169 protein-coding genes, 2 tRNA genes and 1 pseudogene (2 of these 172 only partly in view) are annotated in these 230,686 nt (G+C 42.4%); 80 read left to right on the plus strand and 92 right to left on the minus strand.

Annotation, left to right across the window (positions count from 1 at the left end; all coding sequences use genetic code 11):
• The 7 genes from AAHJ11_RS06590 to AAHJ11_RS06620 form a co-directional block, all read right to left on the minus strand.
• A protein-coding gene (locus tag AAHJ11_RS06590; protein ID WP_320982954.1) for an SGNH/GDSL hydrolase family protein crosses the window boundary here: on the minus strand, positions 1-610 show its 5' portion. 821 nt of this gene lie to the left of the window's left edge; the window shows 610 of its 1,431 coding nt (coding positions 1-610); it begins with the start codon at positions 608-610; its stop codon lies off the left edge, out of view.
• 15 nt (positions 611-625) lie between these two features.
• Positions 626-3,718 (minus strand): discoidin domain-containing protein, encoded by a 3,093-nt coding sequence (locus tag AAHJ11_RS06595; protein WP_320982953.1) that lies wholly within the window; start codon positions 3,716-3,718, stop codon positions 626-628.
• A 45-nt stretch (positions 3,719-3,763) separates the two neighbouring features.
• Entirely contained in the window at positions 3,764-6,103 is a 2,340-nt protein-coding gene (locus AAHJ11_RS06600; RefSeq protein WP_320982952.1) for a GH92 family glycosyl hydrolase, read from the minus strand.
• Positions 6,104-6,121: 18 nt separating this feature from the next.
• On the minus strand, positions 6,122-8,689 hold the full coding sequence (locus AAHJ11_RS06605; protein WP_413579211.1) for a glycoside hydrolase family 38 C-terminal domain-containing protein: 2,568 nt from the start codon (positions 8,687-8,689) through the stop codon (positions 6,122-6,124).
• A gap of 12 nt (positions 8,690-8,701) precedes the next feature.
• Positions 8,702-8,932, minus strand: coding sequence for an anti-sigma factor (locus AAHJ11_RS06610; protein WP_259022230.1), 231 nt, complete (start codon positions 8,930-8,932; stop codon positions 8,702-8,704).
• 75 nt (positions 8,933-9,007) lie between these two features.
• A complete protein-coding gene (locus AAHJ11_RS06615) occupies positions 9,008-9,532 on the minus strand; it encodes an RNA polymerase sigma-70 factor (RefSeq protein ID WP_195648561.1) in 525 nt (174 codons plus the stop codon).
• A gap of 192 nt (positions 9,533-9,724) precedes the next feature.
• A complete protein-coding gene (locus AAHJ11_RS06620; RefSeq protein WP_195648562.1) occupies positions 9,725-11,329 on the minus strand; it encodes a DUF6377 domain-containing protein in 1,605 nt (534 codons plus the stop codon).
• A 261-nt stretch (positions 11,330-11,590) separates the two neighbouring features.
• Between AAHJ11_RS06620 and AAHJ11_RS06625 the strand changes: the two genes are divergently transcribed.
• The 11 genes from AAHJ11_RS06625 (at position 11,591) to AAHJ11_RS06675 (ending at position 22,104) form a co-directional block, all read left to right on the plus strand.
• Positions 11,591-11,968 carry a hypothetical protein gene (locus tag AAHJ11_RS06625; RefSeq protein ID WP_195648563.1) on the plus strand — a complete coding sequence of 126 codons (378 nt, stop codon included), beginning with the start codon at positions 11,591-11,593 and terminating at the stop codon, positions 11,966-11,968.
• A 118-nt stretch (positions 11,969-12,086) separates the two neighbouring features.
• Positions 12,087-12,437 (plus strand): NADH-quinone oxidoreductase subunit A, encoded by a 351-nt coding sequence (locus AAHJ11_RS06630; protein ID WP_148366442.1) that lies wholly within the window; start codon positions 12,087-12,089, stop codon positions 12,435-12,437.
• Positions 12,428-13,030 (plus strand): NADH-quinone oxidoreductase subunit B, encoded by a 603-nt coding sequence (locus tag AAHJ11_RS06635; RefSeq protein ID WP_413579214.1) that lies wholly within the window; start codon positions 12,428-12,430, stop codon positions 13,028-13,030. The genes AAHJ11_RS06630 and AAHJ11_RS06635 overlap by 10 nt, the downstream gene beginning before the upstream one ends.
• Before the next feature lie 27 nt (positions 13,031-13,057).
• Positions 13,058-14,650, plus strand: coding sequence for an NADH-quinone oxidoreductase subunit D (locus AAHJ11_RS06640; RefSeq protein WP_148366443.1), 1,593 nt, complete (start codon positions 13,058-13,060; stop codon positions 14,648-14,650).
• A 22-nt stretch (positions 14,651-14,672) separates the two neighbouring features.
• Positions 14,673-15,749, plus strand: coding sequence for an NADH-quinone oxidoreductase subunit NuoH (gene nuoH / locus AAHJ11_RS06645; protein ID WP_195470190.1), 1,077 nt, complete (start codon positions 14,673-14,675; stop codon positions 15,747-15,749).
• Positions 15,750-15,761: 12 nt separating this feature from the next.
• Positions 15,762-16,250, plus strand: a complete 489-nt coding sequence (locus tag AAHJ11_RS06650) for a 4Fe-4S binding protein (protein ID WP_004305338.1) — start codon at positions 15,762-15,764, stop codon at positions 16,248-16,250.
• 2 nt (positions 16,251-16,252) lie between these two features.
• A complete protein-coding gene (locus tag AAHJ11_RS06655) occupies positions 16,253-16,765 on the plus strand; it encodes an NADH-quinone oxidoreductase subunit J (RefSeq protein WP_148366445.1) in 513 nt (170 codons plus the stop codon).
• A 33-nt stretch (positions 16,766-16,798) separates the two neighbouring features.
• Positions 16,799-17,107: an NADH-quinone oxidoreductase subunit NuoK gene (gene nuoK / locus AAHJ11_RS06660; protein WP_004301460.1), complete on the plus strand. Its 309-nt coding sequence runs from the start codon at positions 16,799-16,801 to the stop codon at positions 17,105-17,107.
• Between the two features lie 55 nt (positions 17,108-17,162).
• Positions 17,163-19,103 carry an NADH-quinone oxidoreductase subunit L gene (gene nuoL, locus AAHJ11_RS06665; RefSeq protein WP_258979533.1) on the plus strand — a complete coding sequence of 647 codons (1,941 nt, stop codon included), beginning with the start codon at positions 17,163-17,165 and terminating at the stop codon, positions 19,101-19,103.
• Between the two features lie 38 nt (positions 19,104-19,141).
• Positions 19,142-20,626, plus strand: coding sequence for a complex I subunit 4 family protein (locus tag AAHJ11_RS06670; RefSeq protein ID WP_004305342.1), 1,485 nt, complete (start codon positions 19,142-19,144; stop codon positions 20,624-20,626).
• A gap of 38 nt (positions 20,627-20,664) precedes the next feature.
• The gene (locus AAHJ11_RS06675) at positions 20,665-22,104 is read left to right on the plus strand and encodes an NADH-quinone oxidoreductase subunit N (RefSeq protein ID WP_148366448.1); all 1,440 of its coding nucleotides are present in this window, start codon (positions 20,665-20,667) and stop codon (positions 22,102-22,104) included.
• Positions 22,105-22,203: 99 nt separating this feature from the next.
• On the opposite strand, the gene AAHJ11_RS06680 is transcribed toward AAHJ11_RS06675, so the two are convergent.
• The 6 genes and pseudogenes from AAHJ11_RS06680 to AAHJ11_RS06705 form a co-directional block, all read right to left on the minus strand.
• Positions 22,204-25,014, minus strand: coding sequence for an ATP-binding protein (locus tag AAHJ11_RS06680; RefSeq protein WP_320982949.1), 2,811 nt, complete (start codon positions 25,012-25,014; stop codon positions 22,204-22,206).
• Between the two features lie 190 nt (positions 25,015-25,204).
• Positions 25,205-25,429: pseudogene (locus AAHJ11_RS06685) on the minus strand (hypothetical protein); the annotation flags it as partial.
• Positions 25,430-25,654: 225 nt separating this feature from the next.
• Complete coding sequence (locus AAHJ11_RS06690; protein WP_148366450.1) at positions 25,655-26,551, minus strand: AraC family transcriptional regulator; 897 nt, start codon at positions 26,549-26,551, stop codon at positions 25,655-25,657.
• Between the two features lie 26 nt (positions 26,552-26,577).
• The gene (locus AAHJ11_RS06695) at positions 26,578-27,918 is read right to left on the minus strand and encodes a mechanosensitive ion channel family protein (protein WP_148366451.1); all 1,341 of its coding nucleotides are present in this window, start codon (positions 27,916-27,918) and stop codon (positions 26,578-26,580) included.
• Positions 27,919-27,955: 37 nt separating this feature from the next.
• Positions 27,956-28,972, minus strand: a complete 1,017-nt coding sequence (locus AAHJ11_RS06700; protein ID WP_148366452.1) for a DUF4435 domain-containing protein — start codon at positions 28,970-28,972, stop codon at positions 27,956-27,958.
• Positions 28,950-29,804, minus strand: coding sequence for an AAA family ATPase (locus AAHJ11_RS06705; protein WP_195648570.1), 855 nt, complete (start codon positions 29,802-29,804; stop codon positions 28,950-28,952). Before AAHJ11_RS06705 ends, AAHJ11_RS06700 begins: the two co-directional genes overlap by 23 nt.
• 122 nt (positions 29,805-29,926) lie before the next feature.
• On the opposite strand from AAHJ11_RS06705, the gene AAHJ11_RS06710 reads away from it, so the two are divergent.
• Positions 29,927-30,844: a DMT family transporter gene (locus AAHJ11_RS06710; RefSeq protein ID WP_148366454.1), complete on the plus strand. Its 918-nt coding sequence runs from the start codon at positions 29,927-29,929 to the stop codon at positions 30,842-30,844.
• An 89-nt stretch (positions 30,845-30,933) separates the two neighbouring features.
• On the opposite strand, the gene meaB is transcribed toward AAHJ11_RS06710, so the two are convergent.
• From meaB to AAHJ11_RS06735, 5 genes are all read right to left on the minus strand, one after another.
• The gene (meaB, locus tag AAHJ11_RS06715) at positions 30,934-32,025 is read right to left on the minus strand and encodes a methylmalonyl Co-A mutase-associated GTPase MeaB (RefSeq protein WP_009000366.1); all 1,092 of its coding nucleotides are present in this window, start codon (positions 32,023-32,025) and stop codon (positions 30,934-30,936) included.
• An 11-nt stretch (positions 32,026-32,036) separates the two neighbouring features.
• Complete coding sequence (locus AAHJ11_RS06720) at positions 32,037-33,104, minus strand: DUF1573 domain-containing protein (protein WP_234132324.1); 1,068 nt, start codon at positions 33,102-33,104, stop codon at positions 32,037-32,039.
• Positions 33,105-33,340: 236 nt separating this feature from the next.
• The gene (locus AAHJ11_RS06725) at positions 33,341-39,073 is read right to left on the minus strand and encodes an alpha-2-macroglobulin family protein (protein WP_413579216.1); all 5,733 of its coding nucleotides are present in this window, start codon (positions 39,071-39,073) and stop codon (positions 33,341-33,343) included.
• Between the two features lie 916 nt (positions 39,074-39,989).
• Positions 39,990-41,447, minus strand: coding sequence for an aminoacyl-histidine dipeptidase (locus tag AAHJ11_RS06730; protein ID WP_258979527.1), 1,458 nt, complete (start codon positions 41,445-41,447; stop codon positions 39,990-39,992).
• 121 nt (positions 41,448-41,568) lie between these two features.
• Positions 41,569-42,555 (minus strand): lysylphosphatidylglycerol synthase transmembrane domain-containing protein, encoded by a 987-nt coding sequence (locus AAHJ11_RS06735; RefSeq protein WP_074556839.1) that lies wholly within the window; start codon positions 42,553-42,555, stop codon positions 41,569-41,571.
• 70 nt (positions 42,556-42,625) lie between these two features.
• Here AAHJ11_RS06735 and rsmA point away from each other — a divergent pair, with 70 nt between their 5' ends.
• From rsmA to AAHJ11_RS06750, 3 genes are all read left to right on the plus strand, one after another.
• Complete coding sequence (rsmA, locus tag AAHJ11_RS06740; RefSeq protein WP_320975265.1) at positions 42,626-43,468, plus strand: 16S rRNA (adenine(1518)-N(6)/adenine(1519)-N(6))-dimethyltransferase RsmA; 843 nt, start codon at positions 42,626-42,628, stop codon at positions 43,466-43,468.
• A gap of 16 nt (positions 43,469-43,484) precedes the next feature.
• Complete coding sequence (gene mgtE, locus AAHJ11_RS06745) at positions 43,485-44,825, plus strand: magnesium transporter (protein WP_099146489.1); 1,341 nt, start codon at positions 43,485-43,487, stop codon at positions 44,823-44,825.
• Between the two features lie 85 nt (positions 44,826-44,910).
• On the plus strand, positions 44,911-46,764 hold the full coding sequence (locus tag AAHJ11_RS06750) for a DUF349 domain-containing protein (RefSeq protein WP_148366456.1): 1,854 nt from the start codon (positions 44,911-44,913) through the stop codon (positions 46,762-46,764).
• A gap of 242 nt (positions 46,765-47,006) precedes the next feature.
• Here AAHJ11_RS06750 and AAHJ11_RS06755 read toward each other — a convergent pair.
• A tRNA-Gln gene (locus AAHJ11_RS06755) sits at positions 47,007-47,077 on the minus strand.
• Between the two features lie 264 nt (positions 47,078-47,341).
• Here AAHJ11_RS06755 and rsfS point away from each other — a divergent pair.
• From rsfS to AAHJ11_RS06770, 3 genes are read left to right on the plus strand one after another with little or no spacing between them, the layout of a single operon-like run.
• Positions 47,342-47,701 (plus strand): ribosome silencing factor, encoded by a 360-nt coding sequence (gene rsfS / locus AAHJ11_RS06760; RefSeq protein WP_148366457.1) that lies wholly within the window; start codon positions 47,342-47,344, stop codon positions 47,699-47,701.
• A 9-nt stretch (positions 47,702-47,710) separates the two neighbouring features.
• The gene (gene ftsH, locus AAHJ11_RS06765; protein ID WP_320975266.1) at positions 47,711-49,870 is read left to right on the plus strand and encodes an ATP-dependent zinc metalloprotease FtsH; all 2,160 of its coding nucleotides are present in this window, start codon (positions 47,711-47,713) and stop codon (positions 49,868-49,870) included.
• A gap of 16 nt (positions 49,871-49,886) precedes the next feature.
• Positions 49,887-50,735, plus strand: a complete 849-nt coding sequence (locus tag AAHJ11_RS06770) for a phosphatidate cytidylyltransferase (RefSeq protein WP_195358420.1) — start codon at positions 49,887-49,889, stop codon at positions 50,733-50,735.
• 102 nt (positions 50,736-50,837) lie between these two features.
• Here the strand turns inward: AAHJ11_RS06770 and AAHJ11_RS06775 are convergent, their stop codons facing one another.
• The 3 genes from AAHJ11_RS06775 to surE form a co-directional block, all read right to left on the minus strand.
• Complete coding sequence (locus AAHJ11_RS06775) at positions 50,838-51,620, minus strand: NigD-like protein (protein WP_148366460.1); 783 nt, start codon at positions 51,618-51,620, stop codon at positions 50,838-50,840.
• A gap of 93 nt (positions 51,621-51,713) precedes the next feature.
• Positions 51,714-52,850, minus strand: a complete 1,137-nt coding sequence (lpxB, locus tag AAHJ11_RS06780; protein WP_259011366.1) for a lipid-A-disaccharide synthase — start codon at positions 52,848-52,850, stop codon at positions 51,714-51,716.
• A gap of 150 nt (positions 52,851-53,000) precedes the next feature.
• Positions 53,001-53,768 carry a 5'/3'-nucleotidase SurE gene (gene surE, locus AAHJ11_RS06785; RefSeq protein WP_148366462.1) on the minus strand — a complete coding sequence of 256 codons (768 nt, stop codon included), beginning with the start codon at positions 53,766-53,768 and terminating at the stop codon, positions 53,001-53,003.
• Between the two features lie 357 nt (positions 53,769-54,125).
• Between surE and AAHJ11_RS06790 the strand changes: the two genes are divergently transcribed.
• The 5 genes from AAHJ11_RS06790 (at position 54,126) to AAHJ11_RS06810 (ending at position 60,322) form a co-directional block, all read left to right on the plus strand.
• Positions 54,126-54,890: a ParA family protein gene (locus AAHJ11_RS06790; RefSeq protein ID WP_122135576.1), complete on the plus strand. Its 765-nt coding sequence runs from the start codon at positions 54,126-54,128 to the stop codon at positions 54,888-54,890.
• An 11-nt stretch (positions 54,891-54,901) separates the two neighbouring features.
• Positions 54,902-55,792 carry a ParB/RepB/Spo0J family partition protein gene (locus AAHJ11_RS06795; protein ID WP_413579220.1) on the plus strand — a complete coding sequence of 297 codons (891 nt, stop codon included), beginning with the start codon at positions 54,902-54,904 and terminating at the stop codon, positions 55,790-55,792.
• Complete coding sequence (locus AAHJ11_RS06800; protein WP_148366463.1) at positions 55,793-56,680, plus strand: DUF5683 domain-containing protein; 888 nt, start codon at positions 55,793-55,795, stop codon at positions 56,678-56,680.
• 33 nt (positions 56,681-56,713) lie between these two features.
• A complete protein-coding gene (locus tag AAHJ11_RS06805; protein WP_074638096.1) occupies positions 56,714-58,009 on the plus strand; it encodes a lytic transglycosylase domain-containing protein in 1,296 nt (431 codons plus the stop codon).
• A gap of 72 nt (positions 58,010-58,081) precedes the next feature.
• A complete protein-coding gene (locus AAHJ11_RS06810) occupies positions 58,082-60,322 on the plus strand; it encodes a RelA/SpoT family protein (RefSeq protein WP_008776780.1) in 2,241 nt (746 codons plus the stop codon).
• Positions 60,323-60,329: 7 nt separating this feature from the next.
• Here the strand turns inward: AAHJ11_RS06810 and AAHJ11_RS06815 are convergent, their stop codons facing one another.
• Both AAHJ11_RS06815 and AAHJ11_RS06820 read right to left on the minus strand, forming a co-directional pair.
• Positions 60,330-60,674 carry a MerR family transcriptional regulator gene (locus AAHJ11_RS06815; RefSeq protein WP_004301384.1) on the minus strand — a complete coding sequence of 115 codons (345 nt, stop codon included), beginning with the start codon at positions 60,672-60,674 and terminating at the stop codon, positions 60,330-60,332.
• A gap of 20 nt (positions 60,675-60,694) precedes the next feature.
• Complete coding sequence (locus AAHJ11_RS06820) at positions 60,695-61,663, minus strand: M23 family metallopeptidase (protein ID WP_074638095.1); 969 nt, start codon at positions 61,661-61,663, stop codon at positions 60,695-60,697.
• A 107-nt stretch (positions 61,664-61,770) separates the two neighbouring features.
• On the opposite strand from AAHJ11_RS06820, the gene alaS reads away from it, so the two are divergent.
• The 7 genes from alaS (at position 61,771) to AAHJ11_RS06855 (ending at position 73,808) form a co-directional block, all read left to right on the plus strand.
• Positions 61,771-64,389, plus strand: a complete 2,619-nt coding sequence (alaS, locus tag AAHJ11_RS06825; RefSeq protein WP_074638093.1) for an alanine--tRNA ligase — start codon at positions 61,771-61,773, stop codon at positions 64,387-64,389.
• 382 nt (positions 64,390-64,771) lie between these two features.
• Positions 64,772-67,009, plus strand: coding sequence for a GH92 family glycosyl hydrolase (locus AAHJ11_RS06830; protein ID WP_320975267.1), 2,238 nt, complete (start codon positions 64,772-64,774; stop codon positions 67,007-67,009).
• A gap of 25 nt (positions 67,010-67,034) precedes the next feature.
• On the plus strand, positions 67,035-67,589 hold the full coding sequence (locus AAHJ11_RS06835; protein WP_148366466.1) for an RNA polymerase sigma-70 factor: 555 nt from the start codon (positions 67,035-67,037) through the stop codon (positions 67,587-67,589).
• A 37-nt stretch (positions 67,590-67,626) separates the two neighbouring features.
• A complete protein-coding gene (locus AAHJ11_RS06840) occupies positions 67,627-68,637 on the plus strand; it encodes a FecR family protein (RefSeq protein ID WP_195648580.1) in 1,011 nt (336 codons plus the stop codon).
• Between the two features lie 45 nt (positions 68,638-68,682).
• Positions 68,683-70,962, plus strand: a complete 2,280-nt coding sequence (locus AAHJ11_RS06845; protein ID WP_217721359.1) for a GH92 family glycosyl hydrolase — start codon at positions 68,683-68,685, stop codon at positions 70,960-70,962.
• Positions 70,959-73,226, plus strand: coding sequence for a GH92 family glycosyl hydrolase (locus AAHJ11_RS06850; protein WP_320975268.1), 2,268 nt, complete (start codon positions 70,959-70,961; stop codon positions 73,224-73,226). The genes AAHJ11_RS06845 and AAHJ11_RS06850 overlap by 4 nt, the downstream gene beginning before the upstream one ends.
• 147 nt (positions 73,227-73,373) lie before the next feature.
• Positions 73,374-73,808, plus strand: coding sequence for a DUF6078 family protein (locus AAHJ11_RS06855; protein WP_167511841.1), 435 nt, complete (start codon positions 73,374-73,376; stop codon positions 73,806-73,808).
• Positions 73,809-74,081: 273 nt separating this feature from the next.
• Here the strand turns inward: AAHJ11_RS06855 and AAHJ11_RS06860 are convergent, their stop codons facing one another.
• The 7 genes from AAHJ11_RS06860 to AAHJ11_RS06890 all read right to left on the minus strand — a co-directional run bounded on the left by AAHJ11_RS06860 (position 74,082) and on the right by AAHJ11_RS06890 (position 86,650).
• Positions 74,082-75,584: a BACON domain-containing protein gene (locus AAHJ11_RS06860; protein ID WP_320975269.1), complete on the minus strand. Its 1,503-nt coding sequence runs from the start codon at positions 75,582-75,584 to the stop codon at positions 74,082-74,084.
• A gap of 35 nt (positions 75,585-75,619) precedes the next feature.
• Positions 75,620-77,035, minus strand: coding sequence for a BT_3987 domain-containing protein (locus AAHJ11_RS06865; protein ID WP_148366471.1), 1,416 nt, complete (start codon positions 77,033-77,035; stop codon positions 75,620-75,622).
• Between the two features lie 21 nt (positions 77,036-77,056).
• Complete coding sequence (locus AAHJ11_RS06870; RefSeq protein WP_148366472.1) at positions 77,057-78,223, minus strand: DUF1735 and LamG domain-containing protein; 1,167 nt, start codon at positions 78,221-78,223, stop codon at positions 77,057-77,059.
• Positions 78,224-78,233: 10 nt separating this feature from the next.
• Positions 78,234-79,310, minus strand: a complete 1,077-nt coding sequence (locus AAHJ11_RS06875; protein WP_195648584.1) for a glycoside hydrolase family 18 — start codon at positions 79,308-79,310, stop codon at positions 78,234-78,236.
• Positions 79,311-79,338: 28 nt separating this feature from the next.
• Positions 79,339-80,961, minus strand: coding sequence for a SusD/RagB family nutrient-binding outer membrane lipoprotein (locus tag AAHJ11_RS06880; protein WP_217721362.1), 1,623 nt, complete (start codon positions 80,959-80,961; stop codon positions 79,339-79,341).
• Positions 80,962-80,972: 11 nt separating this feature from the next.
• Entirely contained in the window at positions 80,973-84,299 is a 3,327-nt protein-coding gene (locus tag AAHJ11_RS06885) for a TonB-dependent receptor (RefSeq protein ID WP_148366475.1), read from the minus strand.
• Positions 84,300-85,231: 932 nt separating this feature from the next.
• On the minus strand, positions 85,232-86,650 hold the full coding sequence (locus tag AAHJ11_RS06890; protein WP_148366476.1) for an ATP-dependent DNA helicase: 1,419 nt from the start codon (positions 86,648-86,650) through the stop codon (positions 85,232-85,234).
• Between the two features lie 95 nt (positions 86,651-86,745).
• On the opposite strand from AAHJ11_RS06890, the gene AAHJ11_RS06895 reads away from it, so the two are divergent.
• From AAHJ11_RS06895 to AAHJ11_RS06905, 3 genes are read left to right on the plus strand one after another with little or no spacing between them, the layout of a single operon-like run.
• Complete coding sequence (locus tag AAHJ11_RS06895) at positions 86,746-87,432, plus strand: hypothetical protein (RefSeq protein WP_148366477.1); 687 nt, start codon at positions 86,746-86,748, stop codon at positions 87,430-87,432.
• Complete coding sequence (locus AAHJ11_RS06900) at positions 87,432-88,202, plus strand: DUF3822 family protein (RefSeq protein WP_148366478.1); 771 nt, start codon at positions 87,432-87,434, stop codon at positions 88,200-88,202. Before AAHJ11_RS06895 ends, AAHJ11_RS06900 begins: the two co-directional genes overlap by 1 nt.
• Positions 88,193-88,726 (plus strand): RsmD family RNA methyltransferase, encoded by a 534-nt coding sequence (locus tag AAHJ11_RS06905; RefSeq protein ID WP_099146476.1) that lies wholly within the window; start codon positions 88,193-88,195, stop codon positions 88,724-88,726. The genes AAHJ11_RS06900 and AAHJ11_RS06905 overlap by 10 nt, the downstream gene beginning before the upstream one ends.
• Before the next feature lie 24 nt (positions 88,727-88,750).
• Here AAHJ11_RS06905 and cls read toward each other — a convergent pair whose 3' ends face one another.
• The 3 genes from cls to AAHJ11_RS06920 form a co-directional block, all read right to left on the minus strand.
• Positions 88,751-90,190 (minus strand): cardiolipin synthase, encoded by a 1,440-nt coding sequence (gene cls / locus AAHJ11_RS06910; protein ID WP_099146475.1) that lies wholly within the window; start codon positions 90,188-90,190, stop codon positions 88,751-88,753.
• Positions 90,191-90,322: 132 nt separating this feature from the next.
• Positions 90,323-93,247, minus strand: a complete 2,925-nt coding sequence (locus AAHJ11_RS06915) for a TonB-dependent receptor (protein WP_320975271.1) — start codon at positions 93,245-93,247, stop codon at positions 90,323-90,325.
• A gap of 83 nt (positions 93,248-93,330) precedes the next feature.
• The gene (locus AAHJ11_RS06920) at positions 93,331-93,735 is read right to left on the minus strand and encodes a hypothetical protein (protein WP_148366479.1); all 405 of its coding nucleotides are present in this window, start codon (positions 93,733-93,735) and stop codon (positions 93,331-93,333) included.
• A 79-nt stretch (positions 93,736-93,814) separates the two neighbouring features.
• Here AAHJ11_RS06920 and aroB point away from each other — a divergent pair, with 79 nt between their 5' ends.
• Positions 93,815-94,876 carry a 3-dehydroquinate synthase gene (gene aroB / locus AAHJ11_RS06925; RefSeq protein WP_148366480.1) on the plus strand — a complete coding sequence of 354 codons (1,062 nt, stop codon included), beginning with the start codon at positions 93,815-93,817 and terminating at the stop codon, positions 94,874-94,876.
• 106 nt (positions 94,877-94,982) lie between these two features.
• On the opposite strand, the gene AAHJ11_RS06930 is transcribed toward aroB, so the two are convergent.
• Entirely contained in the window at positions 94,983-95,852 is an 870-nt protein-coding gene (locus AAHJ11_RS06930; RefSeq protein ID WP_167511842.1) for a helix-turn-helix domain-containing protein, read from the minus strand.
• A gap of 462 nt (positions 95,853-96,314) precedes the next feature.
• On the opposite strand from AAHJ11_RS06930, the gene AAHJ11_RS06935 reads away from it, so the two are divergent.
• From AAHJ11_RS06935 to AAHJ11_RS06945, 3 genes are all read left to right on the plus strand, one after another.
• Positions 96,315-96,389: transfer RNA gene (locus tag AAHJ11_RS06935), tRNA-Pro, on the plus strand.
• Between the two features lie 57 nt (positions 96,390-96,446).
• Positions 96,447-97,667: an S-adenosylmethionine:tRNA ribosyltransferase-isomerase gene (locus tag AAHJ11_RS06940; protein ID WP_148366481.1), complete on the plus strand. Its 1,221-nt coding sequence runs from the start codon at positions 96,447-96,449 to the stop codon at positions 97,665-97,667.
• Positions 97,668-97,716: 49 nt separating this feature from the next.
• Positions 97,717-98,235 carry an NUDIX hydrolase gene (locus tag AAHJ11_RS06945; RefSeq protein WP_148366482.1) on the plus strand — a complete coding sequence of 173 codons (519 nt, stop codon included), beginning with the start codon at positions 97,717-97,719 and terminating at the stop codon, positions 98,233-98,235.
• Here AAHJ11_RS06945 and AAHJ11_RS06950 read toward each other — a convergent pair.
• From AAHJ11_RS06950 to AAHJ11_RS07080, 27 genes are all read right to left on the minus strand, one after another.
• Positions 98,213-98,755, minus strand: coding sequence for a glutathione peroxidase (locus AAHJ11_RS06950; RefSeq protein WP_148366483.1), 543 nt, complete (start codon positions 98,753-98,755; stop codon positions 98,213-98,215). The genes AAHJ11_RS06945 and AAHJ11_RS06950 overlap by 23 nt on opposite strands.
• A gap of 59 nt (positions 98,756-98,814) precedes the next feature.
• On the minus strand, positions 98,815-100,761 hold the full coding sequence (locus tag AAHJ11_RS06955) for a glycoside hydrolase family 97 protein (RefSeq protein WP_148366484.1): 1,947 nt from the start codon (positions 100,759-100,761) through the stop codon (positions 98,815-98,817).
• Between the two features lie 586 nt (positions 100,762-101,347).
• A complete protein-coding gene (locus AAHJ11_RS06960; RefSeq protein WP_167511843.1) occupies positions 101,348-103,702 on the minus strand; it encodes a GH92 family glycosyl hydrolase in 2,355 nt (784 codons plus the stop codon).
• Positions 103,703-103,716: 14 nt separating this feature from the next.
• Positions 103,717-104,511, minus strand: coding sequence for a basic secretory family protein (locus tag AAHJ11_RS06965; protein WP_148366485.1), 795 nt, complete (start codon positions 104,509-104,511; stop codon positions 103,717-103,719).
• Positions 104,512-104,524: 13 nt separating this feature from the next.
• Positions 104,525-106,867, minus strand: coding sequence for a GH92 family glycosyl hydrolase (locus AAHJ11_RS06970; RefSeq protein WP_148366486.1), 2,343 nt, complete (start codon positions 106,865-106,867; stop codon positions 104,525-104,527).
• 6 nt (positions 106,868-106,873) lie between these two features.
• Complete coding sequence (locus tag AAHJ11_RS06975; protein WP_148366487.1) at positions 106,874-109,159, minus strand: GH92 family glycosyl hydrolase; 2,286 nt, start codon at positions 109,157-109,159, stop codon at positions 106,874-106,876.
• 307 nt (positions 109,160-109,466) lie between these two features.
• A complete protein-coding gene (locus AAHJ11_RS06980; RefSeq protein ID WP_148366488.1) occupies positions 109,467-111,092 on the minus strand; it encodes a RagB/SusD family nutrient uptake outer membrane protein in 1,626 nt (541 codons plus the stop codon).
• A 27-nt stretch (positions 111,093-111,119) separates the two neighbouring features.
• Entirely contained in the window at positions 111,120-114,257 is a 3,138-nt protein-coding gene (locus AAHJ11_RS06985) for a SusC/RagA family TonB-linked outer membrane protein (protein WP_148366489.1), read from the minus strand.
• A 282-nt stretch (positions 114,258-114,539) separates the two neighbouring features.
• Positions 114,540-118,493 carry a helix-turn-helix domain-containing protein gene (locus AAHJ11_RS06990; RefSeq protein WP_259011352.1) on the minus strand — a complete coding sequence of 1,318 codons (3,954 nt, stop codon included), beginning with the start codon at positions 118,491-118,493 and terminating at the stop codon, positions 114,540-114,542.
• Positions 118,494-118,695: 202 nt separating this feature from the next.
• Positions 118,696-121,449 carry a GH92 family glycosyl hydrolase gene (locus AAHJ11_RS06995; RefSeq protein ID WP_148366491.1) on the minus strand — a complete coding sequence of 918 codons (2,754 nt, stop codon included), beginning with the start codon at positions 121,447-121,449 and terminating at the stop codon, positions 118,696-118,698.
• 166 nt (positions 121,450-121,615) lie between these two features.
• Positions 121,616-123,007: an alpha-L-fucosidase gene (locus AAHJ11_RS07000; protein WP_320975272.1), complete on the minus strand. Its 1,392-nt coding sequence runs from the start codon at positions 123,005-123,007 to the stop codon at positions 121,616-121,618.
• Between the two features lie 50 nt (positions 123,008-123,057).
• A complete protein-coding gene (locus AAHJ11_RS07005; protein WP_298045010.1) occupies positions 123,058-125,376 on the minus strand; it encodes a GH92 family glycosyl hydrolase in 2,319 nt (772 codons plus the stop codon).
• 20 nt (positions 125,377-125,396) lie between these two features.
• Positions 125,397-126,779 (minus strand): hypothetical protein, encoded by a 1,383-nt coding sequence (locus AAHJ11_RS07010; RefSeq protein ID WP_148366493.1) that lies wholly within the window; start codon positions 126,777-126,779, stop codon positions 125,397-125,399.
• An 8-nt stretch (positions 126,780-126,787) separates the two neighbouring features.
• A complete protein-coding gene (locus tag AAHJ11_RS07015; RefSeq protein WP_258979468.1) occupies positions 126,788-128,152 on the minus strand; it encodes a hypothetical protein in 1,365 nt (454 codons plus the stop codon).
• Positions 128,153-128,183: 31 nt separating this feature from the next.
• The gene (locus AAHJ11_RS07020; protein WP_320975274.1) at positions 128,184-130,127 is read right to left on the minus strand and encodes a RagB/SusD family nutrient uptake outer membrane protein; all 1,944 of its coding nucleotides are present in this window, start codon (positions 130,125-130,127) and stop codon (positions 128,184-128,186) included.
• A gap of 20 nt (positions 130,128-130,147) precedes the next feature.
• The gene (locus AAHJ11_RS07025) at positions 130,148-133,297 is read right to left on the minus strand and encodes a SusC/RagA family TonB-linked outer membrane protein (protein ID WP_148366495.1); all 3,150 of its coding nucleotides are present in this window, start codon (positions 133,295-133,297) and stop codon (positions 130,148-130,150) included.
• 309 nt (positions 133,298-133,606) lie between these two features.
• Positions 133,607-137,578 carry a two-component regulator propeller domain-containing protein gene (locus AAHJ11_RS07030; protein WP_195648598.1) on the minus strand — a complete coding sequence of 1,324 codons (3,972 nt, stop codon included), beginning with the start codon at positions 137,576-137,578 and terminating at the stop codon, positions 133,607-133,609.
• A gap of 1,157 nt (positions 137,579-138,735) precedes the next feature.
• Entirely contained in the window at positions 138,736-140,127 is a 1,392-nt protein-coding gene (glmM, locus tag AAHJ11_RS07035; RefSeq protein ID WP_148366497.1) for a phosphoglucosamine mutase, read from the minus strand.
• 43 nt (positions 140,128-140,170) lie between these two features.
• Positions 140,171-140,863, minus strand: a complete 693-nt coding sequence (locus AAHJ11_RS07040; protein ID WP_320978563.1) for a DUF4827 domain-containing protein — start codon at positions 140,861-140,863, stop codon at positions 140,171-140,173.
• A 118-nt stretch (positions 140,864-140,981) separates the two neighbouring features.
• A complete protein-coding gene (locus tag AAHJ11_RS07045; protein WP_004311034.1) occupies positions 140,982-142,019 on the minus strand; it encodes a DHH family phosphoesterase in 1,038 nt (345 codons plus the stop codon).
• Positions 142,020-142,065: 46 nt separating this feature from the next.
• Positions 142,066-144,159 (minus strand): ComEC/Rec2 family competence protein, encoded by a 2,094-nt coding sequence (locus tag AAHJ11_RS07050; protein WP_413579229.1) that lies wholly within the window; start codon positions 144,157-144,159, stop codon positions 142,066-142,068.
• A gap of 8 nt (positions 144,160-144,167) precedes the next feature.
• Positions 144,168-144,818 carry a ribulose-phosphate 3-epimerase gene (gene rpe / locus AAHJ11_RS07055; protein WP_148366500.1) on the minus strand — a complete coding sequence of 217 codons (651 nt, stop codon included), beginning with the start codon at positions 144,816-144,818 and terminating at the stop codon, positions 144,168-144,170.
• Between the two features lie 99 nt (positions 144,819-144,917).
• A complete protein-coding gene (fmt, locus tag AAHJ11_RS07060; protein ID WP_148366609.1) occupies positions 144,918-145,889 on the minus strand; it encodes a methionyl-tRNA formyltransferase in 972 nt (323 codons plus the stop codon).
• 125 nt (positions 145,890-146,014) lie between these two features.
• The gene (locus AAHJ11_RS07065; RefSeq protein WP_074636713.1) at positions 146,015-147,808 is read right to left on the minus strand and encodes a chloride channel protein; all 1,794 of its coding nucleotides are present in this window, start codon (positions 147,806-147,808) and stop codon (positions 146,015-146,017) included.
• Entirely contained in the window at positions 147,809-148,372 is a 564-nt protein-coding gene (locus AAHJ11_RS07070; protein WP_004297304.1) for an L-threonylcarbamoyladenylate synthase, read from the minus strand. It lies immediately after the preceding gene.
• Between the two features lie 202 nt (positions 148,373-148,574).
• Positions 148,575-150,200, minus strand: coding sequence for a RagB/SusD family nutrient uptake outer membrane protein (locus tag AAHJ11_RS07075; protein ID WP_320975277.1), 1,626 nt, complete (start codon positions 150,198-150,200; stop codon positions 148,575-148,577).
• Between the two features lie 25 nt (positions 150,201-150,225).
• Positions 150,226-153,252 (minus strand): TonB-dependent receptor, encoded by a 3,027-nt coding sequence (locus AAHJ11_RS07080; RefSeq protein ID WP_320975278.1) that lies wholly within the window; start codon positions 153,250-153,252, stop codon positions 150,226-150,228.
• A 489-nt stretch (positions 153,253-153,741) separates the two neighbouring features.
• Here AAHJ11_RS07080 and AAHJ11_RS07085 point away from each other — a divergent pair, with 489 nt between their 5' ends.
• From AAHJ11_RS07085 to AAHJ11_RS07195, 23 genes are all read left to right on the plus strand, one after another.
• Positions 153,742-154,173, plus strand: a complete 432-nt coding sequence (locus AAHJ11_RS07085) for an acyl-CoA thioesterase (RefSeq protein ID WP_004324741.1) — start codon at positions 153,742-153,744, stop codon at positions 154,171-154,173.
• Positions 154,174-154,380: 207 nt separating this feature from the next.
• On the plus strand, positions 154,381-155,904 hold the full coding sequence (locus AAHJ11_RS07090; protein ID WP_320978561.1) for an aromatic amino acid ammonia-lyase: 1,524 nt from the start codon (positions 154,381-154,383) through the stop codon (positions 155,902-155,904).
• Position 155,905: 1 nt separating this feature from the next.
• A complete protein-coding gene (gene fabG, locus AAHJ11_RS07095) occupies positions 155,906-156,634 on the plus strand; it encodes a 3-oxoacyl-ACP reductase FabG (protein ID WP_004297297.1) in 729 nt (242 codons plus the stop codon).
• A gap of 26 nt (positions 156,635-156,660) precedes the next feature.
• Positions 156,661-157,884 (plus strand): beta-ketoacyl-[acyl-carrier-protein] synthase family protein, encoded by a 1,224-nt coding sequence (locus tag AAHJ11_RS07100; RefSeq protein ID WP_007764491.1) that lies wholly within the window; start codon positions 156,661-156,663, stop codon positions 157,882-157,884.
• Positions 157,885-157,905: 21 nt separating this feature from the next.
• Positions 157,906-158,157, plus strand: coding sequence for an acyl carrier protein (locus AAHJ11_RS07105; RefSeq protein ID WP_004305450.1), 252 nt, complete (start codon positions 157,906-157,908; stop codon positions 158,155-158,157).
• 2 nt (positions 158,158-158,159) lie between these two features.
• Positions 158,160-159,071 carry an acyltransferase gene (locus tag AAHJ11_RS07110; RefSeq protein ID WP_320975280.1) on the plus strand — a complete coding sequence of 304 codons (912 nt, stop codon included), beginning with the start codon at positions 158,160-158,162 and terminating at the stop codon, positions 159,069-159,071.
• A gap of 25 nt (positions 159,072-159,096) precedes the next feature.
• Entirely contained in the window at positions 159,097-160,167 is a 1,071-nt protein-coding gene (locus AAHJ11_RS07115) for a class I SAM-dependent methyltransferase (protein WP_320975281.1), read from the plus strand.
• Positions 160,164-160,601: a hydroxymyristoyl-ACP dehydratase gene (locus tag AAHJ11_RS07120; RefSeq protein ID WP_320975282.1), complete on the plus strand. Its 438-nt coding sequence runs from the start codon at positions 160,164-160,166 to the stop codon at positions 160,599-160,601. The genes AAHJ11_RS07115 and AAHJ11_RS07120 overlap by 4 nt, the downstream gene beginning before the upstream one ends.
• Positions 160,598-161,041 carry an acyl-CoA thioesterase gene (locus AAHJ11_RS07125; RefSeq protein ID WP_004305454.1) on the plus strand — a complete coding sequence of 148 codons (444 nt, stop codon included), beginning with the start codon at positions 160,598-160,600 and terminating at the stop codon, positions 161,039-161,041. Before AAHJ11_RS07120 ends, AAHJ11_RS07125 begins: the two co-directional genes overlap by 4 nt.
• Positions 161,026-162,828, plus strand: a complete 1,803-nt coding sequence (locus AAHJ11_RS07130; RefSeq protein WP_320975283.1) for a beta-ketoacyl-[acyl-carrier-protein] synthase family protein — start codon at positions 161,026-161,028, stop codon at positions 162,826-162,828. The genes AAHJ11_RS07125 and AAHJ11_RS07130 overlap by 16 nt, the downstream gene beginning before the upstream one ends.
• On the plus strand, positions 162,821-163,102 hold the full coding sequence (locus AAHJ11_RS07135) for a phosphopantetheine-binding protein (protein WP_004297289.1): 282 nt from the start codon (positions 162,821-162,823) through the stop codon (positions 163,100-163,102). Before AAHJ11_RS07130 ends, AAHJ11_RS07135 begins: the two co-directional genes overlap by 8 nt.
• 3 nt (positions 163,103-163,105) lie before the next feature.
• Positions 163,106-164,383, plus strand: coding sequence for a beta-ketoacyl-[acyl-carrier-protein] synthase family protein (locus AAHJ11_RS07140; RefSeq protein ID WP_320975284.1), 1,278 nt, complete (start codon positions 163,106-163,108; stop codon positions 164,381-164,383).
• Between the two features lie 24 nt (positions 164,384-164,407).
• A complete protein-coding gene (locus AAHJ11_RS07145; RefSeq protein ID WP_320975285.1) occupies positions 164,408-165,406 on the plus strand; it encodes a beta-ketoacyl synthase chain length factor in 999 nt (332 codons plus the stop codon).
• Complete coding sequence (locus AAHJ11_RS07150) at positions 165,403-166,080, plus strand: polysaccharide deacetylase family protein (RefSeq protein ID WP_320975286.1); 678 nt, start codon at positions 165,403-165,405, stop codon at positions 166,078-166,080. Before AAHJ11_RS07145 ends, AAHJ11_RS07150 begins: the two co-directional genes overlap by 4 nt.
• Before the next feature lie 13 nt (positions 166,081-166,093).
• Entirely contained in the window at positions 166,094-166,729 is a 636-nt protein-coding gene (locus AAHJ11_RS07155; protein ID WP_148366512.1) for a LolA family protein, read from the plus strand.
• Positions 166,704-167,282, plus strand: coding sequence for a hypothetical protein (locus AAHJ11_RS07160; protein ID WP_320975287.1), 579 nt, complete (start codon positions 166,704-166,706; stop codon positions 167,280-167,282). Before AAHJ11_RS07155 ends, AAHJ11_RS07160 begins: the two co-directional genes overlap by 26 nt.
• A gap of 3 nt (positions 167,283-167,285) precedes the next feature.
• Positions 167,286-167,750 carry a 3-hydroxylacyl-ACP dehydratase gene (locus AAHJ11_RS07165; protein WP_320975288.1) on the plus strand — a complete coding sequence of 155 codons (465 nt, stop codon included), beginning with the start codon at positions 167,286-167,288 and terminating at the stop codon, positions 167,748-167,750.
• Positions 167,747-168,937 carry a DUF2062 domain-containing protein gene (locus tag AAHJ11_RS07170; RefSeq protein WP_320975289.1) on the plus strand — a complete coding sequence of 397 codons (1,191 nt, stop codon included), beginning with the start codon at positions 167,747-167,749 and terminating at the stop codon, positions 168,935-168,937. Before AAHJ11_RS07165 ends, AAHJ11_RS07170 begins: the two co-directional genes overlap by 4 nt.
• Positions 168,934-172,791, plus strand: coding sequence for a 1-acyl-sn-glycerol-3-phosphate acyltransferase (locus AAHJ11_RS07175; protein ID WP_320975290.1), 3,858 nt, complete (start codon positions 168,934-168,936; stop codon positions 172,789-172,791). Before AAHJ11_RS07170 ends, AAHJ11_RS07175 begins: the two co-directional genes overlap by 4 nt.
• Position 172,792: 1 nt before the next feature.
• Positions 172,793-174,283 carry a phytoene desaturase family protein gene (locus AAHJ11_RS07180; protein WP_297284719.1) on the plus strand — a complete coding sequence of 497 codons (1,491 nt, stop codon included), beginning with the start codon at positions 172,793-172,795 and terminating at the stop codon, positions 174,281-174,283.
• Positions 174,276-176,012 (plus strand): C45 family autoproteolytic acyltransferase/hydolase, encoded by a 1,737-nt coding sequence (locus AAHJ11_RS07185; protein WP_148366518.1) that lies wholly within the window; start codon positions 174,276-174,278, stop codon positions 176,010-176,012. The genes AAHJ11_RS07180 and AAHJ11_RS07185 overlap by 8 nt, the downstream gene beginning before the upstream one ends.
• Complete coding sequence (locus AAHJ11_RS07190; RefSeq protein WP_004324722.1) at positions 175,996-177,291, plus strand: phenylacetate--CoA ligase family protein; 1,296 nt, start codon at positions 175,996-175,998, stop codon at positions 177,289-177,291. The genes AAHJ11_RS07185 and AAHJ11_RS07190 overlap by 17 nt, the downstream gene beginning before the upstream one ends.
• 56 nt (positions 177,292-177,347) lie before the next feature.
• Positions 177,348-177,917, plus strand: a complete 570-nt coding sequence (locus AAHJ11_RS07195; protein ID WP_413579235.1) for a hypothetical protein — start codon at positions 177,348-177,350, stop codon at positions 177,915-177,917.
• Between the two features lie 339 nt (positions 177,918-178,256).
• Here AAHJ11_RS07195 and AAHJ11_RS07200 read toward each other — a convergent pair whose 3' ends face one another.
• Entirely contained in the window at positions 178,257-179,117 is an 861-nt protein-coding gene (locus AAHJ11_RS07200) for a phosphodiester glycosidase family protein (RefSeq protein ID WP_148366520.1), read from the minus strand.
• Positions 179,118-179,477: 360 nt separating this feature from the next.
• Between AAHJ11_RS07200 and recJ the strand changes: the two genes are divergently transcribed.
• From recJ to dnaG, 9 genes are all read left to right on the plus strand, one after another.
• A complete protein-coding gene (recJ, locus tag AAHJ11_RS07205; protein ID WP_008650492.1) occupies positions 179,478-181,196 on the plus strand; it encodes a single-stranded-DNA-specific exonuclease RecJ in 1,719 nt (572 codons plus the stop codon).
• Entirely contained in the window at positions 181,189-183,099 is a 1,911-nt protein-coding gene (locus AAHJ11_RS07210) for an ATP-dependent DNA helicase RecQ (protein WP_148366521.1), read from the plus strand. The genes recJ and AAHJ11_RS07210 overlap by 8 nt, the downstream gene beginning before the upstream one ends.
• Before the next feature lie 38 nt (positions 183,100-183,137).
• Complete coding sequence (locus AAHJ11_RS07215; RefSeq protein ID WP_148366522.1) at positions 183,138-184,100, plus strand: tetratricopeptide repeat protein; 963 nt, start codon at positions 183,138-183,140, stop codon at positions 184,098-184,100.
• Between the two features lie 40 nt (positions 184,101-184,140).
• Positions 184,141-185,157, plus strand: a complete 1,017-nt coding sequence (locus AAHJ11_RS07220; protein WP_148366523.1) for a virulence RhuM family protein — start codon at positions 184,141-184,143, stop codon at positions 185,155-185,157.
• 334 nt (positions 185,158-185,491) lie between these two features.
• Complete coding sequence (locus AAHJ11_RS07225; protein ID WP_320978560.1) at positions 185,492-186,340, plus strand: prephenate dehydratase; 849 nt, start codon at positions 185,492-185,494, stop codon at positions 186,338-186,340.
• Positions 186,315-187,493: a pyridoxal phosphate-dependent aminotransferase gene (locus tag AAHJ11_RS07230; RefSeq protein WP_320975292.1), complete on the plus strand. Its 1,179-nt coding sequence runs from the start codon at positions 186,315-186,317 to the stop codon at positions 187,491-187,493. The genes AAHJ11_RS07225 and AAHJ11_RS07230 overlap by 26 nt, the downstream gene beginning before the upstream one ends.
• Positions 187,494-187,581: 88 nt before the next feature.
• The gene (locus AAHJ11_RS07235; protein ID WP_074636687.1) at positions 187,582-188,643 is read left to right on the plus strand and encodes a bifunctional 3-deoxy-7-phosphoheptulonate synthase/chorismate mutase type II; all 1,062 of its coding nucleotides are present in this window, start codon (positions 187,582-187,584) and stop codon (positions 188,641-188,643) included.
• Between the two features lie 165 nt (positions 188,644-188,808).
• A complete protein-coding gene (locus tag AAHJ11_RS07240; RefSeq protein WP_055167702.1) occupies positions 188,809-189,582 on the plus strand; it encodes a prephenate dehydrogenase in 774 nt (257 codons plus the stop codon).
• Positions 189,583-189,688: 106 nt separating this feature from the next.
• Positions 189,689-191,770 carry a DNA primase gene (dnaG, locus tag AAHJ11_RS07245; protein WP_148366524.1) on the plus strand — a complete coding sequence of 694 codons (2,082 nt, stop codon included), beginning with the start codon at positions 189,689-189,691 and terminating at the stop codon, positions 191,768-191,770.
• A 112-nt stretch (positions 191,771-191,882) separates the two neighbouring features.
• Here the strand turns inward: dnaG and folE are convergent, their stop codons facing one another.
• From folE to AAHJ11_RS07315, 14 genes are all read right to left on the minus strand, one after another.
• Positions 191,883-192,473 (minus strand): GTP cyclohydrolase I FolE, encoded by a 591-nt coding sequence (gene folE, locus AAHJ11_RS07250; RefSeq protein ID WP_004324710.1) that lies wholly within the window; start codon positions 192,471-192,473, stop codon positions 191,883-191,885.
• Between the two features lie 7 nt (positions 192,474-192,480).
• A complete protein-coding gene (locus tag AAHJ11_RS07255; protein ID WP_148366525.1) occupies positions 192,481-192,930 on the minus strand; it encodes an SPOR domain-containing protein in 450 nt (149 codons plus the stop codon).
• A gap of 108 nt (positions 192,931-193,038) precedes the next feature.
• Positions 193,039-193,797 carry a triose-phosphate isomerase gene (gene tpiA, locus AAHJ11_RS07260; protein ID WP_004307847.1) on the minus strand — a complete coding sequence of 253 codons (759 nt, stop codon included), beginning with the start codon at positions 193,795-193,797 and terminating at the stop codon, positions 193,039-193,041.
• A gap of 106 nt (positions 193,798-193,903) precedes the next feature.
• On the minus strand, positions 193,904-195,262 hold the full coding sequence (locus AAHJ11_RS07265) for a BT_3928 family protein (RefSeq protein WP_217721394.1): 1,359 nt from the start codon (positions 195,260-195,262) through the stop codon (positions 193,904-193,906).
• The gene (locus AAHJ11_RS07270) at positions 195,252-195,794 is read right to left on the minus strand and encodes a DUF1599 domain-containing protein (protein ID WP_074636678.1); all 543 of its coding nucleotides are present in this window, start codon (positions 195,792-195,794) and stop codon (positions 195,252-195,254) included. The genes AAHJ11_RS07265 and AAHJ11_RS07270 overlap by 11 nt, the downstream gene beginning before the upstream one ends.
• Before the next feature lie 122 nt (positions 195,795-195,916).
• Positions 195,917-196,786: a peptidoglycan DD-metalloendopeptidase family protein gene (locus AAHJ11_RS07275; protein WP_148366528.1), complete on the minus strand. Its 870-nt coding sequence runs from the start codon at positions 196,784-196,786 to the stop codon at positions 195,917-195,919.
• Positions 196,787-196,805: 19 nt separating this feature from the next.
• Positions 196,806-197,270, minus strand: coding sequence for a nucleoside-diphosphate kinase (gene ndk, locus AAHJ11_RS07280; RefSeq protein ID WP_148366529.1), 465 nt, complete (start codon positions 197,268-197,270; stop codon positions 196,806-196,808).
• Between the two features lie 223 nt (positions 197,271-197,493).
• On the minus strand, positions 197,494-199,590 hold the full coding sequence (gene recG / locus AAHJ11_RS07285) for an ATP-dependent DNA helicase RecG (RefSeq protein WP_413579240.1): 2,097 nt from the start codon (positions 199,588-199,590) through the stop codon (positions 197,494-197,496).
• Positions 199,591-200,250: a 2-C-methyl-D-erythritol 4-phosphate cytidylyltransferase gene (locus AAHJ11_RS07290; RefSeq protein WP_413579242.1), complete on the minus strand. Its 660-nt coding sequence runs from the start codon at positions 200,248-200,250 to the stop codon at positions 199,591-199,593.
• 7 nt (positions 200,251-200,257) lie between these two features.
• Positions 200,258-200,809: a DJ-1 family glyoxalase III gene (locus AAHJ11_RS07295; protein ID WP_148366532.1), complete on the minus strand. Its 552-nt coding sequence runs from the start codon at positions 200,807-200,809 to the stop codon at positions 200,258-200,260.
• A gap of 27 nt (positions 200,810-200,836) precedes the next feature.
• Entirely contained in the window at positions 200,837-201,712 is an 876-nt protein-coding gene (locus AAHJ11_RS07300; protein ID WP_298046005.1) for a cell envelope integrity protein TolA, read from the minus strand.
• A complete protein-coding gene (locus AAHJ11_RS07305; protein WP_259022175.1) occupies positions 201,682-202,134 on the minus strand; it encodes an ExbD/TolR family protein in 453 nt (150 codons plus the stop codon). The genes AAHJ11_RS07300 and AAHJ11_RS07305 overlap by 31 nt, the downstream gene beginning before the upstream one ends.
• A gap of 7 nt (positions 202,135-202,141) precedes the next feature.
• Positions 202,142-202,858 carry a MotA/TolQ/ExbB proton channel family protein gene (locus AAHJ11_RS07310; RefSeq protein WP_148366535.1) on the minus strand — a complete coding sequence of 239 codons (717 nt, stop codon included), beginning with the start codon at positions 202,856-202,858 and terminating at the stop codon, positions 202,142-202,144.
• On the minus strand, positions 202,855-203,571 hold the full coding sequence (locus tag AAHJ11_RS07315) for a pyridoxine 5'-phosphate synthase (RefSeq protein ID WP_148366536.1): 717 nt from the start codon (positions 203,569-203,571) through the stop codon (positions 202,855-202,857). The genes AAHJ11_RS07310 and AAHJ11_RS07315 overlap by 4 nt, the downstream gene beginning before the upstream one ends.
• Before the next feature lie 148 nt (positions 203,572-203,719).
• On the opposite strand from AAHJ11_RS07315, the gene AAHJ11_RS07320 reads away from it, so the two are divergent.
• Positions 203,720-204,589 carry an NAD kinase gene (locus tag AAHJ11_RS07320; RefSeq protein ID WP_148366537.1) on the plus strand — a complete coding sequence of 290 codons (870 nt, stop codon included), beginning with the start codon at positions 203,720-203,722 and terminating at the stop codon, positions 204,587-204,589.
• Between the two features lie 633 nt (positions 204,590-205,222).
• Here the strand turns inward: AAHJ11_RS07320 and AAHJ11_RS07325 are convergent.
• A complete protein-coding gene (locus tag AAHJ11_RS07325) occupies positions 205,223-206,095 on the minus strand; it encodes a hypothetical protein (protein WP_148366538.1) in 873 nt (290 codons plus the stop codon).
• Between the two features lie 407 nt (positions 206,096-206,502).
• A complete protein-coding gene (locus AAHJ11_RS07330; RefSeq protein ID WP_195648625.1) occupies positions 206,503-206,706 on the minus strand; it encodes a hypothetical protein in 204 nt (67 codons plus the stop codon).
• Positions 206,707-206,829: 123 nt separating this feature from the next.
• Here AAHJ11_RS07330 and mdh point away from each other — a divergent pair, with 123 nt between their 5' ends.
• The 5 genes from mdh (at position 206,830) to AAHJ11_RS07355 (ending at position 213,057) form a co-directional block, all read left to right on the plus strand.
• Entirely contained in the window at positions 206,830-207,771 is a 942-nt protein-coding gene (gene mdh, locus AAHJ11_RS07335; protein ID WP_148366539.1) for a malate dehydrogenase, read from the plus strand.
• Positions 207,772-208,043: 272 nt separating this feature from the next.
• Positions 208,044-209,495, plus strand: coding sequence for a TolC family protein (locus tag AAHJ11_RS07340; RefSeq protein WP_195648626.1), 1,452 nt, complete (start codon positions 208,044-208,046; stop codon positions 209,493-209,495).
• Positions 209,496-209,616: 121 nt separating this feature from the next.
• Positions 209,617-210,609: an HlyD family secretion protein gene (locus AAHJ11_RS07345; RefSeq protein WP_320978556.1), complete on the plus strand. Its 993-nt coding sequence runs from the start codon at positions 209,617-209,619 to the stop codon at positions 210,607-210,609.
• Positions 210,610-210,615: 6 nt separating this feature from the next.
• Positions 210,616-211,797: an ABC transporter permease gene (locus AAHJ11_RS07350; RefSeq protein ID WP_004297230.1), complete on the plus strand. Its 1,182-nt coding sequence runs from the start codon at positions 210,616-210,618 to the stop codon at positions 211,795-211,797.
• Complete coding sequence (locus AAHJ11_RS07355) at positions 211,798-213,057, plus strand: ABC transporter permease (RefSeq protein ID WP_320978554.1); 1,260 nt, start codon at positions 211,798-211,800, stop codon at positions 213,055-213,057.
• Between the two features lie 151 nt (positions 213,058-213,208).
• Here the strand turns inward: AAHJ11_RS07355 and AAHJ11_RS07360 are convergent, their stop codons facing one another.
• Positions 213,209-213,814: a porin family protein gene (locus tag AAHJ11_RS07360; RefSeq protein ID WP_321027948.1), complete on the minus strand. Its 606-nt coding sequence runs from the start codon at positions 213,812-213,814 to the stop codon at positions 213,209-213,211.
• 398 nt (positions 213,815-214,212) lie between these two features.
• On the opposite strand from AAHJ11_RS07360, the gene AAHJ11_RS07365 reads away from it, so the two are divergent.
• The 3 genes from AAHJ11_RS07365 (at position 214,213) to AAHJ11_RS07375 (ending at position 218,519) form a co-directional block, all read left to right on the plus strand.
• Positions 214,213-214,578: a BlaI/MecI/CopY family transcriptional regulator gene (locus tag AAHJ11_RS07365; RefSeq protein WP_004305524.1), complete on the plus strand. Its 366-nt coding sequence runs from the start codon at positions 214,213-214,215 to the stop codon at positions 214,576-214,578.
• A gap of 18 nt (positions 214,579-214,596) precedes the next feature.
• The gene (locus AAHJ11_RS07370) at positions 214,597-216,414 is read left to right on the plus strand and encodes a TonB family protein (RefSeq protein WP_413579246.1); all 1,818 of its coding nucleotides are present in this window, start codon (positions 214,597-214,599) and stop codon (positions 216,412-216,414) included.
• 191 nt (positions 216,415-216,605) lie between these two features.
• Entirely contained in the window at positions 216,606-218,519 is a 1,914-nt protein-coding gene (locus AAHJ11_RS07375; protein WP_413579249.1) for a TlpA family protein disulfide reductase, read from the plus strand.
• 179 nt (positions 218,520-218,698) lie between these two features.
• On the opposite strand, the gene AAHJ11_RS07380 is transcribed toward AAHJ11_RS07375, so the two are convergent.
• From AAHJ11_RS07380 to mnmA, 8 genes are all read right to left on the minus strand, one after another.
• Positions 218,699-219,799: an Mrp/NBP35 family ATP-binding protein gene (locus AAHJ11_RS07380; protein ID WP_320982941.1), complete on the minus strand. Its 1,101-nt coding sequence runs from the start codon at positions 219,797-219,799 to the stop codon at positions 218,699-218,701.
• Between the two features lie 60 nt (positions 219,800-219,859).
• Positions 219,860-220,618: a tRNA (guanosine(46)-N7)-methyltransferase TrmB gene (trmB, locus tag AAHJ11_RS07385; RefSeq protein WP_148366547.1), complete on the minus strand. Its 759-nt coding sequence runs from the start codon at positions 220,616-220,618 to the stop codon at positions 219,860-219,862.
• A 112-nt stretch (positions 220,619-220,730) separates the two neighbouring features.
• Positions 220,731-221,354: a DUF975 family protein gene (locus tag AAHJ11_RS07390; RefSeq protein ID WP_148366548.1), complete on the minus strand. Its 624-nt coding sequence runs from the start codon at positions 221,352-221,354 to the stop codon at positions 220,731-220,733.
• Positions 221,355-221,398: 44 nt separating this feature from the next.
• Positions 221,399-222,430, minus strand: a complete 1,032-nt coding sequence (locus AAHJ11_RS07395; RefSeq protein WP_258981928.1) for a branched-chain amino acid aminotransferase — start codon at positions 222,428-222,430, stop codon at positions 221,399-221,401.
• A gap of 38 nt (positions 222,431-222,468) precedes the next feature.
• The gene (gene xseB, locus AAHJ11_RS07400; protein WP_004297216.1) at positions 222,469-222,678 is read right to left on the minus strand and encodes an exodeoxyribonuclease VII small subunit; all 210 of its coding nucleotides are present in this window, start codon (positions 222,676-222,678) and stop codon (positions 222,469-222,471) included.
• A gap of 53 nt (positions 222,679-222,731) precedes the next feature.
• Positions 222,732-224,021, minus strand: coding sequence for an exodeoxyribonuclease VII large subunit (xseA, locus tag AAHJ11_RS07405; RefSeq protein WP_371826257.1), 1,290 nt, complete (start codon positions 224,019-224,021; stop codon positions 222,732-222,734).
• A 12-nt stretch (positions 224,022-224,033) separates the two neighbouring features.
• Entirely contained in the window at positions 224,034-225,401 is a 1,368-nt protein-coding gene (locus AAHJ11_RS07410; RefSeq protein WP_320982940.1) for a S8 family peptidase, read from the minus strand.
• A 23-nt stretch (positions 225,402-225,424) separates the two neighbouring features.
• Positions 225,425-226,510 (minus strand): tRNA 2-thiouridine(34) synthase MnmA, encoded by a 1,086-nt coding sequence (gene mnmA / locus AAHJ11_RS07415; RefSeq protein WP_320982939.1) that lies wholly within the window; start codon positions 226,508-226,510, stop codon positions 225,425-225,427.
• Between the two features lie 110 nt (positions 226,511-226,620).
• Here mnmA and AAHJ11_RS07420 point away from each other — a divergent pair, with 110 nt between their 5' ends.
• Entirely contained in the window at positions 226,621-227,484 is an 864-nt protein-coding gene (locus AAHJ11_RS07420; RefSeq protein ID WP_148366553.1) for a hypothetical protein, read from the plus strand.
• Here AAHJ11_RS07420 and AAHJ11_RS07425 read toward each other — a convergent pair.
• The 4 genes from AAHJ11_RS07425 to AAHJ11_RS07440 are packed head-to-tail and all read right to left on the minus strand — an operon-like array spanning position 227,474 to position 230,287.
• The gene (locus AAHJ11_RS07425; RefSeq protein WP_195648633.1) at positions 227,474-228,481 is read right to left on the minus strand and encodes a metallophosphoesterase family protein; all 1,008 of its coding nucleotides are present in this window, start codon (positions 228,479-228,481) and stop codon (positions 227,474-227,476) included. The genes AAHJ11_RS07420 and AAHJ11_RS07425 overlap by 11 nt on opposite strands.
• Before the next feature lie 19 nt (positions 228,482-228,500).
• Entirely contained in the window at positions 228,501-228,983 is a 483-nt protein-coding gene (ispF, locus tag AAHJ11_RS07430) for a 2-C-methyl-D-erythritol 2,4-cyclodiphosphate synthase (RefSeq protein ID WP_004297210.1), read from the minus strand.
• Positions 228,984-229,022: 39 nt separating this feature from the next.
• Positions 229,023-229,637, minus strand: coding sequence for a fumarylacetoacetate hydrolase family protein (locus AAHJ11_RS07435; RefSeq protein ID WP_148366555.1), 615 nt, complete (start codon positions 229,635-229,637; stop codon positions 229,023-229,025).
• Entirely contained in the window at positions 229,637-230,287 is a 651-nt protein-coding gene (locus AAHJ11_RS07440) for a redox-sensing transcriptional repressor Rex (protein WP_008650453.1), read from the minus strand. The genes AAHJ11_RS07435 and AAHJ11_RS07440 overlap by 1 nt, the downstream gene beginning before the upstream one ends.
• A gap of 165 nt (positions 230,288-230,452) precedes the next feature.
• On the opposite strand from AAHJ11_RS07440, the gene AAHJ11_RS07445 reads away from it, so the two are divergent.
• On the plus strand, positions 230,453-230,686 hold the 5' portion of the coding sequence (locus AAHJ11_RS07445) for a translation initiation factor (RefSeq protein ID WP_148366556.1). It continues 117 nt past the right edge of the window; only the first 234 of its 351 coding nucleotides appear in the window; its start codon is at positions 230,453-230,455; its stop codon lies beyond the right edge, outside the window.

The following is a 230,686-nucleotide window of genomic DNA, read 5'->3' on the forward strand; positions in this document are numbered from 1 at the left end:
TGAAATCTACAAAACCCCATCCATTCTTTTTGGCTGACGTGCGTTGGGCATCTATGATTTTCAGAATGGCGTTATTCTTCTGATGCAGAATGAAATTATTGAACTTTGAGGTTTCATCATAAGGAGAACCACCTATCAATACTTTGGTTATTTTATTCTTAGCCAGCAGCCGTTTTTCTATTTTCCGAAAGCTATCCAACGACTTTGCAATCTGTTGTCCTGACAGTTCGTTTGCATTGTCTTTCATGTAAATATCATAACCGGTATCATTCATACCGAAAGTAAGGGTCACGTAAGTTGGACGTCTGCCGAATACATCATCGTCCAGCCGGTCTTTAATATCCCATGCACTCTCGCCGCCAATACCAGCATTCATGATAGTGATCGGTTTATCCGGAAAACGAGTCATGTAATACAACCAGATAAACGAATGATAATGTCCGCCATGAGTGATGCTATTTCCTGTAAACACTACGCGCTCCCCTTTCTTGAATGGAGGAATTGCCGACTGTGCCTGCAAACTACTAATACTCGCATAAGCCAAACACAGTAATAGAAATATCTTTCTATTTATTTCATGAATCACCATCTGATACCTTTTTTGAATCATACCGAACTATAATTATCAGAACATTATATCCAGTTTATTCTTTTCCGTCTTCCCATACTGTTTTAGTAACACACTAACGCCACCTTTCAGCAATTCGGGTTCTGCCTCCACACTAATAATCTTCTCTTCACCGGGCATCAAAGTAACATAATTATCAGACATAATAACAGGAAGTATACGTTTCTGCGTAGACTTGTTAACAAGCCTCATACGATTGGCAAATGCTACTGTTTCAGCATTATTCTTCAAGGCTATTTTTACCTTTCCATTAGACAGTCCCGACTTATCTACCAACCGGCAGGATAATTCTGCCTCCGGCAGCGTATTCAACAAGGTATAATCGAGATCTCTCACGCCATTTCTCCAATAGAAATTTTCGGAAAGCAGATTACCTCCAGCGTCAGTCAGTTCCAACTTGATAAAATGCAAAGGTGTCAGTTCTTCTATCCCTGCAGGCTTTTCACCATAGACTTCAAACTCAAATAATGAATACCCGAATTGTGTAGCACGACTAATACCCACCAGTTTCACATAACGAGCGGCCACCGGTTCCAAACGAATTTGTTCCGTACCTCCTTTTCCAGCCTTATTGGTATAGACCGTTTTCCAATTCTTTGCATCTTTCGACACCTGTAACTCATATTCTTTAGCACAAGCCACTTCCCATTTCAATGTCACATTTTCTACTTTCTCCTCCTTACCAAGATCAACATATATCCATTGAGGATCACTATATTCACTTTCCCAACGGCTTCCTGTACCTCCATCCGTAGCCAATGAAGCCTTTTTGGAATCACCCGTTGAGGAAGAAGCAACTGCATTCTTTCCGAAAGCCAGATTGAACGGATTAAAGTTCAGTGTGAAAGCTTCTGTCCTATTACTGGCCGCCACGTCAATCTGCTTCGCCTGCCCATATGCAGAAACCTCTTTTCCATTCAGATCGTAAATTGTTGCTTTAGCCATTGCCCCTTTCAGGTCTTTCGCTGTCGTATTTATGGCTTTTATACTGTTATTGGAAGCATTCCATTGAATATGTAAAGGCTCACAAGCCTTTTTCGCTCCCCAGTAAGCCCCCGTAGGATCATAATAATAATCATAAGTCTGCCATACAAATGAAGGATAGGCAGGATGGCTCATCCAAATCAAGAGTCCGGCAGCATCATTCCACATCTTATCATTCCAAGCCTCATACATCCCCTTCATTACTTCGATATTCAGCATTTGTGCTTTCTCGCAGAATTCTTCCAGTCCGGACGATTCTCCGTACTGTGTGTTCACCGAGCTCTTGTAATTAACAGGGTTGGCATTGGATGCTTCTTTACCGAAGAAATGCTTGTTCCAGACATTATCATCATCATTCTTCAATTGCTCGTCGGTAGGCAAAGGCCACCATGCTTCTTGAGGTATAAACTCTTTTATACTTTCAAATGTAGGGAAAGTAGCTGTACCTATTTCTGTACGCATACCATATCCATGGTCGATACCATACGGATAGGCCGGTGTATTAAAGGCCAGATTACTGCCGGAAGTTTCGAAATGATGTCTTGGAGGCTGATTTCCCCACCAGCCACTTCCTGACAGGCCATCCTGATTGGAACAGGACTTATACATACGGTCATTATTGTCTTCTTTCGCTACCATTTCACGCAGATAATTATCCAAATCGGGTGCCGGATGTGTTTCATTGGCTCCACACCAAATGGCAATGGAAGGATGATTTCGCAAACGTTTGACCTTATCAAGAGCGTTTGCTTTAAAAGCTTCCGGTTGTGCCACCTCATTATAAGCTACATACAACCAGAAGTCATTCCATACCATAATCCCATATTTATCACAATAATCGTAAAATTCATCGTCAGTCACACAGCCTGTCCACAAACGAATCATATTATAATTCATTTCTTTATGTAATCTGATCTTCGTTTCATACTCTTTACCCTGACACCGAAGCAAATACTCGCTCATTCCCCAATTGCCTCCTTTCAGATAGATCTTCTGTCCGTTGATAAAAAAGGTCAGAACAGGATAACCTACCACATTATCAATCATTTTATACTCATACTTCTTGATACCAAACGTGAGTTCTTTCACATCCGATGGTTTACCATCTACAGAACAAGTTAGTTTGCAAGTATAAAGATTGGGAACACCATAACCGTTTGGCCACCAAAGTTTCGGATGATTGATAATCAATTGCGCGAATTCATCTTTGTTGATAGATAATCTGGCAGTCGCCCCTCCATCCACTTGAATATCTTTGGAAAAGGATATATTTCCCGGCTGGATAACTCCGGAAATAACCACTTTCTTTCGTTCAAGAGAAGCATTCTTTACATCAGTCGAAATAGAAATCTCCGCTTTCTGCAAAACAGGCAAATCTGAACGCACCCAAGGGTCTTCCATCACTACATCTCCGGTAACAGCCAGATAAGCATTACCTGTGATACCCGCCAGACGTCCCGGTACATAAGGCATCCAGTCCCATCCGGCACCTGCCAGATAACTGGGGCTACATGCAACTCCATACGGATCTTTAGCCTTACGTGTTTTCTTCTGATCGGGATCGGTAATCAAAACAGCAATTGCATTCTTACCGGATTTCTTTATCAGATGAGTTACATCAAATTTTGACCGTATCATGTGCCCGCTTACATCTTTAGTAGACGTTTTCGTTCCAGATATTTTCTCTCCGTTAAAATAGAAATCAGCAAAACGATTCGTATTATCAAAATGAAGCCACACACGTTTGCCTTTCGAGTAGGAAGCCGGAAGTTTAAATTCGGTACGATACCAGAAAGGACGATTATAAAACGTTTCGTCCACTTTATAAATATGATCGGCATAATTAGGATCGGGAACAATCCCGGCATCTACATAAGCTGTAAAAACAGTTCCGGGAACTACACCTTTCACATAATCGGGCATTTTAAACCCGGGAGTAGATATTTGTTCTCCGGTCGCATTTTCCAAATCTGCCTGCGGTTTCACCTCCCAGACAATTCCGGAATCAGAGCTGTTTAACGACATATTTATATCCTTTTCAGCACATACCCCCTGAATAGAAGTAGCCATCAACGATAATAAAAAAAGACCAAGCTTATTCATCAATCAAGCATTTAAAGTTACCATTTGTTTTTCCAATCCTTACTCCTATTAGATACCCCATCCGGTATTGGGCTGATCGCCCATAAACAGTTCCAATGTACCTCCGGCTACAATATCCGCAAAATCGAGATAGCATTTATTATACTCCTTGCCATTCAGCAAAGCCTTTTGTATATAGATGTTGTTCGTGTTGTTATCATGAGCTATTACAGTAAATGTCTTTCCCGAATAATAGGTAGGATCCAAACGAAATTCCACTTTGTCAAATACCGGACTTGTAATTTCCATACGTGTATTACCCGGACAAGAAGGATGAACACCGGAGGCTGCCAACACATACCATGCCGACATCTGGCCTACATCTTCATTGCCGACAATACCTTCTACTTTATTCGCATAAGCTTTTTCGCAAGTATAGCGAGTCCACTTTTGTGTATGCCAAGGCACGGCAAGCTGATTGAACAGGAAAGGAACGAAGTGCACCGGCTCATTTGCATGATTATAATATTCATTCCACAACATATTGGAAGGAGTCTTATTGAAGAAATCAGTCAGGTCGGCAATTACTTTTTCCTTACCTCCCATCAATTCCACCATACCCGCAACATCGTGAGGTACAAACCATCCCTGTTGATAGGAGTTGGCTTCTATACAGCCATACCACTCTTTAAGACGTGCATTCTCCGGCCATGCCACCCATGTTCCATCTGCTTTACGAGGGCGGAACCAACCTTTCTCATGGTCAAAAACATGATGATAAGCCTGTCCCTTTTCATAGAAACATTTAGCATCGTCTTCTTTCCCCATAGCTTTTGCTAATTGGGATATACACCAGTCTGTATATGCGTATTCCAAAGTAGTAGAAATACTCAATGGTTCGGGAACATATCCCAATGAATCATTGCCAAAGCGACGTGATGTATTGACTGCATATTGATATGCCTTCTCCGCATCGTATGTACGGATTCCTTTGATATAGGCATCTGCCAGAACAGACAGGGCAGGATTGCCCAGCATACAGCCGGAATAAGAATTCATAAGCTCCCAACGCTCGTAATATTCACGTCCGCTTTGATCGGCCATAGTAATCAGGGAGTTCAGTTCATCGCTAACTAAGCGTGGATTGATAATAGTCTGTAAAGGGAACTGACTGCGAAAGACATCCCATCCGCTAAATATAGTCCGTTTCGTGAAAGTACTGTCGCCCGCATGCACTTTATAATCTCCACCTACATAACGTCCGTCCACATCCGTATAGATACGAGGATCGATCATTGTATGATACATGGCAGTATAGAATATCGTTTTTTCATCATCCGTACCGCCGGATATCCGAATGCGGCCAAGTTCTTTATTCCACAAATCCGTAGCCTCCTGTTTTACCTGTGCTAAATCTTTAGAAGCAATTTCCTGTTTAAAATTATTAGCAGCTCCTTCCATATCGACGAAAGAGATACCCACTTTCATCTCCACGCTCTCCCCTTCTTTGGTCGGAAATTCAGTAAAGAAGCCCAAGTGTTTGCCTTCCAACTCTTTCTTATCTTTTATAATCGGAGCCTGTGAAACACGTGTCAGATAGGGAATACTCACTACCTCATCCCGCTTCCGGGTCCATTGGTCAGGAATATCTGCACTCCAGAAACCGTAATCAGTCAGAGGTTTGCTGAATTGCGCATAATAATAAACGGTATAATTGGCTTTTCCCTCGCCATTACCCCATCCACCACCATCGGGTGTGCACTTCATCCAGCCTTGAATCGTATAATCATCTACCACTTTAATATATTGGGAAGTAGATGTTCCTCCTACCCTGCGTGCCAGATCTATCTGAATACGGGATTGATCGTTAGAGGGATAAGTGAAACGCAATATTCCACAATGCGGCGTCGCACTGCTCTCTACTTTTATTTTGTAATCAGTCAACTCTACAGAATAATATCCGGCTTTAGCTGTCTCGGTTACTTTATTATAAGCCGAACGATATCCTTTGATACTATCGTTATTCTCTTTGCCTGCCACTTTATACAATTCACCGGTAGTTGGCATTACAAGAAAATTTCCCAGATCCCCAAACCACCCTACGCCACTCATCTGGGTAAAAGCAAATCCCTCAATCGTTTTATGCTCATCACTATAACCGGAACCGTTATCGCCTCCTGTTATTGTGTTCGGGCTAACTTGCACCATACCATAAGGAGTCGTAGCCCCAGGAAAAGTTTTACCTAACCCATGATAAACGCCGGCAGCTCCCACACTGGTACTGGCACCAATAAATGGATTTACATAATCCGCCGGGATTAGTTCTTCCGAAGCTGTATGGATCGATGAACACCCTGTCATCCACCACAAAGAGCAAGCAATTAAAAGACTAGCAGTTGCTTTATACATAACAATATTATAATTATTTTAATTCAAACCCAAAACAAATGTCTTTATACCAAAACGAGGCATTGAAATTGTCATTTCCGACTTTCCGGCATGTGTTTTTATTTTCTTTCTTTCGATGCATTGACCATTCAGATCGACTTCTTCCACGCTTGATAATGGCATATCGAAAACGATCTTCTGTAGCTTGTCATTTCCTTCTGCATTAAACAGGCGTAATATAATCTTTCCACTTTCCAACCGGGCAGTACTTATTTGATAACCTGTATTTCGCAAATCGACAAATGATTTTGATTCCAAAGCTGCTATTGAATGGCAGGAATATAGCAACGGCTCATTCCAGCAATCGCTATCATCTGCTATTGATGCTTTGTCCCATTTACCACGATGAGGTATGATTGCATATTTCATCTTCAGCGGCTGCGTAATTTTATAATCCGGCCCCCAAAGTCCTCCTCCCGAATATTGAGCTGTGAGTCCTAATGGATAATCTTTCCCATGAGAATAAGAAGTGGTATGATCTGACAATAAAGCCAGTGCATAATCGCCCTCCTGTTCAGCCAAATCAACCCAATGAAGTATGATATTATGTTTGATCTGATCCCAGGAATTAAAGAAAGTATTGTCGAGTTTACTTTCACAAACATCAAACGGTGCATTCTTATAGATACGAGGAGAATGAAGATCGGCCGGGAACAGAACATTCAGTTTAAACCGGTCGTCACAAAAGGCCCTACGATTATCACTCCAATGATTTTCTTTATATTCTCCAATACCTACATTCTTTTTCCAATCGATTGTCAATTCAAAATCAATTCGTTTTGTTCCTTTAGAAAGAGTTACAATCTGTGTAAACGGATGAGAAGCAATTTCTCCTTGTACCTTTACTTTTTTCTCATACGTGTTATCTCTCAATACCGTCAGTCTGCCCGGTGTTTCCGTAGAAGAATGAAATTTATTTTCTTCATAAAAGAAACCTCTCAATTCTCCCAAAGAATATTCACCTGTTTTACATGCAAACTCTTTATTCCCCTCTTTCTTAGCAATCAGACTTTTTATAATTCCTCCTTTCGATAAGTCGAAAACAATCTTATACATATCATTTTCAACCGCGTACTCCTGTTCATTAACCTTTTCACTCTTTGAAACCTGTTCATTCCCTGAAACTGCTCTTTTACCTGTTTCTTTCTTTTTTATGCAATACGTGGAGTAACCGAAAGGAGGAATATCTGCTTCAAAAAACAATCTTATTTTTTCACCCTCACTTTCTACAAAGCAACCTATCTCTTTCCCTTTCCAATCATAAATACCTAAATCCGAATATCCTGATTCCGAAGGAAGAAGGACATTCATTGTTTCTTTTCTTTCTGTTCCTAAAGTATTGAAAACGCGTATATACTGTTGTTGAGTGACCTTTTTCTGTTGAGCAATGGGATTATCAAAGCTCTGCATAGATGCTCCGATAATTCCATCAGCAATAGCATTCGTACTATCTGTCCAGCGTTTGATCTGATCTGCCCATGTACCCTGTTTATTCAATCCATTGTAGGGCACAATCCATGAGTCATGATGCTGCGCCAGCATTAAAGTGCGCCATGCCTCATCCATATCAGCTTGTGGACAGGTATATTTATTCTTCAGATAAGCCATCACGGACATTTTTTCCGCCATGATAATCCGATTTTCAGATGTGCGTACTTCCTGTGCGATACGCTGCATCACCTGACTTCCCCACATCAGGTTTACATGCATGTCCTCCTGTGAGAAATGCCAGTCATCATCTGTTTTTCCAATGGAGATCTTTTCAATGTAATCTCTCCATCTCATATATATAGAGTTATTTTTTGTGTTCTTCCCACTTCCTATCCACGGACCATTTTTCCATCCGGCATCCTGAAAACACATACCAACCGGATGCTGGATACCTGCATCACGACAAGCTTTCAAATATGCGTCCGAATTCCCCCAGGCAGTTGTTTGCCAAGTTGATTTCTGCTCCAATTCTTCACAAGCATACCGGGGAACTGCCAATATGGAAGTACCATCTGGTCCTACCCAGTTAACCAGTTCACCACCATAAGCAGCCGTATATCCTCCCCAACAAGTATTAGGACATTTCAATACAGCATATTTAAAACCGAATAGTTTAAGAATTTGTGGCAAACAGCTTGTGAAACAAGGTTCCTCCACGGAATAAGTGACGAAATCCACCTCTGGAAAATGTGCATTTATTTTAGCTATACCATATTGAAACTGCCGTATGATACTTTCACCCGAAATATTATAGCAATAAGGCTGCGCATAAGTAGGATTCGTAAATTCTACCTGCTGACTGGTTGCCACTTCTTTAAAATGCTGATAAGCTTCTGGGGTCTGTACACGAATCGTATCCCAGGTTTCAGGTTCTATTTCCAGACCTATTCGCCAATCCGGATGCATGTGCAACTGATCCACTATAAATTGCGTTTTCCATTTCACCGGATAATGACCATATATTCCGCCATGGTATCCGTCAACAAAATAGGCTTGCTGCGAATAGGCATTAGTAGATAAGAAAACAGTCAGTAATATGATATAAATTTTATTCATGGTATCCTAAGACTATTTGGTTTTGCGTTGTTCCATTTTACGCATAAATTCTTTTAATTTTAGCTGCGCAACTTCTTCGTCATTCTCATTCTCCGGAAATGTCCAATCAAGAAGTACCAAAAGATTCTGATTTACAATAAATTCTTCTTTAAGTTCTTCACTATTATCCACTTCCTGCAGAAAATTTGTTTTTTCATCAGAAGTCAGTTCATCAGCAAAATATCTATTCAGAAAATTTCTCATTCCTCGTCCTTTTTTATCAAAGAACGATTAGATATATAAAAACCCCTAAAAGAATATCTATAAATTAATTAAAAGTCACGCTGCTAAGCACACATTAAGTTTTACTCTCAATTTTTTAAGTGCTATTCCCATTTGACATTCCACTGTATTCACCGAAATTCCCAGCTTCTCGGAAATCTCCCTGTATTTCAATCCCTTCATACGACTTAACAAAAATATATCACGGCATCTTTTAGGTAAACTGTTGATAGCATCTCTGACCAGTCTTTCCGTTTCATTTCCCTCGGATATATCAGATACATCAAAACGGTCTAAAGATTGCAGTTTCAAATTTAATTCTATCTCAAAAGAGGCTTGCACATTCTCTGCATATTTTTGTTCGAATACCTTATGCTTCAAATAATCCAAGCATCTGTTTCTTACAAGTCTGAAAAGGTATGCATTTACATTTTCGATATGATCTATCGCATCTCTTCTCTCCCATAGGTCTGTAAACACATCTTGCGTTATGTTTTCAGCATCCTCTTCCAGTACAACAAATTCTTTTGCGAACCGAACAAGTTTGGGATAATACATAAGATATAATTCTGAAAAGCTCATAGTTGTGTGTTTCTTTAGATTAGTATTCAGTTATCAAAAATCTTATGTTGCAAATATAGAGATGAAAAAAGCCTACTTCTGTGTGGAAGTAGGCAGGAAAGTAGACGTTTTAAAGACTAAAAATCTTATATATATTTAATAATCAACATCTTATCATAATACCATTTTGTTGTTTTGGTAAACCCTGTAGAATCATTTTTGAGATAAAGAACCGAGCTTTTTCACCTCTTCTTCAAAGAGATTACTATCAAGAACAGACATTCTCTTCACTTTACTCTTATAATTATAAATTGTCTGCACAGAATAATGTAGAAATACAGCGATCTGACCTACGTCTATGATCCCTAATCGGATCAATGCAAATATGCGCAATTCTGTATTTAACTGGTCTTTTTCGAGCTTGTAATGCTCCTCCGGTTTCAACAGAGAATTAAACTCTTCTACAAAATTGGGATACAATTTAAGAAATGCTTTATCAAAGTTATTATAAAGTTCTTCAAGTTCCTTTTCAAAAGGACGGGAAGAGGATTTATACAAATCATCAATTTGTCCTGTCTTTATTTTCCTGTTTACATTCTTCCTGTATTCATCAAGCTTATTAATATAAACGGCACACTGGTTCATAAAATATCCCACATACTTTTCCTTGATTAGATTTGCTTCATCAAGATTCTTATTCAATCCAATCAATTTTTCATTCATGGCTTTAAGATGTCGTTTAGCCCGGGATACCACTTTTGTTTGCTTATACGTGAAATACAAGGTTATTGCAAGCGCCACCACAAACAAACTGGTCAGTAATATATAAAAACGCAGGTTTCGTTTCTGCTCCTCCAGCCTGTATAAATAAGTATTCTCTATAATCGGATGAATACGGGCTATTACGGTATTCTTAAAACGGGAGTTATAGAAAATTGCATCATCCAAAGCCACTTTTATATAATTATAAGCGCGGTCTATATCTCCTTTATGATACAAATTGACTGCTAAAGTCAACAATGCTTCATTCTCTTTCACCGCCAACTTCGTATCTGTCATAGCAGCCAGTATCAGGTACTTTTCCTCCAATTCAGGATTTTTCATCAACCGATAGATTCGTGCAAGTCCCATAGCCATCATAGCATATCCATGAGACTCCGGTTCCTGTTTATCATATATTTGCGTCAATATCTGAAGTGCTTCTTTTGTGTCACCACTATCTTGAAGCTTCACCGCTTTTTCTTTCCTGTACTCGTCGGACTCATTAAACAAGATACTCATGACTGTATCTCGATAAGCTTCTTTTTCTACAATATATCCTTTAGAGAATCGTACATCATCCGTATATTTAATGAGGTTTTCATAATAGCGTATCTTATTCCAACAATACAATGCTTTCAGATGATCGGGTAAATCTGCACACTCAATTGACTTAAAAATGTCATTTGCCTGAATAAACAAACCGGATAGGGAATAGACGAAAGCCAAACGGAGTTTCTCTTCCAAAAGATATTCCTCATTACCCATCTTCTTTGCAATCTCAATATTCTCATGAATATATTGTTCTGCCGAATCACAGACAAAAGTTTCATACTGATGGATAATCTCTTTATTCAAATTATACAAATCTTCCGGAGTGTTCTGTCCGGACTTCTTTGTCTTCAATTCTTTTATGGTGGCTTCCTTTTTCTGTGTATACACCAAACGTTCAGAAATCACTTTGTCCAACACCTTCAACAAAGAGTCATTTTCATTACCTGCATAGAGGTAAAATAAGGAGTTCAAGAGAAAAAATGTAAACCAAAGTGTGCGTTTCATATTAGTGCGTTCTTTCTTAGTCTGCAAAAAAATGTATTTTATTTGTGTAATTCGTAAAAAAGGAAGTAAATCGTTCTTTTTATTGCATCTTTTAACAAATACAGGAGAAAGAATAGCCTTATTTCAAAATGATATTTATGAAACCGTACCGACCAAAAAACGAATCCTCTGGAAGCGGAGTTAAAAAAAGCTTTTTTGCCACTCGGACTTTGCAAAAAGTATAAATATTAGTTCTATATTTGCAGCCGTTAAAGGAGAAAGATGAAACAAAGCTTAAAATTCGGACTACTTTTAGTATTGGCTTTGCTCATCCATTGTGCAACTAATGGAGCAATGGAAGATATGTGCAAAGTTTCCTCCCCGACTTATCGGCAGGAGAAGTGCTATGTGTCACAAAATTGTCCGATTCACAATGCTTTAGAACGTCTTTACAACCTTTACGCTACCCAATCTTGCGATATGAGTCATACGGACGTCACGCATGTCCCGGCAAATAAAAGCATACTGTTGCCAGTTGCTTTTTCCGGAGAACATCACAATTCTCAAACACCGTACCACTCTTCATCTTCTCATCCCCCAACGTGCTATTATGATCCTATCTCCTATTATATATATGAGTTAAGAAAGATTGTCATTTAGCCTACAGTACAGTAGACTCTTTTACTCGTCTTTTATTACAGTTGGTTTTATTCTCCATAGGGCGAATAGATTAATTGTTTATTTCTATATAATATTCAATCTAAACAGCTATTGAATTATGAATTTTACATTTTTAGTTGTTGTTTTACTGACAGCGCTTGCTTTTGTCGGTGTAGTAGTAGCTCTTTCGCGTGCTATTTCTCCCCGTTCATACAATCTGCAAAAGTTTGAGGCTTATGAATGTGGTATACCGACACGTGGTAAATCATGGATGCAGTTTCGCGTAGGCTACTACCTGTTTGCTATCCTGTTCCTGATGTTCGATGTCGAAACTGCTTTACTGTTCCCGTGGGCAGTAGTTATGCATGACATGGGACCACAGGGACTTATTAGTATTCTCTTCTTCTTTATCATTTTAGTTCTGGGTCTTGCTTATGCCTGGAGGAAAGGAGCTTTGGAATGGAAATAACCAAAAAGCCAAAAATAAAATCTATTCCGTATGATGAGTTTATCGACAATGAATCATTGGAAAAGTTGGTCAAGGAACTTAATGCAGGAGGAGCAAACGTTGCCCTCGGAGTTCTTGACGACTTTATCAACTGGGGACGCAGTAACTCACTGTGGCCGCTTACCTTTGCAACCAGTTGCTGTGGTATCGAATTTATGGCACTGGGTGCCGCGCGTTATGACATGGCCCGCTTTGGGTTTGAAGTAGCACGTGCCAGTCCGCGCCAAGCTGATATGATTATGGTATGCGGAACAATCACCAATAAAATGGCTCCGGTACTGAAACGACTCTATGACCAGATGCCCGATCCGAAGTATGTGGTTGCCGTAGGCGGATGCGCCGTCAGCGGAGGTCCTTTCAAAAAGTCCTATCATGTGGTTAACGGAGTGGACAAGATTCTTCCGGTAGATGTATATATTCCCGGATGCCCGCCACGTCCTGAAGCTTTCTATTATGGCATGATGCAATTGCAACGCAAAGTAAAAATAGAAAAGTTCTTTGGTGGAGTAAACAGAAAAGAGAAGAAACCGGATTATTTAAAAATTGAAGAATGATTCTACATTCTGTAATTAAAAGGATTTATGCAAGAAATACAATTTATAGCTCCTGCAGCGTTACACGACGAGATGCTGCGCTTGCGAAATGAAAAACAGATGGACTTTCTCGAAAGCCTCACCGGTATGGACTGGGGAGTAGCCGATGAGAAAGACGCTCCGGAAAAACTCCGCGGTTTAGGCGTAGTCTACCATCTGGAATCTACCATTACAGGCGAACGGATAGCATTAAAAACAGCGACAACCAACCGCGAGCTACCTGAAATTCCATCTGTCAGCGACATTTGGAAGATAGCCGACTTCTACGAACGTGAAGTTTTCGATTATTACGGTATCACTTTTGTCGGTCATCCTGACATGCGCCGGCTTTATCTGCGTAACGATTGGATAGGTTATCCAATGCGCAAAGATAATGATCCGGAAAAGGATAACCCATTGTGTATGACCAATGAAGAGACGTTTGATACGACTCAAGAAATAGAACTGAACCCGGACGGAACCATCAAAAATAAAGAGATGAAGCTGTTCGGTGAAGAAGAATATGTAGTTAACATCGGTCCGCAACACCCTGCTACTCATGGTGTAATGCGTTTCCGTGTTTCTCTGGAAGGTGAAATCATTCGTAAGATTGATGCGAACTGCGGTTATATCCACCGGGGCATCGAGAAAATGAATGAAAGCCTCACCTACCCTCAAACATTGGCTTTGACAGACCGCCTTGACTATCTGGGTGCACACCAGAACCGTCATGCACTGTGTATGTGTATTGAAAAAGCCATGGGCGTTGAGGTTAGCGAACGTGTGAAGTATATCCGTACTATTATGGATGAATTGCAACGTATCGACTCTCACTTGCTGTTCTACTCTTGTCTTGCCATGGACTTGGGAGCGTTAACAGCATTTTTCTATGGATTCCGTGATCGCGAGAAAATTCTCGACATTTTTGAAGAGACTTGTGGCGGACGTCTGATTATGAACTACAATACAATTGGCGGTGTACAGGCTGATCTTCATCCTAACTTCGTCAAACGAGTAAAAGAGTTCATTCCTTATATGAGAGGAATCATCCACGAATATCATGATATATTTACGGGTAACATCATCGCACAAAGCCGTATGAAAGGCGTCGGTGTGTTAAGCCGTGAAGATGCCATCTCTTTCGGTTGTACCGGAGGTACAGGCCGTGCTTCAGGATGGGCGTGTGACGTACGTAAACGAATGCCATACGGTGTATACGACAAAGTAGATTTCAAAGAAATTATTTATACGGAAGGTGACTGCTTTGCCCGTTATCTGGTGCGTATGGATGAAATCATGGAAAGTCTGAACATCATCGAACAATTAATAGACAATATTCCCGAAGGACCTTATCAGGAGAAGATGAAGCCTATCATCCGTGTTCCGGAAGGCAGTTATTATGCTGCAGTAGAAGGAAGCCGTGGTGAATTTGGTGTCTTCCTTGAAAGCCAGGGTGACAAAACACCTTACCGCCTGCACTACCGTGCTACGGGATTGCCGCTTGTTGCCGCAATCGACACCATCTGCCGGGGAACGAAGATTGCCGACTTAATTGCTATTGGCGGAACAATAGATTATGTCGTTCCGGATATTGATAGATAAAATACTTAATTATTAAGAATATATGTTCGACTTTAGTATAGTAACAAACTGGATACATGAGCTACTGCTCTCCATTATGCCGGAGGGATTAGCCATCTTTATAGAATGTGTAGCTGTCGGCGTGTGCCTCGTAGCACTATATGCCATCCTGGCTATCATATTGATCTACATGGAGCGTAAAGTTTGCGGTTTCTTCCAGTGTCGTCTTGGTCCGAACCGTGTTGGTAAATGGGGTTCTATTCAAGTGGTCTGTGACGTACTCAAAATGATGACCAAAGAAATCTTCATGCCGAAGGGTGCCGACCATTTCCTTTACAATCTTGCTCCATTCATGGTGATTATCGCCTCATTCCTGACTTTCGCTTGTATTCCTTTTAATAAAGGTGCAGCGATTCTGGACTTTAACGTAGGCGTGTTCTTCCTATTGGCTGCTTCCAGCATTGGAGTTGTCGGTATCTTGCTGGCCGGTTGGGGTAGTAACAACAAATTCTCTTTGATTGGTGCCATGCGAAGCGGTGCACAGATTATCAGTTACGAACTTTCTGTTGGTATGAGTATCATGACTATGGTAGTGCTGATGGGAACCATGCAATTTTCTGAAATCGTAGAAGGACAGGCTGACGGCTGGTTCATCTTCAAAGGACATATCCCTGCTGTCATTGCTTTTATCATTTACCTGATTGCCGGAAATGCAGAATGTAACCGTGGCCCGTTCGACCTTCCCGAAGCTGAAAGTGAGCTGACTGCCGGATACCACACAGAATACTCCGGTATGGGTTTCGGTTTCTTCTATCTGGCAGAATACCTGAATCTGTTTATCGTGGCCAGTGTTGCCACCACTATCTTTCTGGGAGGATGGATGCCGTTACACATCGTCGGGCTGGATGGATTCAACACTGTAATGGATTATATTCCGGGCTTTATCTGGTTCTTCGCTAAAGCATTCTTCGTGGTGTTCCTTCTGATGTGGATCAAATGGACGTTCCCACGTTTACGTATCGACCAGATTCTGAATCTGGAATGGAAATATCTGGTTCCAATTTCTATGGTAAACCTATTATTAATGGCATGCTGCGTAGCTTTCGGCTTCCACTTTTGATAAATGAAAATTATGGAATATAAAGATAAAAAATATACGTACTTAGGTGGTCTGGTGCACGGCATCAGCACACTGGCAACGGGTATGAAAACCAGCATCAAGGTATACTTCCGTAAGAAAGTGACCGAGCAATATCCCGAAAACCGGAAAGAGCTGAAAATGTTCGACCGTTTCCGTGGTACGCTGAATATGCCCCACAATGAGAATAATGAACATCGCTGTGTAGCCTGCGGATTATGCCAAATGGCTTGTCCGAACGATACAATCAAAGTGACCAGCGAAACCGTCGAAACAGAAGATGGCAAGAAAAAGAAAATCCTGGCAACCTATGAATATGACCTGGGTGCCTGTATGTTCTGCCAACTCTGTGTCAATGCTTGTCCGCATGATGCGATTACGTTCGACCAGAACTTCGAACATGCAGTATTCGACCGGACGAAACTTGTCCTGAAACTGAATCACGACGGTAGTAAAGTAATAGAAAAGAAAAAAGAAGTTTAGATATGGGATCAACACTTGAAACAGTAGTATTCTACTTTTTGGCAGCATTTATTATTGCTATGTCCATCATGACGGTGACTACCCAACGTATCGTACGCTCGGCCACCTACCTGCTCTTCGTGCTCTTCGGCACGGCCGGCATCTATTTTTTGCTGGGTTACACCTTCCTGGGCTCTGTTCAGATAATGGTTTATGCCGGTGGTATCGTCGTTCTTTATGTATTCTCCATCCTGTTGACCAGCGGAGAAGGTGATCGAGCCGAGAAAGTGAAACGAAGTAAGCTCCTGGCCGGGCTCATTACCATGATTGCCGGTTTAGCAATTATCCTGACCATCACGTTGAAACATAATTTTATGCAGACGGCTAATCTTGCCCCGCACGAGATCAATATTCATGCCATCGGGAACGCTTTGCTTAGTAGCGACAAATACGGTTATATATTACCTTTCGAAGCTGTCAGTATCCTGTTGCTGGCTTGTATCATCGGTGGTATCATAATTGCACGTAAGAGATAGAAAATCAAGTATTAACTATTAAGTATTAAGTATATGATACACATGGAATATTATCTGGTAGTTTCTACCATCATGATGTTTGCAGGAATCTATGGATTCTTTACCCGCCGGAACACACTGGCTATCCTGATTTCTGTAGAGTTAATGCTGAACGCCACGGACATCAACTTTGCCGTATTCAACCGTTTTCTCTTTCCGGAGGGAATGGAAGGCTATTTCTTTGCACTCTTTTCCATCGCCATCTCGGCTGCGGAAACTGCAGTAGCCATTGCCATCATGATTAACATTTATCGTAATCTCCGGAGCATCCAGGTGCGCAACTTGGACGAGCTGAAGTGGTGATTTGTTTCTCACCAAGAACAAATAATAATAAATCAAGTAATAAAAATAAAACTGTATGGAACTAACAATTCTAATACTCCTTCTTCCTTTCTTCTCCTTTCTCATACTGGGAATCGGAGGTAAATGGATGTCCCATCGGACAGCGGGCACAATTGGTACGCTGATACTGGGAGCAGTAGCGGTACTATCCTACGTTACAGCTATCCAATATTTCTCGGCTCCACGACTGGAAGACGGAACATTCGCCACACTGATACCTTACAACTTCACGTGGCTTCCTTTTACAGAGACCTTACACTTTGATTTGGGCATCCTGCTCGATCCTATATCAGTAATGATGTTGATTGTCATCTCTACCGTGTCACTGATGGTACATATCTACTCTTTCAGCTACATGAAAGGTGAGGTAGGTTTTCAACGTTATTATGCTTTCCTATCCCTGTTTACCATGTCTATGCTGGGATTGGTTGTTGCAACCAACATCTTCCAGATGTACCTTTTCTGGGAATTGGTGGGTGTAAGCTCTTATCTGCTAATCGGTTTCTACTATACAAAACCTGCTGCGGTTGCCGCTTCCAAGAAAGCGTTTATTGTCACTCGCTTTGCCGACTTGGGCTTCCTGATCGGTATCCTGATTTACGGATATTATGGTGGTACATTCGGATTTACCCCGGACACGGTATCCTTGATAAGCGGTGGAGCTTCTATGCTTCCATTGGCTCTCGGATTGATGTTTGTCGGTGGTGCCGGTAAAAGTGCCATGTTCCCGTTGCATATCTGGTTGCCGGATGCAATGGAAGGTCCTACTCCGGTCAGTGCATTGATTCATGCGGCTACCATGGTTGTTGCCGGTGTATATTTGGTGGCACGTATGTTCCCGCTTTTCATTGCCTATGCACCGAATACGCTGCACATGGTTGCCTGGGTAGGTGCATTCACCGCATTCTATGCAGCAAGTGTGGCTTGCGTACAATCAGATATTAAACGCGTACTGGCTTTCTCTACCATTTCACAGATTGGTTTCATGATGGTAGCTCTGGGTGTTTGTACTTCCATGGATCCTCACGAAGGAGGCTTGGGCTACATGGCTTCCATGTTCCACCTCTTCACACATGCTATGTTTAAGGCATTGCTCTTCCTCGGTGCAGGTAGTATCATTCATGCTGTACATTCTAACGAAATGTCCGCGATGGGAGGTTTACGCAAATATATGCCGATCACTCACTGGACATTCCTGATTGCTTGTCTTGCTATTGCCGGTATTCCTCCATTCTCGGGTTTCTTCTCGAAAGATGAAATTCTGGCTGCTTGCTTCCAATACAGCCCTGTAATGGGATGGGTAATGACAGTAATTGCTGCGATGACCGCTTTCTATATGTTCCGTCTCTACTACGGTATTTTTTGGGGAAGCGAGCCGCTCCGGGCAGATTCCCATTCGGAACATAACACACCGAAGGGAAACTTGGAAGCGGCACCTTGCCGTCCTTGCCGCCCACATGAAAGTCCGTTGGCTATGACTTTCCCATTGATGTTTCTGGCGGCAGTAACTTGTGGAGCCGGATTTATTCCTTTCGGACACTTCATCAGTTCGAATGGAGAATCTTATTCCATCCATCTCGATCCGTCGGTGGCTATTACGAGCGTTGTCATTGCGATTATTTCGATTGCAATCGCTACATGGATGTACAAGAATGCCAAACAGCCAGTTGCCGATTCATTGGCAAAACAGTTCAAAGGTCTGCACAAGGCTGCTTATAACCGCTTCTATATTGACGATATATACCAGTTTATCACGCATAAGATTATCTTCCGCTGCATCTCTACTCCTATCGCATGGTTCGACCGTCATGTAGTGGATGGATTCTTTGATTTTCTGGCATGGGCTACCAACACAACAAGCGACGAGATCCGTGGTTTGCAGAGCGGTCAGGTACAACAATATGCATACGTGTTCCTTTGCGGTGCACTGGCACTTATCCTACTGCTGATTCTCTAAATAGTAAATAGTAAATCTTTAAATAGTAAATCATAAAGATGAATTTCTTATCAATATTCGTACTTATCCCCTTATTGATGCTGGCCGGACTCTGGGCAGCACGAGGAATCAAAGCCATCCGGGGGGTTATGGTTACTGGCGCATCGGCACTTCTGATTGCCTCCGTCGTACTTACATTCCTGTATCTGGGAGAGCGTAGTGCCGGAAACACGGCAGAAATGCTTTTCCGTGCAGATACGCTTTGGTATGCCCCGCTTCACATATCCTATTCAGTAGGTGTTGACGGAATTTCGGTAGCCATGTTGTTACTGTCCGCTGTCATTGTGTTCACCGGTACATTTGCTTCCTGGCGTCTGCAACCGCTGACAAAAGAATATTTCCTTTGGTTCACCCTATTGTCTATGGGAGTATTCGGATTCTTTATATCCGTCGATTTATTCACCATGTTCATGTTCTACGAAATCGCATTGATACCGATGTACCTGTTGATTGGTGTATGGGGATCAGGACGTAAAGAATATGCAGCCATGAAGCTGACCCTCATGTTGATGGGTGGTTCTGCCTTCCTGCTGATCGGTATTCTCGGAATCTATTTCGGTTCGGGAGCAACCACTATGAACCTCCTCGAAATCGCGCAGTTGCACAACATACCTTTTGCACAGCAATGCATCTGGTTCCCGCTGACTTTCCTTGGTTTCGGTGTATTAGGTGCCCTTTTCCCGTTCCACACATGGAGTCCTGACGGTCACGCTTCCGCCCCGACTGCCGTATCTATGCTTCATGCCGGAGTATTGATGAAACTGGGAGGTTACGGATGTTTCCGTATTGCCATGTATCTGATGCCGGAAGCTGCTAACGAACTTTCATGGATATTCCTGATATTGACAGGTATCTCTGTAGTTTACGGTGCATTCTCCGCTTGCGTACAAACCGACTTGAAATATATCAATGCTTATTCATCCGTATCTCACTGCGGACTGGTTCTTTTCGCCATTCTGATGCTGAATCAGACAGCAGCAACAGGAGCTATCCTTCAGATGCTTTCACACGGATTGATGACAGCCTTGTTCTTTGCTCTTATCGGTATGATTTATGGACGTACACACACACGTGACGTTCGCGAGCTTGCCGGCTTAATGAAAGTTATGCCGTTCCTTAGCGTATGTTATGTAATTGCCGGTCTTGCCAACCTCGGTCTGCCGGGATTAAGTGGCTTTATTGCTGAAATGACTATTTTCGTCGGCTCTTTCCAGAACAACGACCAGTTCCACCGGGTACTGACTATCATCGCTTGTTCTTCGATTGTGATTACTGCAGTCTACATTCTGCGTCTGGTAGGTAAAATTCTATACGGAACCTGTACCAACAAACATCATCTCGAACTGACTGATGCGACTTGGGACGAACGTGTAGCCGTTATCTGCCTCATCGTTTGTGTAGCCGGACTAGGTATGGCTCCTTTCTGGGTTAGCCACATGATTGGTGAAAGTGTACTCCCCGTAGTCTCACAACTGATTCCATAGCCCTTTAATTTTTAATCTTTAATTTTGAATTGATAAAGATGGATTATTCACAATTTCTATATATGCGAGAAGAGCTGTCGCTCATAGCCGTCTTACTGCTGCTATTTCTAGCTGACCTCTTCATGAGTCCGGATGCACACAAAAATGGTGGGAAAGCACGCCTGAACACAATGTTACCCGTTATTCTGATGGCTATCCATACAGCTATCAATTTAATTCCGGGAACTGCAGCCGATGCATTCGGCGGTATGTATCATTATGTACCGATGCACACAGTGATTAAATCAATCCTGAACGTCGGCACACTGATTGTTTTCCTGATGGCACACGAATGGATGAAAAGAGAAGATACTTCGTTCAAGCAAGGAGAATTCTATGTACTAACACTCTCTACCTTGTTTGGTATGTACCTCATGATTTCTGCCGGACACTTCCTGATGTTCTTCATCGGACTGGAAACTGCTTCTATCCCGATGGCAGCGCTGATTGCCTTTGACAAATACCGTCATAACTCTGCCGAAGCAGGAGCCAAATACATTCTGACAGCTCTTTTCTCCAGTGCATTACTGTTGTTCGGTCTGTCAATGATCTACGGTTCTGCCGGTACTCTTTATTTCGATGACCTTCCTGCCCATATTGACGGAAATCCGTTGCAGATCATGGCATTTGTATTCTTCTTTGCAGGAATGGCATTCAAATTATCATTGGTTCCGTTCCACTTATGGACAGCAGACGTTTACGAAGGTGCTCCGAGTGCAGTTACCGCTTATTTGAGCGTTATATCAAAAGGATCGGCAGCATTTGTTTTGTTGGCTGTACTTATCAAAGTATTCGCTCCAATGATCAATGACTGGCAGGAAGTACTTTATTGGGTAACCATCGCTTCTATCACGATTGCCAATATATTTGCTGTCCGTCAGCAGAACCTGAAACGTTTGATGGCGTTCTCCAGTATTTCACAAGCGGGATACATTATGTTGGGCGTTATCGGAGGTACGGCACAAGGCATGACAGCTTTGGTATATTACGTATTAGTGTACGCTGCTGCCAACCTCGGAGTATTTGCCGTGATTACTATCGTGGCATTACGCAGTCAGAAATTCACGCTCGAAGATTATGCAGGACTTTATAAAACGAATCCCAAAATCGCTTTCCTGATGACTCTGTCTCTGTTCTCATTGGCAGGTATCCCTCCGTTTGCCGGATTCTTCTCGAAGTTCTTTATCTTCATGGCTGCTTTCGATGCAGGTTTCCACTTGCTGGTATTCATTGCATTGGTAAATACAGTGATTTCATTGTACTATTATCTGTTGATTGTAAAAGCAATGTATGTCACTCCTTCCGACAACCCGATTCCTACTTTCCGCAGCGACCGCTGCACGAAATGGGGACTGGCACTCTGCACACTGGGTATCATCGGACTGGGTATCGCAAGTATCGTATATCAGTCTATCGATAAATTGTCGTTCGGAATATAAACGAACTACCTCTATAACATAAGAAACGGTCTTGGTTTCATGTCCCTATCAATCGACATCAAAACCAAGACCGTTTCCTTTATATATTAAATTGCCCCTTTACCGGGCACAACTCATCTCTTCCGTCACAATTACCCCAGGAATAGTAAACCAGAACCGTGATCCTTTTCCTTTTTCAGAGTCAACGCCAATACGTCCACCCAGTTGTTCTACAATGCTTTGACAGATAGAAAGTCCCAATCCTGTACCGTGCACAAAAGAATTAAGCTTCACAAAACGTTCAAAAATATGCGGTAACTGCTCTTTCTCAATACCGATTCCCGTATCTTTGACATAAAACTCCAACTCTCCTTCTTTTATTTCATATCCGACATGAATACTCCCTTCGGAGGTAAACTTCATTGCATTATTAACAAAGTTAGAGATCACCTGATGTATGCGATTACGATCACTAATGACATGACAGACAGGAAGATGATTATCGAGTACCAGTTCCACGTCTTCTTTCGCTTTCATACGCATCGAGCGGACAATATCCTCACACAACAGATTTACATCTACGTCTCCATTAGTAAACTCAAACGTACCAGCCTCAATCTTCGAGAGGTCGAGTATATCCGAAATAAGTTGCAGTAACAGATCATTATTCTCACGTACAATCTTAATATACTCCTGACGTTCTGCCACGTCTTCAGTTTCCACCAACAAATCGGAGAAACCAACAATAGCATTCAGCGGCGTACGGATTTCATGACTCATATTTGCAAGGAAAGCACTTTTCAAGCGATCCATCATCTCCGCTTTATCGCGTGCCTGAATCAATTCGGCTTCGGTCTCTTTCAGCTCTGTGATGTCATAATTGATACCGATGATTTCTATTTCGTTTTCTTCCGGTCTATAGTTAGTGACCATTACATTACTATTTACCCAATTCCATTCGTTCTTTGTTCCGGGACGACGAATACGCACTTCTCCCTGAAAATGCCTCCTTTTTCCCTTCTTGACTTCGTCATAGAAATCAAAGAAACGTTTACGGTCTTCCGGATGCATTTTGCCATAAACTCCCACAACCTCACTCAAAGGAATATCTTCTTCCTCACCCAAATTCTTATACCACTGTTTAATAGCATAACCTTTCCGGTTCAAAAGATTCAGTTTAGCATAACCTACCTTGGCATAGTCGGATATCATCAGGAAGAAATTCTCAAAATCACGGATACGATTCATCGCGTCGATGCGTTCCGTATTGTCAATGCTGATTAAGATATATCCGTTAAAGTTACCCTCGTTGTCATATAGTTTACTAACTTTCGAATATAGTTCGATCACGTTGGAGCGGCTTGTTTCATAATATCCCCCGGTTTGCTCAAAAGAATAGTTAAGCCGGAAATCGACTAAATCCTCATTCCTCACACGATCACGGATGTTCTGTGGTACATTCGGATTCTCAAAGAAATTAACCCCTATTACATCCGATTTATTCACTACACCGAATATCTCCAGATCTTTATTATTTAAATCCACCAGATACCCGTCCTTATCATAGATTTCGACTCCTGCCGGGATATTGGTAAAGATGTTCTTAAATAACTTTTCGCTCCGGTCCAGTGCCCGATTGGCTTTCACTGATCCCGTGGAATCGAGGAACAAGCCGACAACTTCATCCTGTTCAGGAGAATAAATAATCCAATGCGTATAGCGTTCCGTTTTAGGAAAATATTCATCTTTTTCCCTATAAGAATCACTATCCAGGATCTCTTTCAGGAAATCAAGTTTTTGGAGATAGTCGGAATGTTTTTCAGATCCCAAAGCACCAATATAAGATTCCAAAGGATGTCCGAAAAATGTGGAACTTACCTCATTTGCATCCGTCACCCGATAATCACATGGCTTATTATTCTCGTCACGGATAATCGACATACGGATATAACCCATCGGCATAAAATGGAACAGGTTATTCAGGAAAGCCTGTTCACGGATCACCTTGTCCTTGGCCTTACGCAACTCGATACAAATGCTTATAATATTTCCCAATGAAGAGAACCATTGAAAATCTTCATTACTCCAGCCATGGTAATTTTTCACCAGATCAATGCCCATATACCCCCAAACGTGATCACCCGTCATCAAAGGAGTAACCATTAAAGAACGAATCCCCTGAACAGCAAGTATCTTATACTCATCGGCTGCTGCTTCCGGTAACTGTTCCAATGTATCTAAGAGAATAGGTTTACCAGCTAATATCTGTTCACTCCACCACTTCGATTGACTGATAGGCATATTTTGGAGAGTCTCTTTTTCAGCTGATACCCCTTCGGAAACAACTTCATAAGTACAGCTATGATGGGTGTGAGTCTCATCATATTCAAAAATATAAACGCGTCCTTCGCCATTATATAGATTCAGTATATCTCTTAAAATATCTGTTATACAAGATTCCACCTCTTCATCACGAAGGAAACGAAGCAACGATTGCGACACAAAATTCTGACGGCGAAGCAAGTCATTCACACGTCTTAATGCATCCCTTTGATCTTCTTCCTTAGGAGCTTCGACACGCTGGATTACTCCGAAAGATTTATCACCTCCATCAGCACCTGCTCCCTTCTCACGAAAAGCCAGACGAGTATGTAACCAAACCTCACCATATTTGGAATGAATAGGAAAAGTTTGTTCATAAAAGTCCTTATGAATAGAAGTGTTTGCCTGAAACTCTTGGGTAATTTGCTTGCGATAATCTTCACGTACCAGATTCAAAAAATCCGAATTAGAAATAGTGTCTCCATCCAAGCCCAGAAGATCACAAAGATAATCGGAACATAAGTAATATCCTGTCGTTAAATCTACTTCCCACCACCCGATCTGTGCAAGAGAAGCCATTTTATGGTACCGCTCGTTGTCTGTTTGCATAATTTATATCATTGTAAGATAATAGGTCGACAAATATACGAAAAAGGAAATCACTCATACCATAAAAAACCAAATAAAAAAACTAAAATAGGATTACGAAAACAAACAAATAGAATATGGGAGAATCTGTTTGTTACAAATACTCCCATACCTCCTATTAAAAAATAAACCTCGCTAATCTATATCTTAATTATAATGAGGAGAAATTATATCCGGTCCAAGTGAACAGGGATGCATCTGCACCAGTGTTAGTAGCAGGTTCGGTAAATGTATTCAATGTACCGTTCAGCTTCGTTTTATATTGCAGAGTATTCGTTATGCTAATGCTGGAAGCTGGATTTCCCGCACCTTTGCTGTCGTTCATATCAATCAGGTCGATGGTTCCGCCGGTTCCTTTGACAAGCGCATTGATAATCTTTCATTGCTATCTTTATTTCCTTTCCTGCTTATGACAGGCAATGCCAACCCGCTGGCACAACTGTGCCATCGCAATGGCACAACAGTGACAACGTAGTGGCACAACTGTGACAAGCCGCTGGCACAAGCCCTCGTCCAGAGCATCTCCAGAGGCTTCCTTTGCAGAAAAAACGGAGTCCGGGGGGGGACTAGCGTCAACCGGTCTCTATCCCCTCGCCAATCACTAAATCAATTTCTTTTTCTTCCGGTAGTTCTCACGAAACTCTTTGGGCGAACAACTCTTTTTCTTTTTAAAGATACGGTTGAAATTGGAAAGGTTATTGAAACCGCACTCATAACAAATCTCGGCAATAGACATGGTAGAATCGACCAGCAACCGGGAAGCAAAGCCCAAACGAATGTCTATGATATAATCAGATAAGTTCTTTCCGGTACGCAGTTTGAAGAACCGGCTGAACGACACATCCGTCATTCCCACCATATCAGCCAATTGCCCCAGACGTATTTCCTCCTGATAATGTGCATTGATATATTCCTGCACTTTTTGCACACGGCGGCTGTCCGAATGAATATCTATCTTGGCAAAAGACGAACTGGACAACGTACGGGCTTCTTCTTCAAAGAGAGAAAGCTCATACAGTATCGTCATAAACTTGATGACTGCATAGAATCCCTGTTTCTCGGAAGCAAGCGTATCCAGCAACGGATAAATTTTCAGTATGGCAGACATGGGAAAACAAAGTCCCTTCTGTGCCTTATCCAGCATCCGGCGGATAGAATCGAATTGATTCTTATTGATAAAGCTCTTGAAGAAAAGATCGGAAGAAAACTGGATGGTAATCTCCCGTATCTCTTTAGAACGACAGTCGTTCTGTTCCCAGACGTGTTCCAAGTCTTTTCCCGTTATCAGCACCAGATCATAGTCGCCTATCACTTCGGAAGAATCTCCTACAATCCGCCTCACCCCGGCAGCCTTTTCGGTGAAATTCAATTCAAATTCGGAGTGATTGTGAATAGGATAAGTGAATTCCGTTTTATAACGCTCCGCAATGTAAAAGCAATCCTTATCTGATAAAGGAGTGATTTCACGGATAATCTGGTTGGATAACGGTGTAGTCATAGTAGTAGTAATTTATAAACGTTTGATTAGTTTTCTATCTTTACCCCTATCCGATGGAAGTCGGCTCCCGACGGATTCTGGAAGACACGCAGATCGAATTCAGGAATAATGGCAAGCACATGATCGAAAACATCTGCCTGTATGCCTTCATAGGCAACCCATACTTTATTGGCAGAAAAGAAGTAAAGTTCCAACGGAATACCGGTTTCGGTAGGCTGGAGCTGGCGTACCATGCAGGTCAGATCCTGATTGACGGTAGGCAGGTTTTTCAGATAATTAGTCAGATAGGCGCGGAAAACTCCCAGGTTTGTTTGCCGACGTCCATTCACTAATACGGAGTTGTCGATGTGATGCTCCTTATTATATTCTTCCACTACCTTTTCCGTTTCATCCACATAGTTCGTCAAAAGTTGTATCTTCCGGTATTTTGCCAACATTTCCGGTGTACAGAAGTGCACGCTGGTCATGTCTATATTAATGGAACGTTTCACACGGCGTCCGCCGGATTCCTGCATTCCCTGCCAGTTCTGGAAAGAGTCACTAATCAACAGGTAAGGAGGAATGGTGGTGATGGTGTTATCAAAGTTACGCACCTTTACGGTGTTCAATGTTACCTCTATCACCGTACCGTCCGCACCATATTTCGGCATCGTGATCCAATCGCCCACTTTCAGCATATTATTGGCAGAAAGCTGGATGCCGGAGACAAATCCCATGATACTGTCCTTGAAGACTAACATCAAAACGGCAGCGGAAGCTCCCAGTCCGGTCAGCAGCACCACCGGGCTTTGCTTTATCAGGATACTGATAATAATAATGGCTCCTATAAAGAAGAGAACGACTTGTGCTGTCTGCAAAAGTCCCTTCAAAGGTTTGTCCTTATATTGTTCACGTGCGCTATATACGAGGTAAACGGCTGTGAACAGCGCACTGACGAAGCGAAGAAAGACTGCCAGGATATAAATCATGCAAAGTCTGCGAAGGAAGTCCAGCAAACCGGAGTCCGCATGTTCGGGAAATGCGATAGGGATAGATATATAAATCAAAATAGGTGCTACCAATCTGCTGATATTCAGCATCACTTTATCATTAAATACAATATCATCCCAAGTTGCTTTCGTCTGTTTCACCAATCTGGCTACGGTACGCAGAATAATCTTGCGGCAAATCAGATTGGCTAATAAAGCGATTCCGATTATGCACAATAAGATGATAAAGTTATCAATCTTATCTGCCCAGACTTCATCTACTCCCATCGAAAGCAAAGCATGGTTTACTTCTTGCATCATTACATTACCTGCTTCTTCCGGCTGTCCATTTGCCAATGCTATACTCACAGTGTCAACTACTTCCTTTACTTCTTTCATAAGCAATCTTCTCTCTCTCTTTTAGTTTTTCTTTTATTTATGATTTCTGTTTATTTTTTCCTTCTTCCAAATATTCACTGATATCCTGCCGCAACCAATCGTAATGGAAGAGCCTTTTGTAGGCTACATTCTTCTTGAGCATGATTTCCACATTCACCTGGCTGTTCTGATAACAAGTCAGTTCGTTTCTGAATTGTTCATTGTGTTCGGCCAGTCGTTTGATTTCCTGTTCCCGTTCACGGCGTAATACAGTGCAGACCGGAATCAAAAGTTTCATTACCACATTATCCATCACATGGTGTCCCTGCATATACAAATAAGTAGTTTCCGGCACCAACCCCAGCTCTTTAAATTCAGCCTGCAGTCCGTTTACTTGATTGATGTTATGAGGAAATTTCTTTTTCAACTCTGCCAACTTCTGGTTAACCCGTTGTTGGAGTGATTCCAGACTCTTTTCCGGATTCCGGAGGTTAATCTCACGCAAAGAGGTATAGGTATGGAAATCGTACATCGGGAAAGTGTAAGTATCCCGTTGGCGATAGAACCATACGTTCCAGAGAAAAAGCGGATATACTATTTCGGAGTATCTCTTTAGATAGGAATTGAAGTCGAGAATGGAACGGTCGTTCAATGTGGCCTGCACACATACCTCGTGAAGGCTCTCGGCAAAACAATGATAGTTTTCAATAGCATAGGTATAAGTCTGAAAAATATATCTGTTCCGGTTGATTTTACGGGAGGTATTGGTGGCTCCCTGCAACAGGAAATCATAGTCACTGTCCACACAGGCAATCAGGCTTCTCCCCAGTTCGGCTGTATTCAGCGTGTTCATGAGTACCATCTTTTTTCCTTTTGCCAAGGAGGTGGCCGAAGGGAGCATCACCTGGAAATAGTGTTCATCATCTTCAAATTCTTCAAGCAATGTGCGCCAGAAAGCGATGTCGTCATAGCTTTCTACATAAGCGATGATACGTCGGCGGGCTTTTTTCGGATAAAGCTTATGGGCGGCATTGAAATAGGAAGAAGTCAGATTATCTCGTAGTGAAGTTGCCATCAGTTTTATTTATATTGGTAGATATATCGCTTACTTCTGTCACGGCATCCAGCCATCCTTCCATAATGACGGCAGGTGAATGGGTAGTCAGGATGATCTGCACATTCGGATTCAGTTCACGTATCATAGCAATCAATTTTTGCTGCCATTCTATGTGAAGGGAAGCTTCCGGCTCATCCATAAACAATACGCAGTGGCTGTTGTCCTGCACAAGTACGGTCAGCAGAATAACCAGCATTTGCTTTTCGCCGGACGATAGTTTATAAGGAAACAATAGTTCGCCATCTTGGTAGAAAGCAATATCATTCCGTTTCCGGTCTATCTTTTTACGTGTATAGCTGAACAGTTCGTCAATCATATCCTGAAAACGGCGCTTAGCCACAGACAGTGTGGCCGCCTTGCGACGTTCCTCTTCATTATCGCTGGAAAGCATTTCGATCATCTTATTGCCTATGTTAACCTGATAATCGAGATAACGGCGTTGCAACAGGTAGAGTTGCCAATCCAGTTCGGACTTTACATTCTTGTCTGCCATACGGGCGGTGAAGTCTCCCATAATCAAGGGACGGTCGTAGCTCCGGATCACATTATAGGGGATATAGGTTGCCTGGGGATTGTCGAAGAAAAGACGCACTCCGTTCTTCTCGTCACTTTTCATTTCACCGGAAAGTTCCTCGAGATATCCTACCGAACGGTTCAGAATGGTAGTCTTCCCCACTCCGTTGATGCCGGAGAGGATATTCACATCGGGACGCAAATCCCATCCTATATTAAAGCGTTCCCATAGTCCGTGTATCTCGATACGACGGATATAATTGGCTTGTTGTTCCATAATATTCAAGTTTAATCAAGGCAAATATAAACAAATCATACGATAAAAAGCTACCTTTGCAACCGTTTTCTCTATTTGATTGTTAATGATATCAGAAATATAGTAAAATAAATAGCATCAACATGGACAAAAGTAAGAACCTGTATGGTCATTTGTTTGCGCTTACGGCAAACGTTATGTGGGGATTAATGTCTCCCATCGGTAAGTCAGCTCTTCAAGAGTTTTCCGCAATTTCAGTTACCACGTTCCGTATGGTGGGAGCAGCAGCAGCTTTCTGGATTCTTTCTATATTTTGTAAACAGGAACATGTGAATCATCAAGATATGCTGAAAATCTTCTTTGCTTCACTTTTTGCGCTAGTATTCAATCAAGGAGTGTTTATCTTCGGACTTTCTATGACTTCTCCTATCGATGCTTCTATCGTAACTACTACTCTACCGATTGTAACAATGGTTGTAGCGGCCATCTATTTGAAAGAACCTATTACCAATAAGAAAGTAATGGGAATTTTTGTAGGTGCTATGGGAGCACTCATTCTCATTGTGAGCAGCCAGGCAGGAAGTAACGGAAACGGAAGCCTGATTGGTGACTTGCTTTGTCTCGTTGCGCAAATCAGTTTCTCCATATACTTAACTGTATTCAAAGGATTATCTCAACAATATTCAGCAGTAACGATTAACAAATGGATGTTCATCTATGCTTCGATGTGCTATATTCCATTCTCCTATTATGATATTTCTACGATTCAATGGACTTCTGTTTCCACAATTGCTATCATACAGGTATTGTATGTCGTATTAGGAGGTAGTTTCCTCGCATATCTCTGCATTATGACTGCGCAGAGACTGCTTCGTCCTACGGTAGTCAGCATGTACAATTATATGCAACCGATCGTGGCTACAATTGCGGCAATCGCAATGGGTATCGGAAACTTTGGCTGGGAAAAAGGGATTGCCATCGCACTCGTATTCCTGGGAGTATATATTGTGACTCAAAGTAAATCGAGAGCTGACCTTGAAAAAACAGAAAAGCTTCATTAATAGTATAAACGGGTAGAAAGACTGAACGTTTCCTACCCGCTTATGCTAAATGTATTCTTTAATAATTAGAATCTTGTTAATTTAAAGCCTTATTTCAAATCCTCAAAGTAAGTATCGAGCAGACTTCTTGCAGCTATAAACGAAGTCAGGTTACCTTTCAATACCTGCTGTTCTTTTTCTAAGAGCATCGCTTCAATCTTCGGATTATGATAAAAGCTGTCACGAAGTTGTTCATTAATGCTTTCATACATCCAATATTTACTTTGTTCGTTGCGGCGATATTCAAAATAGCCGTTTCCTTTCACGAAATCAATGTACTCGTAAATCATGTCCCAGACTTCCTTCACTCCCAGATTATAAAAACCGGAGTAAGTCAAGACTTTGGGAGTCCATCCGGATTCAGGCGCAGGAAACAGATGCAATGCATTACGGAATTGAGTGGCAGCCAACTTGGCACGTTCCAGATTATCTCCATCGGCCTTATTGATAACGATACCGTCTGCCATTTCCATAATACCACGCTTAATCCCCTGCAGTTCATCTCCCGTACCGGACAACTGAATCAACAGGAAGAAATCAACCATCGAGTGAACAGCCGTTTCGCTCTGTCCCACTCCTACGGTCTCCACAAAAATCTTATCAAATCCGGCAGCTTCGCAAAGAATAATCGTCTCCCGTGTTTTACGTGCCACTCCTCCCAATGAACCGGCTGACGGACTAGGGCGGATGAACGATTTAGGATGTACGGACAGCTGTTCCATACGCGTCTTATCTCCCAAGATACTGCCTTTACTGCGTTCACTACTGGGATCGATAGCCAATACCGCCAACTTGCCCCCTTTTTCAAGTACATGCAGACCGAATACATCTATCGACGTACTCTTTCCCGCACCGGGAACACCACTGATACCGATCCGAACCGAATTGCCGGAAAATGGCAGACATTTCTCGATGATTTCCTGTGAGACAGCCTGATGTTCAGGCTTTACGCTTTCCACCAATGTCACAGCCTGACTCAATATAGTGACATCACCCTTTACGATACCTTCTACAAACTCTGCTACTGAAAGTTGGCGTTTCTTAGGTTTCCGCTTTAAGTAGGGATTCACAGATGAGGGTTGCTCAATACCTTTATTGACAACAAGTCCCTTATATTCTTCACTATTTTCAGGATGTTCCATAACAATAGGATTTAGCGTTTGATATTGATTTCGACTTTCGGGCGTAGCGGATCATTCGTTATCATCAAGATACGTAAATGATGTTTCTTATTACCTACGTCACGCTTACGAATGGTCACTTTAAGTTTCGTCATTCCATCCGGGGGAAGCACTGTCTTTTTCAGGCTCACTCCTACCGATGAATTAAATACCTGCAACTTACTGATAATTAACGGAGTTTTTCCGGCATTGGCTATCAATATGTCGTAGCTTGCCTTTTTCTTCTTTATCAATGGCACGCTCAGGTCGATGTTCGTTTCAGAAATACGCATGGCAGGAGCGTTCAGAGAATCTTTTTCTGTCATACGTGAGAAGTCGGGAAGAAGAATAGCCGAAACCGGTATTTCATTATCTTCGCTCACCTTATCACCGGAAAAACGGGAAAGGTAAACGGATGTTTGTGTCAATCCATAATCTTTCAGCTGGCTTGCATCCAACGTCAGTTTAACAGTTCCTTTCTTACCTTTCAACAGCACTTTAGGTTCCGCTTCCATTTTCAGATAAGGAGGCAGGTGCATCAGCACCGGTTCGTAGGGACGATCGGAAAGATTGGCGATGTTGAAAGTCAATGAAGGCTGCTGTCCGCGATAAACATCAGGAAAAGCAAACTCATCACGATCTAAACGGATATTTCCGATGGCATGAGGAAGCAGCTTGGTATAATCTTTAATTTCCTGCACCACTTCGCCGGTAAACTTCAGATAAACCAGACTCGGACTGGCATTGCTATAGATGCCTACTGACTTCTCAAAATGCCCTAACGCCTTGGCATCAAAAGTAGCCTTTACTACTCCCTTTCCTCCGGGAGCAATCGGTTCTTTCGTCCAGTCGGCCACGGCACAGGCACAAGAGGTCGTGACGTTGGTCAGCACCAACGGTTGGTTTCCCGTGTTAGTGATGGTATATTCCACAGCCACCGGACGTTTCCACTCTATTTGTCCGAAGTTATGTGTCTCTTTATTTGAAGAGATACGCGGTTGGGCAACGGCTGCCAAAGCGACAGTAAGCAAAGTTAATATAGATAGTAAACTACGTTTCATGCGATATTTTTTATTTTGGTGCACAAATGTAGGGGTTTTAGATGAGTTTTTCACCACAGATTACACAGATTAACACAGATTGGGAAAAGACTTTACTTAATAGCATTCCTTGTAAGCCCCTGTTTATAAGAAAAAAGTTCCTCACCGACGAAGGATGCCTTTCTCGGTGAGGAATACCCTCTTCATCGGTGAGGAACGCCTCGCTCATCGGTGAGAATAAAAATCCCCTGCCGGAACTATTTAATAATAATTGTCATCGAAGCAGAATGCGAAGCATATTCCGGTGCATAAGCACACTGCATAGTTGCCAAACCTGTTTCGTAAGTTCCTGCACGACTGACACGGTAGCTATATTCCAACACGTATACACCCTTTCCTAAATGATCGAAGAAGAAATTAGTCGATGCATCTTTGATGTCTACGTAATAGCCAAGCCCGTTGTTCCAACGATAACCGGAGATACTGCCGATCGGTTCGAAACAAGCGCCCCGCTGATCTTTCAACTGTACAAAGTCCATCGGACGGTCTACGCGGATGCTCAAACGGGAAACAACTTTATCACCTACCTGAAGAACCGTTTTGGCAGTAATAGGCTGTAATTGAGGCACGTTATTCACCGTACGCTCCACATACAACTGTTTCTCAACATTCAGTTCACCGCCCTGTTGTTTCACATCACTCACAGGAGATTCAAATTCTGCATACACAGCTCCCCAGGCAATACCCGGATTTCTCTTTTCCACTTCAATCTTGCGGGCATCCACCACATTCTTCTGTGTGAAAGAACGTTTGATATATCCCAATCCGGGAACAGTCGTTTTACTTGGACTAACAGTTTCCAGCACTTCATCAGCAATCACAATCCGTACATCTCCCTGATTGTCGAGTAAATTAGTACCCTTCATCAGCAATGCAAATACCGCATCGGCAGTAGCTACCGGAGAATTCCACTGTTGTGTCTGCTTTTGCTTCAACAACCAAAGTTTCATTTCTTCCACCGTATCGGTATTTCCACCCGTCTGTTCCAGCGCTTCCATCACATCTACATGAGCCTGCATCTGCATTCCGCCCCATGTATACGGATTCTCGTTGAAAGCAAAGAACATTCCCTGTTCATCTGTCTTCGTCAGATGTTCTTTCAGAGAAGCGACAAACTCCTGCGCTTCCTTCTTGCGTCCGGCTTTATCAAGCACAATGGCGGCAATTGCTTTGGTATCCATCGAAGGAGAAGTCAGCAATTCTCCTACCTTAGAAAGATAATAGGTATAAGCCGCTTTATTGACTGCGGGTACCTGCTCTCCCGAAATAGCGATGAGATACAAATATTGCAGAATACTGCCCGAAACGCCCGTAAACTTCACACCGTCTTTCTGTGCTTTCAGGATTTCCTTATACTCGTCCAAAGCTGATTGATGAAGGTAAGCGAAAGCCTTCTGTTGCAAAGAAAGAGCCGATCCGCTTAATTTCTCACCTGTCAGCATAGCCAGACGGGCATTCAGTTCGGCGATATAGGTAGTTACAGATCGACTGCCGTTCATTCCTTTATACCAGGACCATGCCCCGTTTGAGTTCTGTAACTCCTGCAATCGAGTCAAAGCTGCGATATTATTACTACGGATGTTATTCAAATCAAACAAGGTGGCGATGCGCTCTTTCTGTTGCTCTTCCGTCTGTGCTTCGAGCACCCAGGGAGACTCGGACAAAATGATATTCTTCACTTCCTGATTCTTTTGCAGATTGCTCAAGAACGTTTCTTTCGTACCTCCTTGCAGTTTCCAACTTTCAAATACCGCTTTGATCTTCGGCTGACTGTTCATGATAAACGAAGCCAATGTATTGGCATAGTAGGCAGTAGCCCAGGAAATAGCGTTATTACTTGTCGGAAGACTCAATGAAGGCAATGCCTGAACGGCATACCAAGCCGGGTTTCCTGTAAATTCAACAGTTAGTTTACGATCTGTGGCTGTTTTACTTTGCTGATTGAACAGATGATCGAGTGAGAAAGTACGGGTTTCTTCTCCACGCACTGGCATTGGAAGTGTCTCCACCAAATGCTCTTTATTGCTAAGAACCGGAAGCAACTGTTGTTCTCCATCGCTGAAAGTACCACTGTCGGCAATCATCCGGCATCCCACTATTTCGTATTTATCACTAACGGTAAACTGGAAGTCCACACCCATTGTCTTTCCGGCAGCAAGGCTGAATTTCTGTTTTTGTGTACTGATAACCTTCTCTGTCATCGGGTCAAAAAGGACCAGACTGACCGTTCCGGCTTGCGGCTTACCAGTCATATTAGAGATAGAAGCTGCCAGAGAAGTCTTATCACCCACACGCACAAAACGAGGGAGATTAGGAGTCAGCATAAATTCTTTGCTTGTGGTAGCTTCGCCATCCAATGTTCCCGTCAACATTCCCTTTGTATGAGAATATCCACGGAAGTTCCAACGCGTCAGACTTTCGGGCATCGTGAAAGAGAAAGAGATCTCTCCCTGTTCATTGGTGCGAAGTTGAGGATAGAAGAATGCTGTTTCTGCTAAATTGGTACGCAAGTCGGCAGATGCTTCGGGAAGCATTTCGTTGTCAGATGCCTCATCCGCTTTTTCTCCCGTGGGTATCATTTCCGATTGAAATTCAACATTAGTCATGGCATCAGCAGCCATAGCCGATTTCATCTTTGGCGCATTACTCCTTAAAGTTGCAACGTCCAATGTCGAAACGCTACCTGTCACCGTCAACTTTCTCGTCGAGCCATATCCTCTCACCATTATTTCATCCGTTCCTCCGCTATTATAATGGTCCGATAGCATCACAAAATGGTCATACTCCAGTGATGGCACTTTGAGACTCTTCGTATTCCACCAATAATTGAATGAATTATTACCGGAATATCCACTCATCCAATTAGAATATGGAACAATCTGATTATAGTAGATTTGGAAATTCTGTTGCCGGTTCCATATTTTATCCAAGGAGGCATCATACATCGTTGCCAGCATTTCCGCATTGGCAGCCTGCCCTTGCGGCGTTTTAATCGTCAGTTTCCATTCCTCCTTTTGTCCCGGACGCAATTTATCACGGAACACTTCCCACTTCATAGTCAGTGTCTTGTCAGGAATCCGTTTGGTCAGCCGCACCTGTTCCTGATAAACCTGTCCGTCTCTTACCATACAGAGATTCACAAAGACACCATCCCCATAACTTTCCCGATATGGATACTCGAAACGGACAATTGTATCTGACAAATTCAACGTCTTGCTCTCCAACAATTTATCACCGGAAAATACATTCATCATCACATAAGCATCTTTTTTCGACGTACCGAAACAGAACACGGCCGGATGGGCAGCATCAAATTCCGTATTTGCACCATAGAACCACATCGTCGTTTCTATGGGCGGACGTTTGTCCTCGACAGAGAAAAGAATTGTGTTGGTGTCAGCAGTCACTTCCTTGCCCTGATTATCTTTCACTGATGCTTTCAGCACATAAGGTCCCGATGGAAGATTCTTCCAGTCGAGCGTCATGTCTTCATTAGAAGTAAAGGTTCCCGTTGCAACCGGTTTCTCTTCCAGCTGCTTAAAGTCCTTGTCTTTGGCAGGGTACAAGTAATAATTCCCCTTCACCTCCACAGGTTGTCCATTCAGGTTCTGCACTTTAAACATAGTTTCGAAGGGTTGATCCTTGCAAGTCTTATCTTGCAATTCCACCTGCAAAACCAACGAACGGTTTCCTGCCGAAATCACGTCCGTAGAAGATTGTGTTTCACCTGCCACGTTGGTAACAGTGGCCTCAATGGAATAACGATAATATACCTTATCGTTATTTTTATAAGAGTCACTTTCCTGCAGACGAACCGGTATCGTAAATTCTCCATTCTCATTGGCCATCACTTCACCGGAAGCAATCTGCACAGATTCCGCAAACCGCCAAAGGCTGTATGCAGAACGCTTTACCGTATATTTCACCGGAAGATCCTGAAGCAGCACACCACTATAAGATTGTACCTTACCCTTCACCTGTACCTCATCACCCAGTTTGTAACTTCCTTGTTGCTTTTCAAAAGTGACATCAAATGTCGGACGTTTATAATCTTCTACCCGGATGCTTGTACGACCTCTTCCCGCTTTCAAAGAAAACATTCCGTTCAGGCAGGCCGAAGGCAATGCGAAATCGGTGGTAAACGAACCAAACTCATTGGTACGTACCGACTTCTGCCCTACTTCCTGATTGTTTACATCCAATAAAGTCACCGTATATTCCTTGTTCGGAAGCACATTCGCCGTATCTGATTGTTGAGAATAAGCAATTCCCTTCACATACACAGTCTGTCCGGGACGATACAAAGAACGGTCGGTCAATAAAGTCATATTTTCAGTCACTTTATCTTCGTCGCCGTAATATCCGTAACTTCCTGCATAAATGCCTTGTTTCGGCATTGCCGTATCCGTCCCCTTGGAAGCTTTCAGATAGCGGTATTCAGATTTCCAGGGAAATACGACCTTACCCTCTTCGTTTGTCGTAAACTCCTGCAACACTTTTTCATCATTACTGTACATTGTCACTTTCGCATGGGGAATGGGATGCCCTGTCTGTCCATCCAGCGTCACCACTTGATACTGTTTTTCCGGCAGACGGCACGTCAGCACTTTGAAACGTGTTACATCAAACTTGCTTTCACTATCTCTCTTCGCACGAATATCAGGTATGATACGCATCACGTAAGATCCAAGCTCGGGAGCTTTGAATGTAAACACAGTGTCCTGCGTCCGATAATCTTTTGGCCGAAGCACAGCGTAATGTTGTTCCTTTATCAGTTTCTTCGCCTGATAAAGACGGACAGTGAAACCATCCAGATTTTTGTGTGAGACCCTCAATTCTATCTCTTCGTTCGGAAAAGCCAAATCGGATGCATAAACATTCAAATAAGGAGCCAATATCTCTTCCCGAAGATTTTTCAAAGCATTGATTCTGCGATAGCCTGGATAAAGGCGGATTGCCTCATCGCAAAGCTGCAATGCATTGAGCTGCTGTTGTTTTCCAATAGCATACCGGGCTTCCGCCAAATAGACTTCGGCACAGATGGGTTCGGAAGCATACTTGCTTTTCAATGTGTTCAAAGCTTTCAGATAAGTATCTTCCGTCAGTACCGGAAGTTCGCCCTGTGCCTGGAGAGGTCGAATATTCCGATCAGCATTCCATCTCCATTCCAGGTAGTTAAGTGCTGTCAACACATAACCTTCTTTTAATCCGGCTGCTTTATAAGCGGAAATCATATTTCCATAAATAGCTATTATATCTTGTTTTACCGGATTCACAGTACCGTCATTAGTAATCCTGTTACCCAGTTCTTCCACCCGTTGCAGTGCTTCAATGCTACGGGAAGCCAATAAATGATACATATCATGGTGATAGTATTCGCTCGTTTCTCCCAGTTCTACAAAAGGAATATAGTCGCGTGAGGACGTTTTGAGCAGCAATACAGAATCCGCTAATGCCTCCTTTATATTTGTCCTCACTTTTTCGATGAACATATTAGCTGTCCATTCACGCATATCGGTGGCAGGTGTCTGGTCTACGATTTCTGTCCGTTGACGGAGTTGCCACTGGTTACTGGCTGCATAATCTGCATAGATTCCCGCTATCAAAGAGTGTAGGATGGCGCGATCCATTGGTTGGTCAGTCTGTTTCACCCATTGTTCCAGTCCTTTTAAATTAGCATAAAGACTGTCGGGATTCAACATTTCCCGATATTTCATCCGCCACGTATATGCTTTGAGCATTTGTGGTGAGTTTTTCTCTTTTTCCCCTTTCTGATAAATCTCATCAGTCAGTTTTATTACAGTCTTAGGCAAGCTCTTTTTCTCCGCCTGCTCCACTTCTTTCCATAATTTGTCGAAAGTTTGTGCCTGTACTGCCGGAATCACTCCCAACCATAGCAGCACCATCATACAAATCTGCTTTACTTTCATAATCTTTCTAGTTTAAGTTTGATATAAGTCTCACTCTTATAAATAACAAAGTAAGGAAATAAAGTTTAAAGATTTGTACTTTTTAGCTTAAAAAAAGCTTTTATCAAGCTACCAGCCCTATAGCATATTGCATAAACATTAGCCTATTAATCAACTCACTTTGGAATAAAATAAAAAGTCCAAAGGCTGCCACTCCGTTTGTTGTTTAATTGAAAAGTTTATCTTCTGCAATAAGATTCACCTATCTCTTACAAGTTCAAAAATGCAAAAGTATCTTGCACCTTACACTAATCCTGTGATAGTTAATTGATATACAGGATTTGTAGCAGTACAAAAAACAACTTTATGTAAAATTTTAGATATAAAAAATGGGGATATCGTATTTAATAACGTATCCCCACTCTAAACTTAGTTAATGTACTTGTTCTCATTTTTCAATTCTGTACCCCCATGAAAGCATTTCATTACGACCTACTTCACTAAGGATTTTTCTAACTAAAGAACTCATTTTCTTTGCCATAATCTTTAAACCTTTAAAATTACTAATTCCTGAAAACTAAAAAATAAAACTTACTTGTTTGGTTTGGTATTAATTGTTGAATATCCCCAAACATGTACATCGGCTTCGCCGATCTTTCTAAACAATCTTTTTAAACTTTTCATTTTGTTATCCTCCTAATTATATGTTTTACAACACAAAAATACAGCCTTTGTTTATACATTGATCTAAAAAAGAGAGAAATTTATGTTTTATAGCATATTTCTTGATTTGCATCAATTAATTTATTTGTTATACAGCAGAATTGTAATATACGCTGCAATAAATATGACAAAAGGCACAGATGAAATATCATCCGTGCCTTCACTATGGTTACCTATTATATAATAGGAGAATATTTATATAAAGAGAAATACGTTATTTCATTGGAGTTTGCTCCAAAGTTGCCACCAGAAAGTCATAGAACTTCTGTACGGTAGGAATCAACGCTCTTTCGTCCGGCGAATGCGGTGAACGCAAAGTCGGACCAAAAGAAATCATGTCCAATCCCGGAATAATAGCACCGATAATACCACATTCCAAACCAGCGTGAATCACTTTCACTGCAGGTTCTACGCCAAACTGCTGTTTATAGGATGACTTCATCGCATGCAAAATCGGAGAATTTACATTAGGTTGCCAACCGGAATATCCGCCTGTCATCTCTACCTTCATCCCTGCCATAGAGAAACAAGACTCTAAGCTGGTAGTCAGATATTCCTTCATGCTATCGCTTGAACTGCGAGCCAAAATCTTAATGACTGCCTTCCCTTCACCAATCGTAATAATAGCAAGGTTGGAAGACGTTTCTACCGTATCCGGAACAGTAGGGATCATACGTGTCACACCGTTCTGACAAGCAAAGATTGCATCAATCAGATTGTCTTGAATTTCTTCAGGTACTTCACCGGCAGGAAGTTCTACGCGTTCAGCTGTAAAACTGATCGGAGTTTCAATAGCCGAATATTCTTCATTGAACAGGTTTTCGCAGTATTTCACCAAGCCCAGCAGTTCTTCTTCATTTTCAGCCGGAATGGTAATAACCGCATGCGCCTCACGCGGGATAGCATTACGCATATTACCACCTTCCCAGCTAGCCAAACGGGCTTCATAGCTGGCAACCGCTTCACGAACGAAACGAACCAATAACTTATTGGCATTGGCACGCCCTTCATTGATTTCCAATCCCGAATGTCCGCCGCGCAATCCTTTCAAAGTAACTTTCACTGCGATATCTCCTGCTTCGGGAACTACTTCCTTATATTCCAAGGTAGCAGTTACGTCCATACCTCCGGCACAACCGATATACAATTCACCTTCATCTTCCGAGTCCAGATTCAACAGAATTTCACCGTTCAGGGTGCCCGGCTTCAAACCAAATGCACCGTACATACCGGTTTCTTCATCTTTAGTGATAAGAGCTTCCAGAGGACCATGTTTCAGGTCTTTTGCTTCCAGCACGGCCATGATGGCAGCTACTCCCAGTCCGTTGTCCGCACCCAAAGTAGTACCTTTTGCTTTCACCCAGTCACCGTCTATATAAGTTTCAATCGGGTCTTTTTCAAAATCGTGTACAGTATCGTTGTTCTTCTGCGGAACCATATCCATGTGCGCCTGAAGAATTACACCTTTCCGGTTTTCCATACCCGGAGTTGCCGGTTTACGGATAATCACATTACCTGCTTCGTCTACAAAAGACTCCAAGCCCAAGCCTTTTCCGAAACCAAGAAGAAATTCAGTTATTTTTTCCATGTGTCCTGACGGACGAGGAATCTGTGTCAACGAATAAAAATGCTTCCACACATTTTGTGGAGCTAAAGAAAGAATGGTACTCATAATAAATATTTTAAAACGATTTTAAATCTAATAATTAAACAGTGCCAAGTTATGGAAAAGTTTTCAGATGGCAAAGGACGTCAACAAAAACATTTAAGAATACACAGTTTTAGCTAAAATTTCACCCTCGATGTCTATTGGTGAATGGCAGAGCGGCAAATCCATAGATGCCCAACAGAACAACCAGAAAGGTTTGAATACCGTGTACAATCAGGGCAAAGATTCCGGCATCCGTCACATTTACTCCATAAAGCATCATCATAGAAATGATAGCGAAATGCCACGGCCCCGCCCCGTTGGGAGTAGGCACAATCACGGCAAACGTACCGCCCACAAACATGACCAATGCCGCCAGAATACCTAAATGCGCTGTAAAGGCAAAACAATAGAATGTGAAATAGAAATGGAGAAAGTAGCACGTCCAAATAGCCAGTGTATAAAAAATAAAGAGAGGAATGTTACGCACTCCCCTTAAAGACATAATCCCCTCCCATATATTAAGTACAAAGCCTTTCACCCGTTCGTAAAAGAACAGCGTTTTTCTTAAATAATAAAGAAGGATCGCCACACCGATAAAACAGAACAGGATGATATAAAACCATACTGAAGTCAAAAGATGAACAAGAGAGGGTATTTTTGTTCCGGTCTGTTGAAGAAAGGTGACGAAGATAGGTAATTGAAGTAAAACAGTGATGCCTGTAATAAGAAGAATAGTCAACGTATCAACCAGTCGCTCCGTAACGACTGTTCCCAACGACTTGGCAAACGAGACGTTATCATATTTCGCCAAAACCCCGCAACGGCTCACTTCCCCGATCCGGGGAACTACCAGACTGGCAGCATAAGAAATGAAGATAGCATTCACACAATCGCTCTTTTTCGGGAAAGCGTCCAACGGTTCCAGTGTCTGTCTCCACCGCCATCCACGAAAGACTTGTGCGAACACCCCGAACACTAATGAGAAGAGCATCCACCACCAATTTGTACCGTGTAATAACACATCGCCCGCTTTTGTAAAATCAAAGTCGCGATACACCCAGAATAAGATAAAGCCGCCTAAAACAACCGGTAATATCAGTTTCAGTGTCTTTTTTAATAGTTTCTTCATCCTTAATTCTTCATTCTTCATTTAAAAGAATTACCTTTGTCGGCTGCAAAAGTAATTATTTAGTTGGTAAATGAAATTAGTAAAGCCTAAAAAGTTTCTCGGACAGCACTTTCTGAAAGATCTGAAAGTTGCGCAAGATATTGCCGATACTGTCGACACTTTCCCCGAACTGCCTATTTTGGAGGTGGGACCGGGTATGGGAGTATTGACCCAGTTTCTGGTGAAAAAAGACCGGTTGATAAAGGTCGTAGAAGTTGACTATGAGTCGGTTGCCTATCTTCGCGAAGCTTATCCGTCATTGGAGGACCACATCATCGAAGATGACTTTCTGAAAATGAACCTTCACCGGCTATTCGACGGCAAACCTTTCGTACTGACCGGTAATTATCCGTATAACATCTCCAGCCAGATCTTTTTCAAGATGCTGGACAACAAAGATATCGTCCCCTGCTGTACGGGAATGATTCAAAAAGAGGTAGCCGAACGTATTGCAGCCGGACCGGGCAGCAAGACTTACGGCATCCTTAGCGTATTGATTCAGGCTTGGTACAAAGTGGAATACTTATTCACAGTGAGCGAACATGTGTTCAACCCGCCCCCAAAAGTGAAAAGCGCTGTCATCCGCATGACGCGCAACGAGACTAAAGAATTGGGATGTGATGAGAAACTGTTCAAACAGGTAGTGAAAACGACTTTCAACCAACGACGCAAAACATTACGCAACTCTATCAAACCTATTTTAGGCAAAGATTGTCCACTCACGGAGGACATATTATTTAATAAACGCCCGGAACAACTATCGGTAGCAGAATTTATAGACCTGACCAATAAAGTGGAAGAAGCATTAAAGACGGCAGGCAACAACCGACTGACGGGCAGCAGTGAGCAGAGAACTGGATTTTGTAATTCGTAATTTGTAATTGACAACGATGAACGAGGAATACATTGACAACGTTAAACACCTTATTGAGCAAAAAGACGCCGATACGGTAAAAGGGCTTCTCATCGACCTTCATCCGGCCGACATCGCCGAATTGTGCAATGACCTGAATCCGGAAGCGGCCAAGTTCATCTATCGCCTGCTCGACAACGAAATTGCCGCCGACGTACTTGTCGAAATGGACGAAGACGCTCGTAAAGAGCTACTCGAAATGCTCCCTTCGGAGACAATCGCCAAACGCTTCGTTGACTACATGGATACGGACGATGCCGTAGACCTGATGCGTGAACTCGATGAAGATAAGCAGGAAGAGGTTCTTTCGCACATTGAGGACATTGAACAGGCAGGTGACATTGTCGACTTGTTGAAATACGACGAAAATACCGCCGGTGGTTTAATGGGTACGGAAATGGTACTCGTCAACGAGAACTGGAGTATGCCCGAATGTTTGAAAGAGATGCGTCAACAGGCGGAAGAGCTGGACGAAATCTATTATGTATATGTCATCGACGACGACGAACGTCTGCGAGGTATCTTCCCGCTCAAAAAGATGATTACGTCTCCTTCTGTATCCAAGGTGAAACACGTGATGCAGAAAGATCCGATTTCCGTGCATGTAGATACTCCCATTGATGAGGTGGTACAGGCGATTGAAAAGTACGACTTGGTGGCCATCCCCGTCATCGACAGTATCGGCCGGCTTGTAGGACAAATCACCGTCGACGACGTCATGGATGAAGTTCGTGAACAATCGGAACGTGATTATCAGTTGGCATCCGGTCTTTCGCAGGACGTAGAAACAGACGATAATGTATTGAAACAGACCACTGCCCGCCTCCCCTGGTTATTAATCGGTATGATCGGCGGAATCGGGAACTCTATGATATTGGGAAATTTCGATGCTACTTTTGCCGCTCATCCCGAAATGGCACTTTATATCCCGCTGATCGGTGGTACAGGAGGAAATGTCGGAACACAATCTTCGGCAATCATCGTACAAGGCTTGGCAAACAGTTCGCTGGATGCCAAAAACACATTCAAGCAAGTCACCAAGGAAGCAGTAGTAGCATTAATCAATGCCACGATTATCTCCTTATTAGTATACACCTACAACTTTATCCGGTTCGGTGCAACAGCTACGGTGACTTATTCCGTATCCATCAGCCTGTTTGCCGTGGTTATGTTCGCTTCCATTTTCGGAACACTGGTACCAATGACTCTGGAGAAGCTAAAGATTGATCCTGCAATTGCAACAGGACCGTTTATAGCCATTACAAATGACATCATTGGAATGATGTTGTACATGGGAATAACCGTTTTATTGTCATAAAAACACGATAAACAAAAAAAAATAAGCAAAATAGTATGAAGTAATCGTTTTATTTCATTAATTTGTGACCCAAAACTAATATACAATGATGGACGCTCATGACACTAATCAACCCTTGAACCAAGGGGAATTAGAAGAAGAAAAGAAAACAGTCGAGGTTTCTGAAGCTATTACAGAGACTCCGACTGAAGAAGTTACTGCCGAAGTTCAACCTGAAGCAGCCCCTAAACCTGCCACTAAGGAAGATGTACTAAACCAGCTGAAAGAGCTTGCGCAAGATGCCGAAAATGCGAACAAGCAGGAAATTGACAATCTGAAACAATCATTCTACAAGTTACATAATGCCGAGTTGGAAGCTGCTAAGGTACAGTTTACAGACAACGGTGGAAACATTGAAGATTTTGTTGCCCAAGAGGACCCGACAGAGGAAGAATTCAAACGTCTGATGGGGGTTATCAAGGAAAAACGCAGCAGACAGGTTGCTGAATTGGAACGCCAGAAGGAAGAAAACCTGCAAGTGAAACTTTCCATTATCGAAGAACTGAAAGAATTGGTGGAATCCGGAGATGATGCCAACAAATCTTATACAGAATTCAAGAAGCTGCAACAGCAATGGAATGACACGAAATTGGTACCGCAAGGCAAAGTGAATGAACTTTGGAAAAACTATCAATTATATGTAGAGAAGTTCTACGATTTATTGAAACTGAACAATGAATTCCGTGAATACGACTTCAAAAAGAATCTGGAAATCAAGACGCGCCTCTGCGAAGCTGCTGAAAAGCTGGCTGACGAGGAGGACGTGGTTTCCGCTTTCCACCAACTGCAGAAGTTGCATCAGGAATTCCGCGATACAGGTCCGGTAGCCAAAGAACTGCGTGATGAGATCTGGAATCGGTTCAAAGCCGCTTCTACCGCTGTCAACCGCCGTCATCAGCAGCACTTCGAGTCGCTGAAAGAGGCCGAGCAGCACAATTTGGACCAAAAGACCGTAATCTGCGAAATCGTTGAAGCGATTGAGTATGATGAATTGAAGACATTCTCTGCTTGGGAAAATAAGACTCAGGAAGTGATTGCCCTGCAAAACAAATGGAAAACCATCGGTTTTGCACCTCAAAAGATGAATGTGAAAATCTTCGAACGTTTCCGCCATGCCTGCGATGATTTCTTCAAGAAGAAAGGAGAATTCTTCAAGAGCTTGAAAGAAGGTATGAACGAGAATCTGGAAAAGAAGAAAGCACTCTGCGAAAAAGCGGAAGCTTTGAAAGACAGCACGGACTGGAAAGTTACTGCCGATGCGCTGACCAAACTTCAAAAAGAATGGAAGACCATCGGACCGGTAGCCAAGAAACATTCGGATGCTGTCTGGAAACGTTTCATCACTGCTTGCGACTACTTCTTTGAGCAAAAGAACAAGGCTACTTCTTCACAACGCTCTGTCGAAACAGAGAATATGGAAAAGAAGAAAGCATTGATTGAAAAGTTATCCGCTATCGATGAGAACATGGATACTGAAGAAGCGAGCAATCTGGTTCGGGATTTGATGAAGGAATGGAATTCTATCGGTCACGTGCCGTTCAAAGAAAAAGATAAGCTATACAAGCAATATCACGGATTGATCGATCAGTTATTCGACCGTTTCAATATCAATGCTTCCAACAAGAAGTTAAGCAACTTCCGTTCGAACATCAGCAATATCCAGGGAGGCGGAACTCAATCTTTATATAGAGAACGTGAGAAACTAGTGCGCACTTATGAGAATATGAAGAACGAACTTCAGACTTATGAGAACAATCTGGGCTTCCTGACTTCTACTTCCAAGAAAGGCAGCAGCTTGTTGACTGAACTAAACCGCAAGGTAGACAAGCTGAAAGCAGACTTGGAACTAGTATTACAAAAAATTAAAGTAATCGACGAATCAATTAAAGCAGAAGAATAATCCTCTGCCCGATTTAGAGAAATAAAAGAAACCGGTTTTATGCTCGCTTGAGCAATAAAACCGGTTTCTCTTTTCTAGCAAACAAGCTTATACAGCCTTTAAGGATTTATTTATTAAACATCAACCCCACGTATTCTTTTCACAGCAAATATGTGTTTCTTCTGACTATAAATGTCAGAAAACAATAAAACCCTGCAAGATTTAATTCTTAGCAGGGTTCTATCTAAATTGACGTTGATTTGTTGGGCTACCTGGATTCGAACCAGGAATGACAGGACCAGAATCTGTAGTGTTACCATTACACCATAGCCCAATGATTTTCGTTTGCGGGTGCAAAGATACAAATATTTTGGGAATTCAAAACAATTCTGATATTTTTTTTGCAAAAATGTCCAAATAAGCTTTCTAAACAAAAGTATCTCCACTAAAAAACACAAAAATTGAGGGATAACTTTCTTGTATCCAATAAATCAGCGTATATTTGTCAAAAATATCACGTTTATAATCAGAAACAAAGGGTTGCCTTTTTTTGTTATAAACAAATAGAGAACATAAATTATTAATCTCAATTACAGGAATGAACGATACTAAAGTATTAATTGAAAAAATAAAAGAAGGAATTCAAGAGAAAAAAGGTAAAAAGATAATCGTTGCCGATTTAACCAGCATAGAAGATACCATCTGTAAATATTTCGTTATCTGTCAGGGAAATTCTCCTAGTCAAGTGAGTGCCATTGTAGATTCAATCAAGGAATTTACACGCAAAGGTGCGGATAGCAAACCTTATGCAATCGATGGGCTCCGGAATGCAGAATGGGTGGCAATGGACTATGCCGACGTACTGGTACACGTTTTTTTGCCGGAAGTAAGAGCTTTTTATAATCTTGAACACCTTTGGGCAGATGCCAAACTCACTCAAATCCCCGATCTAGACTAATTAATGATTATGGACAATAATAATAGCAATAATAGCAATAATAACAATAGCAATAAACCTAATAATAAGGTTAATATGCCTAAGTTCAACCTGAACTGGATGTATATGATTATTGCCCTTATGCTTCTCGGCCTCTGGTGGGGCAGTGATTCAAAGGGAGCTGGAAGCAAAGCTGTAACTTACAGTGAGTTTCAGGACTACGTAAAAAAGGGCTATGTAAGCAAAGTATTGGGTTATGAAGATAAGTCAATCGAAGCTTTTCTTAAACCGACTGCTGTAGGAGCTGTTTTTGGAGCAGATTCTACCAAAGTAGGACGTAACCCTATCATTACAAGTAGAACGCCATCTACCGATAAACTGGAAGAGTTTTTGCAGGCAGAAAAGGAAGCCGGTCATTTTGACGGCTCTTCTGACTATCCGCCCAAATCGGATATTTTCCCCGCAATCCTGATTCAGATACTCCCGCTTGTCTTGCTTGTAGCGTTATGGATCTTCTTCATGCGCCGTATGAGCGGAGGTGGCAGTGGTGGCCCCGGTGGTGTATTTAACGTAGGAAAATCAAAAGCCCAGCTTTTTGAAAAAGGCGGAGCCATCAAGATTACATTTAAGGATGTAGCGGGTTTGGCAGAAGCTAAACAAGAAATAGAGGAAATAGTAGAGTTCTTGAAGGAACCGCAGAAATATACGGATTTGGGAGGTAAGATCCCTAAGGGAGCATTGCTGGTAGGCCCTCCGGGAACCGGTAAAACTTTGCTTGCCAAAGCTGTGGCGGGTGAAGCTAATGTTCCTTTTTTCTCACTGGCAGGTTCTGACTTCGTGGAAATGTTTGTGGGTGTAGGTGCATCCCGTGTTCGCGACTTGTTTAAACAGGCTAAAGAAAAAGCTCCCTGTATCGTCTTTATCGATGAGATTGATGCCGTAGGACGTGCTCGTGGCAAGAATCCTGCAATGGGAGGAAATGACGAACGTGAAAATACATTGAACCAGTTATTGACAGAGATGGACGGTTTCGGTTCCAACAGCGGTGTGATTATCCTCGCTGCTACTAACCGTGTAGACGTACTTGATAAAGCGTTGCTCCGTGCAGGACGTTTTGACCGTCAGATACATGTGGATCTGCCTGACTTGAATGAACGTAAAGAAGTATTTGGTGTGCATTTGCGCCCGATCAAAATAGACGATAGTGTTGATGTAGACTTGCTGGCTCGCCAAACTCCGGGATTCTCGGGTGCGGATATCGCCAATGTCTGCAATGAAGCTGCACTGATTGCTGCCCGCCACGGAAAGAAATTTGTAGGCAAGCAAGACTTTCTGGATGCGGTAGACCGTATCATCGGTGGTCTGGAAAAGAAAACCAAGATTACTACGGAAGCTGAAAGACGTTCCATCGCTTTGCATGAAGCAGGACACGCCTCTATCTCCTGGTTATTGGAATATGCCAATCCGTTGATTAAGGTAACTATCGTTCCCCGCGGACGTGCATTGGGAGCTGCCTGGTATCTGCCGGAAGAACGTCAGATTACTACTAAGGAGCAGATGTTGGATGAAATGTGCGCCACTTTAGGAGGACGCGCCGCTGAAGATTTATTCCTTGGCCGCATTTCAACTGGTGCCATGAACGACTTGGAAAGAGTGACCAAACAGGCATATGGTATGATTGCTTATTTAGGTATGAGCGACAAGCTGCCGAATTTATGTTATTACAACAACGATGAATATTCTTTCAATCGTCCATACAGCGAAAAGACAGCCGAACTAATTGACGAAGAGGTAAAGAGAATGGTGAACGAACAGTATGAACGCGCCAAGAGAATTCTGTCAGAGCATAAAGAAGGTCACAACGAACTGACACAATTACTGATTGACAAAGAGGTAATCTTCGCAGAAGACGTTGAACGTATCTTCGGCAAACGCCCCTGGGCTTCGCGTTCGGAAGAAATCATGGCTGCTAAAGAAAGCCAGGATGCTGCAAGAGCTGAAAGGGAACTTGCCCAAAAGCTGAAAGAAGAAGAAAAAGAAATCAAAGAAGAGGAAGCTGAAAATACTGCAGAGGAACAAGCACCCATTGACACCAAAGTTGCCGCAGCGGGTAACAAGGTTACAGTGGAAGGCAAAGTTACCGTAGAGGGTAAGTCTAATGGAGAAGAACAAGCTAACGAGTCCAACTAATTAAAACGAATAGATTTTGATTAATAATTTCATAAAACGAGCTATTACAGGTGTACTCTTCGTTGCCATCTTGGTAGGGTGCATCCTTTATGATGCATTCAGTTTTGGCATTCTGTTCACCGCTATCAGTGCACTGACTATTTATGAGTTTGCACAGCTGGTAAATATGCGCGCAGAAGGAGTCAAGATAAACAAAACCATTAATATGCTCGGCGGGGCTTATTTATTCCTCGCAATCATGGGATTCTGCATTGATGCAGCCGATTCGAAAATATTCATCCCGTATGTGCTTTTATTGCTTTACATGATGATTAGCGAATTGTATCTGAAAAAGGAGAACCCGGTACTTAACTGGGCTTATTCGATGCTTAGCCAACTTTATATCGGCCTGCCTTTTGCTTTGCTAAATGTATTGGCTTTCCATAACGACCCAGCGTCGGAATTCAGTAGCATAAGCTATAATCCGATTCTACCGTTATCCATCTTTATTTTCCTTTGGCTGAATGACACGGGTGCTTATTGCATCGGTTCACTGATAGGCAAACACCGACTCTTTGAACGCATCTCCCCGAAAAAATCATGGGAAGGTTCTATCGGCGGCGGAGTTGTAGCAATCGGAGTATCTTTTATACTTGCTCACTACTTCCCATTTATGTCAATGATTGAATGGGCAGGACTGGCATTGGTAGTGGTTATATTTGGCACATGGGGCGACCTGACGGAGTCATTGCTAAAACGCCAATTGCACGTAAAGGATTCGGGAAATATCCTTCCGGGACATGGAGGGATGCTCGACCGGTTTGACAGTTCTTTGATGGCTATACCGGCAGCAGTCGTTTATCTATATGCATTAACGTGGTTCTAACAGGAGTTTTTCTCATCGATTAGAATTGCACACAATACAAAAGGTCGGGAACTTCGATAGAAGTATCCCGACCTTTTTCACACACAGTAAATCATAGTTAGGTTATCGGATCGAAGAAGTGGAGTGTACATCCTTCGCAGCTTCCGGCACACCTACCGGATGATCCAGATCAAGAACGATCACTCTTCCTTCTCCATGTTCTCTTGAATTTATGGTCACTTTAAAACCTTTCATTGTTGATTCAGAATCTTTCTCCGTTGGGAAGAACTTTTCCAGATTATAAGAAACTCGTCCCCATCCCCAATAATCGGTTACATCCTCATACGTATTATAACGCAGTTCCAAATGTACGTAACCATCTTCAGCCACATTCAATGTTCCCGGTTCTGACGGTTCTCCCGTTTCTATCTTATTTTGCACAAGACTGATACGATGTTTCTCCGAGCGAGGCAGTTCCTGACGAAAAATTACATTCAGGAATTTTCCTCCCAACCACATATCACCCTGATAAATCAGGATAGGATCATTGCCGAATTCCACCGCTTCTTCCTCTGTGGTCATATCTTCTACTTCCTTTGTCAACAATTCCTGTACACCTTCCATCTTCACCTGAACTCCTTTTCCTCCTTCCATGTCATACAAAGGATTGAAAAAAGCCACTACACGTTCACCGTCCACCGGTTTAAACCAAGGTATGGAAGTAGCAACCGGATCAATCAATCCCCAACGATCACCTTCCAAATAATAGCCTCCTCCACCGGTTGCACGAACGGTCGCCCAGTCCCAGCTAAAGTCTCCGATAGAATAGCCATCATCATCACATGATTGCAACATTGGCACTAATGCCAATAACAACATTCCTAAAAGCCACTTAAATTTTTTCATATCTTTTTTCCTTTCTTTTTTAGTCTTCTGCTTAATAAATAAAAAAGCCGTGCAATTACTGCATCGGCTTTACGTTTATTCAGAAAAAGAAAGTTATTTTTTCAACAAATGCAGCATTTCACGAGCTGCACGACGGGGAGCACCGGCAGGTCCCAACCGTTCAGCCATATATTCATATCCCGAAAGCATTTCATTTCTATATGCTTCATTTCCAATGATATTTTTCAATTCACTCTGCATATTCTTCACGGTCATCGTATCCGCCACCAGCTCTTTTACCACTTCACGGTCGGCAATCAAATTAACCAACGAAATAAATTTCACGGTCAAGATATGACGCCGCAAGAAGGAAACTATTTTCCCTATCGGAGTGTGATAACAAACGACTTGGGGAACACGGAACAATGCCGTCTCAAGAGTAGCCGTGCCTGAAGTGACCAAAGCCACATCTGCGTGTTGCAACAAACGATAGGTTTGATCGAAAATGATTTTCACTTTCGCCTCTCCTACATATTTTTTATAATATTCGGGAGCAATGGCAGGAGCACCCGCCAGAACAAGCTGATAATCAGGAAAAGCAGAAGCCGCCTCCAACATATCCGGCAGATTATCTTTGATTTCCTGTTTCCGGCTACCTGCAAGAAGAGCTATTATCGGTTTATCTTCCAGTTGATTCTCCGCAATAAACAAATCCTTATTTTTCGGATGAGCTTCCTGATAGGCCACCACCTCATCCACGGTAGGATTTCCAACATAGTGAATGGGATATTGATGCTTTCCTTCGAAGAAATCTACTTCAAAAGGAAGAATGGAAAAAAGTTCGTCTACATCTCGTTTTATATTCTTAATGCGATACTCTTTCCACGCCCATATCTTCGGAGAAATATAATAATAAACCGGAATCTGTGTCTTTGCATGGACAAACTTGGCTATATCCAGATTGAATCCCGGATAGTCCACCAGAATAACAACATCCGGTTGCCAGGAAACAATGTCTTCTTTACAACGCTTCATATTTGCAAAGATAGTGCGCAGATGGAGCAACACGGGAATAAACCCCATGTACGCCAGTTCTTTATAATGTTTCACCATCGTTCCTCCAACGGCAGCCATCAAATCACCTCCGAAAAACCGGAAATCAGCCTGCGGATCTTCGGCCTTTAAGGCAGCCATCAGATGAGAAGCGTGCAAGTCGCCGGAAGCTTCGCCGACAATCAAATAATACTTCATAATAGTTGATAGGTGATAGGGGATAAATGATAGGTGATAGGTGATAGGGGATAAATGATAGGTGAAAATTAAAACATGACAACCACTAAGTCGTGTCTTGTAACCGATTCTCAACTCAACATCTATCGCTTATCACCTATCATTTATCAACTAATTAAACCATTTGTTAAGTTCATCCATAAAGTGATAAGCTGTCACATCAACCGTGGTCGGAGTGATAGCAACATAGCCATTTGCCAAAGCCCAATGATCATTCTTCTCATTTTCAAGCTCGTGGTCGGTAAATTCGCCGGTCAACCAGAAATAATTCGGATCGTTCAGACGGGGACAGGCAGCCCATTCGTTCGTCCAACGACCTTTTGCCTGTTCACAGATTTTGATTCCTTTGATATCGGTTGTATTCGGGAAATTTACGTTCAGGCAGGTCAAAGGAGGAAGTCCTTTTTCCAGTACCATGGCGGCAATACTGCGAATATAAGGTCCAGCAGCTTCAAAATCGGCATCAGGTTCATGATTACACAAAGAGAAGCCAATAGAAGGGATTCCATTCAAACAACCTTCGAACACCACTCCCATCGTGCCGGAATAATGCACGTTAGTGGCGGAGTTATCCCCATGATTGATACCACCGACTACCAAGTCCGGTGTCCGGTCGAGCACTGTGTTCCGTGCCAATTTGATACAATCGGTCGGCGTTCCCGAACATTTATAAACAGTTAAACCTACCTCTTTCTTTACTAACTGGTAATGAACAGGCTGCGTCACCGTCAGCGCACAACCACTGCCCGAACGCGGAGCATCAGGTGCCATTACCACAATATCTCCCAAAGGGCGAAGAAACTTCACCAGTTCATTAATCCCTTTAGCCATCACGCCATCGTCATTTGAAACAAGTATCAACGGCTTTTCATTTTCCATATCTTCAATCCTTTCCTTTTTTATATTCGCACAAAAGTAACAAAAAGAAGCCGTACCGCCAAACACCTCCCTGCATCAGATCGAAAAGTCTCTTTCCACCCCATTCCTACCCGTTTACAAATCTTAATCTTCTGCAAGCGAGCAAAAAAAGAAATAGATATCCAATATAAATATGTATATTTGCAAGCTCGTTAAAGAGAAAAGTAGATGATGCAACCTGTTGAAGTTTTGTAACCGTTTCGTCCGACAGTTATTAACAAAACAGGCGACTTATCAACAGAAATTGCAAAGTTTCTCTTTTTTCGTAGGCGCTCTAAGGATTTATCACTTATTTCGCTGCCAATAAATTTAGAGAATATGGGAAAAATTATTGCTTTGGCCAATCAAAAGGGTGGTGTAGGAAAAACAACGACTACGATTAACCTCGCAGCTTCACTTGCTACACTGGAAAAAAAGGTACTCGTGATAGATGCCGACCCGCAAGCTAATGCCTCTTCCGGTCTGGGAGTAGACATCAAGCAGTCGGAATGCACTATCTATGAGTGTATTATTGACAGAGCCAACGTACAGGACGCTATCCTTGACACGGAGATTGATTCTTTGAAAGTGATCTCTTCGCACATCAATCTTGTAGGGGCAGAGATTGAAATGCTGAACCTCCCAAACCGAGAAAAGATACTGAAGGAAGTACTCACTCCTTTGAAAAAAGAATATGACTATATTCTGATAGACTGTTCTCCTTCATTAGGACTAATCACGATCAACGCCCTAACGGCAGCGGACTCGGTGATTATTCCCGTTCAAGCTGAATATTTCGCTCTTGAAGGTATCAGCAAACTATTGAATACCATTAAAATCATCAAGTCGAAACTGAATCCGGCTTTAGAGATCGAAGGTTTCCTGCTGACGATGTATGATTCTCGTCTGCGTCAGGCTAATCAGATCTATGACGAAGTGAAACGGCATTTTCAAGAACTGGTGTTCAATACCGTTGTTCAACGAAATGTAAAATTGAGCGAGGCTCCCAGCTACGGTGTTCCGACCATCCTTTACGATGCGGAATCTACCGGTGCCAAGAACCACTTGGCTCTTGCTAAAGAGATTATCAACCGAAATAAATAAAAGAAGAAGATATGGCAACACAAAAAAGAAATGCATTAGGACGCGGTTTAGACGCCTTGCTCTCAATGGATGATGTGAAAACCGAAGGGTCTTCTTCCATTAATGAAATAGAGCTGGCAAAGATTACTGTCAATCCTAACCAGCCCCGCCGTGAGTTTGACGAAACAGCGTTGCAGGAACTGGCTGATTCCATTGCGGAAATCGGTATCATCCAACCTATTACTTTACGCAAACTCTCGGACGATGAATATCAGATCATCGCGGGAGAACGTCGTTATCGCGCTTCACAAAGAGCAGGCTTGAAAACAATCCCTGCTTATATACGCACCGCCGACGACGAAAACATGATGGAAATGGCGCTGATTGAAAATATCCAGCGTGAAGACCTGAATGCCGTAGAAATCGCACTTGCCTACCAGCATCTGCTCGATCAGTATGAACTGACACAGGAACGTCTTAGCGAACGTATCGGAAAGAAAAGAACGACAATCGCCAACTACCTGCGTTTACTAAAATTGCCGGCTCCCATACAGATGGCCCTGCAAAACAAGCAGTTGGACATGGGACATGCCCGTGCGCTGATTTCATTAGGCGACCCGAAACTACAAGTTAAAATATTCGAAGAAATACAAGAGCACGGATATTCAGTCCGCAAAGTAGAAGAAATTGTTAAATCATTAAGCGAAGGAGAAGCGGTGAAAAGCGGTACGCGGAAAATAACACCGAAACGTACCAAACTTCCCGAAGAGTTCAACTTATTGAAGCAACAACTCTCTGGCTTTTTCAACACCAAGGTACAACTCACCTGCTCTGAAAAGGGAAAGGGAAAGATCAGTATTCCTTTCGGTAACGAGGAGGAACTGGAACGTATCATGGAAATCTTCGATACGCTAAAGAAGTAAATGACAAGAAAAAGTAAGAAATATCAGTTACTAGTCAGCGCCCTGCTTCTCTGTTTTTTACAGGTGGCAGGGATTGATGTGTATGCACAGTCCACTGTTACTCCAGTACGGAAAGATACAACAATCATACAGCGTGAAGCACCGAAAGCCCGTGCACGAAGGCATCGCGAACCGATTGCACAGGATTCGACAAGACAGGATTCTATCCGGATCATACCCTCCAAAGAACTTCCGGCCATCGACAGCTTGTCAGCTGCCAAGATACAGATAGCAGACAGTCTGGACGCAGCCAACAAGAAAGAGCTGAAAAAGATAGAACAGCCGTCATCGATTGTTGTAAAGACCGACAGTGTACCGCCAACGACTCAAGATATTAACAAGAAGATATTTATCCCGAATCCGACCAAAGCTACCTGGCTGGCAGTCGTATTCCCCGGTGGAGGACAAATTTACAATCGTAAATACTGGAAACTACCTATTATATATGGAGGGTTTGCAGGTTGTGCCTACGCGTTAAGCTGGAACGGCAAGATGTACAAAGACTATTCGCAAGCCTATCTGGACATCATGGACAGCAATCCGAACACCAAAAGTTACGAGGATTTGTTGCCCCCGAACTCCACTTATAATGAGGAGCAGCTGAAAAACACCTTAAAAAGAAGAAAAGATATGTTCCGTCGTTATCGGGACCTTAGTATATTTGCATTTATCGGAGTTTACCTGATCTCTATCATCGACGCTTATGTAGATGCGGAGTTATCCAACTTCGATATAACCCCCGACTTGAGCATGAAAGTAGAGCCGGCCGTTATTGATAATAACAACCAGTTCCGCTCCAACAGCTTTAAAAACAAGTCGGTTGGCCTGCAATGCGTATTACGATTTTAAAAACACAATTTAGATTGATCTTATTATTGAAGCATGAAGAAATTAGTTAGCTATTGTTCGATTATTTTTCTTTTACTAGTGGCCACGTCGCAGGTAAAAGCGCAAAGTGTAGATGTAGTGATTCGTGAAAATGGAACTGAACGCAAAGAAAGCATCGACCTGCCTAAAAGTATGACTTATCCACTTGACAGTCTGTTGAATGACTGGAAAGCTAAAAATTATATTGATTTAGGCAAGGATTGCAGTACGGCTGAAATCAATCCTTTATTCAGTGACTCTGTCTATATCGACCGCTTGTCACGCATCCCGGCCATCATGGAAATGCCTTATAATGATATTATCCGCAAATTCATCGATATGTATGCAGGACGCTTGCGCAATCAGGTTTCTTTCATGCTAAGTGCCTGCAACTTCTATATGCCTATTTTTGAAGAAGCACTGGATGCATACGGACTTCCACTGGAACTAAGATATCTGCCGATTATCGAATCTGCGTTGAACCCATCAGCCGTATCACGTGCAGGTGCTTCCGGTCTGTGGCAATTTATGATTGGTACAGGTAAGATTTATGGTTTGGAATCAAACAGCCTGGTAGATGAACGTCGTGACCCGATTAAAGCAACTTGGGCTGCCGCTCGTTATCTCAAAGAAATGTATGATATCTATGGAGACTGGAATCTGGTAATTGCTGCTTATAACTGTGGGCCCGGTACAATCAATAAGGCAATCCGCCGTGCCAATGGCGAAACTGATTATTGGAAAATCTACAATTACCTGCCTAAAGAAACGCGTGGTTATGTGCCTGCCTTTATCGCTGCCAACTACGTGATGACTTACTACTGCGACCACAATATCTGCCCGATGGAAACCAATATTCCGGCAAGTACTGACACAGTGCAAGTAAACCAAAATCTGCACTTCGAACAAATCGCTGACCTTTGTAATGTACCTCTGGATCAGATCAAGAGTTTGAATCCGCAATATAAGAAGCAAATGATTCCGGGTGACAGCAAACCTTATACGCTAAGACTCCCTATCGACGCGATCAGTACTTTTATCGATAAGCAAGATACGATTTATGCACATCGTGCCGATGAGTTGTTCCGCAACCGCAAAACCGTTGCTGTAAAGGATATTACACCTGCAACCCGTAAAACGACAACAGCAGTTGCCGGTAAGGGGAAACTGACCTATTACACAATAAAAAGTGGAGACACTTTATCCACTATCGCCGGAAAGTATGGCGTCACAATCAAGGATATACAAAGGTGGAATGGAATGTCTAACACTAAAATTGCAGCAGGAAAACGATTGAAAATATACAAATAAATAACTTCCTGCTTGCATCGTTCGGAAATTTGCTTATTTTTGCAGAACTAAGCAAGTGAAAGGATAACAATTATGGATAATCTGGCCCCCAAAGAAATAGCTGACGAAGAGATGATTAATCAGGCGTTCCACGAACTACTGAATGACTATCTCAATACTAAACATCGCAAAAAAGTTGAAATCATTACGAAAGCTTTCAACTTTGCCAATCAGGCGCATAAAGGAATCAAACGCCGTTCGGGTGAACCTTATATTATGCACCCGATTGCCGTTGCCAGCATTGTATGCAATGAAATAGGTCTCGGTTCCACTTCTATTTGTGCAGCCTTGCTGCATGATGTGGTAGAGGACACTGATTACACAGTGGAAGACATCGAGAATATCTTTGGTCCGAAGATTGCCCAGATTGTGGACGGACTGACTAAAATATCCGGTGGAATCTTCGGTGATCGTGCTTCGGCACAGGCAGAGAACTTCAAGAAGTTACTGCTCACCATGTCGAACGATATCCGGGTCATTCTTATCAAGATAGCGGACCGTTTGCATAACATGCGTACTCTTGGCTCCATGTTACCCAACAAGCAATATAAGATTGCAGGCGAAACGCTTTACATCTATGCTCCACTTGCCAACCGTTTGGGGCTCTATAAGATAAAAACGGAGCTTGAGAATCTAAGCTTCAAATATGAACATCCCGAAGAATATGCGGAAATAGAAGAGAAGTTGAATGCTACTGCCGCTGAACGTGACAAGGTCTTCAACGACTTCACAGCCCCGATCCGTACCCAACTGGATAAGATGGGATTGAAATACCGGATACTTGCCCGTGTAAAATCAATCTATTCCATCTGGAACAAGATGCAGACCAAGCATGTTCCTTTCGAAGAAATATACGATTTACTGGCTGTTCGAATCATCTTCGAACCACGCAATGAAGAAGAAGAACTCAACGACTGTTTCGATATCTACGTTTCTATTTCCAAGATATACAAACCCCATCCGGACCGTTTGCGCGACTGGGTCAGCCATCCTAAAGCTAATGGTTATCAGGCATTGCACGTCACTCTGATGGGTAACAACGGACAATGGATTGAAGTCCAGATTCGTAGTGAACGGATGAACGACGTTGCCGAACAAGGTTTCGCAGCCCACTGGAAATACAAAGAAGGAGGAGGTAGCGAGGATGAAGGCGAATTAGAAAAATGGTTGAGAACGATTAAGGAGATATTAGATGATCCGCAACCGGATGCCATCGACTTTCTGGATACCATTAAGCTAAATTTATTTGCTTCCGAAATATTCGTGTTCACTCCTAAAGGCGAACTGAAGACTATGCCGCAGAACTCTACGGCTCTCGACTTCGCATTTTCCCTGCACACGGATATTGGTAGCCATTGTATTGGCGCTAAAGTCAATCATAAATTAGTGCCGTTGAGCCACAAATTGCAAAGTGGTGACCAAGTTGAAATCCTGACTTCAAAATCGCAACGCGTACAACCGCAATGGGAAGTTTTTGCAACCACTGCCCGTGCCCGCGCCAAGATAGCAGCCATTCTCCGCAAAGAGCGTAAAGCAAATCAGAAGATAGGAGAAGAAATCCTTAGTGAGTTTCTGAAAAAGGAGGAAGTCCGTCCGGAAGAAGCTGTTATCGAAAAGCTACGCAAACTGCATAATGCCAAGAATGAGGAAGAGTTGCTGGCTGCCATTGGTAGTAAAGCAATCGTTCTGGGAGAAGCAGACAAGAATGAACTGAAAGAAAAGCAAACCAGTAACTGGAAGAAATATCTGACTTTCTCTTTCGGCAATAGCAAAGAGAAGCAGGAAGAGAAAGAACCGCAGGAAAAAGAAAAAATCAACCCGAAAGAGGTGCTCAAACTGACGGAAGAAAGTTTGCAGAAGAAATATATCATGGCCGAATGTTGCCATCCTATTCCCGGTGACGATGTATTGGGATATGTGGATGAAAACGACCGGATCATTATTCACAAGCGCCAATGCCCTGTTGCCGCCAAATTGAAGAGCAGCTATGGCAACCGCATATTAGCGACCGAATGGGATACACATAAAGAACTATCTTTCCTGGTATATATATATATAAAAGGTATAGACAACATGGGACTTTTGAATGAAGTCACCCAAGTCATCTCCAGACAGCTCAATGTAAATATCCGTAAGCTGACCATCGAAACCGAAGATGGCATCTTTGAAGGAAAAATCCAGTTGTGGGTACATGATGTGGATGATGTAAAAACTATCTGCAACAATCTGAAGAAAATACAGAATATCAAACAGGTGAGCCGTGTAGAGGAATAGCTTTCATTTATTCCCGCCCATCCAGTTCGCGTTTAATGGCCAAAAGCTCTTCTTTGATCGCTTTCAGCTTATTAACGATCTCATAATTACGAACTGTAGCTTCTTTATTATCCTTCAAACGTTGCCGGGCACCGGGAAGTGTCATCCCTTTCTCTTTGACCAAATGATAGATAAGTCCGATCGTTTCTACGTCTTCCTTACGATACTGACGTATTCCTCTTCCTGCTGTCTTAGGCGAGATTTGCGGAAATTCCTTTTCCCAAAAACGGAGTAACGACGGGTTGACTCCGAACATATCGGCAACCTCTCCTATTGAATAATATAGCTTCAATTCTTTATCTGTATTAAGCATAGCACTCCTGTTTAAAGATTTTAATCGAATACTTTACCATGATTGGCTGCCAGCTGAATCATCCTTTCATAATCTTCGGCACTCAAGTCCATGAAATAATAATTGACCGGATTCACGACCTGTCCTTTCACATGCACTTCGTAATGCAAATGCGGACCGGTACTCTTTCCTGTACTCCCCACTTTTCCGATAATCTCACCACGCACTACTTTCTTTCCGACTTTCGTATTAAATCCTTGCAAGTGAGCATATCGAGTGAGATATCCGAAACCATGATCGATTTCGATGGTATTCCCATATCCGGTCTCCCATCCTACTTTCACTACAGTTCCGTTTCCGGTAGCATATACATCTGTTCCCGGATGAGCAGAGAAGTCCATACCTGCATGAAACTTTGTCGTACCGTAAATAGGGTCGATACGTGTACCATAACCGGATGCTGTCTGACGAAGATCTTTATTCGAAATAGGCTGGATAGCCGGAATACATTTCAACATCTCATCATGGTTCTTACACATATCAATCACATCGTCGAAAGATTTCGACTGAATATACAGTCTTTTGGAGAGCACATCCAGTTTTTGAGTCGTATTCACTACCAACTTAGAATTCGCCAAATCCATCAGTTCTTCGTAACGGTTCGTCCCGCCATAACCAGCTTGGCGGATAGCCGGAGAAACAGGATCGGCCTGCAAAATCACCCGGTACAAATTATCGTCACGCTGCTGGATATCCTGAAGTACTCCCATAGCGTCGTCCAGACGACGGGAAAGTACATTATACTGTGCCAAAAGACGGCTGTTCTCAATTCTTAATTCTTTCTCCGATGGAGAGCCAAAAATCAGAAGCAATACAATAAAGCAACCTGCTCCCAACCCCATTCCATAGAAAAGCCGGCGCAGGATACTAAGCGCACGCTGCCGTACGGTAGGGTAAATTCGATCATAAGTCTGGGTCTTTGAATTATAGATGTAGTATACTTTGCGCATCTTTTTGGAAATATTTCGCTTGTTAATACGGCAAAAGTAATAAAAACAAGCTATCTTTGCACAGTTTTTTGAGAATATTAACCTCAACGATAGATATATAGAAGAATATGTTGACTGCAAAAGAGATCAGAGATTCATTCAAGAATTTCTTTGAGTCGAAAGGACACCACATCGTCCCCTCGGCTCCGATGGTGATTAAAGATGACCCTACCCTGATGTTTACGAACGCGGGGATGAACCAGTTTAAAGATATTATTTTGGGTAACCACCCGGCGAAATACCAAAGAGTCGCGGACTCGCAGAAATGTTTGCGCGTTAGCGGAAAACATAATGACCTGGAAGAAGTTGGACACGACACCTACCACCACACCATGTTTGAAATGCTTGGGAACTGGTCATTTGGCGATTACTTCAAGAAAGAAGCAATCAGCTGGGCGTGGGAATATCTGGTAGAGGTCTTGAAACTGAATCCGGAACATCTCTATGCAACCGTATTTGAAGGAAGTCCCGAAGAAGGATTGAGCCGTGACGACGAAGCTGCTTCTTACTGGGAACAGTTCTTGCCAAAAGATCACATCATCAACGGTAACAAACACGATAACTTCTGGGAAATGGGTGATACAGGACCTTGCGGACCTTGTTCCGAAATCCATATCGACCTTCGTCCTGCTGAAGAACGTGCCAAGATCTCCGGTCGCGACCTCGTGAACCACGATCATCCACAGGTGATTGAGATCTGGAATCTCGTATTCATGCAATACAACCGCAAAGCAGATGGCAGCCTTGAGCCGCTTCCAGCCAAGGTTATTGACACCGGCATGGGATTCGAACGTCTTTGTATGGCTTTACAAGGAAAAACATCCAACTACGACACAGATGTATTCCAGCCAATACTAAAAGCTATTGCAGCCATGTCGGGTACAGAATACGGAAAAGACAAGCAGCAGGACATCGCCATGCGTGTAATTGCCGACCATATCCGTACCATTGCATTCTCTATCACAGACGGTCAGTTGCCTTCTAATGCGAAAGCAGGTTATGTGATCCGCCGTATCCTTCGCCGTGCCGTTCGTTACGGATATACTTTCCTCGGACAGAAACAGGCATTTATGTATAAGTTGCTTCCTGTATTGATTGATAACATGGGAGAAGCTTATCCTGAACTGGTTGCACAAAAAACACTGATTGAAAAAGTAATCAAGGAAGAAGAAGAATCATTCCTCCGCACACTGGAAACAGGTATCCGCTTACTGGACAAGACCATGGAAGATACCAAAGCCAGCGGAAAAACAGAAATCAGCGGTAAGGATGCCTTTACGTTATATGATACATTCGGTTTCCCACTCGACTTGACAGAACTGATTCTCCGTGAAAACGAAATGACTGTCAACATTGAAGAGTTCAATGAAGAAATGCAGCAACAGAAACAGCGTGCACGTAATGCTGCCGCTATCGAGACTGGTGACTGGATTGTGCTGAAAGAAGGTACGACCGAATTCGTTGGTTACGATTACACTGAATACGAAGCTTCTATCCTTCGTTATCGCCAGATCAAACAAAAGAACCAAACATTGTATCAGATTGTACTTGACTATACTCCATTCTATGCAGAAAGTGGTGGCCAGGTCGGTGATACCGGCGTATTGGTAAGCGAATTCGAAACGATTGAAGTGATCGATACCAAGAAAGAAAACAATCTCCCGATACATATTACCAAAAAGTTACCCGAACATCCGGAAGCTCCGATGATGGCTTGTGTAGACACTGACAAACGTGCTGCCTGCGCAGCCAATCACTCGGCAACTCACTTGTTGGATGCTGCTTTGCGTGAAGTGTTGGGTGAACACATCGAACAGAAAGGTTCATTGGTTACACCGGATTCATTACGTTTCGACTTCTCTCACTTCCAGAAAGTGACCGATGAAGAAATCCGTAAGGTAGAGCATATCGTCAATGCGAGAGTTCGTGCCAATATTCCTTTGAAAGAATACCGCAACATTCCTATCGAGGAAGCTAAAGAATTGGGGGCTATCGCTCTCTTTGGTGAAAAGTATGGTGACAAAGTACGCGTGATCCAGTTCGGTTCTTCTATTGAATTCTGTGGAGGTACACACGTAGCTGCAACCGGAAATATCGGTATGGTGAAAATCATGTCGGAAAGTTCTGTTGCTGCCGGTGTTCGTCGTATCGAAGCCTATACCGGAGCGCGTGTAGAAGAATTGCTGGATACAGTGCAAGATACACTTAGTGATTTGAAAGCTCTTTTCAACAATGCTCCTGATTTGGGTATTGCAATCCGCAAATATCTGGATGAAAATGCAGGATTGAAGAAGCAGGTAGAAGACTTCATGAAAGAAAAAGAAGCAGCTCTGAAGGAAAGACTGTTGAAGAATATACAGGAAATTCACGGCATCAAAGTGGTTAAGTTCTGTGCTCCGCTACCGGCAGAAGTAGTGAAGAATATAGCTTTCCAACTTCGTGGCGAAATTACAGAAAACCTGTTCTTCGTTGCCGGAAGTATAGACAACGGTAAACCGATGCTGACAGTCATGCTTAGCGACAACCTGGTTGCGGGTGGTCTGAAAGCCGGTAATCTGGTGAAAGAAGCTGCCAAGTTGATTCAAGGTGGCGGCGGTGGCCAACCTCACTTTGCAACCGCAGGAGGTAAAAACACTGACGGCCTACCGGCAGCTGTTGAAAAAGTACTGGAGCTAGCAGGAATCTAAAAGTAAATAAAAAGGGCCTGATAAGAAGATAACAGGCTCACTTTACATAAAGATTTAAAATTAGGCGCGGATTACGCGGATTTCACGGTTTAAAGAATAAAAATCCGTGTGATCCGTGTAATCCGCGCCTAAATATTATACAAATCGAGGCACTGATGAGCACCCCGTCCGACATCGATGAAACAACCCTGCGGCACGAAGGAATACGTTGTCCGATGCCAAGGAATATCGACTAGATGTAGAAGTCTATTTGTCTCTCTTTAAAAATATTAAGCCTAGAATTTAGGCTTGTCACAGTTTTTTTCTACCTTTGTGACCTGATTAATTATTTTTCTTATCCTTCAAATAAATAAAATAAGTAATCACTAATACCTAAAAAGCAATGAGAACACCAGCTTATCTATGCCTGCTGCTAACCTGCATGCTCATTTCTTGTACCTCTACACAAGAAAAACACGAAATAGATTACACATCTTATGTAAATCCATTTATTGGAACCGACTTCACCGGAAATACTTATCCTGGTGCCCAAGCTCCTTTTGGCATGGTACAACTTAGTCCGGATAACGGACTTCCCGGTTGGGATCGTATCTCCGGTTATTTCTATCCGGATAGTACGATTGCCGGCTTCAGCCACACGCATCTCTCCGGCACCGGAGCAGGAGACTTGTATGACATTTCTTTCATGCCTGTCACCCTTCCCTACAAGGAAGCAGAGGCTCCACTTGGCATCCACTCTAAATTCTCCCATAAAGATGAAAGTGCCCATGCCGGTTACTATCAAGTACGTCTGACTGATTACAATATCAATGTTGAACTGACTGCCACCGAGCGTTGTGGTATCCAACGTTATACATTCCCGGAAGCCCAATCCGCCATCTTCTTAAACCTGAAGAAAGCCATGAACTGGGATTTCACCAACGATTCTCATATCGAAGTCGTAGACTCCGTCACTATTCAAGGTTACCGTTTCTCTGACGGTTGGGCGCGCGACCAGCATATCTATTTCCGCACCCGCTTCTCCAAGCCTTTTGAGAAAATGGAACTGGACACTACCGCTATCATCAAAGATAATAAACGCATTGGTACTGCCGTGATCGCCCGTTTCGACTTCAACACCCAAAAGGATGAACAGATACTAGTAAACACCGCTATTTCCGGTGTCAGCATGGAAGGCGCAGCCAAGAACCTGCAAGCAGAAGTCCCCGAAAACGACTTCGACAAATACCTGGCCGAAACGAAAGCAAACTGGAATCATCAACTCGGAAAGATTGAAATAAAAGGGGATAACGAAAATGATAAAGTTAATTTCTACACTGCTCTCTATCACTCAATGATTGCACCTACTATTTACAGTGATGTAGACGGAGCTTACTATGGCCCCGATAAGAAAGTGCACCAGGCCGGCGGCTGGATAAATTACAGTACTTTCTCCTTATGGGATACGTACCGTGCCGCCCATCCCCTCTTTACCTACACCGAGCCGGAGCGTGTTAACGACATGGTGAAATCTTTCATCGCTTTTTACGAACAGAACGGACGTCTGCCTGTATGGAACTTCTATGGAAGTGAAACAGATATGATGATCGGTTATCATGCTGTCCCTGTCATTGTAGATGCCTATCTGAAAGGAATCGGTGACTTTGATGCCAAGAAAGCCCTCGATGCTTGCATAGCAACAGCCAATCTGGATAATTATCGCGGTATCGGACTCTACAAAGAACTAGGATACATACCTTACAATGTAACAGACCACTACAACGCAGAAAACTGGTCGTTATCCAAAACTCTGGAATATGCTTTCGATGATTACTGTATTGCCGAAATGGCAAAGAAGTTGGGTAAGCAAGACATTGCGGACGAATTTTACAAACGTTCTCAAAACTACAAGAATGTCTATAACCCCACCACTTCTTTCATGCAGCCACGTGACGACAAAGGCGTCTTTATCAAGGATTTCAAAGCCGATGACTATACACCACACATCTGCGAAAGCAACGGATGGCAATATTTCTGGTCCGTACAGCATGATATTGACGGGCTGATCGACCTTGTAGGAGATAAAAACCGCTTTGCCGAAAAACTGGACAGCATGTTTACCTACCATCCGGCAGCAGATGATGAGCTGCCCATTTTCAGTACAGGTATGATAGGGCAATATGCACATGGTAATGAACCGAGCCATCACGTTATTTACCTGTTCAATGCCATAGGACAGGAAAACCGCACGCAAGAATATGTGGCGAAAGTAATGAACGAGCTTTATAAGAACGAACCGGCCGGTCTTTGCGGCAACGAAGACTGCGGACAAATGTCAGCATGGTATGTATTCAGCGCTATGGGATTCTATCCTGTAAATCCTGTCGGCGGTAAATATGAAATAGGAACTCCGTTGTTCCCGGAAATGCAGCTACACCTTTCAAATGGAAAAACCTTTACCGTACTCGCTCCCAAAGTCAATAAAGAAAATATCTATATCCAATCTATCAAAGTTAACGGACAGCCGTATGACAAAACGTATATCACCCATGAGCAAATAATGAGTGGAGCGACTGTAGAATTTGAAATGAGCAAGACCCCTAAAATGTCCGGGAGCCCTTTTAAAGAGAGAAACCCTTAAAACCCACCTAAACTAATCAGAGAGAATGAATGAGAACTTCGATGTAACCTACAAAAGTTTATTTCGCAGATACTACCCTAACCTGATCTTCTATGCTACCCGCCTAGTAGGAGAAGAAGAGGCTGAAGACGTGGTACAAGATGTATTTGTAGAACTGTGGAGACGCAAAGACCATATAGAAATAGGCGAACAGATTCAAGCCTTTCTCTATCGTGCAGTCTATACCCGTGCCCTAAATGTCTTAAAACACCGTAATGTAGAAGACGGTTACTGTGCTGCCATGGAAGAAATCAACCAAAAGCGTACCGAATTTTATCAACCGGACAATAATGAGGTAATCCGGAGGATTGAAGACAAGGAACTCCGCAAAGAAATCCACGATGCGATTAATGAACTTCCGGACAAATGCAAAGAAGTTTTCAAGCTAAGCTATCTGCACGATATGAAAAACAAAGAGATAGCTGATGTTCTCGGTGTTTCCCTCCGCACTGTGGAAGCCCATATGTATAAAGCCTTGAAGTACTTACGAAGCCGTCTCAATCCTCTTTGGACAATTCTTTTCTTATTTTTATGGAGATAATGATAAGTGTTTTTGTATTCTGAATTGTATTATTAATATGAAGGAAAAGAAAATGAATAATCTGAGTGAAGAAATAATAAACAAATATCTGACAGGACAATGTTCTGAAGAAGAGCTCGTCGAGGTGAATACCTGGATGAAAGAATCGGAAGAAAATGCCCGCCAGCTCTTTCGCATGGAAGAAATTTATCATCTCGGTAAATTCGACCAGTATGCTAACGAGCAGCGAATACTTCGTGCGGAAAGACGGCTTAATAAAAAGTTGGACGAGGAAAAAAGAAAACAGAGAAAAACAGCACTAAATATGCAGCATTGGATGAAATACGCTGCAATGATTGCTGTAATATTGGTAATTGGCGGCGGGCTCGGATATTGGCTTTATCAAAACGGAAACGACCAACAAATGATGGTCGCAGTAGCCAATGAAGGCATCGTGAAAGAAATCATTTTGCCAGATGGCACCAAAGTCTGGCTGAATAATTCGGCAACTTTAAAGTATCCCCGCGAATTTTCCGAGAAAGAGCGTAACGTTTATTTGGATGGAGAAGCTTACTTCGAGGTAACCAAAAACCGACATAAGCCATTCACCGTACAAAGTGATGCGATGCGAGTACGTGTACTAGGAACGACATTCAACTTCAAATGTGATAGGCATTGCCGAATAGCAGAAGCAACATTGATTGAAGGTGAAATTGAAGTAAAAGGCAACAAAGAAGAAGGACAAATTATTCTCGCTCCCGGCCAACGCGCCGAATTAAACAAAAACAATGGACGCCTGACCGTGAAGCAAGTAAATGCAAAACTGGATGCAGTCTGGCATGATAATCTGATTCCATTTCAGAAGGCGGATATCTTCACAATCAGTAAGGCTTTGGAACGTTTCTATGACGTAAAGATTATTTTGTCTCCGGACATGAAGGCAGACAAAACCTATTCTGGTGTACTGAAAAAGAAGTCAACCATCGAATCCGTGTTGAAATCATTGCAAAACTCCATACCTATCGATTATAAAATCGTAGGAAACAACATCTTTATCTCTCCTAAATAGAGAGATAAAGAACAAATGTGATAAAACTTAAAAGCCATTAATACCATGAATTTAAAAACATTCCTAACAGTAGGATGTTTAGGAGGTTTATTCACACTTAGCTCCTGCACAGCCCCCACTAATGTAAAAGACTACAGTTCTTATGTCAACCCTTTCATCGGTACCGGTGGACATGGACACACTTTCCCCGGAGCAGTAGTTCCCCACGGTATGATTCAACCCAGCCCGGACACCCGAATTGATGGCTGGGATGCTTGTTCGGGTTACTATTATGCAGACTCTACCATCAACGGTTTCTCACATACACACGTCAGCGGCACAGGTTGTTGCGACTACGGGGATGTGCTACTCATGCCTACTGTCGGCAAACAACAATATCTAACTACCGATCCCCAAAGCCAGACACTGGTCTATGCTTCTTCTTTCTCTCACGAAAACGAGGTGGCAGAACCGGGGTATTATTCTGTTTTTCTGGACACCTATCAGGTAAAAGCTGAAATATCAGCAACTAAACGCGGTGCCATCCACCGTTATACTTTCCCCGAAAATTCAGAATCCGGTTTTATCATCGATTTAGATTACAGCCTGCAACGACAGACTAACTCGGAAATGGAAATCGAAGTGATCAGTGACACGGAAATTTGCGGACATAAAAAAACTACTTATTGGGCTTTCGACCAATATATTAATTTCTATGCCAAATTCTCTAAGCCGTTCTCTTATACATTGATTACGGATTCTATTACCATGGACGACGGCAAACGACTTCCCGTCTGCAAAGCACTGTTGCATTTCGACACGAAGAAGAACGAACAAGTACTTGTGAAAGTAGGCGTTTCCGCTGTCGATATAGCAGGCGCACGCAAGAATGTCGAATCTGAAATTCCCGGATGGGATTTCGATAAGGTACGCAAAGACGCACGTCAGGCGTGGAATCAATATCTGTCGAAAATTGACATTACAACTTCCGACAAGGAAGATAAAACCATCTTCTACACCGCTCTTTACCATACGGGAATCAGCCCGAATCTGTTTAGCGATGCAGACGGACGTTATTTAGGAATGGATCTCGAAGTGCATCAGGGAGATACTGTCAATCCTGTGTATACCGTATTCTCATTGTGGGACACTTTCCGCGCATTGCACCCGTTAATGACGATTATCGATCCCAATTTGAATAATCAATTTATCAATTCACTGATAAAGAAGCAACAGGAAGGCGGAATATACCCGATGTGGGATTTGGCTTCCAACTATACCGGTACCATGATCGGTTATCATGCTGTCCCCGTCATAGTGGATGCTTATATGAAAGGGTATCGCAATTTCGATGCAAAAGAAGCCTATAAGGCCTGTCTGCGTGCAGCCGAATATGATACTACCGGTATCAAATGCCCGGACTTGGTACTGCCGCATCTCATGCCGAAAGCGAAATATTATAAGAATGCCATTGGTTATATTCCCTGCGACCGTGAAAATGAATCCGTAGCTAAAGCGCTGGAGTATGCGTATGATGACTGGTGCATTTCTATTTTTGCAGAAGCAATGAATGATTTTGAGTCCAAAGCCAAATACGAGCGTTTTGCCAAAGCATACGAATTCTATTTCGATAAATCAACCCGCTTCATGCGTGGACTTGACTCGAAAGGTGAATGGCGCACCCCGTTCAATCCGCGTGCATCGACTCATCGCAATGATGATTATTGTGAAGGAACAGCGTGGCAATGGACTTGGTTTGTACCTCACGATGTAGAAGGACTGGTCAACCTGATGGGTGGCGAGGAGGCATTCGTTCAGAAACTCGACTCACTGTTTGCGGCTGATTCATCACTCGAAGGTGAGACAACATCGTCAGATATCAGCGGACTTATCGGTCAATATGCACATGGCAACGAACCGAGCCATCATGTGATTCATTTGTACAATTACGTAAATCGTCCATGGAGAACCCAAGAATTAGTGGATAGTGTTTATCGCAGTCAGTATGCCAACAGTGTAGACGGGCTATCCGGTAATGAGGATTGCGGTCAGATGTCTGCATGGTACATACTCAACTCTATGGGATTCTATCAAGTATGTCCCGGAAAGCCGGTATATTCTATCGGACGCCCCGCATTCGATAAAGCAGTGATCAATCTGCCCGGAGGTAAAACATTCAGCATTATAGCAAAGAACAATTCCAAAAAGAATAAATACATTGAAAGCATATCACTGAACGGCAAGTCTTTGGAAACTCCATTCTTCAACCATCAGGATATAGTAAACGGCGGAAGAATGGAAATCAGGATGACTGACAAGCCTAACTACAAAACACATATACCATGAAAAGAATATTACTGACAGTTTGTGTGCTTGGTTGCACATTCTTTGCCAAAGCCAAAGACTGGACACAATATGTCAACCCGCTAATGGGTTCGCAGTCTACCTTCGAGTTATCAACAGGTAATACTTATCCGGCCATTGCCCGTCCCTGGGGAATGAACTTCTGGACTCCCCAAACTGGAAAAATGGGAGACGGGTGGCAATATACCTATACCGCTAATAAGATTCGTGGTTTCAAACAAACGCATCAACCCAGTCCATGGATTAATGACTACGGACAGTTCTCCATCATGCCAATAGTTGGCAAACCGGTGTTTGATGAAGAAAAGCGTGCCAGTTGGTTTGCGCATAAAGGAGAGATTGTCACTCCTTATTACTATAAAGTATATCTTGCAGAACATGATGTGGTCACTGAAATGGCACCGACAGAACGTGCTGTTCTCTTCCGTTTCACTTTCCCTGAAAACGATCACTCTTATGTTGTTGTAGATGCCTTTGATAAAGGTTCCTACATCAAAATAATCCCGGAAGAAAACAAGATTATCGGTTATACCACTCGCAACAGCGGTGGAGTTCCCGAAAACTTCAAGAATTATTTTATCATTGAATTCGACAAGCCTTTCACTTATAAAGCTACAGTAGCCAATGGTAATCTGCAAGAAAACATAGCCGAACAGACTACTGATCATGCCGGAGCTATTATCGGTTTCCAGACACAGAAAGGCGAACAAATACATGCCAGAATCGCCTCTTCTTTCATCAGCTTCGAACAGGCTGCCGCAAATATGAAAGAACTGGGTAAAGACAATATCGAACAGGTAGCCAAGAAAGGAAAAGAAGCCTGGAATCAAGTTTTAGGTAAAATAGAAGTGGAAGGAGGCAATCTTGACCAATACCGCACATTCTATTCTTGTCTGTATCGTTCATTGCTTTTCCCGCGCAAGTTCTATGAACTGGACGCCGCCGGACAACCGATTCATTACAGCCCGTACAACGGTCAAGTCCTGCCGGGATATATGTACACCGATACTGGTTTTTGGGACACATTCCGTTGCCTCTTCCCATTATTGAATCTGATGTACCCTTCTGTCAACAAGGAAATGCAGGAAGGACTTATCAATACTTACAAAGAAAGTGGTTTCTTCCCCGAATGGGCAAGCCCCGGACACAGAGGTTGCATGGTTGGTAACAATTCAGCCTCCATCTTAGTAGATGCCTATATGAAAGGGGTAAAAGTAGACGACGTAAAGACGTTGTATGAGGGTTTGCTTCACGGCACAGAAAACGTACATCCCGAAGTTTCTTCTACAGGGCGTCTGGGACACGAATTCTACAACAAATTGGGCTATGTTCCTTATGATGTGAAAATCAACGAGAACGCTGCCCGTACACTGGAATATGCATACGATGACTGGTGTATCTATAAACTGGCCAAAGAACTGAAACGTCCGAAAAAGGAAATCAACCTTTTCGCCAAGCGTGCCATGAACTACAAAAATCTTTTCGACAAAGAATCTAAATTGATGCGCGGACGTAATGCGGACGGCACATTCCAGTCTCCATTCTCTCCGTTGAAATGGGGCGATGCCTTTACAGAAGGAAATAGCTGGCACTACACTTGGTCAGTTTTCCATGATCCTCAAGGGCTTATCGACCTGATGGGCGGAAAGGATGAATTTATTACTATGATGGATTCTGTCTTTGCCGTACCTCCCATTTTTGACGACAGCTACTATGGACAGGTGATTCACGAGATTCGTGAAATGACAGTAATGAATATGGGTAACTATGCACATGGTAACCAACCCATCCAGCATATGATTTATCTGTATGACTATGCCGGCCAACCCTGGAAAGCCCAATACTGGTTACGCCAAGTAATGGACAGGATGTACACTCCGGGGCCTGACGGTTATTGCGGTGATGAAGACAACGGACAGACTTCCGCCTGGTATGTCTTCTCCGCCCTGGGCTTTTATCCTGTTTGCCCGGGAACGGATGAGTATATCTTAGGTGCCCCACTGTTCAAGAAAGCAACTCTTCATTTTGAGAATGGCAATAGTTTAGTAATTGATGCCCCGAACAATAGCAAAAAGAACTTCTATATCAACTCCATGAATTTCAATGGAACTAATTATACCAAGAATTATCTTCGTCACGAGGATTTATTCAAAGGTGGTACTATCAAAGTAGACATGGACAACAAACCTAATCAGAATAGAGGAACAAAAGAAGAGGATATGCCTTATTCTTTTTCTAAGGAATAAAAGCCCTTAAGACATAATAAAAGCCTATTTATCAAGATTCCAACTGATAAAAACAGCCTGAAAGTATCTTTTTACTTTCAGGCTGTTTTTATCTCCTCTTGATTACTTTTTCACTACCTTTGCTCCCACAAACAATAATTCATGAGCATGAAAGAAAAACTTGACTTTTCAGAAGTCCCTTATCAATACTCGATGTGCCTGAACCGACAATGTCCGAAAGCCGACACATGCCTTAGACAACTCGCCGAACAAAGTGTACCGGAAAAGGTCGAACATTGGACAATTATTAGTCCCAAGCGTTTAACTACTGTAGAAGGAGATTGCCCTTATTATCGTTCCAATATCAAAGCGCGCTATGCAAAAGGATTCATCGGCATCTTGGAAAGCCTGCCCCATAAACAAATGGAAAGTGTAATCACACACCTAATGAGTTTTTTCAGTCGCAGAACCTATTACCGTGCCCGCAAAGGTGAACGTTTACTCTCTCCCGCCGAACAACAGCAAGTGCTGAATATCCTTAAGCATTGTGGTGTTTTACAACCACCTAAGTTCGATAAGTATATCGAAGCTTATGACTGGTAACAAGCCTTAAATGCCATGACAGTGACACCATATTGGCACAGTTGTGCCATCGAAGTGGCACGCTTGTGACAAGGCGATGGCACAGTCGTGCCACCACGGTGGCACAAATCATTAAAACCAAGGATAGCTATTAAGAAGCAAAAGAAAAATCCTCCTGCTCTACCATTCTATATAAGTAAGGTAAAGCAAGAGGATTTTGTCTAAAGATGATAAGCAATGAATAAAACAGCTTTATTCTGCTGAACGATGCCGGATAGTAACGGCTTTATTTGTTTATTTATAAACAATAGTCGTTGCGTCATTTTTAGTTAGATTCGGAATCTCCTGGCCTTTTTTCAGATAAAGAGTTTTAACTTTATTACTACGGTTAGCATTTAAGGTCGTTAGCATTGGACATTCTGAAACATCAATAGAAGTCACATTGTCATAACTTTCGTACCATGAAATAATGCTTAAATCTAAAGATTCCAACTTACTGCTACTAAATTTAAGGCTTTCTGCATATGAATACGCATAAGTTCCCCCTGCATTAAAACTGGGGATTGGGTTATCTCCTAAATTATATTCTTCACAATAGGTTACGTCACTTAATGATAATGATTTCACTTTATGTAAACCTGAAATATCAAGCTTCTTCATATTTGTGCAATATCCCAAACTTAATGAAGTGAGGTTCGGGAAGTTTTCTATTCCCGTAAGATCCGTGAGTTGACTAGAATATGAACTATTTGACAACGAAGTAGCGTTGAGTCCTGCTTCTAAAATAATGCATTGAGAACCAGCAATTGAAAGAGCCCAATTATTTTTTACCACAAGCGCTCTAAGGTTTTGGTCCGGAATACTTACTAATTCAACGTCAGGATCCTTTTGTACTACAGCGATATCACTGGCTAACGTATTATTTGTATTAGTAATTCGGACAAGACCTCCACGTGTGTCTGTAGCACCACTAAGAGTATAAGTCAAAGTTACTGTTGTCAAGCCATCATCTCCTAATTGCGGTTGAGAAACCGATTGTTCGGTAATCCATTCGTCTCCTTGTACAATTGAAGCCGTATATTCGACATTATATCTTACCTTGAATGAAATGGTACGCGCTGAAAGATCATACATCAAAACGTCCGTTTCCGGAATAATAGCTTCCGTTCGTTTTTGGTTTACATTGACGTTTACAGGGTTCGTAACAAGTGGGCTTGAAATAGTGATGGTAGCAGAACGTTCTTTATAAGTTACATTTTTTGCAGCTTTAAATGACAAGGTAACTTTACCACCAAAATCACTCCGTTTATCAAATGCCAACCATTCTTCACCACCCTCGCTATAAGTAATGACAGGTTCAGCGATATTTGTATTGAGCTGAATTTGTATAGCATTTTCTTCTCTTGAAATCGACAAGTTATCATCAGAAAGTAAATCTATAATATAATCAGGCAAAGTTTCTACCTGCAAAGGTGCTACAGCAGAACCTGTAAAGAATTTGAAAGTCGCCGTACGCTTCTCGTCCTGTGTATTAGGATCAATTGTAAAAGTGACTACGTCACCATCTTTTCCTGACGTAACCGACGGGTGTGCCCAATCACATACACCCGCCAATCTCCAATCTCCCGAGCTTGCCACTGTAACAGTAATGTTTCCTCCATTTTTATCAGTCTGGATAGTATTGGTAGACAATGAGATAGTAGCCTCACTCCCATTGATCGATTCATCATCATCGGAACACCCCCACAACATGGTAGCTGCCAACAATGTTATCATTATATTTTTTAGAAAGTCCATCTTTTTCTGTTTTTAAGGTGAAATATAAACTTCTGTTAGAGAGCCTTACGCTCTGTGCTATTTTTACTGTAATAGTGGCTCGGGTAAACGAGTTCTTCGTCATACAATCCTCTACATACGCTCTGGCAACGAGATACCTGCGACCTATATAATGAAGGATCAAGCGCAAAAAACATATAGTATCCATACCCGGCTTCTTTTTTAGAACGTGCCGTTGATTCACTTGAATTTCCGCTACCACGGCGGAGCTCAATCGACATGCCGCCACATTGTTTCAGTGTCATACCAGTACCAGGGCTTGCAGAGCCTCCATAATCAGCTACAGCGTAATCACAATATTGACCGGGATCAACACCATCAATAATCTGAAGGCTATTTGAGTACATTGCTCCAAGATTGTAGAGCGAAACAATCTTTTCAGGCATCGCTAATTTGCACTCATACATTAACCGTGAACCTGCATAGGCAGACTGACTTGCAAGCCATGGATTAGATAAATCCGGTGAGCTTGAATATTCATCGTCAAAAGCAACACCATCCAGATTGTATGCACGACAATAAGCTGCCAATTCCCGAGCAAACTCTTTAGCTCCCATATCCGAAAGTTGGGCTACTCCTGCTTCATCATGGTTACCTAAGATACTGATGATGACTTTCATACCAACCTTACGAAGTGGTTGTAGATATTTGTCATTATTGTCAAGCAAGAATTGAACATTTTCGTTGTTTGACAGATACACACGCTTCTTTTCAGGATCCCAGTTAATGTTAGCTGCAAAAAGCACTATATGATCAAAATAATACTTACCACTTTCTGTCAGAAACTCCAGTGCATTAAGTGGATTGGTATCATTAATCTCGAAGTAAAGTACCATCTGTACCGCATCTTTTCCTTTGTTGGTGTTAGGCTTGTTACGGTAATCTTGCACAAGAAGTACCATATGTTTGGATGATTCGGTCAATGTAACTCCTTCTGTTGTTGATGTAGCTGTCAAAGGAATGATATATGTTTCATCTTCTTTCATTCCTTCGAATGCGGTGAGAGTTACTTTTACACTCGGAGTATTTTTATCATCCGGCGCAAGCACAAAAGTACCATTATTGGCTATTTTGACGTTGGCTGCGGGAAAGGCTTTGAAATCAGTCTCATGGACAGCATTATAAGTAGCCACATATGATTCATCAACAGCTATTTGAACATCTACTCCTTTTTGAGGAAGTTTGGATAGCCGAAACACTACGTTAGTACTGTGTTCATTGTCACGGAGCTCCACAACAGAACTGTTTTTATTAGTATTTTCATCCAGTAGTAAACCGTTTAACTGCGTGGATGTTAGATAAGGAGATTCATCAATCCTGCTTCCTACTACAATATCATCTTCACAAGATGTAAAAATTGTCATGGCAAACATTGCCAATGGCAGAAAACTATGTTTGATATTATTTATCATATTCGAGATTTTATGAGTTTATTATTGAGGTAATGAGACGGACACCCAATTAGGTTCGTTTTCAATTGTCAAGTCATAGCCACTCGTACTGTAATCTTTTGCTACAGTTCCCGAGCCTTCGTTGAATTTCCAATAAGCGATAAGTCCTTCTGAATCAGGTTCTACTGTATAGAAATGATTGGCAGATTGGATTTCCTCTGCAGTAAGTACCCGGTTCCAAATTCTAGCTTCAGAAACAACTCCATCAAAGTAACGGTCACTTGAGTAAGCGTAACCTACCCAAAAACAACGTGAACCATCTTCTTCATTCGTATGTTTAGCTCCCAGATTAACGGAAGTTTTAGATACAGAGTCTGAAAGTTTCTCTACTCCATTGACATACACTTTAATGGCACCCCTATTAAAGGTAACAGCTAGATGATACCATTTGTCACTTTCAAACTGGAGATCTGTGCTTGTACAATTTCCGCCAGATGTAGCCACTTGTAATTGGTTGGATGGAACGCCAGCATCACCAAGGCGTAATAAGTAGTTACCTTCAATACCCATTAATGTATTTAATGTATTGGGGAACGAAGTAGCTTTGAACAAAATTTCCATTGTCTGCTCTGTCAAATTATTGAATTTAGAGTCATTATTAAAGTCGGGATAAGCACGATTTCGACTAATATTACATACTACGTTAATGAGCGATGCTCCGCGGAATACGTAATAATATGTTTTGGCACTTTGTAATATCCCAATTCCCTCCACAGATTTAATAGTTACAGGTAGTACATAAGTTGTTTTGAGGTCAAGCTCGCCTGTATTGGTGAATTCAATAAACACTTCAGGACTGACTATGCTACCGGACTTTATGCTTGTAGTAGTTTCAGGCATGGAATAGTGCTCTTCAGGCAGAAGTATTGCATTTTCATCATAATATGCCATTTTGTAAGTTGACAAAAGTTCAGGAGCGGGTGCCATAGTTACCATGATATCATGTTCTTCAGGCTTGGCTATAGCAACGGAAATACCAGCTTCCACATTTGTATCACCAGCTTTAAAAAGTATTTCTTTAGTAAAGTTGGATGCTGAAATGAAAAGCTTGTTATCATAGTGTTGCTCGTTTTCATCATTATTCTGGCAACTGCCGAGAAATACCGAAAAACCGGCAAGGGCAGTGATTATTAGGTTGTTTAGTTTCATAAAATGTTGTTTATTTAACGGTTGGACTCAATATATTAATGGCTTCTTTTATAGTCGGATAAATGTTGGCAACATTAAAGTAGTCTTTTTCCGCTGCATCAATCGAGATTCCTGCCTTGGTATAGTCAGAAGTTTTTGAGACAGCCCATTGAGCTGCTCCTATGATAGCAGACGAACCATCGCCTAGTTCCCCATTATAACTCCCTGAATTGGTAAGATAAGGAGTAGTCACCCCCATCACAAAGCGGTCAGTGGGCACATCCTTGGCAGATGCCATTAACACGAGATATGACATTTCATTTTGATTCTTGGCACCATGTGCATTGATAATAATATACTTACAATCAGCAAATAACTTCTTGTCGATAACATTTTGCGGAGAACCTTTGAAAATAATTGTTTTATCCATATTTGAAGCTTTCCAATTAGATACCACATCAAAAAATGCCGCTTGACGTGCTGTTTCAGCAGCTATTTCGCTTTCCTCAACCAGTGAATTAAGGTCAAAACCTGTATAGTTTGCTACAATTCCGTCTACTCCCAAAGCACTGCTTGCTGCAACTTGTTTAGCCACTTCATTCTTACAGTATTCAATAAAGCGTGTTGCATTATCAACAGGTTCTTCTTCTCCCTCATTCTCTGTTTCATCGGAAACAGTTTGTACATTGGCAGCTTCCTCATCAAGGATTTTTTTCCATGCACTTTCTATTTTATCGAAATCTACCAAACCTAACACTTTTGTACCTAACCGACGCACCTCTTCCATTTCAGATGCATTTACTTCGCTCACTTCCATGATATTATTCAAGCAAATGTAATCAATACTGTCGGGCATATCAGTAAGATGTTGGCTGCGCGAGGTTGGAATAGTGCTTACATTGTCAATTGAAGTAATCACAACCTGATGTTCTGATGTCTTGAATTCATTAAGAGACTTTACGTATTGGGCGTAAAGCTCGGGATTCTGTTCCTCAATAGTCGGCGTATTTAGTTTAATACTTTCTACATCTGTCCAGTCGGAACAAGATGCTACAGCAACCAGTGTCATTGCAGAAAACAATGTTTTGAATATACTATTTCTCTTCATATTCGTTCAATTTTCTTTTGATATATAATTATTTGCAATCCCACCAAACATGAGTAGCCATTGAGTCTCCTTTTTTAGTCTTAGACTCTTGAGTCAAAGTCAAAACAGCAGCCTCCACGCTTTCTTTATTTTCACGATATTCGTCGGTCGGATATGGCATACGCCGCGCACCTTCTGTATCATCAACAATACCACTGCTGGCATTTGCCGCCATCGGCATCAACTTTGGATAGCCGGTACGCCGATATTCAGACCATGATTCCATACCATTCGGGAAATTGGCAATCCATTTCTGAGTAATAATCTGTTCAAGACTTTTCTCAAAGTCACCACCAGCCCATGCTACTGTAACAGCAGTATTAATCGAACCGGAATAATCATAAGTCTGCCCACTCTGTCCTTTTAATGGATCCTTGTAGCCTTCTACTTTTCCAGTATTCGCCAAATAGCTTTCTACTCCACTACTGATATTGTTTTCTTCAAATGACAAACGGATACCTGCTTCATAAAGGTCTTTTGGAGAGCCTCCCATATTCCACCCACGAAGAGCTCCTTCAGCACGTAAGAAAGCAACTTCTGAAGCACGGAATACAACAATGTTATCACTTGCAGCTACTTTCATACAAGAAGAACCTTGTGACCAGGAATTATACTGTCCCTGCAAAATACCCCGACGCAATCCGACGTAACCTTCTTCTCCCGTATATGCATTCCCTGATACAGTACCAAAAGTACTTTTGTCATAATAGGCTTCACGACGAGGGTCATTATAACCATTCATGTAACAAGTTAAATCGGCTGAGATTCGTGCGTCAGACCATAGTACCATAAAACGTTGCCACGGATTATGATCGGCAACTTTGCGATAAGCACCGTCAGAGGCGGTAGTCATTACACCTGCTTCTACAGCTTCTTCAGCTAACTGCTGCGATGTTTTCCCGTTCACATTGAATCCTGATACGTAGCAAGTACGCATCGCCATTCTAAGCTTCAAAGAGTTGGCAAACTTGCACCATGCTAATGTATTACCATTATAAATTCTGTCTGCACTTGAACTGAAACTCTGGCTAGCATATTTACTCAATACTGAGATAACATTATCCAAATCCTCAAACATCTTAGTATAAACAGCTTGCTGAGAATCATAAGGGGATTTGATTGCGTTAGCGGCTCCCACCTGTGAATAAGGAATAGGACCATATGTATCTGTTACACGTAACATAACAACAATGCGATATAGCTCGGCTAATGATAAGAATAATTCATCATCACTCTGATTCTTCAAATTAAAATAATCAGGATAGAACTTTGAATAGAAATCATTAAATGGAATTTTCTTCCAGTCATCCGAAGGATTATAAGTCGCATAACGACCAGACCAACCTGTTCCCAAATTAGAGTCTGCTACATATCCCGAGAATCCTCCTGCCATCAAACAGTCTACATACTGAGAAAAGTTTTCTTGTTCCGGCATCATTAAATCCTGCAAATTAAGAGCTAATGACCTCACTAAATACCAATCTACCCCCATATCGTTCTGATCCGGTTCATGAGGATTCTTATTATAATCTTCAAAGTTTCCCGTACATGCAGTTGTACCAAAAAGAAACAAACCAGCGACTATAAACTGTATTATTGTATTTTTCTTCATCTTTTCAGTTTTTAGAATTTAAGTTTCAAATTGAATCCTACGCTACGAAGGCTAGGCATCATAAAGTAATCAATTCCTTGATAATAATTACCTGTAGTTGCCACTGACTCCGGATCGAAAGGAGCCTTACAGTAAATCATCCATAAATTACGTCCTACTAATGAAAGAGTTATATCCATTATGTTTTTCAGTTTTTTTCTTGGAATGGTGTAACTTACTGAAGCTTCTTGCAGACGCAAGTTAGTGGCGCTATACGTATAGTATTGAGGAATACCACTGTCAGCACCGACTACTGAATACCATTTTTGTGCATCAATTCTATCATTACCATTTATCACAACCCCACCATTGTCACGGGCTGCCGCTGTTACTTCAGACACACCATAGGAATCAAGTACGGCTTGGGTTGCAGAATACACAACACCTCCCAAACGGGCTGTTAACAAGAAACCAAGCCCCCAGTTGCCATATTGGAAATCATTACGCCATGCCATATTAGCTTTTGGGAAGACAGAACCTAGATAAATGTCATCAACTTTATCGTTTACTGTCACATTTCCATCTTCATTTACATAAATCTTATTATTCGAATCGCGGAGTAAGTCGGACTGTGAATAAAGATCACCCAAAGAACCACCTACTTTTAAAATAAACCTAGCCTTTGATAACCCACCTACATCCATTCGGTCTTTTGTAATCTCTTCACCTGTCACAGGATTTATATACCCGTCAATCAAGCTTAATATTTTGTTTTTATTGGCACTGAATGTATAATTCGAACTCCATGTAAATTTATTCCATGTATTTTTGTAACCCAAAGAGAGTTCTACACCACGGTTGCGTACATTACCAGTCTGTGCATAAAAAGTGCTGTATCCTCCTGTTGGAGAAAGTTTGGCATCCATAGTCTGATTATAAGTCTTGGTATTGTAGAATGAAACATCCAAATTGAAGTTTTTCAGAAAGCGTGCAGTAAGACCAACTTCCCAAGAGTCTGTTCTTTCCGGTTTCAAATCATATAATGGATATGCAGATTGAGAAGAATACGCTCCGGTAGAAGTATTCCAAGAGAAAGTCGGATATGCTAAGAAACGCCCGAAGGGTAGACCAACAGATGCCCATGAAGCACGTAATTTCAAGTAAGAAATACTTTCAGGTAACTTAAACAACTCTGACAGAACAATAGAAGTACCTACTGACGGGTAGAAAAAAGATGCTTGTTTTGAGTTCGGGCCCGCCAGTTGGCTCGGCCAATCATTACGTCCGGTAAGAGTTAAATAATAAGTACTCTTATAGCCAACTTCCGCTGATGCAAATATAGATTGAGTCTGTTCACGATAACCGGTTTCCTCACGTTTACCTGTATCCTTATCCAGTTGGGCAACAGTGAAAAAGTTAGGAAGACCGTTTGCGGCAATCGGTCCACTGACACCAAGAGCTTCAGAACGATTATCGGAATAGGAAGCACCAATATTGGCAGTCAGGCTCCAATCCTCTCCAAATGTCTTGTTAATATTCAGCAACAAATCCGCGTATGTTTGTTTGTCACGAGTATTTGTTACTCCATAAAAACCATTTTTACCTTCAGCTATAGTTTCAATAGTAGAAGCATAGTATTTTTGTGTATATGTGTTATAGGAATTATCCAAACGTACACGCCCGGCTACATTCAACCAACTTAAGATATCATAACTCAAAGCTGCACTCAACATATAACGGTCTTTGTCATTTTCGCGCAAGTTACGGTAGTTGATCCAGTAAGGATTTTGCAAACGAAAAGAACCACCACCTTGCGGCCAGTATTGAGTATACATGTTACGTTCTAAATCATAACGTTCATACATCTTATAATCTTCCCAGTCGTTACCACGTGGAAATAAATAAGCAGAAGCCAATGGATTGGCATAGATACCCTGGTTTACCATATTACGGTCTTTCTGCATAATATATTGAGCCCCCACATCCAACTTCATTTTATCATCTAGGAAAAGAGTTGTATTACGGAATGTAAAGTTATAGCGTTCATACTTATTATTGGGAATAATTCCACGTGAATTAACCGCAGCAGCAGACAAATAAGTCTGATTGTGTTCAGTTCCGGTAGAAAGTGTTACAGACTCTGTTCCGATAAGTCCTGTTTGGAAATAATCACTTGCAGGATCGTATCCATAGTAATTGGCATCGTTCAGTCTCTTTCCCCAACTGGCATCTGTGCCGGATGTGCCATAACGATTTTGGAATTCCGGCATAACAAACTGGGATAACATTTCTGTATTACTGGATACCGTCAGAGATACACGCCCAACTTTTCCTTTCTTTGTAGTAATTACAATAGCACCATTGGCAGCATTGCTACCATACAATGCGGCAGCAGCGGCTCCGGATAAGACCGACATTGATTCAATATCTTCCGGATTAATATCTGCTATAGCTTCTGTGGAACCTTGTGATTGAAATTCTTCAGAACCACCTGAAGCACTTAAATTATACATTGGAATACCGTCAATTACATAAAGTGCATTGGAAGATTGTTCAATACCTCTTGATCCACGCATAACAACCTTACTTGCACCACCAATACCGGAAGAAGAAGAGTTGATGTTCAAACCTGCGACCTTTCCATTTAGAGAGTTGATAAAGTTTGCATCTTTTACAGCCAAAGCCGATTCGGCATCTACTTGTGTTACATTGTAACTCAAAGCTTTCTCTGAACGTTTGATACCTAGTGCTGTAACTACAACCTCATCAATCACTTGTGTATCGTCCATCAACGTTATATTGATAGAGGTCTGCCCTTTTAAAGGCACCTCCTGTGTCTTATAGCCAATATAAGAATAAATAATAATAGGATTATTACTTTTTGTGATTATTTTATAATTACCATCTAAATCCGTAATAGCTCCATCTGTTGTTCCCTTTACTAAGATACTAACACCAATTAGAGGTTCACCCTTAGAATCCAATACTTGTCCGGTTATAGTACGTTCTTTTCCACTTTGCTGTTGTACTGGATTAGAATCCCCCTTTTCAGATAAATAAATAATATTCTCTTCTATTTTATAAGAGACTGCCTTATCTTTAAGGAGTGTACTTAATACTTGCTCCAAAGAAGCGTCCTTCACTTTAAGAGGCTCAACCGTAATGGTTGAAAGTTTGTCATTATAAAAAAACTGATACTTTGATTGTGATTGAATTTGCTTGATTACAGTGCCTAAAGTTGTACGGGGAGTTGATAAGGTCAACTGCGCCATAGCCCATTGTACAGGAACTGCCAAAAACAAAAAGACTAATAAAGCCCGAAATAACTTCGAGTTTCGAAGCGAATGTTTGCTTTCCATACATTTTATTTAATGGTTATACATTTTATTAAACTCTCAAGGATGGTGTCGACTTCCCCTCCTCTGTTAATAAAACAATGCTAAAATAATAAACACTTAGTCCGATTTATCTTTTTTTAAAAAAAAATCTTTTCCAAGAGAAAATAATTTGCGGGGTATGCGTGCCAATGCTTACGGTTCACACATGATTTTTACTATGGCCTCCAACTGAGACAATTTTGAAACAGTGCAATTACCGACTATGCAAAGAATAGCTCGCTCTTTCTAGGATGAAGAACTAGTATTCGACAGTATCAAATCTCTCAAAGACTGGAAATAATAAACTTATTAAAATGAAACTGAAGATATGAAAACAATAAATAAGTTATTAATGGTTATGTCTATCCTGCTCCTTGTAGGGTTGATGTAATGATGACAAACAGGAGGGAATTACAACAGAACCAATTTCTAAATTAGAAATAGAACAGGAAAATATAAAAGTAAAGATTGGTAGCGAAAATAAGGAGACTATCAGTATTACACAAGGAGGTGGTGAATACAACGTATCTTCACTAAATCTGTATATTGCCCAAGCTACGATAGAAAATAGTGGAACCCAAATAGAAGGTTTTCAAAATGTTGGAACAATAATTATAGTATCAAACAAAGACGGAAGATTCCGTAAACTGTCTGTTAGTGTTTATGCCACCGACATATTGGAACTAGACAAAGAAAGCATCGAATTTATTACCAGACTTGAATATTCAGACGAAGCAACAATCAATGTTACAAATGGAAATGGAGAATTATTCTATAACATCTAATAATAAAGTTGCAATATCTCAATACAAAAAGTAAGTTTGTAATAAGAAGGTTCTATAAATAAATCCTCCATGATGTGTATATGAAAAATGAAGGGCTTTTAAAAAAGTTTTGAGATAAAAACATCTTAATCACTCCACCTGTTCTTTCGGATAATTCACCAAATACAATGTTTTTGTCGCACGAGTAAAAGCCGTATACAGCCATCGGAAATAATCAGGAGTCAAATACTCATCCGTCATATACCCCTGATCTAAAAATACATTCTGCCACTGCCCACCTTGCGCTTTATGACAGGTTATTGCATATGCATATTTCACTTGCAATGCATTATAATGCGGATCAGCTTTCATCTTTTTCATCCGGTCTCTTTTGATTGGAATATCTATATAGTCCTCAAGTACTGTATAAAATAATCGGTCATTGTCTTCTTTTGATAATGCAGGTGAATCCGAATGCAAAGTATCCAATAAGAGATTTGCATCCAATTCAAAATCATTCTGGTCAGGAAAACGGAGAGTGACTTCCGCAAAACGAAAGCCATATATGTCACGAGTTCGACGAACACGCCGGACAACTGCTATCTCGCCATTCGCTATAAAATCCATCTCCTTATATTTCTCTGTCCAATAGTAATTATTTCTAGCTATCATCAACATATCTCCTGAGTTCAATTCATCTTCACGCCAAAGAATTTGAGCACGTATTCCATTATTATATAGGTTTGCACGCTTATTAGAACGACAGACAACAATCGTTTCATCCATACCATCATGATCATAACAATTAGTCAGTTCCTCTATCAGTTCCGTTCCCAGTACCAGTTTAATATCAGGAAAGCCTGCTATTTTTATTTTAGGCAAAGAATAACAATCATCCTCCGCTATCAATCGCCTCAACTGTGTGGCATTCCATAATATTCCGGATTCTTGCACCTGACGAACTACTTGAGTAAGATCAATCTCACGTACTTCAAGCCCATATCCCTTCAATGCATCGGAAAAAAGTGCCGGGCTTAACTCCTCTCCTACCGGAGGAAGCTGCGCAGTATCACCCATTAACAAGAGACGACACCCCTGCCCCGAATAAACAAATTGCACTAAATCGTCCAATAGACGACCTGTTCCAAACACACTCCCCGACAGTCCTTCGTTTGAAATCATGGAAGCCTCATCAACGATGAATAAAGTATTTGTAGCCAGATTGTCATTGATCGAAAAATTACTAAGCTCATTCGAAAAAGACTGTTGCCTATATATTTTTTTATGAATGGTGAAAGCCGGATGTCCTGCATATGTTGAAAAGACCTTTGCCGCGCGCCCTGTAGGAGCCAACAATACAGATTTCTGCTGCAATTGATCCATGGTTTTCACCAATGCCCCTACCAATGAAGTTTTACCAGTGCCGGCATAACCTCTTAAGATAAAGACTTCATCCGCCAGTGTGGACAGCAGAAACTCTGAAAGAGATTTTACAGCAATTTCCTGCTCTAAAGTTGGTTGATAAGGAAAATTTTCCTTAATTTGCCTTTCTAAATAGTTATTTATCATTTTTGTACGAGAAAAAAGTTCGAGGAACTATCGTATTTAAATTTATTTATTCTATTTTTGCGATGCGAATATAACAACTAAAAACATAATTTATCATGAAAACAGTATTTAATATTGTATTGGTGCTTTGTGCTGCTGCACTGATTTACATCTGCTACACCAGCATTATGGGTCCTATCAATTTTGAAAACGCTAAAAAAGACAGAGAAAAAGCAGTCATTGCCCGTTTGATCGACATCCGTAAGGCACAGCAGGAATACCGTACGCTGCACCGCGGAATGTATACAGACAAATTTGACACATTGATTGACTTCGTTAAAAATCAAAAATTGCCGTTCGTTATGAAGATGGGAATGTTGACCGACAAACAATTGGAAGACGGACTGACTGAAAAGAAAGCTATGGCTATCATCGAAAAAGCAAAGAAGACAGGCAAATATGATGAAGTTAAGAAATGGGGACTTGAAAACTTCAAACGTGACACTATGTGGGTAGCTGTTATGGATACTATTTTCCCGAAAGGATTCAACCCGGATTCTATGAGATACATCCCTTACGGAGGTGGTGCTCAATTCGAAATGAATGTAAAAAACGATACTGCTAAATCCGGTGCTCCTGTATACTTATTTGAAGTAAAAGCTCCGTATGAAACTTATTTGAACGGACTTGACAAGCAAGAGATTATTAATTTAAAAGATGTTCAGAGCAAATTGGGTAGATACTGCGGTTTGATGGTAGGTTCTATCGATACTCCGAACAATGGTGCTGGTAACTGGGAATAATGATTGATTTTACTAAATCAAAACAATATACTTTATCCATCCGTCTTAGTACGGATGGATTTTCTTTTTCTATCTATAACCCGATTCATGACGATTCGCTTTCAATCATAGAGAAAGAGATAGACGCTTCTCTATCCCTAACAGCAAATCTAAAGGCAGTCTTCCACGAATCGGACTTTCTCAATCATCCTTACAAACGGGTAAACATTATGATGGCAAGTAAACGTTTTACAATCGTGCCATTAGACCTTTTTGAAGAGGAACAGGCGGAACTTCTATTTTATCACAATCATCAGAAAAAAGAAAACGAAACGGTACTCTACAATATTCTAAGAAAGAATAATGTAGCTGTCATTTTCGGTATAGACAAAAGCGCACAGATCTTTTTGAATGAACAATATCCCGAAGCTCGCTTTTATTCTCAATCTACTCCGTTTATCGATTATTTTTCTGTAAAAAGCAGATTAGGAAACAGTAAGAAGATGTATGCTTCTGTACGCAAAGACGGTATTGACATCTATTGCTTTGAACGGGGTCATCTACTTCTGTCTAATTCTTTTGAATGCACGCATACAGAAGACCGTATTTACTATTTATTGTACGCTTGGAAGCAACTGGAATTTAATCAGGAGCGGGATGAGCTACATCTAACTGGAACACTTTCCGAGAAAGAAGTTTTAATGAGCGAACTGAAAAAGTTTATCCTACAGGTATTTATTATGAATCCTGCAACTAATATTGACATGCAAGCCTTATTAACATGCGAGTAATCAGCGGTATTTACAAACGAAGAAGATTTGACGTGCCCCGAACATTTAAAGCACGTCCTACAACAGATTTCGCCAAAGAAAATCTGTTCAATGTACTCAACAACTACATCGATTTTGAAGAAGGAGTCACAGCTCTCGACTTGTTTGCCGGAACCGGAAGTATTAGTATCGAACTGGTATCCCGCGGATGTGACCGGGTTATTAGCGTTGAGAAAGATCCTGCGCATCACTCGTTCATCTGCAAAATCATGAAAGAGGTGCAAACAGACAAGTGTCTGCCAATACGCGGAGATGTATTCAAATTTATCAAGAATGGTCGCGAACAGTTCGACTTCATCTTTGCCGATCCTCCTTATGCATTAAAAGAGTTGGAAACAATACCTGAATTAATCTTCCAAAACGATCTTCTCAAAGAGGGAGGATTATTGGTACTGGAACACGGAAAAGATAATAACTTCGAAGATAATCCACATTTCATAGAGAGAAGAGTGTATGGAAGTGTAAACTTCTCACTGTTCAGATAAGTTTTCCAATCAATCTCATCACTATTAAAGTAGCGGAGCCAATAAACGCACGATAGACTCCGCAGCTTTTTGTCTCCACGAACGTCTGACCCAATTCTTAAAAAAGATTTGTGTACTTTCTCGCTGATCCTGAAGAAATATCTCTTTCATTTCAAGGGCTGTTTCTACGTCATACATAAAGGCATTCACTTCAAAATTGTGCTCAAAGCTACGAAAGTCAACATTAGTAGACCCCACTGTGGAAAGCATGTCATCTGAAACCATGAGCTTAGAATGCAGAAAGCCCCTCTTATAAAAATAGACTTTAACACCTGCCTGCATCACATCTGCCAAATAAGAACGCGATCCAAGATGAGTAATCCAATTATCGGCACGTTCCGGTAACATTAAGCGCACATCTACCCCGGACAATGCAGCTGTTTGCATAGCAGCTAATATTTGCTCTGTAGGCAAGAAATAAGGGGTTTGCATATAGAAATATTTTTTTGCACTGGTAATGGCAACCGTCAAGCCCTGCATGATTTCTTTCCAGGGTCCGATAGGCTCACTCGTGACAATTTGCGCTAAAGAATTTCCACAAGAATCAATCTTTGGAAAATAACGGGAAGCAGTTATCAGCGTACGGTCTACAAAATACCAATCGAGCAGAAAAGCCGTTTGCAGACCGTGCACAGCCTTCCCTTCCAGCATGATATGCGTATCACGCCAAACTCCCCAAGAAAAGCCACGCATATAGCGTTCTGCCAGATTCATTCCCCCAACAAAACCCACACGCCCGTCAATGACAACAATCTTTCTATGGTTCCGGTAATTCACTCTACTGGTAAATAAGGGAAAACGTACCTTTAAAAAGCTCCTGACCTCTATACCGGCATTACGCATTTCTTCGAAAAAGCGGTTAGGCACATGCCAGCAACCTACATCATCATAGATCACCCGCACTTCAACTCCTTGAGAAGCCTTTTCTATCAGTACGTCTCTGACCAGACGTCCAATAGCATCATCCTCAAAGATATAATATTCCATATGGATATGCTGCTTCGCTTTTTGTAGTTCGCGCAATAATGATTGGAGTTTGGTATATCCTTCGGTATAGATTGCCACACGATTTCCCTCAAATGGAAATGCCTGATTTGTTTGCTGGAAAAGTTGAATAAGACGGGAGTATTCATAGGGAACATCCGAACAATCCTGTGCCAGATATTCGGCCATTGGTTTCTTTAATAGGCGGTCATAACTTTTTTGCCCGATGATACGCTCACGACGCTGGCTCCGGCCAAAGAAAAAATAAAAGACAAGCCCGACAATAGGTAAGAAAAGTAATATGAGTATCCATGCCATCGTTTTAACCGGATTCCGGTTGTCAAGAATGATAATGACAATCGTACCGATAATGGCTCCAAAATAAAGAATATCAAAAGCTACTGTTGCTATCTGGCTAAGCATATAGTTCCAATCAATCATAGGAATCTCCTTTCATACAGATACTGAACAACAAATATAGAGTAAATTATCGGATTAACAAAGAAGTCCCGGTGACAACATTGAATGTTGTGCCGGGACTTTCTTCGTTTTATTTGAATCTATTACGCTACTTCAGAATGGTCTGCCACCTCCATAGCCTCCACCACGTGGGCCACGCGGACCACCACCATCAAAACCACCATGACGCATATTGCCACGGGCTTCTTTATTTCCAAAAATATTCAGGCGATAAGAGAAACGAAGCATACAATAACTATTAATTCCATTATATTCGGAAACAGAACGCATATCGGCTGTCAACGAACGGCTGATATTGGATTGCTGCCGCAAAATATCATATACTTCAAAACTGATGGTTGCAGCATTGCCTTTCAGGAAGTTCTGGGCAATCTGCGCATTCCAGATAAGTTCATTCTTATTCATACTAGCATCACGATAACCACGGCGTGCGTTATTAGTTATATTGGTTGACAACGTCATACTCCAAGGTAAAGAGATATTAGTGCTTGCACCATAACCAAATGTATAAGGTTCCTGGTTATTTTCCGGACGCAGTTTGTTTCGTTCAAAGTTATAGTTAATCGAACCATTCAAGGTAAATTCAAACCAGTCGTTACGAAAAGTTCCATTCAGATTCTCTCCTAAAGTCAATGTTGTACTGGTGTTCTTGTCATTTATCTTGGTATCGTCATTGAAAAGGTAAGAAACCGCATTGGTATAGTTGGCACGAGAGAAAGAATTTATAGTGAAACGCTTATCTTTCAATGCTGTATTGAACCCAAACATACCCATCGCATTCCAGTTTCCGTTGATATTCTCCGGTTTAACTGTTACTCCACCAGTACTCTGATTGTAAGTAGTGGCATTGGTAATATTGTTTTGAGTCATATTCAAGTTTGCATGAGCCATTATGCCACGCTGTTTATCTGCATTATAAGTATTGTAGAACAAACGCATAGAATGAGAGAAGGAAGGCTTCAATCCCGGATTACCCTTACGAATGTTCAACGGATTAGAATCATCGGTTACATCCAGCAAATTTTCCATACTCGGCTGGCTTGCACGTCCCCGATAAGTAAAGCGTAACTGGCTGACTTTAGAGAATCTGTAACGAAAATCAACATTAGGAGCAAAATTGAACACATTTCTTTTTACTACAGTATCTACTTCAGCTTTCTTATAATCTAATCTGGTATTCTGCGGTTGCAGAGACACTCCAAAGTTCAATCGATATTTCTCGCGGATAATATTCAACCCTGCATTAATATCATGGTTATAGTATTTATATTGAGCATATTTACTCAAATCTCTATCCTTATTCTCTTCATATCCTTCAGGTAGACCATCACCAAAATTCCAAAACCAATCCTGTCCTTTATCTGCATCAGGAATCAAACTGTACGTACTTCTATCGCTTTCACTATACTTATATTGAAATTTATAGCGGAACTGTAAAAAAGTAACTCTCGCAATCGGCTCACTATAAGTCAGTTCGGCAGTATAATCATAACTTTTGGTTGGAGAAGTAGTATACTGTTTACGTTCATCATCTTCTTTTTTTGCATTATCATCAAAATAACGCGTCAATGATTCACTAAACTGTTCGCTATCATTATCTCCATAACTAAATGTACCACGGAAAGTGATGTTTCGTCCCTGATTATTCAATCTACGATTCAGCTGTAAAGAAGCATTTGCAGAGAGACTCTGACCTTCTGATTCTGATTCACTGTTGCTGGCGTTGACACGAATAGCTTCTAAAGGATCATCTGTACTCCCCCAGAAAATCTTATTCAAAAACTCATTAGGATTAGACACCAAATTAAATGGATCTCCATTAAAAGTACCCGATTCGGAAATAGAATAACTGTTAGACTTTCCATAAGAAACGTTCGGACGGAAAATGATGTTTGTCAATGTATCCGGTTTCCATTCCAAACGGAAGTCGGCATTGAAGTTTGTATTTTTATTACGGCCTTTACTGTTTGAGTTGGAGTACGAATTTCCATTTTGCAGGAAACGTTCCGAGTAGTTTGTAGATGTTGCATCCCGGTCACTGAAATTATAACGGGCACTACCTCCCAGTTCCAGCTTATCAGTCTGAGTAGCAAAGTTAGCTCCAAGCATCTTGGTAGCAGTCAAACCATTGCTATTCCGGAAACGAGGGCCACCACCTCCACCTGAGAATCCTTGATCGTTCACATTATTGGCCGAACCAATTAAAGAGAATTGGCTATTATCGACAAAACGGTTCAACATCAAGTTACTTCCATAACGGTCTTCTGTACCACCAGCAACACTTGCGTTACCAAACCAACCTTGATTCATTCCTTTCTTCACTTTCAGGTCGAGAACGGTTTCTTCTTCCCCATCATCTATTCCGGTGACACGTGCCAAGTCCGATTTTTTATCGTATGTTTTCAGTTTATCAATCATGTTGACCGGCAAGTTCTTCAATCCGGTTTTCACATCACCCCCAAAGAACTCTTTACCATCTACCATAATCTTCTTTACTTCTTTACCATTGATTTTGACATTACCGTCATCATCAATCTCTGCTCCCGGAAGTTTCTTTACCAATTCTTCGAGCATCGCTCCTTCCGGAGTACGATAAGCAGCCGAATTATATTCCAGAGTATCTTCTTTTACGGTCACCTGCGGAGCTTCGGCAGTAATCACTGCTTCTTTCAGCATAACAGCATCCGGATCTAATGCAATGGTCCCCATCTTTTTATCGGTGGCATTAGCAGATAATTGTACTGGTACGAGTTTGGTACGAAACCCGATATAGGAAACTTTCAACACATATTTCCCGGCTTTTACTTTGGGGAGAGTGAACCATCCCTGATTACTACTGGCTATACCAGCGGCATAAGCGCTATCAGGCAATGATAACAATTGAACTGTAGCCTGCGCTGCAGGCTCTTTTGTGTCGGCTTCCACCACACGTCCCGAAACGGTAATTACCTTATTCTGTGCAAAAATTGAGAAGGTGCATAGCAACATCAGCACCAACCCTGCTGAAAATCTTTTCATTTACCTTATTTACGATTATATTAGTAGCAATAACAATGTCTTTTTGACAAATCGAATCGCAAAAGGTTTAATTGAAAAGAAAATTATCTTTTAAAGAATCGATCAACAAGCGCTTTTTTAAGACCAAATTCCAAACAAAGCACATTAAAAACCAAAAAGGTCAAGAAAGAGGAAGTATCAACATTAATCACATCTCCTTGCATTACACGCCACAACATGCCACCAAAGACGAACAAGAATGTTAAAAAGATAGCATTACGAACAGCTGAATTACGAATCTGCTCCGTTTCCCGGCTCTCATTTTTACTGAATGCAAAGATTATCAACAAGCATCCTGCCATCATCAATAACTTTGTGCATTCTTTATAAAACAGCAAGTTATTATCGGTCACCACTCCCTGCATCACTAGAATAAAAGGGATGAACAGAGCTACCAACAAGACAACATATCCTAAAGGACGACAATATACAGGTAATAATGCTTTCATGATTGAACGTTTTAATGAGACAAAAGTAAGTAAAAAAAATATTTTATATACATTTGCAGAGTAAAAAAGCAAAAGAATCATGAGTAAACAAGAAGTTATTCTCTGCGAAAGCTTGGAAACGAGCCTCGGTCGTGCCATTGAGTTATGCCCGCATGACAAACTATTCGTCCTCACAGACGAGCATACCCAGCGTCTTTGCCTTCCTTCCTTAAAGGCATCAGGTCTACTGAAAGATGCTGTAGAAATCTGTATCGGAGCCGAAGACGTACATAAAACGATGGAAACGCTTGCCTCCGTCTGGATGGCATTAAGTACTCAAGGAGCTACCCGCCACTCTTTGCTTATCAATCTTGGAGGAGGAATGGTGACGGATCTCGGAGGTTTTGCCGCAGCCACATTTAAACGTGGTATTTCCTATATCAATATCCCCACTACTCTACTGGCTATGGTAGATGCATCAGTAGGTGGTAAAACAGGAATCAACTTCAACGGACTGAAAAATGAAATCGGTGCCTTTGCTCCGGCAAACAGTGTACTGATTGAAACAGAATTCCTGCGTACACTGGATGCATACAATTTTTTCTCCGGATATGCTGAAATGCTAAAGCATGGTTTGATTAGCAATACGGCACATTGGGTGGAATTACTCAATTTCAATACTTCTAATATTGACTATACAGCTCTCAAACAATTAGTAGGTCAATCGGTACAAGTGAAAGAAAACATCGTAGAACAGGATCCCTTTGAACATGGAATCCGCAAGGCATTAAATTTGGGACACACTGTGGGACATGCATTCGAAAGCATGGCATTGGCAGAGGAGCGCCCTGTATTGCATGGATATGCAGTAGCTTGGGGAATCGTATGCGAACTGTATCTTTCTCATCTCAAAGTAGATTTCCCGAAAGAGAAAATGAGACAAACGATCCAATTTATCAAGGACAATTATGGCGTTTTTACTTTCGATTGCAAAAAATACGACCAACTATATGCATTCATGACACATGACAAAAAGAATACTTCAGGCACAATTAATTTCACTCTACTGAAGGATATCGGAGATATTTGCATCAATCAAACTGCCGATAAGGACACTATTTTCGAGATGCTCGACTTCTATCGTGAATGTATGGGAATTTAATCCGACACCGGAGAGATTACATAATAAAAGGGAATGAAGTAAACTTCATTCCCTTTCTCTTCCCAATCCCTATAAATAATTGACAATTGTGCGACAATTGCCCGCGCTATTGTTCTAAATTACTCATTCGATACTGCGAAAGCGACATACCTGTATGCTTTCTAAAAAAACGTCCAAGCGACGATTGATTCGCAAAGTTCGTTTTTATGGCTATTTCCTGAATATTCAGGTTTGTATTCTTCAATAAAGCCTTGATTTCTAATATGATGTATTCGACTATCCAATCTTTAGCAGATTTCCCGCTTGTTTCCTTGATTACCATAGTCAGGTATTTGGAAGTAATACACAGTTTATCTGCATAAAAAGCTACATCCTTATTCTCCTTAAAATGCTTCATGATAAGCCCAAAGAATTTATTAGCTAATTCTTCTTTACGGGTATCCCTGCGGACAGTCATCAAGGTCGATTCCTTTTGATAAGCATTGAACAGTTCCAGATACAGATACCTCAACAAATGAATAATCAGCTCCCGCCTATATATATCTTGAGAAGTAACTTTATCTTTTATCATACCCAGATAATTATACATCCGAGGAATGTCGCGTTCCGATTGCGGATACCAATAATGACTCCGCATATAGAAAAAGAAATGCGGAGAAAATCGGGGCACACCACTTAACGCATCACTAAACAGTGAAGTAGATATTACCATCGTAACGGTCGAAAAATCTTCACTTGGCTCACTAAATGAGACAAATTGTCCGGGTAATAATATAATCAATTCCTCCGGTTGTATCCAGTGTACATCCTCATGCACTGTGATTTTAGCCCTTCCACTTAAACAATAAATAATCAATGCTGATTGATTATTAGAAGGATAAGAAGTCAGAGGAAGATACTTCAGATTTTGATAAAACTTAAAATCGTCACCCAGGACGTATATCTCTAATGTCTCTCTATTTTTAATGTCTAACATTTAACACCTTTCTAAACTAAGTCTTTTTACAAAAGTATAACTTCCTAATTTACCACACACCAAAATTGGAAATATAGTATCATACTAGGGAAATCAAACACCTTTTATTTGCATTAATTTATAAACAAACTCACTGATTGTTAGTTCATTTGTCATTTTCCTATTTAGTTTTATTATAGACTTCCCTACTTTTTATAGTGTTTTTAGGACAGGAAAAGGATTAATGCTTTCAAATGAAAAATAAGCAGATTGTTTTCCAATTCAAGCAAAATTAAAAAATGTACTTTTATATCACATAAGAGGCAATCAAAAGAACTACTAACTCATTGAGAAAAAGATTTGCATAGTCCCAAGAAAGACTAATAATCAGAATAATAGCTATAAATCGGCACAATTCATACTAGAAAAATCAACGGATTATTTGCTATTTAAAAATTAATCAGTACTTTTGCATCCGCAATTCGGGGTGTAGCTCAGCCCGGTTAGAGTACTCGTCTGGGGGGCGAGTGGTCGCTGGTTCGAATCCAGTCACCCCGACTGGTGAAAGAGGTTAGAAGCCGAATGGGTTCTGACCTCTTTTTATTTAAAAAAACAATGAAAGAAGATCCTAGACATATCCGCATCAGTGAATACAATTATCCTCTTCCGGATGAACGTATTGCTAAATTCCCGTTGCCTATCCGCGACCAGTCCAAACTCCTAATATATCGTCGGGGGGAAGTAAGTGAGGATATCTTCACCTCTTTACCGGAATATCTTCCGCAAGGCAGTCTGATGATATTCAATAATACGAAAGTCATTCAAGCACGTCTTCATTTCCGGAAAGAAACAGGAGCACTGATTGAAGTATTCTGCCTCGAACCGATTCAGCCGAATGATTATGTATTAAACTTCCAACAGACAGAACATGCCGCCTGGCTTTGTATGATCGGTAACCTGAAAAAATGGAAAGATGGAGAATTAAAACGAGAAATGACAGTCAAAGGACTTGCAATCACATTAACCGCCGCCAGAGGAGAATGCAGAGGAACCAGTCACTGGGTAAATTTTTCATGGGATAATCCGGAAGTGACGTTTGCCGATATTCTTGAAGTATTCGGAGAACTTCCTATCCCTCCTTACTTAAACCGGAATACGGAAGAAAGTGATAAGGAAACTTATCAGACTGTTTACTCTAAGATTAAAGGTTCGGTAGCGGCGCCTACGGCCGGTTTACATTTCACCCCGCGAGTGTTGGATGCACTACAGGAGAAAAGCATCGATCTTGAAGAGTTAACATTACATGTAGGAGCCGGAACATTCAAACCCGTAAAAAGTGAAGAGATCGAAGATCATGAAATGCATACAGAATATATATCGGTCAATCGGAGCACAATTAAAAAACTAATAGACCATGACGGTTGTGCCATTGCCGTAGGAACGACTTCTGTACGCACTCTCGAAAGCTTGTATCACATTGGAGTTATTTTAGCAGATCACCCGGACGCTACTGAAGAAGAATTGCACGTCAAACAGTGGCAGCCTTATGAAAAATACGATCAGATACCTCCGGTGGTTGCACTACAAAAGATATTGGGTTATCTCGATAGAAATGGACTCGAAGCACTCCATACCAGTACACAAATTATTATAGCTCCTGGATATCAGTACAAGATAGTGAAAGCGATGGTCACTAACTTTCATCAGCCACAAAGTACCCTGCTATTATTGGTTTCTGCTTTCGTAAAAGGAAACTGGCGTGCGATTTATGATTACGCTTTAGCACATGATTTCCGATTCCTAAGTTATGGAGATTCTTCCTTATTAATACCATAAATTTCTACACCCAATAGAATCGATCTAGTTCACTAAAAACAAAAGCACAATGTTAAGCGATAATAATCAAGAAATGTTCCCCATCGTAGACGAACAAGGAAATATCACCGGAGCAGCCACTCGTGGGGAATGTCATAGCGGCAGCAAACTACTTCATCCAGTAGTCCATCTTCATATTTTCAATACCCGTGGAGAGTTGTATCTGCAGAAACGTCCCGAATGGAAAGACATCCAACCGGGGAAATGGGATACAGCGGTAGGTGGACATATTGACTTGGGCGAAAGCGTAGAAATCGCTCTAAAGAGAGAAGTCCATGAAGAATTAGGCATCACGGACTTTACTCCTGAACTACTTACTAATTATATTTTCGAATCCGAACGTGAAAAAGAACTTGTCTTTGTTCACAAGACTGTTTACGATGGAGAAATCCATCCCAGTGAAGAACTGGACGGAGGACGATTCTGGACCATTGAAGAAATAAAAGAGAACTTAGGAAAAGGGATTTTTACTCCCAATTTCGAAAGCGAATTGCAGAAAGTCTCTCTTATTCCTTCTCTATCCAAGTAACGATTTTTTCAGAAAACGGACTTTCTTTAGGAGAGGCAAAGCCCACCCAGTTTCCATTCTCATCAATCATGAATTTCTGGAAATTCCACTGAACCGACGCATCTTCTTTACCATTCAGCTTCTTCTCTGTCAGCCATTGATAAAGAGGAGCGATTTCTTTCCCTTTGACGGAAATCTTAGCCATCATCGGAAAAGTGACACCGTAGTTCAAAGAACAAAATTGAGCTATTTCCTCATTACTTCCAGGTTCTTGCCCCATAAAGTTATTTGCCGGAAAACCGATTATTACAAAGTCTTTATCTTTATATTTCTCATATAATTTCTCCAGTTGAGCATACTGTGGCGTCAGTCCGCACTTGGAAGCCACGTTGACCACAAGCACTTTCTTACCTTTCAATGAAGAAAGAGAAAATTCTTTGCCATCAATCGTTTTCACTGCAAAATCATAAAAAGACTTGTTCTGCGCTTCCAAAGAAACGGCAAACAACAGACTTACCATCATCAAGACGAATGTTTTCATGGTGAATATACATTTAGTTTGTTTTTATAATAAACGAACCAATGTGAAGAAATGTTCTGTTATTCTATGATAGCTGCAAAACCTCCGTTTCTAACCATCTTAACGGTCAACAGCTCTCCGACTTTCACCTGCGATGACTTACAACGATAATCCATCGCCTGACGTCCTGCATTGATGCCATCTTCGAAAGATGTCATCTGATAAGAACGGCCTTTATTCAAAAAATCCAGCTTGATGGTAAATTCACGTTCTTTTTCACCATTGTTGGCGATTCCTCCTATGAACCACTTATCACCTTTACGTTTCGCTACAATTACGTATTCACCGGCTTTAGCTTCCAGTGCCACTGTCTCATCCCAAGTTACAGGAACTTGTGTAATGAAGCGGGTACAATCTTCATTGCGATAATAAAGAGTCGGATTATCCGCCAACATCTGCAGAGCGCTTTCGAAAACCACAAACAATGCCAACTGATAAGCACGTGTTCCGATACTGGCAGCATTAGGGCGCTCTGCTCTATATACATTAGGCTGCATACTAATCATTGCTCCGGGAGTATAATCCATCGGACCAACTGCATTACGTATAAACGGTAAATACAGACTGTTATCCGGATAGCATCCTCCCATTTGTTCCATACCACGCACTCCTTCGTAAGAAAGGACATTCGGATATTTATATTCTAATCCAGCCGGTTTAAAAGAACCATGAAAATCAACAAACAAGTGATATTTAGCAGCTTCACGAGCTACCCGTTCGTAATAGTTGACCATCCACTGGTCACTTCTATCCATAAAATCAATCTTGAGTCCTTTCACTCCCCATTCTTTGAAAGTTTTGAATAGATCAAAATTATTTTCCACAGTCAACCATGTCAGCCAAAGCACAATCCCTACATTCCTTTCTTTGCCATAACGAATCAGTTCATGCAAATCTACTTTAGGGTTCGGCGTATAAGGGTCACGAGTACTTTCGGCCCAGCCTTCATCCATAATAATATAAGGAATACCGAATTTGGAAGCAAAGTCGATGTAATACTTATAAGTCGCCAGATTATAGCCAGCAACAAAATTCACATCGGGCCCGTAAGGAGAGGCGTCATTCCACCATTCCCAACTTACTTGTCCCGGCTTTATCCATGAAACGTCTTGGAGCTGATTTTTTTCGGCAAGTCGATAAGTCATTGTATTTTCAATCAGCTGCTTATCATTCCTACTTATCACAAAGTAACGCCAAGGATAATTTCTCGTACCTTTTGTCTTGGCAATATAATCAGCTTCTTCTGTGATTTTCACACTACGATCACCACTTTCCGTAAAAGCAAGCGGAGTCTTAGGAAAAGTAGAGATCAGTCCATTTTCACCTGTTCCTTTGAGAAACATACATGGATAATCGGTCAGGTCCGATTCACTGATTAATATCTTATAATCTTTCTTTGTGTCAATCAAAGCGGGCAGAACAGCCATTTTATCTTCCGGCTTCCATGTGTTACTCCAAATATGTGTATAAGGTTCTTCATAAGCTGTTTTGAAACCTCCCGGTTGTTGCAAGTGAAGCAGATAATCCGACGGGAAGTTGATAGCAAATTCTTCACTCATTACCTCAACATCACCTTTTTGCGAGGTAAGGAACCGATAAGCAACTCCATCGTCAAAGGCACGGAACTCTACTGAATAATCTTTGAAAGTCAGTAGCAATTGATTATAACGATTATTGATTTTTGAATATTTCAAGGGCACAACAGGAGTTAAATACTCGTCGATACTCATACGCTTCTGACGACGCAACTTAGGATTCTGCCCCAACACTTGATTCTTCAGAGTCAACTGAATAGAGTTATCTTTCAATAATACTTCTCCGTTGTAATCTATACTGTAATAGATTTTATCCGAAAGATTAAATAGTACTTTTATTTCTCCATTGGGAGATACTAACTCGAATTTGTTCTGGGAATGAAGTAGTGATGCCAAGCACAGGAACATCAATAGCAATAAATACTTTCTCATTGTTTCTATTTTATGTTATACCGTAATTTGAAAGACTTTATACAAAGATAAAGATTCTGTTTAAAGTCCGTATTAAAACCTCACTGTTTTTCTTGGAAAAGATAACGATGAAGCTACTGCCTCATTCTGACACTGCACGTTTATAATTCAACCTACCACTCCTTACCAAATCCAACTTTATGTCATTATTTACATCATACTTCAAATAAGAAAGAAATTCTCCGTTATAATCTATTATTACATAGGTTACAACGGAGAATTCCAATATACCAGAACCTCACTTAGCATTAATTTAAAGGACTAGGCAATACTCCTTCAAAGGTCATCTTCACCATATTATAATGTACCCAACTACCATGATACATATAATATGCCCGTCATCATCTTTGAATGCAAACTAATCAACAGGTCGAGCTGCATGGACTATCTTATCAATTAGAAATTCACCTAAAGCATCCTTAAAACGGGCTTGCAAGACGATTTAATATAACTACGCCAATCCCCTGCTTCACCATTATTCTGAACATCATTTACTCTGAAAAATACAACTTCTTCAAGGCCGGCATATCAACTAAAAAAAACAGGATTACCACTCTTTTTTCTTTTCTGAAAAATTTACCTGATATTTCATTGTCTTTCCCGGTAACGACAAAGAAGGAGCTACCGCTTCATCTGATACGGCACGCTTATAGTTCGGTTTACTGCTCATGATAAAACGCAGTTTCACGCCATCACGTATATCCGCATACTTCAAATAGGATTTGTCATATTTCTTACCATTAACATATAATTCCTTCACATACACATTCTTCGGCGACCAATTATCTGCTGTCATTTCAATCACCTTTCCATTACTCATCTGAACGGATATACCCTTAACACAAGGTGAACCTATATTATAGACATTACTTGACGGAGCAACCGGATAAAAGCCCAAACAATTGAACATATACCAAGCAGACATCTGACCACAATCGTCATTTCCACTCAAGGCATCCGGCGTATCGCCATAGAAACGATCAACAATGGTACGAATCCATTTCTGACATTTCCAAGGTTCTTTCAGATAGTTATAAAGATAAGCCACATGATGACAGGGCTCATTTCCATGCCAATAAGCACCGATACGTCCCTGAATGTCATGAGCACCCGGAATATCATCCGGTAATTCCACCGTGAACAATTCATCCAGACGATTACGGAACCACTCCTCACCGGCTTCATTTATATACCCTTGTACATCTTGTGGGACATACCAAGTATATTGGACCGTAAAACCTTCCGTTATATCTCCCCAGCCATGCACAGAACCGGGCCCCTGATAAGCAACGGGAGTAAACGGAGTACGCCAGCCACCCTTACTGTCACGTCCGCGCATATACTTCGTTTCGGGATCGATCAGAGTCTGATAAGACAATGCCCGATTCAGGAAATATCGGTAATCACCTTCCTTACCTAACTTCTTGGCTGCCTGTGCGATGCAAAAATCATCATAAGCATATTCCAACGTCTTGGAAACGGATTCCGCTTCCTTATCGAAAGGCACATATCCCATTGCACGATACTCCGGCAGACAATCGTAATTCGGATTCATCGCCGTAGTCTTCATCGCTTCGTAAGCACGTTCATAATCGAAGCCTTTGACCTCTTTCACGATCATGTCCGCCAAAACGGAGACTGCATGGTAACCAATCATACACCAAGTTTCATTTCCATAGAACGACCAAATAGGAAGCATCTTCTCTACGCTCTTGTCATAATGTGCCAACATCGAATTGGCAATATTGGCATTTACATCCTGCTGCACAAGGTTGAACCAGGGATGCAAGGCACGATAAGTATCCCAAAGAGAAAATACGGTATAGTTGGTGAAGCCTTCCGCTTTCTCTATATTCTTGTCTAGTCCGCGGAACTGCCCGTCTGAATCCTGAAAGATGAACGGATGCAAAGCCGCATGGTAAGCCGACGTATAGAAAGTTCTTTTCGTTTTAAGATCGGCAATAAGGGTATATTTCCCTAGTTCCTTTTCCCACAGAGCTTCACCTCTGGCTTTCAGATCATCGAAAGTCAGTCCGGAAAGTTCTTCTATATTATTCTTCGCACCATTCGTGCTGACTGACGAGATGGCAGTTTTCACAATCACCTCCTCTCCAGCTTTTGTTTCAAAAGAGATGCAGGCCATCAGATTCTTGCCCCAAGTCTCGTAGCAGCTACGGAAACGGGAAGTGTTATAAATCACCGGCTTCTTATCTTGCATAAAACGCAGTCCGGTCAACTTTTTAGAAAAAGTAGCCGTAAAATAGACATGGCGTTCCGGTCCCCAGCCCTTCACCAGTTTATAGCCGGTGATGGTAGAGTCGTTCTCCATGCGCAGATTCGCCCATTCACAAGATTGCCATAAAGTATGATTCATGTCAATCATGATAAAAGACTTGTCTGATTGAGGGTAAGTAAAGCGGAACATACCGCTGCGCACGCCTGATGTCATTTCAGCCTTCACTCCATAGTCTGTCAATTCTACCGCATAATAATTTGGGGATGCCCACTCCCTTTCATGTGAATAATGGGAACGGTATCCTTTTTCCGGATTCTCACGAGTACCCGGTTCTAGTTTCATTTCCCCGGTTCCCGGAATGAACAGGAAATCTCCTAAGTCAGGTATGCCAGTCCCACTCAAATGAGTCAAGCTGAACCCTAATAATGTGGAGTGATTGTATTTGTAACCGGAAGCGGCATCATAGAATTTGCTGTCTGTATCCGGACTCATCTGGATTCCTCCGAAAGGAATCTGTGCACCCGGATAGACATTCCCATAACCGTCCGTCCCCACAAATGGATTCACATAATCAATCAGCTTTTCGGTTTGAGCCATGCCCGGCAAAGCACTCACCAGGCATAGCCAGACCAAAAACAATCCTCTTTTACCCATTACACTCACCATATTTATACTCTTTATTATGCCTGTATATCACCTACGGCAATCTGATATTCGCGCCACAACTCGTCTATGTTATATTCATCTCCCAAGATATGCTTGATAGCTCCATCGAACGACCAAGGAATTACCTCCAATGTACTCCGGTTAAACTTACGCAGGAACTCAGGGTCTTTGTTGTCACGCAACCACACGAAGAAATAACCCGCCGTACGATATCCATCCATATAATTTCCACCTTTCGGACGGGCATTCGGTCCGTCAAATCCTCCATTGGCAACCCGCACGGCGTCTGCCATTCCCTCGATAAATGCCCAGAACACACGATTAGTTCCGTAAGAGCCAATTCCCTGTGGTTCCAGCTGATATGCGTGCGTCAATTCATGCAAAAGTACCCCGCGTGTTTCAAAAAATAACTTAGCTGTATCATTCGCTGCAAAAGATTTCTCAATGTGACGTGTACTGTAGAAGATTGTCACATCGCCATTACCACCGCCTTTGGCTGAAACGCCGTCAACATCTTCCAATGTATAATGTATCTTGTATACAGTTGGAATACTATCTTCAGGCGAGTTGTAAAGAGTAGCCAATACAGTACGTGCCTGTTCCTTGATGTATGATTCAGCATCGGGAATGATCCGGTGGTAAATGTCCGATCCCAGCGTTTCCGGTGCTTTGTCCTCAAACAATATAGCACCCGTATTGTACTCCTTCCATACGTCAGGATTATCCTCCACTTGTTTTTGCGCACTTGCAGCACAAGCCCCCATACCTACCAGCAGGCAGGCTGCATAGATTAAATGTCTCTTTTTCATATTCCTTTATTGATTATTTGTTGATTCCGTTAGTTAATGAATAAGGTTTATCCTCCGGTGATAATCCACGGCGTTTGTTAGGTGACGCGCCCATCTTGAATTCCAGCACGCCTCCTTTCAGTATGTCCTCATGTGTAATATACATCTTGTCGTATACCTTGCCGTTCAGCTTCAGCGACTGTACGTAACGTTTCTTGTCGCTAACACCCGGCGCTTTGATCTCCAGTGTCTTTCCGTCAGGAAGCGTCAGCTTCAGATAAGGCAGATAGGGTGCTCCCAACACATACTGGTCCGTACCGGGACAAACCGGATAAAAGCCCATCACGGAGAAAAGATACCATGCCGACATCTGTCCGCAGTCATCATTTCCACCCAATCCGTTAATATCATTCTTGTACATCTTATTTAGAATCTCACGCAGCCAATACTGTGTTTTCCACGGCTGGGAAGTCCATGCATATAGATAAGGCACATGGTGGCTCGGTTCATTACCATGCACATATCCGCCTACCAGACACTCTTCTGTAATATCTTCATTATGCTCATAGTACTTCTCCGGCAAATGCATGGAGAACAGTTCATCCAGTTTCTGCACGAATGTCCTTTCTCCCCCCATCAAATCGATCATGCCAAACACATCGTGCGGCACATGGAAAGAGAAATTCCATGAATTGCCCTCGATAAAACCTTCACCGTAGGTTTGCAATACATCAAACTCTTTCTTGAAAGAACCGTCACTATAACGAGGACGGGCAAAACCAATACTTGTATCATAGATCGTACGATAATTGAGGGCGCGTTTCCGGTAAGCCTCCGCTATTTCCTTGTTGCCTGCTTTCAAAGCTGTCTGATAGATAGTCCAGTCGTCATATGCATACTCCAAAGTGGAAGAGGCTGCCGTACCGCTCTTGTCTAGCGGAATATATCCCAACTTCATATAATCGGCTACACCTTCATAGTATGGAACGGTGGAGGTGCTCACCATCGCCGCCAATGCTTCGTCCACATTCGAAAAAACACCTTTGGCTATTGCATCCGCCAACACGGAAACGGCATGATAACCGCTCATGCACCAGTTTTCATTTCCCATCAGGCTCCATACCGGCAACATTCCGTGCACGCTTTGCTGCTCATGTTTAATCATGGATCCCACCATATCGGCATTGCGTCCCGGTTTCACCAGATTCAGGAAAGGATGTTCCGCACGGTAGGTATCCCAAAGAGAGAATATAGTGTAGTTGGTGAATCCCTCCGCCCGGTGTATGTTATGATCCAAGCCGCGATAGCAACCGTCTACATCCATATATACAGACGGATTAATCATGGTGTGGTAAAGGGAAGTATAGAACATCGCTTTCTGGTCGGGCGTACCTTCGATCTCAAAATGATCCAGTTCGTTATTCCAATCTGTACGGGCAGCTTCCACCAACTGTTCGAAGTTCTTTCCGGAAGTTTCGGCACGCAGATTCTTGACCGCACCTTCCGTACTGACTGCTGACAATGCCACTTTTACGACCAGTTCCGGGTTGTTAGCGGTATCGAAGTTAAAATAAGCTACGATCTTACGACCGGTGATCTCCGGGAAATTCTTTTCCAGACTGAAGCGACGCCAGAAGCCATTGTAGAGAGACTTTTCCTTATCTTTGTATCCATAATCTCTGACAGGCTGCGAGAACGAGATAGCAAAATAAGTGTAGTTGGTACGAGCCCATCCGTTGGTAATACGGTATCCAGTCAGCAAGGTATCATTCTCCACCCTTAGATTCGCCCACAGCACTTTGCCGTCATAATTATAAATACCATGCACCAAGTCCAGAATCAGATGACCGTCTTTTCCTTTTGGGAAAGTGTATTTATGTACACCCGTCCGTTGTGTCGCCGTCAGTTGGGCTTTAATGCCATAATCGTCCAGCATCACTTCATAATATCCGGGAACAGCCTTTTCTGTGGCATGGTCGAAACGCGAACGGTATCCTTCTTCCGGATGATTCGCCCGTCCGGGATTCAACTTCACATCGCCAACAGCGGGCATCAGCAGGATGTCTCCCAAATCGGAATGTCCCGTGCCGCTAAGATGGGTGTGACTGAAACCGACAATGGTCTTGTCCCGATACTGGTAACCGGCACAATATTCATAAGCATTTTTTTGATAAGCCCCATTCACATTATGCGGAATTGTATCTGTGTCCGGACTCAACTGCACCCATCCGAAAGGAGTACAAGCACCGGGAAAGGTATGCCCCATCCCGTTGGTACCGATTATCGGATTCACATAGTCCACTGGTTGTTGCGCTATGGCGGACAAAGTTGCCGCCGCCATAGTCATCATCAATACTTTCTTTTTCATATTATTCATATCTGCTTACTTTGCATCACGAGAGAATGAATAGGGGAAGTCTGATTCGTTGACACCTCTCCCCTTATTCGGTTTATTATCCATATCAAACATCAGACGCCCGCCCTTCAACAAATCAAAGTGGTTCAGGTAATTCTTCGTATAGTTCTTGCCGTTGTAGTTCAACGAACGGATATAACGATTGTCATCGCTATTCTTCGGAGCGGAGATTTCCAGTTTCTTACCGTTCTCCAGCGTAATTGTCGCTTTCTTGAAGTAGGGAGCTCCCATCACATATTCATTGCTGCCCGGACATACCGGATAGAAACCCAATGCGGTAAAGACATACCACGCAGAAGTCTGGCCATTATCTTCATCTCCGCAATAACCGTCCGGAGTGGGAAGATAGAGGCGGTTCATTGTCTCACGCAGCCAGTATTGGGCTTTCCACGGCTCACCAGCATAATTATACAAATAAATCATATGTTGGATAGGCTGGTTACCATGTGCATAGTTTCCCATGTTAGCGATCTCCATTTCACGAATCTCATGAATCACTCCTCCGTAATAGCTGTCATCAAATACGGGAGGAAGATTGAATACAGAGTCGAGCATGCTGACAAACATCTTCTTACCGCCCATCAGTTCAACCAACCCCTGTACATCGTGGAATACCGACCAGGTGTAGTGCCAACTATTTCCTTCCGTAAAGGCATCTCCCCATTTAAAGGGATTGAACGGAGTCTGGAAAGTTCCGTCGGAGTTCTTTCCGCGCATCAGCTTAGTTTCCGGATCGAACAAGTTACGATAGTTCTGGCTCCTTTTCTTATAAACATCCAGTTCTTCTGCCGGGCGACCCAACTTTTCACCCATACGGTAGATACACCAGTCATCATAAGCATATTCCAATGTGCGTGCCGCATTCTCGTTAATTTTCACATCATAAGGCACATAGCCCAGTTTGTTATAATATTCGTATCCACGGCGTCCGGTAGTAGAAACTCTCGGATGCACACTGTTGGCTCCTTTCAACAGACCTTCGTACATTTTTTCCGCATCCGCTTTAGTCACATTCTTCATGAAAGCATCTGCCACTACAGAAGCTGAATTGTTTCCAACCATGCAGCCACGATGCCCCGGACTTGCCCATTCAGGGAAAAATCCGCTTTCAAGATAGGTATTTAGCAGGCCTTCCTGCATCTTCTCGCCCATTGAAGGGTATACCAAATTGACAAATGGGAACAAGCAACGGAAAGTATCCCAGAATCCGGTATCGGTAAACATATATCCCGGACGAATTTCACCATTATAGGGGCTGTAGTGCACAGTCTCACCTTTGCCGTTTACCTCGTAGAACATACGGGGAAACAATACTGAACGATACAGGCAAGAATAGAATGTACGCATACGGTTCTCATCACTGTCTTCGACCTTGATACGGCCTAACACATCGTTCCATGCCTTACGTCCGGCTTCTTTTGTCTGTTCAAAGGTCTTATTGCCGATTTCTTTCAGGTTCAGTTCCGCCTGCTCGGGACTGATGAATGAGGATGCCACTTTTGCGTGTACCTGTTCTCCTTTCTTCGTTGAAAAACCGATAGCAGCACCCACGTGATTGGATTGCAGTTCGAGATGTGTTTCTACCAAATGATAATCTGCCCATACTTTGTTGAAAGTAAAAGGTTTGTCGAACTCTATTACAAAGTAATTCTTGAAGTTTTGAGGAACCCCGCCACTATTGCGTGTCGTATAACCGACTATTTTATTTTCTTCGGGAATCACCTTCACATACGAACCGCGATCGAAAGCATCTATCACTACATAGGCATCGGAAGTTTCTGGGAAAGTGAAACGGAAATATGCGCAACGTTCCGTCGGAGCTATTTCAGTTGTCATGTCATACTCGGACAAATAAATACTGTAATAATAAGGAGTGGCTTTCTCTGCCTTGTGAGAGAACCAGGAAGCACGACTGTCCTGATCAATCTTCAACTGCTTAGTCATCGGCATGATTGAGAACTGGCCGTAGTCATTGATCCACGGGCTGGGCTGATGGGTTTGCTTGAAACCTCTGATTTTGTCGGATGCATAAGTGTAAGCCCAACCGTCGCCCATCTTCCCGGTTTGTGGCATCCAGAAGTTCATACCCCAAGGCAACGCGATGGCAGGATATGTATTTCCATTGGATAGTGATATTTTCGAATCAGTCCCCATTAAAGGATTCACATAGTCTACCGGTTGCTTTTGCGCAAAGGTAGAGGAAGCTCCCAATAGCAGGGCTATTGCGAAAGATAGTAGTTTCTTTTTATTCATGGTCTACGAATTAAGCTATTAATACTAGATTATCAAAATCTTTTTTTTACGTTACAAATTAAAGCATCTTTCAGCAATTATCAGTCCTCTGATACGCCAAAATAAGAAAAAATAGCAGTATAGTCAACCAAAGGAAACGAGTGTCAACGAGAGTACAAGTTAAATAACTGGAAATCAAGATGTAATATTTATGTGCATACCACGAGAGTACAACCGGAAGACTAACTGTTTAAGCAATAGAGAGAGGATAATTAGCCTTTACCCTCTCTCCAATTCTATCAGAAACAAATATTTAATTATTACCAGATTAATTCCATCCCGGGTTCTGGTGTCCTTCCAAAGCTGGGTTAGCCTGAATTTCATCCAACGGAATAGGCCATAGCAAAGCATATTCAGGAATGGCTCCGGCTCTTGTGCTTCCATCAGGCTTGTTCTGAATCTGAGCAGATGAAAGGGCAGTCCATTTCAACTTTCCAGTTTCAGTAGATGCTTCCGGATACAAACGAGTACGGCGAATGTCATCCCAAATCTTAAATTCCAACGGCAACTCATGCAGACGTTCAGTCAAAATCGCTTGCACCAGATTGTCTCCTGTAGCAGTCTCATCCATCAGTCCTGCGCGTTTACGCACTTGGTTGAGGTAATATTTAGCGCCACCGACAGCATTATCTTCATGCCCTGTACGTGCCAGACCTTCGGCTGCAATCAGCAAGACTTCCGCAAAACGGAATACTGGCATATTATAATCGCCGTCATGACCGCTAATCAAAGCATTTTCATCAAACCATGCCCAGTTGCCTGCATTGTTCAAAGTATGAGTCTCCCCTGCAGCATCGGTATATTCCCAAAAGAAAAACTGTTTCTCATGTCCCCGAATATCAGCAGGATCATAGCTGTTAAGCAACATATCACAGGGAAGGTATGCATTATATAACACGTCTCCTCCCGGATGGAATACTCCCCACTGAAATGCATCCGCTCCGATAGAACGGCAAGCATAAGAGTTGCCTACACTATAATTGGTGTAATTGTATTCTTTAGCATAGATGATTTCAGCAGATTCTTTCGTAGTCTTGATCACATTATATGCCGAGTTCAAATCATCAGTCGTTCCATTCGGATGAATAAGTCCATGAGGACTGTCATTGATCACTTTCAAAGCCATCTGTGCAGCTTTACTATAATAGTCTGCTCCACCATTTAACGGTGCACCTGCCCATTGCAGATAAACCTGTGCCAGCAAAGTCTGCGCCATTGCCCTGGTAACATAACAGCCATTTTCATAGAACGTCTTATTAGGCAATGCATCTCCATTGACAATATCCAGCAAGTCGGCTTCAATCTTCTTATAGATCTCTTCGGCAGAAAGTCGTTCTTTGTACATACCTTCTGTAGAAGTGTAAGGTTCTGAAATATAAGGAACACCACCAAATTCTTTGACTAGCCAAAAATATCCGTATGCACGGAAGAATTTACCTTGAGCCACATAATTATTAATAGTAGCTTCATCCAGCACTCCAGTCATTGACGGAATATTGGCAATAACAAAGTTGGCACGTGAAATGCCTTTATAGAACTCATGCCAATATTTCATTGCAATATCATCAAAAGATTCAATATTGAAATTACAACCTTCGGATGCTGTAGTAAATGTTCTGTCCTTACGTTTATCGACATACAATCCAGATACGATACCACCCCACATCGTCGCTTTAGGAGTCCAACCACCGCCTACATCAGTGTTATGCAAATAAGGTACACCACCGAAATACAATGCGTTCACACCCGATTCCGCATCAGCTTTCGTCTTCCAGAACTGGTCAGATGACTTCATATCTAATGGCTCTTCTTTCAGAAAATCGTCACATGAATTCAGCAACACAGAAAGTGAACACATGCAAAATGCAGATATATATACTTTTAATAGTTTCATAATTCTTATGGTTTTTATAACGGTGAATTAAAATGCTACATTAAGACCGAACGTAAATGTTCTCGGACGCGGATAGGTAAAGAACTGGCGGTTAGCACCCCATTTGTTGTCACCTAAACGAGATGAGTTATCCGGATCATATCCGTTATAGTCTTTAGAAGTAATCAGGAATGCGTTATTCACATTCGCATACAAGCGCAACGAAGAAAGACCGATCTTCTTAACCAGTGTCGGATTGAAAGTGTATCCGAGCTGAATCATGTTACAACGCAAATAAGAACCGTTGCAAACCCAATCATCATCTGCTTGGTTATTAGCTCCCTGACCAAAGTTGTTCAGGCGGATTGCCTGTTCTTTACCCGACGGATTGAGAGTAGGATGCCATGCTTCTTTATAAAGACGGTCTATACCATTGGTAAGGAAACGGGCTACAGTAGAGTGATAATATTCTTGCATCACATCTACTCCCCATGTAAACTGGAAATCTAACGTCAAATCGAATCCTTTATAATTGAAGGTATTGATAAATGAGCCCATCCAGTCAGGTAAACCGTTACCGATAATTTCACGTTTCTTATAAGTCACCTTTTCACCGATAGTGGAAGGTATGTTCATTGTCTCCGGGTCCCAGTTAGACGGGATTCCATCATAGATACCAGCACGCTTATAACCATAGAAAGAAGAAAGCTCTTCACCTTCACGAATCAACATATCGTAACCAACAAAACCATCGGTTGTAATCTGACGCTTACCGGTGACAGGATCAACAGAAGCACTTTCATCCAACTTCTCTACACGGTTCTTGTTGAAGCCCAGATTAAGAGTGGAAGTCCATTGGAAATCATGTGTTTGGATAGGATATGCTGTAACGAGAATATCCACACCGCGGTTGGAAACGGCTCCAATATTATCCATGATAGAAGAGTAACCTGTTGATTCGGGAACCGGACGGTCGAGTAGCAAATCTGATGTATACTTATAATAATAGGAAATATCGAAATTCAGTCTGTTATTGAATAACCCCAGTTCGAATCCTAAGTCCCACTGTCCGGTCTTTTCCCATTTCAAGTCCGGATTAGGCATATTGTCCAAGTAGGACACAACGTGCAGAGCATCACCAATGATTGTATTCGACTGGCTCACTGTAGCCAATGATTTATAAGTACCGATTTCCGAATTACCTGTCAGACCGTAAGAAGTATGCAACTTCAGTTTGCTGATCAATGAGTTATCTTTCAAGAAGTCTTCATTAGAAATCATCCATCCCAAACCGACTGATGGGAAAAATGCATATTTATTGTTCTGTCCGAATTTGGAAGAACCGTCATAACGACCGGTTACGGTAGCCATATACTTGTTGTCATAAGAATATGCCAGACGCAAGAAATAAGAGTTCATCGCCCACTTGTCGTAATCACTGCCAACAGAAGGACGGTTCGTACCGGAACCTAAATTATAATATCCGTAGAAGTCATCGATATACTTACTGTCGGAAGCATTGAAAGAGGTATAGCGATATTCCTGCCAAGACATACCTGCCATTGCATTAAGATGATGTTTATTAAAATCTTTCACATAAGTCAGGTAAGTTTCTTCCTGCCAATACAGTGAATTGGAATTACTTGCAGAAGCTGATCCTTCAGTACTCTGATTAATCATCGGACGCGGAGTGAACGGCGTATAGTTAGCGTCGCGATTATTGTGGTAATCGATACCGAACTGGGTTTTCAGATCTAATCCTTTCATGAGATGGAAAGTCAAAGCCGCATTACCAAAGATCTGCGTACGATATTGCATAGCCTGCATTCGTTCGAGCAACTCAACAGGATTACCTACACCTTCCGGGCTGAAACCTTGTTTTCCACTATTAGGATCAGTCTGATTGTTGAGAATAGAACTTGTATTAATTATATTTGTCTGCGTATATTCGCCATCCAGCTTAACTGGCAAGAAAGGTAACTGTTCGATCATTGTACGCAATGCACCTTGTCCGTAGGGGTTATCAGAAGTTCTGTTACCCCAAGTATGGTTCACCAGCAAATTAACGGAAGTAGACAACCAATCTGTCGGTTTGTCATCATATGCCAGTTTTGCGTTGATACGTTTGAAGTAAGAGTTCAGCAAAATACCCTGTTGATCGGTATAATTGATAAATGCTCCGATAGAAGATCCTTCTCCCGTACGTTGGATACTGATCTGGTGGTTGTGAGAAATTGCCGTACGGGATGCTTCATCCTGCCAGTCGGTATTATATTTCGGAGAACCGTCGGCATTGAACAAACGTTCGTCAGTGAATATCTGAGACAGATCGGTTGTGAAGTTCTTACCTTGGAAATCATTGGCATTTTCCAATCCCTGCTTAAAGGCAGACATCCATTCGTTAGCATCCATTACATCTATTTTTTTGGCCATCTTACCGATAGACAATGAACCATCATAGGAAACATGGACTCCTTTTCCCGCACTACCGCGCTTGGTGGTCACCATGATAACACCATTAGCACCACGGGCACCGTAGATAGCGGCAGAGGAAGCATCTTTCAACACTTCGATAGATTCGATATCATTCGGATTAAGTAACTCGAAGTTTGACATTACCACTCCATCGACTACATACAGCGGTGATGCTGATGCGTTAATGGTAGAAATACCACGAATAATGACACGTGACTCTCCTCCCGGCTGACCGGTATTAGAGAAGATATTCACACCGGCCACTTTACCTTTCAATCCGTCAAGCGCATTGAAAGACTGTGCTTTCAGCATGTCTTTACCTTTAGCTGTGGAAATGGAACCTGTCAAGTCGGATTTGCGCATCGTACCATAACCAACAACGACCACTTCGTCCAACGCTTTCGTATCCGACTGCAGAACTACGTTCAAAACATTGCTCTTTAGTTCCGAGACTTTAAATTCTTGTGTAATATAACCAATGTACGAAAATACCAAGGTAGCATTGGAAGGAACAGAGAGGGTGTATTTACCGTTAACGTCAGTGATTGTTCCAGTACTACCGTTTTTAACTTTTACAGTACCACTGATAACCGCCTCTCCCTGATCATCGGTTACCGTACCGGAAATTGATTTTACAGATTGAGCATTAATGCCCAAACTCAACATCATACCCATTACAAATAAGGTAAGATACTTTAGTTTTCCATTCATAATTCCTTAAATTTGATTAGTAATAAGGTTAATTCCTTTTAAAAAGATCACTGCAAATAAAGGTTATTTAAATAAAAGTCAAATGCTCTACCTTGCCAAAAAAACGGCAAAATAGAGAGACATACTTAAAGCACAGAATGGCAGATTAGAGCACAAACCAACACATTGATAATCAATTAGATACAATCCACAAAAAGGATTTAGAGTACAAGGTAGTGACAAACAAATAAACGACAGTGTTTCCCAATCAGTCACCTATACAAAAGAATTTAGCCTGCACAATCAGCGTACATTTCGCTGTTCCCGATAATCTTTCGGTGTCATCCCGAACCGACGGGTAAATTCTTTATAAAAATAAGAACGACTGGAAATACCAACTTCCATAATAACATCTTGAATGGAAAGTTCTTCATCAAGTAACAGACGGGCTGCCTTTTCCATACGGTAACTTTTTATTAAATCACCGGGAGCTGTATTGGAAATTTCCTTGAATTTACGATAGAACTGACGTGAACTCATCGCCATACGATCAGCTATCAACGTTGATCCTAATTCTTCCTTGTCCAGGTTTTCTTCAATCACCTTTAACAACTTGCGAATAAAATCAGCCTGTTCGGTAGTTGTACAGACAATCTGGCCTGCCAAATCCCCCAGTTCCTCCATATATATCTGTTTCGCTTCCCGTTTACCATAAATAGCATTATGAACAACTTCCCGCAAGAATAATATATCATAAGGAAGTACAACATAAGAATCAGACCACAAGATCAGCTCCCGCTGAATGGCTGAACTGACTTTCCAGGTTAATAACGGAATAAAAGCTGTCCTTGAAAGCAAGGTACGATTCCGACTAACATACTCCATAAAAGTACTTTCAGCATTTGCATACATTGTCATATCCACCAGTAATAGAGCCGGAGCCGACCGACGAATTTCCTCAAAAGCAAGCTGCACACTCTTCACCTGATGAACCACATATTCATCAGCCAGAAAATTACTGATTAACCAAGTCATTTCGTCCCTGTCTTCCAGCAAAAGCACTGTTTTCTTCCCTTGTTCACCAGTCACTGGTAAGAGCGCCGGTTCAAAAACAATCGTCAACCTACTGCCACTCTCATCATGATCATAACGAAGAACGGCATGAATCCGTTCCAAGGCTGACCGTACAAAACCTAATAGTAAATGTACGCCAAACACATAATCGGCATCTTTCTCCGCTACAGAAGAGGCTTTATCAGAAAGATATTCATACAACGCTTTCACTGTAACGTCTTTAGAAGAAAAATGCAACTGCATCTTACCATCTTGTTCTGACATGTCTACTATTACCCCATATGTACCTTTCATTTCGGCAATACGAAGGTAGCAGCAATAAAGAATACTATACAATGCGTTCTTGTAAACCGGAAACGTTATATGTTCCGGGATCGCTGATGTGATAGAAGAATGATCAATCCCTTGTTCTTCCAACGTACGCAATACTTCTTGGGAAACTCCTTGTATACTCATACGTGCAGAAACAATAAACCGATCCGGAAAGAATTGTTTAAGTTCTTCCAAATGCAGAGTGTCAGGATTAAGAAGTGCGGTCATCACCGTTTCACGTATCAATGACACCTTTTCAAGAGATTGCTCATAAGAAAGATTCTCTGCACGCAACTGGTCGCAATAATTATAAATAAGGGTAAAATCTTCAAGTACCCTACGATCGGTATAGGCAGTTTCGGATTTCCGACAACGTTCTGTCCCCATCAGTGTTTTCATCATCCGTTCCTGAAGGTAGTTTTTACGAAGCAAATATATCACGTACCCTAACAATAACAGGAAAATGATAAAATAAATAAAATAAGCCGGCGCTGAACGATACCAAGGAGAGAGAATATGCACCGGAATAGAAAAATGACGATACTCTGTATCAAACACATCTCTCTTATAACGCACCTTAAAGAGATAATCGCCTGCCGGCACTCCCGTATATGAGGCTTCATTAATACTACTGAAAGATGTCCAGTCTTTGTCGTATCCTTCCAACTGGTAAGAATATTCTATATCTTCTCCTGATAAAAAATCCGGCACAATAAAAGAAAGCGTAAACGAAACCTCCGCTCCTTTAAACTGCAACGCCTTACCATCATCCGTATAATAATTTTCCTGAACCACCTGCGTATGTCCAATCGTCAACTTACGCAATAAAATATCCGGGTAGAATTCCGGAGCAGCCTGCATCTCCTTATCCAGATAAAGCAACCCGTCAATCCCACCGAAGAAAAGTTCCCGTGTATAAGGACACATATAATAAGCGTCATCACTGAACTCGCCGATCTGGACACCTGCACTGTAGAAGTAGGCATGTGATGAGCCGTTTATCGGATTATATTTAATCAATCCCCTGTTCGTACCAAGCCACAAGAGTCCGTTTTCATCTTCGAGTACACCATGAATCATATCATTGAGCAATCCTTGTTCCCGCCCGATATAGGTAGCTTTCATCTGGCCCCTATTAGAATTCAGACATACCAATCCCGATGTTGTCCCCACATACAACACCCCTTCTTTGGTCCGATACAAGCTAAGCACATCGTCTACCGACTTATGAAGCATTTCTTTCAAAGAAATCACCTTATATTCTTCAGTCCGCTTATCAAACCGTATAAGTCCTTTCTCCCGGCTACCAAGCCACAAAATAGAATCTCCCTCGGCCAGCATTGGATAGAACATTGTAATTTCTCGCTGACCATGAAAGAAATGATAGCTTTTCTGGGATTTGAGACGAATGGTACCTGCCTGCTTCTCAAGTATTAATTTATGAAAACCGGAACCGGCTGTCACCACATAAAGTACACTATCATTTTCCTCATCAATACCATGAATTTCGGTAGGTTGTGCCGGCAAGTTTTCCACACAATGCAAAGCTTGATCAGCAAAAGAATAGTAGAAAAGTCCCGGATCACCAGAGCCTATCCAAAAGCCATCCATATAACGGCTTTGGACCAATTTATAAACGGGAAATTCTTTATTCCACCGCATATAAGACATCACATTTTGCTTGCCTTCAGGAGAATAGACTGTAACGGCGGAAGCCTCTTCACTCTCACGATAGTCCGGTATATGCAATAGTCCGTCGCCTTTCGTCCCGAACCATAGCCCGCCACGATTGTCTGTCATAACAGAACGTACCTGCCTGCTCAAGTTAGACGAAAGTTGATTAAGCATCAAATTGGTGGCAATGGAGTATTTCTTAGCATACATAATCGTTCCCTGCCCGTCCGAAGCAACCCATAGAACATTCTGATGAGGATCTCGATAAATACTGTATATACGTACATTCCGGTCGACCACTTCTTCTTTATATTTCTGAGATGTACGAAGACGGACTAATCCATTCGTCCTAAAACCAATGATAATATCTTCATAGAAAAGAGCTATTCCTGCAATTGTACCATACTTTTGCACTAATGAAGAAAGGTTACGAATATAAATTTTAGATTGTCGGGAAATATCATAAACATAGAGATCATGTTCACTATCGATAAAACAAAGAACACCATTCTGATAAAAGACATCCATAATGGGGTTCGCATGAAAATCGGTAGATGAAACAGTTGAATAAATTGATAATGTATCACAATCAAAAGCATCCTGCGAAACCTGTAACAATTCCCCTGTATGCTGGATAAAAATCCACAAGACACCATCATCCGTTACGAATGCCCGTTTATCCATATCTTCAACAGAGACTTTCAGATTATTAATCTTTACAAATCGTTTATAAGATGTATTATAGTAGAAAATTCCATCACGACTCACCACCCATGTGTTTCCTTTAGAATTGGAATGTAGATAATAATCATCTGTAAAGTCATAATAGCCGACCACTTGCCGCGAATCCAGTGAAAGACGATTTATTCCCAAATGGGTAGAAATCCACAAACAATTATTATCCGCCTGTTGAATAGAATGAATCACATTGTTACTCAAAGATTTTTGGGCTGAAAAATCAGAACGAAAAACTTCCATATTTCTGCCGTCATAGCAATTCACACCATCATATGTGCCAAACCACATTAACCCTCTATTGTCTTGAAAAAGACAAAGTACAGCACTATTAGATAACCCTTGCTGATAATCTACTTTCCGGAAGATATAGGTATCTTTACCGCCATCTGCTTGACAGACCAATGAATAAATCAATAGAACAAAAGACAAAATCAAGCGTATTTTCATTGTGTTAATCATTAATATCATCTATTAAATATTAGGCAATCGCTTATATGTTTTGTTTCGCTGCGCGAAAAAAAATTGCCACTAATAATCGATGTCTTTAATTCACTTCACACAAAGATACGTTTTTATACGGAAAATGCAATCTATTTTATCAAATAGACGCATTTCCATACAAACTAATACACCCAATTAAACAAATTCCATCAATATTTCACTACAATATCCCCCATTGCATATTGGGTGTATCCCCCAACCACAATTCAAGTACACCACCTTGTTCCAACACCATATGAGGAAGTTGATAAGAATTATATTCTTTACCATTCAACCGAGCACGCTGTATATAACAATTCTTTGAAGAATTATTGTATGTCTTGATTTTGAAAGTTCTCCCCTTGTAATATGCAGTATCCAGTTGTATAGTCACTTCGTCAAAAACAGGACTAGTAATATCATACATCGGATTTTGCCGGGAACCTCCGTCAAGACTGAATAATCCCACTGCCATCAATACTCCTATGCCTCCCATCTGTCCCTGATCTTCATCGTGACCACCATAACCCTTATCCGGAGTAACAGCTCCGTAAGCTTGTTCCTTCACCCTACGCACCCAATATTGCGTCATCCACGGCTTTCCGGCATGGGAAAAAACATGGGCATTAGAACATCCCGGCTGGTTGGCATAACTGACGGTTCCACTTCCATAGCCATATACAAAATCCATAGGGGCCGATTGCTCAAAAGCATCATTCAGTAAAGAACATAAGCTGTCATTCCCTCCCATCAACTCTGCCAGTCGAGGAATGTCATGCGAAAGGCCGAAAGTGGCCTGCCATGCATTAGCTTCTATATATCCGACACCGCTCGTCAAGTCAGTATGTAACCAACTGCCGTCTTTGCGCCGCGGCAAGATTAATTTTTTTTCATTGTTAAAAGAAGCCGGCCATCCTGATGAACGTTTACGATAATAAGTATAATCTTTCTTCATTCCCATACGAGCAGCCATTTCGCTCAAAGCCCAATCTTCGAATGCCCATTGTATAGTCAGCCCCGCATTGTCCGGACAATAACCATATTGAACATAAAAGTCCAATTCTTTATTCATGTCCAACGCTAACATACCACCTTTAGCATGATTCTTTTTCATCGCTTTATAACCGGCTTTAGGCGACCATTTATGAATAATATTCCTCTGATATGCACTTGTGATAAGCGATGTGGCAGGACATCCGCTCATGATGTAAGAATATCCGCCGGCACAAGGACCGCGAGGCAACAAATCGCCATTCAAATCATATTCGATCAGGGAAGCTGCAAAATCATCCAATACAGATGGATAAGCGATCCCCCAAAGTGTATTCAGATTCCATTGAGTCAACCAAAAAGCGTCAGAATTATACATATGATGTACCGATTGTCCGTTCTTATCTTTCCGGAGCTGCTTCACAATCATTCGTGCCTGTAAAGTATGTGCTCCCTGACGCACACCTTGTGTATAATCCGGATATTCGCCGTTAAAGTCATCTATTTTGTGACGCCCTAAAAGCGTATGCCACAAATCTGTATAAAACTTCCTTTTCTGTACATCAGTTCCTCCTTTTACATCTATCCTACCTAACCATTCATTCCATTCCGTCTGTGATTCCCGACATATACGATCGAAATTCCAATGATTACAGCTTTGCTTCAGATTCTCTTTCGCATTATTTACACTGACATAAGAAATAGCCATTTTAATCTGCAACCTATCTCCTGCCTCCATTTTATATTTGGCAGAAACACCTGATGTAGACGCATCATAATAAGACCACCCTGCAGCTTGCGGTTTGCTGTCGGTAGTACCTTGTATTTCATACACATCATGCTTATAATCAGCTCCGGCCCATCCGTCCAACACATTAAATGGTCGGTCAAATTCAGCAACAAAAAATATCCTGACCACATCAGGACCTCCCCATAACCGCCCCATCGTATCAAAAGAACCGCTGATTTCATTTGGGCCGCTACGTTTTACCTGTGCATTGACCATAGTAGATGTCCCTACATATCCACCTAAATTAAGTAAGATTTCCGCTTCACAATCCTTAGTATATGTCAGCCTGTAAAAGCTAGCATAATCTGTTGCTGTTTGTTCTACCCATGTATCATATTTTTCCAGATAAAGACGATGATATCCCGGCTGAACGATCTCCCCTTCATGGCTAAACGGCGATTTCCAATGCTGCTCTCCCAATGTCGGGTCAACCTGTCCGGTTGTTGGCATGAGAGTAAGTCCCGACAACATCCAACAATGCACTTGCGGAAATCCCAATACTTCTGTGGAATTATAATTATATCCCCCACCATATTGATTTTTATTACGTGTTAAAGGTGCAGCCCCGATCATGCCAAAGGGTTGGTTACCTGTGATAAAGAAAAAATACCGTCCGCGAGCCGATTCAATGTAAGGATCCACCCAAGAAACATAGTCCTTATAATCTTCAGGAGCCGGATAAACTTCTATTTCAGACAAACCAAGATGTTCTCCGTCTCCATCGGTCACTTCAAAACGAAGCCAACGAGTTTTCCGTGCCGGAAATGTTACAACTTTAGGCCTGCCGTCATTAGCGATTTCCCAAACATTAATACGACTACCATCACTGAAGTGAAGAATGCCGCTTGCTGTATGTGTTTTCTCATCCGCTCGATCATACAATACCACCTTATCAATACATACCTCTTGTTCCCAATCCAATTGAATCCAAGGATAGTCTATTGCCCCCCAGAAAGTTTCTGTACTTTTAGAAGCCCATTCCCCCTTTCCTGCGATACGAATCAGTTGATCGGTCACATTTTCCGCTTTGTGAAATTCATCAAGTACAGAAGATGCACTTACCCGGCTTTGCGGTGCTATATTATATGGAGAAGCATACATCGCACAAACAGAGAATAATGCAATAAGAAGAGATGGTAATCGTAATATAGCCATAAATAAATATGCTTACTGATTATACATTAATAAATAAATCTTTCACTATTATTTCCCCTGTCTGATACATGATTCCCGGAGCTGTCAGGCCGCAACAATCATGCATCAGAGACAGAAGAAACCCTCTATTCAATTTAAACTTCAAACAATATCTGATGTAACGAAATTACTTTCGTTCGCAATATACACCAAATTCGGCAATTGAAGTAGTCCCATTCGATTTCTGCACTTTCATACGGACCGCATCTCCCCATACAGTGTCAAAACGGTGAATTTTCACACGTTGAGAAGTAGGAGCCTTACCTTCAAACAATGTTTTCCAAGTATTACCCGTACGATATTCAAGACTATATTCCTGCAAACGGTCATTATTACGATCAGTAATAACAATCATATTGAAAGGCTTCTCACGCTCAAACGTAACCAAATACCAAGGAGCATCTACAGCTTGATTACAATTCCAGCAAGAACCAAAATCATCATCATTAGCAAAATCCATGATAGCATAATCATTACTCCATGTACCTTCTGCCGGTTGATATTTAGCTATATTGGAAGAAATAATGGGACTATCCGCTTGAGGAACATCGGCAATATGTCCATCATTCTTCCAGAGTTTTCCAATCTCCTTCAATGCTTTCAGAGCATTAGCATCTATTAACCCATCTCTGTTGGGAGCCACGTTCAGGATAAAGTTACAATAAGCTTTTCCCATCGGAATAATATTATCATTTACCATTTGTGCAGGAGATTTCACCGGAGTTGTCGGGAAGCTTTCTTTCCAGAACCAATTCTGTTGCAACGGCAAACAAGACAATGCAGGCAAGCGGTTTGTATCTTTTGAGATATGCTGTCCGGCTCCTTGTTCATATGACTTGATATCAGTATAGAACAGAGCTTCAGTAGGATATTTTGCAGCATTCAAGTCCATCACCAGACAATTAGGTTGAATAGACTTAATCAAACGATAAATATCTTCAAAAGGAACATCATCGTAAGAGATGCGTGACCAAGGAGCATCCCAACCATCAATAATCACTGCTTTGATTTCACCGTAGTTTGTCAAAAGCTCGCGAAGCTGCTCTTTAATCATCTCAATATGCTTCGGCGTGATACATTTTGGACGCAAACGAGCATGCGTGTCAAGAATAGAATAGTAAAGCATCACTCCAAGCCCTTCGGCACGGAACGCATCTGCATATTCTTTCACTACATCGCGTTTGAAAGGACTGCTCATTACACTGTAATCAGTAGTTTTTGTATCCCAGATACAGAAACCACTATGGTGCTTAGTGGTCAAACAGCCATAAGTCATATCAGCTGATTTTGCAGCTTTTGCCCATTGTTTGCAATCCATTTTTTTAGGGTTGAAAAGCTCAGGAGAAGCATCCGGATCCGGCCAATCTTCATTGAAGAAAGTAGGCATGTTAAAGTGAATGAACATACCACAACGAAGATCTACAAACTCCTGTTGTAATTGGTGTAGTGATTTGGTTTGAGCATTGGTATGCAGTGCTGCAACCATACACAAATAGATAAGTACGAAAAGTTTTTTCATGACTCTCATTGTTTTTTGTAGTTATACATTAATAATTTGTTATCGGTTATTTAGCTATTTAAAAAAAATCCGGGCGTATCTCCCATTATCAGTTCGAGCGTTCCGCCCGCTACAATATCTTTAAAATCAATGTAACATTTATTATACTCCTTACCGTTCAAACGGGCACGCTGTATGTAGCAGTTCGTCTTCGAATTGTTGCGGGTCCGGACAACAAACTCTTTTCCTTTGAAGTAAGTACTATCGAGCCGGATACGCACTTCGTCGAACACGGGACTAGTGATTTCGTAGCGCGTTGTCGCCGGACAAGAGGGATGTATGCCTGTTGCTGCCAATACATACCACGCCGACATCTGTCCCACATCCTCATTGCCCACCATTCCTTCTACCGAGTTGCGGTAGGCATTCTCACAGATGTGACGTGTCCATTTCTGCGTCAACCAAGGAACATTTAAGCGGTTGAACAGGAAAGGTACGAGATGCACCGGTTCGTTGGCATGATTATAGTAATCATTCCAGCGAATACTCTCGGGAGTCTTGTCGAAAAACGCAGTCAGCTCTGCCAATGCCTTCTCCTTGCCGCCCATGAGCTGCACCATGCCATCAACGTCATGCGGAACAAACCAGCCCTGCTGATACAAGTTAGACTCTTCGCAGCCGAAACTGTAGGCTGTGCGCGCATCGTCACGCCAAGGGGCGTATGCACCGTCTTCCTGACGCGGGTAAAACCATCCCACTTCCGGATTGAACGTATTGCGATAATTCTGCCCCCGTTTTTCGTAAAATGCCGCATCTGCCTCATATCCCAAAGCCTTTGCCAACTGCGAAAGACACCAGTCAAAGTAAGCATACTCCAGCGTTTTCGACACGCTCATCACCGAGTATCCTCGCTCACCATTGCCGAAACGTTCGGCGGTGTTGCAGGCATAACGGTAGGCCTTTTCCACATCGTATTGACAGATACCTTTCAGATAGGCATCCGTCAATACAGATATCGCCGGATTGCCAATCATACAACCGCTATAAGCATTCAGAAACTCCCAACGGTCGTAATATTCATGTCCACTCTCTTCGGCCAATGACACCAACGAGTTGATTTCATCGTTCACCATGCGCGGGTTGATAATAGTCTGAAGAGGGAATTGGCTACGGAATACATCCCAACCGCTGAATATTGTACGTTTGGCAAAGCTTTTACTGCGATGTATCTTTCCATCTCCTCCCGTATAACGTCCATCTACATCAGCTATAATACGAGGATCAATCATGGTATGATAGAGGGACGTATAGAATATTGTCTTTTCATCTTCACTTCCCCCTTTCACTTCCATTCGCGAAAGCTGACGGTCCCAACTTGCCACAGCTTCTTTGCGCACTTGATTAAAGTCCTTTTGGGCTATTTCACTGCGGTAATTGCGTTCCGCACCGTCCATATCAACAAACGAAATACCTACCTTCATCGTCACTTCCTCGCCTGCCTGTGTAATAAACTCCGTAAAGAAGCCGATGTGCTTGCCTTCCATCTCACGCCCGCCTTTGGTAACGACAGCTTTCGACACTTGTGTCAGATAAGGCACGCTCACCACATCGCCGTTTCTGCGGCTCCATCCATCGGGGATGTCAGCACTCCAAAAACCGTAGTCCCGCAGCGGTTTGCTGAACACGACATAAAAGTAAACGGTGTAGTTGGCTTGTCCCCAGCCATTACCCCAACCACCTCCTTCGGGTGTACACTTCATCCATCCGCAGATGGTGTGTTCATCTTTTACCAGTACATATTGAGCCACAGAAGTACCACCCACACGCCGCGCCAAATCTATCTGTATGCGCGACTGATTATGTTCAGGATAAGTGAACCGAAGCATACCGCAATGCGGAGCGGCTGTAGTTTCCACTTTAATATTATAGTCGGTCAAAGCCACGCTGTAGTATCCAGCCGAAGCCTTTTCCGTCGCTTTATCGTAAGCAGAGCGATACCCCTGTATGGAGCCGTCTTCGCGACCGGCAATGACCTGGAACCTACCAGTAGTAGGCATGGTCAGCAAATTGCCCAAGTCACCATACCAACCCACTCCGCTCATTTGCGTAAAGGCAAACCCCTCTATCGTTCGATGTTCGTCGCTATAACCCGGTGCGTGGTCGCCTCCAGTTATCGTCTGTGGACTTACCTGAACCACCCCAAAAGGGGTGGTTGCTCCCGGAAAAGTCTTTCCCAATCCATGATAACTTCCGGCCAATTCCATACTGGTACTTGCTCCGATGAACGGATTGACATAGCGAGACAAATGTTTATCGGCTGCCATTCCTACACCATTCCCGCAGAGGGCGGTAAAAACAATAAGACAAAGTATGTATTTCGTTGTTCTCACAATCTAAAAAGTAGGTTTTATTATTCTTCCTTTCTCTGCATCTTCATCCACATACCGCCGTTCTCGGTAGCACCTGTATCCGGACACAACAAGTAAATGTAGAATTTATTATCACCAGCTACATTCAAGCGGTCGTAACGAATCACAAACAGTCCTTTCTCATTGAACCAAGTATCCAACAAGGGTTTGGTGTATGCATTCATATCTTTTACTTGATTGGGGTTCATCGCTCCACCACCGCAAGTTTCACCTTCACCCGACAAATTGGTGAAATGTATCCAATCCTTATCAACATTATTCATTCGGATATTAGCTCCCGGCTCGCTACTTCTAAAAGCAAGGTTCGCAAACCACCACGACCAAATAACCAACGGACGCTGCGTGCAATCCGCATTTTTCCATCCATAGTCATATTTCATTAGGTTGATGTCCGCTATAGTACCGCCATCTGTGAAAGAACCTTTCGTGCATTCCCAGATTTCATCACAGGCAGCACCCTTATTCTGCTCCTTACAGAATGAAAATTCTTTGCCTGCCGTCACATAATCAAAATCAGTTACAGCATCCTTGTTGGAAATGAATGTCACACCGGACATTCCTTCAACAGCCACCGTTTCGCCACTACAATCTATGGCTTTGAACGCATAAGTGTTTCCATCCAATGCCTTGATTCCTTCCACCGGAGTTTCCAATTTAAATACTTTTCCCTCTTTTACCAGCATTGATTCGTAATATTGTGTATGCCCGTTCACATCATTTCCACTCTTATTTTCAAGCGTAACAATCTTTACAGAAATATCTGAAACACCAGCCAATGCCAAACTATAATAGCCAATCAGATTGCCGGAAGCATCACAAATCACTTGATTATCCAATAGGTTCTTGGCAAATAATTCTGTAAACTCCGCTTTAGGTGCCACTTTAGTCTCTATATAACTTTTCGCCACCGTATGCAACTCCATCTTTCTGCCGGTAGCCACACCGACCAATATCAGTTTAGTGCTTTCCTCTGCTCTAGTAGCGTCTACTGCCGGAACTTCAGTGATCATAAATTTCGTATCCACATATTCCGAACTTAAGTTTTGAAAATGAACATTACATTTATCAATGGTCAACTCTACCGCTTTACCACTTGTTGCAAAAGTAGTCTTCACTTCTATTGCTTGTTCCAAGAAATCGGAATCAAGAATTACCGTTCCATCCTTGCTAAACTGAAAGAAGAATTCACGTCCCTCACATTCAGTTATCCAACAACCCTCTGAAGCATTATAAAGTACTTCTTTCACATCCGATGACTTCAACCGATCACTCTCGCCATATCCTACGTCACTCAAATCAATTGTATTACATCCCCATAAGAGGAACATACACAACACACCGTATATATATGATAATTTATTCATGTTTATGTTTATTGATGATTGTTCAAGAATTTCTTTACTTCAGCTACATATTCATTCCATAAGTCTTCCATAGACATGTCAGGATAGCTTTCTTTCAGGATATATTTCACTGCATACTCCAAACTCCAGTCGTTAGTCAGTGCATCCATTTTTACAGTCCACGGCAACATGCGCACAAAGTCACCGTTATAAATTCGCAACCAGCTCATGAAAGCACCAGAGGTGTTATAATCAATCTGCCAAACATAAACCTTGTTATCCTGTGGATCTTTATACGGTTTTTCAATCGCAGCTTTATATTCATTAATCTGACCTTCCGTGGCAAGTCCGAAGAATCCGCCGTTGGAGATTTTCACTGCATCCGGCCATCCTTCCTGATATCCCTGTTTGTCGCAGTCTTCCCCCTTCTTCTCATAATGTCCTTTGTGGGGCATCCATTCTACGCAATGACCCATTTCGTGCATCACTACTGCCTGCATATCGGGCAATAACCACCAAGCATCACTTCCCATATTGCTTTCTGATGCCGGGTAAACAATACCACGTCCTTCGTTGTGGTTCGGATAATCGAAGGCATAAGCACCTCCAGTCTGTTCTTTCTTAATCATGAAAGTCAAATTTTCGTAAGGGTCACAAGCAATGTTGTGAGGCTCGAACGACATGGTAGCACAGTCCATATAATACCATTTACGGAACTCTTCCTGCGTTGCGTCTGCGCCACTATATCTGTTGTACAGCCATTCTACTGTACGTAAATCCGAGTTACTTTCAAAATGTATTTTCAGCGGATTGCTCTGACGCTCTCGAAACTCTTTCCAAGCCATATAGTCCATGTTCAGCGTCATCTCTGCATTGGCAAGGTGTTCACTCAAGCTTGTCCAGTCGCTGTATTGTTTGTTTCCTGCTTCGTCTACGTAAATAGAGCGGAAACGGCAATCACGTGCACCATGTTTGGTAGTAACCACTACTGTACGGAAACGACTCAAGTTCAGCGTAGCATTCGGCAGTCCGTTGTCTCTCTTCACGGTCAGGTTACCGAAATCGCCTATGTTGGAAATCATCACGCGTTTCACTTTCGTTTCAGTGAGCAAGGAAGCAAACTCTACTTCGGCTCCCACATACTCGTTTTTCTTCTCCCACGCATCGTTGCCACCGTCCCAAGTGATGTAAAGTTCGTTCAGATAAGCATCATACTTTGCCTCGGAAATCGGAGCAGGTGCATAACCTACTACCGTAGCTCCATTTTTCGGGCTTTCCCAGCTTCCTTTATAAATGTCGGGAATCTGATATCCGTCTTCCTCGCCATAGCAGCCGCTCACGACCAACGACACCAAAAGACCCAATGCCATATTTTTCCAATATTTTGTATTCATTACTTCTTAAAAATGTGTTTAACAATAAAATTTACCAACCTAAGTTCTGTACCAATTCGGGAATACGACGGATGTCATCATAAGGAATCGGCATGAAGTATTGTTTCTTTGAGAAGTTAGCACGGTTTTCGAGCAAGGTACGTGCAAAGAAGTCTGGATAATCCTTATCCATATTCATACCGTACACATTGCCACCCTCGCCACCTTTGTGATATTCGGGGTAAATCCAGTGATCGGGATCATTGTTGCCTTCGGCCACTTTCCAACGGCGAACGTCGAAAAAGCGGTTCCACTCGAACACCAATTCCACAATACGTTCGCGACGGATACGATTGAGCAAGTCATTCTTTGTCTTCGGACAAAACACTTTTCCGCCCTCATTAGTGAATGAGTATTCGGGGATACCGGCACGCTCACGAATCTGGTTCAGTTGCAATAGTGCGCCTTCCAAGTCGTCACACATACAGAGTGTTTCAGCATATCCTAAAATCATATCAGCCACACGAAGCGTGGGAGAGAACATTTTAGAACCGTCATCTTCCGTAGCTTTTGCTCCTTTACGGATTAGATAGCCAGAGTCAGGACAGTCACCGGAAGCTTTCGATTTACCGCAGGTTCCGCGTGCACCATTTGTAAAGTCGGTACGATGTTCTTCGTTTTGACTACCATGATTCAGCCAAATAGAACCGTTGTAAGTGACATTTACATAGAAACGTGCCTCACGGTCTTTCCACTGTTTCAATACATAAGAATTGTCTGCATCGAAATATTTCAATTCAGTATCATTCTCGTCATAATACTGTCCGGAAGTAAAGTTACCAGCAGAAGGTACTCCTTCGAACTTGTTATAAGAGGGATCACGGTCTATTGTCAGTCCATTCTTCGTAAAGAACATATCCACTGTTTCTTGTGTAGTATAATAGCCTCCACCACCGCTCACACTAGTGTCTTCGAAACCGGAGAACTTAGGACAGGTCCAATAAGTGTAGTCCCATTGGTCGCGTAATTTGACCATAATCAGTTCGTTGAAGATGACATCATAGTTCTTCGTGTAGAAAGCAGCAATAGCACGACAGGACTTGTAGGGGTCGAGCTTACCATCCGTATATACTTTTGTCAGCCCATAATTCTGCGAAGTAGCAAAGCTAAAGAACTCTTTATAAGCTTCGTTGGCTTTATTCCACTTAGTGAGGTCTTCCGTCTGTGGGAAAAGCTGTTTGCCATCTAAGTTTTTGACAGATGCCATATCTGTGTTTCCATTAAACAGCGGGCTTGCCCAATAGAGATATAACTTAGCTTTCAAAGCCTTGCAGATCCCTACGTCCATACGTCCCAAATTGTTCTTGGAAACTCTGTTCGGCAAGTCGCCTGAATCAATAGCCTTTTGCAATTCGTTAGCGATAAACTCTACACATTCGTCTACCGAGTTGCGCACCTTAATCAGTTCTTCCTTTGAAGCATCCAAAGGTATCGGATCTTCGCCAATCAAAGGTATGGGACCGTAAATGCGAAACAACTCGAAGTAATAGTAAGCACGTAGCACACGCGCCTCTTCTTTCCAACGTCCACGTACGGAAGCACCTACTTCCTGGCATTTGTCTACGTTCTGAATGAAGGTACTTGCTTTGGCTATAGCTTGATAGTAGTCTGTGAAGTAGCGGTTAGCCTGGCTATACGAAGCAGTTGCCCCCCCCGTTGTCCATTCCGCATACGTCTTGTTCCAACGGTTGGCTCCTTCCAATGATGCTTCGGTGAAGATAGTTCCGTTCATGTTTGCGTCCACATGGAGCACATCACCCACCTCACGGATATAGCTGTATACATTATTCAGATATTGCTCTGTGCGTTGTTTCGAAGCAAACGTCTCTTCCAATCCAAACTGCTTGCCCGGAATAGACTCAAAGAAATCGCTGCATGACGACATCCCCAAGCAAATCAAAGCTGCTGCAACATATTTTCTTATTTCTGTTTTCATACTTTTCTTTTTAGACTTGGTTAAAAATTAAACTTAAGACCTATTGAATAGCTCGATACGTTAGGATAAGCCGTACCGTTAGATGTATTCAATTCCGGATCCCACAATTTGAACTTAGAGAACGTGAGCAGATTGGTTCCCATCAGATAGATCTGTGCGTTCTTAATCAGTAGCGGATCTGTCCACTTCTTAGGCAATGTATATGAAATGTTTACTTGTTTCAAACGCAAGAAACTGACATCTTTCACCCACCATGAACTTGGCTTCACGTTATTGTTGTTGCCGTCGCTACCGACTGACAAACGAGGATAGAACACGTCTTGATTGGTAGGATTGTCTGCTCTCCAACGATCGGTGATGTTAGCAAATACGTTGTCGCGTCCTTCATCGTCCCAGAACGGTTTTATAGAAATGCCGTCCAAATAGCGGTCAGCTTGTGCATTTCCCTGGAACAAAGCGCTGATAGAGAAGTTTCCAACTTGCAGATCTGCTCCGAATCCATAATAAATTCTCGGTACATCTCCACGACCAATTACCGTTTTATCGTAATCGTCAATCACACCATCGTCATTCAAGTCACGATATTTAACATCACCCACGTGAAGCGTACCGAACTGGGTAGCGTGGTCATCAATCTCATCCTGGCTAGTAAACAGTCCGTCAGCAATGTATCCCCAAATAGCGTTCACGTTTGTCCCACGGGTTTCCATCCATGGATAGTCTACAGGCGGCTGATCGTTTTCTATAATTTTATCTTTGTTGAAAGTCATATTACCACGCACGGTAAGGAAGGTGTTTTTACCAATCTTCTGCGTATAGTCCATCGCAATTTCAACACCCTTATTCTCTACAACACCCAAGTTGGCGTAAGGATTCTCAATCCATCCGGCATAGCTTGGCACAGTACTTCTCTGTAAGAATATATTATCTCTACGTTCTTTAAAGAAGTCAATTACAAATGAAAGGTTGTCGTTTAGTAATTTCAGATCGATACCCAAATCCTGCTTACATGATTTAGACCAAGTGACATTCACACCATACTTTTCTTCGCCATAACCGCTAGCACCATTATGCGAAGTACCAAACCAAGTGCCACGTAAACCTCCAAATACACCTTGATACATAAAACGACGTCCTGTAGCTGTATCACTACCTACCCAACCATGTGTATAACGGAATTTCAAGAATGATATATATTTGCGTAACGATTCCCAAAATGGCTCATTAGAAACTGCCCACCCCAAACCGAATGCGGGAAAAGTACCGTAGCGATTACCAGGAGTGAAGTTTTCCGAACCATTAATACCTAAATTGAATTCTGCAAAGTAACGGTCATTCCAAGAATAAGTAGCACGTCCGGCAAAACCACGCTGCTTGTAAGCCATACCGCCAATGACATCGGAAGCATTTAAATCCCAGTATATTTTCTGGTTGTAAAGCAACAAAGCACTTACACGATGTGCACCGAAATCGCGTTCATAGTTTAAAGAAGCCTCCGTATAAACGGTGCGGTTGCTCGAATGAGTAGGAGTGTCAAGCGTCAAGATTCCGTCTGCTTCACCCAATACATCGTACAAATATTCCCCTGTTTCTTCATCAAATAAGGTATCTTCAATCCAAAGCCCATTTTCGTCTGTAGCTCCTTTAAACTTATACATTGGTTCGCTACGGTTGTAGTTTCTGCGGCGGGAATTATAGGTATCGAATGCTATCATTGCAGAAGCAGAAAGTCCTTTGCTCCATTTCCAGAAGTCCAAATCCTGTTTTACACGTACATTTGAGTTCAACTGAGTGCTGAATTCATCATAATAACCTCCACGAGCCAACTTACCATAAGGATTGAATTTCTGTTGCGTATTGATGCCCGGAATCATTCCATTGGGCAATACCATCGGATAAATAACCGGATTGACATCCATACAAGAGGCATATAAGGATGCAGCGCTGCTTTGTGGATAGTGTCCTTGTCCCAAATAGCCGAAAAATCCTAAGTCAATAGCCGTCTTTGTTGTAGGCTTCAAATTTAAGTTTGAAGTAAAGTTGTATCGTTCATACTTCATTGACGTATTATAATTCTCCAGCTTGAAGTTACGTGTCATACCGTTTTCGCCATAATAGCTCAATGAAGCATAATAGCTTGCCTTCGGTGCACCACCACGAATATTAATGTTGGCACGGCGATTGTGGCCCCAATCGTTAAACAATTCGTTTGCCCAATCTACGGCCGGATACAGATACGGATTATACAAACGAGGATTATCATTCGGTAGCAAGCCGTTCGATTTTTTCGTAGCATCGATATACGCTTGAGAATAAGCAATGGTATTATTCTTATTCATTTGCGCTTCGTTGCGTGCTTCCATGTAAGTATAAGCATCGGCCATATCCACCTTTTTAGTCATGCGGGTGAGGCTTTCATAATAATCCACGCTAAATGTCGGTTTACTGATGCGTCCGGGTTTTGTCTTTACAATTACCACACCATTAGCACCACGCACACCATACACGGCAGTAGCAGAAGCATCTTTCAACACAGTAAATGATTCAATATCTTCCGGATCAATATTATTGAAGCTACGCTCCACACCGTCCACAAGTACCAACGGACTAGAACTTTGCCCATTTTTAACCAATGTAGAAATACCACGAATCCAGATATCCGACTCGTCATGTCCCGGTTCACCACTACGTTGCACAGCAACTACACCGGCAATACGTCCGGAAATAGCTGAAGATAATTTGGCAGCAGGCATTTTGATAGCTGAAGCGTCTAATGAAGACTGTGCGCCAACAACAGATACCTTACGCTGATTACCGTAACCTACCACTACCACCTCATCCAGCGACGATACATCTTCTACCAAAACAATATCCACCACTTTCTGTTTGCCAACTTTAACCTCCTGTGGTTTATATCCTATATAAGAGATAACCAAAATAGGATTTCCTGTTGACAATTTTAAAGTGTACTGACCATTCGTGTCGGTAATGGTACCGTTCGTCGTCCCTTTTTCCTGTACACTAACTCCAATGAGCATTTCTCCTTTTTCATCCGAAATACGTCCTGTGACCGAACTGCCCTGCGCCTGCATTGTTACACTATACGTGAACAACAATAGCAGCAACCACAAAGACCTGATGCGATGTTTTTTCATTTCAAACAAATTCATACTACTTGTTTTAAATTAATAATAAGGTTATCAAATGCAATAATTGCATGGCGGCAAAATAACAGGATTTAAAAAGAAATGAAATACTCCTGCACGCCAAATACTAAAGAAAGGAAAAAATGTCCGTTTGAAGTACATTATGTCATTCAGAGTACTAAACAAAACACTAATAATCAACGAAGTGCACAATTAATTCAGAAAAAGAGAGTACAGCCCCTAGTATCAAAAAAAACAGCATAGTTCAGCACAGGATATGCTATTACACACACCAATATGTTCAATTGCAGATATTAGTATGTTTAAACAATGTCAAATTTGTTCCTCTTTATTCAGATAAGTCTCCCTGTAAACCTTCGGAGTCACACCAAACTTACGCGTAAACTCTTTATAGAAATAAGCGCGGCTGGAAATACCGACATCAGAAATAACATCCTGTATAGACAAATCTCTATTCTGCAATAAACGGGCAGCTTTTTCCATCCGGTAATCTTTAATCAAATCACTTGGAGTCATTCCGGATATTTCCTTTAATTTCCGGCAGAACTGACGGGAACTCATCAACATCTGTTCCGCGATAAAGGTAGAACCCAAATCCTCCCGATCCAAATTCCGCTCAACCACCTGCAAAAACTTCCGGACGAAATCCGCCTGCTCGGTAGTAGTGCATACAATGGAGTTCGTCCAGCCTTCCAACTCTTCCAGATACACTTGTTTAGCTTCCCGCTTACCGTAGATCACCTTCTGAATAGTCTCTTTTAAGAACGGTATGTCATAAGGAAGAACCAGATAAGAGTCTGCCCACTGGATCAACTCCCGCTGCATTGCCGTACTAACCTTCCAAGTCAACATTGGAATAAAGGCAGTCTTTGAAAGCAGCGAACGATTCTTGGCTACGTATTTCATAAACGTGCTTTCAGCATCCGTATACATCTGCATATCTACCAAAAATAAAGCAGGAGCCGAAGTATGCATCTCATCAAACGCCAGCTGTACGCTTCGCACCGGACGAACGTCATATTCATCAGAGAGCAGGGCACTGATAAGCCATACAATCTCTTCACGGTCTTCCAGCAACAAAACAGTTTTCTTCGTCTCATCCTGCGGGGCGATAGTAACCGGTTCGAAAGTGATTGCCAGCCGGCGCCCACCCGATATTTCCTCCGTCACACAACAAAGTGTACAGTTCTGCTGTCTCAACGCTGAAAACACAAAACGTTGCATCGTCCGGATGCGGAACCGGTCGTCCGAATCTTTCCCTTTCACCGGCAATGATTCCTGCTCGGTCAATATCTTATGCAGTCCCTCCACCGTATCATCCGAAGAAAAGAAAGTCAGCGTCATCCTGTTTTCTTCCTCTTTCATACTAACCGACACTTCACAGGTGTTCCTGTCCAATAGGTAGAGACCGCTGAAATAAAGGATGCAGCGCAACGCATTCTTATAAACAGGGAAAGTGAAATCCGCCGGAATATCCAAATGGATAGAGGAAATATCACGACCTTCCTTTTCAAGTACCCGGAGCACTTCTTCCGCCAACTGTGAAAGAGGCGGTCGCCCCGTAACAAAGAATTGCAGGGACGACAACAACCGGAAACACTCGTCGCCAATGCCGCACCCGAAGAGCAAAGCCATGACGGCCTCACGGATCTGCCCGACTTTATCAGCATACTGATCCAACGAAAGCGTCTTGTCATTCAGTTGGTCGCAGGCTTGGTAAATGAGCGTACAGTTATCAAGTACCTCGCGTTCTTTGTAACCGTCTACCACCAGTGAAGCGTTACGGCGTTCGGTTTCCAGCAGTTCCTGCATCATACGTTCATGACGGAAATATTTGTGGAATAAATGAATGACATATACCGCCAGCATAAGTCCGATCAACAGATAGATGATATACGCATAAACCGTCCGATACCAGGGAGGAAGAATATATACAGGAATAGTGAACGTCTTGTATTCCGTAGCAAATACATCTTTCTTATAACGGACTTTAAAAAGATAATTGCCCGAAGGCACACTAAAATAAGAGGCCTCGTTGACACTACTGAATGCCCCCCAATCCTGATCATACCCTTCGAGCATATAAGAGTATTCCACATCTCCGTCACTTGTATAATCCGGCACAACAAAAGAAAGAGAAAAAGACACCTTCGCCCCTTTCATCTGCAACCCTTTCCTGTCCGGCAAATAGTGGTCCTGTAAGTTAACGAATGTTTTCTCAATCACCAACTTACGCAATAAAACCTCCGGGTAATATTCTGGAGCGGAAGGTACATTCTTGTTCATATAGAGCAGCCCGTCGATTCCTCCGAAAAAAAGATTTCCAGTGTAAGGACAGCGATAATAGGCATCGTCGCTAAATTCTCCGATTTGTATGCCGCCACTATAATAATAAGCGTGCGAAAAGAAATTGTCCGGATTGAATTTGATAAGACCGCGGTTCGTCCCCAGCCAGAGAAGTCCGTTGGCATCTTCCAAAATACTGTGTATCATATCGTTGAGCAATCCTTGCTTACGCCCGATATGGACGGTTTCCAACCTGTTCTCCTTGAAAGTGACACGCACCAAACCGGCAGTAGTGCCTACCCACAACTCTCCACGACGCCAATGCAAACACAGTACATCATCCACGGATTTGTGCAACATCTCGCTCAAAGAGAAGACCTGATATTCTTCCGTCTTCCGGTTGAAACGCACCAATCCCCTCTGCTGACTGCCCAGCCACAACAAGGAATCTCCTTGGGGCACCATACTATAATAGAGATTAAGCTCCTGTTGCTCATAGTAGAATTTATAATGTTTCAATGACTTTATCCGGAGCGGTCCATGCCCGCTGTCGAGCACCACCTTACAAAGCCCTTCACCCGAAGTGGCAAGATAGAGTACACTGTCATTCTCTTCGACGATGGAATGTACTTCATTACCGCCCTCTACCGGAACTCCGGAATCAGTTCCCACCAAAGGATGAAGTTGTCCGTTATCGAATGAATAATAGCACAAGCCCGGAGAAGCGGCTCCCACCCAGAATCCGTTTCTATAACTGCTCTCCCGCATAGCATAGATTCGCAACTCCCGTTCCGGCCTCACGTAAGATACCGCAGGCTGTTTCCCATTCAGCGAATAGACCTCCACATCGGATGCCCGCACTCCGTCACGATAATTTTTCACATGAAGCAGGCCGTTTCCCTTGGTTCCTACCCAAAGGCCACCCTGTTTATCCGTCATGATTGCCCTTACCTGCCGAGTCAAATTGGGAGAGAAGCTGCTCAACATCAGATTGGTAGCAATAGCGTATTTCCGCGAATACATCACCGCTCCCTGCCCGTCGGTTCCCACCCACAAAACTCCTTGCCGGGGATCATTATAGATGCCGAAAATCCGCATATTCCGGTCAATCACTTCTTCCGCATATCGCTGGGAAAGACGCAAACGCATCAGTCCATTGGTATGAAAAGCTAAAATGATGTCTTCATAGAAAGGCACAATGCCGGTGATAAGCCCATACTTCCGAACCAACTCACCAATATTCCGGATATAAATCTTAGACTTTCTTGAAATATCGTACACGAAAAGATCGTAGTCGGAGTCATAAAAGCAAAATACGCCATTCTGGTAGCATACATATTCTATCCGCTTCTGATGAAAATGGGAAGGAATGGTGGTGAGCCGGGTGGACAGAGTATCCTGATCAAAAGCATTCAACGAAAAGCGATACAGGTCACCGCTTTCATAGGGGAAAAGATACAAATCGCCTTCATCAGTGACAAACGCCCTGACATCGACTTTCAGCATATGGATGTCCGGCATCGGAATGTTAACAAAACGATGGTGAAACGTATTATAATAAGAAATCCATCCGTAGCCCAACACCCAGGTATTCCCTTTCTGATTGGAATGAATGACAAAGTCTCCTCCGAAATCGTAATTGCTAATAATCTGTCGGGAGTCTTTTGAAAAACGGTTGGCTCCCGAATGCGTGGTCATCCACAGGCAACTGCTATCCGCCTGTTGAATAGAGTGCACAATATTGTTGTTCAATGTTTTCTGCTCGGAAAAGTCGGAGCGGAATACTTCCATATTTTCTCCGTCATAACAATTCGCACCGTCATACGTTCCAAACCACATCAATCCTTCGTTATCTTGGAAAATACTTAATACGGCACTATTGGAGAGTCCTTGCTGATAATTCACGGTCCGGAAAAAATAGGTTTCATTCCCTTTATCAGCACGGACAGTCAATGAAGCAGCCAGTGTTATAAGAAATAAAATCAGGTGTGTTTTCATCGTACTTTCTTTATATTACAGATCGTTTTCCCCCTCCTTCCGGAGTAGTAATTCGATCTTATATTCCAACCGTCCGATACGACGGTCCAATTCCATAATCTTCTCATCTTTACGTTCGAACAGTTCAAGTAACTACTTGTTAAATATGCTCACTATCCATTGGCAAACTGCCTCCAAAAACATAATCTTTTGTATTTCAATATAATCTCTAATTATACCACCGAAATAAAGGAAGCAAGCTTTCATTTATCAAATAATTCAGAGCAAATATAGTGAATTAATATAAATAATACCAAAATGAAGCAGAAAAGTAATCTACAACAGCATACTCCTTTCATTCCGCCCAAAAGGTTGGAAGCAAAAAAGTGGTAAAACAAAAAAAACGGTGTCAGACCAGAAGCACTGTGTAGTGGTTCATTGACGGAGCGGCAAAAGTCTTCTTGCTTTACAAACACGGCTACCGGAAACGAGAAAGCAATTGGGAGAGCAATTTGAAAACTTGGGGGGATTTGATTCAGGACAATCACATTCTTAAAATAGATTCATTCCGGTACGAAACCAAATCAAACCGTAACCGTAAATGGAGTATATGGTTTAATACTACATAATGTCGGCTCTATATGACAATTTTGATATTTTATTAATAGACAACTGTAGTCGGCTACTTAGTCAAATACAGTTGGCTACTTAGACGACTACAGTTGACTATCTAGTCAACTATAGTCGGCCAATATCTATGTTGACTATTTCAATCCATTATTCAAGCATATTGGTCTTCTTATGTCCTTCCATATGAAGGAAACACCTAAGCTTTTGTTTTAACTAAGGCTTCTTTCCCAAGAGGTAGGGAACGCAGTGTGAAGGATGTGAAGAATTAAAAAGAGAACCTTAAATCACAGCAAACATCTGTCACACTACAACTTACGAGTCTGTGATACTTGTGAAGGTCAAAAGCGTTTTTTTAAAAGGATCAAACTACCGCAATTTTGATTCATAACCAAAACGAACCGTTTTGAGGATAGTTGTTCTGAAACATATCCCCTCAAAATTAAACAGAGCCAGCAATTGCCTGTCAAATAGATAAACAGAATAAACAAAGGGAGAGCTTGATAGTGAAGCTCTCCCTTTATTATTTTTCCGATGATGTTAATGAATCGTTATTTCTTGGCTAATTCATTAATCACATCCATTATCTTCTGACCGATTTCTTCAGCTGCCTCCATTGTAGAAGCCTCGCTATATACGCGAATGATCGGTTCTGTATTACTCTTACGCAAATGTACCCATTTGTCGGCAAAGTCAATCTTCACACCGTCGATATCGTTGATTTCTTCGTTCTTATAGATTTCCTTTACTTTTGCAAGGATAGCATCTACATCGATTTCCGGAGTCAGATCGACACGGTTCTTAGCTATGAAGTAAGGAGGATAAGTGGCACGAAGCTCGCTAACTTTCTTTCCTTCATGAGCCAGATGGCTAAGGAATAAAGCAATACCTACCAATGCATCACGGCCATAATGGCTGGCAGGATAGATTACTCCACCATTTCCTTCACCACCGATAACGGCATTGGTTGCTTTCATCTTCGTTACAACGTTTACTTCGCCTACAGCAGAAGCACTGTATTCCATACCATATTTACGGGTTACATCACGCAGGGCACGGGTAGAACTCAAATTAGAAACTGTATTCCCCGGAGTATGTTTCAGTACATAATCAGCCACAGTAACCAGTGTATATTCCTCACCGTACATTACACCATTTTCGCAGATCATTGCCAAACGGTCAACGTCTGGGTCTACAACGAATGCTACATCTGCTTTGCCCCCTTTCATCAGGTTCATGATGTCGCCGAGGTTCTTTTCAAGCGGTTCTGGGTTGTGTTGGAAGTTTCCGGTAGGTTCACAGTAGAGTTTTTCTACATGTTTCACCCCCAAACGTTCAAGAAGTTCAGGGAGAATGATACCGCCTACAGAGTTCACACAGTCAATCGCTACCCGGAAGTTGGCTTTCTTGATAGCTTCTACATCTACCAGGTCGAGAGCCAATACACTGTCGATATGTTTCTGATTATAAGTCAGGTCTTTGCGGTAAGATCCCAGATGGTCAACATCGGCATAGTCAAATTCTTCAGCTTCAGCAATACGAAGTACTTCGTTGCCTTCGGCTGCATTCAGAAATTCACCATGTTCATTCAGCAATTTCAGTGCGTTCCACTGTTTCGGGTTATGAGAAGCTGTCAGGATAATACCACCACAAGCGCCTTCCATTGTTACAGCAAGTTCTGTGGTCGGGGTAGAAGCAAGATCAATGTCTACTACATCCCAGCCCATTCCCATCAATGTGCCGACTACTACGTTTTTTACCATCTCACCCGAAATGCGGGCATCGCGTCCAACAACAATCTTGTTGCTCTTCGCTTTGCAGGTCTTACGAATCAAAGTAGCATAAGCCGAGGTGAATTTTACAATGTCAAGCGGGTTCAGTCCTTCCCCCGCTCCTCCGCCGATAGTTCCGCGGATTCCAGAGATAGATTTGATTAGAGTCATAAGTTCTCTACTTAAAGATTTGATTTATCTAAATGTTAGTGCTTTAGCTTTTTGCTTTCTCAAACTTCCAAATATCATAAAAATATGGATTGACATATTGCTGTGCAAGTGTATGTCCCATCTTAGAAGGTACAATCAGGCGTACATGTGCATTATTACGCAAATAAGGTAAGGCAATCAACCATCCGGATGGAATCGCAGTTCCATAACCTTGATTAACCCATAATAAATCGTAGTCCAAACCACCAGATAAAACGATTCCATAAACAGTAGATGCGTTTTGTACATAACGGAATGTTAATGGAAACTTATAATAATCAGGAACATCCATCCATTCTTCTAAAGGTACATTGAAACAAGTAACTTCTCCTGTCATCATATCCTTTTCCACATAACGAGCACAAATGATGTTATTGTTAGCAAAAGTATCTACCTCATTAATAACTTCAACTCCATCCTTATCCTCTTTTCCTCCACGATCTACGATCTGCATATATACGCCATTGGAGAAAGCAACATATTCGTCATATCCATTCCCTGCTTCTTTAGAAGCTGTAATAGTATCCCGTTCAAACTCTTCCAATGAAATGACACGGATATCATTATCTTTGATGAACTTATTCACCGCATTTTTCTCGTCTTCCAGCATTTCTGCATAAGTCTTCGAATTGTCGCATGCCTGAAACAGACTTCCGGCGGTTAACAAAGAGAGAAATAAAAATACAAGTTTCTTCATTATCTGTTATTTAGCTATATTCTGCACAAATGTATCTCAAAATCATTAAAAGTTGAAAGAGGGAAGTTGAAAGTTCGTATCTTTTAACCTTTCCATATTCACTTTTAACCTTCCATCTTTAGCTTTTCGCTGTTAGTAAAGGTTTATATTTCTCAAGCGCTTTCTCAAAGACCGCTTTTGCCTCTTCCATCGTTCCGAAAAATTCACCGCCCGAAGCATTCAAGTGCCCTCCTCCATGGAAGAATTCGGCAGCTAGCTGATTGCATGGGAAGGTTCCTACCGAACGAAGGGATATTTTAATCATCGGTTTCTCTGTATCTTCCCTCAAGAAGCAAGAGAAGCAGACATTTTTAATGGAAAGGGGGATATTAACAAAGCCCTCACTATCGCCTTTTATGTAGTTGAATTTACTTTGCTCTGCTTTCGTCAGGGTGATTAGTGCCGAATTATAATCCGAATACACAGTCATGTTCGACAATACATAGCCCATCAAACGTAAACGACTCTCTGAATAGGTGTTGTACACCTTACGATAAATATCATCTTTATCGATTCCTTTAGAAAGGAGTTCGCTAATGATAAAATATATCTCCCGGTTGTTCGAGTTATAGGTGAACCCACCGGTATCTGTCATCATTCCTGTGTAGATACATTCAGCGCCTTCCTTAGAGATATCACTGAAATATCCCATACGGCAGATGAGACGGAATATCAGTTCGGAAGTAGAAGATATTTTAGGATAAGACATTACTATCTTACAGAAATCTTCGGGATACAAATGATGATCGATCATTATTTTACGTGCCGGAGAAGCAGCCACAGCGTCTGCCATATCGTCAATACGCTTCAGTGCATTGAAATCGAGGCAACAGATGACATCTGCTTCGGCAATCAATTTATCTGCAAAGTCTTTGTAACGGTCATACAACAGAATATCCTTACTGCCCGGCATCCACCGCAAAAAATCGGGAAAAGCATTCGGCACAATTACGTTTACTGTTTTTTCCTGTGAATCCAGGAAATGATATAATCCCAGTGAAGAACCGATAGCGTCACCGTCAGGGGAAACATGAGATACAATTACTATTTTGTCAGCTCGTTCAAACCATTTGGTGAAATGGTCTATTTTGGCTTGTTCAATTACTTTCGTCAACATACTCTTATACTTTATCAAGGTGCAAATGTACGATAAATCTTTGTACTTAGAGCAAAAAGCGAACAGAACCTTCGTCGGATAGCGAGATAAACCGCAGACCGGATTGCTTGCATTCGCTTTCAAGGAGGTGTTTGCGGTATTCCGAGAGAGATGCGTCCAATATGACGTAAGAGAAAGAAAAGATTCGAGTGAGCTCTTCCATATGTCCGTCATATCCTTTGCATAAGTAAAGATACTGAATATATAACGGAGAAACGGTAGTTTTGTTCCGCCAATGGTTATCATTTATTACACAAATATGACAGCCATGATAGGATATAATCTGCTGCTGACGGTTTAGTTCCATATACCGGCAATCGGCAGTTATTTTTTGGGGAGGCAGAAGGTGATGATGCTTCCAATAGTTAGCAGCCATGCGTTTCAAATGTTTTTCATGGGGGATAGTATCTACATAGTTTATCCAGGAACGTCCATCGCTCTCAATGCAATGTACTGCTGGGCAACCGCGCACATTATAAAAGACCAGGCTCGTCCGAGGACGATCTAGCCAATAGATTGTTGCATGATAAGTCCCCAGTAATAAGATAGAAAAAAGACAAATCAATAAATTCCGGTATCGACGGTTCATAAAATAATAGGTTAACAAAGAGCCAACGATATAGATACCCAATATTTCTGACTGATAAAGCCAGATTCCATCTATAGAAGCGTAAGGAAGCTGTTCCACCCATCGGACGAAGAAATTAAGTCCTTCCAATAGTTTCTTAACACCTTCGGCCACTACGGTCTGAAGCCACGAAAGAGGAATCAGAAGAAGCATAATGACAGCAGCATACAGGATAATCGTAATGAAAGGAATAACAACCAAGTTCGTCAATAGAAAATGTACAGAGAACCGGGAGAAATAAAACATGACAAGCGGAGCTGTTCCTACCTGTGCAGCAATAGACACACTCATCAGTCCCCAAATATATTTCCCTATTCTACCTTTCACCGTAATCAGGTGATAAACTGGCTTTTGAATCAATAGGATGGAAGCAACAGCCAGGAAAGAGAGCTGGAAACCAACATCAAACAACCATGCCGGATTACAGAATAGCATCAACCATGCAGCTGCCGCCAATGTATTTAAAGATAGCGGTTGGCGACCAACCATATCTGCCATTGCTAAAATCGAACACATACTGACCGAGCGTACTACCGAAGGGGAAAGTCCTGTGAAAAAGGCAAAAGCCCATAATAGGATAAGAAGAAGAACAGAACGTATAGCTCTACCTATATTTCCTCTTCGGGCAACAGGTTTCAGTATGAAGAAGAGCAATGTATATAAAAGCCCGATATGCAAACCGGATAAAGCTAAAATATGACTTGCTCCGGCTACCGAATAACTCTCACGAACCGAATCACTTAATTCCGTTTTGTCTCCTATGGTCAGTGCTGAAAGTACAGCCAGTTCATCGCCGGAAAATCCTAGTTCCCGATAAAGTGAAATCATCTTTCTTCGACAAGAACCGGCTATACCTTTGAGATCAAGGTTATTCATTCCGTCCAATTTTGCCCATTTCCCGGATGCAACATATCCTGTTCCGCTGATTCCTTTCCGCATCAGGAAGCGGGCATAATCAAATTCATCAAAGTTCCGATTGTTGAGAGGAGGAGAAATACGGGCAGAAACCAGCAGTTCATCTCCACTTTTTAATCGGGTGACGGCCGAATCTTGCTGTAGATAAAGGATTGCAGCACGTTCTATCGGATATGTGCCGGCAGTATCACGACGTCCCTTTAATAATGTCTGGCAGAGGTAGGTATGTTCTTTCACCTGAGGTGCATCCGTTATTAAAACCCGATACACTGTTTCTTCTTCCGGAAAAGAGTAGACAGCGTGCTGTAATTGCCAAGTTATTCCAAGCCACCCTCCTATAAAACAAAGGATAGAGACAGCTAATCCAAAGCACCATCGCAATGAATGGCGTTTCAGGAAATAAAGAACAAACAATAAAGCAATACAAAGTCCAAGAGCTAGAACACTCCCAAAAGGTTCCCATGAACGGTCAAAAAAATGATCTCCACAAAAAACGCCTGTTATCCAAGGGATAATCAGGCGTATATAGGGATATCGATGGATGTAAAAAGTACTCAACAGATGAGTTACAGTTCGTGCAACTGACGAATCATCGCTTCCGGATCCGGTGCCGCAAAGACAGCATTACCCGCCACTAACGCATCGGCTCCCGCCTCAACCAAACGGGCACCTGTTTCCAGATTTACCCCACCGTCTACTTCAATCAGCGCTTTCGAACCTGTCCGTTCAATCAGGGCACGCAGCTCACGAACTTTTTCTACTGAATGTTCGATAAACTTCTGTCCTCCAAATCCCGGATTCACGCTCATGATAAGCACCATATATACATCCCGGATAATATCTTGTAAAAGAGCTACAGGAGTGGCCGGATTGATAGTTACAGCAGGCTGCATCCCGGCTTCTCTGATTTGTTGAATCACCCGATGCAGATGCGGGCAAGCTTCATAATGCACATTCATCGTATGAGCGCCCAACGCTTTTACCTCCGGAATAAACTTTTCCGGATTCACAATCATCAAATGCACATCCAACGGTTTCCGGCTTAACTTCGCTACATATTTCAGTACCGGAAAGCCAAATGAAATGTTCGGAACAAATACTCCGTCCATAATATCAATATGTACCCACTCCGCTTCACTGCGGTTTACCATTTCAATATCCTTTGCCAAATATCCAAAATCGGCAGAAAGAATGGAAGGAGCGATAATCGGTTTCATAATTCTTCTATTTTAAGTTCTAGCCGTCTCTTATTCGGGACGGTTTTATTCTATTTATAATCTAATGGCTTGCTCGTTTTAATCTGTTTATCCGATTAATTACTTCATCAGACAACCATCTTCCAAGTGATATCCACGAAGCAATTCATCTATTTTCAAACGTTTTTTACCGGGAAGCTGTAAAGAAAGAATAGATACAAATCCATCCGGTACAGCTACTTTCATGAATTTCTTCCCATCGGTCACAATTGTTCCTATAGCTAATTGATGTGATTCATAAATCTTCTCACTTTCAAAGATCTTCACGGCCACTGGTGCTCCTTTTTCAGAAGTAATCAGTTCACTCCAGGCAGCAGGATAAGGTGATAATCCACGGATAAAATCGTATATCTTCTTCACCGACTGATTCCAGTCAATCCGGCAGGTTTCTTTAAAGATCTTCGGAGCAGGACGAAGTTCACCGACAACCGCCATTTCTTCTTGAGGAATCGGTTTTACCGTTCCATTCAATATAGCGTCTACCGTTTCAAGAACCAGTTTTCCTCCCAGCATCATCAACTTATCATGTACCACTTCCACATTATCCGTATCTGCGATAGGCACACGCACTTGCTGAATGACTTCTCCGGTGTCTATCTCGTGTTTCAAAAAGAAAGTAGTAATTCCGGTTTCCGTATCACCATTGATTACTGCCCAATTAATGGGGGCAGCTCCACGGTATTGAGGAAGCAAAGAAGCATGAAGATTGAATGTACCCAGTCGTGGCATATTCCATACCACTTCCGGCAACATACGAAAAGCAACTACAATCTGTAAGTCCGCCTTCCATTCACGCAATGCTTCTACAAAAGCTTCATCTTTCAACCTTTCCGGTTGAAGTAACGGCAAATTTTGTTCAAGCGCATATTGCTTTACAGGAGAATACTGAATCTTATGTCCGCGTCCGGCAGGCTTATCGGGCATTGTAATCACACCCACTACATTATAACCGCCTTCTACTAATTGACGCAGGGCCTCTACCGCAAAATCGGGAGTCCCCATATATACTATTCTTAAATCTTCTTTTTTCATCATTCAATATGTTATCGCTACTTAGGCACGGATTACACGGATTTCACGGTTTCCTGAATTAGGTCTACATAAAACAACAGCGTAAGCTGTGTAATCCGTGCCTAATAAATTATCCCTTACGGTTGTTAGTCTTCAGAGAAATGTACCAATACTTGCCGGTATGAATTAAATATCTTCGATTTAGAGACAAATCCCTGGTATCGCCCTTCTTCATCCACTACCGGAAGATTCCAGGCTTTCGTATCATCAAACGTCTGCATCACCTGTTCCATTCCATCCGTATCGAATATCTTGGCAGGGGCAGATGTCATTAATTTATTAACAGTGAAACGATGATAAAGTTCTTGTCGGAACATGATGTTACGAATGTCGTCGAGAAGTACAATTCCCAGCAATTCACCCGTTTTCTTATCTGTCACCGGGAACACATTTCGATGGGAAGCAGCTATTGCTTTCACTAATTCGCCCAAATCCATTTCCGGATGTACGACAACGAAATCTTTCTCCACCACATTTTCCATTTTCATCAACGTCAACACGGCTTTATCCTTATGGTGTGTAAGCAACTGTCCCTTCTTGGCCAGACGCATCGAATAGATACTATGAGGCTCGAAAGCAATAATGGTCAGATATGAACTTACGGATACAATCATCAACGGAAGGAATAAATCATATCCACCAGTCAGTTCGGCTATCAGAAACACCCCTGTCAAAGGAGCGTGCATAACGCCACTCATCACTCCCGCCATTCCCATCAACGCGAAATTCTTCTCCGGCAAATAAGCAGAGAAAGCAAAATCATTGCTAAAATGAGAGAAAACAAACCCTGCAATACACCCCAAATAAAGCGAAGGTGCAAAGATTCCACCACAACCGCCACCACCGTTCGTTGCACTGGAGGCAAATACTTTCAACAAAATTATCAGCACCAGATAAACCAGCAGCAGATTACCATAACCATAAAACATAGAATTGTTCATGACCGTATCCCACTCTGCCGCAGACGTTCCATTCAGTAAAAGATCAATCGTATCATATCCTTCACCATAAAGAGGCGGAAAAAGGAAAATCAGCACACTCAACATCACACCACCGAAAGCCAATTTCTTATAAGGGTTATTAAGTTTACCAAAGACGCCTTCCACCGAATTCATGGCACGCGTAAAGTATAGCGAAATCAGTCCGCAAAAGATTCCCAACAAGATAACGAAAGGAATACGTTCCAGTTCGAATGCCTGATCAAGATGAAACTTAAACATAGCTTCCGTACCGGTAGTGATATAAGATACGGTAGCTGCGGTCACTGCAGAAATCAGCAGCGGAAGCAAAGAAGACATAGTCAGGTCAATCATCAGGACTTCCAATGTAAACACGAGTCCGGCAATCGGAGCTTTGAAAATACCGGCAATGGCACCTGCCGCTCCACATCCTACGAGCAGCATCAGCGTGCGGTGTTCCATCTTGAAGACGCTACCCAAATTGGAACCGATAGCTGAACCAGTCAGTACAATCGGCGCCTCCGCCCCGACCGATCCTCCAAATCCGATAGTAATAGCACTGGCGATAGTAGATGACCAAATATTATGTCGTTTGATACGTCCCTGCCTGCGGGAAATGGCATATAGAATCTTGGTGACTCCATGACTGATGTCGTCCTTGACTATATTGCGCACAAACCAGCCTGCCAAAAAGATTCCGACTACCGGATATACCAAATACAGGTAGTTGGCCTGCGTCGCACTGAAGTTATCGGTCAGAAAATTCTGTATCTGATGGATAAAGAATTTCAATATTAATGCGGCAAACGCTGTAAAGATCCCAACAAGGAAACTTAATATCAGGATAAATTGCTTCTCCTTTATATTCGCTTCCCGCCATTTGATGCAACGCTGTAATAAACTAAGTTTTTCTCCCTTCATTTATTCGCGAATTATCTTTATCACTCCACCTTTTTCCAACTTAATAATACTTGAGGGTCTCGGCCGGCTCATATCGTCCTGGCGAAAGCCTACGATATAATCTACCGCCGATTTGATTTCATCACTGATTTCACTAAAATTAGCCGCACCCGGCTGCCCACTGACATTAGCCGAAGTAGAAACGATTGCTTTACGGAACTGCTGACAGAGTCGTCTGGAAAAATCTTCATTCGTCACCCGAATCCCTACACTGCCATCCTCGGCCAGTAAATTCGATGCTAAGTTACGTGCTCCGGAATAAATAATCGTCAACGGCTTGTCGGCAACTTCAATCAAATCCCATGCAACATCAGGCACATCCTGTACATAAAAATCTACTTTAACCGGAGAGTCTACCAAGACCAGCATAGCCTTGCTGTCAGCGCGTTTCTTAATCTCATACACGCGGCGTACAGCCTCTTCATTAGTCGCATCACAGCCTATACCCCATACGGTATCGGTGGGATAAAGGATCACTCCTCCTTCATTCATCACCTGACAGGCTTTTTTAATATCTTCTATCATTTCTTGATTAATTTCCGTTAAGAACAAGACGCAAAAATAACACTTTTATTCCATTTAGTGAAATCTATCCCGACGTTTTTAAGTCCATCAAAAATATAGATTGACACAACAAACCATACAAAAAAGAAAGAACGATGTAAATTAAGAGATAACCTACATCGTTCTATAAAAAACAGATCATTCAAAAAATCAGCCCCTAACGCTATCTATTCTTCCAACTATTGTCCAGATTCGGGTTCAAAATCACATCTTCATAGGGATAAGGAACATACATCTTACTGTCATCCCAAGTTCCGGTGACTGCTACTGCTTCTTTCCTGAAAACTCCGGGCGCCACTTCAATAGGCTCATTTTTCTTACGGAATTCAAAATGATCCTTATACCGGTACATTCTGAACATATCCCTGGCCCTGCTCGCAATACCGCCCCAATAATAACCGGCCATTTCCCAACCATGTTCATTGTAGGCTGCTTCCGCCAGTTCATCAGGAGACATATCCGTCGTATATCTATTTGTTTTTTCACCGTCTGCCCTGTTGCGCACTTCGTTCAACACTTTAACCGCCTGTTCATTGATTTCTCCCGCACGGCCTGTTGCTTCGGCATACCAGCAATATACTTGCGAAAGACGTAATAACTGGAATGTTTTCTCCCCCGATGCATTGACTACGGCAGGATTTGTATAATCAAATTCAGTTCCGCGTACAGCACCTTCCACGGTCTTCATAAAGACAGGCGCCACTACCTCGCGGGAAGCAGGATCGGTATCATACCACCAATCATATAGTTTCCCGTCGCTAAGCATGATTTTCGGGAAATACGTAGCATCTTTACGAGGGCCTTCGGGGAAGTTCATCCAGAAATTAATTTCTCCATTCGTATCTCCCCAACCGGCCTGTTTCATATCTTGCAGGAAATCAGTCAAGGGAGCGGATTGTCCTGCTGCATCCCTATTATAATAGATACCCAACAGAAGTTCCGTATTCTTATTATTGTATTCCCATGAATATACCTGGCTATATTCCGGCAGCAGTTTATAATAGTAGCTACCACCATCTGCACCGTCTATCACTTCTTTGGCTTTGGCGGCAGCCAGCTTGTAATATTCTACTCCTTTATTAAGCGGCCATCCTGCCATACACATATAGACATAAGCCATCGTTGCTTTTACGGCTCCCTCACTTACAGCAATGTTCATTCCATTTCTGCCATACGGTTCCTTCGTGTACAATGCGGGGCAATCGGTTTCTGCTATTTTCAGGTCAGACAGAATCAATTCGTACACTTCTTCTTCCGTCTTCAACGGAGCATTATAATCTATTTCTTCTTTCAGCATAATGGGAACCCGCCCCCAAGTGGTCACCAGATAAAAATAAGAGTAGGCCCTCCAATAATGTGCTTGTGCAATAGCCACTTTTATATCGTCTTTTGATACCTCCGGCGTACGCTCCGCATTATTTATGATAAAATTGGCAGCCTTGATGACTTTGAAACGCTGCTCCCACATACTGGACAACCACGAGTTATTGTCTTTCACATCAAACTGATCGTGTTCACGAAGAGGTTGTTTATTACTGGAAGGATGAGTGGAGATATCATCTCCCACCAGGAAGTTCGTTCCACAAAGATTATTACTAGCCTGTGAACTTGCGATCACGGAATAGAGAGCCGTCAGCGAAGCGTCCAGGTCTTCTTTATTACTGAAATAGGTATCCGAAGGTAACTGTCCTTTCGGATCTTCTTCCAGAAAATCACTACACGAAGTCCAACACAAAGCTGCCAGAAGCACAGGCAAGGCTTTCATTATAAAGGTATATACTGTTTTCATACGGTTATTGTCTTAATACACGGTTTTAAAATCTGAATTTGGCTCCAAAGGTGATTGTCCGAGGAATCGGATAAGCACCGTAATCCAGTCCGTCATAACTGGTGTACACTTCAGGATCCATTCCTTTGTAGCGGGTGATTGTAAAGAGATCCTGTGCGCTGACGGACAGTTGTACACTTGCAAACTTCAGTACACGGCGAGGAATGCGGTACGAGAGGCTGATATTCTTCAACTTGATAAAAGAAGCATCTTCAAGCCAGAAATCCGAATTAGCATAACTCTTGTTGTCGGTATTGGTAAGGCTCGGATAAAGAGCGTCCGCTTTGTTGGCAACATGATCCCATCCTTTGAAGTAAGCATCACGCAAGGTTACGAAACGAGAGACACCAGTCATGGATGCCGCCATAAAACGGCTGATATTCAACCGGTCATATCCGGTGGCAGCATTGAAAAACACATTCAGCGTCCAGTTTTTCCAAGTAACAGTGTTGTTCCAACCTACTGTCCATTTGGGACTTGCCTGTCCTTTCACAACCAGATCATCGGAAGTCGGATTCGTTGTCAGACTACCATCTGCTTTCTGATAAAGATTGGCGCCTTTATCATCGAATCCTTTCCATTGATAGACATAGAAAGATCCCATAGGATAACCGGGCTTCATAATCTGCATAGGACCTCCCAAATCGCTATAGTTAGCAGCGAGTACAAAGTCATCTCCTGCGAGGTCTGCTACTTCATTCTTCACATAAGAAGCATTCAGGCTGGTTTCCCACGTCACAGCCCCCTTTATAGGGAAAGTGGTAAGGGATAATTCGACTCCGGTATTGTTCAGTTTTCCTTGATTCACCCAATAAGTACCACCTCCGTTATATTTAGGCACCTGTTTCTGAAAGAGCAGATCTTTCGTTTGTTTCTTGAACCAGTCCACTGTAATATTAAAGCCTCCGATACTCATATCCAATCCCAAATCATATTGGTAAGTCTTTTCCCAGGTAATGCCGGGTGTAGCAAACTGATATCCCCAATATCCCGTAGAGGAAGTGGAAGTTCCCCAGCCGTAAGATGCCCCCGATAACATACCCAATGTGCTGTAAGCAGCAATATCCTGATTTCCGGTGACACCAAAGCTGGCACGCAGTTTCAACTGATCGAGAACGTGCTGGTTGCTCATAAAAGATTCTTGTGCAATATCCCAAGCCACAGCTGCGGAAGGGAAATATCCCCATTTGTTGTCTCCCTGAAATTTAGAAGAACCGTCAGCTCTTAATGCAGCGGTAATAAAATATCGTTTCTTATAATCGTAATTAGCACGCACGATACCGGAAGCCAAAGAAAATTCCGTGTATGAATTGCTCGCATCTCTGATAGCAGCATTGCCAAGATTCCAGTACCCAACACTTTCATTGTTCAGATTGGAACCGGTTCCCTTTAGTTGTGAGTCCCACGAACGACTTATTTCCCATACGCCCATGGCAGTGAAGCTATGATCTCCGAATTGCTTTTGCCAGGTCAGATTGTTAGTATTCTGCCAATAGTTATGCAATGCGTTGGTATTGCTTGCGCTATTGATAGCACCCGGTGAATCCAGTTTCGACCGGAAAGAATAAGAAGGACTATTATCGTAGTCATAACCTCCCTGAACGGAAAGCGTCAGTCCTTTCATGATTTTGAACAGCAATGTCAGGTTGGCGTTTAAATTATAGCTATAGCTATCGCTATTGTTCACTATCATTTCACCGTAAGGGCTGGAACCGATCATATTATACGGGTCTGTATTGTACACGCCGGTTTCGGGATCTTTCAGCTCCATGATAGGCGAAAAGTTAGTGACATGCAACCAGTTCGCCCCACCTTCATTATGTTTGTGAAGACTGGATGCGTTTAATTTTGCAGAGATTGTCAACCAGGGCTTCACTTCCGAGTCGATGTTTGCCCGAATTCCATAGCGTTTATAATCGGACATGATGGTGATGGCTTCCTGATCGAGCACATTTCCCGAAATAAGGTATTTCACTTTTTCATTTCCTCCGGATATGGCGAGCCGATAATCCTGGGTGATACCTGTACGAGTCAGAAGATCAGTCCAGTTAATTCCTTTCGTTCCATTTTTATAAGCCTCAAGATCTTCGGCAGAGATAGTAGACGATCCGCGAATGTCATTCAGTGCAGTTGCATATTCGTAAGCGTTCAGCAGGTCATACTGTTTTCTGACAGTCGAAAGCCCTACCGATGCATCGAACGTTACCTGTGCTTTTCCCTCACTACCCTGTTTGGTGGTTATCAGGATAACGCCATTCGAACCACGGGAACCGTAAATGGCAGTGGAGGAAGCGTCTTTCAGTATTTCCATCGACTGGATATCAGAAGGGTTAATACCGTCCAAGCCACTGGAAGAGATGATACCGTCAATCACATATAAAGGATCACTGCTTTTATTAATAGAGGTAGTTCCACGAACGCGCACCTTCATACTTGCTCCGGGCATACCACTCGTAGCAGTGACTTCTACACCGGGAGTACGACCCTGGAGTATATTTTCAACCCGTTGTACAGGTTGATTTTTGTATTGTCTGTTGGATACACCGGACACAGCACCCGTAAGGTCACTCTTTTTGACGGTTCCGTATCCTACCACTACCACTTCATCTAATAACTGATTGTCTTCTTTCAACACAACACGAAGAAGAGATCTCTTTCTGACTTTCACTTCCTGCGTATGATAGCCGATGTAAGAGATCACTAAAATCGCTCCTTCCGGAGCTTCGAGAGTAAACCTACCATCCATATCACTGGTAGTTCCGGTATCTTCACCTTTGATAATGACGGAAGCACCAATGATTGTCTCTCCCTGTTCGTCGTTAATCACTCCTTTGATTGTCTTTCCAGCATCCCCATCGGTAGTAGTATCGCTGTTTGTCGTAACTTCATTGTTATTTTCCGGGGCTTCCTGTGTTTCTGTCTTCTGTTTTTCAAGAGGAGGAGCAACCTGCGCGAATAATCCGAAAGGCAGAAACAGCATTAAAAGAATGCATAATAGCCATTTGTTTTTCATTATTACTTCCATTATTGTTCTAAAATTAGAATAGTTATTAGGATAGATTACCATCAATATTAGGCAATTTATGTGCCAAAAGCATAACAAAAGACTGATACAACGAGACTTGTCAAGTTTAATAAAAGAGATTATATTACTCATTTTCAAACACATAAACAATTTGCAATAAAGAAAAAAAGCATTAATAGCCAGATTAAGTTTCAAGCACGATCCTGTGCAAAAATTCCACAGAAATGTGGACATATTCCACAAGATAATAAGTTAAGAATAATCCGTATTTAAAAGTTCCTTTCCATCCTTCTGATTGTTTCCACATATCAGAAGTCAGAATAAACGTTCCAAAACTCCAGTTTAAACGATTATTAACTAATTTCTCCCCCGTCTCCGAGAACAGAATCATCAGAAATATCTATCTTTGCCCCAATTTCAAGCAAGAAAGCAAAAGTGCTATTTTTGTGTCGAATTTAAAACATTTAAGAGAAAACAATGGAAGAAATCGTATTTCATCACACATTACCTATCCAATTGCGATTCAATGATGTAGACAAATTTGGTCACGTCAACAACACGGTTTACTTCTCCTTTTACGACTTGGGAAAGACTGAATACTTCGGTTCGGTATGCCCGGGAGTAGATTGGGAAAAGATTGGCATTGTCGTTGTTCATATTGAAGCGAATTTCGTTAAGCAAATTTTCGCATCGGACCACATCGCTGTACAAACCGCCGTCTCTAAGATAGGTACCAAAAGCTTTCATCTGGTTCAACAAGTCATTGACACGAAAACCAATGAAGTGAAATGCGTTTGCAAGTCCATCATGGTTACTTTCGATCTTGAAAGACATGAGTCCATGCCACTGACCAAGGAATGGATAGAAGCGATCTGCAAGTATGAAGGACGGGATTTGCAAAAAGCATAGATTGATTCCCCCCCACCGATGAAGACACCCTCCGGCACCGATGAAGGCATCGAGCGGTACCGGAGAACAAATCTCCCACGAATGAGAAACAAAACAAGCAAAACCAATTCCCCAGAAAAAGTTTTATCCTGATTCATGTCCGCTATATAACAGAAATTGCCTATTTTTGCACCTTATTATTAAGGCATAAAATATCTAGTACAGAAAATGATAGCTGACAAAAGTATAAATTTAGATACCCTTCATAAAGTATTGTTTGATAATGAGAAGCTGGAACTCTCTGAAGAATGTATTCGAAAAGTAGAGGAAAGCTTCGATTTTCTGCAATCCTTTTCCAGCGATAAAATTATTTATGGTATCAATACGGGGTTCGGCCCAATGGCACAATACAGAATAGAAGATCAGTCATTGATCGACCTTCAGTATAATATCATCCGAAGCCATTCCACCGGTGCCGGCAAACCGCTTCCCGAACTTTATGTAAAAGCAGCTATGATTGCCCGTTTGTACACTTTTCTACAAGGGAAGTCAGGAGTGCATCTGGAACTGGTTTCTCTCCTCTGTGAATTTATCAACCGCGGAATTTATCCGTTCATACCCGAACACGGAAGTGTAGGTGCCAGCGGCGATCTCGTACAACTGGCCCATATCGCCCTGACATTAATAGGGGAAGGGGAAGTTTTTTATCAGGGTAAATTGTGTAACGCAGCTACGGTGCTTCAGGAAAACGGCCTGAAACCTTTTTCCATGCGTATTCGTGAAGGTTTATCCGTTACAAACGGTACTTCTGTAATGACAGGCATCGGTATTGTCAATCTGATTTATGCAAAAAAGCTACTCCGTTGGTCGGTGGCTGCCTCTGTAATGATGAATGAGATTGCCGCCTCTTATGATGATTTTATGGCACAGGCATTAAACGAGGCCAAGCATCATAAAGGTCAACAAGAGATAGCTGCTATGATGAGAGAATGGGTGGCAGGCAGTAAATGCGTGCTTCAAAGAGAGAACGAGCTATACAACCAGGTGCATAAAGAGAAAATCTTCGAACACAAAGTACAGCCCTATTATTCCTTGCGATGTGTTCCGCAAATACTCGGTCCTATTTACGATGAACTGGAGAATGCGGAAGAAGTATTAATAAACGAAATAAATTCCGCCTGTGACAATCCGATTGTCGATCCGGATACACAAAATATTTATCATGGCGGCAACTTCCACGGAGATTACATTTCTTTCGAAATGGACAAGTTGAAAATTGCTGTGACCAAACTGACTATGCTTTGCGAAAGACAGATTAACTATCTGTTCCACGACCGTATCAATGGCATCCTGCCTCCGTTTGTAAATTTGGGAGTGCTTGGATTGAACTATGGTTTACAGGCTTCGCAATTCACTGCAACCTCCACCACAGCGGAATGTCAGACATTATCAAATCCAATGTATGTACACAGTATCCCCAACAACAATGATAATCAGGATATTGTCAGCATGGGAACCAACTCGGCTCTATTAGCAAAAACAGTCATTGAGAATTCTTATCAGGTGATGGCTATCCAGTTCATGGGAATGGCACAAGCTATCGACTGCCTGAAAATACAGGATCGCCTAAGCCCCAAAAGCCGGCAGGTTTATGAAGAAATACGCAGTTTCTTCCCTGTATTTACCAATGACACACCTAAATACAAAGAGATAGAAATGATGATAGACTATCTCAAAAAAGAAGAGATATAAAATGAAATATGCATTAGTAACCGGGGGAAGCCGAGGTATCGGCCGTGCTGTCAGTTGTAAACTGGCGGAAATGGGCTACTTTATACTGATAAATTATCAGAATAACGACGCAGAAGCGGAGAAAACGTTGCAGTTAGTACAGGAAAAAGGAAGTAATGGCGAGTTGATGAAGTTCGATGTGACCGACCCTGCCGCTATCACCCTTGCTTTGGGCAACTGGGCTTCCCAACACCCTGATGAATATATCGAGGTACTGATAAACAATGCAGGTATCCGCAAAGACAACCTGATGCTCTGGATGACAGGAGAAGAATGGAGCAAAGTGCTCGATATCAGCCTGAACGGATTCTTCAACGTGACACAGCCTTTATTGAAGAATATGCTGGTCAAACGTTATGGACGTATCGTAAATATCGTGTCATTGTCGGGCATTCAGGGAATGCCCGGCCAAGCCAATTACTCCGCAGCCAAAGGTGGCGTAATAGCCGCTACCAAAGCACTGGCACAGGAAGTTGCCAAGAAGAAAGTAACAGTCAATGCAGTAGCTCCGGGATTCATCCGTACGGATATGACGGAAGGAATTGATGAAAACGAATGGAAGAAACATATTCCCGCGGGACGTTTCGGCACTCCGGAAGAGGTTGCCGACCTGGTCGGTTTCCTGGCATCCCCAGCTTCATCCTACATCACAGGAGAAGTGATTTCCATCAACGGAGGACTATATACTTAAAATAAAAGCATAGAATAGACAAAATAATGAAAAGAGTTGTTATCACGGGAATGGGGATTTACTCTTGCATCGGCAAGAATCTGGATGAAGTAAAAGACTCACTATATCATGGGAAATCGGGAATTGGCATAGACCCGGTACGGAAAGAATTGGGCTATTTTTCTGCATTAACGGGGATATTGGAACGTCCCGACTTGAAGAAGTTGTTGGACCGCCGTAAACGTCTCTGTCTACCGGAGCAGGGAGAATATGCTTATCTCGCTACATTAGAAGCTTTCCGTAATGCCGGTATTAATGAGGATTTTCTCGAAGCCAATGAAGTGGGTATCTTGTATGGCAATGATAGTAGTGCCGCTCCTGTTATTAATGCAGTGGACATCATTCGTGAAAAGAAAAACACTGCACTGGTGGGTTCCGGTTCTATTTTCCAGTCGATGAATTCCACCGTGACAATGAACCTGTCGGTTATTTTCAAACTTAGAGGAGTCAACTTCACCATTGCCGGGGCCTGTGCAAGCGGTTCTCACGCTATTGGCATGGGCTACCTGCTTATAAAATCGGGATTGCAGGATTGTATTCTTTGCGGTGGCGCACAAGAAGTCAATCCTTATGCAGTAGGAAGTTTCGACGGACTAAGCGCATTTTCCACCCAGGAAGCAGTCCCCGAGAAAGCCTCGAAACCTTTTGATAAACGACGTGACGGACTGATTCCGAGTGGAGGAGCCGCCAGTCTGGTATTAGAGAGTTATGAATCGGCTGTAAAAAGGGGAGCTCCCATTCTGGCCGAAGTCATCGGTTACGGTTTTTCATCCAATGGAGATCACATCTCCGTGCCTAATGTGGACGGTCCGAAACGTTCTCTTCAAATGGCTATCAAAGATGCAGGGATTGCACTCGAACAGATCAGTTATATCAATGCACACGCCACCTCAACTCCGGTAGGTGACTTGAACGAGGCGAAAGCCATTGCGGAAGTATTTGAAGGGCATCACCCGTATGTGACTTCCACGAAGTCTATGACAGGACATGAAATGTGGATGGCCGGGGCCAGTGAAGTGATTTATTCCACCCTCATGATGAACAACGGTTTCATCGCTCCCAACCTCAATTTCGAGGAACCGGACGAGGCCTCTGCACAATTAAATATACCTACCCAACGGGTAAACCTGGAATTTGATACGTTCCTTTCCAACTCATTCGGATTCGGAGGAACCAATTCCACGCTAATCATACGCAAAATCAATCCATAATTTACTAAAGAAAACAGATATATGACAAACGAAGAAATCATCGAGAAAATAAGAACCACTCTGGCAGAAGAATTTGAAGTAGACATCGACGTTATCCAGCCGGATGCACCGTTAATGGAAACTCTTGAACTGGACAGCCTGGACTTGGTAGATATGGTGGTACTGGTAGAGAAGAACTTCGGTTTCAACGTAACCGGACAAGATTTTGCGGGTATCAAAACCTTCCAGGACTTCTACGATCTCGTTATCACCCGTATGCAGGAAGCCAAGTAAATATGTCGACGTGGAAAGGCAAAACCCGGGGAGGAACATTCGGATACTTATTCTTTATTTACCTGATTAAGTATCTGGGCATTACTGCCGCTTATATATTTCTAAGTCTGGTAGTATTGTACTTCATACCGTTTGCTCCGAAAGCCACCCAAAGCACCTGGTTTTATGCCCGCCACATTCTGAAATACAACCGAATACGCTCTTTGGGTATGTTGCTACGCAACTATTATCGGTTAGGGCAAATCCTGATTGACAAAGTAGCTATTGGCAACGGAAAAGTCGATCAATACCGGTTCGAGTTCGAACGGTATCCGGAATTTCTGCAATTGCTGAACAGCGAACAGGGAGTGATTATGATTGGCGCCCATGTGGGAAACTGGGAAATAGGCGTTCCTTTCTTCGACGATTACGGAAAGAAAATCAATATCGTGATGTATGATGCCGAACATCGTAGAATCAAAGAGATATTGGAGAAAAATGGTCAGGACAAGGATTTTAAGATTATCCCCGTCAACAAAGATAACCTGACACACGTTTTCCGTATTACCGAGGCGTTAAACAAGAAAGAATATGTATGCTTCCAGGGCGACCGTTATCTGAATAAAGAGAAACTGCTGACAGGAACACTCCTGGGACAGAAAGCTCCTTTCCCTGCCGGTCCTTTCCTGCTTGGTTCGCGAATGAAAGTTCCGGTGGTATTCTACTTTGCCATGAGAGAGCCGGGCAGAACCTACCGTTTTCATTTTATAAGGACGGAACCAGTCATACGAACCAAAGAAAAGAAAGCAGAGACAGCTCTGCTCGAACAATATACGGCCGCTTTGGACCAGATACTGAAACGCTATCCGGAACAATGGTTCAATTATTACTCATTCTGGGAAACCACAAGTGACGGTTCGCTCTCAAAGGATTAAAATAGAAAGATATAACAAAATAAAGATGCAACAGAATCAATATGATAAGGAACCGTTGACCGCGATAGAGGCACAACGCCTGGCACAAGAAATAGCTTTCGGGCCCATCGTGTTTCAGGTATCACGCCTTATGCTCAAATTCGGTATTTTTCAGTTACTGGCCGACGAACGCGCTGGCATGACACAAGAAGAAATCAGCAAGGCTTGTGGGTTGTCTTCTTATGCGACACAAGTTTTGTTGGAAGCCTCATTAACCATCGGTACCGTATTGCAGCACGAAAACCGTTACCGCCTTGCCAAAGCCGGATGGTTCCTGCTCAACGACAAGATGGTACGTGTCAATATGGATTTCAACCACGATGTCAACTATCTGGGAATGTTCCATCTTGAAGAGGCTCTCACCAACGGACGTCCCGAAGGGCTGAAAGTATTCGGCGAATGGAGTACCATCTATGAAGGGCTGTCAAGTCTGCCCTCACAGGTACAAAAGAGCTGGTTCGGTTTCGATCATTATTACTCGGATTGCTCGTTTGACGAAGCTTTGGCGATTGTTTTCGCCCGTCATCCCAAGACTTTACTGGATGTGGGAGGTAATACCGGTCGATGGGCAACCAAGTGCGTAAGCTATGACGACGCGGTGGAAGTAACTATTATGGATCTTCCGCAACAATTGGAGATGATGCGTCAACAAACTAAAGAACTGCCCGGAGCAATGCGTATCCACGGGTATGGCGCCAATCTGCTCGATCCCGAAGTTCCTTTCCCGACAGGGTTCGATGCTATCTGGATGAGCCAGTTCCTTGATTGTTTCTCGGAAGAAGAAGTAACCAGCATATTGACCCGTGCAGCCCGCTCTATGAGCCGGGAGAGCCGCCTCTATATCATGGAAACTTTCTGGAACCGGCAAAAGTTTGACACAGCCGCTTATTGCCTGACACAAATCAGTCTTTATTTCACAGCCATGGCAAATGGTAACAGCAAAATGTATCATTCGGATGATATGGAACGGTGCATCAAAGCAGCGGGATTGGAAGTCGAAAAGATAGATGACCATTTAGGAATGGGACACAGCATTGTACAATGCAGATTGAAATGAACAACAGGAAAGCTATCATACAGGGAGAAAGAATACTCGATCTGATTCCACAGCGTCCGCCCATCGTGATGGTGGACAGTTTCTTTGGTATCGAAGAGAATCATTCCTATTCCGGACTGACTGTTACTGCTGATAATATTTTCTGCGAAACCGGAAAACTGCAAGAGGCGGGAATTATTGAACACATCGCTCAATCGGCAGCAGCACGTATCGGATTTCTTTATACCCGGCAGGGTGAAAAAGTACCGTTAGGGTTTATCGGCTCGGTGGACAAACTTAAAATCTACGATTTGCCAAAGAACGGGATGAAACTATTTACGGAGATTACCGTTGTACAGGAGGTATTCGACATTACATTGATTTCTGCACAAGTGAAAGTGGAAGACAAGCTGATAGCTGAATGCAGGATGAAAATATTTATAAAAAAAGAATGAAACGGAAAACGAATCAACAGGTTGCAGCTTTGACTAACCGGACTACCTTCAGAGTGCGGTTCAGCGAAATAGACTCCATGCAGATTGTATGGCATGGTGAGTATGTGCGCTACTTTGAAGATGGAAGAGAAGCTTTTGGCAAACAGTATGGTTTGGATTATATGAGTATTTACCGGGAGGGATACATGGTTCCAATCGTGGATCTCACCTGTCAGTTCAAACAATCACTATCTTTTGGTGAAGAAGCGATTGTCGAGACGCGCTATATTGCCTGTGAGGCAGCCAAGATAAAATTTGAATACGTTATCTACCGGGCTACCGACCAGAGTATAGTAGCTACCGGAAGCACCATACAAGTGTTCCTGAACCTGAATAAAGAATTGGAGCTTATGAATCCTCCGTTTTATCTGGAATGGAAAAAGAAATGGAATATCCTTTAAATATATACATCACAGCCCATACACTGATTAGTTCGTTAGGTTTCGGCATCCCGGAAAATCTGGAGGCCATCCATAACTACCGAAGCGGAATCCGTATGCAAGAAGCCGGCCTAATTTCCGATCATCCCCTATTGGCGGGAATGATTGATTCTGTGGAATTGGAAAAACGGGCGAAACTGATGCAGATTACGGATTATACCCGGATGGAGCAATTATTCATACTGGCTATCCAAGAGGTTATTTCTCAATCGGGAGCCGACTTGCGGGAGCCGGATTGCGCCTTGTTATTATCTACCACTAAAGGAAATATAGATTTATTGAGTGACCGGACAAAACAATCGGCCTTTCCACAGCAAATCTCTGCTGACAGTCCGGTTTTTCTTTGGAAAATGGCGGAACGAATCGGAGATTTCTTTGGAGCGACAAATCAGGTAGAGGTCATCTCTAATGCCTGTATATCAGGAGTCTCGGCACTAATCGTCGCTAAGAGATGGATAGAATCAGGACGTTACAAACGAGTGATTGTGGCAGGTGGGGATATTCTTTCTCATTTCATTACCAGCGGCTTTCTATCGTTCCGATCTGTCAGCGCACACCCCTGCCGACCATACGATATACAACGGGATGGATTAAGTCTGGGCGAAGCCTGTGGAGCTGTTCTTTTAGAAACTCAAGAAAACGCGAATCATATTATTCTCTCCGGAGGAGCAATCAGTAATGACGCCAACCATATATCCGGTCCTTCCCGAACAGGGGATGGTTTAGCTCTAGCTATTAATCAGGCAATGGAAGAAGCCGGAGCACTCCCCGAAGACATTAGCTTTATCAATGCACACGGAACAGCCACGGTTTACAATGACGAAATGGAATCCAAAGCCATACATCTGGCGGGATTAGCTACAGTCCCGGTGAATAGCCTTAAACCCTATTTCGGTCATACATTAGGAGCTTCGGGCATTATCGAAACCATACTTTGCATAGAGCAACTAAAAGAAGGAAGATACTACGGAACTTTAGGATATGAAACACTCGGTGTTCCCATGCCTATCACTGTCTATGCCACTCATCAGCCGATGCCGATGAAATGCTGCATCAAAACCGCTTCCGGTTTCGGAGGCTGTAATGCCGCACTGGTATTATCCCTCCCCGATGCTCATCTGAAACAGAAAGCAAACTTGCAGGTCACAGACAAAGCGAGTACTCCGCCAGCTTGCAAAGCAGTGGTGGAATCGGGCAACACGGTCACAATCAGACCGGGAGCAGTAGAAAGTAAAGGAACAACTGTATTCAGTTCTTCGGAAACTGACTTTGCACCATTCATCCGGGAAGCATACAAGCATCTGGGAGAAAACAATATGAAGTTCTATAAGATGGACAACCTCTGTAAGCTGGGATATGTAGCTGCCGAATATTTACTGAAAGATACACACTACCGTCCGGAAGAGATTGGAATCATTCTTGCCAATGCTTCTTCCTCTCTGGATACGGACTGCAAACATCAGGCAATCATCAGTAAAGAAGGAGACAAAGCAGCCAGTCCTGCCGTGTTTGTCTACACTCTCCCCAATGTAGTATTGGGAGAAATCTGTATCCGCCATAAGATTCAGGGAGAGAATACATTTTTTGTCCGTCGACAATCCGATGCTGCCTCATTAGAGGATTATGCAAAGATTGTGATGGCAAAAGGCAAGTTACGCACCTGTATCATAGGCTGGTGCGAACTACTGGACGGACATTATCAAGCAGAATTTAAACAACTTAATAATATATCAACGATTTATGGATAATTTAGATCAAACCAAAAGAGAACTGATGGACGAAGTGAAAGGGAAACTAATCGAAGAGTTGAACCTTGAAGAAATCACTCCGGAAGATATTGACAATGAAGCCCCTCTGTTTGGCGACGAAGGTCTTGGCCTTGACTCCATTGACGCACTCGAAATCATCCTGATTCTGGAACGCGAATACGGTATAAAGATAGAGAACCCCAGTGAAGGAAAACAAATCTTCTACTCGGTACGTACACTGGCAGACTACATCATTGCTAATCGCAAAGCTTAACCGATGAAGATATACGTCACCGGATTGGGAGTTGTTTCGGGCATCGGTATCGGAGTTTCCGAAAATATAGAAGCGTTGAGACAAAGAAAGCATGGCATCGGAAAAGTAACTCTTTTTCCGACTGCTCTCGATGTGCCCGTATCCGAAGTGAAACGTAGCAATGAGGAACTGAAGCAACTATTATCTTTACCTCCACAACGCACTGTATCACGTACGGCCTTGTTGGGAATGATGGCAGCCAAAGAAGCAATGGATGACGCGGGATTAAACTTGCGCATATCGCCCAACCGACCAGAAAATCAGCTACTAAATCAGCCGCTAACCTCGCAAAAAGACCAGCGATCATTACGTATCGGTTTTATTTCCGCCACTTCCGTTGGCGGTATGGATTTGAGCGAGCACTTCTATGAATCTTTCAAGAAAAACCCAGGACAGGGACGATTACGGGAAGTGATTTCACACGACTGCGGAGCCAGTACGGAATTGATTGCTTCGTATTTAGGTATCAATGATTTTATAACCACCATCAGTACAGCCTGTTCGTCAGCAGCCAATGCCATCATGCTGGGAGCAAGAATGATTAAACACGGGCTACTGGATGCCGCTATCGTGGGAGGCACAGATGCACTTTGCCGGTTTACGCTCAATGGATTCAACTCCCTGATGATTTTGGACAAAACACATTGCCGTCCCTTTGACCGCTCACGTACCGGATTAAATCTGGGAGAAGGTGCCGGTTACTTAGTGCTTCAACCGGAAAGTTCACTCCAAAGAACTCCTTATTGTGAACTTAGCGGTTACGCCAATACGAATGAGGCTTATCATCAAACAGGAAGTTCTCCCGAAGGGAACGGTGCTTTTCTGTCAATGAGCGAAGCTATCGCTTCCAGTGGCGTTTCTCCTGAAGAAATCGATTATATCAATGTACATGGAACAGGTACTCCCGGCAATGATGCGTCAGAAGGTATGGCACTCCGAAGAATCTTTGGAGAACACGTTCCGCCATTTAGTTCGGTAAAAGCCTTTATCGGACATACCTTAGGAGCTTCCGAAGGAATTGAAGCTGTTTACTCCGTTCTTTCAATAGATAAAGGTATGATTTATCCTAATCTGAATTTTACAGAGGCGATGTCGGAAACGGAACAGAAATCAGGAATAGGACTGATACCGGAAACTTCTTTTCAAGAAGGAATCCCCATCCGACATGTGTTATCCAACTCTTTCGGTTTCGGAGGAAATGATTCATCGCTCCTCTTTTCCGCAACGAATTTTCCAGCATGAACGCACCTTTAAGTATTTAAGCCTATGCAGCCAGTTTATATTCAACGCATCGCTTCCATTCATCCGCAAAAGGATCATTCACCAGAAAATAATCACCCTTATCTTCAGGCTTGCGAACCCGACTATAAGGATATTATCACCAATGCGACCTTGCGCAGACGCATGAGCCGTATCGTAAAAATGGGGGTGGCCTGCGGATTGGAATGTATGGGTGAACTATCTCCTGAAAAGATACAAGGAATCATCACAGCAACAGGATTGGGCTGCCTGACAGACACGGAAAAATTCCTGAACAACCTATTGGATAATGAAGAGCGGATGCTGAATCCTACTCCTTTCATCCAGTCGACATTCAATACAATCGGTGCACAAATAGCTCTGATTCATCAAATACATGCCTACAACATGACTTATGTCCACCGTGGACTTAGTTTTGAAAGTGCTTTATTGGACGCTATGATGAAAATAGGAGAAGGAAGCGAGAATATACTTGTGGGAGCCATCGATGAAATGACAGAAACCAGTTACACGATTCAGCAACGGCTGGGAATGCTGAAAGGGATAGCAGCCGGAGAAGGTGCTCAATTCTTCCTGTTAAGTCGGGAAGCCGGAGAGCATCCGTTGGCTGAAATACAGGGAGTCGAAACTTTCATCGGGAAACAGACTACAGAAGAAATCAGCTCCCGAATCATCCGTTTTTTGCAACGAAATGGTTTAGAATGTCAGGATATTCAGTGGTTGGTTACCGGGAAAAACAAGAAGCAACACAATCAAGACGACTCTCACGAGCAAACTGTCGACAATGACAACTCTATTTATGAAGAGCTTGAAACAAACCTTTTCCCGGAAAGTGTTCATCTTAGTTTTAAGAATGAATGTGGTGAATATCCTACCGCAACATCGTATGCGGTATGGAAAGCAGTGAACGAATCGGCAAACTGCACTCCCCCTACCCATATATTGATTTACAATCATCACCACTCCATCAATCATTCATTGATTCTAATTCGGAAAAGCGTATGATAATCGTTTGCCTCCTTCTTTACCTGCTCTTGATCCTGTCTTTTCTCGTTTATGCTTCCTATAGCATTCGATCGGGAATTTACCTCCGGTCATTTTGCAAAAAGCATACTGCGGAAAAGATTGTCGCCCTGACTTTTGATGACGGCCCCGACTCCCTACAGACTCCCAAAGTTCTTCAGGTACTAAAAGAATATCAGGTAACCGCCTGTTTCTTCTGTATCGGCCATAAGGTAAAAGGGAATGAAGCAATCTTGCAAAAAATGGTAGCAGAAGGTCATCTGATTGGAAATCATTCGTATACCCATTCCGGTTTATTCCCACTATACGGGCTCTCCAAGATGAAAAAAGATTTGCAAACTTGTCAGTGTGAACTAGAACGAGTAACTTCGCAGCCGGTTAGTTTGTTTCGTCCACCGTTCGGTGTCACTAATCCAACGATTGCGAAAGCCGTTCGACAGTTAGGATATACCTCTATAGGATGGAGCATCCGTACACTGGATACACAACAAGCACCGGATAAAGTCCTTGCCAGAATTCGGAAACGTCTTGAACCGGGAGCCATCATTCTGTTGCACGACCGGATGCCGGACAGCGACCAGCTAGTGAAACAAATCTTGGATTTGCTGAAAGAACAAGGATATACAGTTGTCCGTCCGGACAAACTATTGGCATAAAATAAAAAAAGGTATGAGAACTTTATTAATATATTTATCGCTTATCTTCTTGTCTATAGCCTCTATCCATGCCCAGAGCATGAAAAAGATGCCACAAAAGACAGAGTTTGAAAGCCGCCTGGCAAAGGAGGCGCAAACCGTAGAGTCCATCGAAAGCGATTTCACCCAAGTGAAATATCTCGATGTATTCGATGAGAAGGTTACTTCCAAAGGGAAGTTCTACTACCAAAAAAGCAATAAAATCTGCATGGAATATTTCCGCCCGATGGATTATCTCATCGTGATAAACGGCAGTAAGCTCAAAATCGTTTCAGATGGCAAGAAAAGCATCATGAACCTTAGTTCGAACAAAATGATGGCACAGATGCAGGATATGCTGACCGCGTGTATGATAGGCGACCTGTCTAAAATGTCGTCCAACTACCAGCTGGAGTATTTTGAAGATGCACGATACTATCTGGTTAAAATAAAACCGACCAACAAAGCAGTACAAGCCTATATTGCCGGTATAGAAATCTATCTGGACAAGAAAGACATGTCGGTACACAAACTCCGTCTGTCCGAAACAGCCACAAACTATACAGAATACGAATTCTATAATAAAAAGTTCAACTCCCTGAAGAATGAGACGAAGTTTGCGATTCGTTAGTCTGACGGTTCTGCTATTCTTATGGATACAGATCCAGACTTCCTGCTCTCCACGAATGGGCGGGGAAGGCAGCACCGTGCCTCCCGCTATCGAACTGACACAAGGAGAAAGCTCGCAAAAATACAATATCCAACTGGATTTCATGAAACATCACATGAGCGGTATGCTAATAGTACGCCGTATGCCTGATAACGAAATCCGGATCGTAGCGTCTACCTACTTCGGACTAAGCCTTTTCGATTTTTCTCTTCGCAACGATCAGTTTACTGTCAACAGTTGCATTGAACCCATGAAAAAGGAAAAGGTGCTGCAACTTCTGGAAATGGATTTCAGACGTCTGTTCTTAAGTGAGAAAGGTACTCGTGTGAAAGCGACCAAAGACAGTGCTACTGAAAAAAGGACCAGTGGAAAAGGCTTTGGAAAGTCAGTGCTCTATATCACCGGAAATACTCCGGGTGACCCCACACAAGTAAAAATCAAACATCCGTGGATACGGTTAATAATCTGTCTGGATAAACTGTCCAACCCGGATAAACTACCTAAAGAGATTTAATATATGCTACTTGATAACTTCTATACCATCCTTTCCTCCGAATCATCGGACTCAACTATCTGGACTATCCAGATAGAGTTGAATCCCAAACACCCTATTTACCAGGGACATTTTCCCGGGCATCCGGTAGTTCCCGGAGTTTGCCTGTTACAACTTATCAAGGAATGTGTAGAAGACATTCGCCAGCAAAAATTGCAAATAGCACAAGTGTCTTCCTGCAAGTTTCTTTCGGCTATCAATCCTATAGAAACACCGCACATTTCGGTGGCACTGACTTTTAAAGAGATAGAAGAAGGTACACTTCAATTGCAGGCGGAGGGAAGTGTAAAAGAAGGAGCTGTGAAAGAGAACATTGTAAAAGAAAGCAGTATAAAGGACAGCAGTATAGAAGAGAACTGTGCAGAAGGGCATACCGTAAAGAGCGAATGTTTCATTAAACTAAAAGCTGCACTTACCCCGAAAGCATGAAGGAACAAATAAGTACAGCCTATTGGCACGAGAAGTTGAAACAATTAGGGATCATCGTTATCATCCCAAGTTACAACAATGGAAAGACACTGGCGGACGTCATAGAAAGTGTACGTTTCTACGCCCCCGATATCCTTGTTGTCAACGACGGTTCTACAGATGAAACTGCCGGAATACTTAGCCGGGAATCTAACTTACATACCATCACCCACCCTGTCAATCAAGGAAAAGGAGTAGCTTTGAGACATGGACTATCCTTTGCCAAAAAGCAAGGATTTCGGTATGCAATCACCATTGATTCTGACGGACAGCATTTCGCTTCGGATATTCCCGCATTGATCGAAGCCATAGAAAAAGAACCGGACACATTATTGGTAGGTGCCCGTAACCTCGCCTCGGACAATATGCCGGGAAAGAATACATTTGCCAATAAGTTTTCCAACTTCTGGTTTACCCTCGAAACAGGTATCAAACTGCAAGATACACAATCCGGCTACCGCCTGTACCCCATCCAACGAATGAATGTAGACAAGTGGTATTACACCGCCAAATACGAATTTGAGTTGGAAGCACTTGTCTTTGCAGCCTGGGGCGGCATTACCGTTAAAAACATTCCGGTACATGTTTATTATCCGCCACAGGAAGAGCGGGTTTCTCATTTCCGACCGTTCCGTGATTTCACCCGTATCAGTATCCTGAATACAATATTGGTACTCGTCACTTTCCTTTGGATCATCCCCCGAAACTTCTTCCGTAAACTGAACTGGAAGAACTGCAAGCAGTTTTTCTCGGATCATGTCACCCACTCCCCCGAATCTAATCTGCGGATCACGGCTGCCATCACACTCGGCGTATTCATGGGTATCGTTCCGGTATGGGGATATCAAATGCTAATCACGTTATTTCTGGCACATTTGTTCAGACTGAATAAAGTCATAGCTATTGTAGCAGCCAATATCAGCATCCCTCCTATGATTCCATTTTTGCTGTACGGCAGTTACGTAACCGGTTGCAAAGTGCTGGGAGATCCTGTCAATCTGCATTTAAACGAACTTTCTTTTGAAAATGTAAAATCAGTCATAGAGCAATATTTAATAGGAAGTGTTATCTTTGCAGTCGTATGCAGCATACTGGCAGGAACCATCGCGTTCATTCTGCTCACGGCGTGTAGGAAAAAAAAGATATGACCCAGTTTTTTATCGGACTATATGATTATTTCGAGAGGCACAAGATTCTGTTCTATTTGTCACTCATCAGTTGTGTCCTGTTAATGGGATTCTTTGCCCTGCAAGTAAGGTTCGAAGAGAACATCACACAATTTTTCCCCGACACTAAAGATTCCCAGAACACAATCAAAGTGTTCGACAATCTCAAGATTAAGGATAAGATTATCATTATGTTATCCTCGGCAGATACCTGCCACCGCGTAGAACCCGACTCCCTGATAGAAGCAGCCGGACAACTACAACAAACCCTGACTGAAAAAGCCGGAGGAAAACTGATTAAAGGAATTTTCGCACAGGTAGACCAAAGCCTCATCCAAGGAGCCACAGACTTCGTTTATGAACATCTTCCGCTTTTCCTGACAGATACGGACTATCAACGCTTCGATTCCTTACTGACGGATAAAGGGATACAAGCTACCATGCAGAAGAATTATACCAACCTCCTCTCTCCTGCCGGAATTGCATTAAGAAGCTATATTCTCCGGGATCCGCTCGGACTGGGAAGTGAAGCCCTGAAACATTTGCAAGATTTCCAGTTGGAAGCCAACTACGAGATTTATGACGAACATATCTTCTCCAAAGACGGTTCCACCTTACTTATGTTCATTACCCCGGTATTCAGTACAGGAAGTACCGGAAAGAACGACGAACTGATAAAGATACTCGAAGAAGAGCTCAAGCACGTACAGGGAGAATCTCCTACCATTCGAGCTGAATATTTCGGCGGTCCCTCCGTGGGAGTCTACAACGCCCGTCAGATTAAGAAAGATACCATCCTGACTTCCTCCCTGGCACTGCTTATCATCATTGTATTTATCTCACTCGTTTTTAAACGAAAGAGATCGATACCGTTGATTATTACTCCGGTACTGTTCGGAGGATTATTCGCCCTGTTTCTCATTTTCTTTATTAAAGGAAGTATCTCCGCCATTGCAGTGGGAGCCGGTTCGGCAGTGATGGGTATTGCACTAAGCTATTCCATTCACATGCTGGCACATCAGAACCATGTTTCCACCGTGCAACAACTTATTAAAGAGATAGCCTATCCGCTTACGGTAGGTAGTTTCACCACCATCGGCGCATTTCTGGGATTGATATTCACCAGTTCCGATCTGTTACGCGACTTCGGTTTGTTTGCCTCTCTGGCATTGGTGGGCACTACCCTCTTCTGCCTCATTTACCTGCCTCATTTTCTGAAAGGACAGGCAGACGTCAAACAGGGACGCATACTACGCGTCATCGAGAAAATAAATGCTTATTCTTACGAAAAGAATAAATGGCTGGTAGGCGGCATCCTACTCATTACAGTGATCTGTTTGTTTACTTCGCAAAAGGTAGGCTTCAACAACGATATGATGAGTCTCAACTATGAGCCCCGCCATCTCCAACAATCGGAAGAAAAATTACTGCAACTCTTCGACAACGATGAAAAGACCGTGCTTTTTGTCAGTGTGGGCAAAGACATGAATCAGGCTACCGAAACTTATGCAACGACCAATCAGAAGTTATCGGCACTGAAAGAGCAGGGACTCATCAAAGAGTATGCCTCCGCCTCACAGTTTCTGATCTCTCCGCAAGAGCAGCAGAAACGCCTGAAGAAATGGAAAGATTACTGGACGGATGAAAAACAGCAACAAGTCCGTGAACAGCTGGAAACAGCTGCTGCCGAATATCGTTTCCGTCTGGGAAGCTTTGATTCTTTTTATCAATGGATGAACCAACCTTTCGGTGAATATCATTACACCGCGCAAGGAGACGATTTATCCGGCAAGCTATTGAATGAATGGCAAACCTCTGCCGATTCCATCACCATGCTTATCAGCCAGATACGGATCAGCGAACCGAATAAGGAAACTGTGTACCAGAACTTTAATAAAGATCCGAATGTAGTCATCTTCGACCGTTCCTACTTTGCCAACAAATGGGTATCGGCCATCAATGACGACTTTTACCTGATTCTGTACATCTCTTCTTTCCTGATATTCTTTGCACTATGGTTCTCCTACGGACGTATCGAGCTTACCTTGATGAGTTTTCTCCCGATGCTAATCAGCTGGGTAATCATCTTGGGATTAATGGGAATTCTGGGAATTGAGTTCAATATTATCAACATCATCCTGTCCACCTTTATCTTTGGCATTGGAGATGACTTCAGTATCTTCATTATGGACGGGCTACAAAACAAATACCGTACAGGTCAGAAGGTGTTGAATTCCCATAAAACGGCTATCTTCTTCTCCGCCTTCACCACAGTGGTCGGTATGGGAGCACTTGTGTTTGCCAAACACCCGGCTTTGCAATCCATTTCACTGATTTCCATTCTGGGTATGATAGCAGTGGTATTGGTGGCCTATACCATTCAGCCACTCATTTTCCGGTTCTTCATCGCAGGCCCCGCTTCCAAAGGATTGCCGCCTTATACGCTTATCGGATTGATACGTACCGTATTGCTCTTCCTGCTTTTCTTTATCGGCTGCATCGTCCTCCGTATATTGATTATCCTGCTTTATCCGGTGCCTGTGCGCAAAAGCAGCAAGCAGCGTTTGGTATGCCGCCTGATACAAATCACCTGCAAAGGAATTTTGCTACTGGCCACTGCCGTCAAAAAAGAACATATCAACAAAGCCAACGAACGCTTCCGCCATCCGGCAATTATCATTGCCAACCACCAGTCGTTCATCGACATTCTGGTATTGCTGTCTCTTTCGTCTAAAATCCTGATGGTAACCAACCATTGGGTATGGCACTCTCCTTTCTTCGGAGCCATCATTCGTTATGTCGACTTCTATTATATAGGCGAAGGATACGAGCAATATATGGAACGGATGCGGAAAAAAGTGAAGGAGGGCTACTCCATCGCCATTTTCCCGGAAGGCACACGTACCTATAACGGAAAGATGAAACGTTTCCACAAAGGAGCATTCTATCTGGCAGAAGCATTGAAACTGGATATTCTCCCGATCCTGCTTTACGGTAATAACAAAATCATTGCCAAAGCACAACCTTTCAATATCCGGAAAGGAATCATCTATACGGAAATACTTCCCCGTATACCATTAGACGATCTGTCTTTCGGAAGTACTTATCAGGAGCGTACCAAACGCATATCCGCTTACATGAAAGAGGTTTATGCCCGTATCTGCCGTGAACAGAACACGACGGACAATCCGGCGTTCTACGAAGCTCTTATCCAGAACTATATCTATAAAGGTCCCGTCGTAGAATGGTATATCCGTATCAAAGTAAAAATGGAAAAGAATTACCGGCTATTCAACCGGTTGATTCCCGTCCAAGGGCAAATCACAGACATCGGTTGCGGATTCGGCCCGTTATGCTATATGCTGTCTCTGCTTTCCGAGGACCGGGAAATCCTGGGTATTGATTACGATGAAGACAAGATAGCGCTGGCGCAGCACGGATGGTTACGCAACGAGCATCTCCAGTTCAAGCATGGCAATGCATTGGAATATCCCCTGCCGGAAAGTGATGTCTTTATCCTGAACGACATGCTTCACTATATGAGCTACGAACATCAACAAACCCTATTGTTGAAATGTGCCGGTCGCTTACGTTCAGAAGGAATGATTATCATACGCGACGGAAATTCAGCCAACGCTTCCAAGCACCGGTTAACCCGGTTCACGGAATTACTATCCACCCGTATTTTCAACTTTAACCGGACGGTCGGAGAATTACACTTCACCACCGAAACTCAACTACGGGAAATAGCAGTCGCCTGTGGAATGGATGTCGAAATCATTCCTAATGACAAATATACATCGAACACTATTTACATATTCAGAAAACCGGACTAGTATGAGCAAATATGATATCATCATTATCGGCAGTGGCCTTGGCGGACTGGAATGCGGAGCGATTCTTAGCAAAGAGGGATTCAACGTATGCATAGTAGAAAAAAATGCGCAATTCGGTGGATGCTTCCAGACTTACCAACGAAAAGGGCATTTGTTGGATACGGGTATTCATTATGTAGGAAGCCTGGATGAGGGTCAAGTGATGAACCAGTATTTCCGCTATTTCGGTATCATGGACAAGCTGAAAATTAAACGCTTGGACGATGCTGCTTTTGATACGATCTACTATAAAGGAAAAACATACGATTATGCAATGGGATACCCGCAGTTTATTGAAACCATCTGCCGGTCCTTCCCGCATGAGAAAGAAAACTTGAAATGCTATGCCGAACAGCTTCAGGCTGTCGGAAACCTGATTAGCGTAGACCATCTGAAACAAGGCACACTCGCTTTAGAGGGTATGAAATACTTTTGTACCTCTGCCGCCCACCTGATTGCGGATATCACTCCGGACCCCGCCTTACGAAATGTACTGGCAGGTTCAGCTTTACTCTACGGAGGTTTGAAAGATGTATCCACTTTCTACCAGCATGCCATGATTAACCACTCTTATATTGAAGGCGCCTACCGTTTTGTAGACGGAAGTATGCAAGTCAGTCTGGAGCTAATCAATGTAATCCGGGCAAACGGAGGGACCGTGCTCAATAACAGTGAAGCCACCCGCATCATCGTTGAAAACGAAAAGGTACAGGGGGTTATCATCAATGGAGAAGAGCGACTGGAAAGCGACTTCGTCATCTCCAATATGCATCCCCAACGGACATTGGAGATACTGGATAAAAACCGTAGCATCAAGAATGCCTATATTTCCCGCATCCGTTCGTTGGAAAATACCTACGGTATCTTTACGCTCTATCTGGTAATGAAGAAGAAAAGCACTCCCTATCAGAACCGTAACCTGTATCTGCATGGGAACAATAAAGTGTGGTATGACAAACTGCTCTATCCGGGACGGACCACCAACTGTATGATTTCCATGCAAGCGTCTTCCGAGGACAGTCAATATGCCAGTGTCATTTCCATCCTGACACCGATGTATATGGATGAACTGTCTGCCTGGAAGGACACGACTCCCGAACATCGGGGAGAAAGCTACCAATCCTTCAAAAAGGAGAAAGCAGAACAGATTCTCCGCTTCATCCGAGGACATGGCATTGATCTTTCAGAAAACATAGAAGAGATGTATACCACTACTCCATTAAGCTATCGGGACTATACAGGAACAGTGGATGGTTCCGCGTATGGGATTATCAAAGATTATAAATGTCCGCAAATTGGCTTCGTATCTACAAGAAGCCGCTTGGGAAATCTCTTTCTCACCGGGCAAAACCTGAATGTGCATGGTGCATTAGGGGTAACACTAACTGCCATGCTGACTTGTGCGGAGTTTGTAGGACAAGAATATCTGGCTAAAAAAGTAGGAAATGCATAGAATAGTCAAAAAAACAATCAAGTACGCAGGTTACATTTTCTTGTTACTCATCATCGGATTGATAGTCGGCATCAGCTACCTCTACTTTTCTGCGGATATGATGCAACCCAAGCATGAGCCCATGATACCCTTGAGGGAAATGCCTTATGCAGACACTATCATCATGGCTCCGGCAGAGGTTATCTACAACGACACTCTTGACCTCCGGTTTTATGCCGACAACTTCCTGCGTCACAGCGAAAGCGGGCTGTGGGAATTGTTCGTTAGAGGGGATGCTCTTGAAAGGGGGGATGCCATCGGCAAACTGTCTGCCGATCTGCTCCATCATCAGGAGAAAGTATTTATCGACCAGATTCGCGAAATTATTCCTTCGGACAGTTATCTGAAATTTCTGCGGTTCTTCATTGTACTATTCAACCGTAATCTGGGTGCGAATGTCCCTGAAGAATATCGAGAAGAGATTTATGGAATATCGCAATCGTGTACCCATGAATACGATTTTATCGGCACTCCTTACGAACGCCAATTAAATTATCATTCGGCACATGATCTGGGACATGCCATGCAAGATTATATGTTAGTGGGATGCAGTTCATTCGCTGTTTGGGGAACACAAAGTGCAGATTCATCCCTGCTCATCGGACGTAATTTTGATTTCTACGTAGGAGATGCTTTTGCAGAAAACAAGCAAGTTGCTTTCTATGCACCGGAGAAGGGCTATAAGTTTGCTTCCGTCGGATGGCCCGGCATGATAGGTGTACTGTCCGGTATGAATGAAGCAGGGCTCACCGTCACGATTAATGCAGCAAAATCCGCTGTCCCCACAGGCTCCGCCACCCCTATTTCCATCCTGACCAGAGAAATCCTGCAATACGCATCAACGATTGAAGAAGCCTTTGCCATCGCCGAAAAGCGGAAAACATTCGTCTCCGAATCTATATTGATAGGTTCTGCCAAAGACGGAAAAGCCGCCATTATCGAGAAATCGCCCGAGAAGACCGTACTTTTCACCGGTAAAGAGCCCGACCGCCTCATCTGCACCAATCACTATCAATCGGAAGCATTCAGCGAGGACGAACGGAATCTCGAGAATATCCGTACTTCCGACAGCCCTTATCGTTTTGCCCGATTGGAGGAACTCATCAACGAGAATCAGCCTCTGGACACCAAGGCAGCCGCCTCTATCCTGCGCAATCGCAAAGGTCTGCAAGATATCGATTTGGGACTGGCCAACGAAATGGCTGTCAACCAGTTTATAGCCCATCACTCCGTTATCTTCCAACCGGAAAAGCGGTTGATGTGGGTTTCCACCTCTCCTTGGCAATGTGGAAAGTATGTAGCTTACGACTTGAACAAGGTATTCAAAGACTACATCCTGCTGAAACAAGAAATATTCATCCCGGAATTAACTATTCCGGCAGATAAATTCATCGACACACCGGAGTTCCAGCATCTTCTCACTTATAAGAAACTGACTCCGCTTTTATTGAAGAAAATCAGAAAAAAGGAAAAGATAGAGGAATCTGTTTTAAAAACATACCAAGCCTCCAATCCTTCCTTATACTATGTATATGAAGTAATAGGAGATTACTACGAGGCCATGCAACAACCTCACCAAGCTATTGCATACTGGCAACAGGCATTGAAGAGACCTATTCCCAAGTTGCAAGAGAAAGAACGTATCCAGCAAAAAATTCAAAAACAATCCAAAGATGGAAAAGAATCCTGAAATTCAGTTCCGCTCACCGGAAGATATCAAAAGCTATCAGGAAGAACAGTTAGCCAAAGCGTTAGCCTACCTGCAAGCACATTCCAAGTTCTATCAACAGATGTTTGCCGAACATCACATTGATATCAATCAAATAAAGACGATTGAAGACTTGCAACAGATTCCCGTCACTACCAAGACGGACTTGCAACTCCATAACGATGATTTCATCTGCGTAGACAAAGAGGAAATTATCGACTATGTGACGACTTCGGGCACATTGGGAGATCCGGTCACTTTCGTTCTCACCTCTGAAGACCTGGACCGTCTCTCTTACAACGAATACCTATCTTTCACCACCACCGGATGCACCAAGCAGGATATTCTTCAATTGATGACTACCATCGACCGCCGTTTCATGGCAGGCTTGGCTTATTATATGGGAGCCCGCGAACTGGGTATGGGAGTGATCCGTGTAGGCAACGGCATCCCGGAACTGCAATGGGACACGATTCGACGGATACATCCGACTTGTGGAATGGTGGTCCCCTCTTTCCTTATCAAACTGATAGAGTTTGCCGAGAAGAATCATATCGACCATAATACCTGTTCCATGCAGAAGTGCATCTGTATCGGAGAAGCATTGCGCAATCAGGAATTCCAGTTGAATACGCTCGGACAGAAGATACACGATAAATGGCCTGCCTTGCAGTTGTATTCCACTTATGCCTCCACCGAAATGCAGTCGTCCTTTACCGAGTGTAATGAATTCCACGGAGGACATTTGCAACCGGAACTTATCATTGTAGAGTTTCTGGATGATAATAATCGTCCTGTGGAAGAGGGAGAAGCAGGGGAAGTAACGATCACGACGCTCGGAGTCAAAGGGATGCCGTTGCTCCGTTTCAAAACAGGCGATATTTGCTACCACCACACCGAGCCCTGTGGTTGCGGGAGAAATACCATCCGCCTAAGCTCCATCCTCGGCCGGAAAGGACAAATGATTAAATACAAAGGAACAACGTTATATCCGCCTGCATTATTCGACATTCTGGATAATATACCTTCGGTAAAAAACTATATCATTGAAGTTTATACCAATGAATTGGGAACGGATGAGATTCTGATTCGTATCGGAAGCGAGAACCGTAGCGAAGCCTTTGCCAAAGAGATTAAAGATCTGTTCCGTTCGAAAGTCAGAGTGGCGCCAAGCATCAATTTTGAATCGGCAGAGTACATTGCCAAGATACAAATGCCTCCGATGAGTCGAAAAACGATAAAATTCATTGATTTACGATAATTATTTTCTACTTTTGGAAGTTAGTAACCAACTATATCACTTTAACATTAACGTATATGAAAAAACTTATTCTATTCTTATTCTTGAGCACGAGTCTGTTCTGTTTCGGACAAGGCAAGAGTGCATTAAAAGACATTCAGTCTATTAAGTTCTATGGGGTAGACTACTCCCAAGTGAAGATTTTCGGTGCAGATGAATCACCGGTACAATTCAAAGATGCTTTCAGACGCATCAATGAGCTGTTCATCACAGAAGCTAAGAAGTATAACGTAGGAAAACAATTGAAAAAAGAAGTGACAGAGATCCCACTGGATGCCGTTAATCAGGTGAACGAAAACATCGACCTGGCCGAGCTAATGACCGCTAAAAGAGAATATACTCTTAGTAAAGAGCAAATCAAAGCAGCCATCAACGCATTGCCTATCCAGAAAACACCCGGAGTAGGTATGGTGTTTATCGCACAGTTCCTGGACAAATCAAACAATAGAGGTACGTATGAAGTCGTATTCTTCAATACCGAAACAAAGGAGATCATTGAAAAATGGATCACCGACGGCAAGGCACGTGGTTTCGGATTGCGCAACTATTGGGCAGGCTCTATCTATAGCGCACTCAAGAAACTATAAACAATAAAAATACAAGTATGAGGTTATATGGAGTAGGTATTAGATTCGGATTTGAATTCTAAGTCTGTTTGCAATACAGATAAATTTCTTGCCCTACTATTGCTTTTCACTAATTAATTTTGTATCTTTAGTAATTTTCATCCTTTTGGAGATAGCTAGTCACCTTATAGAATGATAAATGTCACCTTATAAGGTGACATTCGTCTTTTTACAAAGTGCCCATTGTCCCGTTACAACGGGACGACTACCCGACTGCACAAAAAGTCACTAGTTTCTGCACTGAAAAGTCTTAATCTATGCACTGAAAGACCTTAAATACAATGAAGAATAATGGAAACGTTATTGATGCGTTATATAAAGAATATTAGGAACTTTCCGTTCTCCGGCATGGTCAAACCGCCCATTGTCACAAGGATAATTAACGACTCCATTATCCGATGCACCGGACAACCAAAGAGTAGTAGATCCACCTCCATCCAAATTTAATGCATCCTCACCTCCTAAAACCCGGATCAGATGTGCCAATTCCGGGATATTCACTCCTCCTGCTTGTTCAGGAAAACGTCCGTCTACCGTTATCAACAGTATTTTTCCATCCTTAGTAGTAGCAACAGCACTGCGAGGATGCTTGTTTCGGATAAAATTCGCATTACAGGAGCTCCAGTCGCAAACCTGTCCGTCTTTCAACATTAACGGACCGGAAGCTAATACTGTACCCGTTTCTTCCTTATATTCCTTTTCTATCTGCCTGTTCCAGAGAATTAACTTCATTTTTCCCTTATGTAGATGTATGGCTCCAGTAACACGCCATTTAGATTCACTCAAAGTGGTCGTATCAACGACCTGGTCACCAACTTTCAGAAAACAAACCGAATTTCCCCGCTTCATATCAAAGTAAGAACCATTAATGGCTGCAATGGCATGATGTTCAGAAGCAATCCGACTCGTCTCCTTCATTTCACCCGAAACCGCTACATCAACTTTCAAGCCTGCGCCGGGATCAACTTCTATTAGACTAACAGACTGGGGTCCCTGATACAATCGGGGGATAGAAGCATACTTATGAATAAGTCCTTTTTGAGGACTTTCCACCTTCCATTGGGCAGAGACAATTGCCAGTGAATCCGATACTGTTTGCCCTTTTATTATTCCGATAGAGCATAAAATCAAGATAGCAATTAACAGGTTTCTTTTTATCATAGACAGAGAAATGAATCATTTAAGCCGCTAAAGCTAGTCAATAATCAACATTCATCCAAAGATTCCCGTACTTTTCCACTCTCTCACTCCATTTTCTCTATCGGTCCTTCTCTACTATCCAGATAATCAATATCCTCCGACGACTTCCGATACAGAATGACCAGTAGCCCCTTAAGCCAACTTGTGGCAGCTTCTTACTTTTAATATGGTGGCGTTTTTCCTGTCTTCGTTTTCTATGGTCTTGAAATATTTTCGTCTTATCTACTATACACTTCCGCTTTTTTTCGTACTTTTACCCCTTGTTGGAAAGAAGTGCCTTTCCGACCCTTGAGAAAAGAAAAAGAAAAAACAATATATAAAATGAATCACAAATGGAATTATCGACCCATTACACCCGAACAGGCAGAGACAAGCCAGACATTGGCCCAGGAACTAGGGATTAGCCCGATACTTGGACAACTTTTGGTGCAGCGGGGAATTACGAAGGCAGCAGATGCCAAGAAGTTTTTCCGCCCGCAATTGCCCGACCTGCATGATCCGTTCCTGATGAAGGATATGGATATTGCAGTGGAACGTCTGAACAGGGCGATGGGAAAGAAAGAACGTATTCTAATTTATGGAGATTATGACGTAGACGGTACTACTGCCGTAGCATTGGTCTACAAGTTTATTCAACAGTTCTATTCGAACCTTGATTATTACATACCCGACCGATACAATGAAGGGTATGGCATTTCTAAAAAAGGAGTGGACTATGCCGCAGAAACCGGTGTAGGACTGATTATTGTACTCGATTGTGGAATTAAAGCAGTAGAAGAAATCACTTATGCCAAAGAGAAAGGGATTGATTTCATCATCTGCGATCATCATGTACCGGATGATGTGCTTCCGCCTGCCGTAGCTATTCTGAATGCCAAACGCCTGGACAATACGTATCCGTACACTCACCTTTCCGGTTGTGGAGTCGGTTTCAAGTTTATGCAGGCATTCGCTATCAGTAACGGTATCGAGTTCCACCACCTGATTCCTTTGCTGGATATTGTAGCTGTGAGTATTGCATCGGACATCGTTCCGATTATGGGTGAAAACCGTATCCTCGCCTACCACGGTCTGAAGCAACTGAATAGTAACCCGAGCATTGGTATGAAGGCTATTATCGACGTATGCGGACTTTCTGAAAAGGAAATCACCGTCAGCGATATTGTGTTTAAAATCGGACCGCGCATCAATGCGTCGGGTCGTATCCAGAACGGAAAAGAAGCCGTAGACCTGCTGACGGAAAAAGATTTCTCGGTAGCGCTTGAGAAAGCCGGACAAATCAACCAGTACAACGAAACCCGGAAAGACCTCGACAAGAGTATGACGGAAGAGGCAAACAACATCGTTGCCAATCTGGAAGGATTAGCGGATCGCCGCTCCATCGTGCTCTACAACGAAGAATGGCACAAAGGCGTGATCGGCATCGTAGCTTCCCGTCTGACAGAAGTGTACTACCGCCCTGCCGTGGTACTGACCCGGACGGATGATATGGCAACAGGTTCCGCACGTTCAGTTTCCGGCTTCGATGTATATAAAGCAATCGAGCATTGCCGCGACCTGCTGGAAAACTTCGGGGGACATACATACGCCGCCGGACTGTCGATGAAAGTGGAAAACGTGAATGCCTTTACCAAACGGTTCGAAGAATACGTTTCACAGCATATCTTGCCGGAACAAACCAGTGCTGTGATCGAAATTGATGCTGAAATTGATTTCAGGGATATTTCGTCAAAGTTCTTCAACGACCTGAAAAAGTTTAATCCTTTCGGTCCTGATAACACGAAACCTATTTTCTGCACTCACCATGTCTATGACTACGGAACAAGTAAAGTGGTGGGACGCGATCAGGAACATATCAAACTCGAACTGGTCGATAATAAATCGAATAATGTAATGAACGGTATCGCGTTCGGACAGAGCTCACACGTACGTTATATCAAAACGAAACGCTCGTTCGACATCTGTTACACCATTGAAGAAAACACGCACAAGCGTGGTGAAGTACAACTTCAAATCGAGGATATAAAGCCGATTGAATAAGTATCAGGAGATATTAAAACAATATTGGGGATATGACTCCTTCCGCGACTTGCAGGAGGAGATCATCACCAGTATCGGCGAAGGCAAAGATACACTGGGACTTATGCCGACCGGAGGCGGTAAGTCCATCACTTTTCAAGTGCCTGCTCTCGCCCAGGAAGGGATTTGCATTGTCATTACTCCTCTCATCGCCCTGATGAAAGATCAGGTGCAAAACCTGCGTAAACGCGGCATCAAGGCGCTTGCCGTCTATTCAGGCATGACACGGCAGGAGATTCTCACTGCTCTTGAAAATTGCATCTTCGGTAATTATAAATTCCTCTATATTTCTCCGGAACGTCTGGACACGGACATATTCCGTGCCAAACTGCGATCAATGAAAGTCTCCATGATTACGGTTGACGAAAGTCACTGTATCTCACAATGGGGATATGACTTCCGCCCTGCTTACCTGAAAATTGCCGAAATACGGACATTGCTACCGAGAATTCCGGTACTGGCACTTACAGCCACCGCCACTCCGGAAGTAGTGAAGGATATTCAAGCCCGTTTGGAGTTCCGTGAAGAGAATGTTTTCCGCATGAGTTTCGAACGGAAAAACCTGGCATATATCGTCCGGCAAACGGATAACAAAACTCAAGAGCTGTTGCATATCTTACGAAAGATACCCGGCAGTGCCATTATCTATGTCCGCAACAGACGACGCACCAAAGAAATCACCGAGTTACTGGTAAACGAAGATATTACCGCCGACTTCTATCACGCCGGACTGGATAATGCCGTAAAAGACCTCCGGCAAAAACGCTGGCAAAGCGGAGAAGTTCGTGTAATGGTAGCGACAAACGCCTTTGGAATGGGGATTGATAAACCCGACGTGCGCATCGTATTGCATCTCGATCTCCCCGACTCTCTCGAAGCTTACTTCCAGGAGGCCGGTCGTGCAGGAAGAGACGGTGAAAAAGCGTATGCTGTGATCTTATACACCAAAACGGACAGAACGACGCTGCACAGGCGCGTTGTGGATACTTTTCCCGACAAAGAGTATATTCTCAGTGTCTACGAACATCTGCAGTATTACTATCAGATGGCAATGGGCGACGGTTTCCAATGTGTCCGCGAATTTAATCTGGAAGAGTTTTGCCGGAAGTTCAAATACTTCCCGGTTCCGGTGGACAGTGCACTGAAAATACTGACTCAAGCCGGTTATCTGGAATATACGGACGAACAGGATAATGCCTCCCGTATTCTTTTCACGATTCGCCGGGACGAACTATACAAATTGCGGGAAATGGGAACAGAAGCCGAAGCACTGATACAGACGATTCTCCGCTCTTACACCGGAGTATTCACCGACTATGCCTATATCAGCGAAGCAACCCTGTCCATACGTACCGGACTGACCCGTGAACAAATTTACAATATACTGGTCACGCTTACCAAACGTCGCATCGTGGATTACATTCCGCACAAAAAGACACCTTATATTATATACACCCGCGAACGGCAGGAACTTCGTTTTGTGCATATTCCTCCTTCCGTCTACGAAGAACGCAAAGCCCGGTATGAAGCCCGCATCAAAGCGATGGAAGAGTATGTCACTTCGGAGAATGTGTGCCGGAGCCGGATGCTGCTCCGTTACTTCGGAGAGAAGAACGAGCACAACTGCGGACAATGCGATGTTTGTCTTAGTCACCGTGCAACTGGTGCCCTGACCGAGAATTCTTTCGATTTCGAGGAACTGAAAAAGAAAATATCAGAATTACTTACCCAGAAACCGCTGACACCGGTAGAAATAGCCGATAAGATAGAAGCGGAGAAAGAGAGCATCAGCGAAGTCATCCAATATTTATTGGAGGAAGGTGAATGGAAGATGCAGGATGGAATGATACATATTTCAAAATAAGTTACTACCTTTGCAAGGTAACTCAAAAATAACACACCATGCCGAACTTTTTTAAATCTTTCTTCTCCGGAAAGTCGGAAACTCCGGAAAGTGAAAAACAGAAAAACGATCAGAAAAATTTCGAGATCTTCAAATACGACGGTTTACGTGCGCAACGCATGGGACGTCCGGATTATGCAGTAAAATGTTTTATTGAAGCTCTTGCCATCAAGGAAGAGTTTGAAACAATGGGCTATCTTAGCCAACTCTATATCCAGATGGGGGAAACGGCAAAGGCCCGCGAATTATTGGAAAAGATGGCTGCTATGGAACCTGATGTCACAAGTACTTTCCTGACACTGGCCAATGTATGCTTCATCCAAGAAGATTATCAGGCAATGGAAGAAGCTGCCAATAAAGCGATTGCCATCGAAGAAGGAAATGCCGTGGCTCATTATCTGTTAGGGAAGGCCCGCAAGGGACAGGATGACGACCTGATGACTATTGCCCATCTCACCAAAGCAATCACTTTGAAAGATGATTTCATTGAAGCTCGCCTGTTACGCGCGGAAGCTTTGATGAACCTGAAACAGTATAAAGAAATGATGGAGGATATAGATGCTGTGCTCGCCCAGAATCCGGAAGAAGAGACTGCTATGCTCCTGCGCGGAAAAGTGAAAGAAGCAGACGGTAAGGACGAAGAGGCAGAAGAAGACTACAAACTGGTGACAGAAATAAATCCGTTCAACGAACAGGCGTACCTTTATTTAGGACAACTTTATATCAACCAGAAAAAACTGACGGAAGCTATCGGCCTGTTTGATGAAGCTATCGAGCTGAATCCGAACTTTGCAGAAGCCTACAAAGAACGTGGACGTGCTAAATTACTGAATGGTGATAAGGACGGTTCTGTAGAGGACATGAAGAAATCTCTGGAACTGAATCCGAAGGATGAAGCTAACCTGAACGGGGAATTCAAGAACCTGGGACCAAAGCCTGAAGCACTTCCCGGTATCTTTTGATTACGTCACAAGGAGAGTTAGCAGAAAATAGAATAAGATAATGGACAAACAAATACAATTCCTCATTTATAATACACCAACCGAACAAGTCAAAGTAGAGGTCGTGATTAAAGATGAAACACTTTGGCTGACACAGAAAGCGATGGCGGAGTTATTCGGTGTAGGAGTTCCTGCTATCAGCAAACATCTGAAAAATATATTTATAGAAGGGGAATTAAACGAAGAAGTGGTTGTTTCCAAAATGGAAATAACCACTACTCACGGTGCTTTAGCCAATAAGACACAAACAAAAGAGACACAATTCTACAACTTGGATGCTATTATCTCTGTAGGTTATCGTGTCAACTCATCCAAAGCTACCCAATTTCGTATTTGGGCAACAAAAATCTTAAAAGAATACATTCAAAAAGGATTTGTACTTGATGATGAACGTCTAAAGCAAGGTAATACAGTCTTTGGAAAAGATTATTTCAGAGAACTATTGGAACGTGTCCGCTCTATTCGAGCTAGTGAACGTCGCATCTGGCAACAAATCACAGATATCTATGCCGAATGTAGTACAGACTATGACCGGGAATCGCCAACAACACATGAGTTCTATGCCATGGTTCAAAATAAGTTTCATTTTGCCATTACAGGACAAACTGCCGCTGAAATCGTATATACAAAAGCAGATCATACCAAAGAACATATGGGGCTGACCACATGGAAAAACGCTCCAGACGGACGCATATTAAAATCGGATGTAACAACTGCTAAAAACTATCTGGCAGAAACAGAAATCAAACGTTTGGAACGGGCCGTGACCGGCTATTTCGATTATATAGAAGACTTGATAGAACGGGAAAATACTTTCACTATGAATGAGTTCGCTTCCAGCGTTAATGAATTTCTGGCTTTCCGTCGTTATCAAATCCTACCCGATAATGACAAAGGACATATTTCCCGTCAACAATCAGATACAAAAGCCAAAGCAGAATATGACGAATTCAACAAAACGCAGAAGATCATTTCTGATTTCGACCGTGAAATAAAACGGCTTCAAGGGAAGCAATAGAGAAGTATTAGAACTGTTTCCTAAGATGTTCCTATGACTTTTTCATCCTTTTTAAGCAAGAAAACAAAAAAAGTATCGTTTTTTGTTTGCATCTAACAGAAAATTATTACTTTTGCCCCAGAATTAAAAACCAAAGCAAAAAAATAAAGATTCGAATGAAATCATTTACTTATGCATATTACTTCTTTTTTTACTTTTACTTTAGCAACAAAGTAGAGCGGGAGTTTGTATGTATCAAGTGACAGTGATGCTTAAGGACTGAATAGAGAAATCAATCATATGAATCCCGCTCCAATATGGACGCGGGATTTTTTTATATAATATATTTAGAACAATGAAAAAGATAGCAATTCAAGGAACACTCGGCTCATATCATGATATCGCCGCACACAAGTACTTCGAGGGAGAAGAAATAGAGTTAATCTGTTGTGCCAACTTCGAAGACGTGTTTACTTCGATACGGAAAGACAGCCTGGTTATCGGAATGCTAGCCATCGAGAATACGATTGCGGGAAGTTTGTTGCACAACAATGAATTGTTGAGACAAAGCGGCACACAGATTATCGGTGAATACAAACTGCGCATCTCGCACAGCTTTGTCTGTCTCCCCGATGAGAACTGGGAAGATCTGACAGAAGTCAACTCCCACCCTATCGCCCTGATGCAGTGTCGCGAATTTCTGAATCAACATCCGCAGTTGAAAGTGGTGGAAGGTGAAGATACGGCCCGCAGCGCAGAAATCATCAAGAATGAAAATCTGAAAGGACACGCTGCCATCTGCTCCAAAGCAGCAGCTGAACGTTACGGCATGAAAGTCCTTCAGGAAGGTATTGAAACGAACAAGCACAACTTCACCCGTTTTTTGGTTGTTGCCGATCCCTGGCAAGTAGACGAACTCCGTCAACATCATGCCAATGCAACCAACAAGGCAAGTATCGTATTCACTCTTCCACACACGGAAGGCAGCCTGTCACAGGTTTTATCCATTCTATCGTTCTATAATATCAATCTGACCAAAATTCAATCGTTGCCTATCATCGGACGGGAATGGGAATACCAGTTTTACGTAGATGTAGCTTTCAACGATTATCTAAGATACAAGCAGTCTATTGCTGCAATCACTCCATTAACCAAAGAACTTAAATTATTAGGCGAATATGCAGAAGGAAAGTCAAACGTATAAAATCGCTCCTGCCGACAGATTGGCAAGTGTTAGCGAATACTACTTCTCAAAGAAGCTAAAAGAGGTAGCACAGATGAATGCAGAGGGAAAGGACGTTATCAGCCTCGGTATCGGAAGTCCTGATATGCCTCCCTCAAGGGAAACCATCGAAACATTGTGCAACAATGCTCATGATCCCAACGGACACGGTTATCAACCGTATGTAGGTATCCCCGAACTGCGCAAAGGCTTTGCTGCTTGGTATCAACGCTGGTATGGAGTGGAACTGAATCCGAATACGGAGATACAGCCTTTAATCGGCTCGAAAGAAGGAATTCTCCATGTTACGCTGGCATTCGTCAATCCGGGTGAGCAGGTGCTAGTCCCGAATCCGGGATACCCGACCTATACATCTTTGAGTAAAATACTCGGAGCGGAAGTTATCAACTACGACCTGAAAGAAGAGGATGGCTGGATGCCTGACTTCGAGGCACTGGAAAAAATGGATCTTAGTCGCGTAAAACTGATGTGGACCAATTATCCCAACATGCCGACGGGAGCCAATGCAACTCCGGAAATCTATGAACGTCTCGTTGATTTTGCCCGTCGCAAGAATATCGTAATTGTGAATGATAATCCATACAGCTTCATTCTGAACGAAAAGCCTATCAGTATCCTAAGTGTACCGGGAGCCAAAGCCTGTTGCATCGAGTTCAATTCTATGAGTAAGAGCCACAATATGCCGGGCTGGCGTATTGGTATGCTGGCATCGAATGCTGAATTCGTACAATGGATATTGAAGGTGAAAAGCAATATCGACAGCGGTATGTTCCGTGCCATGCAACTGGCTGCAGCTACCGCCCTTGAGGCTGAAACAGACTGGTATGAAGGTAATAATAAGAATTACCGCAACCGTCGTCATCTTGCCGGTGAGATCATGAAAGCATTGGGATGCACCTACGATGAGAAACAAGTAGGCATGTTCCTCTGGGGGAAGATTCCTGCTTCCTGCAAGGATGTAGAGGAACTGACAGAAAAGGTGCTGCATGAAGCAAGAGTGTTTATCACTCCGGGATTTATCTTCGGCAGTAACGGAGCAAGGTATATTCGTATCTCACTTTGTTGCAAGGACAATAAGCTGGCGGAAGCACTGGAAAGAATTAAAAGAATCTAACCTCTTCCAAAGAGAGGACGACAGCAAGATGAGACAGAATAAGTTCAATAAAAACAAGTTATTAAAAGAATAAAAAACAAATAAGAATATGGAACTCGAATCAATTTTATTACCGGGCATTGAGGCTAAAAGACCAATTGTCATTGCCGGCCCATGTAGCGCAGAAACGGAAGAACAAGTAATGGATACAGCCAAACAACTGGCTGCTAAAGGACAAAAAATATATCGTGCCGGAATCTGGAAGCCGCGTACCAAACCGGGAGGTTTCGAAGGTATCGGTGTAGAAGGTCTTGCCTGGTTGAAAGAGGTGAAGAAAGAAACTGGAATGTATGTTTCTACGGAGGTAGCAACAGCCAAACACGTTTACGAATGTCTGAAAGCAGGAATCGATATTCTTTGGGTAGGTGCACGCACCACTGCCAATCCTTTCGCCGTACAGGAAATCGCTGACGCACTGAAAGGTGTTGATATCCCTGTGTTAGTCAAGAACCCGGTGAATCCGGATCTCGAATTGTGGATCGGAGCGCTGGAACGCATCAATAACGCAGGATTGAAGCGTCTGGGTGCTATCCATCGCGGTTTCAGCAGTTATGACAAAAAGCTCTACCGGAATCTTCCCCAATGGCATATTCCTATCGAACTGCGCCGTCGCATCCCTAATCTTCCGATTTTCTGTGATCCGAGCCATATCGGTGGAAAACGTGAGTTGGTTGCACCGCTTTGCCAACAGGCTATGGACTTGAATTTCGACGGTCTGATTATAGAAAGCCACTGCAACCCGGATTGCGCATGGAGCGATGCTTCTCAACAGGTTACTCCGGACGTACTCGACTATATCCTCAATCTGTTGGTGATCCGTACGGAAACACAATCTACCGAAAGTCTGGCACAGCTCCGTAAACAGATTGACGAATGTGACGACAATATCATTCAGGAATTAGCAAAAAGAATGCGTGTGGCACGTGAAATCGGTACTTACAAAAAAGAGCACGGAATCACAGTTCTTCAAGCCGGACGTTACAATGAGATTCTGGAAAAACGTGGCGCGCAGGGCGAACAATGCGGTATGGACAGCGAGTTTATGAAGAAGATTTTCGAAGCCATCCACGAAGAATCAGTTCGTCAACAGATGGAAATTATTAATAAGTAGTTAGAGTGAAGGTGTGTCATAATGAATAATAAAACGCAGATTAACGCAAATTATCGCAGATTATTTCAATTATATTGATATATTAATCAACGACTTATAAAATTATTTCTGCAATAATTTGTGTTAATCTGCGTTTTGACACACTCTCACTAAATAATAAACATTATGAGAATATTAATCCTTGGAGCCGGTAAAATGGGCTCCTTCTTTACTGATATTTTGAGCTTTCAACACGAGACGGCCGTGTTCGACGTCAACCCGCACCAGTTGCGTTTCGTCTATAACACGTATCGTTTCACCACATTGGAGGAAATTAAGGAATTTGAGCCGGAATTGGTTATTAATGCCGCTACAGTAAAGTACACGTTGGATGCCTTTCGCAAAATACTGCCTGTACTACCGAAAGACTGCATCATTAGTGACATTGCCTCTGTAAAAACCGGACTAAAGAAGTTCTACGAAGAGAGTGGTTTCCGCTACGTTTCCAGTCACCCTATGTTTGGCCCGACTTTCGCAAGTCTTAGCAATCTAAGCAGCGAAAATGCCATCATCATCAGTGAAGGCGACCACCTGGGAAAAATATTCTTCAAAGACCTCTATCAGACATTGCGTTTGAACATCTTCGAATATACATTCGATGAGCACGACGAAACAGTAGCCTACTCGCTTTCTATTCCGTTCGTATCGACTTTCGTATTTGCTGCCGTAATGAAACATCAGGAAGCCCCGGGAACTACGTTCAAAAAGCACATGGCAATCGCCAAAGGGCTGCTAAGCGAAGATGATTACCTGCTTCAGGAAATTCTGTTCAACCCACGCACTCCGGGACAAGTGACTAATATCCGGACAGAGTTGAAAAACCTTCTCGAAATCATCGAAAACAAGGATGCGGAAGGTATGAAAAAGTATCTGACGAAGATTCGGGAAAAGATTAAATAATCAATACCGGTGCCAAGATTTAACGATCCCCTGCAAAAAAGTTCTTTGCAGGGGATTTTTTTATGTGTACCTTTGTATCCGCAAAAACGGATTCACAGGAGAAAGAATGATAGATCAAATTACCATAGACCGGATATTAGATGCGGCACAAATTATAGATGTCGTTTCAGATTTTGTCACCCTGCGCAAACGTGGTGTCAATTACGTCGGTTTGTGTCCGTTCCACAGTGATAAAACCCCTTCTTTTTATGTCTCTCCCGCCAAAGGATTATGCAAGTGTTTTGCTTGTGGAAAAGGTGGAAATGCCGTGCATTTCATTATGGAGCACGAGCAGATGTCTTATCCGGAAGCATTGAAGTACCTTGCCAAGAAATATAATATCGAAATCAAGGAACGGGAATTAAGTGACGAGGAGAAGTTTGTGCAAAGCGAACGTGAAAGTCTGTTTATTGTCAATAACTTTGCACGCGATTATTTCCAGAATATACTAAAGAATCATATAGACGGCCGTAGCATCGGTATGGCCTATTTCCGTAATCGTGGCTTTCGCGATGACATTATTGAGAAATTCCAGTTAGGCTACTGCACCGAAAGTCATGATGCATTTTCCAAAGAAGCAATCCAAAAAGGATATAAGAAAGAGTATCTGGTAAAGACCGGACTTTGTTATGAAACGGATGACCACCGGTTACGGGATCGTTTTTGGGGACGTGTTATCTTTCCTGTCCACACGCTTTCCGGCAAAGTGGTGGCTTTTGGCGGACGTGTACTTGCCAGTGCAACGAAAGGGGTTAAAGTTAAATACGTCAATTCGCCCGAATCGGAAATTTACCACAAAAGCAACGAATTATACGGTATATATTTCGCCAAACAGGCTATTGTAAAGCAAGACCGCTGCTTTCTAGTTGAAGGTTACACGGATGTGATCTCCATGCATCAATCCGGCATAGAGAATGTGGTTGCTTCTTCGGGAACAGCCCTCACTCCAGGACAAATCCGTATGATCCATCGGTTCACCAACAATATGACGGTGCTTTATGACGGTGACGCAGCAGGTATCAAGGCTTCTATCCGGGGAATTGATATGTTATTGGAGGAAGGGATGAATATCAAAGTCTGTCTTCTTCCCGATGGGGACGACCCGGACTCTTTTGCCCGTAAACATAACTCTACGGAGTTTCAAGCCTTCATCTCGGAACATGAAACGGACTTTATCCGCTTCAAAACGAACTTATTGCTGGAGGATGCAGGAAAAGACCCTATCAAGCGTGCGGAACTGATTGGTAACCTGGTGCAAAGTATCTCTGTCATTCCGGAAGCGATTGTTAGAGATGTCTATATCAAAGAATGTGCCCAACTACTTCATGTAGAAGACAAACTGCTTGTATCGGAAGTTGCCAAAAGGCGGGAAACTCAAGCAGAGAAGCGAGCCGAGCAAACGGAACGGGAACGCCGGATGGCTGAAAGAACAGCTATGATGTCACAGGGTAGCACACCTCCTGAAGATGTTCCAATGCCTAATGGAGATATCCCGTTGCCTCCTGAAGTGGATGGCGGATATACAGATGTTCCTCCTGCTCTGCAGGAAGACAGCTATGCTTCCTTTATTCCACAGGAAGGAAAGGAAGGGCAGGAATTCTACAAATTCGAACGGCTGATATTACAGGCGGTAGTTCGTTATGGAGAGAAAATCATGTGTAACCTGACCGATGAAGAAGGAAATGAAATTCCGGTAACCGTCATAGAATATGTGGTTAATGATCTGAAAGAGGATGAATTGGCCTTCCATAATCCGCTGCACCGCCAAATGTTATCGGAAGCTGCCGCACACATGCACGATGCCAACTTCATTGCCGAACGTTATTTCCTGGCACATCCTGATCCGGTAATCAGTAAATTGAGTGTAGACTTGATTAATGTGCGTTATCAGCTTAGTAAATATCACTCCAAGTCCCAAAAGATCGTGACGGATGAAGAACGGCTCTATGAACTGGTTCCGATGTTAATGATTAACTTCAAGTATGCAATCGTAACAGAGGAATTAAAGCACATGCTTTATGCCCTACAAGATCCTGCTCTTGCCCATGATAATGAGAAATGTGACTCACTTATGCAACGCTATAATGAGTTGAGAACCGTACAAAGCATCATGGCAAAACGCTTGGGAGACCGGGTTGTTCTGCGATAAATCTTCATCGGTGCAAAGCCATGCCTTCACCGGTGCCGCACACCCTCCCCATTGATGCCGAAGCCTACGTTCCCCGGTGCTGGAACAAAATCGCATTTTTTAGAGGTTTTCTCTACAAAGTTCCGTGTTGAATCAGATTCATAAACTCTTCACGAGTCTTTGCCTGATTGAAAGCTCCGGTAAAGTCAGAAGTAGTAGTAATAGAATTTTGTTTTTCTACACCACGCATCTGCATGCACATGTGTTTGGCTTCCACCACTACCATTACACCCAGTGGATTCAGGGTTTCCTGAATGCACTCTTTGATTTGCAGTGTCATGCGTTCCTGCACTTGCAGACGATGAGAGAATATATCGACTACACGGGCAATCTTACTCAACCCCGTGATATAGCCGTTAGGAATATAAGCCACGTGCGCCTTTCCGTAGAACGGCAACATATGATGTTCGCAAAGAGAGAAGAAATCGATATCTTTCACAATCACCATCTGACTATATTCTTCCTGGAATTTAGCGGAACGAAGCACTTCATGAGGATCCATATGATACCCTTTCGTCAAGCTTAACATTGCCTTAGCCACCCGTTCCGGAGTTTTTAATAACCCTTCCCTTTCGGCATCTTCACCCAACAAAGTTATAATACTACGATAATGACTCTTCAACTCCTCCAGATTCGGAGAAACAATTTCTTCTTTTTCTAACATGATACAATTATAAAGGAATATTGATCTGGTCTCTTACAATAGAAACCTCTTTGAACACACCGGTAGCTTTCAACCGACGCATCATTGCGTCCGCTTCTTCAATGCTACGGAAATCACCTACACGACAAAGCCAACGAGGTGGATTGAACGAAGTATATACCGTCAATTCAGGAAAATACTCTTTCACACGCGATGCCACATGATAAGCATCATTCTTCGCCTGACGAGTATTATTACCGGCATACGCCTGAATTCTGAACCCGGAAGTCTTTATTACTTTCTGTTCACCTGTTGCAGGACGTTCCATACCTATGAGAGCCTCAATGCGGGGGTCTTGATGGATAGTCACCTTTCCTTGCCCCGGAATGTTACGTTCCAGACTCTTGATAATACTTTGCGCTTGTATGCCAACACTTGCCAAAGCCAGCAACAAAGTAAGTAAGGCTATTTTCTTCATTTAATAAACAGTATTTAGGCACGGATTACGCGGACTACACGGTTTTTAAGATTTCATAGAAAAAAACACCGTGTAATCCGTGAAATCCGTGCCTGAAAAAAGTTTTAATTATGCGTTGAAGGCATCAATGATACCTTTGAAATCAGATACTTTCAAAGCAGCACCACCAATCAAACCACCATCAACGTCCGGGTTAGCGAACAGTTCTTTAGCGTTAGAAGGTTTACAGCTACCACCGTAAAGGATAGAAGTATTGTCTGCGATTTCTTTACCATACTTGTCAGCTACGATAGAACGGATGAAAGCATGGATTTCCTGTGCTTGTTCAGGAGAAGCAGTTTTACCTGTACCGATAGCCCAAACCGGTTCGTAAGCCAATACAATCTTAGAGAAGTCTTCAGCAGACAGAGAGAATACAGATTCCATCTGTGCAGCTACCACTTCGTTCTGCTTGTTAGCTTCGCGTTCTTCCAACACTTCACCGATACAGAAAATCGGAGTCAGGCCGTTAGCCAAAGCCAATTTTACTTTTTCTTCCAGGATAGCAACTGTTTCACCGTAGTATGCACGACGTTCAGAGTGTCCCAGAATTACATATTTTGCACCTGTAGAAGCAACCATTTCAGCTGAAACTTCACCTGTATATGCACCTGATGCTTTGTCTGCACAGTTTTCAGCACCTACACCGATCTTTGCAGCGTCTACCAACGGAGTAACAGAAGCCAGGTGGATAAACGGAGTACAGATGATTACATCACAGTTAGGCTTTTCGTTAGCCAATGCTTCGTTCAGTTCTTTAGCCAAAGCGATACCCTCTTGAAGGGTTTTGTTCATTTTCCAGTTTCCTGCAACAATGTTCTTTCTCATTTTGTTTTTTATTTTAAAGGGTTAATAAATTTACGATTGGACGATTGACGATTGAACGATTGAAATTAGTGTTCGTTACAGAGGGTCGATCGTTATCATTCATTTCTTATTCTCGTTCTTCTATTCCTTGGTTCTTTATTTCCATTTCTTTGTTTTTCACCTCTTCCTCTCGTTGCTTCCGCTTCACGTTTTTCCGTTCTCTGCGGCGAACGACCAAAACATCCACTCCGAGCACTAACAACAACGGAATAACAAACCATAAGAATACATATCCCACCGTATGAGTATCACTGCTCACTTTCTGCTTTCCTAACGGCAGATTTTCCAGCTTGTCCGTCAGCACATATTCATCCGGTATATCCTCATCGCTCCATTTATTCAGAATTGTTCCGTTCTTAATCAGTATCAATCCCGGATTGGAACGAACCATCGTCTTTAATGTAATATCATCCATCTGACAGAAAGGATATTCGGCTCCCGTCTTGTCCTTCCACAATTCGATCTGCTCTTCCGGTGAAGAAGTGAGGCAGTAAAACTTATAGCCATGCTCCACCGAATAGTCATATATCTCATTAATCAAATCAATGTTACTATCATCCGCCTCTTCAATCCGATGGGCAACCAACAGGAAGGTGTATCCTATATCCGTCAATACATCGTCTGTTATATCCTCACCCGTATTCAGATCAATCATAGAGAAATCGTGAATAGCCGGTTCATATCCTTTTTCCTTTAAGACTGTCCGCGTGTCGATAAATGTCCAGGTACTATCCGGATAGTTATCCAACGTAAATTCTTTCTTCTCTCCGTTCTTTTCCAAGATAAAGATGCTTTCATATACACTCGGTTTCGCTCCTTCGGGCATTGTCATCCCTTCCAGAATATTCTTTCCGATCTTGTAAGGACGAAAATCTAAAACAGGCAGACGGTCCAGACAATAGAATGACAAAGTAAACACAAAAAACAGCGTATAGAGAGAAACCAACCATTCCATCTTCACACTGATAAAACGAATCAGCATCCTTCTGTGACGGAAAGCCATCATTGCTGCAAACAGCAGAACTATATTCTTCCCGAATGTCTCCCAGTTTGTCAACACCCAGGCATCTCCAAAACAGCCACAATCCGAAACCGGATCAAAGATGGCAAGATACAAAGTCAGTGGTGTCATGAAAATCATCAGCATCAAAGCCAATGAAGTAGCCAAGGTTCTTCTGGTAGCAAAGAATAAGGAGATACCGATAAAAAACTCAATAGCTGATAAAGTGATGCCTCCCAATAAAGGGAAGAATGAAGGAAACCAGGAATCCATTCCGAATGCGGTCAGATAATCCTGTATCTTATACTGGAACCCCAGTGGATCAACTGCCTTTACAAATCCGGAAAAGATGAACGATGCCGCCAAAAGAAAGCGACACATATTCGCCACTACCTCCTGAATGATATGTAAGTTCTTATCCTTCAAATTCTATCTTAATCAGTCCGAAAACAGAGTAATTAATCATATCCATATAATTGGCATCAATTCCCTCTGACACCAATGTGTTGCCGGCCAGGCTCTCAATCTGCTTGGTACGGTAAATCTTCATCAAGATCAAGTCTGTGTAAGAGCTGACACGCATGCTCCGCCAGGCTTCATCATAATCATGGTTTTTGGCAAGCATCAGGTCTAATGCCCCTTTTGCATACTTATCGTATAAAGCCATCGCTTCTTCATTGCTGATGTCGGCAGATTCGGCATACCCCAGCTCCAACTGGATGAGTCCGACAATGCCATAATTGACAATCGCAATAAACTCTGCACGGATTCCCTCGTCAATCAAGGTCACTCCTTTGGTTTCAATACTACGAATCCGATTGGCTTTAATAAAAATCTGGTCAGTCACCGAAGCCGGACGCAGGATACGCCATGCAGGCCCGTAATCGTGCAGCTTCTTGGAAAATAAGTCACGGCACAAGGCGATGACATGTTCAAATTGTTGCTTGGTATCTTTCATCTTCTTCCAAATAGTGCGCAAAGGTAACAATAATTAAGTAAAAACAGAAAGAGGGCACTCTAAATTATATTAAAGTGCCCTCTTCTAAAGATATTGTATTACTGTTTTATAAGCTATCTATTTTATGAACAACGCAAAACCTGTCCGATACGCAAAGTCGTGGTCGGTTTGATGCGGTTCAGTTTGCAAAGCGTGCTGACTGATACGCCGCGTAACTTAGCAATGCGGGACAATGTATCGCCACTCTTCACCTTGTGATAACGGATAGCACCGTCAGCCACCTGAGTGTCATGAGAACCTGCACGATTCACGCCTTTTGCTTTGCGGAACGTATAAGTATCGGCAACGATATCCTGTTTCGGGAAGTCGAACATATAAATCGGATTAATGGCAATTCCCAGGAAGCGGGTTTCGAAATGAAGATGCGAACCAGTAGAACGTCCGGTGTTACCACCCAGACCAATCGGTTCACCGGCTTTCACCAGCTGATTATCTTCAACCAATTGTTTAGACAAGTGTCCGTATACAGTTTCCAATCCATTATCATGACGGATAACAACGTACTTACCATAACCTCTGCGCTCATACTTCACTACACGCACTTTACCGTCAAAAGCAGCAACGATTGTATCACCGATATTAACCTTCAAGTCGAGGCCATTATGCATTCTTCTCCAACGAGGCCCGAAAGGCGAAGTAATTTTAGTACTCGGAGTTGGCATATGGAAACCAGTCAGGTCAATTGTATACGTTTCAGGGATAATAGCATTTCCGTAAGCATGCACATACTGGTTGTTCCAGTTTGGATAAAGACTTAGGGCGGGATATTCGGACTGTTCGGCGCGGATTTGCTTCTGCAAGGCCAAAGAGTCTACTGATTTTAATTTCTTGTCTATCGGTGCTTGGCGGGCAATCAGGTCTTGCGAGAAAGAGCTCAGACTGACCATAGCCGCAACAGCGACCAATCCTGTTTTAATAATGCTAAAATTCATTCGTTCTTTGTCAATTCAATTAATATTCGTCGTTTGCGTACAGGTAGTCAAATGTTGCCTGCTTGTAATCGAATATTTCTTCCGGTTTAAAAAATCTCGTTAATTCAATAGCTGCGGTCTCCGGAGAATCGGATGTATGAACTATATTCTCTTGAAAGCTCATACTGTAATCCCCACGAATGGTGCCTGGGGCAGCTAAACGTCCATTAGTCGGTCCCGCCAACGTACGGACTGTTTGAATAGCATCCACACCTTCGAAACAACAAACAATGACAGGAGCTGTCATCATCGAATCTTTCACACGCTGAAAGAAAGGTTTGCCGCTAAGGTGGGCATAATGTTCGCTTAACAATTCATCAGTCAGTTGCACCATCTTCATGCCGGCCAACCGCAATCCTTTACGTTCAAAGCGGTGAGTAATCTCACCAACCAATCCCCGTTGAAGGGTACACGGTTTTAAAATGACCAGCGTTTTTTCAAGCATAATACTCGACTTTACAAATGGTTAAACAATACATTTACTAAAAAAATTCCTCCAAAGATAGTATTTTCCTACGAAAAGGCAAGGGAGTTATTAACTATTTTTCAGATGCTTAGTACGGAAAGAAGGGGCAATCAGGGCGTTAAACTCCTATAAATAGGGAGGATAGAGACGAAATATGTTTTGCAACACATTTACGCAAATAAACTGCATGTTTAACCGTTTTTCAACTTATGGCAGCCCAGTTAACATTCGTTTTCCGTAAGGCTTTAAGCTGTCGCCATAAGATTTCGTTCTCCGGACTTTGTGCTGCAGGGTCTTGTTCTACAATACTTTCAGCTATAGCACGAACGTATTGCAACAGTTGCCCGTCGCGGACAATATCCGCAATCTTCAAATCGAAAGCAATGCCACTTTGCTGTGTACCTTCAAGATCACCGGGACCACGCAATTTCAAATCGGCTTCTGCTATTTCAAAGCCATCATTGGTGCGCACCATGATTTCCAATCGCTTCCGGGTGTCCTCCGTCAACTTGTAATTCGTCACCAGAATACAATAAGACTGTTCTGCTCCACGCCCCACCCGGCCGCGCAACTGATGTAACTGCGATAACCCGAAACGTTCTGCATTTTCTATAATCATCACCGAAGCATTCGGAACGTTCACTCCCACTTCGATGACGGTGGTAGCTACCATGATCTGTGCTTTACCCGAAACAAAAAGTTGCATTTGTTCGTCTTTCTCGGCAGGCTTCATTTTGCCATGCACTTTGCAAACCGTACACTTCGGAAACTCTTCCAGAATATGCTGATATCCTTCTTCAAGATTCTTCAAATCAATCTTTTCGCTCTCTTTAATCAGCGGATAGACAATATAAACCTGACGTCCTTCGTCGATCTGCTTACGCACCGAACGATACATGCTTTCCCGGCGATTGTCGAATTGATGGATGGTAGTAATCGGTTTTCTTCCGGGAGGAAGTTCATCAATCACAGACACGTCCAAGTCGCCATACAAGGTCATCGCCAACGTACGGGGAATGGGAGTGGCAGTCATTACAAGTACATGCGGAGGTTGAATATTCTTACTCCAAAGACGGGCACGCTGAGCCACGCCAAAACGATGTTGTTCGTCAATCACGACGAAACCTAAAGAGGAGAAATTGACAGTATCTTCAATAACGGCATGGGTTCCTATTAATATCTGCACATCTCCGGTCAGCAATCCGGTCAGAATCGCTTCTCTCCTTTTTCCTTTAATAGAACCTGTCAGTAGCTCAACACGAATGTCCATGCCAAAAAGCAATTCCTTGATGGTTTCGTAGTGCTGGTTTGCCAGGATTTCGGTAGGTGCCATCATACAAGCCTGATAGCCATTATCCAATGCCAGCAACATACTCATCAAGGCAACCAGTGTTTTTCCGCTTCCTACATCTCCCTGCAAAAGACGATTCATCTGCCTGCCACTGCCGACATCGTTCCGTATCTCTTTCAATACCCGTTTCTGCGCACCCGTCAGTTGGAAAGGAAGATTCTTTGCATAAAATGTATTGAACACATCTCCCACTCTTTCAAAGATGTATCCACGATACCTTTTCTGCCTGTCTTTGGCATATCGGAGAATGTTTAACTGAACATAAAACAGTTCTTCAAATTTAAGACGGTATTGTGCCCGACGAAGGACATCGGGATTGGTCGGGAAGTGGATATTCCGGAGCGCTTCCGTCAAAGGCATCAAATGATGCTCCGTCAGCAACTTGGGAGAAAGTGTTTCAGGCAGAGGCTCCTGTATCTGCTGAATCACCGTTGCCATCATCTTCTCAATCGCGTGAGAGTTGAGGAAACTGCGTTTCATCTTCTCCGTCGTACTGTAATAAGGTTGCAGTCCCACCGAGGAAAGTTTCAAATCATCCGGTTTATCTATATCGGGATGCGCCACATTGATACGTCCGTTGAAAACAGTCGGTTTGCCAAAGATGATATATTCCTCGCGAAGTTTATACTTTCCCAAGATGTACTTTATGCCTTGAAACCACACCAAATCAACGACTCCTGTGCCATCCGAGAAATGCGCTGTCAGACGGCGTTGCCGTCCTTCACCAATAGTCTCAAAACCGAGGATTTCTCCTTTCAACTGAATATACGGCATATTGCCATCTATTTCATGAATGTAATAGATGCGGCTCCGGTCAATATATTTATAAGGGAAATAATAAATTAAATCGTGCAAGGAGTAGATTTCCAACTCCTTATTTAATACAGCGGCTTTTTGAGGGCCTACACCGGAGATAAATTTTATGTCGCGTGTGGCTAAATCAAACATTTATAAAAGAGCACTCCCCACTTTTAAATCGAAAGGAGTTGTTATTTTTATATTTTCACGGTTGCCTTCTGCCAGATAAACGGGCATTCCCATCGCCTCCACAACGGAAGCATCATCTGTAAAAAAGGGGGTAAATTCCTGTGCGTAGGCTTGTTTCAGCAACTCTACATCGAACACTTGCGGCGTTTGCACCAGTTTGTAATCCATCCGGCTGACTGTTTCACTTCCGGCATCTGTCAAATGGCGAAGTGTCTCTACTACATCCACCACAGGAATCACGGCTTTCTGCACCTCTGCCAACTCATAACAACGGCGAATCACTTCCACTGATACAAACGGGCGTACTCCATCATGCACCCCCACCAATCCCGGCTCTTGCACCAATGCCAGCCCATTCTTTACGGAATGGAAACGTGTTTCACCTCCTTCCGCAAGGACATGTTTCACCGTAAAATGATGTTTATCACAAAGTTGCTTCCAGAAACTTTGTTGCTCCTGCGGAAGCACCAATATGATTTGAAGTGTCTCGTCATATCTCCTGAAGACTTTCAGGGTATGCATCAACACAGGTTTATCACCCATGGGAAGGAATTGTTTGGGGAGATCACTTCCCATTCGCAAGCCCTTTCCACCGGCGACAATGATTACATATTTCTTCATGGGCGGTTTAGCGTTTAACGCACATCGCTTCTACCAGTTCGCCTACTTTTTCTTTACCTGCCAACAGATCAACGATTGCCAAGGCAAATTCCATAGCAGCACCCGGTCCCATCCCCGTAATGATGTTTCCATCACGTACGACATGTGCATTTACACATTCGGCGCCATCCAGATATTGTTCGAAACTCGGATAACAGGTAGCCTTCTTTCCTTTCAGCAGCCCCAGTTTACCCAACACCATCGGAGCAGCACAAATGGCAGCAATAGGTTTACCTTTTGCAGCAAAATCAAGAATCAATTTACGCAATCCTTCGTGCTTGTCAAGTGTAGCAGCTCCCGGCATTCCTCCCGGCAACAACAAAAGTTCAGCATCGAAGAAATCGCAATTCTCGAAATTGATATCGCAAAGAACAGATACATCATGTGCTCCCACTACAATTTCATCCGGTGTAACGGATACGATTTCTACATTCAGTCCGGCACGTCTCAACGTGTCAATAGCAGTAAAGGCTTCAATTTCTTCAAAACCATCTGCAAAAAAAGCGTATACAGTTCCCATAATGCTTAATATATTTGGTTAATGATACTATCTCAAGTTAAAATAATAGGTGATTGTCCCTGTCTGGTTATTCACTCCATCGATCGTATTAAAACGGGCTTTCTTAGCTGCATCCTCCGCTGCTTTACGTAAAGCAGAGTTTACAGTGTTCGTTTGAGGGCTAATGCTGGTCGACACTACTTGTCCTGCGGGATTCACGGTGATATTCACCACTACACGTCCTTCTTCCTGCACGTTATATACAGGCTTCGGCAAACTACCCGTACCTAAAGAACGTCCGCCAAGGTCAAATGTTCCATAACCACCAGTTCCGGTCTTCGCTCCGGTAGAAGAATTACCTTCTTTGCTACCTTCGGTTCCCGTGCCACTATCTGCTGTTCCTTTATTACCTGTCATTTGCGCTCCTTTTCCGAACGCACCGGCCACCCTCTTTTTAGCAGCCTCTTCGGCAGCTTTACGTTCACGTTCCGCTTTTTCCTCCGCCAGTCGTTTCGCCTCCGCAGCTTTTTCCGCTTCCGTTTTTTCCGGCTTCTTCACCGGCTCTTTCGGCTTGACCACCTCTTTAGGTCTCACCGTTTCTTTTTTCGGTTCTTCCGCTTTAGGTTTCAAAGTGACCGTTTCCTCTTCAGTCTGTGTCAGTAAATCCTGTTCCGAAGGAAGTTGCGGTTCTGTTTCTGCAGGCGGTGCTGCCGCATCTTCATCCATAATATCCACATCTACCAGAGAAGGATCATCAAAACCGCTCGCTGCGTCCACATTCCCCAGCATCACGGGCACTCCACCTGCATCTTCATCCGGTTGGGGGACAGTAAAGCTCACCAGAATCAAAAGAGCAATCACTGCCACATGCACCAATAGTGCACCGAGCGCTCCTATGTATTCACCCTTTTTTCTTCTGTCCATTGTTTCTTATTTTTTTCAGGCGGGCGGGTAGCCAGCACCATCTTAAAATGATTCTCGTTTGCAATGTTCAATACCCTTACAATCTCACGGTAAGGTACCGATTCATCCGCATACAATGCCACATACATTTCCGGTTCCTTCTCTGCACAACTCTGCAAAAAAGAGGTCAGATCGTTCAGCGCCACCGGCTGCTCTTTTTCATTGCCGAAAGCGGCATAGAAATTCAAGTCCTTATCGATAACCACTCTTGTCAGCGGTTTGGCCGAAGTCTGCTGCTTGCCTTGAGGCAACAATACCTTGATGGCATTGGGCGACACCACCGTAGAGGTTATCATAAAGAATATCAGCAACAGGAAGATGACATCCGTCATGGAGGCCATGCTGAAATTGGGCGATACTCTATTTCTTCTTTTTAATCCCATCTGCGAATTATTTTGCAGGCTCGTTCAACAGGTCCATGAACTCCATTGTACGAGATTCCATTTTATTTACCACACGGTCTACCAGCATCACCAGATAATTGTAGGCAAACATAGCGATGATACCGACAATCAGACCACCGACCGTTGTAATCATAGCTTCATAGATACCTCCGGAAAGCAAAGTGATATCAATGTTTCCGCTTCCGGCATTCGCCATTTCGTAGAAAGCACGTACCATACCGGTCACCGTACCGAGAAATCCGAGCATCGGAGCGCCTCCGGAAATAGTTGCCATCACAGTCAGTCCTTTTTCCAGCTTTGCAACTTCAATATTACCCACATTCTCAATAGCTACCTGCACATCGTTAATAGGACGTCCCAAACGGCTGATTCCTTTTTCTATCATACGTGCCGAAGGAGTATTCATCGTGCGGCAATAGTTAATAGCCGCTTTGATCTCTCCACTATGAATATAGTCTTTAATCCGTTCCATAAACATGGGGTCCTCTTTTCCTGCCTTGCGAATCATGTAGTTACGTTCAAACAGGATATAGAAGCAGACAACCGACAGTACGCCCAGCACAATCATAATCCATCCACCCTTGACAGCCATATCAAGCATGTTCATTTCAGGAGTGTTTACCTCCGTCAGCACGGGGTTGGCAGTAGCCAGTGAGTCGGCCATATTCATAGCCCCTTGGGCTAACAAGATCATTGCATTCATGAGCGTAGACAGTTTTTATATTCCTGAATGGTACGTTCGAGTCCCAGATACAGTGCATCGCTAATCAACGCATGTCCGATAGACACTTCATCCACCCAAGGAATGTTTTTATAGAAATAATTTAAATTCACCAGACTTAAATCATGACCGGCGTTCAATCCGATCCCCAGTTTACGGGCAGTCTTCGCAGCTTCGATAAAAGGAGCGATGGCCGCTTCCGGATTCTTAGGATAGTTTGTTGCATAAGGTTCTGTATACAGTTCAACACGATCCGCCCCTGCTTTTGCCGCATATTCCACCATTCCAGGATCAGCCGCTACAAAAACGGAAGTACGGATGCCGGCACTGTTAAATTGATCGAGAACTTCAGTCAGAAATTCCAGATTTGCTTTCGTATCCCAACCGGAATTGGAGGTGATCTGTGAAGGATCATCGGGAACTAAAGTAACCTGATGAGGTTTTACTTTCAACACTAAGTCAATAAATTCCGGGGACGGATAACCTTCAATATTGAATTCTGTCCGCAACAGAGGACGCAAATCATATACATCCGAACGACGAATGTGACGCTCGTCAGGACGGGGATGAACGGTGATACCATCAGCACCAAAAGATTCACAATCAAGCGCCACCTTTACTACATCGGGCACATTTCCCCCGCGAGCATTTCTTAGTGTAGCAATCTTGTTTATGTTTACACTTAATTTAGTCATAGTTCTACGTTATATTTGCCGCAAAAATACAAATATTATTATTAGTTGCCTAATAATACGAAACGCATTCTCTACTCTTTTTTGGTTATTTAAAGTAGAAATCCAAGAAAAAATGCCAAATTTGCATCCTGAACTAATGATGTTGCTTATGAAATTTGCCATTTTCGGAAATACTTATCAGGCTAAAAAGTCTTCTCATGCTGTCACCTTGTTTAAACTTTTAAAGAAACAGGGAGCAGAGATTGGTATGTGCAGGGAATTTTACCAATTCCTAGTTTCAGAAAATATGGATATTGAAGCAGATCTATTATTTGATGGTGATGATTTTACTGCCGATATGGTAATCAGTATCGGAGGCGACGGAACATTTCTGAAAGCTGCCCGCCGCGTAGGAAGAAAAGGGATCCCTATTCTGGGAATTAACACAGGACGTCTAGGGTTTCTAGCTGATATTTCACCGGAAGAAATGGAGGAAACATTCGATGAAATCCAAGCCGGAAGATATAGTGTAGAGGAACGAAGTGTACTTCAGTTGATCTGCAACGACAAACATCTTCAAGATTCTCCGTATGCCCTCAACGAAATTGCCATTCTTAAACGGGACAGTTCATCAATGATTAGTATCCGAACAGCTATTAATGGTGCGTATCTGAATACTTATCAGGCTGACGGGCTGGTAATTGCGACTCCTACCGGCTCCACAGCCTATTCTTTGAGTGTAGGTGGTCCGATTATGGTTCCCCATTCCAACACGGTTGTCATCACTCCGGTAGCTCCGCATAGTCTCAACGTCCGCCCTATCGTTATTCGGGATGATTGGGAGATTACATTAGATGTAGAAAGCAGAAGTCACAACTTCCTCGTCGCCATTGACGGGAGGAGCGAAACCTGCAAAGAAACGACTCAACTAACCATTCGCCGGGCAGATTACAGTGTAAAGGTGGTGAAACGTTTTAATCACATTTTTTTCGATACACTCCGCAGCAAGATGATGTGGGGAGCTGATGGAAGACGGTAAGCAGTTTACATTATACAACCGTTATTCCTCATCGCCTGATTCAACTATACGGTACTTAAAAATAGAACTTCTAAAAAAAGGGACATTCAAGCTGTTGAGAATGCAACAATTTGGGTATAGGATTCCAACTAAAGACAAAAAAGGCCGGGATTTACTATCTTCAGAAATCACATTGACATTATTTTCCCCTATATTTACCCGATAAGATTAAAATACTCTGATTGCATTTACAAATCATTCTTTTATAGACAAGAGTCATTCATTTTATCAGTTTCTCCTTATCTTTATTCGCATACAAACTAGAGAAAAAAACAGTTTCCAATCATTCCTATATGAGTTCCTCACCGAGAAAAGAGTTGTCCCTCACCGAGGAACTTATCCTTCCTCGGTGAGGGACATCTCGTTGGTTTTAATCCAATGAAGGCTTCTATGATTAAAAAGCGGCATATTATATGCAAATTCATGCTACGCTCGCCCTATTTTCTGTATATTATTGCAATTATTTATGCAGTTCTTTCTCCAGTTCATCCATAAAAGAACAACTGTTACCCGAAGAAATATTAAAAACAGACCATCGGGTTAGTTAATATAGAAGGAAATTAAAATATCGGTAGAGAGAAAAATACCCCGATATTAATTTAATGTAAACGACTGCGAACCTATCAGGTTCCCGCCTTCAAAAATATCTACCCGATAATTTCCGGCATATAGAAACTCTTCTACATCCCAAAACACATTGATATTCTGTTCTTCTCCATTATATTCAATATACTTCTTAATTGAATAAACCAATGTACGGTTTTCATAAGGGAAAGTATTGGATGCACTCTTGGTCAGTACATCATTATCGGGTTTGGTAATACGTATATAGATGGTACGTTCACCGTTTTCAGCGGTTATATTCTTCACGACCGTGAAACTGATAGCCAGCTTCACCACGTCTTTCACTTTCTTTGCAGCTTTGCCACGTTTATTGCGTGGTTCGATACGAATATTAGTTGCATCGAGTTGTGCGGCTAACGTCACCTTTTTATTCAGATTCTTCTTTTCTTCAGAAAGGTTATCGATCTGTCGTGAAGCCTGATTATACTTTTGGGTCACTTCAGCTATGACCTGTTTCTGCTGTGCAGTCAGTTTATTCAAAGAGTCGATCTGATTGATATAGCCAACCATTACCTTACGCAAAGTAGCCAATTCTTTCTTTAAACGACGAATCTCTGTCGCATTCGAGCTCTTCACAGTACGAAGTTCCTCCAATAGACGTTGAGTTTTCAATTGTTCCTGTTCCAGTAATTGAGATAAAGAGTCATTAGAAATCGTCATCTTTAACTCATCATATTGTTGTGCAAAACGGGCATATTCGTTTTCCAGATCTTCCTTGTCTAATTGGAATTCCTGCACTAACTCCCGGTTAGCTTGTTTTTCGGTAAACAATAAATAAGTAATACCAATAATAGCTATCACCAAGATAGCCACGGCCGCAATAAGAAGGCTTTTTTTACTCATAGTTTCAGTTGTGAATTGATAACGTGCGCAAAAGTAATCATTTCGCAACAGAAGTCAAGTATAAAAAGTGAGAGTTTTTGAAATAATCTGCGAAAATCTGCATTAATCTGCGTTTCAATAAATATCCATTCAGCTCATGTCCGTACGCTAAGCGGTAGCCCGAGAAATAATATAGCATTTACCTAACGGACAAACGTATGTTATCTACCGTGTGAATGTCCGTTACCCACCGGACGAGCATCAACAACCTACCAGACGAAAGCCGGTCATCTGCCGGACGAACAACTCATGAAGGACGCGGGAACAGAAACAGCACCGGCGAAGTGATCCGAACCGACAGCGGCAGCAGCAAAAGCTGTCTCCTCTGCCCAGTATTATTGCTGTTGTTTATAACAGAAATAATACTTTTACTTACTCTTCTTTTCTCTACTCTTCTCTACTCTACTGGTTTCCATTGGGTTTTCTCCCTTTACTGGCGGGCGTTTCAGCGCTTTGTGCACCCCTCTTCGGACACCCTCGTTTTTGTATCGTTTTCGTTGCTTATTCTCCGCTTCTTTTCCACGCTTGCCAACGGCTTGTCCGACCACTTTTTTTCCATTATAGCTGTCCATTCGGGAGAACTTAGACCTTTAACTAAAATTATTACGGAAAAATTTCTTTAATCAGGATTATCGTTGTAATTTTGTCGCGCTAAAAGATAAAACAAATTATCAACTTTTTAAATATATAGTATTATGTCAAAAGTAACCGTAGTAGGCGCAGGTAACGTAGGTGCTACATGTGCAAATGTACTTGCTTTTAATGAAGTAGCAGACGAAGTAGTAATGCTGGACGTTAAAGAAGGCGTTTCAGAAGGTAAAGCAATGGATATGATGCAGACAGCTCAATTGTTGGGTTTCGACACTACATTGATAGGCTGCACGAACGACTATGCTCAGACTGCTAACTCTGACGTTGTTGTGATTACTTCAGGTATTCCTCGTAAACCGGGTATGACTCGTGAAGAACTGATCGGTGTGAACGCCGGTATCGTTAAATCGGTAGCAGAAAACCTGTTGAAATATTCTCCTAACGCTATCATCGTTGTTATCTCTAACCCAATGGATACAATGACTTATTTGGCATTGAAAGCTCTGGGCCTGCCGAAAAACCGTGTTATCGGTATGGGTGGTGCTCTGGATAGCTCTCGTTTCAAATATTTCTTGTCTCAAGCTATCGGTTGCAACGCTAACGAAGTAGAAGGTATGGTTATCGGCGGTCACGGTGATACTACTATGATTCCTTTGACTCGTTTCGCTACTTACAAAGGTATGCCTGTATCCAACTTCATCTCTGCCGAAAAACTGGAAGAAGTTGCCGCTGCTACAATGGTAGGTGGTGCTACACTGACTAAATTGCTGGGTACTTCTGCATGGTATGCACCGGGTGCAGCGGGAGCATTCGTAGTTGAATCTATCCTTCACGACCAAAAGAAGATGGTTCCTTGTTCTGTATTATTGGAAGGTGAATACGGCGAATCAGATCTTTGCATCGGCGTTCCTGTAATCCTTGGCAAGAACGGTATCGAAAAGATCGTTGAACTGAACCTGAACGAAGACGAAAAAGCTAAGTTCGCAGCTAGCGCAAAAGCTGTTCACGGAACAAACGCTGCTTTGAAAGAAGTAGGTGCTCTGTAATTAAAATCCCCTTACTTTATATATCAAGAAAGGCTGTTCCTCGTCATGAGAAACAGCCTTCTTTCTTTTCAACAGAATCCAACCCCACTATATTTCTAAAAAAAGCTAATTCGTTTTGAGTTCTCACAGAAAGCATATACATTTGCATCGTTGTTTATGCAATTATTGTTTAAGTAAACAAGTACAAAAAAACTGACTACTTTAATAAACAAATTACATAAGAACAGGGTTATTTAAAATAGAAGTATCACCTTATTAATATGCAAGATGCGATGAAAAAAGTTTTTTTTCTGACATTTCTGTTAAGTTTCACTTTTACAGTAAAAGCGCAGAGCTTTCTAAGTCTGGATAGTTGCCGCGCATTAGCTCTTGCCAACAACAAAGATTTGTTGATAAGCAATGAAAAAATAAATGCTGCTCATTATCAACGGAAAGCTGCATTTACAAATTATTTGCCTAATTTCTCGGCAACGGGAGCTTACATGAGGAACCAGAAAGAGTTTTCATTATTAAATAATGACCAGAAAGCTGCGCTTTCAGGATTAGGAACGAATCTGGCTGTGCCTTTCCAACAGGCCGCACACGAGATTGTAACAGCATACCCAGACTTGGCGCCACTTATTTCTTCTTTAAGTGGAGCTCTACCCGCTCTCGATCAAGCGGGAAACTCTTTAGTGGATGCGCTCCGCACAGACACCCGAAATGTCTATGCAGGTGCCATTACATTGACACAGCCCTTATATATGGGTGGGAAGATCCGTGCATACAACAAAATTACAAAGTATGCCGAAGAGTTGGCCCAAGAACAACATCACGGCGGTATGCAGGAAGTGATCATGAGTACGGACCAAGCCTACTGGCAAGTTATTTCGCTGGTTAACAAAAAGAAGCTGGCGGAAGGTTATCTAAAGCTTTTGCAACAGCTGGACAGCGATGTAGAGAAAATGATTAATGAAGGAGTAGCTACGAAAGCAGACGGTTTGTCTGTACGCGTCAAGGTAAATGAAGCGGAAATGACACTGACTAAAGTGGAAGACGGATTGAGTCTTGCGCGAATGTTGTTGTGTCAACTATGTGGCATTGATCTTAGTTCTCCCATCACACTGGCAGACGAAAATATGGAAGACATTCCATTACTGACAACGGACCCTCATTTCGATCTATCCACCGCTTATGAGAATCGTCCGGAAATACGTAGCCTCGAATTGGCAACGCAGATTTATAAACAGAAAGTAAATGTAACCCGTGCAGAACATCTTCCATCCATCGCATTGATGGGGAATTATATGGTAACCAATCCCTCGGTTTTCAATAGCTTTGAAAACAAGTTCAAAGGTATGTGGAATGTGGGAGTGATGGTACAGATACCTATATGGCACTGGGGAGAAGGTATTTATAAAACCAGAGCGGCAAAAGCCGAAGCTCGTATTGCACAGTATCAACTTCAGGATGCTCGTGAAAAAATAGAATTACAGGTCAATCAAGCCGCATTCAAGGTAAAAGAAGCCGGTAAGAAATTGGTAATGTCTTCTAAAAACATGGAAAAAGCGGAAGAAAATCTACGCTATGCAACACTTGGTTTTAAAGAAGGAGTGATTGCCACCAGCAATGTTCTTGAAGCACAAACAGCATGGTTGTCTGCTCATTCAGAAAAGATTGATGCGCAAATAGATGTGAAGCTGACGGAAATCTATCTGAAGAAATCTTTGGGAACTCTGAAATAGGTGATAGGTGATAAATGATAGTTATCAGTTATCAACTATCAGTTATCAGTTATCATCTATCAACTATCATTTATCACCTATCATTTATCATTTATCAACTATCATTTAAATTCATATTAATATGGCACCTATAAAATCACAAAACAGCAATATGCTGCTTGCATTCCTTACTCTGTTGGGAGTTATTGCAATCGTTGCAGTCGTTGGCTTCTTCATGCTCCGCAAAGGTCCTGAAATTATACAGGGACAGGCTGAAGTTACCGAATATCGCGTTTCAAGTAAAGTTCCGGGACGTATACTGGAATTTCGCGTGAAAGAAGGGCAAAGTGTCAATGCCGGGGATACACTAGCCATTTTGGAAGCTCCTGACGTGGTAGCAAAAATGGAACAGGCACGTGCTGCTGAAGCAGCTGCACAGGCACAAAATGAAAAAGCAATCAAAGGCGCACGGGAGGAACAAATCCAGGCAGCTTATGAAATGTGGCAAAAAGCCCAAGCAGGCGTTACCATTGCCGAGAAATCATACCAACGCATCAAGAATCTCTATGAACAGGGAGTGATGCCTGCACAGAAGCTGGATGAAGTGACTGCGCAACGGGATGCAAGTATTGCAACAGAGAAAGCTGCCAAAGCACAATATACCATGGCGAAGAATGGAGCCGAACGTGAAGATAAGATGGCTGCGGAAGCTTTGGTAAACCGGGCGAAAGGAGCTGTTGCCGAAGTTGAATCGTATATTAAGGAAACTTATCTCATCGCTCCGGCTGCCGGGGAAGTTTCTGAAATATTCTCGAAGGTAGGCGAATTGGTTGGTACCGGTGCTCCTATCATGAATATCGCAGAACTCAACGATATGTGGGTAACATTCAATGTACGCGAAGATCTGCTGAAGAACCTGACGATGGGTTCGGAGTTCGAGGCTGTCATTCCTGCTTTGGATAATAAAAAGATCCAACTCAAAGTATACTATCTGAAAGATTTAGGCACTTATGCTGCTTGGAAAGCAACCAAAACCACCGGACAGTTCGATCTGAAAACATTCGAGGTGAAAGCTTCTCCGGTAGAAAAGGTGGAAAATCTCCGTCCGGGTATGTCTGTTATCATTGACAAGTAAATGACCATGAAAGAGAGAGAAAAGAAATATATAGCTTTGTGGCAGGTCATGCAAAGAGAGTGCCGGCGGTTGGTATCACGTCCGCTCTATCTCTTCTGTATGGTCATCGCCCCGCTGTTTTGCTATATATTCTTCACCACTTTAATGGATTCGGGGCTTCCCAAGGATTTGCCTGCGGGAGTGGTGGACATGGATGATTCGTCTACTTCCCGTAATATTGTCCGCAACCTGGATGCTTTTTCGCAGACAGGGGTTGTAGCTCATTACAGCAATGTAACAGATGCACGTATTGCCATGCAGGAGGGAAAAATCTACGGATTCTTCTATCTCCCCAAGGGTTTATCGGCAGAGGCACAAAGCCAACGGCAGCCAACGATCTCTTTCTACACCAATTACTCATACCTGATTGCAGGCTCTCTATTGTTCAGGGACATGAAAATGATGGGAGAACTCACCTCCGGAGCTGCGGCCCGGACGATGCTGTATGCCAAAGGTGCGACAGAGGATCAGGCTATGGCTTATCTGCAACCGATTGTAATTGATACACACCCACTAAATAATCCGTGGCTGAACTATTCGGTATACTTATGCAATACACTGATACCGGGGGTACTCATGCTATTAATATTTATGGTTACCGTTTATTCAATCGGTGTGGAAATCAAGGATCGTACTGCCCGAGAATGGCTACGGATGAGCAACAACTCCATTTACATTGCATTGGCTGGGAAACTGCTTCCCCATACAATAGTCTTTTTCATTATGGGTATATTTTATAATGTATACCTGTATGGATTCCTGCATTTTCCTTGCAATAGCGGCATATTCCCGATGATATTCGCCACACTGTGTCTCGTATTGGCATCTCAATGTTGTGGCATTGTCATGATAGGAACTCTGCCGACTCTACGACTCGGATTAAGTTTCGCTTCCCTGTGGGGAGTCATATCATTCTCCATTTCCGGATTTTCATTCCCGGTCATGGCTATGCACCCTGTTCTACAGGCTTTGAGTAACCTATTCCCGTTGCGGCATTATTTCCTTATTTACGTCGATCAAGCGCTCAACGGATATAGCATGGCTTACTCATGGACCAACTATATGGCACTATTAATATTTATGATGCTCCCTTTCTTTGTGGTTCATCGCCTGAAGGAAGCATTGGTTTACTATAAATATATACCCTAAATGAAAGATATAAAATTAAAAGACAAGATAGCCCAAGGCATCAATGACCTGTTTTATATCTGGAAGCGGGAGTTTCAGACAACTTTCCGCGACCAGGGGGTACTGATATTTTTCATACTCGTCCCACTAGGTTATCCGTTGTTGTATAGTTTCATTTATGACAACGAAGTAGTGCGTGAAGTTCCTGCTGTTGTTGTAGACGATTCGCATTCATCTCTTAGCCGTGAATATCTACGCAAGGTAGATGCCACACCCGATATTCAAATCGTCTCTTACTGTGCCGATATGGAAGAGGCCAAACAAATGCTGAAGAACCGGCGTGCGTATGGTATCATTTATATCCCTTCGGATTTCAGCGACAATATCGCAAAAGGAGAGCAGACACAGGTCAGCATCTATTGCGATATGAGCGGATTGTTATACTATAAATCGATGCTTCTTGCCAACACTGCCGTTTCTCTGGATATGAACAAGGACATCAAAATTGCACGTAGCGGAAACACGACCGATCGTCAGGATGAAATCACCGCTTATCCGATAGAATATGAAGAGATTTCCATCTTCAACCCTACTGCCGGATTCGCCGCTTTTCTGATTCCTGCTGTATTGGTATTGATTATCCAACAGACATTATTGCTCGGCATCGGTCTCGCCGCAGGAACTGCTCGTGAGAACAACAGATTTAGGGATCTTGTACCTATCAACCGTCATTACAACGGAACGTTACGAATTGTATTAGGAAAAGGATTGAGTTATTTTCTGGTTTATATATTGGTAGCTTTCTACGTACTTTATGTAGTTCCAAGATTGTTTAGCCTCAACCAAATAGGACAACCCGGTTCATTAATATTATTCGTTGTCCCCTATCTTGCGGCTTGTATTTTCTTTGCGATGACAGCTTCCATTGCCATTCGCAACCGGGAAACGTGTATGCTGATTTTTGTATTCACATCAGTCCCCTTGTTATTTATTTCCGGTATTTCCTGGCCGGGGGCAGCTATTCCTCCGTTTTGGAAGTATGTATCCTACATCTTCCCCTCAACGTTTGGAATTAACGGCTTTGTAAAAATCAACAATATGGGAGCCACTCTTAGTGAAGTAGCTTTTGAATATAAAGCTTTATGGCTACAAGCTGGTATTTATTTCCTGACCACCTGTTGGGTATACCGCTGGCAAATACTAATGAGTCGCAAACATGCAATAGAGAGATACAAAGAATTAAAAGAGAAAGCAAACTTATCCAAGCAGATAAGTGATTAATGAGTAAGAATTGCAAGAGAGAGAATTAACGGTGTATCCTTTCAATGGAGATATGCCGTTTTTCTTTTTATATCAAGACAGAAAAATCCCCCGTTCCAAGAGAGTATAGAACGAGGGATTTTAGAGATATTATAAAGAGAGTATAATAAGTTTAGAACTTGTAACCTACACCAATAGAGAAGTTCATGTTCTTAGGATTACTTACCCCGTCTGATTTGAAATCAACTACATTAGTAAAGCCGAATTCACCATCCAGACCTACAAAGAATTTACCGATTTCATAAGCAACACCTACACCAATACCACAATCAAATCTTTTTCCACCAAATTGATCATCACCATCACCAAAGAAATCACCCTTCTCCGTTTCACCATCAAATTCATATTTAGCTTTACCAGCAATTCCAAATGCAAAATAAGGACCAGCTTTCACTACAATATTCTGATTATCAGTAACAGCAAATCTTGCAGCAGCCAATACTGGAATTTCAAGATACATAGGATTGTACTTTATTGATTCTCCATCTTTATCATATTTACCACCCTTCTGAGAAAGCATCAAAGAAGGTTGGATAGACCATATATCAGAGAACTGATATTCCATACCAACACCTACATTAAATCCAATCTTCATGTCAGTATCCATATCCCCAGTAAAGTTACTCATGTTCATACCCACTTTGGCATTCCAAGAAATTTGAGAATAAGAAACGATAGAAACAAGTGCAAATAGCACAAAAATCAAACCTTTTTTCATATCATTCATTTTTTAGTTTGCCTCCCTCTTCCCTTTGGTTGGCATTATTAGTTAATAGTTCTGTTTGAAGTGCGGGGAATTATTCGTAACTGATTAAAGTATTGAAACGCACCCTTCCATATTTAACGTATGTTTCGTAGCCGCAAATATATTTCATTTATTTTATATAAAAAAATCCTTGATAGTCTATTTTTTGCATAAAGGTTATTAAAGAGTGACTATATAGAAAAAAATAATGTTTATCCGGTCTTTTTTTATGCTTAACTAATTTCCAGACAACAATGCAATCAAAATATTCTTGCAAAATTTACACATTCACAATTATTAACCAACTATCTACTGGCTGTTTACGAAATATTCGTAGATTTGCGAAGTATTCGTAATTAAACAACATCTCCATGGAAAAGTTAACTATACAAGAAGAAGAAGTAATGATCTACATTTGGGAGTTACAATGCTGTTTCGTAAAAGACATTGTTGCAAAGTATACGCAACCGGCACCTCCTTATACCACAGTAGCATCTATCGTGAAGAACCTCGAGCGAAAAGGATATGTCACACCGAAACGTGTGGGTAATACCTACCAATATACTCCTGCCATTCGCGAAAATGAATATAAACGCCATTTTATGAGTGGTGTAGTTCGTAACTACTTTGAGAACTCTTACAAAGAGATGGTTTCTTTCTTTGCCAAAGACCAGAAAATTTCGACCGATGATCTCAAAGATATTATCGAACTCATTGAAAAAGGAAAAGAAAATTAATAGAAAACATTCATCACCATGACTCCGGAACTGGCTTATTTTCTAAAGATAAATGTAGCGATAGCTCTGTTCTACGCATTCTATCGGTTGTTTTTTCATAAAGACACCTTCTTCCATTGGCGCAGGATGGCTTTGCTATGTTTCTTCGCTATCTCCTTGCTTTATCCTTTGCTGAATATTCAGGGATGGATAAAAGCTCACGAACCAATGGTGGCAATGGCAGATCTTTATGCAACCATCATACTTCCGGAGCAAGCAGTTACTCCTTTACAAGAGCCTGCAATGAACTGGCAAGAGGTTATCATACAGTTCGCAAAAATTATCTATTGGAGCGGAATGTTATCACTAGCTACACGCTTCTTTGTACAACTGGGTAGCATCATCCGGTTACACTTCCAATGCTCAAAAAGCAAGATACAAGGAGTACGCGTACATCTATTAAAGAAGGAAACCGGCCCTTTTTCTTTCTTCCACTGGATATTCATACACCCACAATCACATACGGAATCTGAAATCAGTGAAATCATTACTCATGAAGAGACACACGTCCGTCAATACCATTCGGTAGACGTACTTATCAGCGAGATAATGTGTATCTTTTGCTGGTTCAATCCATTTATCTGGCTGATGAAACGGGAAGTCAGAGGAAACCTCGAATACCTGGCAGATCACCATGTATTGGAGACGGGGCATGATAGTAAATCATACCAGTACCATTTATTGGGACTGGCACATCACAAGGCTGCAGCAAATTTATCAAATAGTTTCAATGTTTTACCACTCAAAAATCGTATTAAAATGATGAATAAACGAAGAACGAAAGAAATAGGAAGAACAAAATATCTGATGTTTCTTCCCTTGGCTGCTATCTTAATGATTGTCAGTAACATCGAAATGGTGGCACGTACTACTGAAAAATTTGCCAAAGAAATGATGGGGCAAGCAACAGAAGAAGCTGCCACACAAGCTGAAACCACGGATATTCCGGAACTTCCTATAGAAGAAATTCAAGGAACTACACTTCCACTGGATAAGCAAGGAAAGGAAATGACGGAAACTCAAATCAAAAGTGTACCAGATTCCGTTGTCTTCCAAGTTGTAGAAGAAATGCCAGATTTTCCGGGAGGAGCACAGGCACTGATGGATTACTTGTCGAAGAATGTCAAATATCCGGCTGAAGCACATGCAATCGGCGCACAAGGACGCGTGATTGTAAGCTTTACTGTTAAAAAGGACGGAACTATAGCCGATACGAAAGTGGAACGAAGTGTCAATCCGTATCTCGACAAAGAAGCCATGCGTGTAATTGCCGCCATGCCTAAATGGAAACCCGGTAAACAAAGGGGAGAAGCGGTGAACGTGAAATTTACAGTTCCTGTTGCTTTCAGACTGACTGGTCCGGAGCTTCCCAAAGCGGAAGAGGTAAAGCAGTCCGACATGGATGAAGTAGTGGTGGTGGGCTATGCTGCAAAAGATGATCCAACTCCAGAGGGAGGCAGTGTAAAAGGAGAAAATGAGGATGAAGTATTCACCGTGGTAGAAGCAATGCCCAAATTTCCGGGAGGACAAGCCGGCCTGTTCCAATATCTGGCTAGAAGTATCAAATATCCCGTCATCGCTCAAAAAAGTAAAGAGCAAGGCAGAGTCATCATACAGATGATTATTGGTAAAGACGGAAGTTTGTCGAATATCAAAGTCTTACGCAGTGTATCTCCGTCACTGGATGCAGAGGCTGTACGCGTAGTGGGTAATATGCCTAAATGGGAACCAGGAATGCAAAAAGGACAGCCTGTTTCTGTCAAGTATACCATTCCTATCGTATTCAGATTACAGTAAATTCTTTCCCCGGTGCCGCTCCCTTTCCTCATCGGTAAGGAAAGGGGCGTTCATCGGTGGGGAGCACCCTCCTCCCCCAGTGCCGAACGTATCCTTCCCCGGTGCTCAAAAAAACATTTCTTTTTCAGCTGTTTACAAGGATAGTTATAAAAAGATCCTTATATTTGCTCATGTAACAAAACATTATTCACATGAAAAGATTCGTATGGATTATTGGTTTGATATGCTGCATGACCTGCATCATACAAGCCAAAGACAGAGTGATCGAGCGTCCTCCTTTTCTAGCATGGAGCTCCAACAGTATCGAGGTCGATAAAATTGTCATGAGTGATACAGTGACAACAGTGTATATAAAGGCTTTCTATCATCCTAAATATTGGATAAAAATAGCAACGGGCAGTTTCCTGAAAGACAACAATGGAATGCTTTATCCCATTCGAAGAGGAATTGGAATCACATTAGACAAGGAGTTCTGGATGCCGGAATCAGGAGAAGCGGAATTCCAATTGTTATTTCCTCCCATACCCGAAAATGTGACCAGTCTGGATTTCTCGGAAGGGGATTTTGACGGAGCATATAAGATATGGGGCATACAACTGGATAAGGATGCATTCTATAAACAGAAACTTCCCAAAGAAGCAGTCGTACACAAAATAAATAAGAAAGCGATATTGCCGACTCCTAAGTTGGCCTACGGAACTGCTACTCTTAAAGGAAAAATACTGGACTATCAAAAAGAGATGATAAAGCAAGTGAAGATGCACATAGAAAGTCCTGCACTGAATATCCACAACGAACAGAATATCATAAAAATCAAGGAAGACGGCACTTTCCTGGCGGAATTAAAAGTGGTATCTGTTACAAGCGTAGCATTGGAATTTCCTTTTGGTTGGATTGAATGTCTGATAGCTCCCAATGAAGAGACATCACTCATTATAAATACGAAAGAACTTTGCCGCAGACAAGCACATCTGCAAAGAAAAGATAAAACGTATGGAGAGCCTGTATACTTCAATGGTTATCTGGCTAGCCTACAACAAGAATTAGCTTCAGTAGATATAAACATTGTATTAAAAAGCGTTTATTACATGGATATGTACAACGACATTGTCGGGAAAAGTGCAGATGAATATAAAGCTTATGTACTTGAGCGCCTTCCATCTATTCGAAAAGAAATCGCGCAATCACAATACAGTAATGCGTGCAAAGAGCTATTAAATATCCTGGTAGATCTGGATGCGACTGGCAAAATCGCTATGACGGAGAGAGAACTAAAATCAGCACATATTGCTGTCAATAAACTGAATAGGGAACAGACAGACGATTATTTTTATAATACTCACATCGATACTCCTAAAGGATACTATGACATATTAAAGGAATTCAGTTCTATCAACACTCTTAAAGCTCTATACGGCAAATATTACGCATCGACGATTTATTTGATAAGCTTCCTGCCAGATTCTCAAAAGATACTTGAGGAGACACTAGGAACAGGACAGGGACCCTTATTTGATAATATTAAATTTAATAAGCTGTATCAATCCATCAAAAATTTCTCCCCGTTAACAATAGAACAGCATGCCGAATTAAAAACTTTTTCTTCTCCGGTTTATGCCGAGATGCTTAACCAAACGAACAAAGAAATCATAAAGAAAATTGAATTGAACAAAAGAAAGACAGGATTCACAGTGAACGAAGCCGGACAAGTCTCCAATGAGGATTTATTTCCCTCCATTATCTCTAAATTCCGGGGACACACATTGTTAGTTGATTTCTGGGCAACATGGTGTGGTCCTTGCCGCACGGCTAATAAAGCTATTCTTCCCATGAAAGAGGAATTAAAAGATATGGATATTATCTACCTTTACATCACAGGCGAGACTTCTCCCAAAGGTACTTGGGAAAATATGATTACCGATATTCATGGTGAACATTTCCGTGTGACAAATGAGCAATGGAGTTTTCTGATGTCCAATTTCAACATACAGGGAGTTCCTACCTACTTTGTTGTTGATCCGGAGGGTAATATCACCTTTAAGCAAACAGGTTTTCCGGGAGTAGACACGATGAAAGAACAGTTAATGAAGGCTATGAATAAGTAATTCAAACCTAATAAATCAATAAAGAAAAAGGGCTGTCTAACAAGTCCCTCATTTACAATTTCACCCACGCTACAGATAGTTATAGCGTGGGTGATTTTCAATATTCAGGACTCGTTAGACAGCTCCTTTTTATATCCTACGAGTGGGAGGCCAAAAGTCCTCCAAACTCCCCACTATCTTTATTTATGCATTTCTACAATTTGAGTTGGAGCCATCTCTACATTCCGGCGATCTACCTGACGAACGACACTGGCAGCCAGGGATAAGAAAGCACGTCCGGTCACGGAGTCTTCATCCAACGCAACAGGAGTACCATTATCTCCTCCTTCACAGATGCTTTGCACGATAGGAATCTGTCCCAACAAAGGAACATTCATTTCTTCAGCCAGTTTCTTGGCACCTTCTTTACCAAAGATATAGTATTTATTCTCGGGAAGTTCAGCGGGAGTAAACCAAGCCATATTCTCAACCAAACCGAGAATAGGTACATTTACCTTATCATTGGTGAACATATTGATTCCCTTACGGGCATCTGCCAAAGCAACCGCTTGCGGAGTGCTGACAACAATCGCTCCTGTCATGGCTAATGTTTGAACAACCGTCAAATGAATGTCACTGGTTCCGGGAGGAAGGTCTATCAGGAAATAATCCAAATCTCCCCAGGCTGCATCAGCTATCAACTGTTTCAATGCATTACTTGCCATTCCACCACGCCACAAAGTTGCCTGATCCGGATCGACAAAGAAACCGATAGACAATAATTTCACTCCATATTTCTCTACCGGAATAATCATGTCACGACCATCTATACGTTCAGCATAGGGGCGTGCATCCTCCACCTGAAACATCTTAGGCATGGAAGGACCGAAAATATCTGCATCGAGCAAACCAACCTTATAGCCTAATTTAGCCAGAGCAACTGCCAGGTTCGCAGACACCGTAGACTTACCCACGCCACCTTTACCGGAAGATATACCGACTATATTCTTCACTTGCGGAAGGAGCTTGCCAACTTCCGGACGAGCGGCTTGCTTACTCTCTGTTGTGATTGTTACCTGCACATCAGGAGAGACATACGTATGAATAGCTGTTTCCGCAGCTTTCAACATTGATTTCATAAACGGATCAGTCGGTTTCTCAAAAATCAATGAAAAGCTGACAGTCATACCATCAATACGAAGATTATCGGCAACCATCTCCGCTTCCACCAAATTCTTTCCCGTACCAGGATAATGCACCGTTGCCAATGCATCCAATATCAATTTAGGATAGAGAGTCATTTTATTTACTATTTGACGATTTACAATTATACGATTTAATTACTATTTACTGCTGGAGAATTATTTGCTTGTATTCAATCCGCTACGCTTGCTACGGTTATAGCTACGATAGGGATCAAGCTCTATTTCCACATCCGGTTCTTGTAGTTTACCTTCCTGCGGAAGCCGGAATTTGATATACTTAATATCTAAACCACGATCCAGCCATTGTTGTTCATAATAGGTCTTAATACCGAGAATATTATCTACCAGACCAGAATGATATAAATCTTCAGTCATAAACTCAACGGGAAGTTTGTTTGCCTCAATCATGTATTTCGTATAGGTAAACATGAAGTTGCTGTCCGTTTTCAGGTGGATAATGCCATTCGGCTGCAAGAATTTGCGATACCGTTCCATAAAATAGGTAGAGGTCAGTCGTTTGGTTGCTTTCTTCATTTGCGGATCAGAGAAAGTAAGCCATATTTCACTCACTTCGCCTTCGGCAAAAAAACGTTCGATGATTTCAATATTGGTACGCAGGAAAGCAACATTCTTCATTCCGGCCTGTAATGACTCCGTTGCTCCCGTCCACATACGGGCGCCTTTTATATCCACTGCTATAAAGTTCTTTTCGGGAAACATCTTACCCAGACCAACGGTATACTCACCACGTCCGCAACCCAGTTCGAGCACAATCGGATGATCGTTTTTAAAAAACTCTTTATGCCATTTCCCCTTCATGTCAAAAGGCACATTATCTACCGCCGAATAAGGATATTCGAATACGTGCGGATAACTTGCCATATCGGCAAACTTTTCTAATTTATTCTTTCCCATATCAATCCTGATTAGATCGCAAAGGTACTGATTTTGATGCAACCGACAAAAAGAAATGGAGCACAGATTTCTCCATGCTCCATTCTTCTATAGTGCTGAATGATTCGTCTTATCAAATCTCAACATTCACTTCAACGTCTACTTCCACATTTCCGCCTTGTTGTGCTTTCAAATCTTCATAGAAAGCAGCACGGGAAATAGCAACATACGGTTGCAGGAAAAGAAATCCAATACCAAAAGTAAAGATACAAAGGATGGCCCAGCCAATGAAGCTTAAATCAAGCATGAACAACTTCATCTTGTTTCCTTCCATCATAGCCATACTTTTCTCAATAGCTGCATTGTTTTTCATTTCCGGTTCATCTTTCAAGATAAAGTCGGTCATTGCATAAGAATAAGCCTTAATGATACCCGGTATAAGCAGCAACAGTGACCACAAAACTGTATAGACCATCTGAAGCAACTTAGTGACAAAAATACGTCCATAATCTTGGAAACCTTCGAACAAAGTACCAAAGTCAATGTCTTTGCCTCTACATACGCCAAGCATTACAATAGTAAAACCGTACGCAACCGGTAGTCCGACAAATAATGAGCATAACCCTCCAATCAAAGGAATAGCTGATAAACCGCCGGCTATAACTGAATAAATAAGTGCAGCAACAGCTGCCATAGGCCACTTGCCTCGAAGTGCCTCACGTGCCTGCGCACGCAATTCTGAATTTTGTTTTAACATAATGAATAATATTAATTGATAAATGTGTCATTTCAAAAATATAGTTATTCCACTATTGTTACCCAGCCATGCGTATCCGGCTCGTCGCCATACTGAATTCCACGGAGCTTATTATACAATTTTGTACAGATTGGTCCCGGCTTACCGTCTTTAGAGATCACATAAGATTTTCCGTTTTCCAAATCATCGATACGTTGAATCGGGCTGATTACTGCAGCAGTACCACAAGCACCTGCTTCCTCAAATGTTTCCAGTTCTTCTTCCGGTATCGGACGGCGTTCTACCTTGATACCCATATCTTCTGCCAACTGCATCAAACTCTTATTGGTAATAGAAGGCAAGATAGAAGATGATTTCGGAGTGATATACGTATTATCCTTAATACCGAAGAAATTGGCAGCACCACATTCATCGATATATTTCTTTTCTTTCGCATCAAGATAGAACTCGCAGGAATAGCCCAAATCGTGCGCTTTCTTGTTAGCACGAAGACTGGCTGCATAGTTACCACCCACTTTATAAATACCTGTTCCATGAGGAGCGGCACGGTCAAACTCACGAATGATAACGTACGGATTGGTAGAGAAGCCACCTTTGAAATACGGTCCTACCGGAGTTACAAATACTACAAACATATACTCATCTGCAGGATGTACGCCTACCTGGGCACTTGTTCCAATCAATAGCGGACGAATGTAAAGAGAAGCACCGGTTTCATAAGGAGGAATAAAGCGTTCATTCAGCTTCACCACTTTCAAGATTGCTTCTTTGAATCGTTCTGTCGGAAGTTCTGCCATCAGAATTCCCTGGCAAGTAGATTGCAAACGGGCAGCATTTTCTTCCAAACGGAAAATACGAACTTTACCATCTTTTCCACGGAATGCTTTCAGTCCTTCAAAGGCTTCCTGACCATAATGTAAACAGGTTGCCGCCATGTGCAAATTAAGGTGTTCTTCACTGCTTACCTCCAGTTCTCCCCATGCACCATTACGGAAATTGATTCTCACATTGTAATCTGTCTTCATATATCCAAACGACAGATTCGCCCAGTCTATTTCTTTCATATTGTTATGTATTAGTTTATTTTCTATGCATTGAAACGCAAAAATAACTTTTATTCTTCAGATTGCCTCTTTTCTTGCAATAATTTTTCGACTTCCCGGTCGGCTTTTGTCAGTTTATCCTTGCAAAAGGCAATAATTTCATTGGCTTCTTTTATTTTCTCACTCAAAATGTCGATATCCAGTTCGTTGTTATCTATCTGGCGAACGATCTTTTCAAGACGTTCCATCGCTTGGGAATATGTTTCTTTTTTTGCTGCCACGATGATTGATATTTAATGATTAATGTTTTTACAAATACACGTTTGGTGGATAGTTACTTTTCTACCACCGATCGAACTTCTCCTTTCGATAACCGGGTTATCAAATGGTCTCCCGGCTTCAGTGAAGATACATCCGTCACCGCTTTCCCGTCTTTTATTGTAATACTATATCCACGACTCAAGAGTTTATCCGGAGAAGCGTCCGCTATTCGTTGTTGCAAAAGTTCCAGACGGTGAGATTGACGGGCCACTAATGCTTTCGTCACCTGTGACAAATCTTTCTTTGCTACCAGCAAAGAAAAACGAGCGTCCGCAAGTTTGCGATGAACAAGATTGGGAATACGGGTTTGGAGAGTTTCCAACCTTCGTCGTTCCAGATCAAGAAGCATATAAGCTCCTTGTTGAATACGCATAGATAATTCTTCCAGATGCTCCGCAACTTCCCCTACCCGGTGAATCAGGAGTTCGGCAGCAGCCGTAGGAGTTTTTACCCGGGTATGAGCAACGGAATCAAGCACTGTATCATCGCGTTCATGCCCAATACCAGTAATGATAGGTAACGGAAATTGCGCACATGCAGCTGCCAATAGATAAGTATCAAAGCCGGACAAATCGGAAGTAGCTCCACCACCACGAATGATGACTACTACATCAAATTCATTGATGCGGGCATTAATACGATCCAAAGCCGCCAACACTGATTCTTCTACCTGATTTCCCTGCATTAAAGCCGGAAAAAGCTCCGTATAGAAAAAGAACCCGCCCGGATTATGCTGCAACTGATGACAGAAATCTCCATATCCGGCCGCAGTAGCCGAAGAGATGACAGCAATACGCTGGGGAAGAACCGGTATCTCAAGCTCTTTATTCAGCGTCAACACTCCCTCCTCTTCCAACTGTAATAATATTTCCCGGCGGCGACGAGCCATATCTCCCAATGTATAAGCAGGATCAATGTCAAGCACTGTCAGACTGTAACCGTACAGTTCATGAAACTGAACTGTTACTTTCACCAACACCTTAATGCCGGAAGTAAATAGCTGCCCTGTAGTTTCCTCAAAATAAGGCTTCAACAAACGGTAGATATTATTCCAAATCATACCGCGTGCCTTGGCTACGAGATTATTGCTACGAGGATCTTTCTGCACGAATTCCAGATAGCAATGCCCTGTCGTATTGGAACGGACATCGCTCAACTCTGCCTGTATCCAATATTCATCAGGCAGGCATTGCTCCAGACTACGGCGGACGAGTGCATTCAGCTCTAAAAGAGAAAGCCTCTCCCCACCCTCTCCCAAAGAGAGGGAGTCAGATTGCTTCGACTTATTCATAGCGTTTATCATACAGCAGTCACATTATTTCTTTTCCTTGGAAGAAAAGTTAAGATAAGCCTTCCACAAATCGGGAATACCATATCCATATATGTTATCCGGGAAATCGGCTCTATCACCCGATTGACGTACCAAATCTATAATCTGCTTCGCTGTCAGCTTCGGACAAGCCTGCCACAGACAAGCTACCATACCACACATAATCGGAGAAGAGAAAGAGGTTCCGTTGGCACGGCGAAGATTACCATCTGTTCCCATCACATCCGAATTCAGACCGACAGCCACTACATCCGGTTTCACACGTCCGTCAGCCGTATTTCCAACAGAAGAAAATGGTGCCAGCTCCCCCCTTTTATTTACAGCTCCTACCGTTATTATATTCTCTGCGTCTCCCGGAGGGGTAATTTTCTTCCACGAACCTGCCCCCGAATTTCCGGCACTGCAAACAACGACCATTCCTTTATCGGCTGCCTTCGCAGCTTCACGAGACATCAACGCATAATGACCATTCAAGTCACGATATCTATAATTCTTCGCAGGATCGTCAAATGAATAATATCCAAGCGATGTATTCACCAGATCCACTCCTACACTATCGGCAAACTCAATGGCTGCCGCCCAGTAATCCTGTTCTACCAGATTCTCCGAATATTCGTCCTCACTACGCAGCAACCAATAAGAAGCTTCAGGAGCTGTGCCAATCATCACATTCGGCTGATTCATGGCCATACAGGATAATACAGACATTCCATGGCTACTTTCAGCATAAATATCCGCTTCCGGATTCACAAAGTCACGCACCCCAAGAATACGGATATTTTTCATTGCATCAATCTTATCCACATTATGGAATCCGGCATCAATTACGGCAATAGTCATTCCCTGTCCCTTAAAGCCCGCATCATGCAGAAGATTGACACGGCTCATTGCCGCCTGTGTGATTGCAGGACCGTAAAGGCTATCGGTACGCATCGGTTTATTTATTAACGAATCTCTTTGAAGGGCTCTTTGTGTGATACCTTTCCACACTCTTTCCGTGGAACGTACAAAAGGCAACTTTGCTATTTCGTCAATCAAAGTACTATCATTGCAAGAAACAGTAACAAAATTATCCCACTTCCCGGTAACGAGTACATGGACACCTGTCTTCCGTATAGCATCTACATATTTCTTACAGACCGGCAAATCCGTGGAATCAATGGGTAATCCTTGTTTCTTTCGACGCTCTATAGATTTCATAGACAAATATTTTTCCGGTTTCTGCAAGGAATAGTCTGTAGCCACCTTGTCTTTCAGGCTAATTCGATATTTTAAGGTATCCTCCGGAGTAAACTGTGCAAACACACCCAAATACATATTTAAAGCGAGAATCAATACTATAAACTTCTTCATAAGTTATCTTTCTTTTTAATCAATCATAATCCTTCATTTTCTATAATCACCAACCCGATTCCTCTTTGAGAAGCAATGAAAGCTCCTCCCAACACTCGTCTCCCGTCATAAAACACGGCAGATTGTCCCGGGGCAATGGCCGAAGCCGTTTCGAGGAAACGTACTAACAGACGTCCGTCTTCCAATCTTTTCACCCGGCAGGGGATAGGACGACTGCGATAACGAATCCGTACTGTCAGATTCTGACATCCGAACAGTTCCTGTTCATCCACAATCTTATCCTGCTCCGCCAACATGTATTCTGTTTTTAATTGGTCGGCATCCCCAAGCATCACGGTATTTTTCTGCGGGTTGATTTTCAATACATAGGCCGGCTTTCCTAAAGCAATCTCCAATCCCTTACGCTGACCAATTGTATAATAAGGCGCCCCTTTATGTTGCCCCAACTTCACCCCTTCAGAGTTGACAAACCATCCCGGTCCGATTTCACTATCCAGTTCAGGACACTGTTCACGAAGAAAATCACGATAATCTCCTTTAATAAAGCAGACTTCCATACTTTCCCCTTCTTTCGACTTTGCCTCATATCCTTTCTCCGCAAGATACTCGCGAACTTTCACTTTCGTATAATCTCCCAACGGAAAGATACAACGCTTCAGCACTTCCTGTCCCAATCTCCAAAGGAAATACGACTGGTCTTTCTTATCATCATCTCCGGCTACTATATACGTGTATCCGTTTTTCTCTTCCAACCGTGAATAATGTCCGGTAGCAATCCATGCACAATTCAACTTGTCCGCCCACTCTGTCAAAACACGGAACTTAAACAACGGATTGCACATCACGCACGGATTCGGCGTACGCCCCTGCTTATATTCGTCTATGAAGTTTTTTACAATGGTCTCTTTAAAAGGAATACGTTCATCTGCCACATAATGTTCAATCCCCATCCGTGCAGCCAACTCTCTGGCATCCTGCGGTTCATCTCCCCACACACGCATAGTAACTCCCACGATCTCGTATCCTTGTTCTTGCAGCATCAAGCAAGTAGCGGTGCTGTCTATGCCACCACTCATACCTACCAATACTCTCTTATTTCGTTCTTCCATTCGAATTTTGAAAATTTACATGGATACAAATGTACGAGATTTCAAAGAGAAAAATTGCTTTTCTGAAAGAAAATCCTTATATTTGAAATATACCAAAAGCGAGAACAATTATGGCTAACCCAAGATTACCGGGCATTTCCGAAAACGAGCAAGCCTTATTGTATGCCAAATTGAATGAGTACAACCGGGGCAGAGCCTCTTTTAAAGAGGTAGGAGTCTACCTGGTGGTGTTGCCCCGACCGGGGAAACCAAACTATTCCCTTTGGCTGTACTCTCCCCTGCCCGAAAAACAATCCATTCTTTATATACATGACCTGTCACCGGACATCAACGACTCCCTGCGGATGGCCAGCACGATGTTTTATTATTCGAGACGTTGTATCATCCTGGTAGATTACAATGAGAAAAGAATGCAGAGTAATGGTGACGACCTTATCTTCTTCGGAAAATACCGGGGACATTTTCTCCATGAAATCCTCAAGATAGATCCCGCTTACCTAAGTTGGGTAGCGTACAAATTCATTCCCAAAATACCTAAACAGGAACGTTTCGTCAAAATAGCACAAGCTTATTATTCCATACATTTGGACATAATGATAAGAAAGTCGAGGGAGAAGCGTTCACCCAGCCGCTATCTGGGAGAATTAGGAGAAAAGCTGACAGACTTAAAATTAAAAGTCACTCGGGTAAGATTGGAAGATGATCCATACAAAACAAGAGTGAACGGCACTACCCCACAGTTTTTTGTCAAGCAAATACTGACTTTGACCGATGCCAGTGGAAACTTAGTCATTATGAGTATTCCATCAAAAAATCCCAGTGCGATTTCATGCACTCTATCTGGGATAGAACATGAATACCGACTGGGAGATATTATCTACGTCGCATCAGCGAAAGTATCACGCCAATATGAAAGCTATGGTTCAAAATACACGCGCCTTAGCCACGTGAAGTTCGCAAGTCTCAACGTTTAGTCCAATCGTCCTTGACAAAACTTGCCGGATAAGAGATTTTATCCACCACACCGTCTTTCTGACGAATCCAGGATGTGAATGTACGGGTACCCTCATCCAATACAATAATACGGGCTCCATTCGGCAAATGGTTATATTCCGTATTTCCACCGGTAAAGCGTCCGTAAGCCAAAAGGATATCTTTCCACATCACAGCATAATCATTATCATGGTCGTGTCCTACAAACATACCCATCACATCGCCAGCTTCTTTCATCGCTGCAAACATTCCTGTATTCAATTTAGGTGCACAGGCTTCCTCCATACGAGTTCCACGAAGAATTGCATTTTCGCTACGGGCAGCTTCATTGTATTCAGGAAGAGGAATATGAAAAAAAGCAAGAGCCGGCAAAGGTTGTCCACCGTTTTGCTCTTTATAAGCCGCACTCTGTTGACGATACCAATTTATCTGGTCGAATGTAAGCCATGCATACCCTTTCACATCTTTCAAAGGAGAATAAGAATGAGAATCCATGCAATAAAGCAAAGCAGCATCCTTCTTTAGATTAGAAGACGATTTCACTGTCAATACATAATCCGGTGACAAAACAGTTCCGCGATCAGGCAATAAATTGCCGGGAACTTTACGGATGATATCATATAACTGTTCCCGTGTCATTCCCTGTTCATTGTCATGATTACCAAAAGTAACCACAAAAGGCAGTTTACGCTTAACTACCGGTTCAAGTACCTGCAACATTCCGGAATCCGCCGGAGCAGAATAAACGACATCACCGGTAAATATCACTAAATCCGGACGTTCGTCATCAAGCACCTGATTAATACGTTCCAAAGCTATATCTGAAGCCCGATTTCCATATTTAAAATGCACATCGGTAAATTGTACAATCTTGAATTTACCATCTTTACTAAATTTCAGTTCACTCTTCTGAGCCATACAAAAAGTCGTTACCAATAAAAAGGCAAGTGTTAAGTAGATTTTTAAAAGACGAATCATAATTATTTGTTTTAGGGGATTAAGAAATCTTTTCTATCAGCACAGTAGCATAAGCCGATATACCTTCTTCACGACCTGTAAAACCGAGTTTCTCAGTAGTAGTCGCCTTAATGGAAATATCATCCATGTCAATCCCCATAACAGTTGCCATTGTCTCCTGCATCAAAGGAATGTGCGCTTTTAACTTCGGGCGTTCGGCACAAATGGTTGCATCGATATTGCCCACTTTATATCCTTTGGTAGCAATCAACTCCACCGTTTTCTTCAGCAGTATCTTGCTATCTATATTTTTAAATTCTCCTGCAGTATCAGGGAAATGATAGCCAATATCACGCATATTCGCCGCCCCCAACAGAGCATCGCAAACAGCATGCAATAATACATCAGCATCCGAATGCCCTAACAATCCTTTTGTGTGTTCCAAAAGAATGCCACCCAGCCATAACTCACGTCCTTCGACCAACTGATGTACGTCAAAACCAAAGCCTACTCTTATCTTCATATTTTGTATAACAAATGAGTACTAATGAATAAAAAAAGATCAACGAATATAGAAATCCAGCAGTTTTTCTTCCTCCAGATAACCTTGCAAACGCTGTCCGATACTAACAGGGCCTACACCTACAGGAGTCCCTGTAAAGAGCAAGTCACCTATTTTCAAAGTTACAAACTGGCTGACATAAGCGATTATATCATCTATCTTGAAAAGCATATCTGCCGTACAGCCACGCTGCACTTCCTGTCCGTCGATCAACAAATGAAAGTCAAGATTCTGAATATCCTTATAGTGCTCCACCGGAACAAAAGTTCCAATGGCAGCCGACGAATCAAAACCTTTGCAAAGCTCCCAAGGATTACCCTGCTCACGGAATTTTCGCTGAAGGTCACGAGCCGTAAAGTCGATACCTACAGTCACTGCATCATAATAGCGGTTAGCAAAACGGGGAGCGATATTTTTCCCCAATCGGTTGATACGGACTACCAATTCCGTTTCATAATGTATCTCTTTAGAAAAGTCGGGAATGAAAAACGGTTTGCCATCCTTCAGAATAGCAGAATCAGGCTTCATAAAAATCACCGGCTCCGTATTTACTTGTGTATGTCCCAGTTCTTTGTTATGCTGGGCGTAGTTCATTCCTACTGCAATAATCTTCATTATTTCTCGTTAAAATTCAATCGGTTAAACATAACAGCCAAATGAGCATATAGAGACGTATTCTGCACCACTATATTCTCAGGCACACGAATTCGGAAAGGAGTAAAGTTCCATACGGCTTTTATGCCTCCGTCTACCATCTTATCTGTAATTTCCTGAGCAATATTAATAGGTACGGTCAATACACCGATATTTACATCGTATTCTTTCATCTTTGCTTCAAAGTCATCGGAATGAAAAATAGGAATGCCATTCAGATCTTTTCCCACCAGTTCCGGATTCACATCAAAAGCAGCCACAATCTCCAGTCCGAAATGATGCAAACCAGAATCCCGAAGCAAAGCAGCCCCCAGGCTACCTACACCAAACAAGAAGGCTTTGTGCATATTGGTAAATCCAAGAAAGCTCTCTAACACCTCAATCAACGCATCAATATTGTATCCCACTCTCGTACGCCCCGAGATATTGACGTATGACAAATCCTTGGCGATTTGAGAAGCGTCAATATTTATTTCCTTAGAGATTTGTGTAGAAGAGACATACTGCTCCCCTTTTTCTTTCATTAGTTTTATATTGGACAGATACCAGGGAAGTCTGCGCAAGGTAGGCTCCGGCACTTTATCCGCCTCTTTTCGTATATAAGTGCTCATACTTCTTACAAAATTTGGTATTTTGCAAAAGTACATTATTTTTTGAGACTGACAACCCTATAACAGAAAACCTTAATAGAGATTAAACAAAACGATGAAAAGAGACTCAAATTTTGCTCTTTTCGATAAGTTTAATACTTTTGAAAAGGATTAAAAATAACAAGTATGAAAAATAATGATTGGAAAGATAGATTGAACGTTGTGTACTCCACGAATCCAGACTTCGGCTATGAAATGGATAACGATGAAGAACAGGTTACCCTCGACAAAGACAAGCAAAACCTGCGAGTTTCCATTGACAAAAAGAACCGGGGTGGTAAAGTGGTAACATTAATTACCGGATTTGTGGGTACGGATAATGATTTGAAAGAGCTGGGCAAGTTACTGAAAAGCAAATGT

Source organism: Bacteroides sp. 90-K9/2 (assembly GCF_047310725.1).
Classification (GTDB): Bacteria; Bacteroidota; Bacteroidia; order Bacteroidales; family Bacteroidaceae; genus Bacteroides; species Bacteroides vicugnae.

Coding starts and splice junctions, on each gene's coding strand:
- recJ (WP_008650492.1), top strand. CDS start 179,478: ATGAATCACAAATGGAATTATCGACCCATTACACCCGAACAGGCAGAG.
- AAHJ11_RS07195 (WP_413579235.1), top strand. CDS start 177,348: ATGAAAAAACTTATTCTATTCTTATTCTTGAGCACGAGTCTGTTCTGT.
- AAHJ11_RS07410 (WP_320982940.1), bottom strand. CDS start 225,401: ATGAAGAAGTTTATAGTATTGATTCTCGCTTTAAATATGTATTTGGGT.
- AAHJ11_RS06840 (WP_195648580.1), top strand. CDS start 67,627: ATGAAGGAAAAGAAAATGAATAATCTGAGTGAAGAAATAATAAACAAA.
- AAHJ11_RS07290 (WP_413579242.1), bottom strand. CDS start 200,250: ATGAAGAAATATGTAATCATTGTCGCCGGTGGAAAGGGCTTGCGAATG.
- AAHJ11_RS06730 (WP_258979527.1), bottom strand. CDS start 41,447: ATGAGTACCATTCTTTCTTTAGCTCCACAAAATGTGTGGAAGCATTTT.
- dnaG (WP_148366524.1), top strand. CDS start 189,689: ATGATAGATCAAATTACCATAGACCGGATATTAGATGCGGCACAAATT.
- AAHJ11_RS07350 (WP_004297230.1), top strand. CDS start 210,616: ATGAAAGAGAGAGAAAAGAAATATATAGCTTTGTGGCAGGTCATGCAA.
- AAHJ11_RS06970 (WP_148366486.1), bottom strand. CDS start 106,867: ATGAATAATATGAAAAAGAAAGTATTGATGATGACTATGGCGGCGGCA.
- nuoH (WP_195470190.1), top strand. CDS start 14,673: ATGTTCGACTTTAGTATAGTAACAAACTGGATACATGAGCTACTGCTC.
- folE (WP_004324710.1), bottom strand. CDS start 192,473: ATGTTAGAAAAAGAAGAAATTGTTTCTCCGAATCTGGAGGAGTTGAAG.
- AAHJ11_RS06980 (WP_148366488.1), bottom strand. CDS start 111,092: ATGAAACTATTAAAAGTATATATATCTGCATTTTGCATGTGTTCACTT.
- AAHJ11_RS07170 (WP_320975289.1), top strand. CDS start 167,747: ATGAAGGAACAAATAAGTACAGCCTATTGGCACGAGAAGTTGAAACAA.
- AAHJ11_RS07200 (WP_148366520.1), bottom strand. CDS start 179,117: ATGATAAAAAGAAACCTGTTAATTGCTATCTTGATTTTATGCTCTATC.
- AAHJ11_RS06690 (WP_148366450.1), bottom strand. CDS start 26,551: ATGACTACACCGTTATCCAACCAGATTATCCGTGAAATCACTCCTTTA.
- AAHJ11_RS07365 (WP_004305524.1), top strand. CDS start 214,213: ATGGAAAAGTTAACTATACAAGAAGAAGAAGTAATGATCTACATTTGG.
- AAHJ11_RS07085 (WP_004324741.1), top strand. CDS start 153,742: ATGGAAGAAATCGTATTTCATCACACATTACCTATCCAATTGCGATTC.
- ndk (WP_148366529.1), bottom strand. CDS start 197,270: ATGCTTGAAAAAACGCTGGTCATTTTAAAACCGTGTACCCTTCAACGG.
- AAHJ11_RS06875 (WP_195648584.1), bottom strand. CDS start 79,310: ATGAAGAGAAATAGTATATTCAAAACATTGTTTTCTGCAATGACACTG.
- AAHJ11_RS06965 (WP_148366485.1), bottom strand. CDS start 104,511: ATGAAAAAGAGACATTTAATCTATGCAGCCTGCCTGCTGGTAGGTATG.
- tpiA (WP_004307847.1), bottom strand. CDS start 193,797: ATGAGAAAGAACATTGTTGCAGGAAACTGGAAAATGAACAAAACCCTT.
- AAHJ11_RS07190 (WP_004324722.1), top strand. CDS start 175,996: ATGGAAAAGAATCCTGAAATTCAGTTCCGCTCACCGGAAGATATCAAA.
- AAHJ11_RS06945 (WP_148366482.1), top strand. CDS start 97,717: ATGTTAAGCGATAATAATCAAGAAATGTTCCCCATCGTAGACGAACAA.
- AAHJ11_RS06640 (WP_148366443.1), top strand. CDS start 13,058: ATGCAAGAAATACAATTTATAGCTCCTGCAGCGTTACACGACGAGATG.
- AAHJ11_RS07325 (WP_148366538.1), bottom strand. CDS start 206,095: ATGAGTAAAAAAAGCCTTCTTATTGCGGCCGTGGCTATCTTGGTGATA.
- mnmA (WP_320982939.1), bottom strand. CDS start 226,510: ATGGAAGAACGAAATAAGAGAGTATTGGTAGGTATGAGTGGTGGCATA.
- AAHJ11_RS07065 (WP_074636713.1), bottom strand. CDS start 147,808: ATGAAGGGAGAAAAACTTAGTTTATTACAGCGTTGCATCAAATGGCGG.
- AAHJ11_RS07070 (WP_004297304.1), bottom strand. CDS start 148,372: ATGATAGAAGATATTAAAAAAGCCTGTCAGGTGATGAATGAAGGAGGA.
- AAHJ11_RS07175 (WP_320975290.1), top strand. CDS start 168,934: ATGACCCAGTTTTTTATCGGACTATATGATTATTTCGAGAGGCACAAG.
- nuoL (WP_258979533.1), top strand. CDS start 17,163: ATGGAACTAACAATTCTAATACTCCTTCTTCCTTTCTTCTCCTTTCTC.
- trmB (WP_148366547.1), bottom strand. CDS start 220,618: ATGGGAAAGAATAAATTAGAAAAGTTTGCCGATATGGCAAGTTATCCG.
- cls (WP_099146475.1), bottom strand. CDS start 90,190: ATGATTGATTGGAACTATATGCTTAGCCAGATAGCAACAGTAGCTTTT.
- AAHJ11_RS07080 (WP_320975278.1), bottom strand. CDS start 153,252: ATGAAAAACAAATGGCTATTATGCATTCTTTTAATGCTGTTTCTGCCT.
- AAHJ11_RS07045 (WP_004311034.1), bottom strand. CDS start 142,019: ATGTTGACGAAAGTAATTGAACAAGCCAAAATAGACCATTTCACCAAA.
- AAHJ11_RS06865 (WP_148366471.1), bottom strand. CDS start 77,035: ATGATAAATAATATCAAACATAGTTTTCTGCCATTGGCAATGTTTGCC.
- AAHJ11_RS07040 (WP_320978563.1), bottom strand. CDS start 140,863: ATGAAGAAACTTGTATTTTTATTTCTCTCTTTGTTAACCGCCGGAAGT.
- AAHJ11_RS07390 (WP_148366548.1), bottom strand. CDS start 221,354: ATGTTAAAACAAAATTCAGAATTGCGTGCGCAGGCACGTGAGGCACTT.
- AAHJ11_RS06915 (WP_320975271.1), bottom strand. CDS start 93,247: ATGAAAAGATTTTCAGCAGGGTTGGTGCTGATGTTGCTATGCACCTTC.
- AAHJ11_RS06940 (WP_148366481.1), top strand. CDS start 96,447: ATGAAAGAAGATCCTAGACATATCCGCATCAGTGAATACAATTATCCT.
- AAHJ11_RS06975 (WP_148366487.1), bottom strand. CDS start 109,159: ATGAATAAAAAGAAACTACTATCTTTCGCAATAGCCCTGCTATTGGGA.
- AAHJ11_RS06830 (WP_320975267.1), top strand. CDS start 64,772: ATGAGAACACCAGCTTATCTATGCCTGCTGCTAACCTGCATGCTCATT.
- AAHJ11_RS06955 (WP_148366484.1), bottom strand. CDS start 100,761: ATGAGAAAGTATTTATTGCTATTGATGTTCCTGTGCTTGGCATCACTA.
- AAHJ11_RS06795 (WP_413579220.1), top strand. CDS start 54,902: ATGGCAACACAAAAAAGAAATGCATTAGGACGCGGTTTAGACGCCTTG.
- AAHJ11_RS07355 (WP_320978554.1), top strand. CDS start 211,798: ATGAAAGATATAAAATTAAAAGACAAGATAGCCCAAGGCATCAATGAC.
- AAHJ11_RS07130 (WP_320975283.1), top strand. CDS start 161,026: ATGGAATATCCTTTAAATATATACATCACAGCCCATACACTGATTAGT.
- AAHJ11_RS06615 (WP_195648561.1), bottom strand. CDS start 9,532: ATGAGCTTTTCAGAATTATATCTTATGTATTATCCCAAACTTGTTCGG.
- AAHJ11_RS06725 (WP_413579216.1), bottom strand. CDS start 39,073: ATGAAAGTAAAGCAGATTTGTATGATGGTGCTGCTATGGTTGGGAGTG.
- AAHJ11_RS07155 (WP_148366512.1), top strand. CDS start 166,094: ATGAGAACTTTATTAATATATTTATCGCTTATCTTCTTGTCTATAGCC.
- AAHJ11_RS07000 (WP_320975272.1), bottom strand. CDS start 123,007: ATGAAAAAACTTTTCGTACTTATCTATTTGTGTATGGTTGCAGCACTG.
- ispF (WP_004297210.1), bottom strand. CDS start 228,983: ATGAAGATAAGAGTAGGCTTTGGTTTTGACGTACATCAGTTGGTCGAA.
- AAHJ11_RS06620 (WP_195648562.1), bottom strand. CDS start 11,329: ATGAAACGCACACTTTGGTTTACATTTTTTCTCTTGAACTCCTTATTT.
- AAHJ11_RS06800 (WP_148366463.1), top strand. CDS start 55,793: ATGACAAGAAAAAGTAAGAAATATCAGTTACTAGTCAGCGCCCTGCTT.
- AAHJ11_RS06735 (WP_074556839.1), bottom strand. CDS start 42,555: ATGAAGAAACTATTAAAAAAGACACTGAAACTGATATTACCGGTTGTT.
- rsfS (WP_148366457.1), top strand. CDS start 47,342: ATGAACGATACTAAAGTATTAATTGAAAAAATAAAAGAAGGAATTCAA.
- AAHJ11_RS06895 (WP_148366477.1), top strand. CDS start 86,746: ATGAAAACAGTATTTAATATTGTATTGGTGCTTTGTGCTGCTGCACTG.
- AAHJ11_RS07180 (WP_297284719.1), top strand. CDS start 172,793: ATGAGCAAATATGATATCATCATTATCGGCAGTGGCCTTGGCGGACTG.
- AAHJ11_RS06810 (WP_008776780.1), top strand. CDS start 58,082: ATGGATAATCTGGCCCCCAAAGAAATAGCTGACGAAGAGATGATTAAT.
- rsmA (WP_320975265.1), top strand. CDS start 42,626: ATGAAATTAGTAAAGCCTAAAAAGTTTCTCGGACAGCACTTTCTGAAA.
- AAHJ11_RS07360 (WP_321027948.1), bottom strand. CDS start 213,814: ATGAAAAAAGGTTTGATTTTTGTGCTATTTGCACTTGTTTCTATCGTT.
- AAHJ11_RS07030 (WP_195648598.1), bottom strand. CDS start 137,578: ATGAAAACACACCTGATTTTATTTCTTATAACACTGGCTGCTTCATTG.
- lpxB (WP_259011366.1), bottom strand. CDS start 52,850: ATGAAGTATTATTTGATTGTCGGCGAAGCTTCCGGCGACTTGCACGCT.
- AAHJ11_RS06635 (WP_413579214.1), top strand. CDS start 12,428: ATGGAAATAACCAAAAAGCCAAAAATAAAATCTATTCCGTATGATGAG.
- AAHJ11_RS07270 (WP_074636678.1), bottom strand. CDS start 195,794: ATGAAAGATACCAAGCAACAATTTGAACATGTCATCGCCTTGTGCCGT.
- AAHJ11_RS06695 (WP_148366451.1), bottom strand. CDS start 27,918: ATGAAAGAAGTAAAGGAAGTAGTTGACACTGTGAGTATAGCATTGGCA.
- AAHJ11_RS07255 (WP_148366525.1), bottom strand. CDS start 192,930: ATGAAGAAAATAGCCTTACTTACTTTGTTGCTGGCTTTGGCAAGTGTT.
- AAHJ11_RS06860 (WP_320975269.1), bottom strand. CDS start 75,584: ATGGACTTTCTAAAAAATATAATGATAACATTGTTGGCAGCTACCATG.
- meaB (WP_009000366.1), bottom strand. CDS start 32,025: ATGGAACATCCTGAAAATAGTGAAGAATATAAGGGACTTGTTGTCAAT.
- AAHJ11_RS06995 (WP_148366491.1), bottom strand. CDS start 121,449: ATGGCTATATTACGATTACCATCTCTTCTTATTGCATTATTCTCTGTT.
- AAHJ11_RS06930 (WP_167511842.1), bottom strand. CDS start 95,852: ATGTTAGACATTAAAAATAGAGAGACATTAGAGATATACGTCCTGGGT.
- AAHJ11_RS07330 (WP_195648625.1), bottom strand. CDS start 206,706: ATGGACAGCTATAATGGAAAAAAAGTGGTCGGACAAGCCGTTGGCAAG.
- AAHJ11_RS06670 (WP_004305342.1), top strand. CDS start 19,142: ATGAATTTCTTATCAATATTCGTACTTATCCCCTTATTGATGCTGGCC.
- AAHJ11_RS07110 (WP_320975280.1), top strand. CDS start 158,160: ATGTCGACGTGGAAAGGCAAAACCCGGGGAGGAACATTCGGATACTTA.
- recG (WP_413579240.1), bottom strand. CDS start 199,590: ATGTTTGATTTAGCCACACGCGACATAAAATTTATCTCCGGTGTAGGC.
- mgtE (WP_099146489.1), top strand. CDS start 43,485: ATGAACGAGGAATACATTGACAACGTTAAACACCTTATTGAGCAAAAA.
- AAHJ11_RS07340 (WP_195648626.1), top strand. CDS start 208,044: ATGAAAAAAGTTTTTTTTCTGACATTTCTGTTAAGTTTCACTTTTACA.
- AAHJ11_RS07440 (WP_008650453.1), bottom strand. CDS start 230,287: ATGAGCACTTATATACGAAAAGAGGCGGATAAAGTGCCGGAGCCTACC.
- AAHJ11_RS07315 (WP_148366536.1), bottom strand. CDS start 203,571: ATGACTAAATTAAGTGTAAACATAAACAAGATTGCTACACTAAGAAAT.
- AAHJ11_RS07215 (WP_148366522.1), top strand. CDS start 183,138: ATGCCGAACTTTTTTAAATCTTTCTTCTCCGGAAAGTCGGAAACTCCG.
- AAHJ11_RS06905 (WP_099146476.1), top strand. CDS start 88,193: ATGCGAGTAATCAGCGGTATTTACAAACGAAGAAGATTTGACGTGCCC.
- AAHJ11_RS06600 (WP_320982952.1), bottom strand. CDS start 6,103: ATGTATAAAGCAACTGCTAGTCTTTTAATTGCTTGCTCTTTGTGGTGG.
- AAHJ11_RS07160 (WP_320975287.1), top strand. CDS start 166,704: ATGAGACGAAGTTTGCGATTCGTTAGTCTGACGGTTCTGCTATTCTTA.
- AAHJ11_RS06680 (WP_320982949.1), bottom strand. CDS start 25,014: ATGCAAACAGACAACGAGCGGTACCATAAAATGGCTTCTCTTGCACAG.
- AAHJ11_RS07145 (WP_320975285.1), top strand. CDS start 164,408: ATGCAGCCAGTTTATATTCAACGCATCGCTTCCATTCATCCGCAAAAG.
- AAHJ11_RS06920 (WP_148366479.1), bottom strand. CDS start 93,735: ATGAAAGCATTATTACCTGTATATTGTCGTCCTTTAGGATATGTTGTC.
- AAHJ11_RS07025 (WP_148366495.1), bottom strand. CDS start 133,297: ATGAATTTGTTTGAAATGAAAAAACATCGCATCAGGTCTTTGTGGTTG.
- AAHJ11_RS06630 (WP_148366442.1), top strand. CDS start 12,087: ATGAATTTTACATTTTTAGTTGTTGTTTTACTGACAGCGCTTGCTTTT.
- AAHJ11_RS07320 (WP_148366537.1), top strand. CDS start 203,720: ATGAAATTTGCCATTTTCGGAAATACTTATCAGGCTAAAAAGTCTTCT.
- AAHJ11_RS06775 (WP_148366460.1), bottom strand. CDS start 51,620: ATGAAAAAATTTAAGTGGCTTTTAGGAATGTTGTTATTGGCATTAGTG.
- AAHJ11_RS07370 (WP_413579246.1), top strand. CDS start 214,597: ATGACTCCGGAACTGGCTTATTTTCTAAAGATAAATGTAGCGATAGCT.
- nuoK (WP_004301460.1), top strand. CDS start 16,799: ATGATACACATGGAATATTATCTGGTAGTTTCTACCATCATGATGTTT.
- AAHJ11_RS07275 (WP_148366528.1), bottom strand. CDS start 196,786: ATGAATTTTAGCATTATTAAAACAGGATTGGTCGCTGTTGCGGCTATG.
- AAHJ11_RS07435 (WP_148366555.1), bottom strand. CDS start 229,637: ATGAAGATTATTGCAGTAGGAATGAACTACGCCCAGCATAACAAAGAA.
- AAHJ11_RS06880 (WP_217721362.1), bottom strand. CDS start 80,961: ATGAAGAAAAATACAATAATACAGTTTATAGTCGCTGGTTTGTTTCTT.
- AAHJ11_RS07220 (WP_148366523.1), top strand. CDS start 184,141: ATGGACAAACAAATACAATTCCTCATTTATAATACACCAACCGAACAA.
- AAHJ11_RS07425 (WP_195648633.1), bottom strand. CDS start 228,481: ATGATTCGTCTTTTAAAAATCTACTTAACACTTGCCTTTTTATTGGTA.
- AAHJ11_RS07230 (WP_320975292.1), top strand. CDS start 186,315: ATGCAGAAGGAAAGTCAAACGTATAAAATCGCTCCTGCCGACAGATTG.
- AAHJ11_RS06985 (WP_148366489.1), bottom strand. CDS start 114,257: ATGAATGGAAAACTAAAGTATCTTACCTTATTTGTAATGGGTATGATG.
- AAHJ11_RS07185 (WP_148366518.1), top strand. CDS start 174,276: ATGCATAGAATAGTCAAAAAAACAATCAAGTACGCAGGTTACATTTTC.
- AAHJ11_RS07300 (WP_298046005.1), bottom strand. CDS start 201,712: ATGGACAGAAGAAAAAAGGGTGAATACATAGGAGCGCTCGGTGCACTA.
- AAHJ11_RS06750 (WP_148366456.1), top strand. CDS start 44,911: ATGATGGACGCTCATGACACTAATCAACCCTTGAACCAAGGGGAATTA.
- AAHJ11_RS06885 (WP_148366475.1), bottom strand. CDS start 84,299: ATGGAAAGCAAACATTCGCTTCGAAACTCGAAGTTATTTCGGGCTTTA.
- AAHJ11_RS06850 (WP_320975268.1), top strand. CDS start 70,959: ATGAAAAGAATATTACTGACAGTTTGTGTGCTTGGTTGCACATTCTTT.
- AAHJ11_RS07100 (WP_007764491.1), top strand. CDS start 156,661: ATGAAAAGAGTTGTTATCACGGGAATGGGGATTTACTCTTGCATCGGC.
- AAHJ11_RS07115 (WP_320975281.1), top strand. CDS start 159,097: ATGCAACAGAATCAATATGATAAGGAACCGTTGACCGCGATAGAGGCA.
- aroB (WP_148366480.1), top strand. CDS start 93,815: ATGAGTAAACAAGAAGTTATTCTCTGCGAAAGCTTGGAAACGAGCCTC.
- AAHJ11_RS07105 (WP_004305450.1), top strand. CDS start 157,906: ATGACAAACGAAGAAATCATCGAGAAAATAAGAACCACTCTGGCAGAA.
- AAHJ11_RS07090 (WP_320978561.1), top strand. CDS start 154,381: ATGATAGCTGACAAAAGTATAAATTTAGATACCCTTCATAAAGTATTG.
- AAHJ11_RS06820 (WP_074638095.1), bottom strand. CDS start 61,663: ATGCGCAAAGTATACTACATCTATAATTCAAAGACCCAGACTTATGAT.
- AAHJ11_RS06700 (WP_148366452.1), bottom strand. CDS start 28,972: ATGGCAACTTCACTACGAGATAATCTGACTTCTTCCTATTTCAATGCC.
- AAHJ11_RS07125 (WP_004305454.1), top strand. CDS start 160,598: ATGAAACGGAAAACGAATCAACAGGTTGCAGCTTTGACTAACCGGACT.
- AAHJ11_RS07120 (WP_320975282.1), top strand. CDS start 160,164: ATGAACAACAGGAAAGCTATCATACAGGGAGAAAGAATACTCGATCTG.
- AAHJ11_RS07375 (WP_413579249.1), top strand. CDS start 216,606: ATGAAAAGATTCGTATGGATTATTGGTTTGATATGCTGCATGACCTGC.
- AAHJ11_RS06805 (WP_074638096.1), top strand. CDS start 56,714: ATGAAGAAATTAGTTAGCTATTGTTCGATTATTTTTCTTTTACTAGTG.
- AAHJ11_RS06720 (WP_234132324.1), bottom strand. CDS start 33,104: ATGAAACGTAGTTTACTATCTATATTAACTTTGCTTACTGTCGCTTTG.
- AAHJ11_RS07380 (WP_320982941.1), bottom strand. CDS start 219,799: ATGACTCTCTATCCTAAATTGATATTGGATGCATTGGCAACGGTGCAT.
- AAHJ11_RS06900 (WP_148366478.1), top strand. CDS start 87,432: ATGATTGATTTTACTAAATCAAAACAATATACTTTATCCATCCGTCTT.
- AAHJ11_RS07345 (WP_320978556.1), top strand. CDS start 209,617: ATGGCACCTATAAAATCACAAAACAGCAATATGCTGCTTGCATTCCTT.
- AAHJ11_RS07140 (WP_320975284.1), top strand. CDS start 163,106: ATGAAGATATACGTCACCGGATTGGGAGTTGTTTCGGGCATCGGTATC.
- fabG (WP_004297297.1), top strand. CDS start 155,906: ATGAAATATGCATTAGTAACCGGGGGAAGCCGAGGTATCGGCCGTGCT.
- AAHJ11_RS07020 (WP_320975274.1), bottom strand. CDS start 130,127: ATGAAAACAGAAATAAGAAAATATGTTGCAGCAGCTTTGATTTGCTTG.
- AAHJ11_RS06870 (WP_148366472.1), bottom strand. CDS start 78,223: ATGAAACTAAACAACCTAATAATCACTGCCCTTGCCGGTTTTTCGGTA.
- AAHJ11_RS07420 (WP_148366553.1), top strand. CDS start 226,621: ATGGCTAACCCAAGATTACCGGGCATTTCCGAAAACGAGCAAGCCTTA.
- AAHJ11_RS07015 (WP_258979468.1), bottom strand. CDS start 128,152: ATGAATACAAAATATTGGAAAAATATGGCATTGGGTCTTTTGGTGTCG.
- AAHJ11_RS07240 (WP_055167702.1), top strand. CDS start 188,809: ATGAGAATATTAATCCTTGGAGCCGGTAAAATGGGCTCCTTCTTTACT.
- glmM (WP_148366497.1), bottom strand. CDS start 140,127: ATGACTCTAATCAAATCTATCTCTGGAATCCGCGGAACTATCGGCGGA.
- AAHJ11_RS07075 (WP_320975277.1), bottom strand. CDS start 150,200: ATGAAAACAGTATATACCTTTATAATGAAAGCCTTGCCTGTGCTTCTG.
- AAHJ11_RS06990 (WP_259011352.1), bottom strand. CDS start 118,493: ATGATTAACACAATGAAAATACGCTTGATTTTGTCTTTTGTTCTATTG.
- AAHJ11_RS07310 (WP_148366535.1), bottom strand. CDS start 202,858: ATGAATGCAATGATCTTGTTAGCCCAAGGGGCTATGAATATGGCCGAC.
- AAHJ11_RS06845 (WP_217721359.1), top strand. CDS start 68,683: ATGAATTTAAAAACATTCCTAACAGTAGGATGTTTAGGAGGTTTATTC.
- AAHJ11_RS06675 (WP_148366448.1), top strand. CDS start 20,665: ATGGATTATTCACAATTTCTATATATGCGAGAAGAGCTGTCGCTCATA.
- AAHJ11_RS06855 (WP_167511841.1), top strand. CDS start 73,374: ATGAAAGAAAAACTTGACTTTTCAGAAGTCCCTTATCAATACTCGATG.
- rpe (WP_148366500.1), bottom strand. CDS start 144,818: ATGAAACCGATTATCGCTCCTTCCATTCTTTCTGCCGATTTTGGATAT.
- AAHJ11_RS06650 (WP_004305338.1), top strand. CDS start 15,762: ATGGAATATAAAGATAAAAAATATACGTACTTAGGTGGTCTGGTGCAC.
- AAHJ11_RS06625 (WP_195648563.1), top strand. CDS start 11,591: ATGAAACAAAGCTTAAAATTCGGACTACTTTTAGTATTGGCTTTGCTC.
- AAHJ11_RS06655 (WP_148366445.1), top strand. CDS start 16,253: ATGGGATCAACACTTGAAACAGTAGTATTCTACTTTTTGGCAGCATTT.
- AAHJ11_RS07165 (WP_320975288.1), top strand. CDS start 167,286: ATGCTACTTGATAACTTCTATACCATCCTTTCCTCCGAATCATCGGAC.
- AAHJ11_RS06835 (WP_148366466.1), top strand. CDS start 67,035: ATGAATGAGAACTTCGATGTAACCTACAAAAGTTTATTTCGCAGATAC.
- AAHJ11_RS06705 (WP_195648570.1), bottom strand. CDS start 29,804: ATGGAACAACAAGCCAATTATATCCGTCGTATCGAGATACACGGACTA.
- fmt (WP_148366609.1), bottom strand. CDS start 145,889: ATGAAAAAAGAAGATTTAAGAATAGTATATATGGGGACTCCCGATTTT.
- AAHJ11_RS06960 (WP_167511843.1), bottom strand. CDS start 103,702: ATGGTGAGTGTAATGGGTAAAAGAGGATTGTTTTTGGTCTGGCTATGC.
- surE (WP_148366462.1), bottom strand. CDS start 53,768: ATGGAAAATGAAAAGCCGTTGATACTTGTTTCAAATGACGATGGCGTG.
- AAHJ11_RS07295 (WP_148366532.1), bottom strand. CDS start 200,809: ATGGGAACTGTATACGCTTTTTTTGCAGATGGTTTTGAAGAAATTGAA.
- AAHJ11_RS07135 (WP_004297289.1), top strand. CDS start 162,821: ATGGATAATTTAGATCAAACCAAAAGAGAACTGATGGACGAAGTGAAA.
- AAHJ11_RS06610 (WP_259022230.1), bottom strand. CDS start 8,932: ATGAGAAATTTTCTGAATAGATATTTTGCTGATGAACTGACTTCTGAT.
- AAHJ11_RS06950 (WP_148366483.1), bottom strand. CDS start 98,755: ATGAAAACATTCGTCTTGATGATGGTAAGTCTGTTGTTTGCCGTTTCT.
- AAHJ11_RS06605 (WP_413579211.1), bottom strand. CDS start 8,689: ATGAATAAAATTTATATCATATTACTGACTGTTTTCTTATCTACTAAT.
- AAHJ11_RS06815 (WP_004301384.1), bottom strand. CDS start 60,674: ATGCTTAATACAGATAAAGAATTGAAGCTATATTATTCAATAGGAGAG.
- mdh (WP_148366539.1), top strand. CDS start 206,830: ATGTCAAAAGTAACCGTAGTAGGCGCAGGTAACGTAGGTGCTACATGT.
- AAHJ11_RS06710 (WP_148366454.1), top strand. CDS start 29,927: ATGGACAAAAGTAAGAACCTGTATGGTCATTTGTTTGCGCTTACGGCA.
- AAHJ11_RS07225 (WP_320978560.1), top strand. CDS start 185,492: ATGAAAAAGATAGCAATTCAAGGAACACTCGGCTCATATCATGATATC.
- AAHJ11_RS07150 (WP_320975286.1), top strand. CDS start 165,403: ATGATAATCGTTTGCCTCCTTCTTTACCTGCTCTTGATCCTGTCTTTT.
- alaS (WP_074638093.1), top strand. CDS start 61,771: ATGTTGACTGCAAAAGAGATCAGAGATTCATTCAAGAATTTCTTTGAG.
- AAHJ11_RS07010 (WP_148366493.1), bottom strand. CDS start 126,779: ATGAATAAATTATCATATATATACGGTGTGTTGTGTATGTTCCTCTTA.
- ftsH (WP_320975266.1), top strand. CDS start 47,711: ATGGACAATAATAATAGCAATAATAGCAATAATAACAATAGCAATAAA.
- xseA (WP_371826257.1), bottom strand. CDS start 224,021: ATGATAAACGCTATGAATAAGTCGAAGCAATCTGACTCCCTCTCTTTG.
- AAHJ11_RS06890 (WP_148366476.1), bottom strand. CDS start 86,650: ATGATAAATAACTATTTAGAAAGGCAAATTAAGGAAAATTTTCCTTAT.
- AAHJ11_RS07305 (WP_259022175.1), bottom strand. CDS start 202,134: ATGGGATTAAAAAGAAGAAATAGAGTATCGCCCAATTTCAGCATGGCC.
- AAHJ11_RS07235 (WP_074636687.1), top strand. CDS start 187,582: ATGGAACTCGAATCAATTTTATTACCGGGCATTGAGGCTAAAAGACCA.
- AAHJ11_RS06790 (WP_122135576.1), top strand. CDS start 54,126: ATGGGAAAAATTATTGCTTTGGCCAATCAAAAGGGTGGTGTAGGAAAA.